The organism is Lentzea pudingi (assembly GCF_014646255.1).
In the GTDB taxonomy this organism is placed as follows: domain Bacteria; phylum Actinomycetota; class Actinomycetes; order Mycobacteriales; family Pseudonocardiaceae; genus Lentzea; species Lentzea pudingi.
On record NZ_BMNC01000006.1, the window covers coordinates 1 to 227,935 of the forward strand.

Below are 227,935 nucleotides of genomic sequence, written 5' to 3' on the forward strand. Positions count from 1 at the left end.
CGACGGGCACCCGCCCATCAGCCGCGTTCAGTCACCAACCTCATGACCAAGTACACCTAGCCCAAGCAGGAGTGATCGCCGGCCTAGGCGGCCTCCTGGGCACAGCAGCAGGCACAGCAGCAGCCCTAGCGCTACTAACAGCTCTGAACACCGGCTACGCCACCACCTGGCCACAACCAGAACTGAACCCGCTGACCATCCCCTGGCCAAACACAGCAATCCCCCTACTGGCAATCCCAGCAGTAGCAATGCTGGGCGCAGCCCTCTTCACCCGTTCCCGCCTACCAATCGAACGCCGCGAATAGGCTCCCACCATGACGACCTTCGCGATAGCGCACGGAGGCGGCGACGTGGGCTGGTCCTGGCACCTGGTAGCACAAGCTCTAGAAGCCAAGGGCCACACCACAATCGCCCCGGACCTCCCCATAGAAGACGAGCAGAAGGACCTGACCGACTGGGCGACAGCCCTAGTAGACGCCCTACCGTCCACCAAGGACGTAGTAGTGGTAGGCCACTCCTTCGGCGGCCTCGTAGCCCCACTGGCAGCAGCACAAATCAACGCCAAGGCCCTCGTCTACGTAACGGCAATGCTCCCCACCCCAGGCGAACCCCCGAACGACTGGTGGGCGAACACCGGCTACGAGGACCCAGGCCTGGAAGACGCGTTCTTCCACGACGTCCCACCACACCTGGCAGCGGAAGCCCAAAAACGAGAACGAGGCATGGCCGAAAACGCCATGGCGAAGCCATGGCCCCTCACCGCAATGCCAGACGTGCCAACACACTTCATCCTGTGCACAGAGGACCGCTTCTTCACCCCGACCTTCATGCGCAAGGTGATAGCAACCCGCCTGAGCAACACAAAACCAGTAGAGCTGCAAGCAGGCCACTACGCCCCACTGAGCAAACCACAGGAACTAGCAGACCAACTAGCCACCTACGCCTGACAACGCGATGCCGCAGGCGAGCCGTACGTCTTTCGTCTTTAGCAAGCGCACTGGGCGGTGGGGTCCCATCACGAGTCGCGCCATAGCACTTGCTGCATGCCTGGAGGGGTGTCAACTCGACACGCTTTTCGTCGAGTTGACACCCCTCCAGGCATGTGGCCCGCTCTTGGCTCGGCTCGTGATGGGACCCCACCGCCGACGCCACCACACAAATCAACCGGCAGCCGCTCAAAGCAACAGGCGTGCCATCTACCCGCAGACAGCGCGGGCCCCCTGATCAGATTGCCGGGGGTCTGGGGGCAGCGCCCCCAGGGGAAGCACGCACCAGCAACAGGCCGCCCGCAACAGCAACGACCCAACCAACCAGCGCCCAAAACAAAGGGCCCCCGACCAACCAGCCAGGGGCCCAGCAAACCTCAACCACCCTACTTCGACTCATCCTCCGAGCCACCGGGCAACTCAACATCCTCAACAGCCTTCCCACCCTTGGCAGGAGCAGGCATCAAAGCATCCAACGCACCCCCGGCAATCCGCCGGAACGCCCGCCGAGGCCGAGCCCTCTCCAACACCGCAACCTCCAACTTCGCGGCGGGAAGAATCTCAGCAGCCCCGTTCCCAGTGGACGGCGACCCAGCCGACAACGCCTTCACCGCAACAGGAACAGCCTCAGCCAACGAAAGCCCGTCAGCAAAGGCCTCCTTCAAAGCGGTGTTGGCAGCATCGACAGTGCCGCCCATCACGATGTACTGGGGCTCGTCCACGATGGACCCGTCATACGTCAACCGGTACAACGTGTCAGCCCCAGCGACATCCCCGACCTCAGCCACCGCGATCTCCACCTCGAAGGGCTTGATCTGCTCGGTGAAGTAGGTGCCCAGCGTAGTCGCGTAAACGTTCGCCAACGACCGAGAAGTGACGTCCCGAGGATCGTTCTGATACCCGCGGACGTCAGCAAACCGGATCCCGGCCTGCCTCAAGTTCTCGAACTCGCTGTACCGCCCCACGGCGGCGAACCCGATGCGGTCGTAGATCTCCGAGACCTTGTGCAGCGTGCTGGACGGGTTCTCCGCGACGAACAGAATCCCGTCGGCGTACTTCAGCACGATGACGCTGCGACCCCTGGCGATGCCCTTGCGGGCGTACTCCGAGCGGTCGCGCATCACCTGCTCTGCCGATGCGTACAGCGGCATCGTCATGGGTGGTGCTCCTGACGTCGAACGTGTGGGGGACTCAGCCTGCGGGCCGGGCTCGGCGGCCTTCGACGACCGCGTCGGCGATCGTGGAGACCTGCGATTCCGGGACCTCGACGGCGCCGTCGACGCCGTTGATCGTGACCACGATCGGGTAGAGGCGGCGGACCGGGTCCGGGCCGCCTGTCGCCGAGTCGTCGTCGGCCGCGTCGTACAGGGCCTCCACCACGGAGCGGATGGCGGCGTCGACGTCGGCGTCGGGGTCGTAGAGCTTCTTGAGGGCCGACTTCGCGAACAGCGAGCCCGAGCCGACGGCCTGGTAGCCCTGCGACTCCTCGTAGCGGCCACCGGTGACGTCGTAGGACACGATGCGGCCGGCGCGGTCCGAGTCGGTGGCCGAGGTGTCGTACCCGGCGAACAGGGGCACCACGGCGAGGCCGGCCATGGCCGCGTCCAGGTTGCCCCTGATCATCGCCGAGAGGCGGTTCGCCTTGCCGTCGAGAGACAGCGGCACGCCCTCGATCTTCTCGTAGTGGCGCAGCTCCACCGTGTACAGGCGCACGATCTCGATCGCGATGCCCGCGGTGCCCGCGATGCCGACGGCCGAGTGGTCGTCGGTGACGAAGACCTTCTTCATGTCGCGCTGCGCGATGACGTTGCCCATCGTCGCGCGCCGGTCGCCGGCGATCACGACACCACCCTTGTAGGTGGCCGCGACGATCGTCGTCCCGTGCGGGGCCTGGACGGTCCCCTCCGGGAGCTTCCGGCCACTAGGCAGCATGTCGGGTGCCTGTGCCCGCAGGAAGTCCGTGAACGACGACGAGCCCGGCGTGAGGTACGCCGAGGGCAACGCCGCGGCCGGGTAACGCCCGGTCGAGCTGTGGTCCATGTGTTGGTTGTTCTCCCGTCCCCGGAGTGGTCGGCAGGCCCCCGAAGGCCTACTGACCACCCTTCTGCACGTATGCGCGGACGAAGTCCTCCGCGTTCTCCTCGAGCACGTCGTCGATCTCGTCGAGGATCGCGTCCACGTCCTCGCCGAGCTTCTCGCGGCGTTCCTGACCTGCGCCGGCGGCGTCGTCCGCGCCGTCGTCGCCGTCGCCACCACCCTGGCGCTGCTTCTGTTCCTGGGACATCTCGGCCTCCCACTGACTCGCCTGACAAGAACACTACCCAGCGGCACCGACAAAAACCCTGAGCCACTCGGGTAGACGATCACCCGCGAGTCAGCGCGTCCACCAGTTGCTCGGCGGTGTCGGAGGCCTCCAGAAGGGCTCCGACGTGCGCTTTCGTCCCGCGAAGCGGTTCGAGCGTCGGAATTCGCACGAGGGATTCTCGACCGAGATCAAAGATCACGGAGTCCCACGAGGCGGCCGCGACCGAGGTCGGGTAGCGCTCCAGGCACCGGCCGCGGAAGTACGCGCGCGTGTCCTCGGGCGGCGTGGTGATGGCCGCGCGGACCTCTTCCTCGCTCACGAGGCGCTTCATCGAGCCGCGCGCGACGAGGCGGTTGTAGAGGCCCTTGTCGAGGCGGACGTCGGAGTACTGCAGGTCGACCAGGTTGAGCCGGGCCGCGCCCCACTCCAGGCCGTCGCGCTGCCGGTAGCCCTCGAGCAGCCGCAGCTTCGCGACCCAGTCGAGCCGGTCCGCGCACTCCGCCGGGTCGCGGGCGAGCGCCTCGAGCACCTCGCCCCAGATCCGCAGGACCTCGCGGTCGCCGACGCCCTCCTTCTCGACGAACGCGAGCGCGCGCTCGTGGTAGGCGAACTGCACGTCGAGGCCGGTGAACTTGCGCCCGCCGGTCATCTCGACCTTGGTCTTGAGCGTCGGGTCGTGGCTGATCTGGTGCACCGCGCGCACCGGGTCGACCATGCGCAGGTCGTCGAACCGCTGCCCGGCCTCGATCATGTCGAGGACCAGGGACGCGGTGCCGACCTTGAGGAACGTGGAGTACTCGGCCAGGTTCGCGTCGCCGATGATGACGTGCAGGCGGCGGTACTTGTCCGCGTCCGCGTGCGGCTCGTCGCGCGTGTTGATGATGCCGCGCTTGAGCGTCGTCTCGAGGCCGACCTCGACCTCGATGTAGTCGGAGCGCTGCGAGAGCTGGAAGCCTGCCTCCTCGCCGGACTGCCCGATGCCCACGCGGCCGGAGCCGGTGATGACCTGGCGCGACGCGAAGAACGGCGTGAGGCCCGCGATGACGGCCGTGAACGGCGTCGACCGCTGCATCAGGTAGTTCTCGTGCGTGCCGTACGACGCGCCCTTGCCGTCGACGTTGTTCTTGTACAGCTGCAGGCGGGGCTGGCCGGGCACGGAGGCGGCCTTGATCGCGGCCTCCTCCATGATCCGCTCCCCGGCCTTGTCCCAGATCACCGCGTCACGCGCGTTGGTGACCTCGGGTGCCGAGTACTCGGGGTGCGCGTGGTCGACGTAGAGCCGCGCGCCGTTGGTGAGGATGACGTTCGCCGCGCCCAGGTCCTCGACGTCGGAGTCGGTGGGGTGACCACCGGGCGAGCCCAGGTCGAACCCGCGCGCGTCGCGCAGTGGCGACTCCACCTCGTAGTCCCAGCGCGCCCGCCTGGCGCGCGGTATGTCCGCCGCCGCCGCGTACGCAAGAACCACCTGTGTCGAAGTGAGCACCGGGTTCGCGGTCGCGTCGCCCGGCACTGAGATGCCGTACTCGACCTCGGTTCCCATGATCCGCCGCATGCGCAACACCTTATGACCTGACCCCGCACAACAACGTGAGGGGAGCTTCACGGTGAAACTCCCCTCACCCTATTCACCCGGATGCCAGTCCGGCTGCAGGACGAATCCTCGAGGCGCCCCGTGAAGGCCCGAAAGCGGCGGCGACGGCGAGCAGGATCACGATGACCGCGCCCGTGACCAGCGGCAACACCACCTTGAGCCCGGGCAGCGCCAGTGGGACGCCGAGCGAGAGGAACGCGACCTCGGCGTAGGCGAACCCGAGCACACCACCGCCGACCACCCCGACGAGGGCCAGCATGACCGCTTCAGCGATGACCCCGCCCTGCAGCCCGCCTCGAGTGACGCCCAGGGCGCGCCTGAGTGCGAGCTCTTTCCGGCGTTCCTGGACGGAGATGGTCAGCGCGGTGCCGATACCGGTGACGGCGACCGCCACGGACAGTCCGAGCAGCACCATCATCAGCACGGTGCCCAGGTGCATGTACCGGGCCGCCTTCGCCCGTTCGTCCGCGTCGGTCTGGACGATCACGGTCGGGTTGTTCGGCAGCGCGGCCTGCAACTCGGACCGGAACTGGGCGGGGTCGACACCGGGCCGCAACGCGACCAGCACCTTCTCCGCCGGTCCCGTCGTGGGGCCGGCGACGATCGGCGTGTACCCCGTGATGCTGCCGGGAACGATGCCGACCACCTGGTACTGCTTGCCGTCGGCCTCGACGAACGGCCGGCCCTCCCAGTGCGGCGGCACGATGGCGGTCCCGGCCACGAGCTGGTCGGCGCCCGCCACGTTCTGCGCCCTGAGCCACGTCCTGAACTGCTCGGGGTCCACGCTCGCGGCGCTGTCCCCCGTCTTGTGGAGCACCACCGAGGCCGCCACGCCGGGCTGCGCCGGGATCGCCGGCAGCGGCCGGTCACCCGCGTCCACCACGGTCGCGTCCGGGCGCTCCTCGTTCGCGTACTGGAACGTCAGCTCCTCCGCCCCTCCCAGCACGACCAGGAAGAACGTCACCATCGAGCTCGCCAGCAGCAACGGCAGCGCCACCGAGGCCGACCTCTGCGGCATCCTGCGCACCTCGGCGCCGGCGAGCTTCCACTGCGTCCAACCCGTACCACCGATCCTGCCGAACAACCGCGCGATCAGCGGGACCGTGACCGGGCCGAGGATCCAGAACAGGCCGGTCACCGCGGCGATCGCGGAGAACGTGACCGCGAGCGGAGCGACGGACGTGCCCTTGGCCGCGATCGCGGCCATCGCGAGCAGTCCTGCGCCGGCAGTGAACAGCACGCCGAACACGAGCCGAAGGCGTCGAACGGACCGCGGGGGAACCTCGTTCTCCGCATCACGCAGAGCAGCCAACGGCGAGACGCGCGCGGCGTTGATCGCGGGACGAACGGCCGCCATCACGCTCAGCACGGCGGCAACGGCGACCCCGAGGATCACGTACCCGAGCGACGGCAGCAGTTCCGGGCTGAGCTCGACCGCGCCGAACAGCACGGAGATGCCGGTGACGTCGAACGTCCTGGCGAGCAGCCACGCCATCGGTCCGCCGAGCAACGCACCGGCGACACCCGCCAGCGCACCCGTCACGAGAGCCTCGAACAGGCTCCGGCGCACCAACGGCCCGCGCTGGGCGCCGATGCACCGCAGCAGCGCCGTCTGCCGCTGCCGCTGCGCGTAGACCGCGCGGAACGTGGCCGCCGCGACGAACACGGCCGTCGCGAGGGCGAGCACGCTGAACGGCAGCAGGATGAACGTCAGTTCGTTGCCGATGCTGTCGGCGTCCGGCGCCGGGTCCCACACCACGTAGGAGGCACCCGCCGCGGCCTTGACGGCGTCCCGCTCACCGCCGATCACCCAGATCTCCTTGGTGAACGGCTCCGCGTCCAGCTTCTTCGCGAGGTCCGGGCCGGCGACCAGGACCGGCCGGGCGTCGAGCCCGCCCTTCTTCATGATCCCGCTGACGGTCACCTCGACCGGCTTGCCGTTCGCGGCGGCGAGCTTGATCCGGTCGCCGGGCTTCAGCCCGCGCTCGTACGCGGTGATCTTGTCGACGGCGACCTCGCGGTCCGCCGCCGGCGCCTTCCCCTCGGCGAGCGGCCAGCGCACCAGGTCCGGCTGCTGGACGTGCACCTCGGCGCGGTGCTCCCCCGCACGGCCGCCCGCGTCCAGCAGGTCCGCCTGCGCCACCTGCACGGGCACGGCCCTGCCGACGGCGGAGAGCTTGGCCAGCACCGCGTCGTCCAGCTTGGCGCGATCCGTCTCGGGTGTGCCGTACTCGACCGGTTTGGTGTCCACCACGTGACCCACCGACGACGGTGTGAGGGGCGCGCCCTCGTCGACCGACCGGGTGAGCGCGTCGCTCAGCACCAGGGCGGCCAGCAGGCAGGCCACGCCGACGACGAGCGCGACGCCGGGCAGCAGCGCGCGGCCCGGCCGGGCGCGGAACTCGGCGACGCCGAGCCGCAGGGAAGTGGACACGAATCCTCCTCGGTGACGTCTGACGTTCCCGAAGGTAGGAAGGAAGGCGATCAGCGGGCGTCGGACTGGGGTAGCAAGCTCGCGTACGACCACAGGAGGACACGGGGATGATCAACCTCTACGACGAGGCCGCGAACGTCATCGGCGAGGTGACGCGCGAACGCATGCGCGCCGAGAACCTCTGGCACGGCTGTGTCCTGACCGTCGTGCACTCCACCGACGGCGAACGGGTCTACGTGCACCGCCGCACCGACACCAAGGACATCTTCCCCGGCCTGTACGACTTCTCGGCGGGTGGCGTGATCGACGCGGGCGAGACCCCTGACCAGGCCGCTCGACGGGAACTGCGCGAGGAGCTCGGTGTCGAGACCCCGCTGACTCCGCTGTTCCAGACCATCTACGTCGACGAGCAGACGCGCTACCACGCGTGGATCTACGAGACGCGCAGCGACGGCCCGTTCACCCACCAGCCCGAGGAGGTCGCCTGGGGCGGGTGGATGGACGCGGCCGAGCTGCGCGCGAGGATCGAGGACCCGGACTGGCCGCTCGTGCCGGACGGAAGGGCGATCGGCGGGGAGTGGCTCTCTAGGAGCGCTTGAAACCGTGGCTGCGCTCCACTTTCGCGACGTGCAGCGTGTAGGTGTCGTACCAGTGCTCCCGGCCGCGCTGCTGCGCCGCCCGGTGCTCCAGGTTGGTCCGCCACTGCGTGAGCGCGTCGACGTCGCGGAAGTACGCGACGGTGATGCCGAGCCCGCCGGGGTTCTGGGCGTGGTCCATCCCGAGGTAGCCGGGGACCTCCCGCACGAGTTCTTCCATGCGCGTGTTGGTCTCGCGGTAGCCGTTCTGGTCGTCGGTCCGCACGGTGGTGAAGACCACCGCGTAGTACGGGGGTTCGAAAGCCTCGACGGGCGCATCGCTCACGGCGCCACCGTAGCTAGTTCCAGGTGAGGCCGGAACGGATTTTCCAGTACTGCTCGGCGGGCTCGGCCAGGTCGGGCAGGTCGACGTCGATCCGCAGCGCGTCCACATTGGACCGCAGCTGCGCCGGGCTCGCCGCGCCGGACAGCACGACGTCCACGAACGGCTGCCGCGCGATCGCCGCCAGCGCGACCGCGTCCGGCCCGACGCCCAGCGCTTCCGCCTGTGCCGCAACCGCTTGCGGAGGATCGACGACGAGCCGTCCGTTGGCCACGCCCTCCTTGACGATCACCCGCAACCCGGCGTCGTGCGCCTGCCGCAGGGCCTCCCCCGCCGAGGTCTCCAGCAGGTTCCAGGTGGACTGGACGGACGAGAAGATGCCGAGGCCGAGCGCCTTGCGGATCGCGTCGGCCTGCCGCGGCCCGGACGTGGAGAAACCCAGCGGCACCCCGGTCCCGGCCATCGCATCCTGTAGCGCGCGGTCGGCGAACAGTGGACTGTCGGCCGTCAGCGAGTGCACCTGGTAGAGGTCCACGCGCGGCAGCAGCGCCGTGGTCTCCCGCCACTGCCGCGTGAACCGGGCGAGTGAGTGCTCCTTGACCTCGTGCACCTCGGCGTCGGCCCGCCAGTCCGCGGTGTAGGCGTACCCCCACTTGCTGGAGATCGTCACGTCGTCGTGGCCGGGCAGCCACGACGACAGGAAGTCCTCCGACAGCCCGTATGAACGGGCGGCGTCGACCCACCGGATGCCCAGCTCGTAGGCCGCGTCGAGCACGAGGTGGCACTGCGCGCGCATGGACTCGACGTCGCGCACCGCCGGCAACGCGCCCTCTCGGCCGAGGTTGATGTAAGCGGGACGGCCGAGGGACGCGAGACCTAGAGCGAGTTGTGCCATGCCGGCAACGGTAGGTCACCACTGGTCGGGCGCGCGCACGACGTCGCGCACCCAGACCCCCGCCGGCTTGAGCTTGCTCGTCCCGCCGAACGACGTGCCCGAGCACGTGCCCTGCTTGAACACCGCGCCGGACCGCTTGTCGTCGGAGAAGTTCCAGTTCGCCCAGGAGATCTTCTTCCGCTTCATCAGGTCGACGTACTTCTGCGCCATGGTGAAGTCGTTCGGGCCGTCACCGGACGCCTCCTGCGTGCCGAACTCCGTCACGAAGACGGGCACCTTGCTCGACACCTGGTCGAGGACCGCGAGGTGCGAGTCCCGGTGCTCGTTCGCGTAGAAGTGGAACGAGTACATGAAGTTCGTCGCGTTGACCTTGTTCTTCAGCACCACCGACGGGTCCTGCTCGTCGGAGTGGCCGAACGTCGACCAGCCGTTCGTGCCGGAGATGATCAGGCTGTCCGGGTCCTCCGCGCGGATGACCGGGACCATCTGCTCCGCGTAGGACTTGATCCTCGCCCACGACACCTTGTTCGGTTCGTTGGCGATGTCGTAGATGATGTTCGTCTTGTCCTTGTGCCGCTGCGCGATCTCCTTGAAGAACGTCTTCGCCTTCGCGGTGTACTCGTTCGGGTCGCCCGGGTCGAGCTGGTGCCAGTCGACCAGCACGTAGAGACCGCGCCTGGTGGCCTCCTCGATGTAGCCGTGCATGAGGTCCGTGAACTTGCGCGGGTTCGTCTCGTAGCCGCCCTCCTTCGCGGCGACGTACATCGCGACGCGGACGAAGTCGGCCTTCCAGTCGTTCTGCAGCGCGTCCCACCACTGGGACTTGTTGCAGCCGTTGAACCACTGGATGCCGTGCGTGCTCATGCCGCGCAACTGGACGGCCTTGCCACTGCTGTTGCACAGCTGGACGCCGCAGACCTTCAGCTGGCCGTTGACCGCCGCGGGCGAACCGGGCGGCAACGCGGCCGCGGCGGTGCTCACGGCGAGACCGCTCAACGGGAGCACGATCGCTGCGGCGAGTGCCAGAACAGACTTCTGCCAAACCATTCGCGCATCTCCTCTAGACCATCGCGGCGGCGACACACGCAAGTTCCCGCACGGCAACGGGATGGTCAACGAACGAGGCCCGAACTGCACCAAAGGGCAAGCGGCACAACGAAGAACGGCGGCCCCGAAGGACCGCCGTTCACGTGACCCGCCGGGGTCGGTGGTGCGGGGAGATCAGAAGTCGTCAGCCGTGCGGATGTGGTTGCGCACCCACTTGCCGGCCTCCTTCAGCACACCCTCACCGGCGAAGTTGCCACCGGAGCAGGTGCCGCTGTTGAACACCGCACCCGTGCGGTGGTCGTCGGAGAAGTTCCAGTTCGTCCAGGAGATCTTGGCTTCCTTCATGAACGAGATGAACTTGTTCGCCATGGTGAAGTCGTTCGGACCGTCACCGGAGGCCTCCTGCGAACCGAACTCGGTGACGAAGACCGGCACCTGGCTCGAGACCGTGCGCAACGCGTTGAGGTACGAGTCGCGGTGGTCCTTCGCGTAGAAGTGGAACGTGTACATCAGGTTCGAGGCGTTGACCTTGTTCTGGCTGACCTCGTTGATGTTGCGGCCGTCGGACAGGCCGAACGTCGACCAGCCGTGCGTGCCGACGAGCACGAGGCTGTCCGGGTCCTCCGCGCGGATCGTCGGGATGACGGCCTCCGCGTAGGTCTTGACCCGCGACCACGTCACGCCGTTCGGCTCGTTGGCGATGTCGTAGATGATGTTCGTCTTGTCCTTGTGCCGCTGCGCGATCTCCTTGAAGAAGGTCTTGGCGCGCGCGGTGTTGTGGTTCGGGTCGCCCGGCGAGAGCTGGTGCCAGTCGACCAGCGCGTACAGACCGCGCTTCGTGGCCTCCTCGATGTAGCCGTGCACCATGTCGGTGAACTTGCGAGGGTTCGACTCGTAGCCACCTTCCTGGATGTACATCGAGATGCGGAGGATGTCGGCCTTCCAGTCGTTCGCGAGCGCGTCCAGGGACGCGGTCTTCACGCACTGGGAGTACCACTGGATGCCGTGCGTGCTCATGCCGCGCAACTGGATCTGTTTGCCGTTCTTGTTGCACAGCTTGACGCCGCACACCTTGAGCTGACCGTTGACCGCCGCGGGCGAACCCGGCGGCAGCGCGGCGGCGGCGTAGGTGCCCCTGGGAGCGTCGGCGACCGAACTGCCCGCCATCACACCGGTCAACGGGAGCACGACCGCCGCGGCGAGCGCCACCACAGACTTCTGCCAGGACATACAGCGTCTCCTCTCGGACTGCCGGCGGCGGATTTGTTAGGGAAGTTTCCTTACCGATTAAAGGTATAGATGACCATAGGTCGGCCCCCAGAGCGAGTCAAGCGTCTCGTCGCAGAAGAGTCACAGTTCCGGCACCCAGAGTCACCAGTACGTAAAGCCCCAAAACTGCGACCGCGGCCAGCGGGCTCAGCGGAGGGTCGTTGACGACGCCCGCGACCTCCCACACCAGATACGGCACCATCACCGCGGACGCGTCCATGTTCCAGGGCTCCGGCAGCATGGGCGTGACCGCCGGCAGCCCCCACAGCAGCAGGCCCATGATCACGATCGTGACCGCCGTCGACCGGACCGCCAGGCCGAGCCCGAGCCCGAACAGGCCCGTTACCAGGATCGACAGCACCGCCGCGCCGCCCCACGGCAGCACGTCGCCGATGCTCTCCCAGGGTGCGATCGGCGCGGGCCGGTCCCCCATGATCAGCGCGCTGATGCCGAGGCTGAGCGCGAGCGTCACGCCACCGACCACCACGGCCACTGCGGCGGCGAGCACGGTCTTGGCCGCCAGCAGGCGTTTCCGGTCCGGCACGGCGGTCAGCGCGGTGAGCCTCGGGTCGGAGGTCGCGATCAACGCGCCGAGCGCGGCGACGAGGAACTGGACGACGGGCGTGATCACCACGCTGAAGTCGGCCGAGGCGAACCTGGCCTGCTCAGCGGCCGGCGAGGTGTCGTAGTCCCGCACCATCAGGAACGAGATCAGCGCGCCGAACACGATCATCAGGCCGACCGCGGCGAGCAGCCCGTACGGCGCCCGGACGGTCCGGAGCTTGCACCACTCCGCGGCGAGCGCGTTCTTCACAGTCCCCTCCCGGAGGTGAGTTCGAGGTAGGCGTCCTCCAGCGAACCGTTGCGGGTCAACGCCTCCATCGGCGTCTCCTTGACCAGCTGTCCTCTTGCGACGATCACGACGTGGTCGGCGGTCAGCGCCATCTCGCTCATCAGGTGGCTGGAGACGAACACCGTCCGGCCCTCCTTCGCGAGCCCGCGCATGAGGTCGCGGATCCACCGCACGCCCTCGGGGTCGAGGCCGTTGACCGGCTCGTCGAACATCAGCACCCTCGGGTCCCCCAGCAACGCCGCCGCGACGCCCAGGCGTTGCTTCATGCCGAGCGACAACGCCCTGATCCGCTTGTGCCGCACGCCTCCCAGCCCGACCTGCTCCAGCAGTTCCACCGCACGCTTCTCGCCGATGCCGTTGCTGGCGGCGATCCACCGCAGGTGGTCGAGCGCCCTGCGGCCGTGGTGGACGGCGCCGGGGTCGAGCAACGCGCCGACGTGGCGCAGCGGCTGGTCCAGGTCCTGGTAGCGCTCACCGCCGATCAGCGCCTCGCCGCCCGTGGGCCGGTCCAGGCCGAGGATCATCCGCATCGTCGTGGACTTGCCGGCTCCGTTCGGGCCGAGGAAGCCCGTCACCAGTCCGGGGTGGACGGTGAACGACAGGTCCTCGACCGCTGTCGTGTCGCCGTATCTCTTCGTCAGGTTCCGCACCTCGATCATGCGGAAGAGGTTCGCGCTCGCGGGCGTCGCGCGGATCGGCCCGTGCTCCGATCCCGGGAATCGGACCGTGGTCCGAGGCGGTTCGGACGAGTGCTTCGTTACCGTCGTCGTCGTGATCGCACGACTGCACCTCTACCTGGTCGACCTCACCGCCGCGGTGGTGATCGGCGTCCTCGTCGGCTACGCCATGGTGGAGCACCAGGACAAGTCGTGGTGGCTCGTCGTCCCCGGCACCCTCCTCGTCGCGCTGCCCGTCACGGTCCGCCGGATCTGGCCCGTGACCGCCTTGGTGGTCAGCACGGCCGCCACGGCGGCGGTGGTGGTCGGCCAAGTGCTGCCGACGGAGGCACTGGGCGCCCCGGTCGGTGCCGTGTGCTTCGCGCTCTACACCGTGGCCGTCGACCGCTCCCGGAGGTGGTCGCTCGCCGCCCTCGCGTTCGCCGTGGTCGCGATCGCCGGCGTCTCCGGCGGTGAACCCGAGAACGTGTTCGTCGTCCTCACCGCGATGAGCGCCGTCTGGATCATCGGCTACACGACCCGGATGCGGCGCTCCTACCTCGAACGCGAGAGGGCCCAGCAGGGCGAGCAGGCACTCTCCGACGAACGCCTGCGCATCGCCCGCGAACTGCACGACGTCGTGGCGCACAACCTTTCGCTGATCGCCGTGCAGGCGGGCAACGCCGCACACGTGCGCTCACCCGAGCACGCCTACGAGGCGTTGCAGGTCATCTCGGAAACGAGCCGTGCGGCCCTGACGGAGATGCGCGGCCTCCTGGGGGTGCTGCGCGCCGACGCCGACCTCGCCCCCTCCCCCGGCCTCGACGGCCTCGCCGACCTGGCCGACCGCGCGTCGCTGGCGGGCGTGCGTGTGGCGCTGCAGGTGCGCGGTGACACCGAAGTGCCGGAAGGCATCGGGCTCTCGGCGTACCGGATCGTGCAGGAGGCGCTGACGAACGTCGTGAAGCACGCGGCGCCCGCGTCGTGCACCGTCTCGGTAGACGTGACACCGGAAGCCGTCCGCGTCGACGTGGCGGACGACGGGCCTGGGGTGAGGGAGCTCGGAGTGGGACACGGTCTGATCGGCATGCGCGAACGCGTGGCCGTGTACGGAGGCACGTTCAGCGCGGGCCCCGGCCCCGACGGCGGTTTCCGGGTCGTCGCGGAGCTGCCGACCCGATGACCCGCGTGCTGATCGCCGACGACCAGGCGTTGCTGCGCGCCAGCTTCCGGCTGCTGGTCGACCACGAACCGGACCTCACGGTGGTGGGCGAGGCAGGCACCGGCGCCGAAGCCGTGGCCCTGGCCGCCTCCCTGGAGCCCGACGTGGTGCTGATGGACATCCGCATGCCCGAGATGGACGGCATCGAGGCCACGCGCCTGCTGGACGGCCCACGCGTGCTGGTGCTGACGACGTTCGACCTGGACGAGTACGTCTTCGGGGCACTTCGGGCAGGCGCGTCCGGGTTCCTCTTGAAGGACACGCCTCCCGCCGAACTGCTGGCCGCGATCCGCGTGGTGGCCTCCGGTGAGTCGCTGCTCTCGCCGACGGTGACGCGGCGACTGATCTCGGAGTTCGTCCGCCGTCCCGCCTCACCGGTGGTGCGCGGGCTGGAGCGGGTGACGGAGCGGGAGAAGGAGGTCCTGCTGCTCATCGCCCGCGGGCTGTCCAACGCCGAGATCATGGCCGAGCTGCACGTCAGTCCTGGCACGGTGAAGACGCACATCGGGAACCTGCTGGCGAAGCTGCACGCGCGGGACCGGGCGCAGCTGGTGATCGCGGCCTACGAGTCCGGCCTGGTGCGCTGATGCCGGGCCCGACACTGGTGGTCGAGCTGGCGGAGTCCGTGCCCGAGACCGCGCTGCGCGAGTTCGAGGCTTTCGTGCGCCGGCACTCCACGCGCTTCGAGCAGCCGCGCCCGTGGTTCTTCGACGTCAGCGCGGGCTGCGACACCCAGGCCGACCACGTGGCCACCGGCCTGCCGGGCGTTCTGGGTGTCACCGGCGGCCCGTACCCGACAGCGCTCGGCACGGCCGGATTCCTCCGCGCCTGGGCTGAGCAGTCCCGCTTCCGCCTGCTCAAGTAGCCCGCGAACAGCGAACCGCCCCGGCCGCGAAACGCGACCGGGGCGGCTCGATGAAGCAGCCTTACAGGTACGTGCCGGTGTTCGTGGCCGTGTCGATCGCGCGGCCGGCGTCCTGGTTCTTCCCGGTGACGAGCGTGCGGATGTAGACGATCCGCTCGCCCTTCTTGCCCGAGATGCGAGCCCAGTCGTCCGGGTTCGTCGTGTTCGGCAGGTCCTCGTTCTCGGCGAACTCGTCGAGGATGGCGGCCTGCAGGTGCCGGACGGAGAGTCCGGGCTGCTTGGTGTCCAGCAGCGACTTGATCGCCGCCTTCTTCGCCCTGTCGACGATGTTCTGGATCATGGCGCCGGAGTTGAAGTCCCGGAAGTACAGGACCTCCTTGTCACCGTTCGCGTAGGTGACCTCCAGGAACCGGTTGTCCTCCGACTCCTCGTACATGCGCTCCACGGTGTGCTGCACCATGCCCTCGATGCAGGCCTTCGGGTCCCCGCCGAACTCGGCGAGGTCGTCGGCGTGCAGCGGGAGGTTGGGCGTCAGGTACTTGTTGAAGATGTCCTTCGCGCCCTCGGCGTCGGGCCGCTCGATCTTGATCTTCACGTCGAGCCGGCCCGGGCGGAGGATCGCCGGGTCGATCATGTCCTCGCGGTTGGAGGCGCCGATGACGATGACGTTCTCCAGGCCCTCGACGCCGTCGATCTCGGCGAGGAGCTGGGGCACGATCGTCGTCTCGACGTCGGACGACACACCCGAACCACGGGTGCGGAAGATCGAGTCCATCTCGTCGAAGAACACGATCACGGGGGTGCCGTCGGACGCCTTCTCCCGAGCCCGCTGGAAGATCAGGCGGATGTGCCGCTCGGTCTCACCGACGAACTTGTTGAGGAGCTCGGGGCCCTTGATGTTGAGGAAGTACGACTTGGCCTGCTTGTCGGTCTCGCCGCGGATCTCCCGCACCTTCTTGGCCAGGGAGTTCGCCACCGCCTTCGCGATGAGCGTCTTGCCGCAGCCGGGAGGGCCGTAGAGCAGCACGCCCTTGGGCGGGCGCAGCTCGTACTCGCGGAACAGGTCGGCGTGCAGGAACGGCAGCTCCACGGCGTCGCGGATCTGCTCGATCTGCCGGGAGAGGCCACCGATGTCGCTGTAGTCGATGTCCGGGACCTCTTCGAGCACGAGGTCCTCAACCTCGGCCTTGGGGACCCGCTCGTAGGCGAAACCCGCCTTCGAGTCGACCAGCAGCGAGTCGCCGGGCTTCAGCGGCGCGTCGAGCAGTGGCTGGGCGAGCCAGACCACCCTCTCCTCGTCCGCGTGGCCGACGACCAGCGCGCGGGAAATGGTGTCCAGACCGTCGTCGTCGGTCAGCACCTCCCGCAGCGCGCAGACCTCACCGGAACGCTCGAACCCGCCGGCCTCGACGACCGTGAGCGCCTCGTTCAGACGGACGGACTGGCCGTAGGCGATCTTCTCCGGCTCGACCGCGGGGGACACGGCTACGCGCATCCTGCGGCCGGACGTGAAGACGTCGACGGTGCCGTCGTCGAAACGTGCCATGAAGACGCCGTACCCGCTGGGCGGTTGCGCCAGCCGGTCGACCTCTTCACGCAGCGCGAGCAGCTGGCTTCGTGCTTCGCGGAGGGTGTCTATGAGCTTCGTGTTTCGCTCGGTCAGCTGGCTGACGCGCTCTGTCGCCTCAGCCAAGCGCTGCTCGAGCAACCGCGTGTGCCGCGGGGACTCGGTCAGCTTGCGACGCAACGACGCGATCTCGTCCTCGAGGAACCTGATCTGCGCAGTCAGCTCAGCAGAAATGTTGCCCTGGTTCAGCTCGCCACCCTCATCGGGTTGGCTGCCGGGATGACCGTGCTGCATGTCGGCACCCTCCTCCCGTGTTCGTACCGATTACGGTACCGGCGATCACCGACAAAATGGGGTACTCACAACATCATCTTCGCTCGTGTGGTGCAACGGTGAACCCTCCAACAGAGGTCAACTGCTCCATCTCGGTGTCCGGCCCGGCGTCCCACCCGCTACGGTGCGTCTCAGAAACCGCGACCGGCGAGTCGCGCCGCGACACGCCAGACGACCTGCGAGAAGTCCGAGGAGAGGGCCATGGGAGCACCTGTGCGGGCACCCGGCCCCCACGCTCCGCGACCTCGCTCGGGCGACGGTGGACACGCCTGGTACGGCTCACGGCCCGGCGACGGGCGGCGATCCGCCATCGTCCCACCAGGTGGACCAGTTCTTGGTCCGTTCGGTGGTCACGCACCGCAATCCACCCCGTTCGTGTCCATCGGAGGGCCCGCGCGAGCAGGCCTCCGGTCCGACCGGACGGCGTGCGGCCAACCGGGTGGTTCCACCGACGCGTCCGGCGCACCACCCCGACAGCGCAGAGCATCGCGCTCGATTTCCGGTCGAGTTGCCACAATCGTTATCGGACACGACCTTCGCGCGACCGGAACGCGACTCCAGCGCGACTTCAGACCGTGTGCATGACCACTCGCGCGTGTCGATGGACCCCATTCGCCCGCGAGTCGCCCGGCCAGGCACCACAATGTCCAGAGAAGGACCACCTCATCCGCATCGGGGGATTTCGATGACCTACCCGCCGCAGCAGCCCGGACTCTACGGGCAGCAGCCGCAGCCCGGTGGGCCGTACGGGCAGCAGCCGCCGCAGCAGCCGGGTCACGGCCAGCAGCCCCAGCCCGGGTACGGCCAGCAGCCGCCCCCCGGCTACGGCCAGCAGCCAGGCCAGTACGGCCAGCCCCAGCAGGACCCGTTCGGCCTGCAGGGACCGCAGAGCGGCGGTTTCCAGCAGCCCGGCCAGTACGGCCAGCCCGGTCCCTACGGCCAGCCGCAGGGCCAGCCCGGTCCGTACGGCCAGCAGCCCTACGGTCAGCAGCCCTTCGGCCAGCCCGGCGGGTTCGGCGGTCCCCCGCCCAAGAAGAGCAACACCGGCTTGATCGTCGGCGTCATCGTCGGTGTGCTGGTGCTCGTCGGCGGTGGCGCGACCGCTGTCTTCCTGACCTCGGGTGACAGCTCGAACAGCTCCAGCAGCTCGTCGCCGGACTCCGGCGCCGGCGGTGGGGACGCCGCCGAGGTCAAGAACGTCGCGAAGGAGTACTTCGCGATCAACAACGACATCGAGAAGGCCTCGAAGCTCGCCTGCAAGGAGGTCGTCGACGAGGCCAAGGCGCTGCAGGAGGAGTTCAAGCAACTCCCTGCCGACCAGCAGAAGGCGGCCGAGGAGCTGTCCAAGTCGCTCAAGCCCAAGGTGACGGTCGGCGACGCGACCGTGTCCGGTGACCAGGCGACCGTGAAGGTCAAGGTCGAGCTGTCCTACGGTGGCCAGAGCAAGGTCACCGACACCGAGGTCAAGTTCAAGAAGATCTCCGGCGACTGGAAGTACTGCACGCTCGCCTCCGAGGCTGCCCAGGTCCAGCCGCCCAAGTGACCTGCAGCCGGATCCGCACACCTTCTTCGGGGGAACTTCGATGACCTACCCGCCACAGCAGCCGGGCCCGTACGGGAACCAGCCGCCCCAGCAACCCGGCTACGGCCAGCAGCCGCCGCCGGGGTACGGGCAGCAGCCCGGCCAGCCCCCTCAGCCGGGGTACGGCCAGCAGCCGCCCCCCGGCTACGGCCAGCAGCCCGGCCAGTACGGCCAGCCGCAGCAGGACCCGTTCGGCCAGCAGGGACCGCAGAGCGGCGGTTTCCAGCAGCAGGGTCCCCACGGCCAGCAGCAGCCCGGTCCGTACGGCCAGCAGCCCTACGGTCAGCAGCCCTTCGGCCAGCCCGGCGGGTTCGGCGGCCCCCCGCCCAAGAAGAGCAACACCGGCCTCATCGTCGGCGTCATCGTCGGCGTGCTGGTGCTCGTCGGCGGCGGCATCACGGCGGTCCTGCTCTCCGGCAACGACTCGGACAGCACCACCGCCGCGCCGACGGCCGCCAGCTCGGACTCGGACCCGACGGGCGGTAGCTCGAAGCCGGCCACGCCGTCGTCGAAAAGCTCGTCCAGCGGCGGTGACAGCGCGGCCAAAGACGTGGCCGAGGAGTTCACCGAGCGGATCCTGAAGGGCGTCCACGCGGGCAACAGCAACCCGAACGACGTCAAGGACATCGTGTGCTCGGCGGAGTTCCCGAAGCTCAAGACCCAGTCCGCCCAGCCGAACCCGAGCGTGAAGGCCACCGTCACGGAGGTCAAGACGTCGGGCAGCACCGGCACGTTCAAGCAGAACCTCACCGGCCTGCAGGACCCGGCCAACCCGGGCAAGGTCGCGTCCGGCGCCATCATCTACAAGCTCACCAAAGAGGGCGGCGACTGGAAGGTCTGCGGCATCGACAAGCTCGAGGGCAACTGACCCGACGCGCGAGGGCCCCGCACTCCACCGGTGGAGTGCGGGGCCCTCGGCGTTCGGGGATCAGCCCTTGCTGGGGCGGCGCTGCGGCCTCGGCGCCGTCACGCCCTCCGCGAGCCTGCGCGTGGTCAGCAGGAACGCGGTGTGCCCGATCATCCGGTGCTCCGGCCGCACGGCGAGACCGACGACGTGCCACGGGCGCACGAGCGTCTCCCACGCGTGGGGCTCGGTGAAGCACGTCATCTCCCGCAGCGCCTCGGTGACCACGGAGAGCTGCGTGGTGGTGGCGACGTAGACGACGAGGACGCCGCCCGGGATGAGGTTCTTCGCGATCGTGGGCAGGACCTCCCACGGCGAGAGCATGTCGAGGATGACCCGGTCGACCTCGCCCTCGTGGTTCTTCACGTCGTCGACGGTGATCGACCAGTTGCCGGGGCGCTCGCCGAAGAACGTCTCCACGTTGCGGATCGCGTGGACCGCGTGGTCCTCGCGCACCTCGTAGGACTGGACGCTGCCCTTCTCCCCCACCGCGCGCAGCAGCGAGCACGACAACGCGCCGGAGCCCGCGCCCGCCTCCAGGACGCGCGCGCCCGGGAAGATGTCGCCGTACATGCAGATCTGCGCGGCGTCCTTCGGGTAGATCACCTGCGCGCCACGCGGCATCGACAGCACGTAGTCCGGCAGCAGCGGGCGCAGTGCCAGGAAGTTCGTGCCGCCCACCGACGCCACGACGGAGCCCTCGGGCTGACCGATCAGCTTGTCGTGCGGGATGGCGCCGCGGTGGGTGTGGTACTCCTTGCCGGGCTCCAGAACGACGGTGTAGTGCCGTCCCTTGGGGTCGGTGAGCTGAACCCGGTCGCCCGGCTGGAACGGTCCACTTGCGCTAATCACCGCGCAATGGTGTCAAACGCCCTTCTCAATGGCCGCACGCAGGTCCTCCCTGCGCAGCACACCCGCCGGGCGGCCCTCCAGGTCGACGACGAGGAACTGCCACGCGGCGGTGCCCTGGACGCGTTCGACGATCTCCTCGCCGGGCTCGTCGGCGAGCAGCACGGTCTCGGGCAGGATCGGCTCCGCCGCCTGCTCGGCGGGGGCGAAAGGGCTGGCCGCGGCGAGCCTCTCGGCCGCCTCGGTGTCGAGCAGCCCGGCCGCCACGCCGTCCGCGCGCACCAGCACCACCCCACGGCCGGCCGAGGTGCTCAGGGCGTCCGCGACGGGGCTCTCCGCCGGCAGCTGGAGCACCGGGCGGATCAGGTCGTTGAGGGACACCCCGGCGGGCCACGTGCGGCGGCGTTCGCTCGCGAGCTCGCTCCTCGCACCGACGACGACTCCCCACGCCGTGAGCACGCACACACCGAAGCGCAGCCAACGGTCCTGGGCACCTTCCGCGACGCCGTACAGCGCCCACGCCACCAGTGCGATGGCCACGGCGATACCGCCGACCACGGCGACACGCGTGCCCGTCGCCCGTTGGCCCGTCACGGCCCACACGCCCGCCCTGACGATCCGGCCGCCGTCGAGCGGCAGGCCGGGCAGGAGGTTGAAGATCGCGACGGCGGCGTTCGCGGCGGCGAGCTGGAAGACCAGCACCCACACGACGCCGTCCTGCCGCATGACCATCGCGCCGAGGCCGAACAGGATCGCGAGCCCGACGGACACGGCCGGCCCGGCACCCGCGACGGCGCCCTCATGGCCGGGTTTGGCGGGCGTGCGCATGATCTCGGTAGACCCGCCCAGCAGGAAGAGGTGCAGCCTCCTGACCGGCAGGCCGAGCCGCAGCGCCGCTATGCAGTGGCCGAGCTCGTGCGCGAGCACCGACAACCCGAGGAAGAGGGCGAGCAGCACGGCCATCAGCAGCCCGACGCCCGGCGGCGTGCCGGGGGCCAGGTCGTCGACGAACGGCGCGTAGAACGCCACCACGATCGCCGAGCCGATCCACCACGACGGCGCGAGCAACACCGGGATGCCCGCCACCCGGAACAGCAGCAGGCCGCCCACTCGATCACTGATCCGCGCGGCCACGGAAGAACTGTAGAGGGGGTGGTGTGATCTCGCGGTCTGGTGCACCGGCGTACCTGCCGGGAGGTGGCGCTCCCGGGATTGTCAGACCCCTGTCCTAGGGTGCGAACCATGAGCACCACGTTGCGCAGGCCCGCGCTCTCGCCTTCCCGGGCAGGGGACTTCAAGCAGTGCCCGCTGCTCTACCGGTTCCGCGCGGTCGACCGGCTGCCGGAGAGGCCGACGAAGGCGCAGGTGCGCGGCACCGTGGTGCACGCGGTGCTGGAGGACCTGTTCGCGTTGCCCGCCGCCGAGCGCGTGCCGGGCCGCGCGCGGTCGATGATCGAGCCGGCCTGGGAGCGCGTGAAGGCCGAGCGCCCGGAGTTCGCGACGCTGTTCGAGGTTCCGGGCAGCGCCGAGGAGGTGGAGTGGCTCGCGTCCGCCACGAAGCTGCTCGACGGCTACTTCGGCCTGGAGGACCCGACGCGCTTCGAGCCTGAGTCGCGCGAGCTGCTGGTGGAGTCCGAACTGCCGTCCGGCGTGCTGCTGCGCGGCTACATCGACCGGGTGGACGTGGCCCCGACGGGCGAGATCCGCGTCGTGGACTACAAGACCGGCGCCGCGCCCCGCGAGGTGGGCGAGGCGAAGGCGTTGTTCCAGATGAAGTTCTACGCGCTGGTGCTGTGGAAGCTGCGCGGCGTCGTCCCCCGCCAGCTGCGCCTGATGTACCTGGCCGACCGCCAGGCCCTCGCCTACACCCCGGACGAGGGCGAACTGGCCCGCTTCGAACGCACCCTCGACGCGATCTGGCAGGCCATCATGCGCGCCGCGCCGACGGGCGACTTCCGCCCCAACCCCGGCCGCCTGTGCGACTACTGCGACCACAAGGCGTTCTGCCCCGCGTTCGACGGCACCCCGCCGCCCTACCCCGGCTGGCCGGAACCCGACGACGCCGAGACCCTCCAGGACCGCGACTGATGCCGGCCTTCTACCTGCCCCTGGGCGACGACACGTTCCGCTCCACCGAGCACACCGTCGGCCCGTGGGGCCCGGACAGCCAGCACCTGGGCCCGCCCTCCGCACTGCTGGTGCGCTCCCTGCTGGCCCTGGGCAACCCGTCGTCGGCCTTGGCACGCGTCACGTTCGAGGTGCTGGGCCCCGTACCGGTGGCCGACCTGACGGTGTCCACCTCGGTCGAACGCCCCGGCCGCTCGGTCGAGTTGCTGGCAGCGTCGCTGTCCCACGAAGGCCGCACCGTGCTGACGGCGCGGGCGTGGCGCATCGTCGGCTCGGACACGACTTCGGTGGCGGGCGGCGAGGTTCCCGCCCTGGCACCGCCGGAATCCGCTGCGCCGATGGAGATCCCCGAGCACTGGGGCGGTGGCTACCTCGCCGCCGTCGAGTGGCTTTCCCTGTCGGGCGGCATCTTCACACCGGGCGACGCACAGGTGTGGGCCCGCCCGCGCGTGGCCGTGGTGGAGGGTTCCGAGCCGTCACCGGAGGAACTGCTGTTCTCCGTGGTCGACTCGGCGAGCGGCGTCTCGTCCCGTGTGGACATTCGCAAGTGGTACGCCATCAACACCGACCTGACCGTGCACCTGCACCGCCGCCCCGTCGGGGAGTGGGTCGGGTTGGACGCGCGGACGACCATCGGGCCGGACGGCGTGGGGCTCGCGACCAGCGTGGTGCACGACGTGGAGGGGCCGGTGGGCTCGACGGCGCAGGCGCTGTTCGTGCGCGAACGCTGACACCGGGAGGCGGCCGTGCGCGGCGACGAGGCGATGGTGCGAGCGTTCCGCACCTGGGAGTCGAAGGGCAAGATCAGCCAGCCCGGCCTCGACATCCCCACCGCGTACGGACAGATCCTCTGCCGCCAGGTGAGGCGGACGATCACACCGCGCTGCGGCTTGGTGATTCGAGACGAGCGGACGCGGTCCGGCTGCTCTGAGCGGTCGGACGACCTGCGAGCCGGCATCCACCACCCGTCTTCCGTCTCGCGTCGGCTGACGAGGTGCGCGTAGCGTCAACGGGACTGTGAAGAGGTTCGCGAACCGGCAGGAAGCGGGCCGCGCCCTGGCCGCGCGCCTCGCCGACCTCCCCTGGCGCGACCCCCTGGTCCTGGGCCTCCCCAGAGGTGGCGTCCCGGTCGCCTGGGAGGTGGCGAACCACCTGAACGCCGAACTCGACGTGGTCGTCGCACGCAAGATCGGCGCCCCGGGCCACCCCGAGTACGGCGTCGGCGCCGTCACCGCGGACAGCGAGCCCATCTACGACCCGCGAGTGCTCAATGCCCTGGACCTCACCGAAGAACAACTGGGCCGCGCCTGCGACGAAGAACGCGAAGAAGCCCGCAGACGTACCACCCTCTACCGCGGCGACAAACCGCTCGCGGTGAAGGACCGCGACGTGATCCTCGTGGACGACGGCCTGGCGACCGGCGTCACCGCCAGAGCGGCACTGCACTGGATCGCCCAGCGCGAACCGAGGAGCGTCACGCTGGCCGTCCCGGTGGCGGCCAGGGAGTCGCTCAGAACGTTCCGGACGCCCGTGATCGCCGTTCTGGCCCCGAAGCACTTCCAAGCGGTCAGCCGCTGGTACGAGAGCTTCGCTCAGACCACGGACGAAGAGGTGCTCAGCGCGCTCTCGTAGTGCGACACCACCGGGAACGGCGAGTAGAAGCGGTGCAGCAGCGAGGACCACCGCTCGTACGAGGGACCCTGCCGGAAGCCGACGGTGTGCGCCTCCACCGAGTCCCAGCGCACGAGCAGCAGGTAGCGCGCCGGCGTCTCCAGGCACCGCAGCAGTTCGAGACCGCGGAAGCCCGGCGAGGCGGAGATCAGCTCCCGCGCCTCGCCGAACGCCCACTCGAACTCTTCTTCGGAGCCTGGCAGCACGTCCAGCAGGGCGTGCTCGGTGATCACAGCCGGCAGAACCTGATGTCCGAGGCCAGCACGGCCTTCGCACCGATCGCGGCCAGCTCGTCCATCACCTTGTTCGCCTCCTTGCGCGACACCATCGCCCGCACGGCCGCCCAGTCCGGGTTCGCCAGCGGCGCGACGGTCGGCGACTCCAGACCCGGGGTGAGCGCGATCGCGGCGTCGAGCAGCGTGCGCGGGCAGTCGTAGTCGAGCATCAGGTACTGCTGCGCGAATACGACGCCCTGCAGGCGGGCCGTCAGCTGCTTCTTGGCGGCCGTGACCTCCGAGCCGTTGCGGTGGATCAGGATCGCCTCGGACTCGCAGATCGGGTCGCCGAACGGCACCAGGTCGTGCTGCTTGAGCGTCCGGCCCGAGCCCACGACGTCGGCGATCAGGTCGGCCACACCGAGCTGGATCGAGATCTCCACGGCACCGTCGAGGCGGATCACCTTCGCGGTGATGCCCCTGGCCCTGAGGTCGCGGCCCACGAGCTTCGGGTACGCGGTGGCGAGGCGCTTGCCCTCGAGGTCCGAGACCTTCCAGTCCGTGCCACGAGGCCCGGCGTAGCGGAAGGTCGACCCGCCGAAGCCCAGTGCCAGCAGCTCCTCGACGGACGACCCGTTGTCGTCGGCACCCGAGTCGGCCGCGAGGTCCCGGCCGGTGATGCCGAGGTCGAGGTCGCCGGACGCCACGTAGATCGCGATGTCCTTGGGCCGCAGGAAGAAGAACTCGACCTCGTTGTTCGGGTCGAGCACGGTCAGGTCACGCGGCTCGTGCCGCTGCCGGTACCCGGCCTCGGTGAGCATGGCGGAGGCGCGTTCAGCGAGCGCGCCCTTGTTCGGGACTGCTACGCGCAGCATGTGAAAGTCTTCCGTCAGAGGTACTTGTAGACGTTCTCGAGGGTGAGGCCACGGCCCAGCATGAGCACCTGGAGGCGGTAGAGCAGCTGCGAGATCTCCTCGGAGAGCTTCTCGTCGGACTCGTACTCGGCGGCGATCCAGACCTCGCCCGCCTCCTCCAGGACCTTCTTCCCCTGCGCATGGACCCCGGCCTCGAGCGCGGCGACGGTGCCGGAACCCTCCGGCTTGGTGGCGGCTCGTTCGGTCAGTTCAGCGAACAGGGAATCGAAGGTCTTCACGGCTCCACATCCTCCCATCCCGGCGGGCGCCGTCCACAACGCGGTCAGATCTGTCCCAGGTCATGGACGTGATCTGTCCTGCACAGACACCCGGTAGCGTGAACTTCCGTGTCTGAGTTCGCCGAGGTCCTCGAAGCACTGCGCAGGGTGCGCGGGATCAACCCGTTCTTCGCCCTCGACGTGGGCCGTCCGGACGACTCCTGGCTCCCGGGAACGGCACTTCTGGAAGGCCCGGCGCTCGGAAACACGATCGACGCCATCGCGATCCGGTACAAAGCGGAAGAACCACGCGTCGCCGCCAGCCTGTTCTTCCTCAGTTACACGGCAAGGCTGCTCAGCCCGCTCACGGCCGCGAACATCCCGATCGACGTGCGGCCGGAGAACCTGTGGTGGCAGCACCACGTCACGAACGGCCTGAGCGTCCGCATCGACCAGCCACGACTGGGCCCGCCCGCCGCCGAGGCGCTCGCCCCCGTGGTGGAGGCGGTGCAAGTCGTCACCCCGGTGGCGAGTGGCCTGCTGTGGGGCAACGCGATGTCGAACGTCGCGGGCGCGCTCAAAATGGTTGTCCGCGCACGCATGCTCACCGCGGAGGAAGCGGAAGAACGCGGCGAACGGCTCATGAGCGCGCCGCCGTTCGAACAGGCGGGAGAATTCCTGACATTTCCCGGCGAGGTCACGTTCCGGCGTCGGTCGTGTTGTCTTTATTACCGCGTCGCCGCAGGTGGGAAGTGTGGCGACTGTCCACTCGTGAAGTGAGCAACGCAACAACTCTTATGGCCGGTTGTGCATAACCCGCCGCTCAACTTACGGTGCACCCGCCGCAGTGACGGGAAGCCGGTGAGAATCCGGCGCGGTCCTCGCCACTGTGACCGGGAAGCGATCCCCGCCGAGCACGTCACTGGTCCCCGCCGGGACTGGGAAGACGCGGGGGCAGCGTTGATCCGGGAGTCAGGAGACCGGCTGCGGCGCCGCAAGGAGAGTTGACTTCCACGAGGTATGGAGGAGCCCGTCATGACGAGCCCCGCAGCAAGCCTGTCCGCCGTCCGCGTGCCCAAATGGGCCTTCGCCGTTTCTTTGCTCGGCCTGATCGTCACTTACCTGGTCCTGCAGGAGAACGGCCTCGCGCTCGGCGCGGGTTCCGAGTTGCTGCACGAGTTCTTCCACGACGGCCGTCACGCCCTCGGCGTCCCCTGCCACTGATCCGATCGAGCGGATCAAGCAGATGGTGACGTACAAGTCCCTTGCCCTGCGCGGGATCGCGGCCGGCGGTATCGCCGGTGTCGCCTCCGCGCTGGTGCAGCTCCTGGTGACCGAGATCCCGATTCGTGCCGCGCTCGCGGTCGAGGAAGCTCGCGCACCCGCCGGTGAACAAGCCGGCCATTCCCACGGTGGTGAGGACGAGCTCGTCAGCCGCGGCGCCCAGATCGTCGGCGGCATGCTCGGCGTGGTGATCGTCGGCATCGCCGTGGGCCTGGTGTTCGCCACGGCCTACGCGCTGTCGAAGCGCTGGTTCGCCGGCAGCTCGCCGTTCACCCGCAGCTTCGCGTTCGGTGCCGCGGTGTTCGGTGCCGTGGCGCTGCTGCCGTGGCTCAAGTACCCGGCCAACCCGCCTGCCGTGGGCGACCCGGAGACGGTGAACTACCGGACCGCGCTCTACCTCGGTGTGGTGGTGGCCGGCCTGGTGATCGTGTGGGCCGCGAGCTGGCTCGCCGAGCGGTTGCGCGCGCAGTCGCAGCCGGTGCGGACGACGGCCGTGCTGCTCGCGGTGGCCGCGGCCACCGCGGTGGTGCTGCTGGCGTTCCCCGCGCCGCCGGACACGATCCCCGCGGACATGCCGGTGAACGTGCTGTGGCAGTTCCGCCTCAGCTCGCTCGCCCAGCTCGCCACGCTCTACGTCGGCATCGGCGTGGTGTTCGGCCTGCTGGTCGACCCGGCCACGCGCAAGGCGGAAGCACGCGTGGCCGAGGCCTCCGTCTAGAGGGCCCGCAGGACCTCGGAGTCGACGCCGACGAGGGAGTCGCGGAACACCCGCCGCTCTCCCGTCGGCACCTCGACGTCACAGGGCACCACGAGCACGGTGCACCCGGCGGCCACCGCGGCGGCGACACCGGTCGGCGAGTCCTCGATGGCGACGCACCGCGCCGCGTCCACGCCCAGCAGCCGCGCCGCCTTCAGGTACGGCTCGGGCAGCGGCTTGTTCAGCCCGTCGACCTCGTCGCCGCACACGGTCACGTCGAACAGGTTCCGCCCGATCGTGTCCAGCGCGACCTCGGTCAGCGACCGCTCGGTCGACGTCACGAGGGCCATCGGCACACCGGACGCGCGCACGGCCTTCAACGCCTCCTGCGCGCCCGGACGCCACGGCAGACCGGCGCGGAAGACCTCCTCGGTGCGGCGGGAGATCCACGCGGCGCCGTCGGCCATGTCCGCCTCGGTGGGCTCGATGCCGACGTCGGCGAACAGCAGGCGCATCGTGGTGGGCACGTTGCTGCCGACCATGCGCTCACGGGTCTCGAGCGTCAGCACCCCACCGAGCTTCTCCGCGTACTCGTAGAGCGGGATGTCCCACAGCTTCTCGGAGTCCAGCAGCGTCCCGTCCATGTCCCACAGGACAGCGTGCAGGTCAGACATTGAAGTACTTCGCCTCCGGATGGTGCGCCACGAAGGCGTCGGTGGACTGTTCCGGGTGGAGCTGGAGTTCCTCGGACAGGGTGACCCCGATGCGGGACGGGTCGAGGAGCTCGACGACGCGCCTGCGGTCTTCCATCTCGGGGCAGGCGCCGTAGCCGAACGAGTAACGGGCGCCGCGGTAGCCGAGCTCGAAGTACTCCTCGACGGCGGCGGGGTCTTCGGCGGCGACGGTGCCGCCGGTGGGCCAGACGAGTTCCTCGCGGACCCGCTTGTGCCAGTACTCGGCCAGCGCTTCGGTGAGCTGGACCCCCAGTCCGTGGACTTCCAGGTACTCACGATACGCGTTCTCGGCGAACAGTTCGTTCGCGTGGTCGGCAATCGGCTGGCCCATCGTCACCAGGTGGAACGCGATCACGTCGACCTCGCCGGCCTCCCTCGCCCGCCAGAAGTCGGCCAGGCACAGCCGCCGATCCCTTTTCTGGCGCGGAAAACTGAACCGGAAGCGCTCGGCCGCGTCCACCGAGGGCTCTTGCAAGATGACCAGATCGTCGCCGTCGGAGACGCACGGGAAGTAGCCGTAGACGACGGCGGCATGGGCAAGAACACCTTCCGTGGCAAGGCGATCCATCCAGTACCGCAGCCGCGGCCTGCCCTCGGTCTCGACCAGCTCGTCGTAGGTCGGGCCGCTACCGCGCGCGCCCTTCAGGCCCCACTGGCCCATGAACGTCGCCCGCTCGTCCAGCAACGCGCTGTAGTCCGCGACCGGGATGCCCTTCACCACGCGGCTGCCCCAGAACGGCGGCACCGGGATCGGGTTGTCCGCCGCCACGTCGGAGCGGCCGGTCACGACTTCTTCTTCCCCCGCAACGGCTTTGCGCGCCGCCGCGATCCTCAGCGACCGTTCGCGGCGGGCCCTGCGCTCCAGCACCTTCGCCTGGGCCTCGGAATCCACCAGCGGGGTCTCGCCGCGCTTGGCCGCCATGATCGCGTCCATCAACCGCAGGCCCTCGAAGGCATCGCGGGCGTAGCGGACGTCGCCGAAGTACATCTCCGTCAGGTCGTTCTCGACGTACGCGCGCGTCAGGGCCGCACCGCCCAGCAACACCGGCCACCGCGCGGCGACACCCCGGGAGTTCATCTCCTCGAGGTTCTCCTTCATGATCACGGTCGACTTGACCAGCAGGCCGGACATGCCGATCGCGTCCGCGCGGTGTTCCTCCGCGGCCTCCAGGATCGTGGTGATCGGCTGCTTGATGCCGATGTTCACGACCTCGTAGCCGTTGTTGGACAGGATGATGTCGACGAGGTTCTTGCCGATGTCGTGGACGTCGCCCTTCACGGTGGCGAGCACGATCCGGCCCTTGCCGCCGTCGTCGGACCGTTCCATGTGCGGTTCGAGGTGCGCGACGGCGGTCTTCATGACCTCCGCGGACTGCAGCACGAACGGCAGCTGCATCTGGCCGGAGCCGAAGAGCTCGCCGACGGTCTTCATGCCCGCGAGCAACGTGTCGTTGATGATCTGCAACGCCGGGCGCTCGTCCAGGGCGGCGTCGAGGTCGGCCTCCAGGCCGTTGCGCTCGCCGTCGACGATGCGGCGCTGCAGGCGTTCGAACAACGGCAGCGCGGCCAGCTCCTGAGCACGCGTCGCGGAGTTCGACTTCGTCGTGACGCCCTCGAACAGCTCCATGAGCTTCTGCAACGGGTCGTAGCCCTCGCGGCGGCGGTCGTAGACCAGGTCCAGCGCCACCGCGCGTTGTTCGTCGGGGATGCGCGCCATCGGCACGATCTTGGACGCGTGCACGATCGCGGTGTCGAGGCCCGCCTGCACGCATTCGTGCAGGAACACGGAGTTCAGCACCTGACGCGCGGCGGGGTTGAGTCCGAAGGAGACGTTCGACAGGCCCAGAGTCGTTTGCACGGAAGGAAAACGGCGCTTGAGCTCACGGATCGCCTCGATCGTCTCGATCGCGTCGCGGCGCACCTCCTCCTGGCCGGTGGAGATCGGGAACGTCAGGCAGTCGACGATGATGTCGTTGACCCGCATGCCCCAGTGGGAAGTCAGGTCCTCGATCAGCCGGCTGGCGACGCGGACCTTCCACTCGGCCGTGCGGGCCTGGCCCTCCTCGTCGATGCACAGCGCCACCACGGCCGCGCCGTGCTCGGAGACGAGCCGCATGATCTTCTGGAACCGGGAGTCCGGGCCGTCACCGTCCTCGTAGTTGACGGAGTTGACCGCGCACCGGCCGCCGAGGCACTCCAGACCGGCCTGCAGCACCCCCAGTTCGGTGGAGTCGAGCATGATCGGCAACGTCGACGCGGTGGCCAGGCGGGTGGCGAGCGCGCGCATGTCCGCCTCACCGTCGCGACCCACGTAGTCGATGCACAGGTCGATCAGGTGGGCGCCCTCGCGCGTCTGGTCGCGCGCGATCTCGACGCAGTCCTCCCACTTCTCCGCCAGCATCGCCTCGCGGAACGCCTTGGAGCCGTTGGCGTTCGTGCGCTCGCCGATCATCAGCACCGAGGCGTCCTGCTTGAACGGGACGGCCTGGTACAGAGAGAACACTCCGGGTTCCGGCCTCGGCCGCCGCGACGACGGGCCCAGGTCGCGCACCGCCTCGGCCACCTGGCGCAGGTGCTCGGACGTCGTGCCGCAGCAGCCACCGACGAGCCGCGCACCGAACTCACGAACGAACCCGGCCAGCGCCTGGGCCAACTCCTCCGGCGACAACGGATACACCGCGCCGTGCGGCCCCAGTTCCGGCAGACCGGCGTTCGGCATCACCGACAACGGGATGCGCGCGTGCTTCGAGAGCGTCCGCAGGTGCTCGCTCATCTCGGCAGGGCCGGTGGCGCAGTTCAGGCCGATCAGGTCGATGCCCAGCGGCTCCAGCGCGGTGAGGGCGGCGCCGATCTCCGAGCCCAGCAGCATCGTGCCGGTCGTCTCGACGGTCACCTGGGCGATGATCGGGACGAACCGGCCCTCCGCGGCCATCGCCCGCTTGGCGCCGATGACGGACGCCTTGGTCTGCAGCAGGTCCTGCGAGGTCTCGACGACGACCGCGTCCACGCCGCCGACGAGCAGGCCCTTGCACTGCTCCTGGTAGGCGTCGCGCAACGTCGCATAGGGAGCGTGGCCGAGCGTCGGCAGCTTGGTTCCCGGGCCGACCGACCCGAGCACGAACCGGGGCTGCCTGGAGGTGCTGAACTCGTCCGCGACCTCGCGTGCGAGCGCCGCGCCGCGTTCGGACAGGTGGAAGATCTGGTCCGGAATGTCGTACTCGGCCAGGTTCGCGAGGTTCGCGCCGAACGTGTTCGTCTCCACGGCGTCACAACCGGCTTCGAGATAACCGCGGTGCACGGCCTTCACGACGTCCGGACGGGTGACGTTGAGGATCTCGTTGCAGCCCTCCAGACCGGTGAAGTCGTTGAGGGAGAGGTCAGCGGCCTGGAGCATGGTGCCCATGGCCCCGTCAGCGACCACGACCCGGCTCACCAGCGCTTCCAGCAACGGCGACGCTCCGCGATCACGCATGGGCCAAGCCTACGATGAGTTGACCGGCCGAACCCGTAGTCTGGCGCGGTGAACGATCCGTCCCAGGAATCCCCGACCCCCTCGAACCCGCGCATCCCGCTCACGGCTCCGATCATGGTCTGTGCGTTCGAAGGCTGGAACGACGCCGGCGACGCCGCCAGCACCGCGATCGAGCACCTGCAACTCACCTGGGACGCCACCCCGCTCGCCGAGATCGACCCGGACGACTACTACGACTTCCAGGTGACGCGCCCGAGCGTGCGCATGGTCGACGGGGTCACCCGCAGGGTCGACTGGCCGACGACGCGGCTGTCGGTGTGCCGGCCTCCCGGTTCTGACGTGGACGTGATCCTCGTGCACGGCATCGAGCCGAACATGCGGTGGCGCAAGTTCGCCTCCGAACTGCTGGGCCACATCGACGCCCTCGGGGTGACGACGGTGGTGACGCTGGGCGCGTTGCTCATGGACACGCCCCACACCCGTCCGGTACCGGTGACCGGCACGGCCTACGACGCGGACGCCGCCGAGAAGTTCGGTCTGGAGCACTCGAAGTACGAGGGCCCGACGGGCATCGTCGGCGTGTTCCAGGACGCGTGCGTGCAGGCGGGCATCCCGGCGATCTCGTTCTGGGCCGCCGTGCCGCACTACGTCTCGCAGCCGCCCTCCCCCAAGGCCACGCTGGCCCTGCTGCACCGGGTCGAGGAGGTCCTCGACATCGAGGTCCCGCTCGGCGCGCTGCCGGAACAGGCCGAGGAGTGGGAGCGCACGGTCACCGAGATGGCCGACGAGGACGAGGACGTGCGCAACTACGTGCGTGCCCTCGAGGAGCGCGGCGACGCGGCCATGCAGATCACCGAGGCGTCGGGTGACGACATCGCCGCGGAGTTCGAGCGCTACCTGCGCCGCCGCGGCCGTGGTCCGGGCTGGCCGTCCGCCGGTCCGCGCTAGCGCCACTTCCACGCAGGTCAGGAGCCGTCTCGGTGATGTGGACCGGGACGGCTTCCGGGTGATTCCCGCCCACGGCGACCTCTCGGCCGCAGAAAGTTAGCGACAACAACCACTTTTCGGCGTTCTCCGCCGCTCGCCGCTCTAGGGTGATCGGCGGAGGTGCCCGTTGGGACGGTTGGCACGCGCCGGGTTGTACGCGGGCGCTGTGATCGGGCCGTTCGGCGGCGCCGTGACCACCTCGATCCTGCCCGAGATCGGCGACAGCTTCGGCCGGTCCGCGGGGTCCGCCGCCTCGACGCTGACGTACTACCTCGTGCCGTTCGCGGTGCTGATGCTGGCCTCCGGCACGCTCGCGCAGCGCTGGGGTCCACAACGGACTGTCCGGATCGCCTACGTCGCCTACGCGCTGACGTCCGTGCTGGCCGCCTGCTCCTGGACGTTTGAGCTGCTGCTGGCCTCCCGCGCGTTGCAGGGCGCGGCGAACTCGTTCACGACACCGGTGCTGCTGGCCGTGATCGCCGCGTCGACGCCGAAGGAGAAGCTCGGCCGGGCGCTGGGGTTGTTCGGGTCCATGCAGGCCGCCGGGCAGACGTCCGCGCCGCTCGTCGGCGGGCTCACCGCCGAGATCGACTGGCGCCTCGCGTTCGTTGTGATCGCCGTGGTGGCCGCCGGGCTCGCGATCCTCGGCGTGCCGGAGACGGACGGCGAGCCGGAACGCGACGCGAGTCTGCGCAGCGCGTTCGTGCCGAGCACGCTGCGGCCCGCGCTGATCGCGTTCGTCTGCTGGGGGTGCCTGGGCGGGTTGTCGTTCCTCGTGGCGTTCCGGCTCGACGACGTGTTCGGTCTTGGCGCCGGGCAACGCGGGCTGCTGCTCACCGGCTTCGGCATCGTCGGGTTCCTGACGGCGCGGCAGATCGGCAAGGCCATCGACCGCTTCGGTGCCGCCACCACCGTGGTCGTCGGCGCCACGCTGGGCGCGGGACTCGTGGCGGCGGTGGGCACGACGCCGATCGCGGCGGTCGCGGTCGTCGCGTGGGCGCTGACCGGGGCCGCCGCGCAGGGCGTGCTGGTGAGCCTCAACGCGCTGGTGCTGCAGAGCGGCAGCGCCAACAGGGGCGGCAGCGTCAGTGTCGTGCAGTCACTGCGCTTCATGGGCGCCGCCGCGGCCCCGCTGGCGTTCGTGCCGCTCTACCAGTCGCATCCGCTGCCGGCCTTCCTCGTCCCGGCGGCGTTGCTGGTCACCGTGCCCGCGATCGTCACGTGGTCAGGTCGCGCCGGCGGAACCCGGCGAACCCCGCCACCAGGAGCACCACCGCGACCCCGGTGAGCCAGGCGAGCGGCCCGAAGGTGATGTCCGGGTACTTCGGCACGTGCGTGAACGGCGAGATGTCGATCATCCACTGGTCGAGCTGCAGCGCCGGACCGAGCAGCGTGAGCACCAGCGCCACCGACACCACCGCCCAGCTCACGCCCGTGAGCTGCGGGAACAGCCCGAACAGGACCAGCGCGACGCCCGCGATCACCCACGCGGCGGGGAGCTGGACCAGGGCCGCGCCGAGCATCTTCGGCAGGACCGTGCCCACGTCGTCGATCTGCAGGCCGTGGACCAGGCCGAGCCCGAGTCCGGCCGCTGCCAGCACGACCGCGCCGCCGACCAGGGCGAACACCGCGTGCGACGCGACCCAGCCCCAGCGCGAGACCGGCGTGGCGAGGATCGGCTCCGCGCGGAACGACGTCTCCTCCGAACGCAGCCGCAGGATCGCCTGCACCAGGTAGATCGACGTGATGAGGCCCAGCAGCTGGGTGATGGTGGCGAAGAACGCGTCGACCATCGCGTCGGCCCCGCCGATCTTGCTGACGATCTGCCCGAGCGTCGGGTTGTCCTGCACCATCTGCCCCACGGCCTGCGCGACGCTGCCGTAGATCACGCCCACCGCGAGCAACGCGACGGACCAGCCGATCAGCGAGCCCTTCTGCAACCGCCACGCGAGCCCGAACGGACTGCTGATCGTGCCCTGCGGCGGCCCGAGCCGGGCGGCGAGCAGACCGAGGCCCACGTCGCGGCGGCTCACGATGGCCGACGAGACGCCCACCAGCAGCACGAACGCGGCCAGCGGGAGCAGCAGCACCCAGAACCTGTCGTCCGCGAACGACCGCACGTGCTCGGTCCAGCCGATCGGTGAGAACCAGGTCAGCCACTGCGGCCCCGACTCCCCCGCCGCGTCGCCCGCCGCGCGCAGCAGGTAGACGACGCCGAGGAACCCGCCCGCGAGCGCGTTGGACACGCGTGAGTTCTCCGAGAGCTGCGCGGTGAGCGCGCTGACGCCGGTGAACACGAGCCCGACCGATGCCGTGGACAGGCCGAACGCGAACGAACCTCCCGCATCGAGGCCCTTGCCGATCAACGCCAGCGCCTGGAGGAGGCCGATCAGCAGGCTCGTGCCGCCCGCGACGATCACCGCGGCGGCGAGCGGCGCGTACCGTCCGACGACCGTGGCTGCGATCAGCTCCGTGCGGCCCGCCTCTTCTTCTGCGCGCGTGTGCCGGGTGACGACGAGCATGGCCATGATCGCGATGAACAAGCCGGAGAAGACTCCCCAGCGCCACACCACCAGACCGCCGAGCGACGACCAGTCGTGCAGCGGGCCGAGCATCGCGAGGAAGGCGGAGTTGGCGTTCGCGGTGACACCGAGCAGTGCGCGCGACTCGGCCGTCGCGTACAGCTCCTCGAGCGCGGTCGTGGTCGAGTACGTGACGCTGACCAGGAACAGGACCCAGACGGGCAGCAGGATCCGGTCGCGGCGCAACGCCAGCCGCACGAGGTTCCCGGTGCCGATCATTTCGCGTCCTCGTAGTGGCGCAGGAACAGCTCCTCCAGCGTCGGCGGCTGGGAGGTCAGCGTGCGCACACCCGTCGACACGAGCTGCTTGAGGACCGGGTCGAGCTTGTCCGAGTCGACCTCGAACCTGACCCGGTTGCCCTCGGCGACCAGGTCGTGCACACCGGCGAGGTCCGCGAGGCCGTTGGGCGGGCCCGCGAGCTCGGCGGAGATGGACGTGCGGGTGAGGTGCCGCAGGTCCGCGAGCGTGCCGGTCTCGACGATGTGGCCGCTGCGGATGATGCTCACCCGATCGCACAACGCCTCGACCTCGGCGAGGATGTGGCTGGAGAGCAGCACGGTGCGGCCGCGCTCGCGTTCGTCGTTGATGCAGTCCTGGAAGACGGCCTCCATCAACGGGTCGAGGCCCGAGGTCGGCTCGTCGAGGATCAGCAGCTCGACGTCGCTCGACAGGGCGGCGACCAGCGCGACCTTCTGCCGGTTGCCCTTGGAGTAGGTGCGGCCCTTCTTGCGCGGGTCCAGTTCGAAGCGCTCCAGGAGCTCCGCGCGACGGGCCTTGTCCAGGCCGCCGCGGAGCCGTCCGAGCAGGTCGATGACCTCGCCACCGGTCAGGTTGGGCCAGAGGTTGACGTCGCCGGGGACGTAGGCGAGGCGGCGGTGGAGGACGGCGGTGTCCTTCCACGGGTCGCCGCCGAGCAGCCGCGCGGTGCCGGAGTCGGCACGCAGCAGGCCGAGGAGGATCCGGATCGTCGTCGACTTGCCGGAGCCGTTCGGGCCCAGGAAGCCGTGCACCTCACCGGTCTGGACGTCCAGGTTGAGATCGTCCAGTGCACGCGTCGGGCCGAAGGTCTTCACCAGGCCCGACACGGATATCGCGGATGTCATGGCCGGTAAGCTACACTTCTTTCACAACTTCGTGAAGCATGTAAATTTTGCCCGATCGGCTGACGAAAGGGATGATGCCGCCGTGACGAGTGCTACGGAGCGTGACACGCAGGCGGTGAGCCAGTTCGTCGAACGGTTCGGCGGAATCCTGGCCGACACCGGCGTACCGCGCATGCCGGCTCGCATCCTCGCGGCCCTGCTGACGACGGACTCCGGACGGCTCACCGCGGCCGAGATCGCCGACCTCCTGCAGATCTCCCCGGCGGCCGTGTCGGGGGCGGTGCGCTACCTGACCACCGTGCAGATCGTCAGCCGTGAACGCGAGCCCGGATCACGCCGCGACGTCTACCGGATGCGCGACAACGTCTGGTACGAGGCGACGTTCCGCAAGGACCAGATGCTGGTGATGATCGACGAGGTGCTCGGCGAGGGCGTCGCGGCGCTCGGGGCCGGTTCCGAGGCCGGGTCGCGGCTGGACGAGACGCGCGAGTTCTTCCGGTTCGCGCACAGCGAGCTCGGCACGATGCTGGACCGCTGGCGCGTGCACCGCGAGAAGTGGCTGGAAGAACGCCAGGACCGGTAGGCGCGTCACCCGGCCCGCGCCGGGTCCTCCCACTTCCGGAGCACGCCGTCCGGGCGGGGCACGACCGCGTACCACCCGGCATCGGCGAGGAACAGGTCGAACCCCGCGCCGGTCACCTCGGTGCGCAGCACGTCACCGCCCACCAGGCTGAACGTCGCACCGTCCGACCGGCCCATCATCTCCACGAACACCTCGGCCGCGCGGCCGGCCGGGACGCTCACCCCCTCGCGCAGCCACGTCTGGTCCTTGGGCAGGGGCCCGCTCTGCGCCAGCCCGGAGATCCGCAACGAGCCGCCACCGCAGGCCTGGATGCAGATGTCCAGCACGTCCCGCAGTTTCCCGGCGTACCCCGGCCACGCCGCAGCGTCCCCGATCCGGCTCTGGACGTCCTCGTCCAGCGGCCTGATCAGGATGTCGATGTCCATCGTCCCGTCGTCGAGCACGGTCCGAGCATGCCAACGGGGGCGGCACCACTGAGGTGCCGCCCCCGACGATCAACTGCGTCAGCCCGTGGTGAGAGTCAGGCCGTAAGCGTCGAGGATCTCGTTGACCGGCTGGTAGTAGGTCGTGCCGCCGCTGGTGCAGTTGCCGGAGCCACCCGAGGTGACGCCCTGCGCCTGCGTGCCGCTGACCCACGAGCCACCCGAGTCACCGGGCTCCGCACACACGTTCGTGCGCGTGAGGCCACTGACCGAGCCCTCCTGGTAGTTCACGGTCTGGTTCTTCGCCTGGACCTCGCCGCAGTGCCAGCCCGTGGTCGAGCCGGAACGGCAGATCGAGGCGCCGACCGCGGACTCGGTGTGACCGGACACGACGACGTCGGCACCGCCGTAGTGGTTCACCTTGGCCGTGGACGTCCAGGACGAGTTGGTCCTGACGAACGCGTAGTCGTTGCCGGGGAAGGACGACTGCGCGAACTCGCCCATCGCCGTCCTGTCCACACCGGTCACCGCGTCACCGGGCGAACCGCAGTGCCCGGCGGTGACGAAGCCGCCCCCGACCGAGAAGCCGACGGAGCAGCGTCCGGCGTTGTTGATGTAGTAGGCGTCGCCACCGCGGGTGTCCTTGAACAGCCGCGGCGCCTCGTCGGTCTCGACGACCTTCGCGAGGGTGCCCGCCTTCTCCACCAGCGACCGCGCCGCCTGGGTCTGGCCGCGCTTCACGGTGATGGTGACCGCGTTCGCCTTCGTGTCGACGTACCAGCCGGTGACCTCGGACGGGGCCTGCGACGCGTCGAGCTTCGCCTTGGCCGCGTTGAGGTCACTCGCCCTGTGCGCGACCGTGCGGGGCTCCGCGCCGAGCTTGCGGAGCCGGTCCGTCTTGGCCGCGTCGGTCACGCCCACGACGAGCTTGCCGGTCGACGCGTCGAACCACGCGCCACCGAAGCTCTCGCCGGCGAAGCCTTCCACGACCCGCTGCAGGACCGCGGCCGCGCTCTCCTGGCGCAGCCTCTCCGCCGCCTGCCGGGCGTCGAGTCCGAGATCGCGCTGCATCGCGGCGAGCAGGTCGGCGGACGGTCCCCCGGCGGCGACGGCGGCAGGGGAGACCGTCGTCGCGAGAGCACCAGCCAACACGGCCACAGCTGCGACAGCCATGCGCTTCATAGGCAATTCTCCTTGTTCCTTCGGTTCTGCAGGGCCGGTGTAACGCCGGACCGGGCAACCGCGATGAGGAGATCAGCTGTGCTGCAACACAGCACGTACGACACCGGATGAATGGCGTCCCCAGGCGGCGAACTGCCCGATCAGTTCGTTCCTCCGTCTGGGGGACGCTACTTCGGCGTGCCTACCGGACAGTAGGGCCGTTCGAGGGGTGGACCTCGCGGCGTTCGGGTTGATATAGGGAAACCAAATGCGTTCTCCCGGCCTATTTCCGTGACGCAGAGCGACCATTCGTCTTGACACGAAATGTCAAATCTGTCAACAGTTCGCACTCGACGGCGTATCCCTCTGACCTGCGGTTTCGCGCTAGCGTGCTGGCACCCTGTTCCCTGCACGAGGGAGAACCCTGCCATGCGAAGAGTCTTGAGTGCGGGACTCACAGCCGCTGCCGCCATGTGTCTGGCAGCCGCTGTGGTTCCGGCCGCATCTGCTCAAGAAAACGTGGGGACGATTCTCGGCGCCGACCGCGCCGATGTCGTGAAGGACAGCTACATCGTCTCGCTGAAGGCCGACACGGCGTCGAGGGCCGCCGCACCGGGCTTGGCGAGCAAGTACGGCGGCCAGGTCGGTCAGGTCTGGCAGCACGCGCTCAACGGCTTCTCGGTGAAGATGACGGCCCAGCAGGCCGCCAGGCTCGCCGCGGACCCGAAGGTCGCGTACGTCCAGCAGGACGCCGAGGTGCACGCGCTCGACGTCCAGCAGAACCCCCCGTCCTGGGGCCAGGACCGCGTCGACCAGCGCGACCTGCCGCTGAGCAACAGCTACCAGTACGACACCACGGCGTCCAACGTGACGGCGTACGTCATCGACACCGGTGTGCGCACGACGCACTCCACGTTCGGTGGCCGTGCGACGTGGGGCACCAACACCTCCGGTGACGGCAACAACAGCGACTGCAACGGTCACGGCACGCACGTCGCCGGCACCATCGCGGGCTCGCAGTACGGCCTCGCGAAGGCCGCCAAGGTCGTCGCCGTCAAGGTGCTGACCTGTGGCGGTTCCGGCACCACCGCCGGTGTCGTCGGCGGCATCGACTGGGTGACGGCGAACGCGGTCAAGCCCGCTGTCGCCAACATGTCGCTCGGCGGCGGCGCGGACGCCACCTTGGACGCGGCCGTGCGCCGTTCCATCGCGTCCGGCGTGACCTACGCGATCGCCTCCGGCAACTCGAACACCGACGCCTGCAGCACCTCGCCTGCACGCGTCACCGAGGCCATCACGGTCAACTCCTCGACGAACACCGACGCGCGTTCGTCGTTCTCGAACTACGGTTCCTGCACGGACATCTACGCTCCGGGCTCCAACATCGTGTCGGCGTGGCACACCAACGACACGGCGACGAACAACATCTCCGGCACGTCGATGGCCGCCCCGCACGTCGCGGGCGCGGCAGCCCTGTGGCTCGCCACGCACCCCACCGACTCCCCCGCCGCCGTGTGGAACGGCATCAACGCCGCCTCCACGCCCAACAAGATCACCAACGTCGGCGCCAACACGCCGAACAAGCTGCTGTACACGCTCTTCGGTGGCGGCCAGCCGGGCGACCCGTCCGTGACGAACCCCGGCACGCAGAACTCCACCGTCGGCACCCCGGCGTCGCTGCAGCTGTCGGCCTCGGGCGGCACCGCGCCGTACACGTGGTCCGTCTCCGGTCTCCCGGCCGGTCTGTCGGCGAACGCCTCCGGCGCGATCTCCGGCACCCCGACCACGGCGGGCACCTACACGGTGACCGCGACGGTGACCGACTCGGCGGGCAAGACCGGCACGGCCACGTTCTCGTGGGTGGTCAGCGCGGTCGGCGGCAGCTGTGACGCCAAGACCAACTCGACCCCGGTCCGCATCCCCGACAACACCACTGTGACCAGCACGATCGTCGTCTCCGGCTGCGCGGGCAACGCGTCGGCCACGGCGTCGATCAAGGTCTCGATCACGCACACCTACAAGGGCGACCTCGTGGTCGACCTGGTCGCTCCCGACGGCACGGTCGTCAACCTGCACAACCGGTCCGGCGGCTCGGCCGACAACATCAACGAGACCTACACCAAGAACCTCTCTGGTGAGGCCGCCAACGGCACGTGGACGCTGCGGGTCCGTGACGCCGCGTCCCTCGACACCGGCACGTTGAACAACTGGACGCTCGACGTCTGAGCGTCTTCCCGATGAACGAGACCGCCCCCGGCGCTTCCGCCCCGGGGGCGGTTTCCATTCACGCCTCGAACCACTCCGCGAGTGGCTTTCACACCTGCGGCCTCGCCGGCGGCGGCTTTGAACCGAGAGCCGCCACCAGCGGGCAGATTTAGAGCTCCACGCCCAGAAGCGCGTCCACCGCCGTACGGATCTGCGACGGCCCGTGCCTGTCCGACCCGCCGTGCGCCAACGCCTCGTCGGCCCACGCGTCGATGGCGGCCAACGCCTTCGGCGTGTCGAGGTCGTTGCCCAGGTGGTCGCGCAGCCTCGTCACGGTGTCCACAGCGGACGGTCCCGTGTCGAGCGAGGCGGCCCGGCGCCACTTGTCGAGGCGGACCAGCGCCTCGTCGAGCAGCGCCTGCGTCCACGGGCGGTCGGCGCGGTAGTGGCCCGCGAGCAGCGCCAGGCGGACGGCGTTCGGGTCGACCTTCTCGGCGCGCAGCTTCGAGACGAAGACCAGGTTGCCGCGCGACTTCGACATCTTCTCGCCGTCGAGGCCGATCATGCCCGCGTGCACGTAGTGGCGTGCGAACGGGTGCTGGCCGGTCTGGGCCTCGGCGTGCGCCGCGGAGTACTCGTGGTGCGGGAAGATCAGGTCGGAGCCGCCGCCCTGGACGTCGAAGCCCATGCCGAGGCGGTTGTGGGCGATGGCACTGCACTCGATGTGCCAGCCGGGGCGGCCGTCGCCCAGTTCGGACGGCCACGACGGCTCACCGGGACGCTTCATGCGCCACAGCAGCGCGTCCAACGGGTGGCGCTTGCCCGCTCGGTCCGGGTCGCCGCCGCGTTCGGCGAACAGCCGGAGCATCTCCTCGGAGGAGTAGTTCGACTCGTAGCCGAAACGGCCCGTGGCGTCGTGCGAGTAGTAGATGTCGGGGTATTCGGAGTCGTCCGCACGGTAGGCGTGGCCGTCGGCGACGAGCTTCGCGACGACCTCGACGATCTCCGGGATCGCCTCGACGATGCCGACGAAGTCCTGCGGCGGCAGGACCCGCAGGGCCGCCATGTCCTCGCGGAACAGGGCCGTCTCGCGCATGGCGAGCACCACCCAGTCGTCCTTGTCGCGAAGAGCCCGCTCCAGCAGCGGGTCGTCGACGTCGGTGACGTTCTGGACGTAGTGCACGTTGTGGCCGTTGTCGAGCCACACGCGGTGCACGAGGTCGAACGCGAGGTAGGTCGCGGCGTGGCCGAGGTGAGTCGCGTCGTACGGCGTGATCCCGCAGACGTACAACCTGGCGGTGTCTCCTGGAGCCGTGGGGCGCACCTCGCCCGTAGCCGTGTCGAACAGCCGCAGCGGGCGGGGGTCCCCCGGAACCCGCGGCACAGGAATCGATGACCAGGTCTGCATGTATCCGACACTAACGCGTGCCGGCAGGTGGAGCGTGATTTCCGGCTGTCGGGACGGCCACGTTCGGACAGAAAGGCAGGACATCCGTTGACGGCGTCACGCCGGCGCCCCTAGCTTCCGAAGGCATGCTTCGTGTCGTCGTAGCCACGGTGGTAGCGCTCTCACTCTCCCCGGCAACCGCACACGCCGAACCCCTGGACGTCTTGGCGTACCTGGAGAACCCCAGACTCACCGGCGAGCACCAGGAACCCCCGCACCCGGACCTGAAACCCGAACGCCGCCTGAGCCTCGACGGCGAGTGGCGCCTCAGGATGTTCGACAAGCCGCAGGACGTCCGCGACACCCCGGACGGATGGCGCACGGTCGAGGTGCCCCACACGTGGCAGACCGACTTCCTCGACCACCCGATGTTCCGCAACATCCCCACCGAGATGTACCCGGACGACCCGCCCAGGATCCCGCACGATGTCAACCCCACCGGCGTCTACGAGAAGACGTTCGACCTGCCCGCGGACTGGGACCGCACGCTGGTCCGCTTCGAGGGCGTGACCAGCGGATACTTCGTCTGGGTCAACGGCGCGTACGTCGGCTACGACCAGGGTGGCTACACGCCGGCGGAGTTCGACATCACCTCGAAGCTCAAGCCCGGCCGCAACACCCTGAAGGTCCAGGTCCACCGCTGGGGCTCCGGCTCGCACCTGGAGGACTACGACCAGTGGCGGTTCTCCGGCATCTTCCGCGAGGTCTGGCTCTACTCGACGCCGAGGACCTACCTCGCCGACGTGACGATCAAGACCGATCTGGACGCCCAGTACCGCGACGCCACGATCACCGCCGACGTAAAGATCGGCGGCCCTGCCGCGGGCCACACCGTCCGGACCAGGCTCTTCGACCCGCGAGGCCGTGAGGTCGCCGTCCAGGACGGCAGGGTCGCGAACCCGCTCAAGTGGACGGACGAGACGCCGAACGTCCACGAGCTCAGGATCGAGCTGATCAGGGACGGTCGCGTCGTCCAGACCGGCAGGCAGCCCGTCGGGTTCCGCGAGATCGAGATCGCCGACCGGCAACTGAAGATCAACGGCAAGCGCGTCGTCTTCCGCGGCACGAACCGGGCGGAGACGAGCGTCCGCGGCGGCCGCCACGTCACCCGCGCCGACCAGCAACAAGACGTCGAGCTGATGAAGCGGTTCAACATCAACGCCGTCCGCACCTCGCACTACCCGAGCGACCCGTACTTCTACGAGCTCGCGGACCGCAACGGCCTGATGATCGCCGACGAGGTCGACATCGAGACCCACCACCACGACGGCTGCCCGGCCAACTGCCTCGCCGAACGCCCTGAGTGGCAGGACGCGTTCCAGGACAGGTTCGTCGCGATGATGCAGCGCGACAAGAACCACCCGAGCGTCGTCATGTGGGACACGGGCAACGAGGCAGGCCTGGGCAAGGCGCACTACACGATGGCCGAGTACGCGCGGAAGAACGACACACGCCCGCTCTACCACCAGCCGAACGTGCCGGACGGCGACGCGCCGTTCGCGGACGTGGCCGGTCCGCGCTACCCGTCGCCCGCGAGCCTCGAAGCCAAGGCGAAGACCACCACCAAGCCGATCATCATGGGCGAGTACGCGCACGCCATGGGCAACAGCCTCGGCAACTTCAAGGAGTTCTGGGACGTCGTGCGCGCCTATCCGCAGGTGCAGGGCGGCTTCATCTGGGACTGGGCCGAGCAGAACATCGCCCTACCGCTCCACACCACACCTGACGACGCCAACGGCATCCTCTCGTACCTGTCCGGCAAACCGTCCCAGGTGGACGGACCGCACGGCAAAGCGTTGCGGCTCAGCGGGCTCGACGACTTCGTGGAGGTCTACCGCGACCGCAAGCTCGACGAGGTCACCGATGGCCTCACCCTGGACGCCTGGGTCAAGCCCGACACCTGGACCGGCGACTTCACCGTCATCTCCAAGGGCGACCACCAGTACGCGCTGAAGATGTCCAACGCGACGACGCTGGAGTTCTTCGTCCACAGCGGTACCTGGCGCACGGTCCGTGCGACGGTCCCGGCGGACTTCCAGGGCAACTGGCACCGCGTCACCGGCACGTTCGACGGCACGAGGCTGCGGTTGCTGATCGACGGCCGCGAGGTCGCGACGACGGACCACACCGGCACGGTCGACTGGTCGCACTGGCCGGTCAACATCGGCCGCAACGCCGAGACAATGCAGGAGAACGTGGGCACCCGCATGGCCCACGGCGCGATCGACCAGGTCCGGATCTACCACCGCGCGCTGACCGAGGCCGAACTCGCCGCCGATCCCGAGAAGACCGCCGTGCTGGCCCTCGACTTCGAGAAGCTGGAGGACAAGGGACGCAAGCAGTCCTACGGCGCCGGCACCGGTGGTGTCGACGGCGTGGTGTGGGCGGATCGCAGGCCGCAGCCGGAGACCACCGAACTGATGGCGGTCCACTCCCCCATCCGGTTCTCGTTCGCGGACAACAGGCTCACGACCGTCAGCGAACGCCAGTTCACCGGCACCGACGACCTCGAACTGCGCTGGCAGGTCCAGGACAACGGCCGCACCATCGCCCAGCACCGCGGCAGGCTGCGGCCGGGCACGACCACGTTGCCGGACTTCAGCGCCGAGACCGACCGTCACCTGACCGTCCGCGCGGTCGACCGGCAGGGCAACGACGTCGGCGTCGCCCAGTTCCCGCTGGGCGGCACGCAGATCGCCGGCCTGCACACGCCGTCCGCCCTGGGCAAGCTCACGACCACCGAGACCGGCGACGAGATCGTGGTGTCCGGCAAGGATTTCCGTTACGTCGTCAGCAAGACGTCCGGCACGCTCACCTCGATGCGCGTGCGGGGCGCCGAACTGCTCAAGACCGGCCCGGAGCTCGACGCGTGGCGCGCACCGCTGTCCAACGAGTTCATGAGCGAGGACGGTTCCTGGTACCGCAACGGCCTCGACCGCCTCAAGACCACGCCGTCGAGCGTCACGGTCACCCAGAACGCCGCTGACACGGTCATCACCGCGAAGTCCGCGGCCCAGGGGGTGCGGGACGCGTCGTTCGGCCAGACCTTCACCTACCGCGTCACCGGTGACGGTGAGATCAACGTGGGCCACCGGGTCGCCGCGCGGGACCGCATGCGCGACCTGAGCTACCTGCCCGGCATCGGTTTCACCCTCGAGGTTCCGGCGGACTACCAGAAGTTCACCTGGTACGGCCGCGGTCCGGGCGAGAACTACGACGACCGCAAGTCCGGCAACCCCATCGGTGTCTACCAGTCCACTGTGGATCGGGAGTTCAACGACTACTACAAGCCGTAGGACTACGGCAACCACGCGGACACGCGCTGGGCGACACTGTCCAACGGCCGTGCGGGCCTGCTCGTCGCGGGCGATCTCGACGTGCGGGTCTCGCAGTACGACGACCTAGACCGCGCCGCGTACCCGTTCGCTCTGAAGAAGAACGACGGCTGGACGACCCTGCACGCGGCGCATCGTGTGACAGGCGTCAGCGAGACGTTCCACGAGCCGTTGCCGCAGTACCAGGTGGAGGCGGGCAACGAGTATGCGTACTCCGTGCTGCTGCGCCCGCTCACGGCCGTGGAGGCGTCCACGGGCAAGCTCGGCAACCGGGTGGACTGCGCGCCCACCGCCGAACTGCGTGCCACCGACACCGTCCTCGAACCGGGCGAGCAGGTCGAGGCCGAACTGGTGGTGACGAAGCCCTGCCCCGGCACGACCACGGCCAGGCTGACCGCGCCCGAGCACTGGTCCGCCACGCCGGGCACGGTCGACCTCTCCGGCGGCAGCGCGAAGGTGACGATCAAGCGCGAGGGCGGGGACACCGGCACCCGCCCGGTCTTCGCGGAGATCAGCACGGGCAAGGCGACGTCCAGCCTGACCCGGGACTTCACCGCCACCCCGCGTCCTCCGCAGGGTGAAGCCCCGGTCTCCGCGCTGGAGTTCCTCGACGAACGCAACGGCTGGGGCCCGGTCGAACGCGACCGCAGCAACGGCGAGGCCCAGGCGGGCGACGGCAACCCGATGAGCATCCGGGGCGCCCGGTTCGATCATGGGGTCGGCGTGCACGCCGACTCGGAGTTCCAGGTCTACACCGGCGGCAGGTGCGGCACGCTGACCGCCACCATCGGTGTCGACGACGAGACGAACGGTGGCGGCAGCGTCCGGTTCGAGATCCTGAAAGACAGCCGATCGGTCTACCAAAGCCCAGTGCTGACGGGACAGAGCGCAGCCGTCCCCATCTCCGTGGACACGTCTGGAGCAACGGTGCTGACGTTCCGGGTGACGGACGGAGGTGACGGCAACGCCCACGACCACGCCGACTGGGCTAGCCCGGTCCTGAGCTGCTGAGAATTGTCAGACCCCAGGCGTACCGTTGGAGATCAAGGGCATTCGCCGCTGAAAGGCGGGGTCTCATGGTCTTCTTCGAAATCCTCGGCGGGCTGGTCGCGCTCGGAGGCCTCGGTCTCGCGATGAGCGCCAAAGTGATCAAGCAGTACGAACAGGGCCTGGTGTTCCGGTTCGGCAAGCTGCGGCAGGGCGTGCGCGGGCCAGGGCTGACGATGCTGGTTCCCGGGGTCGACCAACTCCGGAAGGTGAACCTGCAGATCGTCACCCTGCCCGTGCCCGCGCAGGACGGCATCACGCGCGACAACGTCACCGTGCGCGTCGACGCCGTCGTGTACTTCAAGGTGCAGGACCCGGCGAAGGCCGTCATCAACGTCGAGGACTACCGGTTCGCGATGTTGCAGGTGGCGCAGACGTCGCTGCGGTCGATCATCGGCAAGAGCGAGCTGGACGACCTGCTGTCCAACCGCGAGCGCCTCAACCAGGGCCTGGAGCTGATGATCGACACCCCCGCGCTGGAGTGGGGCATCGACATAGACCGCGTGGAGATCAAGGACGTGGCGTTGCCGGAGAGCATGAAGCGCTCGATGTCGCGCCAGGCCGAGGCCGAACGCGAACGCCGCGCCCGAATCATCACCGCGGACGGCGAGCTGCAGGCGTCCAAGAAGCTTTCCGAGGCCGCCGGGACCATGGAGTCCACGCCCGGCGCGCTCCAGTTGCGGCTGCTGCAGACCATCGTGGAGGTGGCGGCGGAGAAGAACTCGACGCTGGTGCTGCCGTTCCCGGTGGAGCTGCTGAGGTTCCTGGAGAAGAACACGAACCTGGAGCTGCCGAAGGAGTCGCCGGACTCGACGGAGCCGAACGACCGGTCATGACGCCCTGAGTGGCGGCCACGCGACACACGCCGGCTCCAACGCGCCACCGGTCGCGGCGCGCTGCCCCGGCGGCCTGGACACCGCACCGCACCCCTGCGCGTGCGCCCCGGCCCACATCCCGGCTACGCCATGTGAGTTAAGCGCCGTAACGCCCCTTCACCACAGGCGACGTCTGGACAGGGGGTAGTGACGCATGCAGGAGAGGGTCAGAGGCAGGTTCGTCGGCATCGGCGTCGGCTCCTACGAGCTGGTGCAGCCGCTGCAGCACGCCGTGAGCGACGTGCGGGAGCTGCGCGCGCTGCTCAAGGGCTACGACGGCGAACCCCTGGCCGACCCGGCCGAGGCCGACATCCGGGCGCACATGAAGGCCCTGCGCCAGAAACCGCAGGACGGCGGCGCGCTGGTGGCGTTGTGGAGCGGGCACGCGATCCCCGTCGCGGGCAACCTCAGGCTCCTGGCCAGGGACAACGACGGCGCGGTCGACGGCATCATGCTGCACGAGTTCGCGCTGTGGTGTGCGGCGTCGGGTGCGCACCAGGTGCTCATCATCGTCGACGCCTGCTACTCGGGCGCCCAGCTCGACGAGGCCGTCCGCACGGTCGCCGCCACCCAGGAGGAGCTGCTGGCGGGCCAAGTGCACTGGGCGGGTGTGCTGGTGTCGTGTTCGAGCGTCGAAACAGCCCGTGACGGCCTGTTCGGCGGGAAGCTGCGCAAGCTGCTGCGTGCGGGTCCCACGGCCGATGAGGATGCACGGCGGTGGAGTGACCGCATCGCGTTGGTCGACGGCGGTGCGGTCGGTACGGCGTTGCTGAACGCGTGGGACAGCGACGTCCAACGGCCGCGCTTCATGCAGTACGGGTCCGCTCAGCCGATGCTGCCGAACCCCCTCTACGCCGCGAACACGGTCGTGAAGCACCTTTTGCTCGCGGCTCGCGGTGGCGACTCCACGGACAACAGGTCGTGGTTCACCGGCCGCACCGCCCAGGTCGACAAGGTCGTGAGCTGGGTGAGGTCCGGGGTCGCCGGCCTGCGGGTGGTCACCGGGTCGCCGGGCACCGGCAAGTCCGCGGTCGTCGGCCGAGTCGTCAGCCTGTCCAACCCGGCCGAGCGCGACCTGCTGCTGACCGCCGGGCCGCCGTTCCGCCACGCGGACCCCGGTCCCTGCTCGGTCGACGCGGCCGTGCACGCCCGCGCGATGGACGCGGCCCGCGTGGCCGACCTGCTGAGCCGCCAGCTCGTCAGCGCGGGCCTGATCCCCGAACCCGACGGTCCACGGCGGGGTGCGGCCGAGCTGGTCGGTGTGGTCAGCGCGCTGGCGGAGCCTCCGGTGCTGGTCGTCGACGGTCTGGACGAGGCGCGCGGTGAGTCGTTCTCGATCGCCACGTCGCTGCTGACCAAGCTCGCGAGCCACGCGGTCGTGATCGTCTCGACCCGCCAGGCGCACCGGGTCGCGGGTGGCGCTCCCCTGCTGACCGAGCTGTCGCCGGTCGAGGTGCTGAACCTCGACGACACCGGCAGCGAGACCGACGTCCGCGAGTACGTGATGGCGCGCCTGGGCCCCACGGCGAAGCAGTCCACCGTGGACGAGCTGGCGAAGCTGCCGTTCCTGACCGCGTGGATGGTCACGGACCAGGTGCTGGCCGACGGCGGTGCGGACCTCAAGCTGTCGCTGGACGCGGCGTTCGACCGTGAGCTGGAGAAGGTGCCTTCTGCCCGTGCGCTGCTGACGGCGTTGACGTGGAGCTACGGCGCGGGGTTCCCCGAGGCCGAGTGGATGGCCGTGGCGCAGGCGTTGACCGGCGAGGAGTTCACCCGTGACGACATCACGGCCGTGCTCACCGAACTGGGCCGTCACGTCGTGCAGGACGGTGAGGAGGGCACGGCGGTCTTCAAGCTGACGCACCAGACGTTCGCGGACCACCTGCGGCCGCCGTTCGCACCGAGCCGGGACGAGGTGTTCGCGCCGGACGCCGAGAAGGTGGCGTGCGCGCTGATCGAGCTGTACCGGCAGCGGATGGAGGCCGGTGTGCCGCCGGACGTGCCGGGCTACCTGTGGAAGTACGCGTGGCGGCACTGCGGGCACGCGGGTACGCGGGCGCTGGACGGGTTGCGCGCACTCGCGGTGATGAACCGGATGTTGTTGCCGGACATCGCACTCGCGGCCACGACGGCAGCCAGCGAACTGATGCACTGGGGTCGAGGCGACGAGGCCATCGCACCGCTCGAAGAGGCCGCGGAGCACTTCCGCGCTCTCGTGCCGGCACTGCGGATGTACCTGGCGGACCTGGCTTTCGTGCTGAACAAGCTCGGCCGGCGGTTCCGCGAGGCCGGACGTCTCCAGCAGGCCGTGGCACCCGCCGAAGAGGCCGCTGTGCGGTACCGCGAGCTGGTGGCGTCGACTCCGACGACGGCGGAAAGCCTTACGCACAAACGGCTTGCACAACGCATCGCGAAGACGACGACGCACGGCGGTGACAACCCGACGTACGCGGCGCACCTCAGTGGGGCGTTGGTGGATCTGAGCGAGGTCTACGCGATGTTGGGACGTAGGCAGGACGCGCTGTCCACGGCGCGTGACGCCGTTGCGGCCGTGGACACCGATGCACCGCTTGCGCGCGCGATCATCTGTCTCGCCGCACGGTGCAGCGACTCTGGTCTGCGCTATGAGGCCATGCAACGGTCGAAGCTCGCGGTCGAGCTCTACTACTCGCTGGCGCAGACGAACCCGGTGTTCCTCGCGGACCTGGTCAGCGCGCTGGTGGAGCTGAGCCGCGACTACCTGGCGCTGGGCCGGCTCTCCGACGCCGACAGCATGACCCGGCAGGCCGCGGAGATCAGCGGCACGCTCGGCCGGCACGCCGCGTTCCGGCCCCAGCTCGCCGACGCGGCGCTGAGCCTGAGCGTCGCGTACAGCATGGTCACGCGCACGGACGCGGCGTTGAACACCGCCCGGCAGGCCGCTGACCTCGCCGACGGGCTGCCGGTGCACGGTCAGGCGCTGCACAACCTGATGCGCCGCCAGCGCGACGCCGACAAGCCCCGCGAGGCGCTCGCCACCGGCCTGCGGACCGTCGAGGTGTGCCTGCTGCCGGAGAACACGGACCGCCTGTCGACGCTGGCGGCGGCCTTGTTCACGCTCGACACGGTCTGCGCGGGGCTCGAGCAGCCCGAGATCGTCGACGAGACCTGGGAACGGGTGACGGCGCGGTTCAACGGCCCCCACCTCGCGACGCTGCTGATGCTGCGGGCGGCGGCCACGAGGGCCGGCGACCCGGCGGCGGCGAAGTGGCTGTGCCAGGCGCTCACGCACGTCGGCCAGTCGCGTCAGGCGATCCACGACGTGCACGACATCGCGCGCCGCCACCACGACTCGGGTCCGTGGCCGTGGGACACCACGCCGGATTGGCTCTCGGTCGACCGTGCGTTGTTGCGGACCGCACGCTCATGGGTGTTCGCACGCTCCTATGCCGAGGAACGCACGATCCTGCTCGCACACCCCGAGTTGTTGTCCACGGACGCGGATGTCGCTGTCACGGAGGCGTTGTACGGCACAAGCCTGATCGAGGCGCAGGTCATCCAGGCGCGCCGGGCGACCGCGCAGCAGCAAGGCGTCGTGCTCGCCTATCGGCCGTGGCTGCTCGCGAGTCTCGCGGACGAGTTCGTGGACGCGACGCCCGCACGTCGTCGTGAACTGCTCGCCACGCGCCGGGAGGAGTTGCTGGACAAGGAAGTGCTGAAGAACGTCCGCGACAACCGGCCCGTGCACGCGTTGCTGCTGCTGGCCGACGAGGACGCCGACGTGCTCGACCTCGTGCTGGACGCCGTCGACGACCCTGCGCGCGTGACCGAGATCCTGCGCGGACTTGCCGCCGGTGCGTCACCTCAAGCGCTGACGCAGGCCGTCACGGCGTTGGAGCCGCACGCGTTGGCGGCGCTGTACAAGGTGGTCGCGCGCGCTCGGGCCGGCGACCAGCGTCTGGCGTTGCCCGCGGCCGGTCAACGGCTGGCGTGGATCCACGAGCTGACCTATTTGGTGCCCGCGAACCTCGCGCTGCTCTCCCTCATCCGCAAGCTCGCCGAGGAGTCCTAGATGAGCGACCTGGTCGTCGTCCTGCCCGGCATTCTCGGCAGCACGTTGCGCAACTCCGACGGCATGGTGTGGGAGGTGTCCGGCAAGGCCGCGTTGCGCGCGGTGCTGACGCTCGGCCGCAGCCTGCACAGGTTGAAGCTCCCGGCCGGCATCGGCGACGAGCACCCCGGCGACGGAGTCGAGCCCGTCGGGCTGATGGCGGACCTGCACGTCCTCCCGGGCATCTGGACGCCGCTGAAGGGCTACGACCGGGTGACGCGCAGGATGAACTCGCTCGGCTACACCGTCGAGAAGGGCAACCTGCTGCTTTTCGCCTATGACTGGCGGCTGTCGAACCGCTACAACGGCGCGTTGCTGGCGCGGCGGGTGGACGAGATGCTCGACCGCATCGGACCGGACGCCAAAGTCAGCTTCGTGTGCCATTCGATGGGCGGGCTGGTCGCTCGGTGGTGCATCGAGCAGTGCGGGATGGCCGAGCGGACAGCGAAGCTGATCACGATGGGCACGCCGTACCGCGGCGCCGCCGCGGCGTTGGACCAGCTGGTCAACGGCGTGCGCAAGGGGCTCGGGCCGTTGGCGGTCGACCTGACGGAGTTCGCGCGGTCGATGCCGTCGCTGCACCAGCTGCTGCCCGAGTACGCGTGCATCGAGTCTCCCGGCGGTCTGCTCAAGACCACTGAGGTGTCGTTGCCCGAGCTCGACACGAAGATGGTCTCGGACGCGATGGCGTTCCACGGCGCGTTGACCGACTCGTTCGCCGACAAGACGTACGCGATCCTCGGCGGTAAGCAGCCCACGGCCACCACAGCACGTGTCGCGGACGGCAAGGTCACCTGTTATCGGACATATGAGGGCGACGACCTGTATGGCGATGCGACCGTGCCGATGCTCGGGGCCGCGCGCCGTGGCCTGGCGTTGGACTCGAACACGCTGCACCGCGTGACGGAGCAGCACACGTCGTTGCAGGACAACGCCGCCGTGCTGGACGCCGTGGAGTCGTTCCTGACCGCGAAACCCATCGTCCCGCGCAACGTCGTCACGACCGAGCCCCAGGTGACCGTGCCGGACCTGGCGCTGACCGGGGAGACGCTGGAGGTCACCGTCGAGCTGAAGGACACCCCGGCGCGGGCGTTGAAGGTGGCGGTGGTCGACGAGAACGGCAAACAGGTCGAATCGCGCAGTCCGGCGATCTCCGAGAGGATGTCGATCAGATTCGGTGAATTGGCCCCCGGCGCCTACTACGTGCAGGTCAGCGGCATCTCCGTAGGCGCTCCGGTGGCTCCGGTGACCAGTGCGGTGCTCGTCGTGGATTGCCCCTCGGTCTGACCGGGAGGACGATTCACCTCTGGCACGGAGGAGGCGCGATGACCACGATCAAGCCAACGCCCGTAGTCCCCCATCCGGGGGCGGCGCGCGCACGGCCGAAGGGCTCGTTCTTCCTGCAGCTGTTCAAGACGACGGATCCCAAGCAGATCGGGATCATGTACCTGACCACGTCGTTCGTGTTCTTCCTGATCGGCGGCGTGATGGCGCTGCTGATGCGCGGCGAGCTGGCGCGGCCGGGCCTGCAGTTCCTGTCGAACGAGCAGTACAACCAGCTGTTCACCATGCACGGCACGATCATGCTGCTGCTGTACGCGACGCCGATCCTCTTCGGTTTCGCGAACTACATCCTGCCGCTGCAGATCGGCTCGCCGGACGTCGCGTTCCCGCGCCTGAACGCCTTCTCGTACTGGCTGTACCTGTTCGGCGCCATCATCACCGTCTCGGGGTTCGTGACGCCGGGCGGCGCGGCGGACTTCGGCTGGTTCGCCTACACCCCGCTGTCGTCGGCCGTGCACTCGCCGGGCGTCGGCGCGGACCTGTGGATCATGGGCCTGGCGATCTCCGGTCTGGGCACGATCCTCGGCGCGGTCAACATGATCACCACCGTCGTGTGCCTGCGGGCGCCGGGCATGACGATGTTCCGGATGCCGGTGTTCACCTGGAACATCCTCGTGACGGCCGTGCTGATCCTCCTGGCGTTCCCGATCCTCACGGCCGCTTTGATGGGCCTGGCGGCGGACCGGCACCTCGGGGCGCACGTGTTCGACCCGGCCAACGGCGGCGTGATCCTGTGGCAACACCTGTTCTGGTTCTTCGGCCATCCCGAGGTGTACATCGTCGCGTTGCCGTTCTTCGGGATCGTGACGGAGATCTTCCCAGTGTTCAGCCGCAAACCGTTGTTCGGTTACAAGGGTTTGGTGTTCGCCACTCTCGCGATCGCCATGCTGTCCGTGGCCGTGTGGGCGCACCACATGTACGCGACGGGTGCGGTGCTGCTGCCGTTCTTCGCGCTGATGACGTTCCTCATCGCGGTGCCGACGGGCATCAAGTTCTTCAACTGGATCGGCACGATGTGGAAGGGGCAGCTGACGTTCGAGACGCCGATGCTGTTCTCGATCGGCTTCCTCGTGACGTTCCTCTTCGGTGGCCTCACCGGCATCTTGCTGGCCTCGCCCGCGGTCGACTTCCACGTGTCCGACACGTACTTCGTGGTGGCGCACTTCCACTACGTGCTGTTCGGCACGATCGTGTTCGCCACCTACGCGGGCATCTACTTCTGGTTCCCGAAGATGACCGGGCGGATGCTCGACGAACCGTTGGGCAAGCTGCACTTCTGGACGACGTTCTTCGGATTCCACGGCACGTTCCTCGTGCAGCACTGGCTGGGGAACGAGGGCATGCCACGCCGTTACGCCGACTACCTTCCCTCGGACGGCTTCACGTTCCTCAACACGTTGTCGACCATCGGCGCGTTCCTGCTCGGCGCGTCCGTGCTCCCGTTCGTGTGGAACGTGTTCCGCTCCTACCGCTACGGCGACCCGGCTCCGGACGACGACCCGTGGGGCTACGGCAACTCGCTGGAGTGGGCCACGACCTCACCCCCGCCGCGGCACAACTTCAAGGAACTGCCGCGGATCCGTTCGGAGCGTCCGGCGTTCGAGCTGCACTACCCGCACATGGTGGAGCGGATGCGCGACGAGGCACACTTCTCGCTGACCCATCCCGGCAAGCACCGGGCGGGCAAGGACGAGGCCACCGAAAAGGCGCTCGCGTCGACCGAACGGGACGGCGTGGACTAGCTCTCATGCCGGAGTCCGGCCCGCCTGCCGCAGACCGGACTCCGCTCTTCGCTCTTCGCTCTTCGCTAGCGGCGGCCGGGGCTCATCCCTGCGTCGACCACGGCCTTGCTCAACGGCGCGGCCAGCTCGACGAACCGCTGCTTCTCCTGGTCGGACAGGACGTCGTAGGCCGGCGCGGCCATGTGGTCCGTGTCGTCCTCGATGCCCTGCCGCAGCTCGCGCCCCTTCTCCGTGAGCAGCTGGTCCTCGCCCACAAGCCCACGCGCCTGCAGGTCCTGGACCGTCGCCGCCCACTGCTCCTCGGACCACGCACGCGTCTTGCGCAGCACATCAGCCGGATAGTCACCCGTCGCGACGTGCAGCACCAACGCCTCGATACCAGTCACGTTGTGCCGCAAGAGAGCAGCAAGGTGCCCGTCACCCCGGAACTCACGCAACAACGTCTGCGCGTGGAACAGCTGCAGCCGAGGCTCGTCCGGCCACGGCAACGCAGCGTGCGCGGCGAACAACGGACGTCCGTGCAACATGTCCTTGGACCGCTCGGCCGCACGCCGCGCCAGTTCGTTGATCTCCTTGAGGTCGTCCGGCAACACCTTCGCGAGCGCCTCGTCCGCCGCCTCCCAGCGCAGCTCCAGCATGCGCTCGGGCGACACCTTCTCCCACGCCTGCGGGATGCGCGCCCGCACGATCGCGGGGTTGAAGTTGTAGAACGTCGCGATCACGACCTCGGCCCCGACCGCCCCCAGCGCCGCGGCCCGCGACGCGAAGTAGCCGCCGGCCCGGTCGAGCCCGGCACTCGCGTACCGCTGCTCCGCCTCGGGAGAGAAGTAGATCATTCCGTGCACGGCCTCGAGCGAGCGAAACAGAGTCCTGATCATGCCTACAACCTAGAACGTCCAGGCTCGTAAGTCAGCCGCCGGTCCCGCTTCCGCAGTCCGGCCACTCGGTGCCGTCGCGCTCCGTCGTGTGCCACTCCCGCCCCTCGCCTCGCGCCGTCCGCCTCCCGCCTCCCGCCTCCCGCCTCCCGCCTCCCGCCTCCCGCCTCCCGCCTCCCGCCTCCCGCCTCCCGCCTCCCGCCAAAAATTGTCAGACCCCTCTGCCAAGCTTCGAGTTGTGGACCCGAACACCTTCTGGAAGCTCATCTCCGACGCCCGAGCGAGCGTCGTCGACCCGTCCGACGGGTACTCCGTGACGGCCGCGGCCACCACGCTGCTCGCCGAGCGTCCGCCTGCCGAGATCGTGGCGGCCCAACAGGTCCTGTGGGAGCTGCTGACGGCCTCGTACCAGAACCCGTTGTGGGCGGCCGCTTATCTGATCAACGGCGGCTGCTCGGACGACGGCTTCGACTACTTCCGCGGTTGGCTCGTGACCCAGGGCGAGGAGACCTACACGGCCACCCTCGCCGACCCCGACTCACTGGCGGCCTTACCCGCGGTCGTCGCGGCCGCGGAGTCCGGCATGGAGTTCGAGTGCGAGGACGCGCTGTCGATCGCGTGGAACGCCCACATCAAGGCGACGGGCATGCAGTTACCTCAGGACGCCTTCCGGATCAGCTACCCCGCGCTCGACCCGGACTGGGACTTCGACTTCGACGACAGCGCCGAACTGGCCACCCGCCTGCCCCGGCTGGCCGCGCTCTACGACGCCTGACGCACCCGCACCCGGACGGCATCCGAAGTCCTGCTTCAACGGCGAAGTGCCGCTACAGCGCCACTTCCCGCGCCTGACCGCCCTCCACCCGCCCCGATCCGGCCACGAGCACACCGAACGCCACGTGATCCAGCCACTGCGGAACCCTGGGCAGAGACCGGATCCGAGCGTTGTGACGCCCGACGACCTCCAGGTCGAGGGCGGCGATCAGCAACCCGGCCACCGCCCCACCGACTACACCCCGCACCGGCAGCCGTGTGAGTACGAACGTCCAAAACCCTGACACGGCAAGGTGCACGACAACGCCGGCACGAGCACCACCGCCGACCAACGACCCGGCAGCCCGTGTGGCGCGCAGCAGATCGTCACGCTTCATCAGCGCGTGCACGGTCGACGGCACGCCGCTCAACACCACCGCGAGGAGGTACCTACGCATCAACGACTCGCGCATCCACGACACCCGCATCAACGGCGCCCGCATCACCGACGTCGACGCCGCGACTTCAGGTAGTCGCTCACCACCGCAGCCCCGAGCCCTTCCTCGTCCGCCGACACCACGCGCCCACCGCCTCGCCGGGCCACGATGTCGACGAACGCGGCCAGGCGGGGGTCGTCGCCCAGCTTGAACACCGAGATCGTCGCCCCGAGCCTGGCGAGCGCGTCGACCTCGTTCAGGGTCTTGGCGAGCGTCCTGGGCAGCGGCGGGTAGTTGAACTCCGCGTCGCCCTCGGGTTCGAGGTGCGCGGTGGGTTCGCCGTCGGTCACGACCAGGACGACGGGCTGGGCGTCGGGATGACGCCGGACGTGACGGCCCGCCAGCAGCAACGCGTGGTGCAGGTTCGTGCCCTGTTCCCACACGCCTTCCAGCGCCGTCAGCTGACCGATGTCCACGGCCTCGGCATAACGCCCGAAGGTCACCAGTTGCAGCGCATCCGTCCGGAATCGGGTGCGCACGAGGTGATGCAGGGCGAGTGCCGTGCGTTTCATCGGCACCCAACGGCCGTCCTGCACCATCGACCAGGAGGTGTCTACACACAACGCGACAGCCGCACGGGTGCGGTGTTCGGTCTCGGACACTTCGAGATCGACGACGTCCAGGGACATCGAGCCGGAGCGCAGCACGGAGTTGCGCAGGGTTCGTGGCACGTCCCAGGGTTCGGTGTCGCCGAACTGCCACGGGCGGGTCGAGCCGATCAGCTCGCCCGCGGCGCCGGCCGAGGTCGTCTCGCGGGCACCCTGCGACGACCGCAGCTGGTCGACGACGCCACGCAGGGCCGTTTCGCCGAGGCGCCGCAACGCTTTCGGCGTCAGCTTCAGGGAGCCGTCCGGGGCGCGTTCGACGATGTTCTGCGAACGCAGGGCCTTCTCCAGCTCCGCGAGGCGGCGGGCGTCGACCGAGGCCGACTCGCCCAGCTGGCGTTCCAGCGCCTCCAGGTCGATGTCCTCCAGGCGGGCGCCCGGATACGACTGGGAGAGCTGCTCGGCCAGGGCGTCGAGCTCGGCGAGGTCCGCCATGGCCTGGGCGCCCTCGCCCAGGCCGAGCGGGTCCTGGCCGCGGAAGCGGGCGGACGACGTCCAGTCCTCGCCCGGCCGCAGACGTTGCAACAGGGAGTCCAGAGTGGACAGAGAGGAGCCGATACCACCGAAAGCCTGCTGTGACAGCGCGGACAGTTCGGCGCGCTGGGCGTCCGTCATCGAGTTCATCATGCGTTGCGCGGCGGCCGAGCGTGCGGCCAGTGCGTCGATGAGCTCGTCGACGTTGCGGGGCTTCTCCGGGAAGAACTCGCCGTGCTTGCGCATGAAGTCGTCGAACAGGCGCGGCGTGTCCGGGGAGCCGGAGGCGTGCGCCTCCAGCAGCGAGTTGAGGTCGCGAAGCATGCGCTGGATGCGCTCGACGTCGCGAGAGTCCACGTTGGACAGCGCGTCCTTCATGCCCTGGAAGCGCTGGTCCAGCAGTTCGCGGCCGAGCAGGTTGCGGATCTGCTCGAACGCCTCCCGCGCCTCCTGCGACCGCCAGTCGTAGTTCGACAGCTCCTGCACCGCGGCGGCGGTGCCCGGTGGCAGGGCGTCGAGCTGGGCCTCGCGGAAGCGCGCGTCGTCGGACGGGTCCGGGAACAACGCCCGGCGCTCGGCGTCCAGAGCCCGGTCCAGCAGCTGGCGGACCTCCTGCAACGTGCCGTCGAGGCGGTGCCGGCGCTGGATCGACGCACGGCGCTGCCACAGGCGTGAGGTCAGGTCGTCGAGGCCGCGGGTGCCGTCGACGCCGCGGCGCAGCAGTTCGCGCAGGGCGGACGACGGCGAGGCGCCCTCCATGATCTCGCGGCCGAGCTCGTCCACGGCCGCGCGGAGGTCCACCGGGGGCGCCAGCGGATCGGCGCCGCCGCCCCAGCGTCCGTAGCGGTATCTCATCCGTACACCGATCGGTCGTCGTCGGAGGAGTTGTCCTTCGACAGGTGGCGGGTCAGGTAGAGCGACTCCAGGGCCAGTTCCACGGCCGAGGCGATGCGGCCGACCGGGTCCTTCGGGCCCGCGCCCAGGCGTGCCGCGACCTCGTGCAGGATCGGGAGCTCCGGCAGCGCGGCCAGCAGGTCACCGGCGTGCACGCGGTCGCCGGTCGCGACCGGGTGGCCGTCCGAGACGACCTCGGCGAGCGCGCGGAGGTTCAGGCCGGCCAGGCGGGCGCGGGCGGTGTCGGCGATCGAGCGGCGCAGCAGGTGGACCAGGACCTCGTCCTCGCGGCCGTCCTCCCCCGCCTCGAACTCGAGCTTGCCGCGCAGCACGTCCGGCACCGACTCGAGGTCGATCGGGCGGGCGATGGCCGGGGTCTCGCCGATCAGCGCGGACCGGCGCAGTGCCGACGCCGCGACGGTCTCCGCCGCCGCGACGGCGAACCGGGCCGAGACGCCGGAGCGCTGGTCGATCGACGACGACTCCCGCAGGTGCCGGACGAACCGGGCGATGATCTCCAGCAGGTGGTCGCCGACCTCGGCGACGAGGTCGGCCTCCTGGCGGACCAGGTCGACCTCGGCGTCGATCTCCAGCGGGTAGTGCGTGCGCACCTCGGCACCGAAGCGGTCCTTGAGCGGCGTGATGATGCGGCCGCGGTTCGTGTAGTCCTCGGGGTTCGCGGTGGCCACGAGCAGCACGTCCAGCGGCAGCCGCAGCGTGTAGCCGCGGACCTGGATGTCGCGCTCCTCCATGACGTTGAGCAGCGACACCTGGATGCGTTCGGCCAGGTCAGGAAGCTCGTTGATGGCGATGATGCCGCGGTGGGCGCGCGGGAGCATGCCGTAGTGGATGGTCTCCGGGTCGCCGAGCGAACGGCCTTGCGCGACCTTCACCGGGTCGACGTCGCCGACCAGGTCACCGACAGACGTGTCGGGCGTCGCGAGCTTCTCGGCGTAGCGCTCGGAGCGGTGCCGCCACACCACCGGCAGGTCGTCGCCGAGCTCGGCTGCCCGGCGCTTCGACTCGGGGGTGATCGGGTCGAGCGGGTGTTCACCCAGCTCGGAGCCCTCGATGACGGGCGTCCACTCGTCGAGCAGCGAGATCAGACTGCGCAGCAGGCGCGTCTTGCCCTGCCCGCGCTCGCCGAGCAGGACGACGTCGTGGCCTGCGAGCAGCGCGCGTTCGAGCTGGGGAAGCACCGTGCGGTCGAAACCGACAATGCCGGGCCACGGGTTGCGTCCTTCGCGCAGGGCGGCGAGCAGGTTCTCCCTGATCTCGGTCTTGACGCCGCGCGGCAGGTGCCCGGCGGCGCGCAGTTCGCCCGCCGTGCGGGCCAGGTTCTGGGTCACGTGAACGACGCTACGCATCCGAACCTGACCCGTCGACGTGGAGCGGCTCCAGCTCCTAGAGCTGGGCGGCGTTCACCGCGTTCAGCAGGATCCGCGACATCTTCGGGTCATGGGCGAGAGCACCGTTGAAACAAAGGGAACTCGCGCTGAACACCCATCCACCGTTCGGTTTGGACATCACGCACATCTGCGCGCCGTGCGGTTGTTCTCCATGAGCGAACTGGACGACGCCGGGCGCTTCCGGGCCCGCGCCGGTCCTGGTGTCGACCTCCCAGCCGCTGGCCGCGAAGTTGTACCCGGTCTCGCCGAACCTGTCGCCGACCTGGAGCCCGGTGCCCTCCAGGAACGGGTGGTCGGCGTCGACGACGTACGGGTACATCTCCATGTAGGAGTAGCTGTCGTACGCGACGCCGAGCACCTGCGACTCCGGCCGCCCCTGGTCGCGCCACAGCCAACGGTGACCCTGCGCGTTGCGGTGCAGCACGAACCCACCCGAGGCGTCGTAGTCGACGCGCTCGTACATGCCGTTGCCACCCGTGTAGAGGACACGGCCGCCGTTCGCGAGGTACGTCTCCAGCGCCGTGCGCATCTCCGGCGTCCAGTACTCGGGGTGTGTGGCGAGCACGACCGCCTTGTACTGCGCGAGCCACGACGGGTCGTGCAGGTCGAGGTCCTGGTAGCAGTCGTAGGCGACGTTGTTGTCCGCGAACCACTTCATCAGCAGCAGATCACCGTAGAACCGGACGTCGATGAACCCGGGGGCCTCGATGTAGGCGTTCGCGAACGGGCGGCGGATGGAGAACTGACGGCGTCCATAGGCCGGCTCCCAGGAGTACTGGAAGTGTCCGCCCCAGTGGTTGTAGGCGTTGTGCGTCAGGTACGGCAGGAGCAGCGCCACCTTCTCTCGCGGCTGTTTCGGCTTCACCACGAACGGGATGTACTGCCTCATGCCGTACGGGCCCTCGAGCTTCACGACGTGGAAACCGGACTGCCAGTCGTCGGGCACGGTGAACGAGAACGACGTCGGCCAGGCAGGCCCGTTCGCCCGGTAGCCGGACCGGAGCAGGTGCCTTTCCCCTCGGTAGGCCTGCGGCGCCCTCACCTGCGTCGCACCGCCGTGCTCGATCGGCCCGTCCAGCCGCAGCACGCTCGCCATGTAGGCGTCGAACGTCGTCGAGACCGCCACGTCGAGCCTCTGACCGGGCGCGACGGACCAGCTGGTGTACCCCTGCAGGTTCGCGGTCCTGGCCACGCTGAAGCCCGTGCCGACCAGCGCGCCCGAGCCGTTGGGCCAGAACACGCCGGACGTGTCGATCGTGAGGTGGTTCGCGAGCTTGTACCAGCGGAGTTCGTGATCGGTTTTGGTGTGGTCCTGGTTGACCCACACGACGTAGACGACGCCGTTCTCGGCGAAGCGTTCGACGCCCGAGCCGAAGTCGAAGCCGGTGCCGATGTGGATGCCGTCGCCGTTGTTCACCCACGCGCCCGGACCGTTGGAGCCGTCGCCCGCGAGGTAGCGGAACCAGTGCAGCACAGCGCCGTGCCGCACGCCGTAGATGATGCCGTTCATGTCGGCGAAGAACATGTCGTAGTCGCGCTTCTCGCTCGCGATCTTCTGGCCGACGCCGTTGTTCGCCCACGCGCCGGGGCCGTTCGACCCGTCACCGGCGAGGTAGCGGTACCAGTACATGTCGCCGTGGGCGTCCACCGCGTAGAAGACACCGTCCCAGCCGCCGAAGACGTACGAGTACTGGCCGAAGCCGCGGTGGATGATGTTGTTGGTGCCAGGCGCCCAGTAGCCGTCACCGTTGGCGGGGTTCGTGAGCACCCACTTGTGCCACCACATCGTGCCGTCACCGCACAGGCCGAAGAGCTGGCCGTGCTGGTCCGCGAGCACGTTCGTGTGAATCTGCCAGCCGCTGCCGATCTCCCTGCCGTCGCCGCTGGCCCAGTTGTACGTGCCGTTGTCGCGGCCCAGGTGCTTGAACCACTTGATGCGGCCGTCGGCGTAGAGCGTGTAGATGATCCCGTTGCCGCCGGGCACGATCTGCAGCAGCCGCTGTTCCGGATCCTCCGCGGCGGCGTGCGCGACCGGCTGCTGCCCCGCTGCCAGCGCGACTCCGGCGATCGCGGCCGCCGTGCCCTTCAGGACGGTCCGGCGCGCGACGGATCCCTTTTCGTCATCCCCCAGATGCATGGGGCCATCGTGCAGCACAATGCGAGGCGTTATGAGCAACTGCGTTGATTTCCGATGGGCCCCGTCACCCGCCGACTGGCGGGCCAGCCTGCGCGCGATGGTGCCGATGTTCAAGTGGGCGCCGTGGTTCGCGCTCGTGCTCGGGGTGTTCTCGCTCGTGCTGCTCCTCGGCTTCGAGGACACGCTCGTCGTCGCGCTCTTCGGCCTGGTGTGCGCGCTGGTCATCGGCCTGATGGAGCCGGTCGCGGTGTGGTGGCGCTTCTCGTCCGACGAGATGATCAGCCGGACCGTGATGGGCAGCGCCGACGCCCGGTCGTTCCGGCTGGCCGTGGGCAACGCGGTGCGCGAGGAGATCGTCTGGGAGGAGCTGCCGGGCTGGACCGAGACGCGGCAGGGCTTCGTCCTGGAGACGCTGGACGAGGGCGCGGCCTCGTTTTCCGTGCCGCACAGGGCCTTCGCGTCCGATGAGGACGTGACGTCGTTCCGGTCGCTGCTCGAGCAGCACATCGGTCCAGCGAAGCAGCCGTCTCGGATCGGGCACACCGGGTGGGGCTCACGGGGCTCGGCAACGTAATCTCTGCGGGTGTCCTGTGCGAGTGCCACGCTGGTCGTGTGGACGTCGGGCTGGCTGCACGGTCTAGCCGCCGCCGACGACGTCCTCGACGCCCTGCACATGTGGGCCGAGCAGCACGAGGTGGTGGCCGACGACGATGGCACCGCCACGGCGCTCGACCTCCCCGGTCCCGACGAGGCCCCCGTGGGCCCCGCCCTGCTGCTGGCCGCCCTGCGGCGCGCCGGCGCGACCTCAGCCCGGCTGGTGCTACCAGTACCGGGCGACGTACGGGGCCTGGGAGGCAAGGGCACGCTCGCGACGTGCGCGCTGCGCTCAGGCGAGGCGCTCGTCGTCCCGTCCGTGCACATCGGGCTGGTGCCGAAGGTCGTGGCCGACGGCGTGATGCGCTGGACGGTGTTCGACCTGCCGTCGTCCAACGGCCTCGAGCACATCCCGATCGGCGAGGCGGAACACGGCCTCGGCGCGGCCCTGCGCGAGGCGACGGCGGCCCTGGCCACCCTCGACGTGGCCAAACACCGCCCGAACGTCCGCAAGGAGATCGCCGACCTCGCGGCCGAGAACTCCACCCTCCCCTGGCCGGACGCCATGCCGCCCCGCTCGCTGCGCGTGCTGCAACGGGCAGCGGAGGTGGCCGCGATCGTGTCCGTGGCCAGCTCCGACTCCCCCGGCGGCGCTCTCTCGGCCTCGGCGATGGCCGCCCGCACCGAGGCACTGCGCCCGGTCTCCCTGGCCGTGCGCCGGGCACGCTGCGCCGCGGTGGACGAGGCCGTGCGCGTTCTCGCGGACAGCGGCGCCGGCAGGCACTGACGCGTCACGCCGGTGGGCCTGGCCCACCGGCGTGCTTCGGTCAGGCGCGAACAGGCCTCTTCGCCGGCTCGCAGCACAACGGCGCACAAGGCGCCCCGTTCACCGTGCACCCCGCCGCCACGAACGACGACAACTTCCGCACCGGAGCCCCGGAAGTGTGCTCGGCGACCAACTCGGTGACGAGCTCGGCGAAGCGCGGATCGGAGTTGGGCGTGGCGGCACGGGCGAACTCCATGCCGAGCACCAGCGCGCGGTCCCGGGCCTCGGTGTCGAGATCCCACACCACCTCGAGGTGGTCGGACACGAACCCGATCGGGCACACCACAACGCCGGTGACACCCTTGGCGTGCAAGGCATCGACGTGGTCGACGATGTCCGGTTCGAGCCACGGGATCTGCGGCGGCCCGGAACGCGACTGCCACACCACGTCGTACTCGGTCACCCCGAGCTCGGCTGCGACCAGGCGCGAGGCCTCGACGACCTGGCGCGAGTAGCGGTAGCCACCCTCGGAAGGCGGTCCGGCGGACTTGTCGGCGGACACCGGCACCGAGTGCGCGGTGAACACGAGCCGATAGGCACCGTTCAACGAAGCCGCCGCGGCACGCACACCGTCGGCGAAAGCGGAGATGAACAGCGGGTGGTCGAAGAACTGGCGCAGCTTCACCAACTCAGGACCGTCTGGCACGGCCCGCAGGGCGCGCACGATGTCCTCGTCGTACTGCCGGCACGCGGAGTAGCCGCCGTACGCGCTCGTCGGGAACACCAAGGCCCTCGAAACGCCGTCGGCCTTCATCTGCGCGACGACGTCCTCGGCCATCGGGTGCCAGTTGCGGTTGCCGAAGTAGATCGGCAGCTCGAAGCCACGGGCGCGCACGGCCTCGATGGCTTCCAGGTTCAGGCGGTTGATCGGCGACACGCCGCCGAAGTGCTGGTAGTGGGCTTCGACCTCGTCCAGCCGCTCCGGCGGCACGCCACGCCCGCGCACCACGTTCTCCAGGAAGGGTCGGACGTCCTCAGGACCTTCTGGGCCGCCGAAGGACAGCCAGAGCAGCGCGTCGAAACTCACCGCTCCATCCAATCAGACGTCCGATCTCCTCACATGACGAACGGATGTGACGTCAGAGACCCAGGAAGTGCACGCCGCCGTCGACGAACACCATCGAGCCCGTGGTGGCCGGGAACCAGTCGGACAGCAGGCCGCAGACGGACTTCGCGACCGGCGTGGGGTCGTCGACGTCCCACGAGAGCGGAGCCTTCTCGCCCCACATCTTCTCCAGCTCGCCGAAGCCGGGGATGGACTTCGCGGCCATGGTGCGGACCGGGCCGGCGGAGATCAGGTTCACGCGGATGCCGTCCGGGCCGAGGTCGCGCGCCATGTAGCGGTTGATCGACTCGAACGCCGCCTTCGCCGCGCCCATCCAGTTGTAGGCGGGCCACGCCTGGCGGGCGTCGAAGTCGAGGCCGACGACCGACGAGCCGTGCGTCAGCAACGGGCGGGTGGCCTGCACAAGCGCCTTGTACGAGTACGCGGAGACGTGCATCGCCACGGAGACGTCCTCCCACGGCGCGTCCATGAACGGGGCGCCGAGGCAGCTCTGCGGGGCGAAGCCGATGGCGTGCACGACGCCGTCGAGGCCGTCGACGTGCTCACGCACGCGGTCGGCGAGGGTGTCGAGGTGTTCCTGGTTCTGCACGTCGAGCTCGACGACGGGCGCGGGCTTCGGCAGGCGCTGGGCGATGCGCGTCACGAGGCTCATCCGGCCGAACCCGGTCAGCACGACCTCGGCACCCTGTTCCTGGGCGACGCGTGCGACGTGGAAGGCGATCGACGCGTCGGTGATGACACCGGTGATCAGCAGTCGCTTGCCCTCGAGCAGTCCGGTCACTTGGTCCAACCCTTTCGCAGTACGAAGAACAGTGGTGGGGGAAAGCTCAGTGGCCCATGCCGAGGCCGCCGTCGACCGGCAGCACGGCACCGTTGACGTAGCCGGACTCGTTGGCCGCGAGGAACGTGACGGCGCGCGCGATCTCGTCGGCCGCGCCGTACCGGCCGGCCGGGATCTGCTTCAGGGCGGCTTCGCGCACGGCCTCGGGCAGCTCGTTCGTCATGTCCGTGGTGATGAAGCCGGGCGAGACGACGTTCGCGGTGATGTTGCGCGAGCCGAGCTCCAGCGCGATCGACCGCGCCATGCCGACCATGCCCGCCTTGGACGCCGCGTAGTTCACCTGGCCGGCGCCACCGGTCAGGCCGACGACCGACGAGATGAAGACGATGCGGCCGAACTTCTTGCGCAGCATGCCGCGGGAGGCGCGCTGGGCGAAGCGGAACGCGCCGGTGAGGTTCGCGTCGACGACCGACGTGAACTGCTCCTCGCTCATGCGCAGCAGCAGCGTGTCCTGCGTGATGCCCGCGTTGCACACGAGCACCTCGACGGGACCGTGCGCCGCCTCGACCTCGGTGAACGCGGCGTCGATCTCTTCCGAGTTCGTCACGTCGCACTTCACGCCGAGCAGACCTTCGGGAGCGCCGGACCCGCGGTGCGTCACCGCGACCTTGTCGCCCTGCGCCGCGAACGCCTGCGCGATCGCGAGGCCGATGCCGCGGTTGCCTCCGGTGACCAGAACGGACCGACTCACTAGCTCTCCTGAGAATCGCTGCTGGTTGACCGGGTGAGGCTATCGGCTACCGGCAGGTAGTCCGGCATCGGCGGAGCCATGTCACATCCATCCGGGCATGATCGGGTGATGCGGGCCTTTCTCGATCAGCTCCGACGCGACGTGGACGGTGACGTCCTGGACGACCCGGCGAGCCGGGCCCTGTACTCGGCGGACGCGTCGAACTACCGGCACGTGCCGCAGGTGGTCGTCCGTCCACGCACGACGGACGCCGTGGTGGCGGCGGTCGGGATCGCGGCCGAGCACCGGGTGCCGATCACCAGCCGCGGCGCGGGAACGTCCATCGCGGGCAACGCGTGCGGCACCGGGCTCGTGATCGACTTCAGCCGGTACCTGAACGCGTTCGAGATTTCCGGCGACCGGGCGTTCGCCCAACCCGGCGCGGTGCTCGACAGGATCAACGCGAGCGCCGGCGAATACCTGTTCGGCCCTGATCCGTCCACGCACTCGCGCTGCACGATCGGCGGGATGATCGGCAACAACGCGTGCGGCGCGCACTCGGTGAAGTGGGGCAAGACCAGTGAGAACGTCACGAACCTGAGCGTCCTCACCGCCGATGGCCGCACGTTCGACACCACGAACCCGCCCGAGCTCGCGCTCCCCGGCCACGACCCGGCGTGGTTCCCGCAGCTCAGCCGCCGGGTGAGCGGGTACGCGCTGGACGCCCCGACGCTGACGCAGCAACTCGTCGGCACTGAGGGCACGTGCGTGGTCCTGCTGGGCGCCGAGCTGAAGCTGGTGCGCAGGCCGGAACGCCGCATCCTGGTCGTGCTCGGCTTCGCGGACACCTACGACGCCGCCGACAGCGTCACCGGCATCGAGGACGCGCTCGCGATCGAGGGCCTGAACGAGGCCCTGGTGCACAGCGTCCGGACCCGCCCCGACCTGCCGGAAGGCCGCAGCTGGTTGTTCGTCGAGGTGGAGGACCACCCCGAACGCATCGCGAAGATCAGCAAGAACTCGATGATCATCCACGACGCGGCGCACCAGCGGGCGCTGTGGCGGATCCGCGAGGACGGCGCTGGCCTCGCCACCCGCATGGCCGACGGCAGCGAGGCCTGGTCCGGCTGGGAGGACGCGGCCGTCCCGCCGGAGCACCTCGGCACCTACCTGCGCGAGTTCGACCAGCTGCTGACCAGGTACGGCCGGCGCGGCATCACCTACGGCCACTACGGGGAGGGCTGCCTGCACGTCCGCATCGACTTCGACCTGGCCCACGGTTACCGCGAGTTCCTGCAGGACGCCGCGGACCTGGTCGTCGGCCACGGCGGCAGCCTGTCGGGCGAGCACGGCGACGGCCAGGCGCGGTCCGAGCTGCTCAGCCGGATGTACCCGCCCGCGGCGATCAGGGCGTTCGGTGAGTTCAAGCGCGCCTTCGATCCGGGGAACCTGCTCAACCCGGGCCGGATCGTGGAGCCGCTGAAGCTCGACGACGACCTGCGGATCCTCGTCGCGCCACCGAAGATCCCGACCAGGGCGGAGTTCGCGAGCGACACGCGCAGGTGCGTCGGTGTCGGCAAGTGCCTGAACACCAAGGGCGGCGTGATGTGCCCGAGCTACCGCGTCACCAAAGAGGAGAAGCACTCCACGCGAGGCCGTGCGCACCTGCTGTTCGAGATGCTCAACGGTGATGTCATCAAGGGCGGCTGGAAGTCGCCGGAGGTGGCGGAGGCCCTCGACCTCTGCCTGGGGTGCAAGGGGTGCAAACGCGACTGCCCGGTCGACGTCGACATGGCGAGCTACAAGGCCGAGTTCCTGCACGAGCACTACAAAGGCCGGATCAGGCCGCGCGCGCACTACGCCATGGGCTGGCTGCCGACGTGGCTGAAGTACGGTCTGGTCAACAGGTTCACCGCGAAACTCGGCCGGTTCGCGGGCATCACGCCGGAACGCGAGCTGCCGCGCCAGACCACTCCCCTGGTCCGCCAGCTCCACCCGCTCGGCACGGGCGATCCGGTGCTGCTGTTCCCCGACACGTTCACGAACTTCTTCGAACCGGGCATCGGCCTCGACGCGGCGAACGTGCTGGCACACCTGGGCAACCGGGTGGAGGTGCCGTCCGCGAACGTCTGCTGTGGACTGACGTGGCACTCGACCGGCCAGCTCGCCAAGGCCCGACGGGTGGTCGAACGCACCGCGCGGGCGTTGCTGCCGTGGACGAGCCAGGGCGTGCCGGTGATCGGCCTGGAGCCGAGCTGCACCGCGTTCCTCCGCGTGGAGGCCCCGAAACTGTCGGACGAACCGGCGGTGCAAGCGCTTGCCAAGGCCACCCGGACGTTCGCCGAGCACGTCGCCCCGAAGCTGCCCGCGCTCGACGGCGCGCGCGAGGCCGTCGTGCAGACCCACTGCCACCAGTACGCCGAACTGGGTTTCGCCCCGGACCGCGAGGCGATGGCCAAGGCGGGACTGCGGCCGAAGGTCGTCGAGGGGTGCTGCGGCCTCGCCGGCAACTTCGGCTTCGAACGAGGCCACTACGACGTCTCGATCGCGTGCGCCGAGCAGGACCTCCTGCCAGCGTTGCGGGACAACGAGGACGCGCTGGTGATCGCGGACGGCTTCAGCTGCCGCACGCAGATCCGCCACACCACCGAACGCGAACCGGTGCACCTGGCCAGCGCGCTCGCGGCCCTAATCGCGGTCGAGGACTGAGTCCTTCGACGTCTCGCGCATGAACCCGTAGACCAGCAACGAGATCAGCACGCACCCGGCCACGTAGTAGAAGAACACCGACTCCATGCCGGCCTGCTTGAACCACAGCGCCACGTACTCGGCCGTGCCGCCGAAGATCGCCACGGTCAGCGCGTACGGCAGGCCCACGCCCAGCGCGCGGATGTTCGTCGGGAACAGCTCTGCTTTCACGATCGCGTTGATCGACGTGTAACCGGTGACGATCACCAGGCCGCCCAGCATCAGCAGGAACGCCGGGAACGCCTCGGAGGTCTTCGCGAGCGTCGACAGCAGCGGCACGGTCGCGAGCGTGCCGAGCACACCGAACCCGAGCAGCAGCGGACGGCGCCCGATCCGGTCCGACAGCGCGCCCGCAAGCGGTTGCAGCACCACGAACATCAGCAGCGCGGCGAAGTTGATCCAGCTGACCGTCGCGGCGTCGATCTTGCTGGTCGTGAACGTGTAGAACGCGACCGTGCCGCCCAGCGTCAGGCCGACGACGAGCAGGCATTCCTTGGGGTGCTGGAGCAACGCCCGGAAGGTGCCCTTCTCCGGGTTCTCCTTCTGCTTCTCGAAGTTGGCCGACTCGTCCATGCCGCGCCGCAACCACATCACGACGACCGCCCCGGTCGCGCCGATGACAAACGCGATCCGCCAGCCCCACTCCATCATCTCGGTCCTGGACAGGAACTGCTGCAACACGATCTGCACACCGAGCGCCACCAGCTGACCGGCCGTCAGCGTCACGTACTGGAAGCTCGAGTAGAAACCGCGGCGCGCCGGAGAGGCCACTTCGGACAAATAGGTCGCCGAGGTCGCGTACTCCCCGCCGACCGACAGGCCCTGCAACAACCGGGCGAGCACCAGCAGCACCGGCGCCGCCACACCGATGGACGCGTACGACGGGGTCAGCGCGATGATCAACGACCCGAACGCCATCAGCGTGACGGACAACGTGAGCGCGGCACGGCGTCCGCGGCGGTCGGCGTAACGGCCGAGCAGCCAGCCACCGAGCGGGCGCATGAGGAAGCCGACCGCGAACACGGCGGCGGTGTTGAGCAGCTGCGCGGTCTGGTCGCCCTTGGGGAAGAACGCGGCCGCGAAGTAGATGCTGAACGCCGTGTACGCGTACCAGTCGTACCACTCGATCAAGTTCCCGACCGACCCGCGCAGCACGTTCGCCACCACTCGGCGCTCGCTGCCCTTCTCCTGAACGACTGTCATGCCGGACACCATCGCGACGCCGCCTCACCCCTCACAACCTGGGTGAACGCTTCTTTACAGTCACTTAAGCGCGTCGGTACGCGCGGGCAACAGTCGTTATGACCGATACTGCTCCCATGCGGGTGCTGTTGGTCGAAGACGACGACGGTGTCGCGAACGCCCTGGTGGAGGCACTGCGGGCGAACGGGCACCGGCCATCCCGCGTGCGCAGGGGCGCCGACGCGCTGATCGCCCACCGGGACGCCGACGTGGTGCTGCTCGACCTCGGGCTGCCCGACCAGGACGGCCTGGAGGTGCTGCGCAAGCTCCGCAAGATCGACCCGGTGCCGGTGCTCGTGCTGACCGCGCGCGGCGACGAGCGCACGGTGGTGCGCGGACTCCGGCTCGGCGCCGACGACTACCTCGTCAAGCCGGTGCGGCTGGCCGAACTCCTCGCCCGGATCGACGCGGTGGCGCGGCGCAGTGCGGCGCGGTCGCAGGAACCGGACGAGCTCGTGCGGGTGTCCGACGTGGAGATCGACCTGCAGAGCCGTCAGGTCGTGGTCGGCGGGCGCGAGATCTCGTTGACCACCAAGGAGTTCGACGTCCTGGCGGTGCTGGCGCGCCGGCCCGGCACGGCGGTGAGCCGGCAGCAGCTGATGGACGAGGTGTGGGGCAACGCGTTCGTGGCGGTGTCGCGGACGCTCGACGTGCACCTCACGCAGTTGCGCGCCAAGCTCGACCGGCCGGGGCTGCTGCACACGATCCGCGGTTTCGGCTACCGGCTCGGTGAGTAGATGCGGCAACGGCTTCTGTTGGTGCTGCTGCTGTTCTCGCTCTCGGCCGTGACGGCGTTCGCCTTCCCGTTGCTGATGAGCACGGCCTCGGAACGCACCCAGCAGTTCGTGATCAGCCGCACCGCCGACCTGGACCGCTTCGCCACGCTGCCCGTCGACGTCGTGGTGTCCGAGGCCGAGCGCTACGCCGAGGTCTACGGCGAGGAGATCGTGGTCGTCGACGCGTCCGGCACGCCGGTCGTCGAGTCGGGCATGACGGCGGAGGACGTGTCGGCGCAGATCGACGCCGCGTTGCGCAACCAGCCCGCGAGGCCCGTGCCGACCGTGATGCCGTGGAGCGGTGGTGACGTCCTGTTCTCGCGGCCCGTCGGCATCGGTACGAAGGTCGCGGGCGCCGTAGTGCTGCGGGCATCGACGCGGGTAGCTGCCCTGGACGTCGCCCGGCGGTGGGCGCTGGTGCTGGCGGGGGCGTTGCTGGCGGCGTGCGCGTGCGTGCTGCTGGCTCTGGTCGTGTCCCGCTGGCTGCTCAGGCCGCTCAAGGAACTCGACCGCGGTGTCCGGGCGGTCGCGGAGGGACAACGGCGCACACACGTCGCCGACACCGCCGGCCCGGCCGAGCTCAGGGCGTTGTCGGAGTCGTTCAACCGCATGTCCGACGCCGTCGCCGAGGCCGCCGACCAGCAACGACGCCTGATCGCCGACGCCTCGCACCAGCTGCGCAACCCCATGGCGGCGCTCCGGCTCCGGGTCGACATGCTGCCGTCGAACGGCTCGCTGCTCACCGAGGTCGAACGCCTGGAGTCGTTGCTGGACGGCCTGCTGGCGCTGGCCTCCGCCGAGAGCACCGCCACCGAACGTGCCGCGGGCGGCGTCGAACCCGAGCTCGCCGACCTGCAGGTCGTGGCGCACGACCGGGTCGACGCGTGGCGCGCGGCAGCACAGGCCGAGGGCGTCACGATCACCATCGACGACCGCGCACCCGGCCTCGTGCGGTGCGCGGTGTCGGACCTCGCGCAGGTGCTGGACGTGCTGCTGGACAACGCCATCAAGTACGGCGCCACCGAGGTCACCGTGATCTGCGACCGCGCCACGCTGACCGTGCGGGACAACGGCCCGGGCCTGTCCAAAAAGGACATCAAGCACGCCACCGAACGGTTCTGGCGCGGCGACGACTCCCGGCGCGGCACGGGCCTGGGCCTCGCGATCGCGGAACGCATCGTCACCGCGCACGACGGAAAGCTCGGCCTGCACACGGACAACGGCCTCGTCGCGACGGTCGAACTGCCGAAGGAGCCGCTGCTGTGAAGCGCCGGACGTTCCTCCTCGGAGCACTCGCCCTCACCGCCTGCGGGACGGGCGAACCCGACGGCACGATCAGGATCGCCGGCGGTGAACCCGGCGGCTTCTACAACGACTTCGCCGCCCTGATCTCCCGCCTCGCCCCCAGCCCGCTGACCATCACCCCGATCCAGACCGGCGGCAGCGCCGACAACCTCCAGCACCTCCGCGAGGGCAACGCCGACATAGGCCTGTCCCTGAGCGACAGCGCCCACATGGAACCCGGCCTCGTCGCGCTCGGCCGCGTCTACGAGAACTACCTGCAGCTCGTGGTCCTGAAGGACTCGCCGTACACCACAGCGGCCGACCTCGTCGGCAAACCCGTGTCGCTCGGCGCGGACGGCTCCGGCGCCGCCCTGCAAGGCTCCAGGCTCGCGCTGGGCGTGCAGGAGGAGCACTACCCGCTGCGCAACGCCATCGACGCCCTGAAGTCCGGCGAGATCGCCGCCCTGCTGTGGTCCGGCGGCGTCCCCACTCCAGAGCTCGACAAGGCCAGCGGCATCAGGCTGCTCGCGCTCGACGGTTTCCTGCCGAGACTGCGCCAGGACTACGGCAAGGTCTACGAACGCGTGGACGTGCGCACGGGCGTCTACGGCTCCCCCGCCGACGTCCCCACGATCGGCACGCCGAACCTGCTGGTGTGCCGCCCTGACCTGAGCGCCGCGTTCGCCGGCGCCGTCGTGCGGCTGCTCGTGGGCAGGGCCGCCGAGCTGGTGCCGGAGCAGGCGCTCGGCACCCAGTACCTCGACGTGCGCAGTCTCATCGACACGGGCAAAGTGCCTTTGCATCCAGGGGCGGCAGCGGAGTACCGGAGGTTGCACGGATGATCAGCACCATGGCGTCGGTCTCGCTGGACGGGTTCTTCGAGGGCCCCGATCACGACATCGACTGGCACCACATGAGCGACGAGCTGCACTCCCACATCAACGCGGAGCTAGCGAAGTTCGACACGTTCGTCAACGGCCGCCGCAACCACGAGCTGATGCTCGAAGCATGGCCGCGCGCCGAGGACCACCCCGACTGGCCGCAGGCGATGCGGGACTTCGCCCCGATCTGGCGGAACACGCGCAAGATCGTCTACTCGCGCACGAAGCAGTTCACCGACTGGAACACCGAGACCCGCACCGAGGTCGATCCGGACGAGATCCGCGCGCTGGCGGGCGACGCCATGGTCGGCGGGAACGAGCTGCTGCAGACGTTCCTCGAGCACGACCTGGTCGACGAGATCCGGCTCTACCTCAACCCTGTCGCGATCGGACGGGGCACGCCGTTCTTCCGCAAGCCGAACGCCCTGGCGCTCAAGGGCACCAGGGCGTTCGGCAACGGAGTCGTGCTGCTCACCTACGGAAGGCGTTGACCCAGCAGCAAAGCGGCGGCGGCCGCGAACATCGCCGTCATCGTGCCGAGCAACAGCCAAGGCTTCGACGCGTCCGCCTGCTTCTTCTCGTAGCCGATCTGCTCGCCGAGCGTGTCGTAGACCCGGCGCAGCTCCTCGGCGGAGGCGGCCTTGAAGAACTCGCCGCCGGAGATCTTGGCGATCTCCTTCATCGCGTCGTCGTCGACCGGCACGGACTGCTGCCGGCCCTCGATGTCGACCACGCCGTCCTCGGTGCCGAACGAGATCGTGGAGATCGGGATCCCGGCTTTCTTCGACTCCTCGGCGACGTCGAACGCCTTGCGGGTGCCGACCGTCTCCTTGCCGTCCGTCATCAGCACGATGCGGGCGGGCGGCGGCCCTTCCGCGCCACCGACGACCTTGCCGAACGAGTCGATCGAGGCGATCGCGGCCGCCAACGCGTCACCGGTCGCGGTCGACTGGGCGAGCTTGAGCCCGTCGATCGACTGCGTGACGGCGGCGCGGTCCGTCGTCGGCGCGACCAGCACGGTCGCGGAGCCGGCGAACGAGATCAGGCCGAGGTTGATGCCCGGCGTGAGGCCCTCGGCGAACGACTTGGCGGCCACCTGCGCGGCCTCCAGCCTCGACGGCTTCACGTCGGTGGCCTTCATCGACAGCGACACGTCGACCACGAGCATCACGGTCGCCCGGTTGCGCGGGACCCGTTGCTCGGACGTCGGGCCGGCGAGCGCGACCGTCAGCAACGCGAGCGCGGCCAGCAGGAACGCCGCCGGGACGTGCCGCGACCAGCGTTCCCGCTTGGGCGCGACCTTCTCCAGCAGTTCCAGGTTCGTGAACCGCAGCACCCGCTTGCGGCGGATCCGTTGCGCCACCACGTATCCGGCGGTGAGCAGCGCCACGGCGAGCAGCAGCAGGAACCACCACGGGGCGACGAAGTTCGAGAAGCTCATGCGACACCCCCAGACCAGCGGCGCTTGCGCGCCACCACGAAACGAACCGTGTCCGCGATCCAGTCCGAGTCGGTCCGCAGCACCAGGTGCCCGGCGCCCGCGCGGCGCAGCCCGGCGGCCACCTCGCCCCGGTGTTCCGCGGCCGCGGCGTTGAACTCCTTGCGCAGCAACGCGGACGCGGTCACCTCGCGCTGCCGCCCGGTCTCCGGGTCGGACAGCACGACGGTGCCGACGTCGGGCAGGTCGACGTCACGCGGGTCGACGATCTCGATGGCCACGATGTCGTGGCGCGCGGACAGGGCGCGCAGCGGCCGTTGCCACTCCATGCCGCCGAGGAAGTCGGAGATCACCACGATCAGGCCACGGCGGCGCGGCGGCCTGCGCAGTTGTTCGAGCAGCTCGGCCAGGTCGCCTCGGGTGCCCTCGGGCGCCCGGTCGATCTCGGCGATCTTGCGGATCATGCCGCGCGCGTGCGCCAGGCCTCCGCGCGCCGGGATGCGGACGCTCTCCGCTCCCGTCGAGACCGCGGCGCCGATCCGGTTGCCGCCGCCGCGCGTCAGGTGCGCGACCGCGGCCGTCGCGGCGATGGCCAGGTCGCGCTTCTCGCAGGCGGCGGTGCCGAAGTCGAGCGACGGCGACAGGTCGATCGCCATCCACGTCTCCAGCTCGCGGTCGGCGACCGTCTCGCGGATGTGCGGGATCGTCGTGCGGGCCGTGACCGCCCAGTCCATCCGGCGCACGTCGTCGCCGGGCTGGTAGGTGCGCGCCTCGCCCGGTTCGGTGCCCGGCCCCGGCACGAGGCCGAGGTGGTTGCCCTGCAGCAGTCCGTCGAGACGGCGCCGGACGTCGAGCTCCAGCATGCGCAGCGCCGCTTCCATCCGGACACCGCGCAGGACGGGCGGCGCCCAGGACGGGCGCTCTTCCTCCTTGTCCCTGCTCACGGCCTACCAGCCGGAACCGGCTGCTGCGGACGGGCCGACACCTGCGGCAGCGGCACGATCTGGAGCACTCGGGTGATGATGTGGTCGATCGGCACGCCGTCGGCGAGAGCGTCGTACGAGAGCACCAGGCGGTGGCGCAGCACGTCCGGGACGACGTCCACGACGTCCTGCGGCAGCACGTAGTCACGACCACGGACCAAAGCGAGCCCACGCGCGGCGGCGATGATGCCGAGCGACGCACGCGGCGAGGCACCGTAGGCGACCCAGCCGGCGACGTCGGTGAGGCCGTGCTCGCCGGGCGCGCGGGTCGCGATCACCAGGCGCACCACGTAGTCGACGAGCGCGTGGTGGACGAAGACGCGCGACGCGACGCCCTGCAGGCGCACCAGTTCCTCCGGCGAGAGGACCTGGCTCGGCGTGGGCGCCTCGACGCCCATGCGGTAGACGATCTCGCGCTCTTCCTCGGCGGTCGGGTACTCGACCTGGATCTTGAACAGGAACCGGTCGCGCTGCGCTTCCGGCAGCGGGTACACGCCCTCGTTCTCGATCGGGTTCTGGGTCGCCAGCACGAGGAACGGGTTCGGCATCGGGAACGTGCGGCCACCGATGGACACGTGCCGCTCGGCCATGACCTCGAGCATCGCGGACTGCACCTTGGCGGGCGCGCGGTTGATCTCGTCGGCGAGCACGAAGTTCGCGACGACGGGACCGAGCTCGACGTCGAACGTCTCGGTGGACTGGCGGTAGATGCGGGTGCCGAGGATGTCGGCGGGCACCAGGTCGGGCGTGAACTGCACGCGGGAGAACGAGCCTCCCACGACGCGGGCGAATGTCTCGACGGCGAGCGTCTTCGCGACGCCCGGCACACCTTCGAGCAGCAGGTGGCCCTTGGCCAGCAGACCCACGAGCATCCGCTCGACGAGCCGGTCCTGGCCGACGATGACCCGCTTCACCTCGAACACGGTGCGTTCGAGCAGCTGGGCGTCACGAGCCGGGGTGACGGGCGCCGATGCGTTCGGCGTTGCCTCGGCGGCGGGCTCGGTCACGTGCGGGCCTCCATGCGGAACAGGGTTTACCGATCGTTGACAGTCTTACTCCCCGCCTGTTCAACCGCTGTGAAGGGTGTCCAGGTCGGCGGGTGTGTCGACGTCTCGCGCCTCACCGGGCAAAGCGGACACTTCGACGGGTTCGAGCTGCAGGAGGGTCCTGCGCAGCGGCAGGTCCCGCGGGTCTTCGGGGAGGGCTTCGCGCAGCTCAGCCGCGTTCCAGCAGCCGATCAGCCACTGCACGCGGTCGTCCTTGAGCACGGCGTTGCGGCCGGGTTCCCTGAGCCTCGCGATGGTGGCCCTCGTGAGACCGGGCTGATCGACGGCGAGCACGACGACCCAGTCCTCGGTGATCTTCTCCAGTCCCGCGGCCAGACCGGCGAGCGGACCTCCGCCGGGTGGGTCCTCGCGCGCCCAGACGACCCCCGGCAGGTCCTTCTCCGGCCCCACAACGACCTTCTGGCTGGCATCGTCCACAACGGACAGGACGTGGTCGAGCAGCGTCGCGTCCCGATAGGACAGCGCGGCCTTGTCGACGCCACCGAGCCGTTCACCCTTGCCGCCGGTGAGGACGATCACCGCGTACGTCACCGCCGGCCTCCGATGTGCGCCGCGACGCCTTCCAGGAACAGGTGCAGGCCGAAGTCGAACTCGGCGGCCATGTCGTCGGCGTCGAGCAGGTCGTCCACGTCGAAGACACCGGACGCGACGATCTTGGCGAGCGCGGGCATCCTGCGCGGATCGACGACCTCGCGCAGCCGCTGCCCGTACTCACGGCTGAACTGGGCCGGGTCCTTCTCGAAGCCCTGCGTCAGCGCGACGTTGAGCCATGCCTCGCCGTGCACGAACGTCATCAGGCTCATCACGACGCCGACCTTCTCGCCCGGCTCCAGCGGGGTGTCGTCGAGCGCCCCCAGCGCGCTGTCGAACCAGAGCAGGCTCTTGGGGCCGCTCGGCGGGCCGTTCAGGGGGATCTGCAGGAACCACGGTCGTTTGCGGATGCCCGCGAGCAGCGACTTCGCCCAGACCTCGAACCGGGCGCGCCACTCGCCGTCGGGCAGCGGAGGCGGGTCTTCGAACGCGGCGTCGGCCATCAACTGGAGCAGCTCGTCCTTGCTCTTCACGTGGCGGTAGAGCGCCATCGTGGCGTTGCCCATCTCCTGCGCGACGCGGGCCATGGACACGGCGGCAAGGCCCTCGGCGTCCGCGATCGCGATGGCGGCGCGCGTGATGTCGGCGGCGTCGATGGTCGGCTTGCGCCCCCTTTTCATGCCCTCTAGTCAAACAGATGCGTATGCCATACGCTAATCCAGGTTTTGCGTATGAGATACGCATAAAAGGGGGTTCCATGATCGTCGAGACAGAGGGTCTGACGAAGAGGTACGGGTCCACCACGGTGCTGAACGGCCTGGACCTGACGGTCGCGGAGGGGGCGGTGCTCGCGCTGCTCGGCCCGAACGGCGCCGGGAAGACCACCACGATCCGAGTCCTGAGCACGCTGACCAGGCCTGATGGCGGCACGGCGCGGGTGTGCGGGTTCGACGTGGTGCGCGAGGGCGCTGACGTGCGCGGCGTGATCAGCCTGACCGGGCAGTACGCGGCGGTGGACGAGGAGCAGACCGGGCGCGAGAACCTGGTCATGATCGCCCGGCTGCGCCGTTTCGCCAGGCCGGCGGCTCGCGCGCGGGCCGTCGAACTGCTGGAGCGGTTCGGCCTGACCGACGCGGCGGACCGGCGGGTGCGCACCTACTCGGGCGGCATGCGCCGGCGCCTGGACCTCGCGATGAGCCTGGTGGCCCGGCCGCGGCTGCTGTTCCTGGACGAGCCGACCACCGGCCTCGACCCGGTCAGCCGCACGACGATGTGGGACGCGATCGGCGACCTGGTGCGCGACGGCGTGACGATCTTCCTCACCACCCAGTACCTGGAGGAGGCCGACCGCCTCGCCGACCGGATCGTGGTGCTGCACAACGGCGGTGTCGTCGCGGACGGCACCGCGGACGCGTTGAAGAACTCGGTCGGCGGCACCCGGCTCGACCTCGTGTTCTCCAGTGCCGAGGACGCCCTGCGCGCACGGGACGTGGTCGGCGGGGCGGTGGACGGACCGACGCTGAGCGTGCCGTCCGACGGCAGCGCGGTCCACCTGCACCGCGTGCTGGACGACCTGCTGGCGGCACGGGCCGGCGTGCTGCGGGTGTCCGCGCACCGCCCGACCCTGGACGACGTCTTCACCTCGCTGGTGCTCGCGGACGCGACGGCGATGGCGGGGGTGACCGCATGACCGCCTCGGTGACGATGATCGGCCGCAGCATCCGGCTGAGCCGCCGCAACTTCGACCTCGTGATCATGGCGATCGTGTTGCCGGTGCTGATGATGGCGTTGTTCGTGTACGTGTTCGGCGGTGCGATCAGCACCTCTGTGCAGTCCTATGTGGACTATGTGGTGCCCGGCATCCTCGTGCTCTGCACGGGTTACGGCGCCACGTCCACCGCGATGTCCGTGACCGACGACGTGCAGAAGGGCGTAGTCGACCGGTTCCGCTCGATGCCGATCAGCGGGTTCTCCGTGCTGACCGGCCACGTCGTCGCCTCGGTCGCGCGCAACGCCCTGGCGACGTCCGCGGTCGTGCTCGTGGCCGTGCTGATGGGCTTCCGGCCGGCCGCCACGGTCGGCGAGTGGGTCCTGGCGATGGGCCTGCTGCTGCTCTACGTGCTGGCCCTGTCGTGGCTCGCGGCGGCGTTCGGCGTGATCGCGCGGACCGTCGAGTCGGCCAGCCTGCTCGGGTTCTTCATGCTGTTCATCCCGTACTTGAGCAGCGCGTTCGTACCGGTGGCGACGATGCCGCCGTGGCTGCGCGCGGTCAGCGAGCACCAGCCGATCACCCCCGTCATCGAGACCGTGCGGGCCCTGCTGAACGGTCAGCCGGTCACCTCGGGCTGGCTCGCGCTGGCCTGGTCGGGTGGCCTGCTGGTGGTGGCGTTCGGCTGGGCCACCTGGTTGTTCGGCCGGATCAGCCGTCGCTGAGGTGCGCGGCGTCGAGGCGGGTGAGCTCGTCCGCGGTGAGGACCAGCTCGCCCGCCTCGACGTTCTGCCGCAGGTGTGCCGGATCGCCCGTGCCGGGGATGACGAGCACGTGCGGTCCGCGCGCGAGCGTCCACGCCAGCCGGACCTGCGCGGGCGAGGCGTCGTGGGCCCGCGCGATCTCGGTGACGACGTCGTCCTCGGCGGACGTCCCGGCCTCCTGGTTCGCGCCGGCGAGCGCGAAGAACGGCACGAACGCGATCCCCCGCTCTCCGCAGACGCCGAGGAAGTCGTCCTGCTCGGGGTGGTGGCCGAGCCCGTAGGAGTTCTGCACGCACACGACCTCGGCGACCCGTTGCGCCTGGTCGAGGTGGTGCGGCTTCACGTTGGACAGCCCGAGGTGCCGGACCAGCCCGGCCTGCTGCAGCCGCGCCAGCTCCTCGAAGTGCGCCGTGACGTCGTCGAGCCCGCTGATCCGCAGGTTCACCACGTCGAGGTGCTCGCGCCCGAGCTGCCGCAGGTTCTCCTCGACCTGCCCCCGCAGCTGCCGCGGCGTCGCGAGCGGCAGCCACTCCCCCTGCGGCGTGCGGCCGGGCCCGATCTTGGTGACGATCACCAGGTCGTCCGGGTACGGCGCGAGCGCGCTGTTGATCAGCTCGTTGGCCGACCGCGTGGCGGAGAAGTAGAAGGCGGCCGTGTCCACGTGGTTGACGCCCAGCTCGACGGCCGTGCGCAGCACCTCGATCGCCTGTCCGCGATCCCGCGGCTCCGCACGAGGGTCGAACGCCGTCCCCCGCTGCGGCAGGCGCATCGCGCCGAAACCGATCCGGTTCACGCTGAGGTCACCCAGTCGCCACGTCATTGCGCCCACTGTGCCAGCCTTGCCGCCGTGGGACTGTTCACGCTGGACGAAGCCCGGACCGAACTGGCGAAGCTGCTGCCGGTGCTGGACGAGATCGTGCGCCTGCGCGCCGACGCCGCCGAACTGGCCGTGGGCGGGTCGGCGCTGGGCGGGCTGCCGGAGTTCAAGGCCGCGCAGGCCCGGCTGGACGAGCTGATGGAGTCGGTGCAGCGGACGGGGGCGGAGCTGAAGGGCTTCGCGCCGTTGCTCGTGGACTTCCCCAGCGAGAGGGAGGGGGTTCCGGTGCTGCTGTGCTGGCTGGAGGGCGACCGGGAGCTGGCCTGGTACCACCGCGCGGATCTCGGGTTCGCGGGCCGCCGTCCGCTCTGATCTTGGCACGGTGACCGGATCCGTCCGCTCCTCGGCCGGGTAGTGCCTGTCTCGCCGCTTCGAAATCCGCGAGGCTTGGGACATGAAGCGAGCATTGATCGTCGTCGACGTGCAGGAGTCGTTCCGCCAGCGCGCCAACTGGGCCGAGGTGTCCAACCCCGATGTCGTCGGAAAGGTGAACCAGCTGGTCGACATGAGCCGCGACGCCGGCGACCTCGTCGTGTGGGTGCTGCACTCCGAGCCCGGTTCCGGCGACGTGTTCGACCCCGCGCTGGGGCACGTGCGGCTGATCGACGGGCTGAAGCCGCTCGACGACGAGCCCGTGCTGACCAAGACCGCGCACAACGCGTTCACCACGACGAACCTGCAGCAGACGCTGACGCAGCGGGGTGTGCGGGAGTTGCTGGTCAGCGGCATCCGGACCGAGCAGTGCTGCGAGACGACCACGCGGGTGGGGTCGGACCTCGGGTTCGACATGACGTTCGTGACGGACGCGACCGCGACCATGCCGTTGCCGCACTGGCGGACCGGGAAGGTGCTCGGGGTCGAGGAGATCATCGAGCGCACCGAGTACGTGCTCGCGGGCCGGTTCGCGCGGATCTCGGATGTCGCTACGCTGACCGGATCGTGACCAGAGTCGTCTTCCTGCTCGTTCCTGGAGTGCACCTGCTCGACCTCGCGGGGCCGGCGCAGGTGTTCTCCAGCGCTGCCGACCTCGTGGGCGGCTACGCGTTGTCCTACGTGGGCGACACGGAGACCGTGCTGAGTCATCAGGGCGTGCCGCTCGGTGCGTCGCGTGAGTTGCCCTCGCTGGAGGCCGGTGACCTCGTGTTCGTGCCGGGGTGGCGGTCGCCGAAGATCGTGGGGACCGGGCATTTGAGCGAACGCGCGTTGGCCTGGTTGCGCACGCATCATGACGACGGCGGCACGGTGGCGAGTGTGTGTGCGGGCGCGGATGCGTTGGGGCGCGCCGGTTTGCTCGACGGACGGCGTTGCACCACGCACCACGAACTGCAGGAGGAGCTCGCACGGCGCTACCCGGCCGCACATGTCGTGCGTGACGTGTTGTTCGTGGAGGACAACAGGGTTGTGACTTCTGCGGGCATCGCGAGCGGTATCGACCTCGCGTTGCATCTGGTCGCCGTACGTCACGGGCCCGTTGTCGCCGCCGCTATCGCACGCACGATGGTCATCTACGCGCGCAGGAACGGCGACGACCAGCAAGCCAGCGTGTTGATGCGGCATCGGTCGCACATCAACGAGACCGTGCACCGCATCCAGGACGTGATCGAGTCACGGCTCGCGGACCGTCTCTCGCTCGCGGAACTGGCCGTCCACGCCGGCTGCAGCGAACGGACCGTGACGCGGTTGTTCGGCCGTGCGACGGGCATGACGCCGTTGAGGTACCAGCAGGCGTTGCGCGTCGAACGGGCAGAACACCTCATCGGCCAGGGCGCCACGGTGGAGACGGCGGCGCGCGACGTCGGGTTCGAGGACGCCCGGATGCTGCGCCGGCTGCGTTCGCGCTGAGCCGCACGCGTGCGCCCGTCCACTGTCGACGGAACACCCTTGCACCCCACCGGAAGCGGCCTAAGCTGTGCCGCGTGACGACTCTGGCGAACCGCCCCAACACCGCGTTGCTCGTGATCGACGTGCAGAACGGCGTGGTGAACCACGCCCACAACCGCGACGAGGTCGTCGCCAACGTGGCCACCCTGGTCGACAAGGCGCGCGCGGCCGGCGTCGACGTCGTGTGGGTGCAGCACAGCAACGCGGAGTTCATGCCCAAGGAGTCCGACGGCTGGCAGTTCGTGCCCGAGCTGAAGGTCGCCGACGGCGAGGCCGTGGTGCACAAGACCTACGCCGACTCGTTCGAGGCGACCGACCTCGAGGAAGTGCTGGCGGGCAAGGCGATCGGCAGCCTCGTGGTGTCCGGCGCGCAGACCGACGAGTGCATCCGCTCGACCCTGCACGGCGCCCTCGTGCGCGGCTACGACGCCCTCCTGGTCAGCGACGCGCACACGACCGAGGACCAGTCGGAGTGGGGCGCGCCCACCCCGGACAAGGTCATCGCGCACACGAACCTCTACTGGGAGAACCACACCGCGCCGGGCCGCAGCGCGGGTGTCGTGAAGACGGAGGACGCGTTCAAGCCCGCGTGACGAGGTGCCTGCCGGGCGTGTAGTCGACCTTCCAGTCCTCGTGCACGCCGCGCAGCCCGCACGCCAGGCACGACGACCTGGGTGCGGCGGCGAACTCCTCGCCGCCGCACCCGGACTCGACGACGTGCGGGACCTCGTACCCGTACTCCTGGATCGCCTCTTCGAGCGTCAGCCCGCCACCCTGTTGATCTCGTCACTGCGCAGCACCCGCGACGCCGGCGCTCCCTTGGCCAGCGCCACCATCGCGCGCCCCAGGAGGTCGGTGGTCGTGACGTACTTCGGCGCCACCTTCCGCAGCACCGGGAACAGCCACGACGACCACGCGTAGACGTACCGGTAGATCCGGGTGCGCGACGTGATCCCGTGGCGTGGCTGGATGAAACCGGGCCGCACCACGAACACCGGCCGGTCCAGCGCCAGCAGTTCGTTCTCCGTGCGCCCCTTCACCCGCGCCCACATCGTCTTGCTGTCCGCGCCCGCACCCTCACCGGACACGTACACATAGGTGCCACCAACGACCCGTGCGGCCTCGACGGCGTAGTCGTGCGTCACGGGCGTGTACTCGGCCTCGGTCAGGCCCGCGGACGTGACGCCCATGCAGTAGAAGCACGCGTCGGCGCCGGCCAGTTCCGAAGCGATCGGCGACAGGTCACCGAAGTCGGCGTGCACGACGTGCCGCAGCTTGGGATCGCTCGCGGTCGACGGCGAACGTCCCACCGTCACGACGGAGTCCACCGCGGGGTCGAGCAGACATTCGCGCAACGCGCCCTGTCCGACCATTCCGGACGCGCCGAAAATCACCACCTTCACGTGACCAACCTAGTCGCTGCCACAGAGCGACATCACCTACGACGAGGTCACAGCATGCGAGTGACATACGGCATGATGCCGCCGTACCGCACGGGCGAGATCCGCACCACGGCCCCGGAATGCGGTGCCTCCACCATCATCCCGCCGCCCAGGTACAACGCCACGTGCGTGCCGCCGCCCGGTCCCCAGAAGATCATGTCGCCGGGGGCCATCTGCGCCAACGGCACCTTGCGGCCGGAGTTGTACTGGTAGCCGCTGTAGTGCGGCAGGTACACGCCGACGGCGGCGAAGGAGTACATCATCAGGCCGGAGCAGTCGAAGCCGATCTTGCGCCAGTCGCCGTGCGCGTCGGCGACGCCGCCGTCGCGCACGCCGTACGTCGGGCCGTAGTGGTTGCCACCACCCCACGCGTAGATGACACCGCGCTGCGCCAACGCCCGGTTGATCACCGTCTGCACGCGGTTGCCGGACGGTGCGGGTGCCGACGCGACCGGGCGGGGCGCTTGGGGCCTCGGCGCGGCCTGCGCGACCTGGGCCGCGGCAGCCGCGGCGCGACGGGCGTTCTCCTCGTCCTCGCGCCGCTTCGCCTCGGTCCACTGGTCGTACTGCTGGCGTTGCGCTTCGAGTCCGTTGGCCGCGCCGCGTGCGGAGGCGAGCTCACGTTCGACGGCGTCCTTGTTGGACTGCAGCTCGGCGGTGGCCGCGGCCTGCGAGGAGTGCGCCTCGACGGCGACCTGCTGGGCCTGCTCGGCGACCTTCTTCGCCTCGTCGGCCGCCGCCTGCTTGGTCTCGGCGTTCTTGAGCGCGGCGCGGGCGGCGGAGTCGAGGTTGGCCGCGGTGCCCTGGTCGCGGGTGACCTGGTCGAGGCGGTTCAGGCTGGACGCCGACACCGCCTCCAGCATCTGGGCGCGGGCCAGCAGGTCCTCGGGCGACTTGGCGCCGATGTACGCCGAGAACGACCCGACCGTGGTGCCCTGCGCGTAGGAGGCCGCCGCGAACTCGTCGAGCTCCAGGCGGCTCTTCTCCACGGCGGCGGAGGCCGCGTCGGCCTCGACCCTCGCGTTGGTGGCGTCACGGCGGGCTGCCTCGGCCTCGGAGATCGCCGTCTCCAGGTCGACGCGGGCCTTGTTCGCGAGCTCGCGCTTGTACGAGACGTCGTCGAGCAGTTCCTGCAGGCGTGACTCGGCCTGCGTGAGCCGCCCGGTCAGCTCGCCCACACGCGCTGCCTTCGCGTCCGCTTCCGCCCGCGACGCCGAGATCTCCGCGTCGCTGGGGTTCGGCGGCGGAGGCGGCACGGCGGCGGCCGTCCCCGTGAGGACGGCCGTCATCAACACCGCGACGACGGCGGAGAGTCTTGTCAACACTGGACATCACCTCCGACCGAATTAGACCAATCAGACGCATTCGGCGCATCTGGAACTCACGCACCGTCAACCACTCGTGTCACAGTGGAACACGGGCGGTGGTCCTTTTGGGACGATCGGAGTCCGGCGTGTCGCCGGTATGGACTAGCCGACTCCGCTAGTTCACGCCGCGGTCCCTGCCCGCCCAATAGGGCTCGCGGAGCTTGAACTTCTGGATCTTGCCGGTCGCCGTGCGCGGGATCGAGTCGCGGAACTCGATCGACGTCGGCGCCTTGTACCCGGCGAGCCGCTCCTTGCAGTGTTTGATCAACTCGGCCTCGGTGGCGTCACCGGAGAGCACCACGAGTGCCTTGATCGTTTCGCCCCACTTCTCGTGGGGTACACCGATGACGGCGACCTCGGCGACGGCCGGGTGCGAGAACAGGCAGTCCTCGACCTCGATGGACGAGACGTTCTCGCCGCCGGTGATGATCACGTCCTTCTTGCGGTCGGAGATGGTCAGGTAGCCGTCCTCGTCGAAGAAGCCGCCGTCCCCGGTGTGGAACCAGCCGTCCTCGATGGCGTCCGCGGTGGACTCCGGGTTGTCCCAGTAGCCCTCCATCACGACGTTCGAGCGGGCCAGCACCTCGCCGTTCTCGGAGATCCGCAGCTGCGCGCCCAACGCCGGTGCACCCGCCCGCGACTGCTTCTTCGCCTTCTCCTCGCCCTGCGGCCCTGGCTGAGCCCGGTTGAACGTGAGCAGCGGCGCCGTCTCGGTCAGGCCGTAGATCTGCAGGAACTCCCACCCGAGCTCTTCGGTGACGCGCTGGATCGTGCGTGAGGGCGGCGGCGCACCGGCGCACACGATCCGTACGGAGTCACGGCCGGGGATCTCGCCGTCCCACGTCTGCGCGGCGTCGAGCACGGCGTTCCACACGGCCGGTGCGCCGCACATGAGCGTGACGCCGTGGTCGCGCACACGCCGCAGGATCTCGGCACCGTCTACCTTGCGCAGCACCACCTGTGGCACACCGAGGCCCGCGAGCCCGAACGGCATTCCCCAGCCGTTGCAGTGGAACATCGGCAGCACGTGCATGTACACGTCGCCCTCCCACGCACGTGTGTGCATGGCGAACGTGACCGCGTTGAGCCAGATGTTGCGATGCGTCAGCTGCACGCCCTTGGGCCGCGCGGTCGTTCCGGACGTGTAGTTGATCGTCGCCGTCGCGTCCTCCGAGGGCGCGCTCCACGGCCGTGGCTCGACATCGAACCGGAGCAACGACTCCGACTCCTCGCCGAGCGTGAATCGGTGGCGTGCCACGACGTCGTCCAGTTCCAGCTCGGGGTCGACGAACAACGCCGAGGCACCGCTGTGCTCGACGATGTACTTCACCTCGTCGGGGCGCAGGCGGAAGTTCACCGGCACGCAGATCCGCCCGCTGCCGGGCAGCGCGTGCAGCAGTTCCAGCATCCGCGCGGAGTTGTGGCTGACGACGGCGACCCGTTCGCCCTCGCCGACGCCGAGTGCGTCGAACCCGGCCTGCCACGCGCGCACGCGGGTCGCCATCTCCGCGTACGTCGTCGTCGCGACCGGATCCGCGGGCTGGTCCGGTTCGTCGATGGTCGCCGTCGTCGCCGCGAACGCGAACGACGCCCGGTCCAGGAAGTCCGTGGTGATCAGCGGTACGCGCATGGGCCCGACCCTACGACCAGGTGCTCGGATCTCCCCAGGACGAGAATCGGCCTCCCCCGGATGGAGGAACGGAGCTGAGGTCCGGAAGCACATCGCCGACGGGTTCGTGCAGCACAACGGCCGCCACGGAGTCGTACGGCGTCGGTTCGGCGTTGCAGATGATGACCTGAGCACCGGCTTTGGCCGCCAGCGGCACGAGGCCCGCGGCGGGCTGCACGGCCAGCGATGTTCCCGCCACCAGCAGCACGTCGCAGTCCAGGGCGGCGAGCCGGGCGCGGCGCAGCACCTCGCCGTCGAGCTCCTGCCCGAACGAGATCGTGGCGGACTTGAGAATCCCTCCGCACCGCGGGCAGTCCGGCTCCTCCTCGCCCTCGGCCACGCGCTTCAACGCGTCGCGCATCGGGCCCGTGGCACCGCATCCCAGGCACACGGTCGCGTGCAGCGTGCCGTGCAGCTCCAGCACGCGGTGGGGGTCGGAGCCGGCTTTCTGGTGCAGGCCGTCGATGTTCTGGGTGACCACGGTGCGCAACCGGCCGGACCGTTCCAGTTCCACCAGCGCCTTGTGCGCGGCGTTCGGCCTGGCCGTCCACACGGGACTGCCGAGCTTCGCGCGCCAGGACTGCCTGCGCAGTGCGGGGTCGGTGAGGTAGGCCTGCAGCGACGACCCGCGCCCGGCGTCCGCGTCACGGGTCCACAGCCCGTCGGGGCCGCGGAAGTCCGGGATGCCCGAGTCCGTGGAGACCCCGGCCCCCGTCAGCACCGTGATCCGGTGAGCCGACGCGACCAGCTCTCGTGCCGCTGTGCACGCCTGGGAGGCCATCGGTTCACACTATCCGGGTGCGCAGCGCTGTGGGAGCCGCGATCGCGGCAGTGGGCTTGGTCACCACCATCGCCGGGACTTTCCTGCCCTGGCTCAAATCGGGATCGACCACGAGAGACAGTTACGAAGTGCTCTCGCTCCGTGATCTCGCCGGGTTGGACGGGGTGGCGGGCACCGTCGTGACGTCGATCTGGGTCGGTCTGACACCTCTCGCGATGGTCACGATCGCGCTGTACGTGGTCCGATTTCCACGATTTGCCGCGTGCGTTGGCATCCTCTTTGGCACGATCGGGGGAACCGTGGCCCTAGTCGCCACAGTCCAAGGGGGTAGCAAGGGCTCGTTGGTCGGAATCTCCACCTCCGGACCAGTCACGACCCTTGCCGGTGCCGTACTGACGATCGTGGGGGCGATCACGGTGCTCACCTCGACCAGGCGCAGCGCAGTGAGAACCTCAGGAGGGAACCCGTGAGCTACCCAGGTGGCGGCGGCGGCCAGTGGCAGCCGCAGAACAACCCGTACGGGCAACAGCCCCAGCAGGGCGGCTACCCGCAGCAGCCCCAGCAGCCGGGTGGCTACCCGCAGCAGCCGGGCGGTCACCCCCAGCAGGGCGGATATCCGCAGACCGGGCCGCAGGGGTTCCCCCAGCAGGGGTTCCCGCAGACGGGTCCGCAGGGCTTCCCGCAGCAGGGCTTCGACCAGCAGCCCTACGGCTACGCGCCGATGGGCGGCGAACCGCCGAAGAAGAAGCGCACCGGCCTGGTCGTCACGGCCGTCGTCGCCGTGCTGCTGCTGATCGGCGGCGGTGTCACGTTCTTCGCGCTGAAGAAGGCCGACCCCGGTTCGAACGCGGGCCAGGACAACCCGGCCGTCGCGGCGAAGAACCTGGTCGAGCAGCTCGGCAGCGGTGACGTCGTCGGCATCATGGCCTCGCTCGCGCCCGCCGAGGCCGCGTTGTCGAAGGACTACATGGAGTCGATGACGAAGGAGATGAAGCGTCTCGAGATCCTGAAGCCCGACGCCGACCCGAACAAGCTGACCGGCGTCGAGTTCAAGAGCGAGAACATCAAGTTCGACGAGGCCGCCGCCGAGAAGATCAACGACCACCTCACCATCAACAAGCTGGTCGAGGGCAAGATCACGATCACCTCGGACGCCTCGAAGGTCCCGCTCACCGACAAGCTCGTGGACGCGCTCGGTGACGACCTGAACCTGACGTCGTCGAAGTCCGAGACCCTCGACATCACCGCCGAGGTGAAGAAGCGCGGCACGCCGATCGGCATCGCGTCGATCAAGGTCGGCGACAAGTGGTACCCGAGCGCCTTCTACACGATCGCCAACGCGGTCCTGGAGGAGGAGAAGCTGAAGTGGCCGTCGCAGGGCATCGCGGCGCAGGGCGCGAGCTCGGCCGAGGACGCCGCGAAGCAGATGGTGAACGCGGCGCTGGACGCCGACCTGACGAAGGTCATCGCGCTGCTGCCGCCCGACGAGGCCGGTGTGCTGCAGGACCTCGGCCCGTTGCTGCTGAAGGAAGCCGGCACGCAGAAGCCGACCGGCGCCAAGCTGAACGCGCTGGAGACCGACGTCAAGGACGTCACCGGCGGCAAGCAGGTCACGGTCAAGAAGCTGTCGGTCACCGCCGAGGGCGAGACGGTGACGATCACCCGTGAGGGTGACTGTTACGCGGCCGAGGTGCCCGGCCAGGGCAACCAGAAGCTGTGCGCGGACGAGATCACGCAGCTCCTGCAGCAGCAGGGCGGCAAGAAGATCCCCGCCGAGGCCGTCGAGATCATCGGCCGGGTCGCCGGGTCGGTCATGAAGACCGGTGTCGGCGTCGTCTCCACCGAGGTCGACGGCAAGTGGTACGTCAGCCCGGTCCGCTCCTACTACGAGCTGGCCCTGACGCTGTTCCGCGGCTTCGAGCCGAAGGACGTCGACGCGCTGATCGAGCTGCTCAAGAAGTAAGTTCCCGCAGGTCGTCCAAGGCCCTGTCACCCGCAACAGCGCGGTGACAGGGCCTTGGCAGTCCGTGGGCCGAGTGTCGGCCCCATGGACACACAGGTTCTGATCATCGGCGCCGGCCCGACCGGACTCACCCTCGCCCTCGACCTCGCCCGCCGCGGCGTACCGTTCCGCATCGTCGACGCCTCGCCCGCGCCGTTCGCCGGCTCGCGCGGCAAGGGCCTGCAGCCCCGCAGCATGGAGGTCTTCCACGACCTGGGCGTGATCGAGCAGGTGCTGGCGGCCGGCCGGCTCGACCTGACGATGCGCGCCTACAACGGCCGCGAGGTGGTGCGCGAGTGGGACGTGCACGAGGGCCGCCACCCCACCGCCGAGCGCCCGTACGCGCGCACGATGCTCATCGCGCAGTTCCGGGTCGAACAGATCCTGCGCGCGGCGCTCCCCCAGCCCGTCGAGCACGGGATGCCGCTGACCTCGTTCACACAGGACGACTCGGGCGTCACGGCGGTGGTCGGCCCGGAGACGGTGCGCGCCCGGTACCTCGTCGGTTGTGATGGTGGGAAATCGTTCGTGCGCAAGGAACTCGGTGTCTCGTTCGTCGGCGAGACCCACGAGGACATGCGGATGCTGGTCGGTGACCTGCGGATCTCCGGCCTCGACCGCGAACACTGGCACCAGTGGGGTGGCCGCGCAGACCGCTGGCTCGCCCTGTGCCCGTTGCCCGGCACGGACCTCTTCCAGTTCCAGGCGACCGGCGACGGCGAACCGTCGCTGGAGCTGTACCGGGAGATCATCCGCGAGCGCACCGGCAGAGACGACGTCGTCGTGCACGACGCGACGTGGATGTCGTTGTACCGCATGAACGTCCGCATGGTGGACAGGTTCCGCGCCGGGCGGGTGTTCCTCGCGGGCGACGCGGCGCACGTGCACTCCCCCGCCGGCGCGCAGGGCATGAACACCGGCATCCAGGACGCCTACAACCTCGGCTGGAAGCTCGCGATGGAGACGTTGCTCGACACCTACGAGTCCGAGCGCAAGCCCGTCGCGGAGTGGTTGCTGGGCATGACGACCGCGCTCATGACGTCCGGCAACGCGTTCGAGAAGCGCGACGACGAGACGTTGCAGCTCTCCCTGTCGTACCGCACCGAGGACGGGCCGGGTCTGCGGGCAGGCGACCGCATGCCCGACGGCGTCACCGAGCAGGGCCGGATCTTCGACCTGTTGCGCGGCCCCGACTTCGTGACGCTCGACTTCCCCGACAGCTTCCCCGACGGCCCGGTGCTGGTGCGCCCGGACGGCTACGTCGCCGCGATCGGCAGGTCAGCGATCGACGCCTACTTCGGCGCGAACCCGGTCACGCAACTGCACCACCGCCGGGTCGCTGCTAGGACCGCCGCGTAGCCGTTCCGCCTCGGCCAGGGCCTCCCCCGCACGGCGGGGGTCGCCCTGGGCCGCCAGCCAGTCCGCGAAGTGCTCGAGCACCAGCGCGCGGGCCGGCCCGTCCGCGGTCCGCTCGACGGCCGCCAGCGCCTTGACGTGCTCCTCGCCCGCCTCGTCCACCCGGCCGAGCCGCGTCAGCGCCAGCCCGAGTCCGGCGTGGACGGTCGCCCGGAACTGGCTCGACGGAAAGCCCGCGGCCGTGTCGAGCGCGGCCCGGTACAACTCGACGGCCTGCTCGAAGTCACCGCTGAAGTACGCCACCTCACCGTGCGCCTGCGCGATCCGTCCCTGGTCGACGTCAGTGGGCGACGCGGCCATCCGCGCCAGCTCGTCACGCGCCCCGGCGAGGTCACCGATCCGGATCTTGATACGCGCCGTCTGCACCAGCACCGACATCGGCACGAGCATCGCCTCCGGCTCACCGAGCTGCTCCGCGACCTCCCGGGCCTCCGACACCGCCCGGAACCCCTCGGCGAACGCCCCGCGGTTGACGAGCACCATGACCAGGCACGACAGCCCGAACACCACGGCCCACCGGTCACCGACCGCCCGGAACCGCTCCAACGCCCGCCGGTACTCGGCCTCGGCCCTCGGCGCCGCCCCTTCGCTGAACTCCCCGGCCACCACACCGCGGATCAGCGCCGAGAACGCCCGCATCCACTCGTCCGACGACCCCTCCAACTGCTCGGCGAGTCGTTCGAGCCGCCCACCCAGCTCGGCCTCGCCCCACACCCGCCCACTGGTCAGCATCAACGCGCAGAGAGCCGTGGGAACGTCCTCGTCCCACAACCGCTCCGCCGCGACCATGGCGTCCAGCGTGCCGAGCGACAGCAGCACCTCCGACAGCGGATAGTCCGGCGTCAGCGGCGCCCACCGCCGGATCTCCTCGAACCGCTTGGTCATCACTAGCCAATGCCACGTGCGGGCACCCATCATCCGCCGGGCGACGACCGCGTCGTTCCCGACCGCCCACGCCTGCGCCGCGTCGAGGTTGGCCCGCTCCACGTCGAAGACCTCGAGCGCCTCCAACTGCCGCGGCCCGCGCAACAACGGCTCGTACCGCTCGGCCAGCTCCACGTAGTAGGCGGCGTGCGCGGCGGGGTCGGCCTGGTTCTGGTCCGCGGCGTACTCGCGCACCGTCTCCAGCAGGCGGTAGCGCTCGCCGGTGCGGACGACCAGCGACTTCTCGACGAGGGCGGCCAGCAGGTCCTCGGTGTCCCAGAGGTCCTGATCTTGTCGGGGGTGCTGAGTACGTTGAGATGTAGGGGTTCCCAGCTCGGGGGTACCCCTGCGCGAGCCTGCCTCGCCCGGATTCGGTGAGTGGGGTGCACGCTCGGGTGCGGTGTCGCCGGGTGGTGCGACAGGCCCGGACGCGATGTGGCCATGCGGCACGACAGACCTCGGTCCGGCGGCGCCAGGAGATACCTCGGACGCCTCGGACCAGGGCGCGGCGCCGCCGGGAGACGCGTCGGAGGAGGGTGCAGCGTCGCCAGACGGCACGGCAGGCGCGGGCGCGGCATCGCCAGACGGCACGACAGACGTGGGCGCAGCGTCGCCAGACGGCACGACAGACGTGGGCGCAGCGTCGCCAGACGGCACGACAGACGTGGGCGCGGCATCGGCAAACGGCACGACAGGCGCGGGCGCCGTGTCGCCAAACGACACAACAGGCGTGGGCGCAGCGTCGCCAGCCAGCACAACAGACGCGGGCGCAGCGTCGCCAAACGGCACAACAGACGCGGGCGCGGCATCGCCAAACGACACGACATGCCGGGACGAAGTGTCGCCGGGAGACGTCCCATGCCTGGACGCGGCGTCTCCGGGAAACTCCACATGCCGCGACGAGGCGTCTGTTTCCGAATCCCAGGCGTGCGCGGCAGGGTCCGAAGAATCCCCCGCTCCGCCTTCCCGACCGCTCGAAACCCACCCCCCGCGTGGAGACGCAAGCGTTCCCGAACCGGGAATCCCACTGCGCGAGCCCGCCCCGCACACGAAGTGCACCGCCGCCGCGGTCGCCCCGCCCGCGAACACCGCCAGCCGCGCCAGCAGCACCCGCTCGGCGTCGTCCAGCAGCTCCCAGCTCCAGTCGATCACCGCCCGCAACGTCCGGTGCCGCGCCGGCCCGGTCCGCGCACCGCGGTCGAGCAGCCGCAGCCGGCTGTCCACTCGCGACTCCAGCTGGGCCGCCGACAGCGACCGCGCCCGTGCCGCCGCGAGTTCCAGCGCGAGCGGGATGCCGTCCAGCGCGGCACAGACCCGCCGGGCCACATCGGGGTCGAACACCGACCCCACCCGCGTCGAGAACAACCGGACGGCGTGGTCGAGTTCCAGCGGTGCCACCGGGTACACGACCTCGCCCGGGATCCCCAACGGCTCGCGCGACGTCGCCAGCACGCGTGCGTCCGGCGCCTCGGCCAGCAGCCGCTCGCACAGAGCGGCGGCCGCGTCCACGACGTGCTCGCAGTTGTCGAGCACCACCAGCGACGACCCGAGGCGCGAGAACAGCGGCGCCGCCAGCGGGTTCGGGCCCAGGGCAGCGTCCAGCGCCGCAAGTGGTTCGGCCGTCGAGTCCAGCTCGACGAACCACGCTTGCGGTGCCGAGGCGGCATGCGTCAGCGCGAGACGGGTCTTGCCCACGCCGCCGAACCCGGTCAGCGTCACCAACCGGTTGTCGCGCAACAACAACGCCAACGCGGCCAGGTCCGCGTCACGCCCGACGAACGACCCGACCGGCGCCGGCAGGTTCCCGCGCGTGACGCGTTCACGCAGCACCGTCAGGTGGGCGGCCGCCAGCGCCTCACCGGGGTCCACGCCCAGTTCGTCGGCCAGGGCCGTGCGAACGCGCGCGAACACCGCCAGCGCGTCCGACCGCCGTCCGGCGGCGTTCAACGCCAGCATCAGCCGGGCCTGCACGTCCTCGCGCAACGGGTGCGCGGCCGCCAGCGCCTCCAGCCCCGCGAGGTCGGCGCGCAGCGACGCCAGCCGCACGGCCTCGTCCACCGCGAACGGTGCCTCCTCGAACGCCGCACCACGCCACAGCGACGCGTCACGCGTGCGAGAGAAGGCCTCGACATCGGTCGACGCCTCCAGCCGGTACCCCGACGCGTGCGACGAGATCGCGGCGGCACCGAGCACCCGCCGCAGCCGCGACACGAGCGACTGCAACGCCGCGACGCCGTCCACCGGCGGCTCGTCCGGCCACAGGTCCGCGATCAGCCGGTCGGGCGCGACGACGGATCCAGGTTCCATCGCCAGCCTGATCAGCAACCACCGCAACCGCTTGCCGCGCACCTCGACCGGTGCGCCGTCCGCGGCCACGACCCGCAGCGGCCCGAGCACGTCGACCCGCATCAGGCCCGCCGCACCCCGGCCACCACCGCGGCCGCCACGAGCGCGACACCGACCGCCGCCGTCCCCAGCAAGGACAGCGACACCCGGTTGTGCCCCAGCGCGTCCAGCACCCACCCGAGCGGGGTGGCCCGTCCGAGCGGATAAGTCAGCACCACCACCGAGAACACCGCCAGCACGGTGCGCCCGATGGAGTCGAAAACCGGGCGGGCGAACAGCAGGCCCACACCGACGCCGAGCAACGCACACCCAGTATGCGCCGCGAGTCCGACAAAAAAATCGCCGAGCGTGTACGGGTGCGGGTTCGTCACCACCGGCCACACCGCGGCCAGCAACGCCATCGCCAACGCGAACAGCACCGAGACCAGCGCGGCCGCCGTCAGCACCCGCGACCAGCCACCGGCGGCCACCACGGTGATCTCGCGCCGCACCACGTCCTCGGACGTCGCCACCACGACGGCCATCCACGCCGCGATCGGGTACAGCAACGCCGACGAGCCCGAGTACGCCTCCAGCGGCTGCCCGGCGTCGGACGCGAACAACATCCCCATCACACCGAGGAACACCAGCAGAGGCGCTAGATACCGTTGCCCGCGAAGGACATCGGCCGCGAGGTACCGAACGAGGGAGATCACCGCACACCCCGCACCGAACACCCGAGCCGCAACGCCTCCGCCAGCACCTGATCACTGCGATCCGGTTCCACGACCACCCGCACCGACGACCCGCGAGCCTGCACGGACCGCACGCCCTCCAACGCCTCCAGCACGTCGAGCGCCGCGACCCGGCTGAGATCGATCGTCACGTGCCCACCGGCAAGGTCCACGCGCGTCGCCGAAGCGAGGTGTCCCTCGTGGTCGGACACCAGCGCCGTGCGTCCCTCCAGCATCGACACCAGTTCTTCGGCCGCGGTGGGATCGAGACCCGTCCAAGGTTCGTCGAGCACCAGCACGTCGGAGGCCAGGAAAGCCTGCGCCAAAGCCACTTTCTGCGCATTGCCCTTGGACAGCTCCGACATCGGTGCCGTCATCGAGCCCACGAATCCCAGGCGTTCCAGCACATCACCCGCCACGGCGCCCCGGATCCGTCCCATGTGCGCCAAATACGATGAAGCGGACATCTTGACGTCCGAAGGAAAGCGCTCGGGCACGTAACCGACCGAGGCGGGCCGCGAGACACGTCCGGTCGTCGGCTTCAGCACCCCGGCGGCGATCTTGAGCAACGTCGACTTGCCGGTGCCGTTCGCGCCCGTCAGCACGGTCAGGCCGGACACCTCCAGCGTGAGGTCGCGCAGCACCCAGGGCCCGCGTCCGTACCGCTTCGAAACCTGATCGAGTAGCACCACGCCAAGATAACCACCCATGACACCGCTTCCGCTCGCTTTGGCGTGCATCTGGCTCGGCATGGTGCTGGCGATCTCGATCGAGGCGCCGCTGAAGTTCCGCGCGCCCGGCATCACGCTGCCGCTGGGACTCGGCATCGGCCGGCTCGTGTTCCGCGCCCTGAACTCGGCGGAGATCGTGCTCGCGGCGGCCACCGCGATCACCTTCGCGGTCGCCCCGCGCCCGGTGGCGGCGACCGTGTTGCTGATCGCGCTCGCCGTGACGCTGGCCGTGCAGGTGACGGTACTGCGGCCCCGGCTCGAAGCCAGGGCCGCGGTCATCATCGCGGGCGAGACGCCGCCGAAGTCCCGCACGCACCTCGTCTACATCGCGCTGGAGGGCGTGAAGGTGCTGATGCTCGTCACGTTCGCGATCATCCTGCTGTGATCAGCTCGGCGAGCTGAGCGGGCCGTGCCAGGGAACGGCGAGTGCGAGCCCGGCAGCTCCAGCGCACCACGTGCCCGGAGCCGGTCCGCGAACAGCGACGGGAAGGCGACGTCCTCCGCGCACACGATCGACGTCGTGGGCACGCTCTGCCAGGCCGCCGCGGTCACCGGTTCCTCGAACGACCAGGCGCTCTGCGGCCGCAACCGCTCGACCGCCCACGCCGCGTGCTCGTCCGGCACGTCGGCGAACAGCAGGTCGCGCGCGGGTTCCGGCACGTCCAGCAGCTTCGTCCCCGGCTCGTACCAGGCCCCGCCCAGCGGCGACACCACGGACTCGCCGGGCTCCAGCAGGTGTGCGGCCAGGTAGATGAGCCGGTCGGCGGCCTCGGCGCCCTCGCCGACCGGGACACCTCCGTACGAGTGGGCCAGCACGGTCACCGGCCCGTCCAGGGCGTCGATCGCCTCCCGCACGGCCTCGGCGTCCTCGCGCACACCGGCGGACGGGGATCCCGAGGCGCTCGGCAGGCCGACCACCGAGGGCGTCCAGCCGCGCGCCGCCAGTTCGGGAACGAGCAGGTCCCAGCACCACGACCCGTGCCAGGCGCCGTGCACGAGCAACAGGTTCCCGCGGTCCATCACGATCTCCTTCATCCGTTTGGCCCTACGCTAGCCACGCAAGATCAGCAGCCACTGTCGTCAGAGTCCGCCGTTGTGCCGGGAGAGTCCGTGCTTGAGCAGGTGCTGTCCGCGCTGAGCGTGAACTGGGCCGTCGCGACGCCCCTGCACGCGGGCGGGCGGTGGGCGATGCACTTCGTCGGACGGCTGGACCTGCGCGTGGAGGTCGTCGTCCAGGGCCGTGTGCACGTCACGGCAGCAGGGCAGAGCTTCTGGGCGGAGCAGGGCGACTGTTACGTCATCGCCGGGCGACGTCCCTATCGCACGGCGCAGACCCGGACACGCCCTCGGTATTCGCCGCTCCCTACTACGAGGACGCGCACGACAAGGCGGAGATCGGCGAAGGCCACGACACGACGTTGCTCGGCGCCGGCTTCACCTGCGAACCGGAGGACGCCCGGCTCCTCGGCGTCCTGCCGCCCGTGATCCACGTCCGCGCCGGAGCGGCCGCGGCGACCATCGAGCTCATCAGGAGTGAGATCGGCGGCGGCAGGCTGATCCTCGACCGCCTCTGCCAGGTCCTCCTGCTCCAGGTCCTGCGCGACCACACGTCGGACGACCCGGCGCTCGGACCGGCCCTCAGGGCGATGCACGACGACCTGCGACGTCCGTGGACGGTCCCGGAGCTGGCGAGCGTGGTGGCGATGTCGCGGTCGACGTTCTTCCTGCGGTTCCGGGAGACGACGGGCATGACACCGCTCGACTACCTGTACCGCCTGCGCATGCGGCACGCGGCCCGGCTGCTGCGGGACACCGCGGACACGGTCGGTTCGATCGCCACGGCCTCCGGCTACCGCACCGAAAGCGCGTTCGGCGCCGTGTTCAAGAGGTCCACGGGACGCACACCCGGCGAGTACCGGAACGGGCAGTGACTTAGGGCAACCTGGCTTGAACCGGCTTACAGGACAAGCGTACTGTTTGGGGTCGAGGGGCAGGGGTCAACCGCTTGAGGAAGACTCTCCCCCATCCCGAACTGACCACCGCGCTGTCACCAGTTATGGAGTTGCACGTGACTGCACCAGCTAGCAAGGACAGCTTCGGCGCCCGCGGCACGCTCAACGTCGGCGACGCCTCGTACGAGGTGTTCCGGCTGAGCGCCGTGGAGGGCGCCGAGCGTCTTCCGTTCAGCCTGAAGATCCTGCTGGAGAACCTGCTGCGGACCGAGGACGGCGCGAACATCACCGCCGACCACGTGCGCGCTCTCGCCAACTGGGACCCGGCCGCCGAGCCCAGCACCGAGATCCAGTTCACGCCGGCCCGCGTCGTGATGCAGGACTTCACCGGTGTCCCCTGCGTCGTCGACCTCGCCACCATGCGCGAGGCCGTCACCCAGCTCGGCGGCGACGCCGAGAAGGTGAACCCGCTCGCGCCCGCCGAGCTCGTGATCGACCACTCGGTCATCGCCGACATCTTCGGCCGCCCGGACGCGTTCGAGCTGAACGTCGACCTGGAGTACGAGCGCAACCGCGAGCGCTACCAGTTCCTGCGCTGGGGCCAGACCGCGTTCGACGAGTTCAAGGTCGTCCCGCCGGGCACCGGCATCGTGCACCAGGTCAACATCGAGCACCTCGCGCGCGTCGTCATGGTCCGCAACGGCCAGGCGTACCCGGACACCCTCGTCGGCACCGACTCGCACACCACGATGGTCAACGGCATCGGCGTGCTGGGCTGGGGCGTCGGTGGCATCGAGGCCGAGGCCGCGATGCTCGGCCAGCCGGTCTCCATGCTGATCCCGCGCGTCGTGGGCTTCAAGCTCTCCGGTGAGCTGCCCCCCGGCGCCACCGCGACCGACCTCGTGCTCACGATCACCGAGATGCTGCGCAAGCAGGGCGTCGTCGGCAAGTTCGTCGAGTTCTACGGCGAGGGCGTCAGCGCCGTGCCGCTGGCGAACCGCGCCACGATCGGCAACATGTCGCCGGAGTTCGGCTCCACGGTCGGCATCTTCCCGATCGACGGCGAGACCATCGACTACCTGCGCCTGACCGGCCGGACCGAAGAGCAGATCGCGCTCGTCGAGGCCTACGCCAAGGAGCAGGGCCTCTGGCACGACGCGTCCCGCGAGCCGGTGTTCTCCGAGACGCTGGAGCTCGACCTGGCGACGGTCGTCCCGTCCATCGCCGGCCCGAAGCGCCCGCAGGACCGCATCGAGCTGACCTCCGCCAAGGAGGCGTTCCGCCAGGCCCTGGGCGCCTACGTCGCGCACACCGACTCCCCCGAGCTCTCCGGCGTGGACGAGGCCGTCGACGACACGTTCCCGGCCAGCGACCCGATCGCCGTGCACGAGGGCGAGAACGGCTCCGGCACCCCGAAGGTGTTCCACACCGCCGCCGAGGGCGCCACCGGCCGCGTGTCGAACCCCGTCAAGGTCTCCCTCGACGGCAACGAGTTCGAACTGGACCACGGCGCCGTCGCGATCGCCGCGATCACGTCGTGCACCAACACCTCGAACCCGTCCGTGATGCTCGGCGCGGCCCTTCTCGCGAAGAAGGCCGTCGAGCGCGGCCTCGAGCGCAAGCCGTGGGTCAAGACGACCCTGGCGCCGGGCTCGAAGGTCGTCATGGACTACTACGAGCGCGCCGGCCTCATGCCGTACCTGGAGAAGCTCGGCTTCCACCTGGTCGGCTACGGCTGCACCACCTGCATCGGCAACTCGGGCCCGCTGCAGGACGAGATCTCGGCGGGCGTGCAGGAAGGCGACCTCGCGGTCGTCTCGGTGCTGTCCGGCAACCGCAACTTCGAGGGCCGGATCAACCCGGACATCAAGATGAACTACCTCGCGTCGCCGCCGCTCGTCGTGGCGTACGCGCTGGCCGGTTCGATGGACAAGGACATCACCACCGAGCCGCTCGGCACCGACACCGACGGCAAGCCGGTGTACCTCTCCGAGATCTGGCCGTCGCCGGCCGAGATCGCCGAGGTCATCTCGACCTCGATCTCCGCGGAGGGCTTCACCAAGGGCTACAAGAACGTGTTCTCCGGTGACGAGCGCTGGCAGTCGCTGCCCACGCCGACCGGCAACACGTTCGAGTGGGACAGCGAGTCCACCTACGTGCGCAAGCCCCCGTACTTCGAGGGCATGGAGATGGAGCCGAAGCCGGTCACCGACATCGCGGGCGCTCGCGTCCTCGCGCTGCTGGGCGACTCGGTCACGACGGACCACATCTCCCCCGCCGGTTCGATCAAGGCCGACTCGCCCGCGGGCAAGTACCTGACCGAGCACGGCGTGGAGCGCAAGGACTTCAACTCCTACGGCTCGCGCCGCGGCAACCACGAGGTGATGATCCGCGGCACGTTCGCGAACATCCGCCTGCGCAACCTGCTGCTCGACGACGTCCAGGGCGGCTTCACCCGCGACTTCCTAGCCGAGGGCGCCCCGCAGACCACCATCTACGACGCCTCGGTGTCGTACGCGGAGGCCGGCGTCCCGCTCGTCGTGCTGGCGGGCAAGGAGTACGGCTCCGGCTCGTCGCGCGACTGGGCGGCCAAGGGCACCTCGCTGCTCGGCGTCCGCGCCGTGATCGCCGAGTCCTACGAGCGCATCCACCGCTCGAACTTGATCGGCATGGGCGTGCTGCCGCTGCAGTTCCCGCAGGGCGACAACGCGTCCTCGCTGGGCCTCGACGGCACCGAGACGTTCGACTTCACCGGCGTCACGGAGCTCAACAACGGCACCACGCCGTCCACGGTGCACGTCGCCGCCACCAAGGCGGACGGCTCGAAGGTCGAGTTCGACGCGGTCGTCCGCATCGACACGCCCGGTGAGGCCGACTACTACCGCAACGGCGGCATCATGCAGTACGTGCTGCGCAAGATGGTCCGCAGCTAGTCAGTGAACGCGAAAGGGCCGTTCACCACTCGGTGGGCGGCCCTTTCGCCGTCAACCGGCCCGCTTCCACTGCGGGTCCCAGCGGTGGTGGAACGATCGCTGCCACAGGTGTCCGCTCCTGTCCACCGCCAGACACCACAGCCGCGAGTAGCTGGTCGTGGCTCCGGCCAGGTCCTGGAAGTCCTCCGGTGTCTCCATCACGGCCCAGTCGGACCAGGGCTCTCCGCCGTTGTGCCACCGGTGGACCAGGTCTCCCGCCTTTCCCGCGGCGAAGACCTCCTGCCTGTCCTCGGCGCGCCGGTAGGCGGCGATCGCCTTCACCGGGGAACCGGGTCGTCCCCAGTTCTCCCAGGGACTCCAGTCCTCCCAGAACCAGCGGTGCCACACCTCGCCGTCACGACCGATCGCGAAGTGTTCGATCAGTTCGTCCTTCGGCGAGCAGACCGCGACGTCGATCATCCCGCCCACGCCGGCGTCGTTCCACTCGGACCACGTCGACGAGTCCCACTTCCAGGCGTGCATCAGCCGGCCGTCGTCCAGCACGACGTACAACTCGCGATGACCAGGCACGAGGCTGACCGCAGAGAGCCTGACGACACTTGCGCGCGGGGAAGGCGGCGACGGCACAGGACGCCACGCGGACCAGACCCCGTGATCCCGTCTACGAACACGAAGAACACCGTCGCGGTCCACGACGTAATGCTCGACGACGTCCAGTGACGGCTGCACGACCGCCACGTCCCACGCTTGGCCGCGCATGGGCAACTTGGTCCACGGCTCCCAGGTGCCGTCGTCGTGCACCTCGGTGGCGAGCACCGCACCGGAGGTCGTCGCGACCAGGACTTCCATCGTTCCGCGCCCGGTGTCGGAAGCGTCCACGGCACGCATCACCACGCGACGGCCCGGACGACGCTGCAGGTAGGCCGCGGCCAGCACGGCCGCGAGAACAGCGAGCGTGATCCACACCCACCACCGGCTCGTCCAGCCGCCGTCCACCGGAGCGGTCAGCAGGTTGACACCCGCCCCCACCACCGCGGTCAGCAGGCCGACTCCGATCGCGACACCCAACCCGCTGCCCGCTGGCTCACGCACGTCCACGTTCCATGGCATCGCGATCTACGCGTCCGGTGTTGCACCAGAACCGACGGCCCGGTGGGCGGCCCTTTCGCCGTCGATGCACTCGTAACGGTCAGCGGGCGCCTCGCGATGCCAAGTCACCCTGATCACCGCGGGAGACCCTCATGAGCTTGACCGTGCTCGGCGACCTGAACTGGTTGGCCGTCGTCGTCGCCACGATCGCGTACTTCGCGCTGGGCATGGTGTGGTACGCGGAGTACGCCTTCGGCAGGGCCTGGCAACGCGCGTCCGGGCAGGACCTCAGCCCGCCGGAGAACACCAGCGCGGCCGTCTACGCCATCCCGCTGCTCACGTGCTTCGTCATCACCCTCGCCACCGCGATGATCGGTAACGCGTCGGGCACCGACAACATCATGGAAGGCATCCTGCTGGGGCTCGTCGTCGGCGTCGGCATCGCGCTGCCCGTCAGGATGGTGACGGGTTCCTACGACATGACGAAGCCCGGTCCGATCACCTTCGCGGCCATCGGAGCGGGCTATCACGTCGTCGGACTCACGCTCGCGGGCGCGATCCTCGGTTTGTGGACTTAGATCCGTGCTGCCTTGTGCAGCTCACGCAACGCGCGCACGGACGACACGGCATATTCCCGATCCACGGCCTGCACGGCCATCACCGAGATGTACTCGTCCTCCGGCAGCTCCAGGCGGGCCCACGCGGCACCGTCCGGGAAGCTGATCGACAGCACGTCGTTCCAGTCGAAGTGGTGCGACGTCACGACGTTGCGCACGTCGACACCCGTGGCGTCGGCGGTGACGCGCGGACGCGTCAGCAGCAGCACACCGCCCGCCAGCAGGAAGCCCAGGAAGATCATGGCGACCTGGTCGGACGTCCGGAAGATCACGCCGGTCGGCGTGTTGCCCAGCAGCAGCCCCACCACCGTGAACACCACGACGAGGCCGACCGCGCACGCCCAGGCGACGCGCCGGATCTTCTTGGGACGCAGGACGATCGCTTCCGCCGTCATCATTCGAAACCCCGCTCGGTCCAGGGCTGGCGCAGGCCGCGCAGCACCAGTGCCGTGTCGATGGCGGCGACGGTCGCCTCGTACCCCTTGTCCTCCACCGACTCCGGCAGCCCGGCGCGGGCCAGGGCCTGCTCCTCGGTGTCGGTCGTCAGCACGCCGTTGCCCACCGGCGTGGACTCGTCGAGCGCGACGCGCGTGAGCCCGTCCGTCACCGAGTCGCACACGTACTCGAAGTGCGGGGTGCCGCCGCGGATGACCACGCCGAGCGCGACCACCGCGTCGTGGTGACGGGCGAGTTCCTGCACGACAACGGGAAGCTCGATCGCTCCCGCCACGCGCACGACGGTCGTGTCGACGCAGCCGGCGTCCTCAGCGGCCTGCACGGCGCGCGAGACGAGCTGGTCGGTGATCTTGGTGTGCCACCGCGTCACCGCGATGGCGACGCTGAGGCCCTTGCCGTCGAGCTTCGTCTGCTCCGGACGGCCTTCGCCGCTCATTCCTTGTCCTCCGTAGCGGAAACAACGGCCTCGTACTGCTCGAGCTGAGACAGTTCGTGGCCCATGCGGTCGCGCTTGGTGCGCAGGTATCGCAGGTTCTCCGGGTTCGGGGAGATCGGGAGCGGCACCCGGTCCAGCACACGAAGACCGTATCCGGCCTCCAGTCCGACGCGCTTGGCCGGGTTGTTCGTGAGCAGCCGCATGGACTTGATGCCGAGCTCCACGAGGATCTGCGCACCCGTGCCGTAGTCGCGCGCGTCGGCGGGCAGGCCCTGCACGAGGTTCGCGTCCACGGTGTCCGCACCCTGGTCCTGCAGCTGGTAGGCCTGCAGCTTGTGCATCAGGCCGATGCCACGGCCCTCGTGACCGCGCATGTACAGCACGACACCACGGCCCTGTGCCGCAACGGCTTCCAGCGCCGCGTCGAGCTGCGGGCCGCAGTCGCAGCGCAACGACCCGAGCACGTCTCCGGTGAGGCACTCGGAGTGCACGCGCACCAGCACGTCCTCGCCGTCGCCGATCTCGCCGTAGACCATCGCGACGTGCTCGATGCCGTCGAGCAGGCTGTCGTAGCCGAACGCGGTGAACACGCCGTGCGCGGTCGGGATGCGGGCCTCGGCGGCGCGCACGACCTGGGTCTCGACCCGGCGACGGTACGCGATGAGGTCGGCGATCGTGATCAGCGCGAGGTCGTGGTCGGCCGCGAAGACCTCCAGCTCGTCGCGGCGGGCCATGCCCTCCTCGTCCTTCTGCGACACGATCTCGCAGAGCACGCCGGCGGGCGACAGGCCCGCGAGACGCGCGAGGTCGACGGAGGCCTCCGTGTGGCCGGGGCGGCGCAGCACGCCGCCGTCGCGGGCGCGCAGCGGGACGACGTGGCCGGGCCGGTTGAAGTCGTTGGCCTTCGCGGTCGGGTCGGCGAGCAACCGGATCGTGCGGGCCCGGTCGGCCGCCGAGATGCCGGTGCTGATGCCCTCACGCGCGTCCACCGTGACCGTGTACGCGGTACCGCGCTGGTCCTGGTTCGTGTGGTACATCGGCGGCAGGTCGAGGCGGTCGCAGTCGGAGTCCGTCAGCGCCACGCAGACGTACCCGGACGTGTAGCGGACCATGAACGCGAGCAGTTCCGGCGTCGCCTTCTCGGCGGCGAAGATCAGGTCGCCCTCGTTCTCCCTGTCCTCGTCGTCGACGACGACCACGGGCCGTCCGGCGGCGATGTCCTTGACCGCGCGCTCGATGTCGGCGAAGTCGGTGCTCACTGGGCCTCCTCGCCCGCGATGGCCCGCAGGTGCGGGATCGCCAGTCGTTCAACGTACTTCGCGAGCACGTCGACCTCCAGGTTCACCAGGTCGCCGGGCAGACGCCGCCCGAGCGTGGTGAGGTCAAGGGTCGTCGGGATGAGGCTCACGGTGAACTGGTCCTCGGCGACGGTCACGACCGTCAGCGAGACCCCGTCGACCGTGATGGAGCCCTTCTCCACGACATATCGGGAAAGGCTGGGCGGGAGTCCGATGTGGACCATCTCCCAGTGCTCCGCCTTCTCCCGCGCGAGAATCGAGCCGGTGCCGTCGACGTGGCCCTGCACGATGTGGCCGCCGAGGCGCTGGCCGACCGCGGCCGCGCGCTCCAGGTTGACCCGGTCGCCCGCGGCGACCTTCGCGAGGCTGCTGCGGTTGAGGGTCTCGCGCATCACGTCGGCGGTGAACGCGCCGTCCTCCACCTCCACGACGGTGAGACAGACGCCGTTCACCGCGATGGAGTCGCCGTGCTTCGCGTCGCTGGTGACGATCGGCCCGGCGACGCGGATCCGTGCCGCGTCCGGCAGGTCCTCCGTCGCTACGACGTGGCCGAGTTCCTCGACGATCCCGGTGAACACCGCTCCTCCTAAGTTCGCGGAACCGCGCTGATCCGCAGGTCCGGTCCGCTCATGGTGACGTCTTCCACGGTCAGCCTCACAGCGTCCGTGATGGTTGACACGCCCGCGTCCAGCACCGCCGCGGGACCGTTCCCGAGCAGCGCCGGCGCGATGTAGGCGAGCACGCGGTCGACCCTGCCGGCGCGCCAGAACGCACCGGCGAGCGTCGGGCCGCCCTCCAGCAACACGTCGACCACACCTCGTTCGGCGAGCGCCTCCAGGACGTCGTCCGGTTCGTGCGTGCGCAGGTGCAGCGCGGTGTGCTGGAGCTTGGCCCCGTCCGGCAGGTCGCTGGTGCCCACGACCACGGGCAACGGCTGGCGGGGCAGCGGCATTCCTCCGGCGTCCCTGGCCGTCAGCGCGGGGTCGTCGAGCCTCACCGTGTTCATGCCGACGACGATCGCGTCGAGCTTGGTGCGCAGGTCGTGAACCTCCTTGCGGGAGGTCTCCGAACTGATCCACTGGCTGGTGCCGTCGCTGGCCGCGATCCGGCCGTCGAGCGAGGCCGCGTACTTCCACGTGACGTGCGGACGGCCCGTGCGCGCGTAGTGCAGCCACGCCCTGAGGGGGCCTCGGCTGACTTCCTGCGCCAGCAGGCCGCTCTCGACCGTGATGCCGGCTTCTTCGAGGACCTTCGCACCGCCCGCGGCCCTCGGATTCGGGTCGCTCAGGGCGTGGAAAACGCGCTTGATGCCTGCTTCTCGCAGCGCCTCGGTGCACGGCGGCGTACGGCCGTGGTGCGAACACGGTTCGAGGGTGACCACGGCCGTGCCGCCCCGTGCCTTCGCACCGGCGGCTTTGAGCGCCATGACCTCGGCGTGCGGACCACCTACGGGCTGCGTGCCACCGAACCCGACGGCGTCGCCGCTCTCGTCGAGGATGACGCACCCGACCGGCGGGTTGGGGCTGGTGGTCCCCCGCACCCGCTCGCTCTCCGCGATGGCGAGCACCATCGCGTCCTCGGGGGTCACGTGGTCCTGGTTCCCCGTGCGCCGGCCGCCTGCGCGCGCAACGCCTCGACGGCCTTGCCCGGATCGGCGGCGTCGTACACGGCGGACCCCGCGACGAAGCAGTCCACCCCGGCCTGCGCGGCCTGTTCGATCGTGTCGGCGTTGATGCCACCGTCGATCTCCACGAGCAGCTTGAGGTGCCCGGTGTCGACGAGGTGGCGGGCCTGGCGGACCTTGTGCAGCACGTCGGCCATGAAGCTCTGCCCGCCGAAGCCCGGCTCGACCGACATGACCAGCAGCGTGTCGTAGTGCTTGAGGACCTCGACGTACGGCTCCAGCGGGGTGCCGGGCTTGATGCTCAGCCCGGCCTTGGACCCGGCGGCCCTGAGGTTCTTGGCCAGCGCGATCGGGTCGTTCGCCGCCTCGACGTGCACGGTCACGTTGTACGCGCCCGCCTCCGCGTAGCCGATGGCCCAGCGGTCCGGGTCCTCGATCATCAGGTGGCAGTCGATCGGGATGTCGGTGACCTTCAGCAGCGACTTCACCACGGGCAGGCCGAGCGTCAGGTTCGGCACGAAGTGGTTGTCCATGACGTCGACGTGGATCCAGTCCGACGTGGGCACCGCGGCGAGCTCGTCGGCGAGGCGCGCGAAGTCGGCGGACAGGATGCTGGGGGCGATCATCGGCGTGTGGACCACAAGGGTGAAGTCTAGGTGTCCAGCAGGTCGAGCAGCGTGCCGGGAGCCACGTCTGAGACCACGACGACACCCGCATTGGTGAGCGTCGTGACGTGCGTCTCCCACATCGGGTGACGGCGCTTGTCCGCGTTGGCCTGGGGCATGACGACGACCCGGCAGTCCTCGACGCCGATGGCCTCGTTCAACGCCGTCAGCGCCTGGTTGTCGCCGATGCCCAGGGCCAGCTTGGCCACGGAGTTCGCGCTGGCGGGAGCGAAGACGAACGCGTCCGGCGTCGGGTAGGGCTTGGGCTCGCTCGGCATCCTCGGCTCCCAGCGGATCGGGAGGTCGGTGAGCTGCCGCAGCTCGTCCAGCTCGCCGGCCTCCTCGAACCACGGGACGACGGCCGGCGTGAACGTGATGGCCAGCCGCCACCCCCGTCGCGCGGCGGGCTCGGCCAGTTCCGTGCGGAACCACGACTCGACCCCGCCGCAACCGGACGCGACCAATCCGAGCAATCCACGCGTAGTCACCGCTGCGATGTTAGGCGGTCATTTCTGTCGTACGCCGCCGATAACGTCCCCACGGCGGGTGATCACCCGCACACTGAGGGGAGCAAGATGCGCAAGTGGAACCGGTGGCTCAGTGCCACCGCGATGACGGCCGCCCTGGTGGCGGCCACAGCACTTCCCGCGATCGCCGAACCGCCGCAGCGCACCGTGCCACTGGCGCTGAAGGCGTTCTCGGACATCGTGGTCGACCCGACGCTGGGCCATGTGTTCGTGAGCAGCAAGGCCGACAACGCCGTCGCCGTCACGGACCTGTCGGGCAACGCGGTCACCAGGCTGCCGAACCTGCCCGGCGCCACGGGTCTGGCGCTGAGCCCGGACGGCGAGACGGTCTTCGTCGCCCTGTCCCAGCACGGCGCGATCGCCGCGCTGGACACGCTGACGCTGACCGAGCGGGCCCGGTACCCGGTCGGTGAGGTGTGCCCGTCCGACCTCGCGATCACCAACGACCGTCTGTACTTCAGCTACGGCTGTGACACGTGGGGCGGCGGCATCGGCCGTGTCTCGTTCAACGGCACGGATGCCCGCACGGGCCTCGTGACCGGGCACTACAGCCCGCAGCAGCTCGCGACCTCACCGGCCAGGCCCGGTCTGCTGGCGGCGGGCCAGCCGACCCTGTCGCCCTCGGCCCTCGTGGTCCTGCGCGAGCAGGGCGACGGGCTCGCCGTCCAGGCGTCCCGCGACGCGGGCAGCAACCTGGCCGACGTCGAGTTCTCGAAGGACGGCAGCCAGGTCCACGTGGCGGGTGGGGCGCCGTACCAGATCCAGTCGTACACGAGCGACACCCTCGCGGTGCGCGGCAGCTACAACACCGGTCCCTACCCGGTGGCGGTGGCGACGAGCGCTGACACGGGTGCCCTCGCGGCCGGCGTCAACAGCGACACGTCCGTGCGCCTCTACCCGGCGGGTTCGCTCGACGAGTCCCGTTCGTACGAGGCGCCGTACCTCTACCAGGCGAGCCTGGCGTGGGGTCCGGGCGGTCGCTGGGTCTACGCGGTGGGCAACCGGTTCGGCCAGCCGGCTCAGCTGCACGTGCTGAAGGCCTGACGTGAGTGGCCGGGCGAGCCGCGGCTCGCCCGGCCCTCGGTTCCCGGCGTCACTCGAACCGGTGAACCCCGAAGCCGTTGTGCCCCACTGCGGGCGTTCTGGGCCCGGCAGTGTCAGACCCCGTCGCTAGCGTCCTTCACGAGCGCTCAACAGGGCGTCGCAGCATCGCGCAGAACATCGCGTCGGTGCCGTGCAGATGGGGCCAGAGCTGAACGTGCGGGCCTTCCCCGAGGTCCGGAACTCCCGGGAAGAACTCCCGCGTGTCCAGCACCTCGACCCCGGTGCGCTTCGCGACGTCCGTCACCACCCCTACCGTCTCCGAGAGATGAGGTGAGCACACGACATAAGCCACCACGCCGCCAGGGCGCACCAGCCGCAACGCCTCGGTCAGCAGCTCGCGCTGCAGCTTCGTGAGCGTGCCGACGTCGGCGGGCTGGCGCCTCCACCGCGCCTCCGGGCGCCTGCGCAGGGCACCGAGCCCGGTGCAGGGCGCATCGACCAGCACGCGGTCGAACGCCCCTTCCAGGAAGCCGGTCTCGCGGCCGTCGGCCACCTCCACGGTGACCGGCAGGCCGGTCGTGATCTTGCGCACGAGCTCGGCGCGGTGAGGTGCCTTCTCGACGGCGATCAGTTCGCCGCCCTCGAGGCCGACCAGTGCGGCCAGCAGGGCGGCCTTGCCGCCGGGGCCGGCGCAGAGGTCCAGCCAGCGGTCGTCCGTGCCCTCGTTGTCGCCGCCTGCCAGCGGCGCCCGCGTCAGGGCCATCGCGCAGAGCTGGCTGCCCTCGTCCTGCACGTGGGCGAGGCGTTCCCGGACGGGCTCGAGATCGCCCGGGTCGCCCGCACCGGTCTCCAGGTGCACGCCGTAGGGCGAGTAGGGCGCCACGTCCCCGCCGACGATCGCGGCGAGTTCGTCGGCGCTCACCTCGCCGGGGCGTGCCACCAGGTGCACGGCCGGACGCGCGTCGTCGGCCTCCAGGGCCTGCCTCAGCGGTTCCTCGCGGCTGCCGAGGGCCTCCGCGAACGCTTGCGCGATCCAGCGCGGGTGGGCGTGGGTGAAGGCCAGGTTGCCGATCGGGTCGGCGTCGGGGTCGGGTGCGAGCTCATCGACCCACGCCGCCTCGTCCTGCTCGGACACGCGGCGCAGCACGGCGTTGACGAAGCCGGCGACGCCGGACCCGAGCTCGGCCCGCACGAGGTCGACGGTCGAGGCGACCGCGGCGTGCGACGGAATCCGGGTGCGCAGCAGCTGGTACGCGCCCAGCCGCAACGCGTCGAGCGCCGAGCCGTCCACTTCGGACAGCGGGCGCTCCGAGCACGCCTCGATGACGGCGTCGAGCAGGCCCTGGGCCCGCGCCGCGCCGTAGGTGAGCTCGGTGGCCAGGGCCGCGTCGCGGCCGGTGATGCGCCGGTCGCGGAGCATCTGCGGCAGCACCAGGTTCGCGTACGCGTCCCGCTGCCGCACGGCGCGCAGGGTCTCCAGCGCGGCGAGGCGTGCCGGGTCCTCCACGGGTGGCCGGGAGGGTCCGGTGCGCCGGCGCGGCGGGTGCGGCCTGCTCGGCCGGGAAGGCTTGGAGGCGCCTCGCGAGTGGTTGGTCATGCGGTGTACTCCACTGTCTCTGGCTCCCCTGCGGCGGCACGGGTCACGCTCGCCACGTTCATGTCCTGCCGCTCACCGGCGACGCCTGCCGAGCTCGGGCGGGAGCGCCTCATGCGATGCGCTCCCCTGCTTCGATCCGCACGCCGCGCGCCCAGTCGGTCGCGCCCATGCGCTTCTTGCCCTGTGCCTGGACCTCGCCGAGGGCCACGGCGGTGGTCGCGGTGCCCACGAGCACGCGCTTGCGCTCGACGAGCACCTCGCCCGCCGGCAGCGTCACGTCGGCCACCGGCGTCACGGGGCCGAGCTTGAGCCGCTCTCCCCGGAACTCGGCCCACGCGCCGGGCTCCGGCGTCACGGCGCGCGCCAGGCGGTCGACGGCCGCGGCGGGCGTCGTGAAGTCGAGGCGCGCGTCCTCGACGGTGATCTTCGCGGCGTAGGTGACGCCGTCGGCGGGCTGGTCGTCGGCGACCAGGGTGCCGGCCTCGATGCCGTCCACAGTGGACAGCAGCAGGTCGGCCCCCGAGACGGACAGCCGGGTCAGCAGGTCGCCGGAGGTGTCGCGGTCACGCACCTTCTCGGTGACGACGCCGAACACCGGGCCCGCGTCGAGCTCCTTGACGATGCGGAACGTCGAGGCGCCGGTGATGTCGTCGCCGTTGCGCACGGAGGCCTGCACCGGCGCGGCGCCGCGCCACGCGGGCAGCACGGAGAAGTGGAGGTTGACCCAGCCGAACCTCGGCACGTCGAGCGTGCGCTGCGGCAGCAGGTTGCCGTAGGCGACGACCGGGCAGAGGTCGGGTTCCAGCGCGCGCAGGCGGTCCAGGAACTCGGGATCGCCGGCCTTGGCCGGGGTTAGGACCTCGATGCCGTGCTCGTCGGCGAGCGCGCCCACCGGGGAGCGCTCGAGCCGGCGGCCGCGGCCGGAGGGGGCGTCGGGGCGGGTGACCACGGCGACGACGTCGTGGCGGGAGGAGTCGATGAAGGCGCGCAGCGAGGGCAGTGCGACCTCGGGCGTACCGGCGAACACGAGTCGCATGGTCAGCTGGACCTGCCGAAGAGTGGGTGCGGGCTCTGCTTCAAGGTGGGGACCGTACCGTCGAACCACTCGGACTGCCGGATCTCCCGCATGGCCTGCTTGCGGGTGTCGGCGTCGAGGCGGTCGAGGAACATCACGCCGTCGAGGTGGTCCGACTCGTGCTGGATGCAGCGGGCCAGCGTCTCGGTGCCCTCGACCTCGACGGGCTCACCGTGCATGTTCCAGCCCTTGGCCACGACGTGCAGGTGGCGCTTGCAGTCCCACGCCATGCCGGGGATGGACAGGCAGCCCTCGGAGCCGTCCTGCATCTCGCCGCCGACCACGTCCCACGTGGGGTTGACGAGATGACCCGCGAAGCCGTCGCAGTGGTACGTGAACACACGCAGTCCAACACCGAGCTGAGGCGCGGCGAGCCCTGCTCCGCCCGCGTTCTGCATCGTGTCCCACAGGTCCTTGACCAGGGTGCGCAGTTCCTTGTCGAAGTCGGTGACCTCGGTCGCCGCTGTGCGCAGCACGGGGTCGCCGAACAGGCGGATGGGTTGGACGGTCACGCAGTGCTCCTCGTGTGGACTGGAGGTCAGTCTACGAGGAGCGCAGTCAGTGCTCGGACGCGCTGCCGAGGAAGATCACGCCCACCAGCGCCACGGCGAAGTGGCCGGTGAACCGCAGGGCCGTCAGCACGGGCCGCAGCAGCGCGTGGATGTCGAGGTGGGCTGCCGGGGCGCCGGTGACAGTGGTCGTCGTCATGCCATGAACTGTGCCGTTCGCGCAGGTCAGCCCACATCGGCTCGCGGTATCGAATCCGCATCAGCCCGAGGTAGGAAGATCAGGTGCAACACTCGGCCGTTAGGCGGACACCTCCAGGTCATGAGGCTGATGCGACCGAGCTGGGGGGCGGCCGCTGTGCCCGGCGAGGCAGGAACCAGGAGTGGGCCACGTCGGACTCACCCGCTCCCGGAGGGACGGCCTGGTGCCGATCATCGGCAGCGGCGATCCGGACTCCACGCTGATCGTTGACCAGCACCAGAGCGACTCCACGATCACCCTGGCCGTCCGCACCGATCGCTCCGGCAGGACAGCCGAGGTGCGCGCCGAACAGCCGATCACCGCGGGTGGTCGACAGCCTGTTCCTCGTCACGGTGCCCTGCAGCGCCACCGGCACCCGCTCCCCAGCGAACAGCACGTGGTGTCCACGACGCCGGAAACCGAGTCGTCTACGAAGGCGACATCGGCTAGTCATTGACCTATGACCTGGACAGCCCCAGAGGTGAACCCGATCGAAGAACCGCTGCTCGGCGCCGAGCGCCCGATGCTCGAAGCGTGGCTGGACCGCCATCGCGCGACGTTCCTGGCGAACTGCGCGGGCCTGTCCGGCGACCAGCTCGCGACGGTGTCCACGCCGCCGTCGAACATGACCCTGCTCGGCCTCATCCGCCACCTTTCCGACGTCGAACGGATGTGGTTCCGCGTCCGCCTGGCGGGCCAGGACGTCAAAACCCGCTACAGCGCCCCCGGCGAGTGGAACGACGGCTTCGAGAACCTCGACCCCGCACGCGCCGAGACGGAGTACGCGGAGCTGCTCGCCGAGATGGCCGAGTCCCGCGCGGCTGCGGCGGGCCGGGACCTCGACGACACCTTCGTGCACGAGCGACAGGGCGAGATCTCCGTGCGGTGGCTCTACATCCATCTGATCGAGGAGTACGCACAGCACAACGGCCACGCCGACCTCATCCGCGAACGCATCGACGGCCGCACCAACGCATAGCGGTCCTTCCCCGCCGTGCAGGCGCGCCGGAGTTGTCGGGGCCGCGTGCCGGCACCGGGGTGCGTCGAGCCGGAAGCCCGACCTGGGGAGGAATCACGACTCGGCGCCGTGTGACATCGAGCTGACCACCAACGGGGGTCTCACGGGCACGCTCACCGTGCGCGTGGGACCCCTCCGCGCGGCACGATTCCGGACATGTCGCCGACGACGGCGCCGCTGACGGCCAGGCGCCGGGGCGTGCGGCTGAAGTCTTACTGCGGCCCGAGCTCACCGCCTGCGGCGTGCAAGGGGCATTCGACAAGGCGTACGCGAACACCGCGCGCCTGTCCGCGGCGGAACGGGCCGGAGTCCGGGTGTGCACGGGTGACGACGCGCTGCCGGGCCACTGGCGAGTTCGCGACCGTCTTCGCATGACCGGCCGGGGGGGGTGCGGCGTTCCGCACTCCGCCCGGTCCGTTCGCGCTAGCCCACCTTCACGACGCGGGCCGCTCCACCGCCGCGCCGGGTCGGCTCGGCGACGGCGCGCCAGCGGCCGTCCTTGGCGCGTTCGACGGCCGTGGCGGCGCCGATCTCGGCGTTCTGGCTGAACCTGTGCCCGATCGCCTGCAGGCCCGCGGTGGTCGAGGCCGCGATGAACGCCGCCTCGGCCGGGGTGGTGGCCGCGTTGCGCTGGGAGGCGCGCGGGGCGGCCACGGCGTCGACGAGGGACATCTTGCGGTCCAGGCGGGCGGTCAGGATCTGGGTGACCGTGGTGATGATCGTGGCGCCGCCCGGTGAGCCGACGGCGAGCAGGACCTTGCCGTGGTCGAGGACGATCGTCGGGGCCATGGACGAGCGCGGGCGCTTGCCGGGGCCGGGGAGGTTCGGGTGCGGGACGCCGGGGGTCGGGGCGACGAACTCGAAGTCGGTGAGCTCGTTGTTGAGCAGGAAGCCACGGTTCGGGACCACGATGCCGCTGCCGCCCTCCGCCTCGATGGTCAGCGTGTAGGCGACGACGTTGCCCCAGCGGTCGGCGGTCGTGAGGTGCGTGGTGCGTTCGGCGTCCTCGCGCAGTGCCGAGATGCCGGCGGTGGCTTCACAGGCCTGGGGGTTGCGCGGGTCGGCGGCGGGCTGCGGGGCGGGCAGCACGGCGTCGGGCTTGATCAGGCACGCGCGGCTGTCGGCGAACCTCTGCGAGAGCAGGCCCTCGGTCGGCACGCGGGAGAACTTCGGGTCGCCGACCCAGCGCAGGCGGTCGGCGAAGGAGAGCTTGGTCGACTCGATGAAGCGGTGCAGGTACTCGACGTCGGAGACCTTCGACAGGTCGGTCGACTCGAGGATGTTGAGCGCCTCGCCGACGGTCGTGCCACCGGACGAAGGTGCCGCCATGCCGTAGACGTCGAGACCGCGGTAGCGCGTGTGCGTCGGGTCGCGGCGTTCGACCTGGTACCGGGCCAGGTCGGAGACCTGCATGTCACCGGCGCGGACGTTGCGGGTCGAGCCGGGCACCACCGGCGGCTTGCGCACGGCGTTCACGAGGTCACGGCCGACCGCGCCTCCGTACAGCGACGCGAGCTCGGTGCGGGCGAGCTCGCGGTAGGTGTCGGCGAGCTGCGGGTTGCGGAACGTGCTGCCGACCGCGGGCGGCTGGCCGCCGGGCAGGTAGAGGTCGCGGGTCGAGGTGAAGTCGGCGAAGCGGGCGGAGTTGTTCGCGATCTGCGAGTTGAACGTCTGGTCGACGACGAAACCACGCCGTGCCAACGCTTCCGCGGGCGCCATCGCCTCGCGCAGGTTCAGCGTGCCCCACTTGCGCAGCGCCTGCTGCCACGTCTTGGGCGTGCCGGGAACGCCGACGGACTTGCCGCTGGTCATCGCCTCGGCGAACGGCAGGGGCTTGCCGTCCTCCACGAAGAGCTGGTCGGTCGCGGACCGCGGCGCGGTCTCGCGTCCATCCAAAGTGGACACACGACCGGAACGAGCGTCGTAGTGGACGAAGAACCCACCGCCGCCGATGCCCGCGCTGAACGGGTCGGTCACGCCGAGCGCGGCGGCGGTGGCGACGGCGGCGTCGACGGCGTTGCCACCGCGGCGGAGCACGTCGATGCCGATCTGGGACGCGTCGGGGTCGACGCTGGACACAGCGCCTCCCCAGCCCACCTGCTCGGGCACGCGTGGCGCTGGTTCCGCCGCGCCTGCCGGAGCAGGCGCGACCATCACGACGGAGAGTGTGAGCACGGCAACCGTTCGCAACATGCGGAAACTTCTACTCCGTTGCGACCGGATGGCAACACTCCTTGAGGAAGGCCTAAGGTGCGGGCGTGTCGATCGATCTTGACCAGTTGCGAACCAGTTTCACGAACACCGCCCTCGACGAGGCCGACCGCGAGGAGGCGCTGCACCTCCTGCTGCGCGAACGCCGCGACGGCGACGCCGATCTGCTGCGCCACCTGCTCGCCCAGGAGACCGCCGCGCACCAGGAGGGCTGGGGCGTCAGCGAGGCTCTGGGGCTCGCCGCGCTGCTGCTCGCCGAGTGCGGCCGCGAGGACGACGTCTGGGCCCTGTGGGAGGCCAAGAACGCCTCCTTCGACACCATGGCGGGCCTCGACGGCTTCCTGCTGTTCCCGGCGGGCATCGCGGGCACGACGGCGCACGTGATCGCGGGCGAGGACCACCCGGAACGCGGCGACCTCATGACCTACTTGAGCGAGTACCTCGAGTACGAGAAGCTCACCGACGAGGACATCCGCGAGCACATGGCGGGCCTGCGCTCCCACTACGAGGGCTGAACGCGCGTCAGCGTCACCCCAGGCGTTCCCGCCGAGGTGACAGCCCTTCTCGCGCACGGACCCCTACAGGACCTCCAGCGGGTCGAGCTTGATGCGCACCAGGTCCTGTTCCTTGCGAGCCGTCCGCACGGCCTGCGCCTCGGCGAGCACGGCCGCGAGCTGACGGCCCTCCGAGCGGGCGACCCGCACCAGGGCCCGTTCCCTGGTCTCGTCGTCGCCCAGCGGCACCGGGCCGAGGATCTCGCCCGTGGGCGGCAGGCGGAGTTCGTCGAGCACGGCGTTCACCGCGTCCGGGGTGCCGTCGACGGTCGCCATCCGGACCGCCGGCGGGAAGCCGAGCTCGGTGCGCGCGGCGAGTTCGGTGGAGGCGTGCCACACCGGGTCCCAGCGGACCAGGGCCTGCACCGGGGTGAGGGACGAGTCCGCGATCACGACCACGCGCCCGTTGCCCGGCCGCACCAGGCCCGCCGCCGTCATCCACCGCCGCAGCGCCTCCTCGGAGGCACGGAGGTCGGCCCTGCCCAGCAACGCCCACCCGTCGAGCAGCAGCACCGCGCCGTAACCGCCCTCGGCCACGGGTTCAGCGCCCGGCGTGGCGACCACCAGCGACGGTTTTCCCGGCACCTTGGTCAGCACCTCGTCCGCGCCGCTGGTCCGCACCGGGTGCCCGGGGAACGCCCGCCCGAGCTCCTCCGCGGTGCGCCTGGCGCCGATGACCTGCCCGCGCAACTTGCGCGACCCGCACGTGGGACAGCGGAACCCGGCCTCCGTCGCCGCGCACCACCGGCAGTACGCGGGCTTCGGCGCCCCGTCCTGGGTGCCTCCCGGCAACGCCAGCGGCCCGGCACACCGGCGGCACCGCGCGGGCCCCCGGCACTGGCCGCAGGCGAGCGACGGCACGTACCCGCGGCGCGGCACCTGGATCAGCACCGGCGAGTCGGCGAGGGCGAACCGGGCCGCGTCGAACGCGATGGACGGCAACCGGGCGGTGCGCGCGGCCGAGTCCTTGACGTCCTGCCAGTCGTTGTCGCCCACCGACACCACGCGCGGCGCGACGGACCTCAGCGTCTCGCGCGACGCCACGATCTCGTGCGCCCAGCCCGTCTCGACCAGCAGCTGCGCCTCGGCCGTGCGCGCGAACCCACCGATGAGCAGCGCGGCCCCCGTCATGTGCGCGCGCTGCACCAGCACGTCACGCACGTTCGGATACGGCGACCGCTGCTCGACGTGCAGGTCGTCCCCGTCGTCCCAGACCACGAGCAGACCGGGATCCTTGACCGGCGCGAACGCCGTCGCCCGCGTGCCCACGACAACCCGCGCGACACCACGACGCACGGCCAGCCACCGCTTGTAGCGCTCCGACGGCCCCAGATCGGCCGACAGCGTCACCACGCCCTCGATCAACCTGGCGCACGCCTCGGCGACACGGGCCAGGTCGCGGCGGTCCGGCACCACGATGGCCACCCCGCGCCCGGACGACGCGACCGCCGCGGCCGCCTCCGCCAGCCGCGCAGGCCAGTCCTCGGACGGCAACGCCTGCCAGACGGCGTGCGCGGGACGGCCCTCGCGCAGGGCCTCCAGGTAGCTGGGGCCGCGGGGATAACGCGACCAGGCGTCGGCGGGAACGGGTGGCAGCTGCGACCGCGCGGGCACTTCGGCAGGAGCCGTCTCGGGCGGCAACCTCTCGACGGCGCTACCCGGCTGTTCCCCGGGAGTCTCCACGGTCGGCTGTTCCGCGGAGGGCTGCTCTGCGCTCTCGGCCGACTGCTCCCCAGAGGTCCCGGCGGCCACCTCAGCCGGCTGTCCTCCGGAGAGCTCTCCGGCTGCCTCAGCCGGCCGCGTCCCCACCCACGCGGGAAGCTGCGGCAACGGCGGCGCCTCCCCCGACGACGCGGCCTCCGCGCGGGCGTGCCGGGGCGGGATGGCCAGCCGCAGCACGTCGATCATGCCGCCCGCGTACCTGTCCGCGATCGCCCGCGCCAGCACCGCGATCTCCGGCGCGAGCACCGGCTCGGGTGACACGACCTTCTCGATGAAGGCGAGCTTCTTGCCGTACTCCGTCGTCTCGACGCGCTCCAGCAGGTACCCGTCGACCAGCTGACCCGCGAACCTCACCCGGACGCGGCAGCCGGGCACCGCGGCTTCGTCCAGTTCGGACGGAACCGAGTAGTCGAAGGGCCTGTCCAGGTGGGCCAGCGGCACGTCCACCACGATCCGGGCGACCGGCAGCGACTCCGCGGGGACCCGCTCCCCTTTTCTCGCTCCGGTCTTCGCGCTCATGCCTCCTGGTGTATCAGACACCCCCGACAGTCACGCGTTGCGCCTCACCAATCCGGTGAAGCCCGCCACGAACAGGGTGGCGAACGCCCACGCCAGGACCTGCAGCAGCCACGTCGACGCCAGCACCGTGCGGCCCGCGGCGGAGCCCGCGTCCACGGTGCAGCGGGCGGCGTCCACCTTGACCAGCGGTGTCGCCACGTTCAGGGCGTAGCCGACCTGCTCGACCGTCGAGCACCGCACCGCGCCGGAGACGAGCACCACACCGATCGACACCGCGAGCACCCCGGCCAGCCACACCAGGGCGAGGCCGGGGCGGTAGCCGTGCCCGACCGTCACGCCGCGCACGACGTGCCAGGCGCGGCCCCACCGTGAGAGCTGGCCCCGGCGGCGCAGATCACGTTGCTGGGCAACGCGGATCCGCCGCACGTCCTGTTCGTGGCCCGCCGCCTGGTGCGCCGCGGCGAGCTGGGCCCACGGCTGGGCCGAGTAGCGGAGCGTGCGCGTCGAGAGCAACTCCATCCATTCGTCCACAGTGGCGTCGCGCGGCAGCCCCTCGTAGACGAGCCCTTCGAGCTGGACGTCGCCGTCGATCCCGGCGAACGGCATCAGCAGGTCCTTGCCGACGCGCACGTGCCGCAGGTCGAGCGCGACGCCGGAGCTGAAGCGGCCCTCCCGCGCGACGACCTGGCCGTCCACCCTCGTCCCGCGCATCCGCACCGCCGCGTGCCTGCCGCCGCCGGAGACGTCGCACCCGGCGTTCAGGAAGATCCCGTCGCCGATCTGCATGTCCACCAGGGTCAGGCCCGCCTCGAAACGCCCGCCGCCGCACATCAGCACACCGGACACCCGCGACCCGCTGAGCGTCACGGAGCCCGCCGCGTGGAACCCCTCGTCCAGGTAGACGCTGCCGCCGATGCGCATGTGCAGCGCGTCGACCGACTCCTTCGCGCTCAGCCGGGCGCCGCTGAGCCGGAGGTGGTGGTCCACGGCCAGGCCGCGGGCCTCGACGCCCGGCGCGTCGAGGCCCGCCAGGTCGAGCAGGGTGAACTGCGCCCTGCTGAGCAGCACCGGCTGCTCCGTCGTGCAGTCCCGCAGCACCAACGGCTTCTTCGCCACGACGTCGGACAGGTCGAGCTGCCCGGTGATCTTCGCCCCGGTGATCCTCAGCCCACCGGGGTCCAAGGATTCGTGATCGATCATCCGCCGCCGGATCTCGTCCCCCGTGATCTCCACGGGCGCAACGTTAACCGGAGATCGACTCCTGGCCGTTCTCGATGTGACCGCACAGACGGCGACGGAACTTCGGTTCTTCCTCCACCGTCACCGTCAGGTCGTACCAGCCGGAGTTCATGATGGTGAGCCACGGGATCACGTGCCGATGCCCCGGCCTCACGACGTAGCGACGCCGCCCCAGCACGAACGTCAGCCGCGTCGATCCGCTGTTCTCGAACGTCAAGGTCAGCACACGGCTGTATCCGCGCACCGACGACGAGACGCGCGCACGGTCCGTGGAAGTCCCAGCGAACTCGCGACGGAAGCCGTTGGGACCCAACAAAACGAGGTCGTGCTCACCCACAAGCTCCAGCGAAGCCGAGGACGCGACGTCGAAATGCTGCGGCAGCGCGAACTGCCCCGAGTACGGGTAGAGGGCGAAGTGCACGGACGCCGCCCCGGAGTTCGACATCTCCAGCGACGACCCGCGCAACGACGCGTCAGGCTGGTACGGAAGGGCGCGCGCACGCCGCCGTCCGGCCTCCTGCTCCGGCATCTTCTGCTCGGACGGAGGCGCGGGACGCCAGCGCGGCGTCGCCGGCGGCACCGCGGCGGGCTCACCGACCTCGGGCCACGTCCGGCGCCGGTCGAAGTCGAACGCCGAGGTCAGGTCACCGGCGACGGTCCGGCGCCACGCGGAGATCTCCTCCGACCGCACCCCGGTCCACTTCTCCAGGAACCGTGTCATCGACGTGTGGTCGAACACCTGCGAGTTCACGTAACCGCCTACGGACCACGGCGAGACGACGGTCATCGGTACGCGCGCACCCAGTCCCAACGGCCGGTCGCCCACGTACTCGTCGGTGACGGACAACGGCGGGCGCGGCGGCGGCACGTGGTCGTAGAAGCCGTCGTTCTCGTCATAGGTGATGAACAGGACCGTCGACTCCCACACCTCCTGGTTGGACGCCAGCGCGTCCAGCACCTGGTAGGTGATCGAGGCGGAGGCCGCGGGCGACGACGCACCGGGGTGCTCGGAGTCCACAGAGGACGGGACCAGGTACGACACGGCGGGCAAGCGCCCGGCGGTGACGTCCGCGCGGAACGTCTCCCCCAGCCCGCCCGGCTTCACCCGGTGCAGTCCGCGCGAGTACAACGACTTCTCCGCCGCGGAGAGCTTCGAGAGGTCCAGCGAGCCGATCAGCGCCGGGTCACCCGTCCCGTACAGCTTGTCGAGCGACTTGAACCCGGCGGGCAGCACCTTGCGCGCGATCTCCTTGAAGCGCACGTAGAACTCCAGGTTGTTGTCCTGGAAGTTGTCCCACTCCTGGTACACCCGCCACGACTTCCCAGCGGCCTCGAGGCGTTCCGGGTACGTCTTCCACGTGTAACCGGCATGGGTGTCCTCGCTGTAGGCGGCGTTGCCGGTCGCACGGCCGCCGGAGGGCTCGAACCCCGTGTACCCGGACACCCAGTAGTTGCGGTTCGGCGACGTCGAGGACGGCACCGAGCAGTGGTAGGCGTCGCACAGCGTGAAGGTGTCCGCGAGCTCGTAGTGGAACGGGATGTCCTGGCGCGTGTAGAACGCCATCGTCGCCGCGGTCTTCGCCGGCACCCAGTTGTCGTTCCACCCGCCGCGCAACGCCGAGTGCCCGCCGTTCCAGCTGTGGTCCAGGTCGCCGATGTACTGGACGTCCCGCCCGGAGGCCGCCTCACGCACCGGGAACGGCAGCACGCCCGACTGGTTGAACACACCCCTCAGCGCGTTGCGGTCGGAGAACCCGCGCACGCCACGAAGGGTTCCGTAGTAGTGGTCGAACGAACGGTTCTCCTGCATCAACAGCACGACGTGCTTGATCGCACGCAAACCTCCCGCACGGGGTTCACGAGCCAATGCGGCGTACACCGACGGTGGCAGCAGCGTGCCAGCACCAGCAGCAGCGACGGCAGCCATGAACCCACGACGAGAGAGCGACATGAACCGAGTTTGTAGTCTCAGTACATGTCGCGTAACCAACCCTCGTATGAACAAAGGCCCCGGATGACCAGGGCCTTGTTCACAGATCACATCAGGCGGCGGCGATAGCGGCGGCGACGCTCTGCCGTGCGTCGAGCAGGCCCTTGCCGCACTGAGCGGCCGCGGGGAGCACCTTGGCCTTCAGGTGCAGCAGCACCTGTGCGGGCGTCAGCAACGCCTTGCCCTGCTGCACACGGGCGTGCTGCATCAACGCGACGACACCGGCCACGTGCGGCGTCGCCATGCTCGTGCCCTGGTAGTGCCGGTAGATCGACCCGGCCGGCACCGTCGGACCGTTGTTCAGCGTCGACAGCACGCCGTTCGCCGCCAGCGGCGAGGTCTCGCCACCAGGCGCGCAGATCTCGATCGTGGCACCGAAGTTCGCGTACGAGGCCCTGTTCGCCTGCCGATCCGTCGCACCCGTGGTGATCACACCGGCGCAGTTCGCGGGAGTGGCTCCAGCGGCGTTGGCCGAACTGTTGCCCGCGGCCACCACCACGGTCGCGCGGTGCACGTTGCGAGCGGTGTTGATCGCGTTCTGCAGCGTCGCGGGGCACGCCGCCGAGGGGCCGCCGAGCGAGAGGTTCAGCGTCTTGGCAGGGTTCGGGTTCGCCGGAACACCCGGAACGGCACCACCGGCCGCCCAGACGATGCCTGCGGCGATGTCTGCCAGCGTGCCACCGCACGTGCCGAGGACGCGCACGGGCACGACCCTGGCCGACGGTGCGACGCCCGTGACACCGGTCGCGTTGTTGCGCAGCGCCGCCACGGTGCCGGCGACGTGCAGCCCGTGCCAGCTCGAGGCCCGCGCCGCCGTACCGGGACCGCACTGGTTGGCCAGCCGCCAGTCGCCCTGGTCGGCAGGGTTGGCGTCACGGCCGCCGCCGTCCTTGGCGTACCCCGCGTTGCTGATGAAGTCGTAGCCGCCGATGTAGTTGGCGGACATGTCCGGGTGCGCGGTGCGGCCGGTGTCGATCACCGCGACCCGCTGGCCCGCACCGGACGGACCGAGGTCCCACGCGGGCGAGAGCTGGATGCCGCCGGTGGCCTCCCAGTAGTGCCACTGCTGCGGCCACAGCGGGTCGTTCGGCACGGCCGTCGCCTCGAGGACGATGTTCGGCTCGGCGTACTCGACGTCGCCGCGCGCCATCAGCACCCGGATCGACTCGGCGGCGTCCTTCGACGCCAGCACCTCGGCACCGTCGGTGGCCTCGGCGACGGCCCGCGTCCGGGACTTCTCCAGCGCGTCCCCTCGCGACGCGCCGTCGCGGAACTTGACGATGATCTCCTGCTCCTCGGGCTCCTCCTGCGCCGCCGCGGTCAGCGGCGTCACGGTCAGCGCCATCACGACGCCGAGCAGGGCTGCCATGCCTGTTCTCACGGTCTTCCTCCCCTTCACAAGCGGACTCACGGCGAGAAGGAGAAACCGGCGCGGTTGTGGCACGGATGCGATGGCCACAACAGATTCACAACAGGCCGCGCGTACCCACGTGCACAACGTCTTCGAGGGGAACGCCATGCTCACGCTCGTCGTCGCGGCCGCACTGGTCGCATCGGGAACCGCCGCCGCACCTGAACCCGCGACCGTCGCGCGGGTCGAGGCCGGCAGGCTCGTCGTCACCGGGGCGCCGTCGCGCGCCAGCCAGATCCACGTCTCCGGCACCATCGTCAGCGATGCCGGCACGATGCGGCCGGGCACCAGGTGCACGCGCCTGTCGGCCTCACGCGTCCAGTGCGCGCAGGTCCAGAAGGTCGTCCTCTACCTGGGCAACCGCGACGACACAGTGCTCTACGACAGCGCCGTGCCCACCGAGCAGCACGGTGGCGGCGGTGACGACTCGCTGCACGGCGGTTCGGGTGCGGACGTCCTGCAGGGCGGCGAGGGCGACGACGTGCTCAGCGGCGGACTGGGCCCCGACCAGCTGTTCGGCGGGGACGGCGACGACGTGCTCGACGAGCCCCAAGCCGACGCGGGCGGCAACTTCCTGCAGGGCGGCTACGGCAACGACAAGATCGACGGCGCGAAGCTGAACATGCGTGATCGTGCGGACTTCAGTGACCACACCGAGGGCATGACGATCGACCTCGCGGCGGGCACGGCGAGCCGTCCGGGCGAGTTCGACGAGGTCAAGAACGTGCAGGACGTCCACGGCACCCAGGGCGACGACGTGCTCAGCGGCAACGCATGGCCCAACAAGATGTACGGCCTCAGCGGCAACGACACATGCACGCAGGGTCCGCTCGACATGTGCGTTCAGTGAGTTCGCCCGGCCGATGTATCAGGGCCGGTCGTAGGAACTCCGCTCGTGCGTGGACCAACTAGACGTCCGCCTGCTCGGACCCCTTGAAGTCACCGGGCCAGGCGGCGTGCTGCGCCTCGCCGGCACGCGCCAGCGCTCCCTCCTGGCGCTGCTGGCGTTGCGCGCACCCTCGGTGCTCCCCGCAACGCGTCTGATCGACGCGTTGTGGGGCACCGAGCCCCCTCTCACGGCGTTGCGGACGCTGCACAGCCACATCGCGCGCGTCCGTTCGGCTCTCGCCGCGATCGACCTTCCGCACGTCCTGGTCACCACCACTGCGGGCTATGCGCTGCAGATCGATCCAACGCACGTCGACGTCACTCGGTTCGAGCGCGCTTCCTCACCTCGTGCGGCACTCACGTTGTGGCGCGGCGACCCCTTGACCGACTGCGCCGTCTCCGAGTGGGCGTCCGCAGAAATCACCCGATTGCATGAAGCACGTCTCGCGGCCGAGGAGGCGTTGGCAGAGCAAGAGATCGGCCGTGGCGCTTACGGAGTCGCCGCCGCACAACTCGAACGGCTCGTCGTCGGTCATCCGTTGCGAGAACGCTTCTGGGAGCTGCTCGCCGATGCACAACTACGTGACGGCCGACGCGCCGATGCGTTGAGCACGGTCCGTCGGGCGCGCAAGGTGCTCGTCGACGAGTTGGGTGTCGATCCCGGACGGGGCCTGCGCGCGGTGGAGGCGGAGGCGCTCGCGTGCCCGCCCCCGGACTCCGGCACGGGGCTGGTCGGACGGCAGCGTGAGACCCAGGACGTCGTGCGGCTGCTGGAGAAGTCACGGCTCGTGACGCTTACAGGACCGGCGGGCTGCGGCAAGTCCCGGCTCGCCCAGCACGTCACGCCGTCGTCCACGGTGGTCGACCTGACGTCCGCGTCGTGCGTCGAGGACGCGGTCGCGGCGGCGTTCGCGATCACCACGCGTGAGCTGAGCACGCTCGGGAACGCGTTGATGGTGCTGGACAACTGCGAGCACCTGAGGGCCGCATGTGCGGCGTTCGTCGAGGCTCACCCACAGCTGCGTGTGCTCGCCACGAGCCGTGAACCCCTTGCTGTGCCAGGCGAAACGGTCTACCCGCTGCCGCCGCTGGCCGTTCCCGACCCGGACGTGCACCGCTCGTTGGCCGAACTGGTCGCCTATGACGCCGTGCGGCTGTTCTTGGACCGTGCGGCACACACGTACACCGACGCCGACGCACCGGCGATCGCCCAGCTCTGCGCGGCGCTCGACGGCCTGCCGCTGGCGCTGGAACTGGCCGCCGCCCGCACCTCCGTCCTCACGCCCGCCCAGATCGTGCGGCGGCTACGCGACCGGTTCGGTCTGCTGGGACCGTTGCGGGCCGCGATCGCGTGGAGCCACGACCTGCTGACGTCGTCGGAACGCACGCTGTTCGCCGATCTCGCGGTGTGCGCGGGCGGGTTTCCTGCGGACCTGGTGGAGGCGCTGGGCAGTTCGCTCGACGCGCTGACCGGACTGGTGGCGAAGTCGCTCGTGCGGGTGTCCCGGGTGGCGGGCGAGACCCGTTTCTCCATGCTGGAAACCGTTCATGCGTTCGCGATGGAGCAAGACTCTTCCGCTCACGAGCGTGCCGCCGACTTCTTCTTATGTCTGGCCGAATGCGCCGAGGCCGACCCCACAGGCACGTTGCTCAACGAGTTACGTGTGGAGCACGCGAACCTGAGACGCACCATGGACTGGTTCATGTCGACCGGTGACGCGGGCAAGATCCTGCGTCTGGTGGTGGCGTTGACCCGCTACTGGCACCGCACCGGCAACTACGATGAGGGCCGGCGGTGGCTGACTGTGGCACTGGAAGGCTCAGGACCGTTGCGTGGCAAGGCTTTGGCGTCGGCGGCGTCGCTGGCCCTGCTGGAGTGCGACTACCCCGAAGCGGTGCGCTATGCTCAAGATGGATTGAAGACCGATCCATCTCTGGCCGGAAGGCTGCACCGGCTGCTCGGCTCGGTCGCGCGAGAACGCGGACATTACGAAGCTGCGCTCCACCATTACCAAGAGGCTGCGTGCGCCTCGAACCCGATGGACGCCGCCTACGCCCGGCAACTCGCGGGCGCCACGTCCTGGCTGGCCGGTGATCTCGTGGTGGCCGAGGCCGACCTTCAGGCCTCACTGAAGTCACTGCGCGAACTGGGCGACCGGCGCGGTGCCACGTCGTCGCTCGCCTACCTCGGTGCCGTCGCCTGGTACCGCGGCGATGCCGCGCGGGCGCGCGCGATACTCGACGAAGCGCTGGACACGTTCGGGGAACTCGAGTTCAAGGAGGGCATCGCCTGGGCACTGAACCTGCTCGGTGTGGTCGAACAGGGCACCGGCAACCCGCGGGTCGCGCGGCCGTTGCTGGAGCGCAGTCTCACGCTGCACCGCGAACTGGGCGACCGCTGGCGTGAGGCGAGCGTCCTGGAGGCACTCGCCCGCTCGACGGGCCGGCGGGAGCTGCTGAGCGAGGCCGCGGCGATCCGGGCCAGGATCGACGCGCCGGTGCCGACCGTCGAACAGGACATGGCGCGCTCTGGTTAGCGTTCGGGCAACGCCCCGTTGTCACTCTCTCCTCAGGCAAGAAACCGAAGAGGGGAAACGACAATGAGACTGCGCATCGCCGCCGCCGCGCTCGCCATCGGACTGTGCACCGCCGGTGTCGCCCAGGCGGACGACGTCCCGCCGGAGTTCCAGAACAGACCACCCCTGGCGGCCTGCTACAACGCCGTGCCCACGATCGTCGGGGCGGGCTTCATCACCGGCGGCCCCGGGGCGGACGTGATCCTCGGCAGCAACGGGCCGGACGTGATCGTCGGCCTGGGAGGCAACGACATCATCATCGGTCTCGGCGCCGACGACGTGATCGCCGGCGGTCCCGGCAACGACCTGATCTGCGCCGGCTGGGGCGACGACAAGGTCGACGGCGGTCTGCACCACGACACCGTCCACGGCGAGCCCGGCAACGACAAGATGCTCGGCGGTGACGGGATGGACCTGCTGTCGGGCGAACTGAACTTCGACGAGGGCGACGGCGAGGCGGGGTTCGACTTCTGCACGGCGTCCACCGAGGTCCAGATTAGCTGCTAACGGCCGCTTGACGCAACAGGATCTCCGTGGCGGGGTCGGGGCTGATCCCGATCTGCCGCAACGAGTCCAGCACGCGCGCACGCGTCCTCACCATCCTGTGTGGATTGCGTGCGCGCACTGCCGCGGCGAGCGCGAGCCGGTGCCCGCGCGGTTCGAACGGCTCCAGCTCCAAGGCGCGTTCCGCGAGTTGGTGGGCCTCGGCCGGATCTCCCGTGACGAGCCTCAGTTCGCCCAGCGTCAACAGGTTCCGCACGTGCCTGGTCCTGATGTCGGTGATCTCGGCCTCGCACAGGTCGGTCAGGTCCGGGAGCGGCTCGCCTCGCCACAGCGCCACGGCGTCGTCGGCGCCCGACTCCTGGAACGACCACAGGTCCACCGTCAGCTGGTCGCTCCGGACGAGCCGGATCGTCTCGCTGTCGCTGCGCAGGAAGTAACTGGCCTCGCCACCCGCGCGGCCCGGTTCCAGCAACCGCCTGAGGTGCGTCATCGTGACGCGCAGGTTCCGGGCGGCGCTGGCGGCGTCGAGTTCGGGCCACAGCAGATCCATCGCCCGCTCGCGGGACAGCGAGGCGCGCAACGTGAGAAGGCCGAGGAGCTGCCGGACGCGTGCCCTGCGCAGTTCGGGTGCGTCGGTCGCGACGCCGTTCCTCGTGACGCGCATCGGCCCGATGACCTCGATGCCGATGGGGTGGTCCGGTGGCGCGGGCACGGTGGCGAGGAGTCTGGCTGCGCCGGCGGCGAGGTCCGGATCCCTGGCGAGCTCGCGGAACTGGCGGTGCACGGCCGTTCCGACCCGGTCGGCGAGCCAGGTGCCCAAGTGCGTGCTGCCCGCTGCCGCCTGCCTCGCGGCGAGTTCGGCGGACCACGGCAACGGCAGGAAGCACAGCGCGTGTGCTGCGGGCAGGTCTTTCCGCAGATCGCCGTTCCTCGCGTCGAGGAGCGCGCGCCCGGCGGCTCGTGCCTTGCGGTGCGATGGCCCCAGATCGGTGTTGTCCCACCGTTCTCTGAGTTCGTCGCTGAGCACGTACCCGAGCGTGAGGAACCGGCGCAGGTGCCGTTCGGCGAGCGTGATCTCCAGCGGCCACCGGTCCAAGTGCTGCTTGTAGAGGTCGCGGGCCAGGTCTTCCTCCCCGCGCGTGACGGCCGCCGCGGCTTGCGCGGCACACGCCAGCACCGCGTCACGCGGGTTGTCCTGCTCCGCCGGCAGCTCCGGCCCGGACTCACCGAACGACGCCGCGATGACCGCGTGGATGGCGCGCGCCACGAACTCGTCGCGAGCCGTGCTGTCCGTGCCGTCTCCTTGGAACCCAACGGCTTCCCCGTCGAACCAGCGCGCCGTCGCGGCATGACGACGTGCCAAGTCGTTCGCGAGCATCCGTTCGGCGAGTTCGGCCGCTTCTCTCCCCCGCCCGCACATGGCCAGGCAATGCACGTGAAACCTGATCGTGGACACCGCAAGCGCTTGGGGCACAGCGGTCACGGGCGCCTGGACGAGATGCGTGAGCGCCGCCTCGGGGTCGCCGGCGAGTTCGGCGACCACCGCGGCGACGCTGTGCTGGAGCACCTTCAGCACCGGCGACTGCGCGTCGAGCCGTTGGGCCCGTTGGGCGACAGCGGCCAGCCGGACCAGATCACCCCGGGAGTGCGCGGTGATCACAGCCTGCCCGAGCGCCACCGCCGCACTCTCGTGGTCACCGGCATCGAGCATCAGCGCGCACGCCCGGTCGACCAGGCAGTCGATCGAGGGATCGGTGAAGTCGTTGGCGTGCACCACCGCGGCCTTCAACAACAGGAACGCCGCCTCTTGCTCGTGCCGCACAGGAACCGCTTTGAGCCACTTCTGAGCCGTGGCGCTCGGCAGGACCGACAGCGTGGTCCGCACGAGCTCGACCGCGAGCGCGGCGAGCAACGCCCAGTCCCCGGCACGACACGCGACCCGCCCAGCCGCAGCCAGATCCCCGCGCCCGGTGAGCACCTCGACGGCCCTGCCCCGCAGATGACCGGTGGACACGAGACCCGCCCACAGGTCGTGGGCCCGGTAGCGCCCGTCGTCGAGCCGGTCGACCAGCGGAACCTCCCGCGTGAGGTGTTCCAGGTCGGTGCACTCCCCCGCCACCACGCGGACCTCCTCGGCCGTCGCGGACCCGAGGACGACCAGCGCGGCCAACGAGGTGCGCGTCCGCTCGGGCAGCCGGCTCAGCACTTCCTCGGCGGCGTAACGCCACGACGCGGCCGGACCGGCCGTGAGCGACAACCGGACGAGTGCCGGCCACCCCTGCAGGTCCTCGGTCAGCTCACGCCCGAGCTTGCGGGCCAGTGCGGACGTCTCGGCACCGGTGAACGCCAGGTCCTTCGTCCCGATGACCGCCACCTCCCCCGCCGCCTGCCTCCGAGCCAGCGGAAGGGCGGGCGTCGAGCGCCCGGACAGCACGAGGTGCGCGGTGTCGGGCAGGGCACGCGCGACCTGCGCGAGCAACTCCGCGCCCGGCGACCCGTCCGGCACCTCGTGGACGTCGTCGAGCAGCAGGCACACGTCCAGCGGAGCCTTGCCCCGCAACGCCGCGAGGACCTCACGCGTTTCGCCCCCAAAGCTCGGGTGTCCGAGGGCGCTCAGAATCGCCGCCGCCAAGCGGGCAGCGTCCTCGTGGCCAGGACCGCACGTCACCCAGGCGTCGATGCCGCGCGGCGCCAGGAGGTTCGCACGGACGGCCTGCGCCAGCGCCGTGGTCTTGCCGAAGCCGGGACCGGCGGTGACCAGCGTGACCGGGCGGGACCAGCGGGTGCCGAGGCGGTCGACCAGACGCAGCCGGGGCAGCTCGACGTCGAGCGGGCGCGGTACCGCGCGCGGACCGGTCGTGTTGTCCCCCACGGTGGGCGGAGGTGCGCGGAGGGCCGGAAATACGCGCCCGGCAGGCTTGCGCAGGGGTACCCCCAAGCCGGGAACCCCTACATCTCACCGTACTCAGCGGGTCCGACAAGATCGGCGGACGCGGACGGCCCGCAGGTCAGGCGGTGCGGACCCGGCGGTGCGGACCCTGCGGACCCGGCGGTGCGGGCCCTGCGGACCCGGCGGTGCGGGCCAGGCGGCGCAGGTCAGGCGGCGCGGGCCTAGCGGCACGGGTCAGGCCGCGCGGATCTAGCGGCGCAGGTCAGGCGGTGCGGATCTGGCGGTGCGGGCCTAGCGGCACGGGTAAGGCGGCACGGGCCTGGCGGTGCGGGCCCAGCGGCACGGGTCAGGCGGCACGGGCCTAGCGGCACGGGCCTGGCGGTGCGGACCCAGCGGCACGGACCTAGCGGCGCAGGTCGGCGGCGCGGACCTAGCGGGCGCAGGCAGGCGGCGCGGGCCTGGCGGGCGCAGGTCAGGCCGCGCAGGTCAGGCCGCGCGAGCCAGGCCGCGCGAGCCAGGCGACGCGGGCCACGGCTCGGCGGTGAGCTGGGCGCTGGGTGGCGAGGGCTTTGGGCAGTGACGAAGCCGTTCAGGTCGGTTCGGCGCGATCGTCGGCCTTCCCAGCCGGGTGCGGTGGGGCCCGCCTGTCCGGCCACGTGCGGTGAGGTCCGCCCTGTGGGGCCAGCTGTGGTGAGAGGCCCGCCTCGTGCGGCCACGTGCGGTAAGGCCGCCTTGTGCGGCCAGGTGCGATCAGGCCAGGCCAGCGGGCCCCGGACAACCTTCATCGGCTGTGGCGGCTGGGCGGCGCGGCGTCCTAACCACGCCCAGTCAGATCGGCGGGCAAAGACCATCGCCGGCCAGCGTTCGAGCTGTCGGGCGGCGCATCGCGTTCAGCAGTGACGACCGTGGTCGATGCCGGACGCGGAACGGCCCGCCTCCCCTGGAGGGAGGCGGGCCGTTCGGGACTGCGGAGCGGTCAGGCGCCGGCGGCGTTGCGCAGGGCCTCGGCGCGGTCCGTCGACTCCCAGGGGAGGTCGACGTCGGTGCGGCCGAAGTGGCCGTATGCGGCGGTCGGGGCGTAGATCGGGCGGAGCAGGTCGAGGTCGCGGATGATCGCGGCGGGCCTGAGGTCGAAGACCTCGCTGATGGCCTGCTGGATCTTCTGCGGGTCTACGGTCTCGGTGCCGAAGGTCTCGACGAACAGGCCCACGGGGGCTGCCTTGCCGATGGCGTAGGCGACCTGGACCTCGACGCGGGTGGCGAGGCCTGCGGCGACGGTGTTCTTCGCCACCCAGCGCATCGCGTAGGCGGCGGAGCGGTCGACCTTCGACGGGTCCTTGCCGGAGAAGGCGCCGCCGCCGTGGCGGGCCATGCCGCCGTAGGTGTCGACGATGATCTTGCGGCCGGTGAGGCCCGCGTCGCCCATCGGGCCGCCGATGACGAAGCGGCCGGTCGGGTTGGTGAGCAGGCGGACGTCCGAGGTGTCGAGGGTGAGCTCGGCCAGTTCGGGGGCCACGACGTGCTCGCGCAGGTCGACGCCGAGGAGCTTGTCGAGGTCGATGCCGTCGGCATGCTGGGTGCTGATGACGATGGTGTCGAGACGCACGGGCTGGTCGCCCGCGTACTCGATGGTGACCTGCGTCTTGCCGTCCGGGCGCAGGTACGGGGCGGTGCCGTCCTTGCGGATCGCGGTCAGGCGGCGCGAGAGGCGGTGGGCCAGCGCGATCGGCAGCGGCATGAGCTCGGGCGTGTCGGTGCACGCGTAGCCGAACATCAGGCCCTGGTCGCCGGCGCCCTGCTTGTCGATCTCGTCGGCGGCACCTTCGACGCGGTTCTCGAAGGCGGTGTCGACGCCCTGCGCGATGTCCGCGGACTGCGCGCCGATGGCGACGTTCACGCCACAGGAGTTGCCGTCGAAGCCCTTCTGCGACGAGTCGTAGCCGATCTCGAGGATCTTCTCGCGGACGATCGTGGGGATGTCCGCGTACGCCTCGGTGGTGACCTCACCCGCGACGTGGACCTGGCCGGTGGTGATGAGCGTTTCCACGGCGACGCGGGAACGGGGGTCCTTCGCCAGCAACGCGTCCAGGATCGAGTCGCTGATCGCGTCGCAGATCTTGTCGGGGTGTCCCTCGGTCACCGACTCACTCGTGAATAGCCTGCTGCCGTGCTGGCTCACGGACACTCCTTCGTTGCTGGTTGGACTTGGGAAAATACTACTGAGACCACGTCAAGCGAGCGGTAACCGCGTCCCACACGGCGGACGCCACTTGTGTCTTGGGGCCGTGGGGTATAGGCGTCTCGGCGCCGTCCGGGGACAGCAGCCAGCCGGCGTTGTCGTCCTGCTCGAACGCCTTGCCGTCGCCGACCGCGTTCAGGACCAGGAGGTCGCACCCCTTGCGGCGCAGCTTCGCCCGCCCGTAGTCGAGCACCGACGTCGTCTCGTCGCCGGTCTCCGCGGCGAACCCGACGATCAGCTGGCCGCTCCTACGTGCGGAAACGAGCTCCACGAGGATGTCGGGGTTCTTCGTCAGCGCGATCGGGTCCGGGTCGCCGTCGGTCTTCTTGATCTTGTGTCCGGTGAGGGACGACGGCCGGAAGTCGGCCACCGCGGCGGCCATCACGACCACGTCCGCGTCGGCCGCGACCTTGTGCATGGCGTCGCGCAGCTCCACCGCCGAGCCGACCTTCACGAGGTCGACACCCGCCGGCGTGCTGAGGTCCGCCGTGTTCCCGGCGACCAAGGTCACGCGTGCGCCACGCTGGGCTGCCACCCTGGCGAGTGCGTATCCCTGCTTGCCGGACGACCGGTTGCCGATGAACCGCACCGGGTCGAGTGGTTCCCGCGTGCCGCCCGCGGAGATCGCGACGTGCACGCCCTCCAGTGTCCGCGCGAGCGCGTCGCGGCGCACCAGCAGCAGCCGGGCCAGCTCGACGATCTCGGCCGGATCGGGCAGCCGGCCCTTGCCGGTGTCCTTGCCGGTGAGACGGCCAGAGGCCGGCTCGGCGACGATGACACCGCGTGACCGCAGCAACGCCACGTTGTGCTGGGTGGCCGGGTGCTCCCACATCTCCGTGTGCATCGCCGGCACCAGCAGGACCGGGCAGCGCGCGGTCAGCAGGGTGGTCGTCAGAAGATCGTCCGCTAGGCCGTGCGCGGCCTTCGCGATGAGGTTCGCCGTCGCCGGGGCGACCACGACGAGGTCGGCGTTCTGCCCGAGCTTGACGTGCGGCACCTCGTGCACGTCGTCGAACGGGTCCGCGGACACGACCTGGCCGGACAGCGCCTCGAACGTGGCGGCTCCCACGAACTTCAACGCCCCCTCGGTGGGGACGACCCGCACGGAGTGACCGGACTCGGTCAGCCGGCGCAGGACCTCACAGGCCTTGTACGCGGCGATGCCCCCGCCGACCCCAAGAACGACCTTGGGGCGAACAGGGGCATCAGCGTCAGATGACGCCGTCACTCGCCCTCGGTGTGCTCGAGAAGGCCAGCGTGGATCTCGCGGAGCGCGATCGACAGAGGCTTCTCACGCGGGCCCGGCTCGACGAGCGGGCCGACGTACTCGAGCAGGCCCTCGCCGAGCTGCGCGTAGTAGTCGTTGATCTGGCGGGCACGCTTCGCGGCGTAGATCACCAACGCGTACTTCGAGCTCACCTGCTCAAGCAGGTCGTCGATCGGCGGGTTGGTGATGCCCTCCGGAGAACCGGTCAGGTGACCGAGCTCGGTGTGGGTGATCACTCGCATACTCCTGAAATTCGTGGTCCGACCATCAAGGATAGCAAGTCGGCTGCGGCCGACTTCACGTCGGCGTTCACGACGACCTCGTCGAACTCCTTCTCGGCCGCCAGCTCCTCGCGAGCGATGACGAGCCGGCGTTCGACGACGTCCGGGTGTTCGGTGCCCCTGCCGGTCAGCCGGTCGACCAGGTGCTCCCAGGACGGGGGCATGAGCATGACCAGCTGGGCTTGCGGCATCGCCTCGCGGACCTGCCGCGCGCCCTGCAGTTCGATCTCGAGCAGGGCGGGACGGCCGGAGGCCAGAGCTTCTTCGACGGGCCTGCGAGGGGTTCCGTAGCGGTTTCCGGCGAAGTCGGCGTGTTCGAGGAACTCGCCGTCGGCGACCATCTGCTGGAACTTCTCGTGGTCCACGAAGTGGTAGTGCACTCCGTCGACCTCGCCCGGCCTCGGCGTCCTGGTGGTCACCGAGACGGAAAAGTAGACGTCGGGCTGCTGCCTGCGCAGCTCCGCCAGGACGCTGGACTTGCCAACGCCGGACGGCCCGGACAAGACGGTGAGGCGGGAACGGGCAGCACCCGTCCCCGCCTCGGTGCCAATCACTCTCCGCTGAACTCGGAAAGCAGGGCCTTGCGCTGGCGGTCACCGAGACCGCGCAGGCGACGGCTGGGAGCGATCTCGAGGCGCTCCATGATCTGCTGCGCACGCACCTTGCCGACGCCCGGGAGGGCCTCGAGGAGCGCGGACACCTTCATCTTGCCAAGGATCTCATCGCTCTCGGCGGACTTCAGCACTTCCGTCAGGGTCGTGCCGCCACGCTTGAGGCGCTCCTTGAGCTCAGCCCGGACGCGACGAGCGGCAGCAGCCTTCTCCAGCGCTGCGGCCCGCTGCTCCTCGGTAAGCTGGGGAAGAGCCACGATTTCCTCCGTGGTGTGGATTCTTTTCGGATCGGTGCCGCGAACATACCGACCGCAATTGCCTGAGTACAACGTGACCCAGTCAGGTAAATCCTCAGCGGTCATGAGTGAAGCGGCGGGTGGTAGTAGTACCAAACCATCCGGCGGCCTGATCACCGCCACCGGCAACTCGTCGCACACCCTAGGTGTGCTATGAGGCCGGTGACCAGCGGGGCAGCCGGTGGCGTGGACCCTACCAACACATGTTTGCCCAGGTGAGCGCACCACACCCGAAAAGGCGTGGCGCGCCCTGCCTCAGAGGCTGTCCTGCACGCTCCGCACGGCCCTGACCAGCGAAGACACGTCCGGGCCATGTTTGAGAACATCTCGTGAAGAAGCTGGAAAGACGTTGCGCATGTCGGGTCCGAAGAGCCGTTTCAGATCGGCCACCGAGCCGCCCTGAGCGCCGAAACCGGGCGCCAGGATCGGTCCGTTGAACCCTCCGAGGTCCACATCCGTTTCCCCGATCGTGGCACCCACGACAAGACCCACATCGCCGCACGGGGAAATGCCTGAATTTCGAGCGGCGGCGAAATCGATGATCGTCTGTGCCGCGGTTCGCCCGTCTGGAGCAACCGCTCGCTGGACCTGCGCGCCCTCCGGGTTCGACGTCAGGGCGAGCACGAACACGCCCCGGCCCGTCTCCCGCGCCGTGTCCAGCGCGGGCTGCAGCGACCCGAAACCGAGGAACGGGGAGACCGTGACGGCGTCACCGGCGAGCGGTGAGCCGTCGCCCAGGTACGCCTGCGCGTAGGCGGCCATGGTCGAGCCGATGTCGCCGCGCTTGGCGTCCACGAGCACCAGCGTGCCCGAGTCGCGCAGCTCCGCGATCACCCGCTCCAGCACGGCGACGCCCCGCGACCCGTGGGCCTCGAAGAACGCCGCCTGCGGCTTCACCATGGACACCTTGCCGCCGAACGCCTCCACGGCCGTCAGCGCGAACCGTTCGAGGCCCTCGGCGGTCCTGGACAGGCCCCAGGCGTCGAGCAGGCTCGGGTGCGGGTCGATGCCGACGCACAGAGGCCCGTGCGCCCCAACGGCTTTCTCGAGCTTCTCGCCGAACGTCACGCGTCACCCCGCAGTGCCGCCTGGAGCGCCTGGAGCGGCTGGACCCCGATGTCACCCCGGATGAGCGCCTCGATGCCGTGCACGGCCGCGGCAGCGCCCTGGATCGTGGTCACACAGGGGATGTCCTTGGCCACGGCGGCGGTGCGGATCTCGTAACCGTCCACACGGGGACCGCTGTTGCCGTACGGGGTGTTGAAGATCATGTCGATCTCGCCGTTGAGGATCATGTCGACGACGTTGCCCTCGCCCTCGAAGTGCTTGCGCACCTCGGTGCACGCGATCCCGTTGCGCTTGAGCACCTCCGCCGTGCCCGAGGTCGCCAGGATCTGGAACCCGAGGTCGGCGAGCCGCTTGACCGGGAAGATCATCGCGCGCTTGTCGCGGTTCGCGAACGACACGAACACCTTGCCGGAGGTCGGAAGCGAGCCGTACGAGGCCGTCTGCGACTTCGCGAACGCCTTGCCGAACGACGAGTCGATGCCCATGACCTCGCCGGTGGACTTCATCTCCGGGCCCAGCAACGAGTCGACGCCGTGGCCCTCGGGGGTGCGGAAGCGGTGGAACTGCATGACCGCCTCCTTCACCGCGACCGGCGCGTGCTCGGGCAGCCGGGCACCGTCACCGGTGGCCGGCAGGATGCCCTCCACGCGCAGCTCCGCGATCGTGGCGCCGAGCATGACGCGGGACGCGGCCTTCGCCATCGACACCGCCGTCGCCTTGGACACGAACGGCACCGTGCGCGACGCACGCGGGTTCGCCTCCAGGACGTACAGCACGTCGTCCTTCAACGCGTACTGGACGTTCAGGAGCCCCTTCACGCCGATGCCCTTCGCGATGGCCTCGGTGGAGCGGCGGACGTTCTCGATGTCCGACGCGCCCAGGGTGATCGGCGGCAGCGCGCACGACGAGTCGCCGGAGTGCACACCGGCTTCCTCGATGTGTTCCATCACGCCGCCGATGAACACCTCCTCGCCGTCGCACAGCGCGTCGACGTCGATCTCGATGGCGTCGTCGAGGAACCGGTCGACCAGCACCGGGTGCTCGGGCGTCACCTCGGTCGCGCGGGCGATGTAGCCCGACAGCGAATCCTCGTCGTACACGATCTCCATGCCGCGCCCGCCGAGCACGTAGGAGGGGCGCACGAGGACCGGGTAGCCGATCTCGTCCGCGATCTCCTTCGCCTCGCCGAACGACGTGGCCGTGCCGAACTTCGGCGCGGGCAGCCCGGCCTCGGTCAGCACCTTGCCGAACTGGCCGCGGTCCTCGGCGAGGTGGATCGCCTCGGGCGTGGTGCCCACGACGGGCACGCCGGCGTCGGCCAGGCGCTTCGCGAGACCCAGCGGCGTCTGGCCGCCCAGCTGCACGATCACGCCCGCCACGGTGCCGGAGCGCTGCTCGGAGTGCACGACCTCCAGCACGTCCTCGAACGTCAGCGGCTCGAAGTACAGGCGGTCCGAGGTGTCGTAGTCCGTCGACACCGTCTCCGGGTTGCAGTTGACCATCACGGTCTCGTACCCGGCCGCCCGCAACGCCATCGCCGCGTGCACGCACGAGTAGTCGAACTCGATGCCCTGGCCGATGCGGTTCGGACCGGAGCCCAGGATCAGCACCTTCGGCTTCTCCCGCTGCTCCGCCACCTCGGTCTCGGCGTTCGGGTCCAGCTCGTACGCGGAGTAGTGGTACGGCGTCTCGGACTTGAACTCCGCCGCGCACGTGTCGACCGTCTTGTAGACCGGACGCACGCCCAGGCGGTGCCGCAACCTGCGCACGCCGTCCTCACCGGCCAGCTCGGACCGCAGCACCGCGATCTGCCGGTCGGAGAGCCCAGCGCGCTTCGCCTTGCGCAGCAACGACTCGTCGAGCACGGGAGCGTCCAGGAGCTCCTGCCGCAACGTGCCGAGCCACGCGATCTGCTCGATGAACCACGGGTCGATCTTCGACGCGTTGTACACGTCCTCAATGGACGCACCGAGCCGAAGAGCACGCTCGACCGTGTAGAGGCGGCCGTCGTGGCCACGCTCCAACTGCTTCAGGGTCGACTCGAGAGTAGCGCCCTCGGGGTCGGGCTGCGTCCAGAAACCGACCGATTTCGTTTCCAGCGAACGCAGCGCCTTGCCCAGCGCCTCCACGAAGTTCCGGCCGATCGACATGGCCTCGCCGACCGACTTCATCGTGGTCGTCAGCGTCGGGTCCGCACCGGGGAACTTCTCGAACGCGAACCGCGGCGCCTTCACGACGACGTAGTCGAGCGAGGGCTCGAACGACGCCGGGGTCTCCCCCGTGATGTCGTTGGTGATCTCGTCGAGCGTGTAGCCGATGGCGAGCTTCGCGGCGATCTTGGCGATCGGGAAGCCCGTCGCCTTGGACGCCAGCGCCGACGACCGCGACACGCGCGGGTTCATCTCGATGACGACCATGCGGCCGTTCTCCGGGTGGATCGCGAACTGGATGTTGCAGCCACCGGTGTCGACGCCGACCTCGCGGATGACCTGGATGCCGACGTCGCGCATGTGCTGGTACTCGCGGTCGGTCAGCGTCATCGCCGGCGCGACCGTCACCGAGTCACCGGTGTGCACGCCCATCGGGTCGATGTTCTCGATCGAGCAGATGACGACCACGTTGTCGTTGCGGTCGCGCATGAGCTCGAGCTCGTACTCCTTCCACCCGAGCACGCTCTCCTCGATGAGCACCTCGGTGACCGGGGACTCATCGAGGCCGATCGCGGCGAGGCGCTCCAGTTCGTCGGGCGTGTACGCCATGCCGGAACCCAGGCCGCCCATGGTGAACGACGGCCGGATGACGACCGGCAGGCCGAGGTCGGCGACGGTCTTGCGGACCTCGTCCATCGTCTTGCAGACGGCCGAACGCGGGACCTCGGAACCGATGCCGCGCACCAGGTCCTTGAAGATCTGCCGGTCCTCGCCGCGCTGGATGGCGTCGATGTCCGCGCCGATCAGCTCGACGTTGTACTTCTCCAGCACACCGCGCTCGTGCAGCGCGATGGCCGTGTTGAGCGCCGTCTGGCCGCCCAGCGTCGCCAGGATCGCGTCGGGGCGCTCCTGCGCGATGACCTTCTCCACAAACTCGGCCGTGATCGGCTCGATGTAGGTGGCGTCGGCGAACTCGGGGTCGGTCATGATCGTCGCCGGGTTGGAGTTCACCAGGCTGACCCGGATGCCCTCCTCGCGCAGCACCCGGCACGCCTGGGTGCCGGAGTAGTCGAACTCGCAGGCCTGACCGATGACGATCGGGCCGGAGCCGATGACCAGGATGTGCTTGAGATCAGTCCTCTTCGGCATCAGCGGGCCTCATTCATCATGGTCACGAAGTCGTCGAACAGGGGCGCGGCGTCGTGCGGGCCCGCCGCGGCCTCGGGGTGGTACTGCACGGAGAACGCCGGCGCGTCGAGCAGCCGGACGCCCTCGACGGTGCCGTCGTTCGGGCAGTAGTGCGACAGCACGGCGCGGCCGAACTCCGAGGAGAACTCCTCGCCCGGCGTGCCCTCCAGCGCGAACCCGTGGTTCTGCGAGGTGATGGCGACCTTGCCGGTGGTCACGTCGATGACCGGGATGTTGATGCCGCGGTGGCCGTAGCGCATCTTGTAGGTCCCGCGGCCGACCGCGCGGCCCAGGATCTGGTTGCCGAAGCAGATGCCGAACAGCGGCAGCTTGCGGCCCAGCGCCTCACGGGTCAGCGCGATGGCGTGGTCCTGCGTGGCCGGGTCGCCGGGGCCGTTCGAGAGGAACAGGCCGTCCGGGCTCGTCGCGAGGATCTCGTCGAACGAGCTGGTCAGCGGCAGCACGTGCACCTCGATGCCGCGCGCCGCCATCATCCGCGGGGTGTTCGACTTGATGCCCAGGTCGAGCGCCGCGACGGTGAACTTCTTCTCACCGATCGCCTCGACCACGTAGGGCTTCGGCGTGGTGACGTCGACCGCGAGGTTCGCGCCGACCATCTGCGCCGACGCCTTGACCTGCTCGACCATCGACGCGTCGTCGGTGAGGTCGGCACCGGAGAACACCCCGGCGCGCATCGCGCCCTGCTCGCGGATGTGGCGGGTCAGCGTGCGGGTGTCGAGGCCCGCGATGCCGACGACGCCCTGGTTCGCCAGTTCCTCGTCGAGACCACGCTTCGAGCGCCAGTTCGACGGCGTGCGCGCGGGGTCGCGGACCACGTAGCCGGCGACCCAGATCTTCGAGGACTCGTCGTCCTCGTCGTTCCAGCCGGTGTTGCCGATCTGCGGCGCGGTCTGCACCACGATCTGGCGGTGGTAGGACGGGTCGGTCAGGGTTTCCTGGTACCCGGTCATGGCCGTGGAGAACACGACCTCGCCGAGCGAGACGCCGGTCGCTCCGTACGCCTCACCGCGGAAGACACGTCCGTCTTCCAGCACCAATGCCGCGTTCGTCACGCCTTGCCTCCCACGAGAGCTGCTACCCATTCCTCATAAACGTCCTTGTCGTCACCGCGGAAACCGGTGTCGAACAAGTGGCCTTCGTTCTCCCACTGGACCACCAGCACGCCTTCCTCGCTGAACATGACCTTCCCGGCGAGGCCGCGGTCCGTGCGGGCGTCCCGGATGGACTCGGCGGGGATGAACAGCGGCGACGCGCCGGTCCGTTCGATCGCGATGCCCTCCGGCACGAGGCTCAGCGTCGCCTCGGCGCGGTGGCCGATGTCGCCGACCTGGATGCGGTCCTGCCAGTTGCCCGCGTTCGTCGTTCCGATGTAGACGCCCGTGGTCGCGAGCCTCGCCGCGCCGAGCTTCTCCGGTGTCGACGGGAACGCGGGCAGATCGGCCTGCTTGCGCTGGCGTCGCCTCCAGCCGTGCCACATGCCGTAGACGCACAGGGCGAAGAAGACGAAAACCGCCAGGGACAGGAGGATGCGCGTCATTCCGCAATCCTCCCCGCCACCGCGGTCACCCGGCCACGCAAGATGGTGGCCGTCACCGCGGCGGGCAGCTCCATGCCCTCGAACGGGGTGTTGCCCGCGATGCTCGCGAGTTGCGCGCCGTTCACCGTCCACGACGCGTCCGGGTCGACCAGCACGAGGTTCGCGGGCTCGCCGACCGCGATCGGACGGCCCTGGTCGGTCAGGCCGGCGATCTCGGCGGGCTTCTCGCTCATCACGCGGGCGACGCCGCGCCAGTCCAGCAGACCCGTCTTCACCATCGTCTCGACGACGATGCCGAGGGCGGTCTGCAGGCCGAGCATGCCCGGACGGGCCGCCGACCACTCGCAGTCCTTGTCCTGCACGGCGTGCGGGGCGTGGTCCGTGGCGACGCAGTCGATCGTGCCGTCGGCCAGCGCCTGGCGCAGCGCGTCGACGTCGGCCTGGGTGCGCAGCGGCGGGTTGACCTTGTTGACCGGGTCGTAGGTGGCGAGCCGGTCGTCGGTCAGGACCAGGTGGTGCGGGGTGACCTCGGCGCTGACCTCGGTGCCGCGCGCCTTGGCCCACTTCAGGACGTCCGCCGTGCCGGTGGTGCTGACGTGGCAGACGTGCAGCCTCGCGCCGACCTGCTTCGCGAGGATGCAGTCACGGGCGACGATCGACTCCTCGGCCGCCGCGGGCCAGCCCTGCAGGCCGAGCCGGGACGCGTTCTCGCCCTCGTGCGCCTGGGCACCGACCGTGAGCCGCGGTTCCTCGGCGTGCTGGGCGATCACGGCGTTGAGCGACTTGGAGTACTCGAGCGCGCGCCGCATGATCAACGGGTCGTGCACGCAGTGGCCGTCGTCGGAGAAGACCCTGACGCGTGCCTTGGAGTTCGCCATCGTGCCGAGCTCGGCGAGCTTCTCGCCCTTCAGGCCGACCGTGACGGCGCCGACCGGGTGGACGTCGACGAGGCCGACCTCCTGGCCGCGGCGGGCGACGTGCTCGACGATGACGGCGTTGTCGGCGACGGGATCGGTGTTGGCCATGGCGAAAACGGCCGTGTAACCGCCGAGAGCGGCGGCCTTGGAACCCGTTTCGATGGTCTCGGTGTCCTCGCGGCCGGGTTCCCGCAGGTGGGTGTGCAGGTCGACGAAGCCGGGCAGCAGAACCGCGCCGTTGCCTTCGACGACCTCCGCGTTCTCGTCCGTGCCCTCGGCGATGACGCCGTCACGGATCAAGATGTCTTGCGGTTCCCCCTCGCCATAGGGCCGAACTCCCTTGAGCAGCAAGGGCTTCACGCGTTTTCCTCCTCGTGGGCGAGCAAGTGGTACAGCACGGCCATGCGCACGTGGACACCGTTGCGGACCTGCTCGGTGATGGCGGCCTGCGGGCTGTCGGCGACGACGGAGGCGATCTCCATGCCGCGCAGCATCGGGCCGGGGTGCAGCACGACGGCGTGCTCGGGGAGCAGCTTCAGACGCCGCTCGTTGAGGCCGTACGCGATCGAGTACTCGCGCGAGCTCGGGAAGAACCCGCCGGTCATCCGCTCGGCCTGCACGCGCAGCAACATCACCGCGTCCTGCGAGGCGAGCTGCGAGTCGATCTCGTGCGAGACCGTGACCGGCCAGTTCTCGACGCCGGTGGGCAGCAGGGTCGGCGGGGCGACCAGCGTGACCTCGGCACCGAGCGTGGTGAGCAGGTGCACGTTCGACCGGGCGACGCGGCTGTGCAGCACGTCGCCGACGATCGCGACGCGGCGGCCGTCGAGGCTGCCCAGGCGGTCGCGCAGCGTGGCGGCGTCGAGCAACGCCTGCGTGGGGTGCTCGTGCATGCCGTCGCCGGCGTTCACCACGGACGTGTTCGTGTGCTTGAGCCAGCCCGCGAGCCGGTGGGCCGCACCGGACGCCGGGTGGCGCACGATCACGCAGTCGGCACCCGCGGCCTGCAGGGTCAGGGCGGTGTCGCGAAGACTTTCGCCCTTGCTGACGCTGGAACCGGAGCTGCTGACGTTGATCACGTCCGCGGACATCCACTTGCCGGCGATCTCGAAGCTGACGCGGGTGCGGGTGCTGTTCTCGTAGAACATCGTGATCACCGTGCGGCCGCGCAGCGTCGGCAGCTTGCGGACCTCGCGGCCGAGCAGCGCCTGCTTCAGCCGGTCCGCGGTGTCGAGGATCGCGATCGCCTGGTCGCGGTCGAGGCCGTCGGTGGAGAGCAGGTGCTTCACTTCAGCACCACTCCGTCGCGGCCGTCGAACTCCTCGAGCATCACGACGACGTCCTCGGTCTTGGACGTCGGCAGGTTCTTGCCCACGTAGTCCGCGCGGATCGGCAGCTCGCGGTGGCCCCGGTCGACCAGCACGGCGAGCTGGACGGCGCGGGGCCGGCCGTGGTCGCGCAGGGCGTCGAGGGCGGAGCGGATCGTGCGACCGGAGAACAACACGTCGTCGACGAGCACGACCAGCTTGTCGTCGATGCCGCCCTCGGGCAGCTTCGTCGCCTCCAGGGGCCTGGTGGGGCCTCGGCGCAGGTCGTCGCGGTAGAGGGTGATGTCGAGCGTGCCCTCGTGCACCGTCCGGCCGGAAAATTCGGCGATCTTAGCGGCTAGACGTCGGGCGAGGGGGGCTCCCCGGCTGGGAATACCCATCAAGACGACGTCGGGTGCGCTGGGTGCATCGAGAGCGGTCTTCTCGATGATCTGATGGGCCATTCGGGCGACAGTGCGCGCGACGTCACCGGCCGAGAGAATCTCGCGATCCCCGGCCGGATCCGTCGCGCCACGTTGACGTGACGCCACGGCTGGACCTCCTTCCCCGCCTCACTGGACGGGTCCTTAAAGGACGTCGGACACCTAGTTACAACTAGGCTGACCTGCACCGTATCACCTACGGACGGTCAACCATCCGAGTGGTAGGCCAGGCGTGGCGCGCGTCTCTCCCCGAGATCAGCTTGACCTGTCGACCACGGCGAGTAATCATTACTCTGCGTATCGATCTAAGCCTCCCCGCAGCACGCGCGTACTGCTGACGGGGCGAATGAACGGAGAACCGCCACATGGGCGACTACGCCAAGGCGCTGGGGGCCAAGCTCCGCGCTATCCGCCAGCAGCAGGGTCTGTCCCTGCACGGCGTCGAGCAGAAGTCCGGCGGTCGCTGGAAGGCCGTGGTCGTCGGCTCCTACGAGCGCGGTGACCGCGCGGTGACCGTGCAGAAGCTGGCCGAGCTGGCCGACTTCTACGGCGTTCCCGTCGCCGAGCTCCTGCCCGAGGGCCGCGTGCCCTCCGGTGCCGAGCCGGCCACCAAGATCGTGATCAACCTCGAACGGCTGCAGCAGCTGCCGGTCGAGAAGGTCGGCCCGCTGGCCCGCTACGCCGCCACCATCCAGTCGCAGCGCGGTGACTACAACGGCAAGGTCCTCTCCATCCGCACCGAGGACCTGCGTTCGCTCGCGATCATCTACGACATGACGCCGGGCGAGCTCACCGAGCAGCTCATCGACTGGGGCGTGCTGCCTCCCGAGGCCCGTCCCGCCAAGGAAGACTGAGCTCCGCTTCCGCCTTGGAGCAGTGGCTCCGCCGACGTCCTGCCAGTCGCCCTGAGGACGCCGGGGGAGCCATTGCTGCTTTCTGCTGACGCTCCGTGTCAGCGCGGTGCCACGAGCCGGCGGACGTGCTCCCGGTCCGTGATCGCGTGGATGGCGGCGATCCGGCTCTCGCGCACCGTGAACGCCACCAGCAGGACCGGCTGACCGTCCACCCTCGACACCAGACCGGCCTCACCGCCAACGACAGCGGGTTCCACGCACGGCGCCGCCTGCAGCACCGACGCCTTGGGGGCGACCAGGCCGGCACCGCGCAGCCAGATCTCCTCGGAGCGCAGCGTCACGCCGGCGTCCAGCACGTCCTCCCCCGCGAGGAACGCGTCGACGACCACGCGCTGCCCGGCCAGGTCCACATCGGACACCGGTCTGTCCGCCACCCGCCTGCGCGCCCGTGACTCGACCTGCGACGCGCCCAGCGGCGTGCGCCCGATCAGCGGCGCCACCTGCTCGAACGACTCCTCGAACATGTCGTGCAGCACGTACGCGACGCGTTCGTCGGGGGTCAGCGCGTCGAGTGCGGTCAGCACGCCGAGACCGGGTTCGTCGTTCGGCTCACCGCTCACGACCGGATCGGGCATCTGGAAGCCGTTGCGCGCCCGCACGCGGAGCATCGTGAGGCTCACCCGCGCGACCACCGTGCTCAGCCAGCCCGGCTCCCCGCTCTTCTCGGTCTTGCGGCTCGCCTCCCGCACCGCGTCCGCGGCGTCGGCGAACCGCCCGAGCATCCGGTAGGCCAGCCTGGTGCCCTGGTCCCACTCCCCGGTCATCATCGGGTCCCCCTCACGTCGAGCGCCCACCTCCACTAGACACCTGGCGGGCGTTCGACGTGACCAGTGACGCCAGTGGTATTGCTCACGGCACGAGAGCGGCGAGTTGCTCTTTGTCCTGGATCACGTGGATCGCGGCGATCTGCCCGTCGCGCACGGTGAAGGCCATGATCGAGAACGGCGCGCCGTCCACCCACGTGATGAAACCGGTCTCTCCGCCGATGACCACGAACTCGACGGACGTGCGTGCGGCGAACCGGCGGAACAGGCTCGCCCGGCCGGCGACGTTCCGGCCGCCGATGACCTCCAGGGCGCCCGCGCGCAGCACGGCGTCCGGGTGCAGCACCGCGACCAGGCCTTCCAGGTCACCTTCCCGCGACGCCTTGATGAACGCCCGCACCACCTCGCGCTGCTTCGGCAGGTCGACGTTCGGCTGCGGCCGGTCCTGCACGCGCTTGCGTGCGCGCGACGCCAGCTGACGGGCCGTGGCCGGGGTCTTCTCGATCAACGGCGCGATGTCGTCGAACGGCACGGCGAACATGTCGTGCAGCACGAACGCCAGCCGTTCGTCCGGCTTCAGCGAGTCCAGCACGATCAGCATCGCGAGCCCGACCTGGTCCTTCGCGACGGCCTGCTGCTCGGGCTCCTCCCCCGTCTCGATCACGGGATCGGGCATCTCGAACGCGTGCTCCCGCCTGTCCCGCAACATGTTCAGGCACACCCGCCCGACGACGGTGGTGAGCCACGCGGCCGGGTTGTCGACCTCCGCGGTGTCCGCGCGTTCGACGCGCAGCCAGGCGTCCTGCAGCGCGTCGTCGGCCTCGGCGAACGACCCGAGCATGCGGTGGGCGATGGCGCGCAACCGCGTGCGCTCCTGCTCGAACTGCGCGATCAAAGCTTCCCCCTGTGGCCTGGCACACAGCCTGTCACGTTCCTGAGCGCTGCCGGGTCGAGCGGGCAACGGACTCAATCGGGAGGGTAATCATGAAGATCGTCGTCACGGGCGGAACCGGCACTCTGGGCAAGCACGTCGTCCCCCTGCTGCGCGCGGCCGGAGCGGACGTGACGGTGCTGAGCCGCCACGGCGACATCGCCTGCGACCTGCTCGGCGAGGTCCCGGCGATCGAGGCCGACGTCGTGGTGCACCTCGCGGGCGGGCAGAAGGGGGACGACGTCGCGACCCGCAACCTGCTGGCGGCCTGCCGCGGCGTCCGGCACCTCGTGCACATCTCGGTGATCGGCGCCGACACCGTGCCGTTGGCATGGTTGCGCACGAAGCTCGCCTGCGAGGATGCGGTCGAGGCGTCGGGCATCCCGTTCACGATCCTGCGGGCCGCCCAGTTCCACGACCTGACGCTGAGCATGGTGCGCGGCCTCGCGAAGCTCCCGGTCGTGCCGGTGCCGGGGATGCGGTTGCAGCCCGTTGACGCCCGTGACGTGGCCCTCCGCCTCGCCGAACTGGCTCTGGGACAGCCCGCCGGTCGCGTGGCGGACCTCGCCGGGCCCGCGGTGTACGAGATGAGGCAGCTCGTGCGGGACTACCTGACGACCTCGGGCAAGCACCGGCTGACGGTGCCGGTGCGGCTGCCGGGCAAGGCGGGGAAGGCCTACCGGGGTGGGCAGAACCTGGCCCTGGACGGCGACCGCGGCACTCACACGTGGGAGGAGTTCCTGGCGAGCCGGTAGCATCCTGGCAACGTGACAGGACTTCTCGCTGATCAGAACCCGTTGCCGTCCGGTGTGGACTCCCGGCTGCGCGAGCACCTCACGTTCCTCATCGAGGTCGACCGGCTCAAGACCGTGCTGCGCGCGTCCCCTCTCGCGGCGGCGGACAGGCGTGAGAACGACGCGGAGCACTCGTGGCACCTCGCGCTGATGGTCATGACGCTCGCGGAGTACGCCGACGAACCGATCGACGTCGGCCACACGATGAAGCTCGTGGTGGTGCACGACCTCGTCGAGATCTACGCCGGTGACACGCCGATCTACGACACCGCGCTGGGCGAGAGCCAGCAGGAACGCGAGGAGGCGGCCGCCGACCGGTTGTTCGGCATCCTGCCGCCGGACGCGGGCCGGACGTTGCGGGCGCTGTGGGACGAGTTCGAGGCGCGGCAGACGCCCGAGGCGCGGTTCGCGAAAGCCATGGACCGGCTGCAGCCGTTGCTGCTCAACTGGATGGCGAAGGGCGGGACGTGGAGGACGCCGGGCGTGAGGGCTCAGGACGTCCGCGCTCGCAAGGCCGTGATCGGCGAGGGGTCGACGAAGCTCTGGGAAGCGGCGCTGGAGCTGATCGACGAGGGCGAGCGACGGGGCTGGGCGCGCGGCTGAACGCGCAACGGCCGCCCACCCCCAGGGGGCAGGCGGCCGCCAGGCGGATCAGGAACTAGAGGACGGCGCGCAGCTGGTCCGCGATGACCGCGATCCGGCCGAGCACACCGTTCACGAACCGCGGCGAGTCGTCCGTGGACAGGCCCTTGGCGAGTTCCACGGCCTCGTCGATCGCCACCGCGTCCGGCACGTCGGCCGCCCACAGCAGCTCGTACAGGCCGAGGCGCAGGATCGCGCGGTCGACCGCCGGCATGCGCTGCAGGGTCCAGCCCTCGGCGTGTTCCGAGATGAGGTCGTCGATGCGCGAGCGGTGCGCGGTGACGCCCTCGACCAGGGAGACGGTGTAGTCGTTGATCGGCGGGACGTCCGGGGACCCGACGCGCGAGGCCAGCAACGTCACGGCGTCGCTGCCGAGCAGATCGGCTTCGTAGAGGAAGTCGACCGCGCGCTTGCGGGCCTTGCTCCGAGCACCCATCAGGACTTGTCGCTGATGCGGCCGAGGTAGCGGCCGTCGCGGGTGTCGACCTTGATCTTCTCGCCGGTCGTGACGAACAGCGGGACCTGGATCTCGGCGCCGGTCTCGAGGCGGGCGGGCTTGGTGCCACCCGTGGAGCGGTCGCCCTGCAGGCCGGGGTCGGTGTGCTCGATGACCAGCTCGACCGAGGTCGGGAGCTCGACGAACAGCGGGACGCCCTCGTGCGTCGCGACCATCGCCTCCTGGTTCTCCAGGAGGTAGTTCGCGGCGTCACTGACCGTCTCGGCCGGAACCGGGATCTGGTCGTAGGTGTCACCGTCCATGAAGATGAAGTCGGTGCCTTCCTTGTACAGGTAGGTCATGCCGCGCTTGTCCACGGTGGCGGTCTCGACCTTGGTGCCCGCGTTGAAGGTCTTGTCGACGACCTTCCCGGTCAGCACGTGCTTGAGGGTCGTGCGCACGAAGGCGCCACCCTTGCCGGGCTTGACGTGCTGGAACGCGGTGACGGTCCAGAGCTGGCCGTCGAGGTTCAGCACCAGGCCGTTCTTCAGGTCGTTCGTGGTGGCCACGGTGGGATTTCTCCTGTGTAGGACGGGGGTGTCAGACGACCACGAGTTCTTTCGTGGTCAGGGTGAGGAGCTCCGGCCCGCTTTCGCGCACCACGAGGGTGTCCTCGATGCGGACCCCGCCCCGCCCCGACAAGTAGACGCCGGGCTCGACGGTGACCGCCATACCGGCCGAAAGTGTACCGGCACCCGCCTTCGACAACGCCGGTGCCTCGTGGATCTCCAGCCCGACCCCGTGGCCCAGGCCGTGCAGGAACTCGTTCCCGTGCCCGGCCTTCTCGATCACCTCGCGCGACGCGTGGTCGACGTCGCTCACCCGCGCGCCGGGCGTGAGGGCGCCCCGTCCCGCCGCCTGCGACCGCGCGACCAGGTCGTACAGGTCGCGCTGCCAGTCCGCGGGCCTGCCGAGCACGAGCGTGCGGGTCATGTCGGAGTGGTAGCCGTCGACGAGCGCGCCGAAGTCGAGCTTGATGAGGTCGCCGGTGCGCAACGTCGCGTCCGTCGGCGAGTGGTGGGGCACGGCCGAGTTCGCGCCGAACGCCACGATCGAGGAGAACGACGGCCCCTCGGCGCCGTGGTCGAGCATGCGGCTCTCCAGCTCGCGCGCGACCTCGCGTTCGGTCCGGCCCGCGCGCAGGCCGCCGTGCCCGATCAACGCGGCGAGCGCGCGGTCGGCCGCCGCGCACGCCATCCGCAGCGCCTCGATCTCGACCTCGTCCTTGACCAGCCGCAGCTTCTCGACCAGGCCACCGGCCTTGTGCAGCTCGGCCTTGCCGGCGGCCGCGGTCAGCTCGTCCAGGCCGTCGACCGTGACGTGGTGGCTCTCGAACCCGAGCCTGCCCTTCGCCCTGGCCGCGAGCGCGGTGTCGCACGGCCGGTCGATCAGCCGCTCCAGGTCCGGCACCTGCTTCGCCGACTGGGTGAGGTAACGGCCGTCCGTGCAGAACACGTCGTCGCCGTCCGCGCCGATGATCACGGCGGCGTTCGATCCGGTGAACCCGGTGAGGTACCGGACGTTCAGCAGGTTCGTCACGAGCAGCGCGTCCAGGTTCGTGGCCTGGAGCTCCTGGCGCAATGCGGTTCGGCGTGCGGCGTACGACGACATGTCTCGCAGCGTACGGCCAGTCCTAAGCTGTCCGCATGAGTCCTTGGTTCGTCCGTGCGTTGTGGATGGGGCTCCTGCACGGAGCCGTGCAGACCGGCGTGGCGGCGGTGAGCGTGCGCAGCCCCGAGGCCTCGTCGATCCGCCCGATCGCTCTGGGACTGCTGATCGTCGCCGCGGTGCTCTGGGGCGCGGTCGACACGCTGCGCGAGCTGGAGGGGCGCGGCATGCAGTGGTTCATCGCGTCGCTGATCGCCGGTCCGTTCGCCGGAGCCCTGGGCGTCATCGGGTCGGCGTTGCTGGTCGACCAGACCGGGCAGGAGGCGCTGTGGGTCGCGCTGACGGGCGGGGCGGCGTTCACGGCGTTGCTCGTGCTCGCCCCCGCTGGCCTGGGGATGCTGCTGGGCGGGTTCCTGGCGAAGAAGGACCCGGCTAGTCCGACGAGCTGACGGTGAGCAGGTAGCGCGCCGTCGTGCGGAAGTCGCCCGACTCCCCCGCACCACCAGTTCGTGCTCACCCGGCGTGAGCGGCGGGATCCACGCCCACAGCCCGCACCCCTGCCCCGCCACGCGTCCCTCGCGCTGTCCCATGACGTTGTTCTCGGCGGCCTGGTAGGTGACCGCGACCGGCGTGATCCGGCGCAGTTCCAGCAGTTGCCCGTCGAGCGTCACCGAGCCCTTGGCACCGTCCATGAACGTCGCACAGTTCGCGTCCGTGGAGACCAGGTTGAGCGCGGGACCGGCGAGCGGGCGCCCGGCGGGCACCTGGCACCGGCGGTCGACGGTGCCACCGAACGTGCCGGCGAAGAACCACACGTCCTTCGGCTGGTCCTGGCCGCACCACTGGCCGGTGTCGTCGACCACGGGGTTGCGGTTCGCCGGGCTCGACGCGGCCCACGTCCACCACTTCGCCTGCAGCTCCTGGTCCGACAGCTGCCCGCCCGACTCCGCCGTCGTCCCGCTGCTGACGGGGGCGGGCTCCCGCGCGGCCGCGCATCCGGCCAGGAGCAGGGCGACCGCGGCGATGAACAGTCTGGGCACGATCGGCATCCTCACACGTTCAGACGCCTACCAGCTCGATTTCGAACCCGTCCGCGTTCTCCAGGAACGCCGCGTAGTGGTCCGGTCCTCCCGCGTGAGGATGCCTGTCCGCGAACATGAGCTTCCAGCCGTTGGCCTCGGATTCCCGGGTCAGGCGGTCGACGTTCTCGCGGGTGTCGGCGTGCAGGGCGAGGTGGTTCAGGCCCGCCCGCATCCGGTCGTGCGGGCCGGTCATGGCGCTGGACTGCTCGACCACGACGTAGGTGTCGCCGAGCTTCCAGCTGACGCCGGCGGTCCAGCGCTGGTGCTCGGTCCAGCCGAGCTCGGCGAAGAGCCAGCCGAAGGTGGCCTCGGCGCGGGCGAGGTCCGGTACCCACAGTTCGACGTGGTGCAGCACGTCCCCAGTTTCTACGATCGGCTCCGTGAAGATCGTCTCGAACTCCTCGCGCCCGGATCTGCAGGGACCGGCCCAAGCCCCGCTGAGGGACGGCTGGCCGGGGTTCGTGCTGCGCGGCCGGATCCCCGCGACCCACCGCGACGCCGTGGCGGAGTACTTCCCGCGCTACGACGTGCGGCTGCTCGATGACGACGACTCGGTGCTCGCGCGGGCGACGGCGGTGGCCCTGAGCTGGGACGGCTCGTCCGACGGCCTGCCGGACGGCGGGTACGACGGCGCCCTGGTCGCGGCGGTCACCGAGCACGAGAGCGGCATCGCGCCCGACGCGTTGTGCGTCGTCGCGGCGACCGTGCGGACCGACCGCACCGGTGGCGGGCTGGCGGGCGAGGTGCTCACCCGGCTGCGCGAACGGGCCGCTGACGATGGGCTCGCGCGAGTCATCGTGCCGGTGCGACCCACTTTGAAGGCCAGCTACCCGTTGACGGCCATGGCGGACTTCCAGCACTGGACGCGCGAGGACGGCCTGCACCTCGACCCGTGGGTCCGCACGCACCAGCGGCTCGGTGCCACGGTCGTCCAGCCCGCGCCGCGGTCGATGGTCGTGACCGGGACGGTCGCGGAGTGGGAGCGGTGGACGGGCATGGCGTTCCCGCAGACCGGGCGGTACGTGGTCGCGGGCGGGCTGGACCTGCTGGCGATCGACCGGGAGCGCGACCAGGGGGTCTACGAGGAGACGAACCTCTGGATGCGCCACCCGGACGGCGCTGCTCCGTGACCCGCCCGAAGGTTCGGCCGGCACGGAGGCGGTGGGACCGACCAGGCCACGGGGGCTGGCAAGTCACGGGGCTGGCAAGGACCCCGGGCAACTCCGGCCCAGAAGTACGGGTGCGCGGGTGCGCGGGTGCGCAGCCTGCTGTTCGCGATGACCCCCAGGCAACCAGCGGCCGCGACCCGACACGAACACGCTGGAGGCGCTCTTCATCAGCGCGACCGCACTCGCCGCCGTGGCCCCTGCCGAGCCGGCGCTACTTCCTGAGCGACAGCCAGCGCAGGGCGAGCAGGTAGCCCTCGACGCCGAGGCCCGCGATCACGCCGGTCGCGACCGCCGAGATGACGCTGTGGTGCCGGAACTCCTCGCGCTGGTGGATGTTCGAGATGTGCACCTCGACCAGCGGCGCCGTGAGCTGGGAGCACGCGTCGCGCAGTGCGATCGAGTAGTGCGTCCAGGCAGCGCCGTTGAGGATCACGGGGGTGGAGGCGTCGGCGGCCTCGTGCAGCCACCCCACCATCTCGCCCTCGTGGTTGGTCTGGCGGACCTCGACGTCGAAGCCGAGGTCCTTGCCCTCCGCCACGCACAGCTCGACGAGGTCTGCGTGCGTGGTGCTGCCGTAGATGAGCGGCTCGCGGGTGCCCAGGCGGTTGAGGTTCGGGCCGTTGAGAACCAGGACCTTCACAGCAGCACCGTCCCGCCCGAGGAAGGCTTGGGCTCCGCGGCGACGGCTCCGTACGCGGCGGCGATCAGGGCCGGGTCCGGACCTTCGAGGCGGCCTGGCTTGGCGAGGCCGTCGAGGACGACGAAGCGGAGCACGCCCGCCTTGTTCTTCTTGTCGACCTTCATGCCCTCCATGAGCTGCGGGAGGCCGTCCGCGTCGTAGGTCGTCGGCAGGCCGAGCGACTCGAGGACGCGCTTGTGGCGGTCGGCCGTCTCGTCGTCGAGGCGGCCTGCCAGGCGGGCCAGTTCGGCGGCGAAGACCAGGCCCACGCTGATCGCGGCGCCGTGGCGCCAGCGGTAGCGCTCGCGGCGTTCGATGGCGTGGCCGAGGGTGTGGCCGTAGTTCAGGATCTCGCGCAGGTTCGACTCGCGCAGGTCGGTCGTGACGACGTCGGCCTTGATCTGGATCTTGCGGCGGACCAGGTCGGCGAGCACCTCGCCCGTGGGGTCCAGAGCGGCCTGGGGGTCGGCCTCGATCAGGTCGAGGATGACCGGGTCGGCGATGAAGCCGCCCTTCACGATCTCGGCCATGCCCGCGATGAGTTCGTTGCGCGGCAACGTCTCCAGGGTGGCGAGGTCGACGAAGATGGCGTCGGGCTCGTAGAACGTGCCGACGAGGTTCTTGCCCGCGTCGGTGTTGATGCCGGTCTTGCCGCCGACCGCCGCGTCGACCATGCCGAGCAGCGTCGTCGGGATGTTGACCAGCCGCACGCCGCGCATCCAGGTGGACGCGACGAAGCCCGCGAGGTCCGTGACCGCGCCGCCGCCGAGGCCGACGACGACGTCGGAGCGCGACAGGCCGATCTTGCCCAGCACGTCCCAGCAGAAGCCCGCGACGGCCAGGTCCTTGCCGTCCTCGGCGTCGGGGACCTCGACTCGGTGCGCGTCGGCGCCCACGGCCTTGAGCTCGTCGACCAGCACCTTGGCGGTCTCGGCCAGGGTCGGCTGGTGCACGATCGCGATCTTGGCGGTGCCGCCGAGGAACTCGACGATGTCGCCGAGCAGGCCGCGGCCGATCACCACGTCGTAGGGCTTCTCCGCGGCGACCCTGATGCGCACGGGCTCGGTCATGCTTGCTCTCCCTTGATCACCGCGTCGGTCACCCGGTCCGGATCGAGTGAGTCCGTGAGGACCTCGATCGTCGCGACCTCGCGGTACAGTGGCAGGCGCGCGTCCAGCAGCGCCTTGAAGGTGGCGCGCGGGTTGATGCCGGTCAGCAGCGGGCGGTTGGCCGCCAGCCCCGTGCGGCGCACGCCTTCGGCCATGCCCACGTTCAGGAACACGACGGTGTGCTCGCGCAGCCGGTCGCGGGTCGCGGCGGACAGCACCGCTCCCCCGCCCAGCGCCAGCACGCCCTCGTGCTCGACCAGCGCCTTGGCGACCGCTTCCTCTTCCATGGCGCGGAAAGCGGGCTCGCCGTCGTCGGTGAAGATGTCCGAGATGGGCTTGCCCGCCAGCTCGACGATGTCCGCGTCGACGTCGCGGAACGGCAGCCCCAGGCGCGCCGCCAGCAGCTCGCTGACGGTGGTCTTGCCCGCGCCGGGCGGGCCGACCACGACGTAGCGCGGGCTCACATGCCCTCCCAGCGGGCTTCCAGGGCCTTGAGGTACGCGTGGGCGTTGCGGCGCGTCTCGTCGAGCGAGTCGCCGCCGAACTTCTCCAGCGCGGCCTCGGCCAGCACCAGCGCCACGACGGACTCCAGCACCACGCCGGCGCGCGGCACGGCGCAGACGTCCGAACGCTGGTGGATCGCGACGGCGGGCTCACCGGTGCGGACGTCCACGGTGGACAGTGCGCGCGGGACGGTCGAGATGGGCTTCATGGCCACGCGGGCGCGCAGGGTCTCGCCGTTGGTGATGCCGCCCTCGAGGCCGCCGGCGCGGTTCGAGCGGCGCGTCACGCCGACCGGGCCGCTGCCGCGGTCGATCTCGTCGTGCGCCTGCGAACCCCAGCGCTTGGCGGAGGTGAAGCCGTCGCCGATCTCCACGCCCTTCATCGCCTGCACGCCCATCAACGCGGCCGCGAGGCGCGCGTCGAGACGGCGGTCCCAGTGCACGTGCGAGCCCAGGCCCGGCGGGAGCCCGTAGACGAGCACCTCGATGACGCCGCCGACCGTGTCACCGGCCTCCTTGACGGCCTCGACCTCGGCGACCATCGCGCCGGTGCCGCGGGAGTCGAAGCAGCGCACCGGCGACTCGTCGATCGCGGCCAGGTCGTCCGGGGTGGGCAGCGCGGCGTCCTCGGGTGTCTCGGCCTTGCCGATGGACACCACGTGGCTGAGCACCCGCACGCCGAGCAGCTGCTGCAGGAACTGCCGGGCGACGGTGCCGAGCGCGGTGCGGGCGGCGGTCTCGCGGGCGGAGGCGCGCTCCAGCACCGGGCGGGCCTCGTCGAAGCCGAACTTCTGCATGCCCGGCAGGTCGGCGTGACCGGGGCGCGGGCGGGTGAGGGCCTCGTTGCGACCGGTGGGCTTGAGCAGGCTCGGGTCGACCGGGTCCGGCGACATGACCGTCTGCCACTTGGGCCACTCGGAGTTGCCGATCGTGACCGCGATCGGACCGCCCTGGGTCTTGCCGTGGCGCACGCCGCCGAGGATCTCGACCTCGTCCTGCTCGAAGCCCATGCGGGGCGAGCGGCCGAAGCCGAGCCTGCGGCGCCCGAGCTGGGCGACCAGGTCCTCCGTGGTCACCTCCACTCCGGCGGGCATGCCCTCCAGGACGGCGACGAGAGCGGGGCCGTGTGACTCTCCAGCGGTGATCCAGCGCAGCACGTTCACAATCCTTTCACAGCGTCGTCAACGCCCAGGTGGCGGCCAGCAAGCCCGGTCCGTGCGGCACCGCACGCCTGCGCCGGAGGGCGGCGACGGCGAGGCTGACCACGCTCGACAGGATCGCCGCAGGTAACAGCGCCGGCAGCGGGAGCGCCGCGCCGAGTCCGAAGGCGAGCTTCACGTCCCCGCCGCCCATCAGCGCGGGCCGCCACCGCCGGACGAGGAGATGCGCGCCACCGAAAACGAGCGCCGACAGCACCGCCGCTCCCAGCCCGTGGAACTGCAGGAGCAGCAACGCGGCCCCCAACGGGAGGGTCAGCGCGTCCGGCAACCGGTGGTGCCGCAGGTCGATCATCGCGAGCACGATGCCGAACCAGGCCAGCAGGAACGACGAGGGCGGTGCGTCCAGGACGGCGGCGACCGTCCACAGCGAACCCAGCACAGACGCGAGCAGGACCGTGGTCATGGCACCACGGTCCTGCTCGGTACGACCAAGTACAAATCCCGGCCTGTCGTGAACGGACCGTTCACGCGGGACTGAAGAGAACGCTCGGACCAGCGGTTCAGCGCGACCAGTCGAACAGCGCGTCGTTCGCCACCACGTCCACGCCCACCGCAAGGTCGCCCAGCACCTCGGCGGACGCGTCCAGCGCGATCACCGGGCAGATCGGCGCGAACCCGGCCGCCTCGACCTCGGCCGGGTCCCACGTCACGATCTTCTGACCGGCCTGGACCTGCTCGCCCTTGACGACGTGGAGCTCGAAGCCCTCGCCCTTGCGCTTCACGGTGTCGATGCCGAGGTGGACCAGGACGGCCGCCCCGTCACCGTTGGCGACCACGAACGCGTGCGGGTGCAACGTCACGACCGTGCCGTCGAGCGGCGAAACCACATCGGACTTCGATCGAACGGGCTCGACGGCCACACCGGGGCCGACCATCGCCTCGGCGAAGACCTGGTCCGGAACCTCGGAGAGCGCGACCACCCGGCCTGCCACGGGGCTGCCGACGCGGAGGCTCACAGCAGGTCCTCGATGTCCGACGCGATGGTGTCCGCCTCGGGTCCGACGACGACCTGGACGACGTTGCCGGAACGCATGACTCCGTGCGCTCCCAACGCCTTCAGGGCCTTCTCGTCCACGACGGAACCGTCTTCGAGCTCGCACCGCAGGCGGGTGATGCAGGGCTCGATCTCGATGATGTTGTCCCGGCCGCCCAGCGCCTCGAGGATCTTCTGAGCCTTCTCGTCAGCCACGTTCGTACCTCTCGTTCCCGTAACAGCGGTTGACACCCGCTCGGTGCGCGGAGCATTCTCCCGCACCAACTGGTCTAGACCGGAAAGTACCACTAGCGAGGAGGTGAGCGAGTGAACGAGATCGTGGACGGGCCCAAGCCGAAGCACGCGCAGCTGCGCGAGATCCTGCGGCGGCTGGCCGAACAGGACCTCGCTCCCGGCTCACCGATCCCGTCCGAGCGCGATCTCGCGGAGCGGTACGGGGTCTCTCGCATCACCGTGCGGGCCGCGGTCGGCCAGCTGGTCGCCGACGGCCTGCTCACGCGGGCCAAGGGACGTGGGACGTTCACCGCGAAGCGGCGCTACGACCTGCAGCTCTTCCTGGCGTCGTTCACCTCGGACATGAAGGCGCGCGGGGTCGAACCCAGCACCGAGGTGATCAGCTGCGGCCAGGCGGCTCCCGGCTCGAAGGCCTCGCTGGGCCTGGAGGCCGACGAGTACGCGTACCGCGTCGTGCGGCTGCGCAAGGCCGACGGGGCCCCGCTGGCGCTCGAAGCCGGCTGGTACAGCCCGCACGTGCTTCCCGAACTAGACCGATGTGACCTGACCGGGTCGATCTACGAGATCATCGCGACCCGGTACGGCGTCCAGCTCGACCACGCGCGGCAGACCGTGTGGGCCGAGACCGCCGACGCGGAGACCGCGAAGGCGCTCGACGTCCGCAAGGGCAGCCCGCTCCTCGTGTTCAGGAGGGTCGCCAGCTCCGACGGGCGGCCCTGCGAAGACGTGACCTCCTGGTACCGGGGCGATCTCTACCAGGTGACCATGCAACTGGACCGGACCGTCCCGGGTTCCGGCCTCCACTCCGCCAAGGGAGGTACCAAATGAGCGCCAGCGCCCCAGAGGCGACAGGCGGTCGCGGGTTCAAGGGCCTGGCCGGTATGCAGCGATTCGGCCGCAGCCTCATGCTGCCGATCGCCTCACTGCCCGCCGCAGCACTTCTCCTGCGTCTCGGCCAGCCCGACCTGCTCGGCAAGGAGGGTCTGGGCTGGAACCAGGTCGCCGCCGTCATCGGTGGTGCGGGCGACGCCCTGTTCACCAACCTCCCGCTGCTGTTCGCGGTGGGTGTGGCGATCGGGTTCGCCCGCCGTGGTGACGGTTCGACCGCTCTCGCCGCCGTGGTCGGCTTCGTGGTCACGCAGGCCGTCTTCAAGGCCATGTCGCCGATGGTCCTGCCGGTGGCGGAAGACGCCGCCAAGCAGCAGCAGATCAACTACTCGGTCCTGACCGGCATCGTGATCGGTCTGATCACGGCCGTGCTGTGGCAGAAGTACCACCGCGTGAAGCTGCCCCCGTACCTCGCGTTCTTCGGTGGCCGCCGCTTCGTGCCGATCATCGTCGCCGGTGTCATGATTCCGGTCTCGGTCGTCATGGGCCTCATCTACCCGTGGTTCAACAAGGGCCTGCTCGCGGTCGGCGAGGCCGTCTCGGGCAGCACGATCCTCGGCGCCGGCGTCTACGGCGTGATCAACCGCCTGCTCATCCCGCTGGGTCTGCACCACATCCCGAACACGTTCATGTGGCAGGTCTTCGGCGAGTACGAGGCCGACGGCGTCACCAAGACCGGTGACATCCCGAGGTTCTTCGCGGGCGACCCGACCGCCGGCACGTTCATGAGCGGCTTCTTCCCGATCTTCATGTTCGCGCTCCCCGCGGCCGCGCTGGCGATCATCCACACCGCCAGGCCGTCGCAGAAGAAGATCATCGCCGGCATCATGGGCTCGGCCGCGCTCACCTCGTTCATCACGGGTGTCACCGAGCCGCTCGAGTTCGCGTTCATGTTCGTCGCGTGGCCGCTGTACGTCATCCACGCGTTCCTCACCGGCACCTCGCTGGCGATCACCAACGCGCTGGGTGTGCACGACGGCTTCGGCTTCTCCGCCGGTGTGATCGACTACCTGCTGAACTTCAACATCGCGACGAAGCCGTTGCTGATCATCCCGATCGGTCTCGTCTACGCGGCGATCTACTACTTCCTGTTCCGCTTCGTCATCACCAAGTGGAACCTGAAGACGCCGGGCCGCGAGGACGACGAGTCGCCGGAGGCCGACGAGAGCGTCGTGGAAGGCAGTGGCGACACCGTGGTGCGCGAGAAGCGCGACACTGCAGTGCGCGAGAAGCGCACCACGACCGAACAGCAGTAGCAAGAACGAGCTCTACCGGGAGGAACCATCATGGCCGAGCGACGGGTCACCGTGGCCAGCAAGGTCGGACTGCACGCCCGGCCTGCCGCACTGCTGGCGAAGGCCGCCGCCGACCAGCCGGTGACGGTCAGCATCGCCAAGGACGGCGGCGAAGCCGTTGACGCGGCGAGTGTTCTGGGTCTGATGACCCTGGGCGCCATGCACGGTGACGAGGTGGTGCTCAGCGCCGAGGGGGACGGAGCGGACGCCGCTCTCGACGCCATCGCGGAACTGATCGCCACCGATCACGACGAGTGATTCCGGTCGTGAGTGGTCCTGGTCGCCCCGACGACCGAGACCACTCACGGCCCACCCGAAGTGCAGCACGACACCCGCGGTCACGACGCCGGCCGAGATCGACGGCGTGGCCTGCGGGTAGCTCACCATCAGCCAGACGCCTCCCACGGCCAGTGCGGGCGGCACGATCAACCCCGTGGTCCACCTGCGCAGCAGCAGGAACGCGAGCGTCGAGACCAGCAGCGCCGCACCGAGCGTGTCGCTGAACCGGTGCCAGCCGAGCGACACCGTCTCCGCCGCGACCGCCCCCGCGCCGATCGCCCCCGGCACCGCCACGAACAGCGCGAACCGCTTCGGGACCGCCATCGTCACCGCGATCACCGACGCCACCGCGGCCGTCGTGTGTCCACTCGGGAAGCTGTTGTGCACCAGCACCGCGTCGTCGTCCAGCGGCGGCCGCACCAGCACGTACAGCTTCAGGGCCTGCGCGCCCAGCACCGAACCGCCGAGCAGCGCCAACGGCGCGAGCGACTTCTTGCGTGCGAACAGAGCCACGAGGACAGCGGCGACAAGGATCGCCATGTCCACGTTGGACGCCCACGAGCGTTGGAGTGAGAGCTCGGGCAACGCGGCGTTCTCCGCCTTCTGCCCGAACGACGTCCACACCAGCGCGAAGTACGTGAAGAGGAATCCCAGCAAGCTTCCGGCCATGAGTTCGACGGTCCGCGAGCCGCTCTATGGGAACGTGCACGCCGTGTCATGGTTCCGCAACAGATCCGGCGCGGGTGCGGTTCGCCGCCGATAATGGATCTCGTGGCGATGGTGTTGCTGGTCGAGGACGACCCTTCGGTGCGTGAAGGACTCGGGCTGGCGTTGCGCCGCCAGGGACACGACGTCCGCGCAGCCGGAACGGGTGAGGAAGGCGTCGAGAAGCTGCGCGAGTCCCGCCCCGACATCGTGGTCCTCGACATCATGCTGCCCGGTATCGACGGCTTCGAGACGTGCCGGCGGATGCGCACGCACGCCGAGGTGCCGATCATCATGCTCACCGCGCGCGGCGACGACTTCGACGTGGTCGCGGGCCTGGAGGCGGGCGCGGACGACTACGTGGTCAAGCCCGTCGAACCGCGCGTGCTCGAGGCCCGGATCCGCGCGGTGCTGCGGCGGACGGTCTCCGAGCCGTCGTCGATCGAACGGCACGGCTCGCTGGTGATCGATCGGGCAGGGTTGCAGGTGCTGAAGGACGACGTGAAGGTCGCGCTGACCCCGACCGAGCTGAAGCTGCTGCTCGAACTGTCCCGCACCCCCGGCCGCGTGCTGACCCGCCAGCAGATCCTCGAGGCCGTCTGGGAGCACGACTACCTCGGCGACTCACGGCTCGTCGACGCGTGCGTGCAGCGGTTGCGCGCCAAGATCGAGGACGTGCCCTCCGACCCCGGCTACGTCCACACGGTGCGCGGCTTCGGTTACCGCTTCGGCCCCCGATGAGGTCGTTGCTCCGCGGTCTGCGCCCGAGGCTGATGGCGGCGTTCCTGCTGCTGACGGTCCTGGGCGCGGTGGGAGCGGCGGGCGCCTCCTACGCGACCGCCCGGACGTTGCTGCTGGAGGACGCGCAGGACAACTTCATGAACCCGCTCGTGAAGGACGTCCGCGACTACGCGCCACGCCTGACCGTGCCGCCCGCGCAGGAGGACCTGGACGGCTTCGGCACGTACCTGCGCGGCTCGGCGGTCGTGATCTACCAGAACCTGCGCTCCGCTCAGGGCCCCGACCCGTCGTTCATCCCCGCCGAGATGCGCGAGATGCTCAGGACGAGCGGGACGATCCTCTGGCAGCGCCGCACGGACCTGACCGAGCCGTACGTCGTCGTGGGCATCCCGCTGGTCCGCGAGGACGGCACGCCCACCGGCGTCGAGGTGTGGGCGCTGCAGTACCTGAGGGGCCCGCAGGCGGCCATCGACAGCTTCTCGACCGCCGCCTGGGTGGGCGTCAGCCTCGTGCTCCCCCTGGCCCTCGGTCTGGCGCTCTTCACGGCCCGCGGCGTCCTGCGCCCGGTCCGCCGCCTCGGCACCGCCGCCCGCGCCCTGGGCTCCGGCCGCCTGGACACCCGCGTGGACGACCGCGGCTCCGACGAACTGGCCGACCTGGCCCGCACGTTCAACCGCGCGGCCGAACAACTGGAGGCCTCCCAGGCCGCCTCCCGCCGGTTCGTCGCCGACGTGTCACACGAACTCCGCACCCCGCTCACGGCGATGAACGCGGTGACCGCCGTCCTGGACGAGGACGCCGACACCCTGCCCCCGGACACGGCCGTAGCGGCCCGCCTGGTCTCCGCCGAGACCCGCAAGCTGACCCGCCTGGTCAACGACCTGATGGAGATCTCCCGCTTCGACGAGGGCCGCAACCTCCTCGAACTGGACGACTGGGACATCGGCACAGCAGTCCGCGACACCCTCGCCGCCCGCGGCTGGACCACGTCCGTAGAGGCCTTCCTGCCGGAAGGCGTCGTCGCGCGCGTAGACCGCCGCCGCCTGGACGTCATCGTCGCCAACCTCGTGGGCAACGCCCTGAAGCACGGAGGCGTCCCAGTCCATGTGACCGTGCGACCGGGCGTCATCGAGGTGGCCGACCACGGCCCAGGCATCCCCCCGGACGCCCTCCCCCACATCTTCGACCGCTTCTACAAGGCAGACACGGCCCGCTCCCGTTCCGAGGGCAGCGGACTGGGATTGGCGATCGCATGGGAGAACGCACGCCTGCACGGCGGCACCATCGAAGCGGCCAACGCCCCTTCGGGCGGCGCGGTCTTCACCTTGCGCTTGCCCTGGCAACCCTCACCGCCTACGGCATCCGCCCGACCCCGGTCCTCACCGGAGCCGAAGCCCCCACGGTCTCCTCACACACGCTGACCATCTTCCTCGTGACGGCAGCACACGACGGCCTGGTCCGCCGCACCCGCACCTACACGGGCAACGTCGACATCACGACCGCGATGAACTTGCTCCTGGCAGGTCCGAACGACGAGGAGAAGAAGCTCGGCCTCACCACCGAACTGCCCGCGACCTCGTCGAAGGCGGTGCCGGTACTGGACGTGATCGTGATGCCGGAGGACGTCGCACCACCGACGTCGAAGTGGGCGATCTTCCAGGTGCACTGCACGGCGATGGCCAGCCGCGCGAAGGTGGCAGGCGTGGCGCCGGTGGCCGACGAGTACTGCCCCTAGCGCAAGCCTTGGTGTCGGTCGGGCCAGGGATCGCCAACAGGCAACGGCGAAGCCGAGCCACCCTTCCGCCAACGGCAATGGCGAAGCCGAGGCGTGTGAACCTCTTCGCACTTGGTCAGCGGTGGTGACGTGCCCAGCTCGGCGATTGGGGCTTGACCTTGAGGAGCTGGATGCGACCGTTGCAGGGATCGGCCGGGCACTTCGAGCCCGGCCTTTTAAGGCCGATATGTGCATCCAGCTAGAGGCTCAAGGTCAAGCCCCAATCGCTATCGTCGCGCAGCGGCGATGACCGGCACCGGCCCGTCTTGACCTGCGCAACCACCCGAGCAAGGTGACTTCACGCATGGCAGGTGACCACCCCGCTGGAACCGGCACCCAACCAACGCAAACCGACCCGAAAGGGAGCGGGACGCACCGGCGGCCGTGGTGCCGGACCGGTCGGCCCACGCGCCCAAGCGGAGCCTCCGGCAGGCACACCCGTGCGTCCCACCCACCGGCCCCCTCCCAAGGTGAGCGGACCGGCATGCGATGACTCCGGCCGAGTGGCACATCGTCCGCAGCCAAACGAGTCAGCCGCAGAAAACCACACAACGACCACCGACCAACACCGAACAACCCAAGATCAAGCCGAAAGTTACGAACGCGCGGTCAGCTCCGCAGCCAACGCCTCACGCATGACATCCTCCGGCGCAGCCATCCCGGTGAACTGCGAGACCTGCCCAAAAGCCTGGTGCAGCAACATGTCCAACCCGGTAACCAACCGAGCACCAGAAGCCTCCACGGCCGACGCCACCGGCGTCGGCCAGGGGTGGTAGATCACGTCCAGCACGTACGGCGCACAAGCCAACGACTCAGCCAGCGCAACGGTGGCCGAAGCGGGAACCGTCGACACCACCACATCCGCCGCACCGGCCAGCAGAGCCAAGTCCACAACGGACAGCTCCAGCACCTCGACCGAAACCCCGACCCGCCCGGCGGTCTCCAGAGCCTCGACAGCACGCGAAGGATCCCGCACCACAAGGGAAACCGACGAGATCCCGAGCGAAGCGAGGCCGGCCAGCGCCGCCGTAGCCGTCCCGCCCGCACCCAGCACCACGCCGTGCGAACCGCCGGAGAAACCCTTCTCCCGCAACGCTCCCACGACGCCGTCCACGTCGGTGCAGTCGGCGTGCCACTCGGAACCCTTGCGCACCAGCGTGTTGGCAGCACCGACAGCGAAAGCGCGCGGAGTGACGACCGAGGCGAACGCCAGCGCGGCCCGTTTGGTCGGCATCGTGCACGACAGGCCCACCCACTCCGGGCCCAGTGAGGACACCAGAGCGGGCACCTCGGCCTCGGAGCACTCCAGGCGTGTGTACTCCCAGTCCAGACCGAGGGCCGCGTACGCGGCGTTGTGCAGGACTGGCGACAGGGAGTGTTCGATCGGCGAACCGATCACCGCGGCCTTGCGCACCACTAGTAGACGCCGTCCCTCTGAGCCTTCTGGTCCTTCGCCTGGTGCTCCTCGTACGTCTTGGAGAAGCAGGACGTGCCATCGGTCTGGCATTTCACGAAGTACTCGATGTCGCCGCCCGAGGGCTTGATCGCGGCGGCGATGGCCTGCTGCGACGGCGAGCCGATCGGCGTCGGCGTCAGGCCTTGGTTCTTGTAGGTGTTGTACGGCTGGTTGGCATTGCGGTCCGCGTCGGACGTGCGGATGTGCGGCTGGTTGTTGCGGTAGTTGATGGTCGAGTCGAACTGCAGCGGCATGGGTTTCGCGATGCGGTTGTAGATGACCTGCGAGACCTGCGCGAAGTCCTTCTCGATGGCTTCCTTCTCGATCAGCGAGGCGATGACGAGCACCTCGTAGGGGCGGAAGCCCGTGTTCAGGGTGCCGCCGGGGATGCCGGCGCCCTGCAGCTTCTGGGCCGAGGCCACGATGACGCTGCGGATCAGCTCGACCGCGCTCACGCCCGGCTTGACCTGGTAGACGCCGCGCATGATCAGGCCTTCGAGGCGGAACTGGGGTTCGGCGGCCTTGACGTCCGCGATCGCCCAGTCCGGCACGCCCAGGGCCACCGGGTCGGTCTGCTCGGCCGCGGCCTTGATCTCCTCGACGGACAGGCACTTCTTCGCGCCGTCCTTCTCCGTGCAGCTCGCGGCGGCGAGCTGGGAGTAGACGCCCGCGACGGTCTTGCCGTTGGCCTGGATGTCGGTGAGCTTCAGGCCACCGACGATCTGGACGGCGGGGACGCGCGTCTTCGGGTCGATCATCTTGGCCACGGCGGTCTGGCCCGACATCTTCGTCTTCATCAGGTAGAAGCCCGGCTGGATCGACGTCACGCGGGCGTCGGTCTTGCTGGCCTGGATGAAGGCGGTCGAGGACGCGACGACGTCGTTCTCCTGCAGGGTCGACGCGATCTTGCTGACCACGTCGCCGTCCTGGACCTCGACGATCGTGTCCGTCTCGCCGGCGCCCGGGTAGTCCTCGAACGACCCGATGCCGCGCAGCTCCTGGTAGCCGTAGTACGCGCCACCCAGGCCCACGGCGAGGACCAGCGCGACGACCAGCCACAGGACCGTCTTCTTGCGCTTCTTCGCCTTCGCCCTGGCGTTGTCCCGCTCGCGATCGCGCTTTCTGACAGGGCGTCGCTCATCTGCTTCGGGGTCTGTGAACAACCCGAGATCGTCGCCGCTCACGCCTCGTCCTTTCGGGCGGACACCGACCGTGCCCGTGCGTCCAGCCAAGATTGCAGGATCTCGACAGCAGCGGCCTGATCGACCACGGCACGCTGTTTCTTGCCCTTCACACCGCGCTGCGCCAGCACGCGGCTCACCACGACCGTCGTCAGTCGTTCGTCGGTCAGCCGCACCGGCACCGGGGCGATGCGCCCGGCCAAGGCCGCAGCGTACGCGGTCGCTGCCTCAGCAGCGGGTCCGTGCCTGCCTGCCAGCGTCTTCGGCAGGCCGACCACGACCTCGACGACGTCATGCTCGGCGACGAGGCGTACGAGCTCCGTGAGGTCGGAGCCCTTTTTCTCGTCGCGCTGCAGGGTGACCAGCGGAGTCGCCAGGAACGGCGCCGGATCGCTGAGAGAGACTCCCACGCGAACCGAACCGACGTCGACGCCGAGCCTCCGTCCGAGGCCCGGATCGTCGACACCAGGAACATCAGCCCTGCTCAAGCACCTTGTCCAGTTCGTTCGTCAGGGCCGTGATGGCCTCCGGAACGCCGGCCGGGTTCGTGCCACCGCCCTGGGCCAGGTCCGGCTTGCCGCCACCGCGGGCGGCGATGGCCGGGCCGAACACCGGGACGAGCTTGCCGGCGGCGAGACCCAGGTCGCGGGCGGCGGCCGTGGTGGCCACCACGAAGCTGACCTTGTCGCCGTCGGCCGAGAACAGGGCCACCACGCCGGGCTTGCTGCCCAGGCGGTTGCGGACCTCGCCGCCGAGGGTGCGCAGGTCGTTGCCCGACACGCCCTCGAGGCCCAGGGCCACCAGCGACAGGCCGCGGATGTCGAGGGCCTTGTCGGCCAGGGCGCCGGCGTTGCCGAGCAGCTCGGCGGCGCGGACCTTCTCCAGCTCCTTCTCGGCGGACTTCAGGCGCTCGACCAGCGACTCGATCCGCTCGGGCAGGCCCTCGGAGCCGACCTTGAGCATGTCGGAGAGGTTCTGCACGATGGCGCGTTCCCTGGCGAGGAACCGCATGGCCTCGATGCCGACGTAGGCCTCCAGGCGGCGCACGCCGGAGCCGACCGACGACTCACCCAGCAGGGTGATCGGGCCGATCTGCGACGAGTGCTCGACGTGGGTGCCACCGCACAGCTCGCGGGACCACTCGCCACCGATCTCGATGACGCGCACGGTCTCGTCGTAGGTCTCGCCGAACAGGGCGACGGCACCCAGCTCCTGGGCACCGGCCATGTCGGTGTAGACGATGCTGACCGGCAGGTCGCGGCGCACGGCGAGGTTCGAGACCTCCTCGATCTCGCTCTTGGCCTCGGCGGACAGGCCACCGGTCCAGGCGAAGTCGAGACGCAGGTAGCCGGGCTTGTTGTACGAACCGCTCTGCAGGGCCGACGGGCCGAGCACGTGCCGCAGGGCGGCGTGCACGACGTGCGTGCCCGAGTGGCCCTGGCGGGCGCCGACGCGCCACTCCGGGTCGACGCGGGCCTCGACGTGCTCGCCCTCGCTGACCTCACCGGAGCGCACGCGCACCTGGTGCACCCACAGCTTGCGGGCGACCTTCTGCACGTCGAGCACCTCGAGCTCGGCGTTGGCCGTGACGATGGAGCCGGCGTCGGACTCCTGGCCACCGGACTCGGCGTAGAGCGGCGTGCGGTCGAGGACGACCTCGACGATGTCGCCCTCGCGAGCAGACTTCACCCGAGCGCCGTTCAGCACGATGCCGCGCAGCGTGGCCTCGGAGGCGAGCTCGGTGTAGCCGGTGAACTCGGTCGGGCCCTGCTCCAGCAGCTCGCGGTACACCGACTGGTCGCCGTGGCCGGTCTTCTTGCCGGCGGCGTCGGCCTTGGCGCGGGCGCGCTGCTCGGCCATCAGCTTGCGGAAGCCGTCCTCGTCGACCGTGAGGCCGGCCTCGGAGGCCATCTCCAGCGTGAGGTCGATCGGGAAGCCGTACGTGTCGTGCAGCTGGAAGGCCTTGTCACCGGGCAGCGTGGCGCGGCCGTCGGACTTCACCTCGGCGGCGGCACCCTCGAAGATCCGCGAACCGGCGTCGAGCGTGCGCAGGAACGTGTCCTCCTCGGCCTTGAGCACCTGCTGGATGCGGGCGAACCCGCTGACCAGCTCGGGGTAGGCCTCGCCCATCGAGTCGCGGACGACCTCGGCGAACTGCTGCAGCACCGGCTCGTTCACGCCCAGCAGGCGCGACGAACGCACGATGCGGCGCAGCAGGCGGCGCAGCACGTAGCCGCGGGCCTCGTTGCCGGGCGTGACGCCGTCGCCCACGAGCAGCACACCGCTGCGGGCGTGGTCGGCGATGACGCGGAAGCGGACGTCGTCGACCTCGTTGGCGCCGTACTTGCGGCCGGACAGGTCCTCGGCCTTGGTGATGACGGCGCGGACCAGGTCGGTCTCGTAGACGTTGTCGACGCCCTGCAGCAGGTAGGCGACGCGCTCGACGCCCATGCCGGTGTCGATGTTCTTCGACGGCAGCTCACCGATGACCGGGTAGTCCTTCTTGGCACCACCCTCGCCGCGGATGTTCTGCATGAAGACGAGGTTCCAGATCTCCAGGTACCTGTCCTCGTCGACTACCGGGCCGCCCTCCTTGCCGTACTCGGGGCCGCGGTCGTAGTAGATCTCCGAGCAGGGGCCGCACGGGCCGGGGACGCCCATGGACCAGAAGTTGTCCTCGACGCCGCGGCGCTGGATGCGCTCCAGCGGCATGCCGGCGACCTTCTGCCACAGCTCGATGGCCTCGTCGTCGGTCTCGTAGACGGTGACCCAGATGCGCTCGGGGTCGAAGCCGTAGCCACCGGCGTCCTGGGAGTTGGTGATCAGCTCCCAGGCCAGGCGGATGGCGTCTTCCTTGAAGTAGTCGCCGAGCGAGAAGTTGCCGGCCATCTGGAAGAACGTGAGGTGGCGCGTGGTCTTGCCGACCTCGTCGATGTCCGGCGTGCGCACGCACTTCTGGATGCTCGTCATCCGCGGGGCGGGCGGCGGGGCCTCGCCGAGGAAGTACGGCTTGAACGGCACCATGCCGGCGTTGACGAACAGCAGGTTCGGGTCGTCGAGCAGCAGCGAGGCGCTGGGGATGTACTTGTGCCCGGCCTTTTCGAAGTGCTCGCGGAAACGCTTGATGATCTCGTGGGTCTGCACGGGAAGTTCCTAAGTGTGTTGCTGGGGAGAGTCAGGACATGGTCGCGAGGCGAACGGTCAGTGCTTCCCGTTCGCCCTGGGCGCTCGGCGCCCCGGCGTGAATCCCGTCTGACGTTCCACGGTGTCCTGCAACTCCTGTTCCCGTTCGGCCATTCCCGCGCGCACCTCGGCCCCGAAGGAACCGAGCGCGCCGGCGAGTTCGCGCAGGCCTTCACCCACGTTGGCGCCGACACCGGCGGGAGTCGCCTGCTTTGCGACCTCGGAGGCCTTCTTCGCGACGAAGAGACCGGCCGCGGCACCCAGGCCGAACCAGAAGAGCCGGCTCACTTCGCACCTCGCCGGGGACGGCGCTTGGAGTGCTTGTTGGGCTGCTCGGCGGCCTTGCGGCGGGCCTTCACGGCCTTGCTCACGCCGTAGGACAGCGCGGCGGCCTTGACCAGCGGACCGCCGAGAGTGGCGGTGAACAGGCTGGTGAGCGCCGAGACGTTGCCCGTCACAGCGCGCGCGTTGGCCGTGATGCCGTCGACGCGCTCGAGCTGCGTGTTCACGTGCGTGAGCGTCGTGTTGGCCTCGACGAACAACGGGTCCGTGTTCTCGTGTGCCTTGCGCATCGCGATCGTGGCCTCGTCGAAGAACCGTGCTGCCTTGATCCCGACGAACACCAGCACGATCACGAGCAGAACGAAAGCACCGGCGGCGAGCCACCCTGGCGACACGGATCCTCCTGGTGAACAGGCGTTCAGGCTTGGTTGCGGAGCAGATTACCGGGTGGGTCCGACACTCGGCTGGGCGGCACCATTCGTTGATCTTCAACGACCTGTGGCGCCGTCGATCTGCTCGCGCAGGACGTCGGCGTGACCCGCGTGCCGGGCGGTTTCCGCGGTCATGTGCGCGAGCACCCACCTCAGCGTTTTCGGCGCGTCGTCGACCGGAACCGCCGTCGGCGTCTCGGGGTGACGCCCGCCGATGGCCTTGTCGCTGTCCGCGATCGCGGACCGGTAGTCCCCGATCACGTCGTCCGCGGACCGGTCCCGCGACACGGTCATGCTCAGGGCGTCGTCCCCGGGGTCCTCACCGCCGGCGACGACGTGGGTGAACCAGAAGCGCTCCGCCCCGGCCAGGTGCTGGACCAGCCCCAGGATCGAGGTGCCGCTCGCGACCAGCGGCCTGCGGAGCTGTTCGTCCGTGAGCCCCTCCGCCTTCTTGAGGACGCAGTGCCGCTGGAACGCGAGGAACGCGTGCACGGTGTCGAGTTCGCCGGTGTCGACACGAGGCACTGGTTCGCGCTGGGTCTCCTGCATGACGAGAACGTACGGGACAGCTCATTGACGCGTGGCCGTCACAGCCTGTGAAATACCCGTCACACAGGGCTTGACATCGGCGGCCCTGCGCAGCTGAAGTAAGGCAATCCTAAGTTGATCCGCGCAGGAGGCCTCGTGAAGCCGGTGTCGCACCTGGACTCCTACCGTCTCCAGATCACCGCGGGCCCGCCGCCGGTCCCGGAGCTGTCGATGCCGTGGGACGCCCGCGTCGTGCGTTCGGACGGCTACGACCTGCACCTCGTGCACCGCTGGAACCAGGCGCCGCACGTGGCGGCGTTCTGGCGGCAGGCGTGGACGTTGCCGCACTGGGAGGAGGAGCTCCGGGCGCAGCTGAACGGCGACGACGTCCGGCCGTTCCTGGTCAGCTGGCACGGCCGCCCGGTGATCTACGCCGAGGTCTACCGCGCGGCCAGGCGGGCCATCGCCCGCTGCTACCAGGCTCGGCCCCACGACCTCGGGCTGAACCTCGCGGTCGGCGAGCTCGCGATGACCGACCGCGGGCTCGTGCGGTCGCTGCTCCCCCGGCTCACCGACGCGCTGTTCGAGGCCGACCCGCACTGCACGCGGATCGTGCTGGAACCGGACGTGCGCAACACCCGCGCCATCAGCTCGTTCGAGGCCGGTGGCTTCGTGGCGGCGGACGAGATCATGCTGCCGGGCAAGGTGGCCTTGCTGATGGTGTGCAAGCGCTAGGCCTTGACCCCGACGCGACGTCAGGGTTTTTCCTCGCCGCATGCCACTGATCGCGGTCACCTACCTCACGTCGCACCTCTTGAGCCTGCTCGGCAACGGCATGGCGGCGGTGGCGCTGCCGCTGATCGTGCTGCAGACGACCGGCAGCCCGCTGGGCACCGCGGCGCTGGCGGCCGCGACGGCGGTCCCGGCCGTGCTGGTCGGCCTGCTCAGCGGGGTGGTGATCGACCGGATCAACCGGCGGACGGCCTCGGTGGTCTCCGACGTGGTCTCCGCCGCCTCGGTCGCCGCGCTGCCGCTGGTCGACCTGGTGTGGGGCCTGGACCTGGTGTGGTTCATCGCGCTCGGCGTCCTCGGCTCGTTCGGGGACGTGCCGGGGACGACGGCCCGCGAGGTGCTGGCCCCCGCGGTGGCCAGGCACACCGGTCTCGACCTGACGCGGGTGGTCGGTCTGCGCCAGACCGCCACCTCCGCCGCCCTGGTGATCGGCCCGGCGGCGGCCGGCGTGCTGCTCGCCACCCTGGAGGCGACGTCCGTGCTGTGGATCACCGCCGCGACCTCGGCGATCGCGGCGGTGCTGACCCGGACGCTGCCGCGCCGGCTCGGTGAGGCCGAGGCCGGTGCCGCACCCCGCCTGCCGGTTCTGCGAGAGCTCGGGGAGGGTGTGGCGGTGGTATGGCGCAGCCGGTTCCTGCTCGGCGCGTCGGGGCTGCTCATCGGCCTGGCCGTGGCGCTCGGCGGGTTGCAGGGGCTGGTGCTGCCGCTGCACTTCGCCCTGATCGCCCGTCCTGGTCTGCTCGGCCTCGTCCTGACGGCTCTGGCCGTCGGGATGCTCGGTGGAGCGGCGCTCTACAGCGGCGTCGGCGGGCGGGTGCCGCCGCGGGTGTGGCTGCCGGCCGGGCTGCTCGTGACGACGGCGGGGTTCCTGCTGATGGCGTCGCTGCTCACCCCTGCCGTGGTGTTCGCGGGCGCCGCGCTGCTCGGGCTCGGCAACGCCGTGGTCGGCGCGGTCGTCGGGGTGCTGCAGGTGCAGCGGACCTCCGACGCCGTGCGCGGGCGGGTGTTCAGCGTGAACACGGCCCTGCTGATGATCGCGGCACCGGCGGGGATCGGTCTCGCCGCGGTGGTGGCGGCGCACGGGACCCCGGTGCTGGCAGGGTTCAGCGTCGTCGGGGTGTGGGTCCTCGTGCTGCTGGCCGTGGTGGCCTCACGGGCGTTGCGCGACCTGGAGCCGAAGGAGCTGTCCGGTGCTCAGCAGTGAGCTCGCCGAACTGGCCGGTGTCACCGTCCGCACGTTGCGGCACTACCACCGGATCGGGCTGCTGCCCGAGCCACCGCGCTCGGCCGGCGGCTACCGGCGTTACGACGTCGGCCACCTCGTCCGGCTCCTGCGCATCACGAGGCTGACCGCGCTCGGCCTGCCGCTGTCCGCACTGCCCGCCGTGCTGGACGACCCGGCCGCCGCCGAGGAGCTGCTCGACGAGCTCGACCGCCAGGCCGCCGCCGACGTCGAACGGCTCACCGCCCGCCGGGCCGCCATCGCCGCGCTGCGCCGCAGCGGCGCCCCGCCCGACCTGGGCCCGGAGCTGTCGCGATGGCGTTCCACCGCCGCAGGACGGATGCCGGAGGACATGGCCAGATACGAACACGAGCAGCTGGTCCTCGCCGGGCACCTGCTCGGCGAGGAGGGCGCGGCGGGGCTGGCCGCCCTGTTCGGCGAGCCGGCGGCGTTCGCGTCGCTGACGACGCGCTTCTACGCCCTCGGGCCCGGCACCCCGGACGACGAGGTCACGTCACTGGTCGACGAGCTGGCCGCACACCTGGAACCGCTGCTGGCGCGGGCCGCCGAGCTACCCGTGCTCGACCCGCGGGCGTCGGCGCTGATGGACGAACTGAGCGAGCAGACCCTCCGGCCCGTGCAGCACGACGTCCTGCGCCGGGTCCAGCAACGGCTGAGCATCTAGAAAGCGGTGATGTCCTGCGGTGCGCGTTCCTTGCGGCTGAGCGCGCGCACCACGTCGATCGCGCGGTGCTTGTTGAGCGCCATGCGGGTCAGCAGGTCGATGACGGTCTCGTTGACGCGACGGGGGAACTCGGGGGTCTCCACGCCAACGCTCACCGCGAGGTCGTCGGAGTGCACGACGAACTCCATCAGCCGGCTGACCAGGTACTCGTCCACCCGCACCGACCACGGGCCCCAATGCGGCATGCGCAGACCGCGGTCCTCCAGGCCGGGCAACGACTTCTCGAGTTCTCCGAGCGTCTGCTCGAACCTGGCGCACAGGTCCGCGTGCCCGTCGGCCGCCAGCTTCTCGCCGCCCGCACGGATGCGAGTGTGGAACTCGGAGTCGACGTCCAGATCGGTCCACTCCGCCCGCGCGTAGTGCTCCATCAGCGACACGACCGGCTCGTCACCGGCGGGGGTCTCGATCATCGACGGCAGCGGCAGCGCCTGGTACGCGAGGTGGCCGGCGAGGCCGCTGACCCCGAACTCCGGCAGGGCGCTCGGCCTGTGCCAGTTCGCCGCGACCTGTTCGTTGCGCAGGAGGTCCAGGGCGATGCGGGCGGTGGCCAGGAAGTCTTCTCTGATCGTCACCTCACCGAACCTACGCGCCGTGCCCAAGCGGTTCACTCGCCCCTGATCACCCGGCGCAGGCGCGGCAACCGTTCTGCCACAGCGCGTTCGTTGCCACGGCCGGTCGGCTCGTAGTAGTCGCGGCCCACCAGGTCGTCCGGCGCGTACTGCTGCGTCAGCACGCCCTCGGGCACGTCGTGCGGGTAGCGGTAGCCCTGCGCGTTGCCCAGCTTCGCGGCGCCCGCGTAGTGACCGTCGCGCAGATGTGCGGGCACGGAACCGATGGCGCCCTTGCGCACGTCCTCGATCGCGCCGTAGATCGCGGTCGTCACGGCGTTCGACTTCGGTGCGGTGGCCAGGTGGATCGTGGCCTGCGCGAGGTTCAGCGTGCACTCGGGCAGCCCGATGAGCTGCACGGCCTGTGCGGCCGCCACGCACGTCTGCAGCGCCGTCGGGTCGGCCATGCCGACGTCCTCGCTGGCGTGGATCACCAGCCGCCGCGCAATGAAGCGCGGGTCCTCGCCCGCCTCGATCATCCGCGCGAGGTAGTGCAGGGCCGCGTCGACGTCCGAGCCGCGGATCGACTTGATGAACGCCGACGTCACGTCGTAGTGCTGGTCACCGTCGCGGTCGTAGCGCACCGCCGCCTTGTCCACCGTGGACTCCAGCAGCGCCAGCGTGATCACGCCCTCGTTCGACGCCACCGCCGAGTCCGCGGCGGCCTCCAGCGCCGTCAGCGACCGGCGCGCGTCACCCCCCGCCAGGCGGATCAGGTGGTCCTCCGCCTCGGGCTCCAGCACCACGGACCCGCCCAGGCCGCGCTCGTCGGACACCGCGCGCTGGATGACCGACCGCACGCCGTCGTCGCTCAACGACTTGAGCTGCAACACGAGAGAACGCGACAACAACGGCGACACGACCGAGAAGAACGGGTTCTCCGTGGTGGCCGCGACGAGCAGCACGATCCTGTCCTCGACCGCGCCGAGCAGGGCGTCCTGCTGCGTTTTGGAGAACCGGTGCACCTCGTCGATGAACAGCACCGTCGACTCGCCGGAGCGCACCAGGCGGCGCCGGGCCTCGTCGATGACGGCCCGCACCTCCTTGACGCCCGCCGACAACGCGGACAGGGCGACGAACCGGCGCCCGGTCGCCTTCGAGACCAGCGTCGCGAGGGTCGTCTTGCCGGTGCCGGGAGGGCCGTAGAGCATCACGGACGCCGGCGTCGCGCCCTCCACCAGGCGGCGCAGCGGGGCACCGGGCCCGAGCAGGTGGTCCTGGCCGACGACCTCGGCGAGCGTGGCCGGGCGCATCCGCACGGCCAGCGGGGCGTTGGCCGCGATGCGCTCGGCCTTCTCCTCGTCGGTCGCGCCGAAGAGGCCCTCGTCGAACAGACCTTCGCTCATGCGTTCGAGCCTAGGTCATGTGCGAGGATCGCGTTCCGTGCCCATCCCTCGTGCCGTGCTGCTCGCCGGACCCTCCGGCTCAGGCAAGTCGACACTCGCCGCCCACCTCGGCTGGCCGGTCCTGCGCCTCGACGACTTCTACCGCGACGGCGACGACCCGTTGCTACCGCGCGACGAGCACGGCCGGGCCGACTGGGACGACGTCCGCTCATGGAACGCCGACAAGGCGCTGCGGGCCGTGATCGAGCTGTCGGACACCGGCAGGGTCCAGGCGCCGGTCTACTCCATCAGCGAGGACCGCGCGGTCGGCACCCAGACGATCGAGCTCGGCGGCGCGCCCGCGTTCATCGCGGAGGGCCTGTTCGCGGACCTGCTCGTCCAGGGCGCCAGGGAGGCCGGGGTGCTGCGGGACGCGATCGTGCTCGCGCCCAGTCCGCCCGTCACGTTCGTGCGCCGGTTCGCCCGTGACGTCGCCGAGGCCCGCAAGCCGGTGCCGACGCTGGTCAGGCGCGGGTTGCGGCTCATGCGGGAGCAGCCGCAGGTAGTCAGGCGGTGCGTCAGCGCGGGCATGCGGCGCACGACACCGTCCCAGGCTCGGACCGAGCTCGTTTCGTGATCAGGTTGCCCGGTGGCGGTGGGCCTGTTCTGGCAGGATGCCGCTCACACCACGACCGGGGGTAGCCGAGATGTCCGAAACGCCCGGCTGGTCCTCACCGGACCAGCCACAGAACCAGCCGCAGCAGCCGCAGTACGGGCAGCAGCCGCCCCAGTACGGCCAGCAGCCGGGGTACAACGCCCCGCCGCCGCCCGGAGCGGGCCCCACGATCAAGCCCGGCGTGATCCCGCTGCGCCCGCTGGCCGTCGGCGAGATCGTCGACGGCGCCATCACGACGATGCGCCGCTACCCGAAGCTGATCATCGGCGCTGCCGCCGTCGTCGCCGCGATCACGCAGATCGTCGGCCTGCTGGTGCAGCTGCCGTTCCTCGACGACCTCACCGCGGTCGTGGCGCTCGACCCGAACACGGTCACGCAGGAACAGGCGATGGACCAGCTCACCACCGCCATCACCGGCTTCTTCACCGGCACGCTGCTCAGCGTCCTGCTGCTGCTGATCGGCACGGTGTTCCTGTCGGGCTTCATCACCGTCATCGTCGGCCACGCCGTGCTGGGCAAGCCGGTCACGTTCGCGCAGGCGTGGGACGAGTTCAAGCCCCGGCTGCTGCCGCTGCTCGGCGCGACGCTGCTCTCCGGTCTCGTGATCACCATCGGCCTGGTCCTCTGCATCGTGCCCGGCATCTGGCTGTGGGTGCTGTTCGCCCTCGTCACGCCCGCGCTGGTGCTGGAGCGCTGCGGCGTCACGGCCGCGTTCGGCCGCTCGAAGAAGCTCGTGAACGGCGCGTGGTGGCGGACGTTCGGCATCCTGCTGCTCACCGTCGTCATCGGCTGGGTGATCAGCTGGATCATCAGCCTGCCGTTCGGCCTGCTGGGCGCGGCGACGACCGGTTTCTCCGCCGACCCGTCGGCGGCGCTCAGCGCCGGCTCGCTGATCCTGTCGACGATCGGCGCGATCATCGCCTCGACGATCACGCTGCCGTTCAGCTCCGCGGTGACCGTGCTGCTCTACGTCGACCGCCGGATGCGTTCCGAGGGCATGGACATCGAACTCCAGCGGGCCGCAGGGCATGGCGGTATCTGACGTACCGGTAGATCTCGGTCGCGACGAGGCGAGGGAGGCGGCCGTCCGGGAGCTCAGCGACCCGGCGTACGTCTCCGACGACCCGAACCCGCTCGAACGTGCGATCGACTGGGTGCTGGAACGCCTCGGCGAGCTCTTCGCCGGGGCGGGCGGCATGAGCGGCCTCACCGCGGTCGTGATCGTCATGGCCGTGGTGGTGCTGATCGTCATCGTCATCCGGCTCCGTGTCGGGCGCACGGGCCGTGCGCTGCGGTCGAGCGGCACGGTGTTCGGCTCGGCCGTCATGACGGCGGCGGAGCACCGGGCCGCCGCCGAGAAGGCCGCCGCCGCGGGCGACTTCGCCGAGGCCGTGCGTGAACGTTTCCGCGCGGTGGTGCGCGAACTGGAGCAACGGGGCGTGCTCGACGCACGGGCCGGCCGCACCGTGGACGAGGTCGCTTTCGAGGCGGGCCAGGCACTTCCGGTGCTCGCCGGCGACCTGCGCGGCGCGGCGGTGCAGTTCGACGACGTCTGGTACGGCGGCAGGCCCGCGACGGCGGAGGGGTACCAGGCGCTGGTCTCCGTGGACGGCAAGGTGCGGGGATGACGGCGGTGTCCCCCGACTCCGGGAGGATCTGGACGGCCGCGCGCGGCCCCGTGCTGATCGGCGTGGTCATCCTCTTCGCGGCGATCGTGATCACGCTGCTGCGCGGCGGCGGCGAGGGCGGCGCGCTCGACCCCCGCTCGTTCCGGCCGGAGGGCAGCCACGCGGTCGCGGACTTGCTGGAGCAGAACGGTGTGCGCGTCGAGCTCACCGACAACGCGTCCTCTATGGACGGTGCGACGCTGTTCGTGACGCAGCCGGACCTGATCGACCCGGACCGGCTCGCGGACCTGAGCAGCCGGGCCGCGGCGACCGTGTTGCTCGCGCCCGCGACGGGGGTGAGCCGACTGGAGCCCGAGACCCGTGATCCGGGCTGCTCGCTGGCGGCCAAGGCCGGCCGGGCGACCACGGGCGGGTTCGTCTACGAGGGCGAAGAGCGGTGCTACGACTCGACGCTGGTCCGCACGGGCACGGTGACGATGATCGGCTACGGCGGGATCTTCACCAATCGCGACATCGACGAGGAGGGCAACGCGGCGCTCGCGTTGTCGTTGCTGGGCCAGCACGAACGGCTCGTCTGGTACGTGCCGTCGGCGGCGGACCGGTCGCAGCAGAAGTCGCTGACCGACCTGATCCCGGACGGCTGGAAGTTCGGCGCGTTCCAGCTCGGCATCGCGGCCGTGCTGATCGCGCTGTGGCGGGCCCGCAGGCTCGGCCGGGTGGTGCCCGAACCGCTCCCGGTGGTGGTGCGCGCCGCCGAGACCGTGGAGGGCAGGGCGCGGCTGTACCGCCGGTCGCACGCCGCCCCGCACGCCGCTTCGGTTCTGCGCCAGGCGACCCGTGATCGGCTGGCGCCGCTGCTGGGGGTGCCGCAGGGCGACGACCCGTCCGAGGAGATCGCCCGCAGGACCTCGCGTCCCGTCGCTTCGGTGCGGGCGCTGCTTGACGACAGGGAGCCGGTGGACGACCGGGGGTTGGTCGCGCTGGCCCACGAGCTGGACGTTCTGGAGAACGAGGTGCGCAAGGCATGACGGCAGTGGTCACCACCGAGGAAGCCCGTACGGCGCTGGTGGCGTTGCGCGCGGAGATCGGCAAGGCCGTGGTGGGCAACGACGCCGCCGTGACGTCGCTGATCCTCGCGTTGCTGTGCAAGGGACACGTGCTGCTGGAAGGTGTTCCGGGCGTCGCGAAGACGTTGCTCGTGCGTGCTCTTGCGCGCGCGTTGGACCTGTCGACGACGCGCGTGCAGTTCACGCCGGACCTGATGCCCGGCGACCTGACGGGTTCGCTGGTCTACGACTCGCACAACGCGGCGTTCTCGTTCCGCGAGGGCCCGGTGTTCACGAACCTGCTGCTCGCCGACGAGATCAACCGGACGCCGCCGAAGACGCAGTCCGCGTTGCTGGAGGCAATGGAGGAACGGCAGGTCTCCGCCGACGGCAAAACGCGGCCGCTGCCGTCGCCGTTCATCGTCGTGGCGACGCAGAACCCGGTGGAGTACGAGGGCACCTACCCGTTGCCCGAGGCGCAGCTCGACCGGTTCCTGCTGAAGGTGACGATGCCGATCCCCGCGCGGGAGCACGAGATCGACGTGCTGACGCGGCACGCGTCCGGCTTCGACCCGCGTGATCTGTCGTCGTTGTCGCCGGTGGCCAGTGCGGCGCACCTGGAGGCGGGAACGGCGGCCGTGCGTTCGCTGGTCGTCGCTCCCGAGGTCATCGCGTACGTCGTGGACGTGTGCCGTGCGACCCGTCAGTCTCCGGCCGTGCGTCTGGGCGTTTCTCCCCGTGGCGCGACGGCCCTGCTGGCTGCCGCACGGGCGTGGGCGTGGCTCTCGGGCCGTGACTACGTGACGCCGGACGACGTGAAGGCGCTCGCACGGCCCGCGTTGCGGCACCGGCTGGAGCTGCGGCCGGAGGCCGAACTCGAGGGCGTGACGGCGGACGGCGTGCTGGACGGCGTGCTCGGCGCTGTTCAGGTGCCGCGCTGACGTGGCGCTCACGGGCCGCGCGGGGCTGCTCGCGCTCATCGGGGTTCTCGTCGTCGGGCTCCTCTTGCCTTCGTGGCAAGGGATTCTCGTCTTGCTCGGTGTGTTGGTGGCGTGTGTGGCCGTCGATCTCGTGCTGGCGGCTGGCGTCCGGCGGTTGACGTTCTCGCGCGCGGGGGCGACGTCTGTGCGCACGGGCGAGCCGTGTGTGGTGCAGCTGACCGTGCACAACCCCGGCCGTCGGCTGCGTGGCGTTCTGCGTGACGCATGGGCGCCTTCTGCCGGTGTGGTCGTCGACAGAGTCGCGGTCGACGTGCCCGCTGGTGGGTCTCGTGTGCTGTCGTTCGAGCTACGGCCCGTGCGTCGTGGCGATCGCGTCGCGGACCGTGTGACCGTGCGTTCCCACGGCCCGTTGGGCATCGCGGCGCGGCAAGGCTCACACGTCGTGCCGTGGACGGTGCGCGCGCTGCCGCCGTTCCACAGCCGTCGTCACCTTCCGCCACTACTGGAGCGCCTGCGTGAACTTGACGGCCGCCGGGCTTCATTGATCCGTGGCGCGGGCACGGAGTTCGACTCGCTACGCGCGTACGTGATCGGTGACGACGTGCGCTCGATCGACTGGCGTGCGTCGGCACGGTCGACGGACGTGGTGGTGCGCACGTGGCGCCCGGAACGCGACCGTCAGGTGACGATCGTGCTCGACACCGCCCGCACCTCGGCGGGCCGCGTCGACGGCGCGCTGGGCGGCCTGCCACGCCTGGACACGTCGATGGACGCCGCGTTGTTGTTGTCCGCCTTGGCATCGCAGGCCCGCGACCAGGTCGACTTCCTGGCGTTCAGCCACAAGGTGCGCGCCTCGGTACCGCGCGCCACGCTGCCGGTCCTGGTGCAGGCCATGGCACCGCTGGAGGCGGAACTGGTCGAGTTCGACGCCCGCGGTGCCGTCGCCGAGGTGCTCCGCCGCGCCGGTCGCCGCTCGCTCGTCGTGCTGCTGACGTCGCTGGAGCCGTCGATCGAGCACGGCCTGATCCCGTTGCTGCCGACGGTGGCGACACGGCACCACCTGCTGATCGCGTCGGTGTCCGACCCGGCCGTGCACGCGATGGCGGCCGGACGTGGCGACCTGGAGGCCGTGTACGCCGCTGCTGCCGCGGAACGCACTCTGGCCGAACGCCGCCGCCTCACCGCGTTGCTCGCACGACACGGTGTCGACGTGGTGGACGCACTGCCCGATGACCTGCCACGCGCTCTCGCGGACCGTTATCTCTCGTTGAAGGCCGCGGGGAAGCTTTAGGTCGTGTCCTGTAGGTCTGTTCGATGAGAGTCACGGTCGAGAGACTCGGAGGTGGTGCCGCCGGGGCGCCCTCATACCGGAGGTATTCGGGCGTTCCGGCGGTGCCGCCTCCGTGGCCCTCGGCCGCGACTACCGCGGACTGACCTGCAGGACACGACCTAGACGGCGACGGGCGCGACGTCCTCACGTTCGCTCGCGTCCATGTCGCCCGTCTCGCCCTGCCGCGCGGCCCGGCGCCCGATCACGAAGACGTAGAGCAGGAACAACACCTCGGCCACCACACCGATGCCGACGCGGGCCCACGTCGGCAGCCCGGACGGCGTCACGAAGCCTTCCAGCACACCGGAGACCAGCAGCACCAGGACGAGCCCGAGCGCCACCGCGACGACCGACCGTCCTTCTGTCGCAAGGGCTTGGGCACGGGTGCGCTTGCCCGGATCGATCACCTGCCAGCCCAGCCGCATGCCGATCCCAGCCGCCACGAACACCGCCGTGAGCTCCAACAGCCCGTGCGGCGCCAACAGCCCGAGGAACAGCTCTCCGCGCCCCGCGCCGAACATCAGCCCGATGCCGACACCGACGTTCAGGGCATTGGTGAAGAGCAGGTAGATCGGCGGGATCGCGAACAGCACGCCCAGCAGCAGGCAGGCGGCGGCGATCCAGGCGTTGTTCGTCCACACCTTCGCCGCGAACGAGCCGGCCGGGTCGCTGGAGTAGTAGGACTCGTAACCGCCGCCGACTCGCGTCATCTCGCGCAGTTCGTCGGGTGCGGCGATCGAGGCCTGCACGTCGGGGTTGGCCGCGATCCACGCCGCGATGATGCCCGTGACCAGGTAGAACGCGAGCCCGGCCGGCACCCACCACCGCCAGCCCCGGTAGATCGCGGCGGGCAGCCGGTGGGTGAAGAAGCGCGTGAACGTCCGCCAGGCCGGCGTGTGCGTGCCCGTCAGCACCGACCGCGCCCGTGCGACCAGCGCCGACAGCCGTTCGACGGTGGCGGGGTCCGGCATCTGGCTGCGCACGACCGACAGGTGCGTCGTCACCTGCTGGTAGAGCGCGATCAGCTCGTCGGCCTCGGCCCCGTCAAGCCGGCCGGAGCGCTTGACCAGCTGCTCGAGCCGCTGCCACGACGCGCGGTGGCGATCGATGAAGACGTCCAGATCCACGATGAGTCACACTATCCGCGTGGGGGACCTAGTCACCGGTGAAGCGGTAGTTCTTGACCTGCGCGTCGCACAGCTGGCCAGCAGGGCGGTCGCGTTCGCGATCGACGTGGCCGTGCAGTTCGGCCTGCTCGTGCTGATGTTCGTCCTGGCGCCGATCGATCTCGACGACGCGCTGCAGTCCGCGCTGGCACTCTCGTTGCTGATAGTCGTGATGATCGGCTTCCCGACGGCGATCGAGACCGCGACGCGGGGCCGTTCGCTGGGCAAGCTCGCCATGGGCCTGCGGGTGGTGCGCGACGACGGCGGCGCGATCCGCTTCCGCCACGCCCTGGTGCGCTCGCTGGCCGGCTTCGTCGTGGACTTCTGGCTCCTCGGCCTGGGCGGCGCCATCGCCCTGTTCGTCTCGCTGTTCTCGGAGAAGGGCAAGCGGGTCGGCGACTACCTCGCGGGCACCGTCGTGATCCACACGCGCGTGCCCCGCCAGGAGGTGGAGCTCGCCGTGATGCCGCCGCAGCTCGCGGACTGGGCCGCCGGGCTCGACCTGTCGCAGCTGCCGGACGAGCTGGCGCTGGCGGTCCGGCAGTACCTGAGCCGGTACCACGAGCTGTCCGAGCAGGCCCGGTGGGATCTGGGGACCCGGCTGTCGGACGACGTCGGTGCGGCGATCCGGTCGCCTCGGGTGGAGTACACGCATCCGCACCCGTACCTGTCGGCGGTGCTGGCGGAACGGCGGCGGCGCGCGGCGAGCTAGGCGTTCGCCAGCCGCAGGCGTTCAGCACCTTGCGCGCGCACGGCGTCACCTGACGGCGTCGGGTCGCCGTGGAGCACTTCCCACCGTGCGTTGTGCAAGGCGGTCCACATGCTCGCGGCCCACGCGACCTCCACCTCCTCCGTGGAGAACGCACGGCCGCGGACGCGTTGATAGGTCTCGATGAACGCCGCCGAACTCTCCACCGGCACCAACCCCGGCGGTGGCACGTTGGCGAACGCCCCGGAAGCGGCACCGACCAGTGCCGCTTCCGGCTGCCACGCCAGGCTGTCCCAGTCGTGCACCGCCAGCACCGAACCGTCCTGCCAGCGCAGGTTCTGCGCCTCGAAGTCCGCATGCCCCAGCACGCACGGCAACGAGGTCGCCAGCAGCCGCGCACGAACCCGAGCAGCGGCGTCCGACACGTGCGACGGCACCACGCTCTGGTCCCGCGCGTCGAGGAAGTCGATCGCCGGCCACAGCCCGGGACCGGTGTGGTCCCACCGGGCCCAGCGCGGCGACGGCACCGGCGGCGGCACGGAGACGTCGGCCAGCAGAGCCATCAGCCGGGCGAACACTTCCGCATAGCGCCGGGCCACCGAAGGCGAGGTGCCGCGCAGCATCTCCCCGCCGGGCAACGGGTCCTCGGCGTGCACGGCCAATCCGTCCGACACCAGGACCGGTGTCAGCGGGCGGGGGCACGGGAACCCTCGCTCAGCCAACGACTGCTGTGCCGCAAGGCAAGAGGCCGCACGGCCGTCGTCCGGGCGGACCTTCACGTACGCCCCGCGGCCATCCGCCAGCAGCACGCCGAAGACCGACGAGATCGACACCCGTTCGTACCGCACCTCGGCGACCGGGCTCCCCAGCGCCGACGTGCACCAAGCGAACAGGTCGAAGGTCATACGCCGAGGAGTTCCTGCAGCAGCAACGGGTTCATGTAGTCGTCGTAGCGGACGACCTCGCCGTCACGCAAGTGGATGATGGCCACGGCGGTGAACGTGTAGTAGTCCTGCTTCACCTTCGACCAGCCTCGGTGGGTGGTCTCGGCCACGGCGACGTCCGGGTCGTTGGTGCGCCAGCACCGGGTTTCGACGCTCTGCACCTCGATCTTCTCCCGCACGCCGGCGCCCCGGACCTTGCCGAAGTACGCGCGGATCTCCTCGCGGCCCCTGATCTCCGGCGGCTGGTGGTGCGTCGGGAACCGGTAGGCCATGACGCCGTCCTCGGCGAAGAGGTCGGCGAACTGGCCGTGCGTCTCCTCCCCCGCCACCATCCTGCGGACGTGTTCGACGATCTGCTCGAGCGTGCGCGTCATGTCGTCTCCCCAAAAGTAGAATCGGAACGGTGACCCCGTTTAGGACGATACGGAACGCACGCCCCGGTTGGCAACGATGAGGGCCGACGCGGCGCGGAACCGCGAGAAGGTGCTGGACGCGGCACGGGAGCTGTTCGCCACTCAGGGCTTCGAGGTGCCGCTGGACGAGATCGCGACCAGGGCCGGCGTGGGGCCGGGCACGGTCTACCGGCACTTCCCGACGAAGCAGGCGTTGTTCCAGGCCGTCACGGAGACGCGGGTGGCCGCCATGATCGCGTCGGCCGAGGAGCCCGCGGACAGCCCCGAGCAGGCGTTGTTCGCATTCCTCACCAAGATGGCGGACGAGGCTGCGGTGAAGCGGGACATGTCCGACGCCATCACCGTGTCACCCGAGTTGCGGAAGGGCCTGCACGCGGCGCTCGGCGGTCTGCTCCAGAAGGCGCAGGAGGCGGGTGGCGTGCGCCAGGACGTCACGGCCACGGACCTCGTGGTGCTCATGAAGGGGATGCTGCAGAGCATGCACGAAGGTGCGAATCCCGCTGTGCTGCTGGAGATCGTGCTGGGCGGCCTTCAGTCACACGTCAGCTCGCCGGACCACGCGCGGTAGTCCTTGCGTTCGTTCCACGGCGCGATCACAGCGGCGGCCGGCTGCGGAGTGTCCTGCTGGGACGGTTGCCTTCAGTCGAGGCGGAAGCCGTAGGGCAGTTCGAGGCGGTGGCGGGCGAGCAGTTCCGAGTCGGCGAGGATCTCGCGGGTCGGGCCGTCCGCCACGACCACGCCGTCGTCGATCAGCACGCTGCGGGGGCAGATCTGCAGCGCGAACGGCAGGTCGTGCGTGACCATGAGCATCGTGGGGGCCAACGAGAGCAGCAGCTCGGCCAGTTCGCGGCGGGCCACCGGTTCGAGGTTCGCCGACGGCTCGTCGAGCACGAGGATCTCCGGCGCGCAGGCCAGCACGGACGCCAGGGCGACGCGACGCCGTTGACCGCCCGACAGGTGCAGCGGTGAGCGGTCCGCGACCGACTCCATGCCGACGGCGCCCAACGCCCGCGCGACTCGTTCGTCCACATCGGACATGCCGAAGTTGCGCGGTCCGAACGCGACGTCCTCGGCCACCGTCGGGCAGAACAGCTGGTCGTCGGGGTCCTGGAAGACGAGGCCGACGCGGCGCCGGATCTCGCGCAGGTTCTGCTTGCGGACCTCGAGCCCGGCGATGGAGATCGACCCCGAGCCGCCGGACAGGACTCCGTTGAGGTGCAACGCGAAGGTGGTCTTGCCGGCGCCGTTCGGGCCGAGCACCGCGACCCGTTCGCCCTGCTCGACGCGCAGGTCGACGCCGAACAGCGCCTGGTGGCCGTCCGGGTAGGCGAACGCGAGCTTCGAGACCTCCAGGGCAGGGGCGGCGGGGGTCTCCGGGACGATCATCGCGGAGCCTCCCGGACTGCCCGTCCAGCCACGCGACACCATCGCGAGGTGCACCCTCTCTCCGCGTTCGTAGGACCGGATGAACAACGTGCCGACCGCGCGTGCGGTCGCGCCCGCCTGCCACAGGAACCGCGGGTCGTCGCCGCGGGAGATGCGGGCGACGCGCATGCGTTTCGCCTCGCCCACCACGACCTCGCCGTAGCGCAGCATCAGCGTGGCGATCATGATCAACGGCGCGGGCACGCGCAACGTCTGCAGTCCCCGCAGCAGGTCCCCCGGCGCGGTCGTGGCGGCCAGCGTGAGGCTGACGAGGACGCCCAGCGTGCCCTTGGCGAGGATGTTCCAGCCCGCCAGGGACCCTTCCACGGACACGGACAGGCCCAGGAAGCCGGTGCGCGGATCCGTGCCGAAGATCGGCAGCAGGAACGCGAGCACGACGAACGGCACCTCGATCACGACGCGCTTCACGAACCACAGCACGGGAACCCGCGCGACGAACCACACCGCGACGATCAGCAGCAGGTAGACGCCGAACAACGGGAACCACGTGCGCGGGGTCGCCACGACGCCCAGCACCGCCCCGAACGCCACGAGGATCTTCACGTGGGGCGCGAGGCGGTGCACCGGCGAAGAGCCGGCGTGGTGCAGGACGTCGTGAGCGCCGCCCACTACGCGTCGGACTTCTTGCGCAACAACCAGAACAGGCCGAACGAGAGGCCCAGCACCACGACCACGCCGAGCACGCCCGCGAGACCCGTGAACTTGTCGTCACCGCCGAGCGCGTAGTCGGCGAACGTGCTGCCGGAGAACGGGTGCTCCTGAGCGTGCTCGGCGATGCCGGTGTCCTCGACGGTCTTGTCGAGGCCGTCCGGGTCGCCGGAGGCGAAGTACGACAGCACTCCTGCGATCAGCAGTGACACGAACGCGAACCCGATGAAGAACTTCTTCACGACCGTACCTCCAACGGCTTCTGGTTGCCCTTGAGCAGGTAGACGAGGTCGGGCCGGATCGACGCGACGGACGTGACGGTGACGGCCGTAATCACGCCCTCGCCGATGCCGATCAACGCGTGCAGGCCCCACATCAGCAACGCGACCTTGCCGATCTCCACGCCGCCCGCGCCACCGATCGCGTACTCGACGACGAACCCGGTGGCGGCCAGCATCGTGTTGACGAACGCGGAGACGAACGCGACGGCCGCGAGCCCGCCCTTGCCCTTCGCGGCGAACTTGCGCAGCGCCACCGCGACGAGGAACCCGGTCGCGGTGCCGATCAGCGCCATGTTCGTGACGTTGGCGCCCAACGCGGTGAGGCCGCCGTCCGCGAACAGCAGCGCCTGCACCACGAGCACGATCGTCACGCACAGCGCGCCGACGTACGGGCCGACCAGGATCGCCGCGAGCGCGCCACCGAGCAGGTGACCGGAGGCGCCGGGCAGGATCGGGAAGTTGATCATCTGAACGGCGAAGATGAACGTGGCCACCAGGCCCGCCATCGGCGCCGTGCGGTCGTCGAGGTCCGCACGGGCCTTGAGCAACGCGAACCCGACGCCCACCGCCGCTACGACGAGGAAGACGACCGAGACCGGCGCGTTCAGGAGACCGTCGCTCATGTGCATGGCAACAGGTGACATGTGCCGAGACGCTAATTGCCACTCCCCCGCTGTGGCCAGCGCTGTGCAACAACATTTGGCTCACACATCTGTGTCAACGCTCAAGCCACGCGCTAGTCATCGGATGACTTCTGCGGTTAGATCCGTTCCGCCGCCGCCACGGCACGGAGGGACGAACAGTGACAGAGCTGTCGCGTAGAACCTTTTTGTACGGGACGGGCGCGGCCGTGGGGGCGTCCGCACTGGGGACGGGCACCTCGGTCGCAGCGCCGACGATCCCCGAAACATCGGGTCGCAACGTGCACCGGGACGTCGTCCGGGACGCTCGGATGGAATGGAAGCGGCTGCCGGCGAATTGGGGCGATAGTCCCTTTCTGGCCAACGGTTTCCTCGGCGTCCAGGTCTACGCGGGACGCACGGCGAACGAGCTGAAGCTCATGCTCAGCCACTCCGAGGTGCAGGACCAGCGCGAGCACTGGGAGGCCGCGGTCGGCCTGTCCCGGCTGCCGATCGGGTACCTGACCCTGCAGTTCGCCGGCGCGATCACCGCGGTCGACTGGACGCTCGACCTGTGGAACGCCGAACTGACGGGCTCCGTGACGACCACGCAGGGGTCAGCGACGTTCACGATGCTCGTGCACAACTCGCGCAGCACCTTCCTGGCTTCTACAAAAGGTGACGTGACCTGGGGTTTCCAGCCGCTGGAGTCGTCCACGACGCGGCAGATCCGCAGGCCGGCGGACTACACGGCCAACCCCGCGCCCACTCTGGGCACGGCCAACGGTGTCTCCTACGCCGCACAGCCGCTGCTCGCGGGCGGTGGCTACACAACGGCCTGGAAGACCCACAACGGCCGGTTCGCGGCCCACGTGGCGTACACACACCCTGCGGACACGCACACGTCCGACGCGATCCGGGAGGTGCGTCAGGCGCTCGCGATCCCGTTCGAGGTGCTGACACTGCAGCATCGTCGCTGGTGGAACGCGTACTTCGCCAAGTCGCTGGTCTCGGTGCCGGACAAGCTCGTGCAGCGCTTCTACTGGTTGCAGCTCTACAAGATGGCTGCCGCCACGAGGGCCGACGCACCGGTGATCTCCGAGTGGGGCCCGTGGTTCCCCGAGCAGGGCAACAGCTGGACGGCCGTGTGGTGGAACCTCAACGTCCAGATCTCGTACCCGCTGGTCAACGGCTCGAACCACCACGAGCTCGACGCGGTGACGACGACGCTGAAGCGGTTCGAGCACAACCTCGAGCTCAACGTGAACCCCGCCTACCGCGACGGGAACTCGTACGCGATCTGCCATCCCGGCGACCGCACGCTGCGTTCGGGACCGCGCTACTGCGGGGTTCCGGGCGTCGCGCCGAATGACCATACGGGCAATCTTCTGTGGGCCTGCCACAACGTCTGGCTGGGCTACCGGCACACGATGGACAAGAAGATCCTCAAGGACGTCCTCTTCCCGATCCTGACGAAGGCGGTCAACTACTACGCGCGGTTCCTCGTGGAGGGCGCGGACGGGAAGCTCCATCTGCCGGAGACGCGCTCACCGGAGTACGCGAACGCCACGGACACGACGTACGACCTCTCGTTGATCCGCTGGGGTGTGCGCACGCTGCTGTCCATCGAGGAGAACGCACGCTGGCGTGACATCGCGAACCGGCTCGTGCCGTACCACCTCGGTCCGGACGGCGCGTTGATCGGGAAGGACGTGGCGCTCAACGACTCGCACCGCCACTTCTCGCACATGCTGTGGTTCTACCCGTTGCGTGAACTGACGTACGACATGCCGGAGCACCGCGCGCTGATCGACAGGACGTTCGACCACTGGGTCTCGCGGCAGCAGGCGTGGGCCGGGTACAGCTACGGCGCCGCGTCCGCGATGGCGTCGGCGATGGGCCGCCCGGAGGAGGCGCTCCAGTTCCTGCGCTACTTCCTCGACCGCAAGCAGGTCGGCACGAACGCCGTGCTGACCGAGAACACCTTCTACCGCGAGGGCGGCAACCTCGCGATCGAGTCGCCGCTGATGTCCGGCCAGGCCGTGCTGGAGATGATGGTCCAGTCGCACAACAACGTCGTGCGCGTCTTCCCGTCGGTTTCGTCCACTTGGGCCGATGCGTCCATCTCGTCGTTGCGCACGCAAGGCGCGTTCCTCGTGGACGCTTCACGGTCTGGAGGGCGCACCGACTGGGTCAAGATCCATTCCGAGGCGGGCTCGCCTTTGGTGCTGGAGCACGGGATCGCCGGCGACATCGACGTCCGCGACCCGTGGGGCCGGCGCCTGGAGTACAAGACTCGCGGATCGGCCATCGAGATCCCGCTTCGCCGAGGTCAGAGCGCCGTGGTCTCCCGTCGCGGCACGCGTCCCGACACCTCGGCGCGTGATGTGGAAGCCAACGGCTCGTCTTCGCGCTGGGGTCTGCCGTAACGTCCAAATTCGAACATTCGGATGTGTGCGTGAACGAGTGGGGTGTGCGCGGTGGATCTTCAACACTGGCTCAACGAGGCGCTGGCCAACCACGAGAAGTGGACAGCCGACTACGGCACCTTCACACCCCACTCGTCGCTGCAGGTCGACCCGGCGGTCTTCGGCTCGGCGCTCGCCGAGCTGCAGGACCGCCTGCGCGACAACTACCCGTTCTTCCACCCGCGCTACGCGGGCCAGATGCTCAAGCCGCCGCACCCGGCGGCCGTCGTGGGCTACCTGTCCGCGATGCTGATCAACCCGAACAACCACGCCCTCGACGGCGGCCCCGCGACCGCCGCGATGGAACGTGAGGTCGTCTCCGGCCTCGCGACGATGTTCGGCTACGGCGAGCAGCACCTCGGCCACCTGACGTCCAGCGGCACGATCGCGAACCTCGAAGCACTCTTCGTAGCCCGTTCGCTGCATCCGGGCCGTGGCATCGCGTACTCCTCCGAGGCGCACTACACGCACTCACGGATGTGCGGCGTCCTCGGCATCGAGGGCCACCCGGTGCCGGTGGACGGGCTCGGCCGCATGGATCTGGATGCCTTGGAAGAGCTTTTGAAGACCGGCAAGGTCGGCACGGTCGTGGTAACCCCGGGAACTACCGCTCTGGGTGCCATCGAACCGGTGCATCTCGTGCTGGACGTCGCACGCCGCTACGACGTGCGGGTGCACGTGGACGGCGCGTACGGCGGCTTCTTCGCCCTGCTCGCCGGTACTGACCTTGCCCCCGAGCCGTGGGAGGCCATCGGCTCGTGCGACTCCGTGGTGGTGGACCCGCACAAGCACGGCCTACAGCCCTACGGGTGTGGCGCGGTCCTGTTCCGCGACCCGTCCGTGGGCCGCTTCTACCTGCACGACTCCCCGTACACCTACTTCACGTCCGACGAACTGCACCTGGGCGAGATCAGCCTGGAGTGCTCACGAGCGGGCGCCGCGGCGGCGGGCCTCTGGCTGACGCTGCGGCTGCTGCCGCTGACCCGCGACGGCTTGGGCGAGGTGCTGGCGGCTGGACGGCGGGCGGCCGTTCGGTGGGCGTCGATCATCCGCGAGTCGGAGGCGCTGGAGCTCTACCAGGAGCCCGAGCTCGACATCGTGACGTACTTCCCGCGCACCGACCCGCTCACGCTGACGGCCGTGGACGCCGCCTCGCACCGTGTGATGGACACCGGCATGAACGCGCCCGTCGACCCGATCTTCCTGAGCGTGGCACGGGCCTCGAAGAGCGCGTTCGCCGCTCGCCACCCCCAGGTGACGGCCGATGCGGACGGGGCGCGGGTGCTGCGCAGCGTGCTGATGAAGCCGGAGTCGGAGGACTACCTGGACACGCTGCACGCGCGGGTGCTGAGCCTGCTCTGACGCCTGGTCAGGGGGCTGCCCTCTGACCGGCCAGACGGAGAACGAACGCCGAATTGGGCGACTCACACGCGGGTGAGTCGCCCAGTGGACGTCGGATCAGCCGTGCTTGGCGCGCCGCCCGGACCGCCGAGGCGGCAGCGGCGTGTCCCCACGCAGATCCAACCGGCGCTGCTCCCCGTTGGCCTCGAGGTGCGTCACCATGCGGCGCAGCATCTCGGCCAGCGACTGGGCCTCGGAGGACTCCAGCGGGTCTGAGACGAAGACCTCTTCCTCGTTGAACTTGGGGAAGAGGTCCGCCATCAGTTCTTCACCCTCGGGGGTGAGCCGCAGAACCGCGAGGCGCCCGTCGGTCGGGTGGCCCATGCGCTCCAGCAGGCCCCTTGACTGCAGCGTCTTGGCGACGCCCGTCAGGGTCCCCTTGGAGATCCCGGCCTCCTCGGCGACGTAGCGCGTCTCCATCTCGCCCCAGATCCACACGACCCAGAGCACGACGAAGCCGGTCCAGGTCAGATCGCTGGTGCGCAGCACCGAGTTCTCGAGGTGCTGGCGGATCGCGGTGGCGGCGCGGTGGATGTTCGACACCGCTGCCATCTGCTCGCGACGCAGCGGCACCGCACCGAGCTTCGCCTGGACGGCTTTCTCGGTCTCGGCAATCGTGTGGTGACCAGACAACTCAAAGTCTCCCGTGCTCGAGCTCAGGTGTTCCCGGCACAATACTTGCGGTTCCGAACTATGTCTGTGATGTGGTGCGAGTCGATCCGCAACCTCTTTGATCACGATCCCACATCGTGCATGATCTCGTGACGGTCGTCACCCGTCCAGTTACGGACTGTTGCCTCGTGGTGGACGATGAGTGTGGAGCACCGACGGGGGCCGATCACGGCCCCTGCTCCACGGACGGGTCGATAGCGTTTGCCCCTCGACGTTATCCCCTTCCGCGCCAGCAACACACTGTGCCGGAAAGGTAGTTCGACGTGGTCGGTGAACAGGTGACACGGGAACTCGCGGCAAGACTCGGCGAGAGCGGGATCGACGTGGTGCGCGTCGTCTTCCCCGACCTGCTCGGCACCGACCGGGGCCGTGACGTCCTGGTAGAGCACCTACCTGCGGTTACCCAGCGCGGGCTGTCGTTCTGCCGGGCCGTCTACAGCACCACCCCCGGCGGCAAGACCACCGAGAACGGGGGTGTGCTCGACGCCGGGCTGCCCGACGTGATCGTGGTCCCGGACCTCGACACCCTGCTCCCGATCCCGTGGGAGCCGGGTGTGGCGTGGTGCATCGGCGACGCGGTCAGTCCGGCCGACGAAAGACCGGTGGACGAATCGCCCCGGCAGGTGCTGCGCAGGGCGCTGGAAATATTCGAGACCACCGGGCTCACCCCCGTCGTGGGACCCGAGCTGGAATATTTTCTGTGCGAACCGGACGAAGATCGCCCGAACGGGTGGCGTCCTTACTGCGACGAGCCGGGCAACGTCTACGCGACCGGCCGCCGGGGCGATTCAGACGGTCATCTGTTGAGAACTCTTCGCACGCTCAGTTCGGCGGGTCTCCAAACGACCGGCGGCAACCACGAGTACGCGGGTGGGCAGTTCGAAATCAACCTCGTCCATTCGCCCGCCATGGACGCGGCCGATCGCGCGTTCCGCTTCAAGACGAGCGTGAAGGAACTCGCCCGGCGCGAGGGCCGGATGGCGACGTTCATGGCGAAGCCGTTCAACGACGGCGGCGGCAGCGGCTTCCACCTGCACCTGTCGTGCCACGAGAAGGACGGCCGCAACGCGTTCCAGGCGCCGGGCACCACGAGCGGCCTGTCGGACGAGGCGCGCTGGGCCATCGGCGGCATCCTCAAGCACGCCCCGGCGCTGGCCGCGCTGCTCAACCCCACGGTCAACTCCTACAAGCGGTTCGGGCCGGACTCGCTCGCGCCGTGGCTGATCGACTGGGGCCTCGACAACCGCAGCGCGATGCTCCGGGTGCCGGCCGAACGCGGGGACACCACCCGGCTCGAACTGCGGCTCGGCGACGCGAGCGCGAACCCGTACCTCGGCATCGCCGGCCTCATCGCCGCGACCTACCTGGGCATCCGCGACCAGATCGAGCCGCCGCGGCCCTCCGCCGGGTACGGCTACGACCCGTCGAAGGCCCCGACGCTGCCCGGCACGCTGCCGGACGCCCTCGCCCACCTGGAGGAGGACACGTCGATGGTCGACGTGCTGGGCAAGGACTTCGTGCGGTCCTATGTGGACTTCAAGTGGGAGGAGGTGGCCCGGTTCCAGCGGTTCGTGACCGACTGGGAGTTCACCGAATACGCGTACCACCTATAGTTCACCCGCGATGACTGCACTCACGGACCGGCTCACCTCGATCGCCGACGAAGACGAACTGTTCGACGCTTTCTCCCACTGGGCGACCGAGCGCGGCCTGGCGCTGTACCCGGCGCAGGAGGAAGCGGTCATCGAGCTCGTCTCGGGCGCCAACGTCATCCTCAGCACGCCCACGGGGTCGGGCAAGAGCCTGGTGGCCATCGGCGCCCACCTGGTCGCGATGGCGGCCAACCAGCGCAGCTTCTACACCGCGCCGATCAAGGCGCTGGTCTCGGAGAAGTTCTTCGCGCTGTGCGAGGTGTTCGGGCCGGAGAACGTCGGCATGATGACCGGCGACGCCAGCGTCAACGACCAGGCGCCCATCATCTGCTGCACCGCCGAGATCCTCGCGAACATCGCCCTGCGCGACGGCACCGCGGCCGACGTCGGCCAGGTCGTCATGGACGAGTTCCACTTCTACAGCGAGCCCGACCGCGGCTGGGCCTGGCAGGTGCCGATCGTCGAGCTGCCGCAGGCACAGTTCCTGCTGATGTCGGCGACGCTGGGCGACGTCTCGTTCTTCGAGAAGGACCTGACCCGGCGCACCGGCAGGCCGACGGCGGTGGTCCGCTCGGCGCAGCGCCCGGTGCCGCTCAACTTCCAGTACGTCTCCACGCCGTTGCACGAGACGATCGAAGACCTCCTGCACGGCCGTGAGGCGCCGATCTACGTCGTGCACTTCACGCAGGCCGCCGCCCTGGAGCGCGCGCAGTCGCTGATGAGCGTCAACGTCGCGACGAAGCCGGAGAAGGAGGCCATCGCCGCGAAGATGGGCAACTTCCGGTTCTCGTCCGGGTTCGGCAAGACGCTCTCCCGGCTGGTCCGGCACGGCATCGGCGTGCACCACGCCGGCATGCTGCCCAAGTACCGCCGCCTGGTCGAACAGCTCGCGCAGGCGGGCCTGATGAAGGTCATCTGCGGCACGGACACCCTCGGCGTCGGCATCAACGTGCCGATCCGCACGGTCGTGTTCACGGCTCTCGCGAAGTACGACGGCACCCGCACGCGCATCCTCAAGGCCCGTGAGTTCCACCAGATCGCCGGACGGGCGGGCCGCGCGGGCTACGACACCGTCGGCACGGTCGTCGTGCAGGCGCCCGAGCACGAGGTCGAGAACATCAAGGCGCTGGCGAAGGCCGGCGACGACCCGAAGAAGCGCCGCAAGGTCGTGCGCAAGAAGGCCCCCGACGGGTTCGTGTCGTGGAGCGAGTCGACGTTCGAACGGCTCGTCGGCGCCGAGCCCGAGCCGCTGACGTCGTCGTTCCAGGTCTCGCACGCGATGCTGCTGAACGTGATCGGCCGCCCCGCCGGTGGCGCGTTCGGGGCGATGCGGCACCTGCTGGAGGACAACCACGAGGACCGCCCGAAGCAGCTCAGGCACATCCGCCGCGCACTCGCGATGTACAAGGCGCTGGTCGCGGCCGGTGTCGTGGAACGCGACGGCGACGACTTCCGGCTCACCGTGGACCTGCAGTTCAACTTCGCGCTGAACCAGCCGCTGTCGCCGTTCGCGCTGGCCGCGATCGAGCTGCTCGACCGCGAGGCACCGGGCTACGAGCTGGACGTGCTGTCGGTGATCGAGTCCATTCTGGACGACCCGCGGCAGATCCTGGGCGCGCAGGAGCACAAGGCGCGCGGCGAGGCGATCGGCGCGATGAAGGCCGACGGCATCGAGTACGACCAGCGGATGGAACTGCTGGAGGAGGTCACGTACCCGAAGCCCCTCAACGAGCTGCTCGAGGCCGCGTTCTTCACCTACCGCCGCGGCCACCCGTGGGTCGGCGACTACCACCTGTCCCCCAAGGCCGTCGTGCGCGACATGTACGAGCGCGCGATGACGTTCACGGAGTACGTGGCGTTCTACGGCCTCGCCCGCTCCGAGGGCCTCGTGCTGCGGTATCTGGCCGACGCCTACAAGACGCTGTCGCAGACGGTGCCGGACGAGGCGAAGACCGAGGAGCTCAACGACCTGATCGCGTGGCTGGGCGAGCTCGTCCGCCAGGTCGACTCGTCGCTGATCGACGAGTGGGAGAAGCTCACCAACCCGGACGCGCCCGTCGAGGAGGTCCGCGTCGACCTCCCGCCCGCCGTCACCCGCAACGTCCGCGCGTTCCGCGTGCTGGTCCGCAACGCGCTGTTCCGCCGCGTGGAGCTCGCGGCCAAGCGCGACTGGTACTCCCTGGGCGAGCTCGACCACGAGTCGGGCTGGACGGCCAAGGAGTGGATGGACGCGCTGGAGCCGTACTTCGAGGAGCACTCCGACCTGGGCGCGGGCCCGAACGCGCGCGGCCCGGCGTTCCTGATCATCAACGTCGAGCGCGAGCGCTGGGTGTGCCGGCAGATCTTCGAGGACCCGGCCGGGGACAAGGACTGGGGTTTCAACGCCGAGGTCGACCTGGCGGCGTCGGACGAGCTGGGCGAGGCGGTCGTGACGATCACGGACGTCGGCCGCCTCTGACGGTCAGCGGGCGTCGAGGAGCTTCATCAGCCGCCGGGCCTCGTCCGGGCTGACCGGCAGGTACTCCTCGTCCCGCTTGCCCCGGTCGTAGTCCTCCAACGCCCAGCGCGTGGAGCGCCACCCGCCGTCGCCGTGGTAATCGTCTCCAATGCCCGTCCGCCCGGCCTCCGTCCGGTGCAGCCAGAGCACGTTCGTGAGATCGAGCGCGGCGGCCTGGCTGGTGAAGAAGGCGAAGTACCAGTGCCCGTCGTGCGGCCACTCGCTCCCCTGCCTCTCATGGCGGATCCGGGTGGACATCATGAACAACCTGCTCACCTCGAAAGCGGGCGGGATCTCCTCGACCCGCACCCCCGGCTGCTCCGCGGTCCGCGTCAGCAGGGTCGACGGACCCCACGCCAGGTCGCGGGTGAACGCCTCCTCCCGCTCTCCGTCGACCCGGACCACCGCGAGCGGCAGCGGCAGCTCGCCCGGTGCGTCCAGCAGGAGGAAACTCCGGCGGCCGGACCGTGCCGCGATGACCGCCCCGGCTTCCTCCGCGGACACGGCGCGATGGCGGTAGAACACGTGCCAGCCCTGTTCCACCTCGGCGAGCAGCTCCGAGGGGACCCAGCCGGACGCACCGGCGTGGACCTCCTCTCCCGCCGAGGTCCGCCTGATCACGCAGAAGACGTCCCGCGGGTAGTAGCTCCGGCCTTCCACCGTGAAGTACTCGGTTTCGTCCGGCCCCCGGTTCCGCTCCCGGTACACCTCCAGCTCGATCTGCTCCAGGGCCGTCTCGGCGCGATGGACCTCCTCGATCCGCAGGTCTTCCCGGCCGAGCAGGTCGGACGGCTCCCAGCGCAGGTCGCGGGTGTAGGCCTCCTCCGCCGACGGGATCTTCCTGACCACGGCGTGCACCCGGCCGTTCGTCTCGCGCACGACGAACCACGACGGCCGCGTGGCGATCCACTGGAGGCGCTCGAGCTCCTCCTCGCTGATGGGCAGCCGGACTTCCCCGCCGGGGTCCGCTGCCTGCCAGACGTTCTCCCGCCCGAGCCACTCCTCGACGCCGTCCCGCCGGCGCATCACCGCGGTCACGTTGACGAACTCGTCGATCAGGTAGGTCGTCGAGGACACCGCCACGCACGGCAACCCGGCCCGTGCCTCGCGCATGGCCTCGTACACGTGGTCGTAGAACGTGTGACTCTCGACCTGCGTCACGGTCCACCCCGGCTCGGGTGCGGCGAGCACAGCGCAGTCGGCCCACTCCCCCGTGCCGGCGAGCTTCTGTTCCCGGTGACCGTCCACCCGCACCAGAGCGCGCGGAACCGGACCACCGTCCTGAATCACGAAATAGTTCACCGCATCCCCCAGATCGGCCGTGCACAACTCTTACCACGCGAAACCGCGTGCTTTTCGGACTACCGCCGAAACTGCGCGCCAAGTGAGACAAGCGCCTGGTGAGACGGAATGCGCAATCGATTGACCGCGTGGCGCCGTTGGGGGCAACATCATTGCACTGGGCCACAGTGGTCGGGATATGGTGTCGCCCAGTGGCATAAATGGCTGGCGCGGCCTGTCTGGAGGACTGAAGTGGACCCGGCACTGGACGCCTTGCGCGACCGGCTGGCGGAGATCGTCGAGTCGCCGCCGGACAACACCGAGGAGCTCGTGGACACGCTGAGCGGTCTCGCGAAGCTCTCGAACCAGTGGTCCGAGGCGATCCAGGCGTTGCGCGCTCCCACCCGCAGACTGATCGGCCCGGCCGCCGCCGCCTCCGTGAGCGTGGCCGCCCGACGTGCCGAGGAGTCGTTCATCGAGCTGGAGATCACGCTGGGTGACGCGCTGGCGGCTCAGCCGCGCGCGATCCGGCAATCCTGACACCCGATCGGAGGGTTCCCGCTCGTCCTGATCCTGGCGGATGATGCGGCCGATCGGCGTTTCCGGGGCCGGAGGGGGTGCTCGTTCTTTTCGTGCGCACGCTGTGCAACCGGACCCCCGCAGCGGATCACCCTCCGTGAGGGGGCATGATCGCGTATCCGACGCCCTCGGCTCACCAGGCGCGCGATGACCGAACGTGGTCCAATCGCGCCACGTGAGGATCGGCCGTACACAGTTTGGACTCGATCTCGAATGACCTCAGGTCTGCCCTGCCCCATCTGCGAGGGGCCGGATCGACGCGGCAGCCTCGAGCGCTCGCTGCGGGTGCTCGCGGTCGACGACGAGGCACCGGCGCTGGAAGACCTCACCTACCTGTTGCGCTCCGATCCGCGCATCGCCCACGTGGAAGCGGTCACCGACGCGACCAAGGCGCTGCGGGTGCTGCATCGCGCGATGGACGCCGGTCAGCCGTTGGACGCGGTCTTCCTCGACATCCGCATGCCCGGGCTCGACGGTCTCGACCTCGCCCGCGTGCTCTCGCGCTTCGCGCAGCCGCCGCCCGTCGTGTTCGTGACGGCGCACCAGCAGCCCGCCGTGGAGGCGTTCGAGCTCAAGGCGCTCGACTACCTGCTCAAGCCGGTGCGTCAGGAACGGCTCGCGGAGTCCGTGCACCGCATCGTGCACGAGGTGTGGGACTCCAAGACCGCGGCCGAACCCACCACCCCGCCGCCCGCGCAGCCCGCCGGCTCCACGCCGCCGGAGATGGGTGACGAGGTCATCCCCGTCGAGCTCGGGGGCGTCACCCGGTTCATCCGCCTCGCCGACATCCGGTACGTGGAGGCGCACGGCGACTACGCCCGCCTGCACACCGCGACCGGCAGCGGCCTGGTGCGCGCGGCGTTGAACGGCCTCGAGGAACGCTGGCGCAGCGCCGGGTTCGTCCGCATCCACCGCAGCCACCTGGTGTCTCTCGGCCACATCGACGAGCTGCGGCTGGAGGACGGCCACCTGAGCGTCACGATCGGCGGCGCGGTGCTGCCGGTCAGCCGCCGCCACGCCCGCCACCTGCGGCAACTGCTCGTCCGCCGCGCCAGGCCCGCGCCGGTGGCCGGTCCCGCCGGTGTCCTGCAACCGAGGAACGGGCTCGGGTCGTGACGACGCCGCCACCCAGGAGACCGGACCCGAAGCCGACTCAGCGCGTGGTGGTGACGAGCCCGCGCACGCGGGCACCCCGTGCGCGCCGCCCCTACCCCGGCACGCGCGAGATCAACGAGCAGAGCGAGCTCGGTGCCGTCTACATGCGCACGCTGATCCGCGCGCAACGGCGGCTGGGCCTGTCGGTGTGCCTGGTGGCGACCGGGGCGCTGGCGCTGTTGCCGTTGCTGTTCGCGATCGAGCCGGAGCTCGGCAGGTTCCGGATCCTCGGGCTGGGGCTGCCGTGGTTCCTGCTGTGCGTGGCGACGTGCCCGATGCTGCTGCTGGCCGGCTGGTTCTACGTGCGCCAGGCCGAGCGCAGTGAGCGCGAGTTCGCGGAGCTGGTCGAACGTCCATGACGAGTGGGTACGCCATCGTGGCGGTGGTGGTCGTCGCCCTGGGCACGATCCTGGTCGGCGCCTACGGACTGCGCGTCTCCCGCACGACGTCCGACTTCTACGTCGCCTCCCGCACGGTCTCGCCGTGGTGGAACGCCTCCGCGATCGGCGGTGAGTACCTCTCGGCGGCGTCGTTCGTCGGCATCGCCGGGCTGATCTTCGCCTACGGGCCGGACATGCTGTGGTTCCCGGTCGGCTACACCGCCGGGTACCTGGTGCTGCTGACGATGGTCGCGGCGCCGCTGAGGCGGTCCGGCGCCTACACGCTGCCGGACTTCGCCGAGGCCCGCTTCCGGTCCCGCACCGTGCGGGCGGTCGCGTCGGTCCTGGCGCTCGCGATCGGCTGGCTGTACCTGTTGCCGCAGCTGGAAGGCGCGGGCCTGACGCTGAACACGGTCACGGGCGCGCCGGACTGGGTGGGCGCGCTGATCGTCACGGCGGTCGTGACGGCGAACGTGATGTCCGGCGGGATGCGGTCGATCACGTTCGTGCAGGCCTTCCAGTACTGGCTCAAGCTCACCGCGATCACCGTGCCGATCGTGTTCCTGATCGTCGTGTGGCAGGTGCACGGCGCCGACTCGCTGACCGAGCCCGAGTACCCGGTGTTCCGGCAGGACACCGAGGTCGTCTTCCAGCGCTCGACGACGATCCACGCCGAGGAGTTCATCTCCATCAGGGGTACCGGCGAGATCGACGGCGCACGGGTCGAGAACACCGTGGTGGTGCTGCCCGAGGGATACCACCGCATCGGGCAGGGCTCGGAGTTCACGTTCCCGAAGGACGCGCCGGTCCCGCACCTGTCCACGATGGCGCACAACACCAACGAGATGTGGTCGCTGCCGATGTCGAGCGGCCAGGACTTCCCGTTGTACGGGGCCTATTCGCTCATCATCGCGACGTTCCTGGGCACCATGGGCCTGCCGCACGTGATCGTGCGCTTCTACACCAACCCGAACGGCACGGCGGCGCGCCGCACGACGTTGATCGTGCTGGGCCTGCTGTCGGTCTTCTACCTGATGCCACCGATGTACGGCGCCCTCGGCCGCCTCTACACCCCCGAGCTGCTGATGACCGGCCAGACCGACGCGGTGGTGCTCGTGCTGCCGACGCGGATGATCGACGGCATCGGCGGCGAGCTGCTCGGCGCGTTGGTGGCGGGAGGCGCGTTCGCGGCGTTCCTGTCCACGTCGTCGGGCCTGGTGGTGTCGCTCGCAGGAGTGCTCTCCCAGGACGTGCTGCGGCTGGGCGGCGTGCGCGGCTTCCGGATCTCCACGGTGCTCGCGGGCCTGGTGCCGCTCGCGATGACGTTCGTGTCGACCGGCATGCCCGTCGCGGACATGGTCGGCCTCGCGTTCGCCGTCGCCGCGTCCTCGTTGTGCCCGTTGCTGATGCTGGGCATCTGGTCGAGTCGCATCACGACGGCCGGTGCGATCGCGGGCATGCTCGCGGGCGGCGTGCCGGCGTTGACGGCGGGCCTCGTCACGATGTTCACCGACACCGGCGACGCCTGGTACGAGATCCTGCTCTCGCGTCCCGCCGCGTGGACGGTCCCGCTCGGCTTCTCGGTGATGTACGTGGTCTCGCTGCTCACCCAACGGCACGTGCCGCCGGGCGTGCAGCGCACGATGGTCAGGCTCCACGCGCCCGAGAACCTCGGGCTGGACGGCTCCGGTCCCTCCTCGGGCGAAGAGCGCAGTTAGAAGGTGACGTGAAATGCAGGACTTCCTCACCGCCGCCGCGATCCTGATCGTCGGCGGGGCGGCCGTCCTCGTCCTGTGGCGGGGCACGCGCAACAAGCACTCGCTCTCGACCGAGGCCCAGCGCGTCACCTACGAGACCCTCCACACGGCGTGGTCCGCCGCACCTCCGCTGCGCGCGGGCCTCGTCCCGGACGCGGCCAAGAAGTCGGCGAGGCATTTGCGGACGTTGCTCGACACACCCGCCCTCGCGCTGACCGACGAGACCGAGATCATCGCGTGGGAAGGCGTGTCCGAGCACCACGCCCACGAGGCCATGGCGCAGGCCGAGGACGTCTTCCTGACCGGCCGCACCCAGGCGTTCGACATCGGCTGCACCGAACCGAACTGCCCGATCAACTGCGCCGTCGTCGCCCCGCTGACCGTCGAGGGCCGGGTGGTCGGCACGCTGGCGGCCTACTCCCGCGAGGCCTCGGCCGGACTCGTGCGGGCGACGAACCAGGTGGCGCGCTGGGCGGCGGGTCAGCTGGAACTGGCCGAGCTGGACCGGTCGCGGACGCGGCTGGTGGAGGCCGAGGTACGGGCACTGCGCGCCCAGATCTCGCCGCACTTCATCTACAACTCGCTGTCCGCCATCGCCTCCTACGTCCGCACGAACCCGGAGCGCGCCCGGACCCTGCTGCTGGACTTCGCGGACTTCACCCGGTACTCGTTCCGCCGCCACGGCGACTTCACGACGCTGGCCGAGGAGCTGCGGTCGATCGACCAGTACCTGGCGCTGGAGCGGGCCCGGTTCGGCGAGCGGCTGAAGGTGACGTTGCAGGTGGCGCCCGAGGTGCTGCCGGTGACCGTGCCGTTCCTGTGCCTGCAGCCGTTGGTGGAGAACGCCGTCCGGCACGGCATGGAGGGCAAGGTCGAGCCCGGCCACATCCAGATCTACGCGAACGACGGCGGCGCCGAGGCCCACATCACGATCGAGGACGACGGCATCGGCATGGACCCCGAGAAGCTGCGCCGCACGCTCGCCGGGCAGGTGGACGAGTCCGCGGGCATCGGGCTCGGGAACATCGACGAGCGGTTGCGGCGGGTCTACGGGGACGAGTACGGCCTGGTCGTGGAGACGGCGTGCGGGCTGGGCACGAAGATCACCGTGCGGGTGCCGAAGTACCACGCGGGCATCAACGGCATGTGAGCGCACGGAAACGCCGGAGCCACCCTTGTGCAGGGTGACTCCGGCGAAGTGGGGAGGGACTCAGCCGGCGGCCTTCGTGGCCCGGCGGTCGGCGGCGTCCAGCACGGCGCGGATCCAGTCGAGCTCCTCGGTCCCGCAGGCGCCCTCGGCGGCGGCGCGGCGGAGCCGGACCCACAGGCCCATGTCGGTCCACTCCTGGAACCGGCGGTGCACGGTCGGCACGGTCACCCCGAACGACGCGGGCAGGTGCCTCCAGGCACACCCGGAGGACAGCACGAACACGATCGCGGTGAACACCGACCGGTTGCAGACCCGGCCGCGGCCGCCACCCTGGCGCCGGACCTTGGCCGGCGGGATCAGCGGCTCGATCACGGCCCACAGGTTCGCGGACACCAGTCGCGCGGACAGCTGCTCGATCACGTCACCGCGGCTCGACTCGACCGCGGTCTCGGGCCACGCGGAGGCGCGCATCCACGAGTCGCGGGACGTCACGTCGGCGGGCCGCGGGTCCTGGCGGGCGGACTCGGCGCGCTGACGGGAGCGGAGCAGGGTGGCCAGGGCCGTGTCCTCGGCCGTGGTGCGGCGCTGCGGGACCGCGTAGGTCTGCTGCTGCGCGTGGCGGGCGATCTCGGCGCCCACCGTGCGGCGGAACGACGGGGTGCCCGCGAGGCGGGGGTCGACCGGCTGGCCGTAGCGGACCGGGGCCTGGCCCACGGCTGCCTGGCGCGGCGGGACCACCGGCTGGCGCGGGGGGACGGGACGCCCAGGCACCTGACGGGGCGGGACCTGCCGCGCGAGCCGCGGGTCCGGGGTGCGAGCGAACTGTGAGTCGGTCATCGTGTGGTCCTCCGCCAGGACTTTTTCCGTCAGGTGACAGCGCTCACAGTAAGAAGGCGGCCGGAAAACAGGTAAGTAGGTAGGCCATGAAAGGCGACGAGCGGCGTCACGACGGCGACGCACGGCTCGCCCTGTTGAGACGAGTGGCGCACTGTCTGCGACGAACGGATAACCGGTCGTGGTACCGCTCCCACGATCGAGTGGGGCACCGGTCACTCCACCGGGCGCCGATCATCCTTCGTTGACGCCCCGGTTACCGTCGAGGCGTGAAGCTCTTGGCCACCAGCGACCTGCACGTCTCCTACCAGGACAACCGCGATGTCGTGGCGGCGATCGCCCCGGCGGACCCGGCCGACTGGCTGATCATCGCCGGGGACGTGGCGGAGAAGTTCGACTCCATCGAATGGACGCTCAGGACGCTCCGCCCGAAGTTCGCGAAGCTCATCTGGTCGCCGGGCAACCACGAGCTCTGGACCACCAAGGACGACCCGAACCAGTCCCGCGGCGAGATGCGCTACAAGCAGCTCGTGGAGCTGTGCCGCAGCCTCGACGTGATCACGCCGGAGGACCCGTACGTCACTTTCGACGGTCCCCAGGGCCCGGTCACCGTCTGTCCGCTCTTCCTGGGCTACGATTACTCCTTTCGGCCGCAGGGTGCCACGGACGTGAAGTCGGCCCTCGCCATCGCGCACGAGGCGGGCGTGGTGTGCACGGACGAGTACTTCCTGCACCCCGACCCGTACCCGTCCCGTGAGGCGTGGTGCCAGGCGCGGGTGCGGGAGACCGAGGAGCGGCTGGCGGCGGTCGACGGGCCGACCGTGCTGATCAACCACTACCCACTCGTCCGCGACCCCACGTTCGTGCTGCGCTACCCCGAGTTCGCGCTCTGGTGCGGCACCACGCTGACCGCCGACTGGCACAAGCGGTTCAACGTGGTCGAGATGGTCTACGGCCACCTGCACATCCCCCGCACGACGCACCACGACGGCGTGCGCTTCGACGAGGTCTCGCTCGGCTACCCGCGCGAGTGGAAACCACGCGGCACCACCCAGGTGAAGCTGCACGACGTGCTGCGGGAGTCGTAAGTGCTGGAACAGCTGTTCCCCCCGCCCATCGCGGTGGCCGAGCGGTACCACGACGACGAACCGGTCGAGCTCTTCCCCGAGGAGGAGGCGCGGCTCGGCAACGCCGTGCCCAAGCGCCGCTCCGAGTTCAGCACGGTCCGCGCGTGCGCCCGCGAGGCCATGCGCGCCCTCGACGTCGAACCCGCCGCGATCCTGCCGGGCCCGAAGCGCGAGCCCCTGTGGCCGGAGGGCGTGGTCGGCAGCCTCACGCACTGCGCGGGGTACCGGGCCGCGGCGCTCGCGAGGAGCACGGACTTCGCGACGATCGGCATCGACGCCGAACCGCACAAGCCCGCGCCGGACGGCGTGCTGGGCGCGATCGCGATCCCGTCCGAGATCGGCAGGATGGCGGGGCTGCGGGCAGCCGACCCGAAGATCTGCTGGGACCGGCTGCTGTTCAGCGCCAAGGAGACCACCTACAAGGCCTGGTTCCCGGTCACGAAGCGCTGGCTCGGCTTCGAGGACGCGGACATCACCCTCGACGCCGACGGCACGTTCCACAGCCGCGTCCTGCTGGCCGACACCCCGATCGCGGGGTTCGACGGCCGCTGGCTCGTGCAGGGCGACATCCTGGTCACGGCCATCGCGGTGCCTGCGGGAGAGCTGTCCGTTTAGATCCGGAACAAGACACACGACTGTCGGCTTGATCAATCATGGGGCAGAGTGGTGGGCTGAACCCTCGACCGCCGGGAGGCCACCATGGGCGAGGACGTCGCGAAGCACGAGTTCACGCGCGAGGACCGCACGCGGTACCGCACCAAGGTGCGCCGGTGCCTCGACGTGTTCGCGCGGATGCTGCGTGAAGCGAGGTTCGACTTCGAGAGGCCGATGACCGGCCTCGAGATCGAGATCAACCTGATCGACGAGCACGGCGACCCCGCCATGAAGAACCACGAAGCGCTGAACGTCATCGACGATCCCGACTTCGTGACCGAGCTCGGCCAGTGGAACATCGAGATCAACGTGGCTCCGCGCCGGCTCGCGGGCGGCGGCATCACGGCGTTCGAGGAGACGGTCCGGCGCAGCCTCAACGACGCCGAGCAGAAGGCCCGCGAGGTCGGCGCGCACATGGTCATCAACGGCATCCTGCCGACCCTGCGCTCCAGTGACATCTCGCCGGACCTGCTCTCGGGCAACCCGCGCTACGCGTTGCTCAACGAGCAGGTGCTGGCCGCGCGCGGTGAGGACCTGCAGATCTCCATCGACGGCGTCGAACGCCTGCACCTCACGGCGAGCTCGATCGTCCCCGAGGCCGCGTGCACGAGCACCCAGCTGCACCTCCAGGTCAGTCCCGAGCAGTTCCCCGCCTACTGGAACGCGGCCCAGGCCATCGCGGGCGTGCAGGTCGCGGTCGGCGCGAACTCGCCGTTCTTCCTCGGCAAGGAGCTGTGGCGCGAGACCCGCATCGCGTTGTTCCAGCAGGCCACCGACACCCGCGGCGACGAGCTGAAGGCCCAGGGCGTGCGGCCGCGCGTGTGGTTCGGCGAGCGGTGGATCAACTCGATCTTCGACCTGTTCGAGGAGAACGTCCGCTACTTCCCCGCGCTGCTGCCGATCACCGACGACGAGGACCCGCTGGCCGTGCTCGACAAGGGCGACACGCCCTCGTTGAGCGAGCTGAAACTGCACAACGGCACCATCTACCGCTGGAACAGGCCGGTCTACGACGTCGTGCGCGACCGCCCGCACCTGCGCGTGGAGAACCGGGTGCTGCCCGCCGGCCCGACCGTCGTGGACACGCTGGCCAACGCGGCGCTGTACTTCGGCCTGGTGCGCGCGCTGGCCGAGGACGAACGTCCACTGTGGTCGCAGATGAGCTTCCAGGCGGCGGAGGAGAACTTCAACGCCGCCTCGCGCAACGGCATGGACGCGCAGATGTACTGGCCCGGCGTCGGCACGGTGCCGGTGGTCGAGCTGGTGCTGCGCCGGTTGCTGCCGCTGGCGCACGAGGGCCTGATCCGGTGGGGCGTCGAATCGTCCGAGCGGGATCGTTTACTGGGCGTCATCGAGCAGCGGTGCCTGAGCGGGGTGAACGGGGCGACCTGGCAGGCGCGGGAGTTCCACCGGCACTACGACCACACGCACATGGACCGGGCGGACGCGTTGCGCACGATGCTGCGGACCTACGTGGACCTGATGCACGCCAACGAACCCGTCCACACCTGGCCCCTGACGTAGCAGAGCGGGGGTGTGACCGCACGCGGCCACACCCCCGCTCAGTTCAACTCAAGACGTCGGAAAGTTGTCCGGCGTCCGGATGCGCTCGCGCACCCACACACCGGCCGGCTTCAGCACACCGGTGCCCGCGAACGTAGTGCCCGAGCAGGTGCCGGTCTTGAACACCGCACCCGTCAGGCCGTCGTCGGAGAAGTTCCAGTTGGCCCACGAGATCTTCTTGCGCGCCATCAGGTCGATGTACTTCTGCGACATGGTGAAGTCGTTCGACCCACCACCGGACGCGGCCTGCGTGCCGAACTCGGTCACGAACACCGGGACCTGGCTCGACACCTGGTCCAGGACGCTCAGGTACTCGTCCCGGTGGGCCTGGGCGTAGAAGTGGAACGAGTACATGAAGTTGGTCGCGTTGACCCTGTTGTTCAGCACTTCGGACGGCGAGTCGCCGTCGGAGTGGCCGAACGTCGACCAGCCGTTCGTGCCCGAGACGATGAGGCTGTCCGGGTCGATGGTGCGGATGACCGGGATCATCTGCTCGGCGTAGGACTTCACCCTCGACCACGACGTGCCGTTCGGCTCGTTCGCGATGTCGTAGATGATGTTGGTCTTGTCCTTGTGCCGGTTGGCGATCTCCGTGAAGAACGTCTTGGCGCGGGACAGGTTGTAGTTCGGGTCACCGGGCGAGAGCTGGTGCCAGTCGACGAGGACGTAGATGCCGCGGCGCGTGGCTTCCTCGATGTAGCCGTGCATCATGTCGGTGAACTTGCGGGGGTCGGTCTCGTACCCGTCCTCCTGGATGTACATGGCGACGCGGATGAAGTCCGCGTTCCAGTCGTTCACCAGCGCGTCCCACCACTGGGACTTGGAGCACTGGTGGTACCACTGGATGCCGTGCGTGCTCATGCCGCGCAACTGGATCGGCTTGCCGTACTGGTTGCAGAGCTGCACACCGCACACCCGTAGCAGGCCGTTGATGTCGTGCGGCCTGGTGCCGCCGGGCGTGCCCGGCTGGGTGCGCACCGAGAGGGAGTTCGACGCGCCGGACAGGTTGCCCGCCGCGTCCCGCGCCTGCACGGTGAAGGTGTACGCGGTGTCCGGCGTCAGGCCGGTGACGGTGTGCGTGGTGCCGGTTGCCGTCTGCCCGTTGGACAGCACGTACCCGGTCACGCCCACGTTGTCGGTGGACGCGTTCCACGCCAGTGACACCGAGGTCGCCGTGGTGCCGGTCGAGCGCAGGTTGCCGGGAACCGACGGGGCCGTGGTGTCCGGCGTGCCCGACCCGGCGTCGACGTCGATCCGGTCCAGGTTCGGGCCGCCGTTGACCGTCGTCGCGACAGTTTTGATCTTGTTCGAGCCCGCGTTGAGGGTGACGGTCGTGGACTTGGTCGTCCACGTCGTCCACGCGCCCGTGCTCGGGAACGAGAGCTGGCTCGCCGCCACCGAGCCGTTCACCGAGATGTCCATCGGGCGGTTCGCCGTCTGGCCGTTGGCGAACCGGAACGTGAGCGTCGCCGGACCGGCGGTGCCCGCGTTCACGGTGAACTCGACGGAGCTGCCGACCTCGTTGTCGTAGTTGACGAAACCGGAGCCGGTGAAGCCGGCGTGGTTCGACTCGACGAGGCCGTTGGAGATGGTCGCGCTCTCCGCCTGGTACTGGACCACGGCGGCGTTGGCCACGGCCGGGACGACAGCGACTGCGAGTGCTGCTGGGACGACCAACATCAGGGGTCTGACCACAGGGAGCCTCCTGGGCAAGAGGGACTGCAGGGCGCGGCGGCGATTTAGTTAAGAAGGTTTCCTATCAGTGGTGGCTTGCATCACAGCACTGGACCACTGCCCGTGTCAACAAATTCGGGCGACCGGAACACGACGATCAGGCATCCTCGAGCCCTCATGCGATCCACAACCACCGTGACACCAGCACAGCTCCCGGAGGTGCTGCTGCACGTCGCCGTCGTCCGACCGGTCTTCCTCTGGGGAGCACCGGGTATCGGCAAGTCCTCACTCGTCCGGAAGTTCGCCGCCGAGCTGGGCCTCGAGTGCGTCACGCTGCTGGGCACGCAGCTCGCGCCGGAGGACCTCATCGGAGTTCCGGAACTGGTCGGTGGCCGATCGCGGTTCGCCCCGCCGGAGTCGATCGCGCGGCACGACCCCTACTGCCTGTTCCTCGACGAGCTCAACGCGAGCTCCCCCGAGGTGCAGAAGGCGTTCTACTCGCTGATCCTCGACCGCAGGATCGGCTCCTACGAACTGCCCCGGGGCTCCATCGTGATCGGGGCCGGCAACCGGGCGGCCGACAACGCCCTGGCGCGCCCGATGGCGTCCGCGCTCGTCAACCGCATGATCCACGTGCACCTCACGGCGTCCGCGCGTGACTGGCTGGCGTGGGCGCGGGAGAGCGACATCCACCCGTGGGTGCTGGACTACCTGACGCAGCGCCCGGACCACCTGTGGAGCGCGGCCCCGAAGGTCGAGGAGACGTTCTCCACGCCGCGTGGCTGGCACATGCTCTCCGACGCGCTGCGCTCGTTCGGCGACGACATCTCCGAGGACCTGCTGGGAGTGCTGGCCTTCGGAACGGTCACCGCACACCACGCCTCGATGTTCAAGGCGTACGTGAAGACGGTGCGCAACGCGTTCGGGTTGGAGGCCGTGCTGCGCGGGGACGCCCGCTGGCCGTCGGCTCCCCGGGACCGGGACCTGCTGTACTTCCTGGGCGAGGCGTTCCGCGCGCGGCTGGTGAAGGAGCTGCCGCACGACAAGGCGCACGCGTCCGCGGCGGGCAAGCAGCTCGCGCACCGCGGCAAGGCGCTGCTGCTGGAACTGGCCGAGCTGTCGCTGGAGATCGCGCAGATGGTGATCGCGGCCGACGACGACGGCAACCCCGTGCTGCCCGCGTGGTTCCTCGTCGAGGTCACCCGCGACCTGCCCCGGCTGGTCGCGGCCCGCGCATGAGCCGCCGTTCGCGCAAGGCCCACGTCGACCCCGCCGCGCTGGCGTTCGCCGCGGCGGACAAGCGGATCGACTCTCATCCGCTGTTCGACGCGCTCGGCACGTGGGTGCGCCGGCAGTCCGAACACCCGTGGGCGGACATCTCGCTGGACGGCTCGTTGTTCGCCCATCCGACGAGGAAGGCGACCGAGGACGAGTGGGCGTGGGTGTTCGCGCATTGCTTGCTGCACCTCGGATTCGGCACGCACTCGTGCGCGGACGTGCTCGACTTCCAGCCCGCGCTGAAGTTCGGAACGCGCCCGTCCTCGTGGGAGCCGGACAGGTGCGTGCGCGGTGGCGGGTCCGCGGATCCGGAGAAGTGGGCGCAGCGGTTCGCCGCCGGGCTGTCCAACGCCGCCGTCGCCGCGATCGACGTGGCCGGGGGCGCGCGGTCGTCGCTGACCGACGAGCGGCCGGTCAGGACGCAGTGGCAGCTCGCGCTCGGCTGGTTCGTGTCGTCCTATCCACTGCTGGGCGCGCTGGCGTCGACGATGACGGTCGTGGCGGACGCCGAACTGGCGCGCGGCTGGAACATCTCGATCGCGGCGGTGTCCACGGCCTCGGCCGAGATCTACGTGAACCCGTTGGCGGGCCTGTCGGCGCAGGAGTGGCGGTTCGTGCTCGCGCACGAGATGCTGCACGCCGCGCTGCGCCACTGCGACCGGGTCGGCGGGCGCGACCCGTACCTGTGGAACGTCGCCGCGGACTTCGTGGTGAACGGCTGGCTCGTCGAGATGGGCGTCGGCACGGCACCGGAGGGCGTGCTGCACGATCCCGAGCTGCGCGGCCTGTCAGCGGAGTCGGTGTACGACCGGATCGCGGTGGACCTGCGGCGGTACCGCAAGCTGCTCACGTTGCGGGGCCACCACGAGGGCGACCTGCTCGGTGAACCGTTGCGCGGGCCCGCGGACGTCACCGACCTGGACGAGTTCTACCGGCGTGCGTTGCTGACCGGGCTGGGCCATCACACGTCCGCGCGCGGGCTCCTGCCCGCCGGGCTGGTCGAGGAGATCCGGGCGCTGGAGCACCCTCCGTTGTCGTGGGACGCCCAGCTGGCGCGGTGGTTCGAGGAGTTCGTTCCGGCGGTGGAGAAGCGGCGCACCTACGCGCGTGCGTCCCGGCGGCAAGCGTCCACTCCGGACATTCCGCGGCCCGGCTGGGTGCGGCCGGAGACGCTGGAATCGCGGCCGACGTTCGGCGTAGTGCTCGACACGTCCGGTTCGATGGACCCCAAGCTGCTGGGCAAGGCTCTCGGCGCGATCGCCTCCTACGCCGCGGCACGTGACGTACCCGCCGCACGCGTGGTTTTCTGTGACGCGATGGCATACGACGCCGGATATGTGCCCGTGGAGGACATCGCGGGACGGGTGACGGTGCGCGGGCGCGGGGGCACGGTGCTGCAGCCCGGCATCGACCTGCTCGACCGCGCCGGCGACTTCCCCGCGAGCGGCCCGGTCCTGGTCATCACCGACGGCTGGTGCGACGTGCTGCGGATCCGCCGCGAGCACGCGTTCCTGATACCGGCGGGCGCGCGCCTGCCGTTCCGCGCCCGTGGGCCCGTGTTCCGGATGTCCTGATGGAGATCGCCTGCGACGAGTCCGGGTCCGAGGGCGAGAAGCTCGTCGGCGGGGTCACGGCGGTCTTCGCGCACGCCGGCGTCTCGTTGTCCGAGGCAGAGGCCTCGGGATGTGTCGAGACGCTGCGCGAAATGATCAAGTCGCCGGCCCTGGAGTACAAGGCGAACCACCTGCTGCGGACGAAGAACCGCTGGGTGCTGCTGTGGTTCCTCGGGCCGGACGGGCCGCTGGCCGGTCGCGCCCGCGTGCAGCTCGTGGACAAGCGGCGGTTCCTGGCCTCGCGGGTGCGGGCGGAGTTCGGTTCGGTGACCGGGCCTCTGGAGCTGTACAACGACCTGCTGCGCGCTAGGGGACCTCGCGGGAACCTCGACCCGTTGTTCCCGGCTATCCTTCGGGCCGTGGCCCAGTGGGGAGGGCCGGTGTCGATCGTGCACGACCAGCAGCTGTCCCTGACCGATGGCCGGATACAGCAGCTCAAGAACTTGGCGCCGTGGCTCGAAAGCCTCACCCTGGTCGACTCGCAGTACGACGCCCGCGTGCAGGTGGCCGACTTCCTGGCCGGCATCGCGCGGCGCGTCGCGGAGGAAGAGCTGTACGGAAAGCCTGACCGAGAGGTGATCGAGTTGCTGATGCCGTTCGTCGTGGGACCGAGGATGTGGCATGCCTGACGCGATTTTCGCCGATCCGCGACTGGCAAGGGTCTACGACGCCTTCGACGGCGCGCGCGACGACCTGGACCTGTACGTGGGGATCGCCGCCGAGCTCAGGGCGAAGAGCGCGCTGGACGTCGGCTGCGGCACCGGGTGCCTCGGGACGTTGCTGGCGGACGCCGGGCTCACCGTCGTGGGCGTGGATCCCGCGCTGGCGTCGCTCGAACTCGCGCGCGCCAAGGACTCCCGGGTCACGTGGATCCACGGCGACGCGACGACGCTGCCCTCGCTCCAGGTCGACCTCGCGACGATGACCGGGAACGTGGCCCAGGTGTTCCTCGGCGACGACTGGGAGGCCACGCTGCGGGGTGTGCGGGCCGCGTTGCGCCCCGGCGGCCACTTCGTGTTCGAGACCCGGCGGCCGGAGCAGCGCGCCTGGGAGGAGTGGGCGCGGGCGGAACCGAGGGTGCGCGGCGGGGTCCGGCAGCAGCTCGAACTGCTCGACGTGAGCCTGCCGTTCGTCTCTTTCCGGCACAGCTACCGGTTCACCGACGGGTCGGTGATCGCCTCGGACTCGACCCTGCGGTTCCGCTCGCGGCCCGAGGTCGAGCAGAGCCTGGTCCGTTCCGGTTTCGAGGTCGTCGACGTGCGGGACGCGCCGGACCGGCCGGGGCGCGAGTACGTGTTCGTGGCCCGCAAGGTCAGCGTTGGACCGGCTTCCACACGACGACCCTGAGCGCGGCGGGACGGGGAACGCGTTCGCGCCACCTGTCCACCAACTGGCAGCGAACGGTGTCAGCTGACGAACGCCGGCTGCTTCCACGCCCGCACCAGCCACGGCAGGATCCGGGGCAGCCGGTCGGCCACGATGTCGTGCAGCACCAGCACCAACCGGCCGGAGTGCGCGGGCCCGGCGTCGAGCCACACCACGTGCATCAGGACGCCGGCCCGCAGGTCGAGCCCCGCCTCCGCCTCCGCGAGGGCGGCGGGGGTGGCGGCGGCGGGATCGGCGACCTCGTGGTGCGCGAAGCCGGAACGACACAGCTCGGGATGCAGTTCCACCAGGGACTCCATGGCGGCGGCCAGGCGTCCGACGCCCAGCCCTGCCCGAACCTGCACCGTAATGGCTCTCACATTAGGAGAGCCTAACCTAGGTTCCACCCGGGATCGCGCCCACTGAGTCCCAGGACACGGTCGAGCAGGGGCGCGTTCGAGTCGACCTCGACCGCCGCCCCGAACAAGGAACCGTCGCGGTCGTCGGGGCCGATCGACGACACGAAGCCGTGGACGACCTGGAGCAGGCCTTCCTCGACCTCGAACGGCTGCCCGGTCGCCTTCGCGAGGTCCCAGCCGTGCAGCACGATCTCGTCGAGCGCCACGGCTGCCGCGACCTCACCGGGCAGGTCGACACCGCCCGCGCGGGTCATGCCCTCCCACGCCTCCGGCTCGCGCCAGGCCGTCGCGAGCTCGGCCAGCCGCTGCGGCACGGACTCGCGGAAGTCGATCGGCAGTCGGGCCGCGTCGCCGGAACCGGTGCCCTCCAACGGGGTCTTGCGCGCCGCCATCGTGAACGCGACCGACAGGCCGTTCACGTGGTCCAGCAGGTCGCCGACCGAGTAGCCGGGGCACGGGGTCGGCGCCTTGAGGTCGCCGTCCGTCACGTTGCGCACCAAGCCAGCGAGCTGCTCAGCCGCAGGAGTCAGGTCGAACATCAGTAGCCGTCGCCTCCCCAGAACTGTTCTTCCAACGTGTCCGCGGTACCGGCGAGCAGCTGGAGCGGGTCGGTGAACTCGTGGATGTCGAGGTCCTTGAGCGGCAAGGAGTGCCGCACCACGACGTGCTCCCCCATGATCGCGAGACCGCACGCGACGGTGGAGTTGCCCACCTCCTCCAGGACGGTGCGGAGGTCCACCTGCGACGCCAGCCCGCACGGGGAGGCGATCTGCACCCACTCGTGCATCTTGTCGAGCACTTCCCGGACGATGATCACGACCTGGGTGCGGTCGTCCTCGTCCTCCTCCACGTCCCCGAAGGTGAAGAGGATCCTCAGCTCCTCGCCCTGGTCCTCGATGACGTCGTACTCGGCGCGGACGTAATCCGCGAGGTCTCCCCAACTCGCCATGGCGCAACCCTACTGGCCGCGACGGCCCACAGCCCGACCACGAGCACGGCGCCGACCTCGGCGATGAGCAAGATCCTCTCGATGTACCCCAACGGGAACACGCGCCACCACCGAACGTCCGAGACCATGCCCAGCACAATGGCGTAGAGCAGCGGCATGAATGCGACAACGCTCAACAAACCGGACGCCATCGTCCATCTGGCGTGTCGCCCCCACAGGTGGTCCCTGAGCCACGGCCGGGCGAGTGCGATGATCGCGATCGGCAGGCTCACGAACGCGACCATGCTGCCGAACCGGTGAATGCTGCCGCTCAGCTCGTTGGTGCCCAACGCCCAGTTCGTCTTCGGGAACGCCACCACGAGGAACAGGCCGGCGGACCACAGGGCGAGCGCGATCGAACCGGCCGACCGCCACCGCGCCAGCCCCTTGTGGATCAGCACGCCGAGGATCGCGAGCGATCCGACGGCCAGCAGCAGCACGGCGACGTCGAACACCGGGCGGTAGTCGCCCAGCGCGTACTCGCTGATCGTGCGACGCAGCGGCCCGACCGTCAGGTCCAGCGCGCCGACCATGGCGATCGTCGCGACGACGGCGAGGGAACCGCCGGCGGCGGCTAGTCGAGGTATCAGCACATACCGGACAACGCCGGGGCCGGTGCGCCGGGTTCCTGGGTTCAGCAACCCGACAGGTTCCACCCAGGCACTCGACAGGTTCAGCTCAGGATCGCGCCGCACGTGATGTTGACCTGCGCTCCGGTGATCGTGCGACCCCAGTCCGAGGCCGCGAACACCGCCGCCCTGCCGACGTCCTCCAGCGTCGCCGCCCTGCCGAGCGCCGTCTGGCCGACGATGTCGGGTTCGACCTGGTCGCGGAAGCTCTCGGGGATGGACTCCGGGATGCCGCCGGTCTGCAGCGTCACCGTCCGGACGCCGTGCGGGCCCAGTTCGGCCGCGAGCTGACGGCGCATCGCCTCGACTGCGTCGAACGCCGCGACCAGGCCTCCGAGCTGCCAGCGCCGGTGCACCCGACCGTCGCTCGTGCCACCGAAGAACAGGATGACTCCCCCGCCCTGCCTGATCATGTGCCGGGCGGCGGCGCGGGCCGTGAGGAACTTCGAGCGGACATTGGTGACGACGGGGCTCAAGTAGTCGTCGACGCTCATCTCGTGCAGCGGCGTGCCCTGGACGTCGTTGTCGGAGATGACGTTGACCGAGATGTCGATCCGGTCGAGCGTCGCCGCGTGCTCGTCCACGCTCCGTTCGTCGAGCGCGTCGACCACGGCGTATGCGACCCCGAGTTCCTCGGCCTTGGCCTTCAGCGACGCCTCGGTGCGGGCGGCCAGGTGGACCTCGGCTCCCGCCCGCGCGAACGCACTCGCGATCGCGCCGCCGATCGTGCCCGCGCCGTAGATGACTGCGATCTTCCCGTCGAGGTTCATCGGTTCGCCGGTCATGCCTGGGAGGCTAACCCCTAACGCAACGCCACGCGCGCTTCGGCGGCCACGGCCTCGGCGACCGCGGTCAGTGCCGGCGAGTCGAGCTTCCACTGCTGCCAGTACAGCGGCACGGAGATGGTGCGGCCCGGCGCGAGGTCGACCAGGCCCGCCTGGAGTTGTTGCGGCGGCACCATTCCCCAGCCGAGGCCGGTCACGATCGCCCGCACGTACACCTCGGACGACGGGACGTGGTGGCGGTGTTCCGAGGCGCCGCGGCCACGGGTCAGCGTGCGCACGAACCGGTCCTGCAGGTCGTCGTTGCGGTCGAACACGATCACCGGCGCTGCCGGCAACCACGACTTCAACGGGCCACGTTCGTTCTGGTCCACAAAGGACTTCGAGGCCATTGCCGCGTAACGGATCTCGCCGAGTTTGGTCACCGAGCAGCCCGCGACCGGTTCACGCGAGGACGTCACCGCCGCCATCACCTGACCCTGCCTCAGCAACGCCGTCGTGTGGTCCTGGTCCTCGCGGTGCAGGTCGAACGAGATCCTGAGCTCCGGCGAGACCCGGTGCAGGGCGGGCAGGAACCAGGTGGCGAGCGAGTCGGCGTTCACCGCGATCGGCACCCGCACCACGGCGTCCTCGCCGAGTGCCGCGTCGAGGTCCTGGTCCAGGACGAGCAGTTGCCGACCGTAGCGGACGATCACCTCGCCCGACGGGGTCAGCCGCACCGGTCGTGCCCGCACCAGCAGCACACGCCCGGTGCGTTGCTCCAGCGCCTTGATGCGTTGTGAGACAGCGGAAGGCGTGACGTGCAGCGCGGCGGCGGCAGCGTCGAACGTGCCTGCGTCGACGACCGCGAGCAGCGTCCGAACCAGGTCCAGATCCATCACGACAGCTAATGATACGTAAGAATCTTTAGCTGGTCTCATCAAGAGCGCATCAATACCTTGGACCGCGTGAGAGACCTGCTGCTCGGCTTCGGCACCATGATGACCCTGATCGTCGCAATCGGCGCGCAGAACGCTTTCGTGCTGCGCCAAGGACTTCGGCGGCACGCGGTCGCGAAGGTCGTCGCCGTGTGCGCCCTCTCGGACGCGATCCTCGTCGCGGTGGGCGTCGCCGGGTTCGGGGCGATCGTGCGGGCGTTCCCCGCGGCCATCACCGTCGCGGCCGTCGTCGGCGGAATTTTCCTGCTGGGATACGGGTTTCTCGCGGCGCGGCGGGCGTTCAGGCCGTCGGCGCTGAACGCCGCGGCGGAGACCAGCAGCCGGCCCGTGCTGACCGCGCTGGCGCTGACATGGCTCAACCCGCACGTCTACCTCGACACACTGCTGCTGCTCGGGTCGATCGCGGCCGGCCGGTGGTTGTTCGGAGTCGGTGCGGTGACCGCGAGCATCACGTGGTTCGTCGCGCTCGGGTTCGGCGCGCGCCTGCTCAGCCCGCTGTTCGCGAAGCCTCGCGCGTGGCGGGCGCTCGACGGCCTGATCGCCGCCGTGATGATCACTCTCGGGGTGACCCTGATCGCCGGGTGGTGATCATCACCAGCACCGCCGCCACCGCCAGGACACCGCACGTCACGGGTGCCGCCGCGCCGACGAAAAGGGACGCCGAAGCGAGTCCCGCGCCGACCAGAGCACCGAAGACGACCCGAGGCCGAAGATCACCCACGTGTCCGACCCTAGCCCACGACACGCGCATGTTGGGTGGTGATCCAGACCCCACCACCACATGTAGTATCTGCCGCGCTGGTGGTTCACCGACTCGGCTCAACCGGGTAGGTGAGGAAAGAGGGAACCCGGTGAGAACCCGGGACTGCCCCGCAGCGGTGAGTGGGAACGAAAGCCGTCAACGAAGCACTGGGTCCCGCGACCTGGGAAGCGACGGCCGGTAGGCGCGAGGAGGACGCCCACGAGTCCGAAGACCTGCCACTGGTGTGCGCGCAAGCCTGCGCGCACGACACGGTGCCCCGAGGGAGGGCGGCTGTGTGCACCAGTGGTGTCGTCCGCTGGCGCGCGCACGCATTTCCTCGGGCAGATCTCGGAGGAGAGAGCGTGCCCGACCGCCCAACCCCATTGGACCGCCTTTCCGGGGTCGTCAACGAAGCGTGCGCCGACCTGCCCAACGCGTCGGCCGAGGCGGTCCTGGCCGAGACCAAGCGCACCCTCTACGCCGGCATCACCGACGCCGAACTGGCGCTGGCGCCGATCATGGCCGCCCGCACCATGGTCGAGCACGACCCGGACTACTCCTACGTCAGCGCCCGCCTGCTGCTGGACAAGCTGCGCGCCGAGGCCTGCGGAGAACCGCTGTCGCACGCCGAGATGACCGAGCGCTACCCCGCGTACTTCGCCCAGTTCGTCCGCGACGGCATCGAGTTCGGCCAGCTCGACCCCCGCCTCGCCGACTTCGACCTGGCCCGCCTGGGCGAAGCTCTGGACGCCTCGCGCGACCTGAACTTCCAGTTCCTGGGCATGCAGACCCTGTACGACCGCTACTTCCTGCACCACGACGACCGCCGCTACGAGCTGCCGCAGGCGTTCTTCATGCGCGTCTCCATGGGCTTGGCGTTGGAAGAGGACGACCGCAACGCCCGCGCCATTGAGTTCTACGAGCTGCTCTCGTCGTTCGACTTCATGTGCTCGACGCCGACCCTGTTCAACTCGGGCACCACGCGCCCGCAGCTGTCGTCGTGCTTCCTCACCACCGTCGACGACGACCTGGCCGCGATCTTCCACGGCATCAGCAACAACGCGCTGCTGTCCAAGTTCGCGGGCGGGCTGGGCAACGACTGGACCCCGGTGCGGGGCATCGGGGCGCACATCAAGGGGACCAACGGGAAGTCCCAGGGTGTGGTGCCGTTCCTGAAGATCGCGAACGACACGGCCGTAGCCGTGAATCAGGGAGGAAAACGCAAGGGCGCCGTCTGCGCGTACCTCGAAACCTGGCACATCGACGTCGAGGAGTTCCTCGACCTCCGCAAGAACACCGGCGACGAACGCCGCCGTACCCATGACATGAACACGGCGAACTGGGTGCCGGACGAGTTCCTCCGCCGCGTGCGCGCGAACGGCCAGTGGACGCTCTTCTCCCCCGACGAGGTGCCGGACCTGCACGACGCGTTCGGCACGGCGTTCGCCGAGAAGTACCGCGCCTACGAGCAGAAGGCCGACAACGGCGAGATCAAGGTCTTCCGCCGCCTCCCGGCAGTCGACCTGTGGCGGCGCATGCTCACGATGCTGTTCGAGACCGGCCACCCGTGGATCACGTTCAAGGACCCGTGCAACCTGCGGTCGCCGCAGCAGCACAACGGTGTCGTGCACTCGTCCAACCTGTGCACCGAGATCACCCTGAACACCACGATCGACGAGGTCGCGGTCTGCAACCTCGGCAGCGTCAACCTCGCGCAGCACGTCACGGACCAGGGCATCGACCACGCGAGGCTCGAGAAGACCGTGCGCACCGCGGTGCGCATGCTCGACAACGTGATCGACGTGAACTACTACACGATCCCGGAAGCCAGGAACTCCAACCTGAAGCACCGGCCCGTCGGTCTGGGCCTGATGGGCTTCCAGGACGCGCTGTTCACGCTCGGCACGCCGATGGCGAGCAAGGAGGCCGTCGAGTTCGCCGACCGCAGCATGGAGGAGATCAGCTACTACGCCATCGAGGCGTCGGCTGACCTGGCAGCGGAGCGCGGCGCGTACCGGTCGTTCGAGGGGTCGTTGTGGAGCAGGGGGATCCTGCCGATCGACTCGGTCGAGCTCCTCGCCGAAACACGCGCCGAGGATGAGCTGGAGCAGGACCGCGGGTCCACGATGGACTGGCCGAGGATCCGCGAGAAGGCTCGCAAGGGCATGCGGAACTCGAACGTCATGGCGATCGCGCCCACCGCGACGATCGCGAACATCACCGGCGTGAACCAGTCGATCGAACCGCTGTACCGCAACCTGTACGTGAAGTCGAACATGTCCGGTGACTTCACCGTGATCAACCCGGATCTGGTGCGGGCTTTGAAGCAGCGCAAGCTGTGGGACGAGCAGATGATCTCGGACCTGAAGCTGCACGACGGCAGCCTGGGTGCGATCGACCGGGTGCCGCCGTACCTGAAGGCGTTGTACGCCACGGCGTTCGAGGTCGACAGCTCGTGGCTGATCGAGGCGGGCAGCCGCCGGCAGAAGTGGATCGACCAGGCGCAGTCGCTGAACCTGTACCTCTCGGCGCCGAGCGGCCGCAAGCTCGACGAGCTCTACCAGCTGGCGTGGTTGCGCGGGCTGAAGACCACGTACTACCTGCGCACGCAGAGTGCGACGCACGTGGAGAAGTCCACGCTGCAAGGGACGGACGGCAAGCTCAACGCCGTCTCGCCCGTGGCTGTGGACCCGAACTGCTCCATCACCGACCCCGACTGCGAGGCGTGCCAGTGATGAACGACATCGAGGCAGGCGCGGCGCGGGTGAGCGTCGACGACAAGGCGATGATCAACTGCCGTGCCGACGTCAACCAGCTGCTGCCGTTGAAGTACCACTGGGCGTGGGAGAAGTACCTGGCGGGCTGCAACAACGCGTGGATGCCCACCGAGGTGTCCATGCAGGCGGACATCAGCCTGTGGAAGTCGAAGGACGGGCTGACCGACGACGAGCGCCTGATGATCAAGCGCAACCTCGGGTTCTTCGCGACGAGCGAGTCGTTGGTGGCCAACAACATCGTGCTCGCGGTGTACCGGCACCTGACGAACCCGGAGTGCCGTCAGTACCTGTTGCGCCAGGCCTTCGAGGAGGCCGTGCACACCCACACGTTCCAGTACATCTGCGAGTCGCTCGGTCTCGACGACGGCGAGCTGTTCAACATGTACCGGGAGATCCCGTCCATCACGGACAAGGCCGCGTGGGCGTTGCAGTTCACGCAGCACCTGGAGGACCCGGAGTTCCGGACCGGCACGCCGGAGATGGACCAGGCGTTCCTCAAGGACCTCGTGGCGTTCTACGTGGTCTTCGAGGGCATGTGGTTCTACACGGGGTTCGCGCAGATCCTGTCGCTGGGCCGGCGCAACAAGATGGTCGGCATCGCCGAGCAGTACCAGTACATCCTGCGCGACGAGTCGATCCACCTGAACTTCGGCATCGACGCGATCAACCAGATCAAGATCGAGAACCCGCACCTGTGGAACGACGTGTTCCAGAAGGAGGTGCGGACCATGCTCGCGGAGGGCTGCGAGCTGGAGATCGCGTACGGCCGCGACACCATGCCGAACGGCGTCCTGGGGCTGAACGCCGAGCTGTGCGAGCAGTACATGCGGTTCATCACGAACCGCCGGTGCGCACAGCTCGGCCTGGAGCCGGTGTGGGAGACGACGGAGAACCCGTTCCCGTGGATGTCGGAGATGATGGATCTGAAGAAGGAGAAGAACTTCTTCGAGACCCGTGTCATCGAGTACCAGAACGGCGGATCACTGGAGTGGTGACAGCACCACCGCGGTAGGGAGCCCGGCCCGGTCCGCGACAGGCCACGCCAGCGGATCGGGCCCGAGCCGCACGAGCTCGGCGACCTGCAGCTTCGACCACGGGGAGATCTCCCGCGTCCCGTCCAGCACGGAAGCCGCGAACTCGGCCCACGGAACCCGCTCGGTCGAGTCGACCTCGTCCGGGTTCGGCGCCGGCTCGTCGTCGGTGAGAACGCGGAACACCGGACACATCTCGTTCTCGACGACGCCGTCCATGACCGCGCGGTAGCGGAAGGCGGGCAGTACCAGCTCGGCGGAGGCGACCTTCATGCCGAGCTCGTCCCGCAGGCGCCGCAGCACTGCCTGCTCCATGTCCTCCGCCGGGAGGGGGTGGCCGCAGCAGGTGTTCGTCCACAGTCCGGGGAAGGTCTTCTTGTGCAGAGCCCGGCGGGTGAGGATCGTGTTGCCGGCCGAGTCGAAGACGTAGCTCGAGAACGCCAGGTGCAGCGGGGTGTCCGCGTGGTGCACCACTGCTTTGTCCTCGACGCCGATGGCCGAACCGTCCTCGGCCAGGAGGACCACCTGTTCCACAGTCACGGGCACCACGTAATCACACGCGGGCGGGGAACGGGAACCGCGCGGTCGGGTGAGAGCTCGAGCGTGCGGATAGCCGCGCCCTAGGTGGCGCAGGTCACTCTGGGGACATGACATCCCCGTTAGCTCAGGCTCACACCATGTTCCTGGTGCTGGTCAGCCCGACGGGCCAGTACTCGATCTGGCCCGCGGTGCTGCAGGTGCCCGCCGGGTGGCAGGTCGTCCACGGAGTCGCGTCCAGGCAGTCCTGTGCGGACTACGTGGACGCGCTCCGCGTCGACGTCCCGATGGCCGCTTAGCGAACTCCTGCCACCGGCCGAACTTCTACAGCAGGGTGATGTACCCGTGTGACGAGGCGCCACCGTGCTCGTTGTTGCCCGCGTACGAGGCCGTGAAGCCCTGCAGCAGTGTGGCGAGGCCGACCAGCAGTGACGCCTGCGCGTCGCAGGTGGCCTTGCCGGACGAGGTGGTCGTCGCGGTGCAGAGCGGGTTGCCCTTCACCGTGCGGAAGACGACCTGCTGGCCCGCGATCGGCGCCCCGGTGTGCTTGTCGGTCAGCGTCGCGTCGAGCGAGCGGACCGTGAAACCGAGGAGCCGCAACTGCAGCTGGGCGGACCCGGCCGCGAGCTTCGACGAGGCGGGCGGCACGAAGTTGACCGCGATGCCCACCGGGCGCTGGCCGACGGCGATGGTGCCGGTGACCGTGCCGGACGCCGTGTCGATGACCGACACCGTGTTGCTGTTGAAGTTCGTCACGTAGGCCGACGCGCCGTCCGGCGTGAGGGCCACGCTGATCGGGCGGTCGCCGACGACGATCTTGCGCAGTTCGGTCATCGTCGTGAGGTCCACGACGGACACCGAGTCGAACTCGCTGTTCGTCACGTACGCGCGGGTGCCGTTGGGCGTCAACGCGATGCCGTGCGGCGTGAAGCCGACGGCCGCGGTGCCGACGACGGTGCGCGAGGCGACGTCGATGGCGGAGACGCTGTCCGAACCCTTGTTGACCACGTACATCCGCGTGCCGTCGGCCGAGGCCGCGATGGCGGTGGCCGCGTTGCCCACGCCGATCGTGGAGACGACGGTGTTGGACGTCGTGTCGATGACCGAGACCTTGCCCGGACCGGGGGTGTCGTGCGTGACGTAGACGGCGGAACCGTCCTTCGTCACGACGACGCCGTCGGCGTTCGAGCCGACCGTGACGGTCGCGGTGACCGCGAGCGTGGCCGTGTCGACCACGGACACCGTGCCGTCGAGGTAGTTGGTGACGTAGGCGAAGCCGCCACCGGGTGCCACCGCGACGCCCGCCGGGTGCAGCCCGACGGGAATGGACTTGTCGACCGTGTTGGTCGGCGTGTCGATGACCGTCAGCGTGTTCTGCACGGAGTTCGTCACGTAGCCGCGAGTTCCGTCGAACGCGACCGCCGCCATGTACGGCGAGTTGCCGCCGCTGTCGGCGATCGTCGTGGACACCGCGTTCGTGGCCGTGTCGATCACCGACACCCCGCCGCCGTTGTTGGCGACGTAACCGAGCACCCGGCCGGCGGGAGCCGCCTGGGCCGGGGTCACCACCAGTGCCGAGGTGACGGCGACCGCCATCACCAATGGACGCAACCGCATTTTCGAAGCCTCCTGCGAGTCATCCCGACCCTTCAGGACATCGCGGCTGGGCGAGAGGACGTTAGCCTCTTCTCGAACCAGTGATCGGCGTATTCGGCTGCGTTGTACGGAGCAATCTCCACGAACCCGCGCTTGGCGTAGAGACTCCTGGCTTCCACCAGGTCCGCGCGGGTGTCGAGCCGCAACGCCGTGAGGCCGCGTGCCGTCGCCTCGGCCTCCATCGCGGTGATCAACGCCGACGCGACGCCCCGCCCGCGGAACGGCTCGCGCACGAACATCCGCGTCAGTTCACCGACACCGTTGTCGAGGAAGCGCATCCCCAGACAGCCGACATCGCTGCCATCGCGGGACGCGACGAGGAACACCGGTACGTCGTGATCTTGCTCGTCGCGTTCGTACGCGTCGATCTCGGCCTCGCCGGCCGGGCGGCCCCAGTAGCGGCTGATCATCTCCGCGTTGTACTCGCGGTTGAGCGGCGAACGCGCGGCGTCGGCGGCCGTCACGGTCCAGTTGGTCATGGGACCATCATCGAAAGCCCATCAACTGTGATTCAGGTCACTGCAACACCGGTGCCACGGGAAGCCAACTGGGGACGTGATGTTCGCGGAGCTGTTCGACGAGCACGCCCATCCGTTGCACCGCTACCTGGCGCGACGGGTGGGCGTCGACGTCGCTGACGACCTGGTCAGCGAGACCTTCCTCGCCGCCATGCGCGGTGAGGCCGGCTACGACCCGGAGAGGGGCAGCGTCGTCGGCTGGCTCTACGGCATAGCCACGAACCTGCTGCGCGGCCACGCCAAGCGCGAGACCCGCCTGTTGCGCACCGCCGAACGGTACGGCGTCGACGTCGGCGTCGCCGAGTCGCTGGAGCACACGGTGGTCACCCGCATCGACTCCCGCGCGCACCTGCGCCGGATCGCCCGCGAGCTGGCCAGGATGACCCAGGCCGACCGCGACCTGGTGCTGCTCGTGTCGCTGGCCGGCCTGTCCGTGCAGGAAGCGGCGGAAGCCCTCGACCTCAACCCCGGCACCGCCCGGTCGCGTCTGCACCGCCTGCGCGCGAAGCTGAAGGAAGTGGAACATGCGTGACGTGCTGGACGACGACCTCGCCGAGCTGTACTCGGTGCGGCCGGCCGACGACGTGCGGATGGCCCGGTTGCGCGAGCGGTTGTTCGCCGAGAAGCCGCCACGCCGTTCGCGACGCTGGATCGGCATCGCCGCGGCGGCCGCGGCGGTGGTCATGATCACCGGGCTCGTGGTGACGCTGCGGCCCGTCTCCCGGGACGCGCCCACGACCATGCCGGTCGCCCCCGCCACTTCGCTGGCGGAGGCGGCGGCGCTGCTGGAGCGGACGGGGCGGCCGGCCGCGAAGTACCGGCACTTCAAGTACCAGGTGTGGCAGCTGGTCACGCACGCCGAGCCGCCGTTCGACGCGACCTCGGTCAAGTTCGAGTACGACGTGTGGCTGCCTGCCGCGCCGGACGAGATGGTGGTGATCTACCGCAGGTTCACCGGCGAGCACCGGGCGGTCACCGGTCCGCAGCGGCCGATCGAGGAGATCGGGGGCCAGGTCAGCGGCGCGGTCCTGTGGAACTCGTTCTGCGCGGCCACCCCGTGCAAGGAGGACAGCCTCTCGAAGCCGTTGCCCGTCAACGGCTTCGAGAAACTGGAGGCCGTGGCGCCCGCCATGCTGTCCCCGTTCACCACCACCGAGGAGAAGGCCGCGCTCTACCGCAGGCTCGCCGAGGACCCCGCGATCCGCTGGGACAACGGGAAGGTGTTCGCCGAGGGCAGCCGGTGGGTGTTCCAGGTCGATCCCGCCACCGGTGAGGTGGCCGGCATGAACGTGGACGCGCCGGTCGACTTCAGGCTGCCCGGCGGCACGCCGGCGTTGAGCGTCACGGTCACCTACGAGTGGGCCGATCAGCGCCCGTCGTAGGAACGCGGCAGGTACCAGGCCAGGGCGGCGCGCAGCTCGGCGACGTCGCGCTCGCGCCGCCTCCTGGTGCGTTCGTGGGCGACCGGGAACACCCGCACACCGCCGTGGTGCGCGCCGAAGAAGCGGCGCGGCGCCGGGTCTTTCAGCCACACGACGACCCACGGCCGTTTCTTGTGCGGCACGACGCGCACCCGTGCGAGCTCGTACCACCAGTACTGGTGGAATTTGCCGTTGCGCGTCGTGGCGATGCCCTCGCGGCTGATCTCGATGACGACCTTGCGGCGTGCGGCGGCGCTGAAGTACCGCACCGCGCGCACGAGCAGCACGCAGAACGCGGCGAGCGCGAGCAGCTGCGTGGCGCCGTTGGCCTGTGCGGCCGGGTCGGCGATCGCGGCGGCGAGCAGGGCCACGGCGAGGTTCAGGCCGCCCCACGCCATCGGCACGAACCGCGACGTCGAGAACGTCGCGGCGGCGGGTGTCATCGGGGCGGGCAGCTTGGTGGTCGGCGCCTTCGGCGTCACGACCTGGGAGAGCAGGCGCGTCACCTCGGCCGGCTCCGGGCGCTTGGCCGGGTCGCGGTGCATGCACTTCTGCACCAGCGGCCGCAGCGCCTTGGGCACGCCGTCGATGTCCGGCTCGCCGTGCGCGGCCTTGTAGAGCAAGGTGGCCGTCGGGCCCTCGCCGAACGGGCCCTGGCCCGTCGCCGCGTAGACCAGCACGGCGCCGAGCGCGAAGACGTCGCTCGGGGACGCGACATCCTGGCCGGTGATCTGCTCGGGCGAGAGGAAGCCGGGCGTGCCGAAGACCATGCCGGTCTCCGTCAGCGCCGTGTGCTCCATCGCGCGCGAGATGCCGAAGTCGATGACGCGGGGTCCGTCGGCTCCCAGGAGCACGTTCGACGGCTTGAGGTCGCGGTGCACGAGGCCTGCGCGGTGGATCGCGGTGAGCGCCTCGGCCAGACCCTCGGCGAGTCGTCTCAGATGGTGCTCCGGCAACGGGCCGTGCCGTTCGATCGCCTCTTGCAGCGTCGGGCCGGGCACGTACTCGGTGGCCATCCACGGGCGGGGCGCGCGCGTGTCGGCGTCCACCACCGCGGCGGTGCCGGCGCTGCCGACCGCGCGGGCCATCTGCACCTCGCGGCGGAACCGCTCCCGGAAGCGCGGGTCGTCGGCCAGCTCGGCACGGGCGACCTTGACCGCGACCTGGCGGCCGTCACTGCCTTGTCCCAGGTAGACCGTTCCCATGGCACCACGACCAAGCCTGCCCAAGAGCAGGTAGTCCCCGATGCGTTGTGGTTGGTCCACCTTCACCGGATCGAGGGTAGCGGGAACTCGGGCCGAAACCTCACATCTGAGTAGATCTACGTATCGTTGTCACCCATGGGCCGGACCCGCTTGTACCGCAATGGCGAACTCGTGGACAGGGACTTCCCGGTCACGGAGGTCGCCGAGCGTCTCGAAGATCACTCCGCCGTCGTGTGGTTCGACCTCTGCGCGCCGTCCGAGGCCGAGATAGGTCTGTTGCGCGACGAACTGGGGTTGCACGAGCTCGCGATCGAGGACGCGTTCTCCGAGCGGCAGCGCCCGAAGGTCGACCGCTATCCCACTCATCTGTTCCTCTCGGTGTACGCGGTGCAATACGAAAAGCACGAGATGAAGGCGTGCGAGGTCGATGTCTTCGTGACGAAGAACGTGCTCGTGACGGTGCGCGAGAGTGAGGACTACTCGCTCGAAGGCGTGGAGCGGCGGTGGGACAGCGCGCCGACGCTCGCCTCGTCGGGCATCGGGTTCCTGCTGCACGGGCTGCTCGACGACGTCGTGGACGGCCACTACGCGGCGGCCCAGGCGCTCGACGACGACATCGAGGCCCTCGAGGACCGGATCTACGAGGAGAAGCCGCACGTCGGGCGCAAAGCGTTGCAACTGCGGCGGGCGCTGGTGCAGCTCAGGCGTGTCGCGTCGCCGATGCGTGAGGTGCTCGGGTCGCTGCTGCACCGTGAGCACGACCTCGTGGACGACGTGATGATGCCGTACTACCTGGACGTGAAGGACCACACGCTGTTCACGGCCGAGCTGACCGAGTCGATGCGGGAGCTGATCACGAACCTGCGCGAGGCCGAGGTCGCCGTGCAGGGCAACCGGCTCAACTCGATCATGAAGAAGGTCACCAGCTGGGCCGCGATCATCGCGGTGCCGACGGCGATCTCGGGCTACTACGGCATGAACGTCCCGTACCCCGGCTTCGAGCAGAAGTGGGGGGTCTGGGTCTCCACGCTGGGTATCTTCGGCCTTTCGTACTTCCTGTACCTGATGTTCAAGCGCCGCGATTGGTTGTGACAAGGCTGTGAAGATCCACCTGACCCGCCGCGACGAGCTCGCGATCATCACGATCGACGCGCCGCCGCTCAACCTCTACTCCCTCGACCTCGACGCGGAGTTCCACGAGGCCCTGGACGAGCTCGGGGACGCGCGGGCACTGCTGGTCAACGCCTCGGGCAAGGTCGTGTCGGGCGGCGTGGACGTGTCGCTGTTCGCCGCGCAGGAGTACCGCGCCGAGGCGCAGCAGCTGTTCGACCGCATGCTGGTGCTGCCCCAGCGGTTGGCCGCGTTGCCGATCCCGACCGTGTTCGCCGCGCACGCGTTGTGCCTGACCTGGGCTTTCGAGCTGGCGGTGGCGTGCGACCTGATCCTGGCCTCCTCGTCGGCGCGGTTCGGGCTGGTCGAGAAGGTCGTGGGCCTGACGCCGACGATGGGCGGCACGCAGCGGCTGGCGGCGCGGGCGGGCGTGGGTCGCGCGAAGGAGTTCGTGATGACCGGCGACCTTTACGACGCGGCCACGCTGGAACGGTGGAATGTCGTCAACCGGGTGTTCCCCGACGAGGGGTTCGCATTGGCGGCCGAGCAGTTCGCTTTGTCTCTCGCGGCCGGTCCGACGCAAGCACACTTCGCGACCAAACAGGTGCTCGCGCATTTCGAGAACGGCGGCGTCCCGGAGGCCGACGCTCACGTCACGACGATCGCGTCGGCGTTGTTCGAGACCGAGGACCTGCCACGCGCTGTGCACAGCTTCCTCACGGACGGTCCCGGCCGTGCGTCTTTCACGGGTCGCTGATCTCACACATCAAAGAATCATATGACTCGGTGATAAAACCGTGATCTACCTGCTCACACGGATGGAGCATTCCCCGCCGGGCGGAAGATGATGTTGCGGCGCAAGGAGATCCGCTTGACTCCTCCGGTCGTCCGAGGCATCGTGCTGACCGTTCAACGGCCCCGTACGAACTCCGTCGCACGAGTTTTGTACACATTCCGCAACGGCCGACGACACAATCAGCGAGTTCACGGTCCCCCGTCGTGAACGCGCGTGGAGGTAGAACCAGCCGTGAGACTGAGATTGGCCGTACTGCTGACCGGTGGTGTCATCGCGTTGGCCGCCTGCTCCCCGACGAAAGCGGCCCAACCGACTCCCATCGCCGACAGCACCAGCGCCACCTCGACCAGCACCCCCAGCAGTTCCTCAGCCGCCCCGAGCAGCTCCGCGGCCCCCGGCAGCACCACCACGAAGTCCGCCACGAACGGCCCCGTGAAGCCGCCCGTCGCCCCCGCCCCCGCGGGCTCCCCGGGCTGGAAGCTCACCCAGGGCAACACCGGCCTCGCCGCACACGGCCTGAACTGCGACTCCCTGCCGCTCTACACCGGCCCCGCCGCCCCCGCCGCCGGCACCGTGATCTCCGGCAAGCGCATCGAGCAGACCCTGACGTTGTTCGCTGGCAACATCACGATCGAGAAGTCCTGCGTCCGCCCCACCCGCGCCGGCGAAACGCAACCGCTGATCACGACGAACGGTCCGTGCGGCAGCAACTCCTGCCAGGTCACCGGCGCCCCCGTGACCATCCGCGACTCGAACATCGACGGCTCGGCCCTGTCCGCCAAGACGATCGCGGGCTCCTGCGCGTTCCTCGGCGTCGGCACCCTGCAGCGCAACTACATCAGCGGCATGGGCTCCGGCATCTGCTTCTACAACACCGGCAGCACCCTGAGCGGCCTCGCCGAGGGCAACTACGTCCGCGGCCTGCGCTCCGACGGCGACAGCCACAACGACGGCGCCACCGTCCGAGACTTCCCGCTGGACCGCAACGCGGGCCGCACCCTGACGTTCCGCAACAACCGCATCGACTGCTCCACCGGCAACGACACCGGCGCCCTGTTCATCCAGACCTACGGCGGCGACATCGACAACGTCACCGTCGAGGGCAACCTCCTGGAGGGCGGCGGCTACCAGCTCGGGCTGGAGTCGGGCTTCGACAACGTCTACGGGCGCAACATGAAGTCCATCAACAACCGCTTCACCGGCACCGGGTGGGGCGCGGCTTATGTCAGCCAGAAGGGCGCTAGCTACAAGTGGGCGGTGTGGCAGGACAACTTCCTGCACGACGCGAACGCGCCTGATGGCAAGGGGAAGCCGGCGGGCACGCCTTAGTCGCCTGGTCCTGCCCTCCGCACGTCCGACCGCCTTCGCTGCCGAGCCCTCGCCGGCGGCGGGGGCGGTTCGGTGTTGAGGGGTGTTGAGGCTCGTGGACGCGGCGTGCGGGGCGGAAACGGCGTGCGGGGTGGCGTGTGCGCGTAGTGGCGGCATTTGGCCTGAGACGACACCGTGCGCACGAAGCAGCGACGTAAGTACCAAGCAGCGGCGTGCGCGCGAAGCGGGCGCCCACACCCCAGCACCTTCGCCGCGCGGCCCTCACCCCCAGCCACCCCGGCTCAGCCGTGGTCGCGAAACGTCAACCACCGCGAGCTGAGCGAGTCCCAGATCTCCTGGTACCGCTCGAACATCTCCCGCACCTTCTCCGGATCCACCTCCTCCGCCGGAGTCGACGCCACGTAGTACGCGAGGTCGTCCTCGAGCCGGTGGAACTTGTAGCTCGCCTCCTCCATCAACACCCACAACGAGCGCCACGCGAAGAACGGCTCCAAAGCGGACACCACGGTCACCACCGCCACCAGTGAGAACGCCGTTCCCGTCCAGGGGTCGAGGTTCTGCAGGCCGAGAATGATCGTCGACACCGCCGAAAGCACCAAAGTGGTCAGTCGGACAGTTACGGACTTCCACCTGAACCGCTGCTTGCGCGAGCGGGCGTAGGCGTGCCCTCGGGAGATCTGTCCACGTAGGTGCTGCGCGAGTTCCAACGGCTTCAGGCCGGACGGCAAGTCGGTCACCGGCAAGACAATAGTTTCGAGGTACCTTCGCCGCGTGCAGTTCGATGGACCGAGAACCTTGCTGGCCGTCCACGCTCACCCTGACGACGAGTCTCGGTCGACCGGAGGAATCCTGGCCCACTACGCCCGTCAGGGCGTCCGGATCGTG

At 69.8% G+C, this 227,935-nt stretch carries 217 protein-coding genes, 5 pseudogenes and 2 riboswitches (1 of these 224 cut by a window edge); of the genes and pseudogenes, 99 read left to right on the forward strand and 123 right to left on the reverse strand.

From position 1 onward, the window contains the following. The first annotated feature begins 314 nt into the window (after window positions 1-314). Window positions 315-947 (forward strand): alpha/beta fold hydrolase, encoded by a 633-nt coding sequence (locus IEY88_RS21910; protein WP_189156688.1) that lies wholly within the window; start codon window positions 315-317, stop codon window positions 945-947. Window positions 948-1,372: 425 nt separating this feature from the next. Here IEY88_RS21910 and prcA read toward each other — a convergent pair whose 3' ends face one another. From prcA to IEY88_RS21935, 5 genes are all read right to left on the reverse strand, one after another. Further along, the gene (gene prcA / locus IEY88_RS21915) at window positions 1,373-2,143 is read right to left on the reverse strand and encodes a proteasome subunit alpha (RefSeq protein WP_189156689.1); all 771 of its coding nucleotides are present in this window, start codon (window positions 2,141-2,143) and stop codon (window positions 1,373-1,375) included. Window positions 2,144-2,177: 34 nt separating this feature from the next. Next, window positions 2,178-3,026, reverse strand: coding sequence for a proteasome subunit beta (gene prcB / locus IEY88_RS21920; protein WP_189156690.1), 849 nt, complete (start codon window positions 3,024-3,026; stop codon window positions 2,178-2,180). 49 nt (window positions 3,027-3,075) lie between these two features. Next, window positions 3,076-3,270: a ubiquitin-like protein Pup gene (locus IEY88_RS21925; RefSeq protein WP_030471529.1), complete on the reverse strand. Its 195-nt coding sequence runs from the start codon at window positions 3,268-3,270 to the stop codon at window positions 3,076-3,078. A 79-nt stretch (window positions 3,271-3,349) separates the two neighbouring features. Next, window positions 3,350-4,843, reverse strand: coding sequence for a depupylase/deamidase Dop (gene dop, locus IEY88_RS21930; RefSeq protein ID WP_189156691.1), 1,494 nt, complete (start codon window positions 4,841-4,843; stop codon window positions 3,350-3,352). Between the two features lie 73 nt (window positions 4,844-4,916). Further along, a complete protein-coding gene (locus IEY88_RS21935; RefSeq protein ID WP_189156692.1) occupies window positions 4,917-7,316 on the reverse strand; it encodes an FtsX-like permease family protein in 2,400 nt (799 codons plus the stop codon). Between the two features lie 107 nt (window positions 7,317-7,423). Here IEY88_RS21935 and IEY88_RS21940 point away from each other — a divergent pair, with 107 nt between their 5' ends. Further along, window positions 7,424-7,915 (forward strand): NUDIX hydrolase, encoded by a 492-nt coding sequence (locus IEY88_RS21940; RefSeq protein ID WP_189156693.1) that lies wholly within the window; start codon window positions 7,424-7,426, stop codon window positions 7,913-7,915. Here the strand turns inward: IEY88_RS21940 and IEY88_RS21945 are convergent. The 6 genes and pseudogenes from IEY88_RS21945 to IEY88_RS21970 all read right to left on the reverse strand — a co-directional run. Beyond that, on the reverse strand, window positions 7,902-8,237 hold the full coding sequence (locus IEY88_RS21945) for an antibiotic biosynthesis monooxygenase family protein (RefSeq protein ID WP_229693633.1): 336 nt from the start codon (window positions 8,235-8,237) through the stop codon (window positions 7,902-7,904). The two genes, IEY88_RS21940 and IEY88_RS21945, sit on opposite strands and share 14 nt — an antisense overlap. A 13-nt stretch (window positions 8,238-8,250) precedes the next feature. Next, window positions 8,251-9,129, reverse strand: coding sequence for an aldo/keto reductase (locus tag IEY88_RS21950; protein WP_189156695.1), 879 nt, complete (start codon window positions 9,127-9,129; stop codon window positions 8,251-8,253). 15 nt (window positions 9,130-9,144) lie between these two features. After that, window positions 9,145-10,176: a glycoside hydrolase family 5 protein gene (locus tag IEY88_RS21955; RefSeq protein ID WP_189156696.1), complete on the reverse strand. Its 1,032-nt coding sequence runs from the start codon at window positions 10,174-10,176 to the stop codon at window positions 9,145-9,147. A gap of 174 nt (window positions 10,177-10,350) precedes the next feature. Then, entirely contained in the window at window positions 10,351-11,406 is a 1,056-nt protein-coding gene (locus IEY88_RS21960) for a glycoside hydrolase family 5 protein (RefSeq protein WP_189156697.1), read from the reverse strand. Window positions 11,407-11,503: 97 nt separating this feature from the next. Continuing rightward, entirely contained in the window at window positions 11,504-12,259 is a 756-nt protein-coding gene (locus IEY88_RS21965) for an ABC transporter permease (RefSeq protein ID WP_189156698.1), read from the reverse strand. A gap of 50 nt (window positions 12,260-12,309) precedes the next feature. Next, a pseudogene (locus IEY88_RS21970) lies at window positions 12,310-12,957 on the reverse strand (ABC transporter ATP-binding protein); the annotation flags it as partial. 112 nt (window positions 12,958-13,069) lie between these two features. Here IEY88_RS21970 and IEY88_RS21975 point away from each other — a divergent pair. Genes IEY88_RS21975 through IEY88_RS21985 form a run of 3 tightly spaced genes read left to right on the forward strand, consistent with a single transcriptional unit; the run spans window position 13,070 to window position 15,041 of the window. Then, entirely contained in the window at window positions 13,070-14,137 is a 1,068-nt protein-coding gene (locus IEY88_RS21975) for a sensor histidine kinase (protein ID WP_229693634.1), read from the forward strand. After that, entirely contained in the window at window positions 14,134-14,763 is a 630-nt protein-coding gene (locus IEY88_RS21980; protein WP_189156700.1) for a response regulator, read from the forward strand. Before IEY88_RS21975 ends, IEY88_RS21980 begins: the two co-directional genes overlap by 4 nt. Continuing rightward, window positions 14,763-15,041: a DUF6368 family protein gene (locus IEY88_RS21985; RefSeq protein ID WP_189156701.1), complete on the forward strand. Its 279-nt coding sequence runs from the start codon at window positions 14,763-14,765 to the stop codon at window positions 15,039-15,041. Before IEY88_RS21980 ends, IEY88_RS21985 begins: the two co-directional genes overlap by 1 nt. 61 nt (window positions 15,042-15,102) lie before the next feature. Here IEY88_RS21985 and arc read toward each other — a convergent pair whose 3' ends face one another. Then, window positions 15,103-16,902 carry a proteasome ATPase gene (gene arc / locus IEY88_RS21990; protein WP_189156702.1) on the reverse strand — a complete coding sequence of 600 codons (1,800 nt, stop codon included), beginning with the start codon at window positions 16,900-16,902 and terminating at the stop codon, window positions 15,103-15,105. Window positions 16,903-17,626: 724 nt separating this feature from the next. Here arc and IEY88_RS21995 point away from each other — a divergent pair. Together IEY88_RS21995 and IEY88_RS22000 are read left to right on the forward strand one after the other, a co-directional pair. Beyond that, window positions 17,627-18,484, forward strand: coding sequence for an Rv0361 family membrane protein (locus tag IEY88_RS21995; protein WP_189156703.1), 858 nt, complete (start codon window positions 17,627-17,629; stop codon window positions 18,482-18,484). A 40-nt stretch (window positions 18,485-18,524) separates the two neighbouring features. Continuing rightward, the gene (locus IEY88_RS22000) at window positions 18,525-19,391 is read left to right on the forward strand and encodes a hypothetical protein (protein ID WP_189156704.1); all 867 of its coding nucleotides are present in this window, start codon (window positions 18,525-18,527) and stop codon (window positions 19,389-19,391) included. Between the two features lie 60 nt (window positions 19,392-19,451). On the opposite strand, the gene IEY88_RS22005 is transcribed toward IEY88_RS22000, so the two are convergent. Beyond that, a complete protein-coding gene (locus IEY88_RS22005; protein WP_308426006.1) occupies window positions 19,452-20,279 on the reverse strand; it encodes a tRNA (adenine-N1)-methyltransferase in 828 nt (275 codons plus the stop codon). Between the two features lie 12 nt (window positions 20,280-20,291). Beyond that, entirely contained in the window at window positions 20,292-21,410 is a 1,119-nt protein-coding gene (locus tag IEY88_RS22010; RefSeq protein WP_229693635.1) for a site-2 protease family protein, read from the reverse strand. A 108-nt stretch (window positions 21,411-21,518) separates the two neighbouring features. Between IEY88_RS22010 and IEY88_RS22015 the strand changes: the two genes are divergently transcribed. The 4 genes from IEY88_RS22015 to IEY88_RS22030 are packed head-to-tail and all read left to right on the forward strand — an operon-like array spanning window position 21,519 to window position 24,035. Beyond that, window positions 21,519-22,364, forward strand: a complete 846-nt coding sequence (locus IEY88_RS22015; RefSeq protein ID WP_189156705.1) for a RecB family exonuclease — start codon at window positions 21,519-21,521, stop codon at window positions 22,362-22,364. Then, window positions 22,364-23,134, forward strand: a complete 771-nt coding sequence (locus IEY88_RS22020; RefSeq protein ID WP_373294158.1) for a thioesterase family protein — start codon at window positions 22,364-22,366, stop codon at window positions 23,132-23,134. The genes IEY88_RS22015 and IEY88_RS22020 overlap by 1 nt, the downstream gene beginning before the upstream one ends. Window positions 23,135-23,149: 15 nt before the next feature. After that, entirely contained in the window at window positions 23,150-23,407 is a 258-nt protein-coding gene (locus tag IEY88_RS22025) for a hypothetical protein (RefSeq protein ID WP_189156706.1), read from the forward strand. Window positions 23,408-23,420: 13 nt separating this feature from the next. Beyond that, the gene (locus IEY88_RS22030; protein WP_189156707.1) at window positions 23,421-24,035 is read left to right on the forward strand and encodes a phosphoribosyltransferase; all 615 of its coding nucleotides are present in this window, start codon (window positions 23,421-23,423) and stop codon (window positions 24,033-24,035) included. Here the strand turns inward: IEY88_RS22030 and IEY88_RS22035 are convergent. Genes IEY88_RS22035 through IEY88_RS22045 form a run of 3 tightly spaced genes read right to left on the reverse strand, consistent with a single transcriptional unit; the run spans window position 23,996 to window position 25,442 of the window. Further along, a complete protein-coding gene (locus IEY88_RS22035; RefSeq protein WP_189156708.1) occupies window positions 23,996-24,307 on the reverse strand; it encodes an antibiotic biosynthesis monooxygenase family protein in 312 nt (103 codons plus the stop codon). The two genes, IEY88_RS22030 and IEY88_RS22035, sit on opposite strands and share 40 nt — an antisense overlap. Beyond that, window positions 24,304-25,164, reverse strand: a complete 861-nt coding sequence (gene hisG / locus IEY88_RS22040; RefSeq protein WP_189156709.1) for an ATP phosphoribosyltransferase — start codon at window positions 25,162-25,164, stop codon at window positions 24,304-24,306. The genes IEY88_RS22035 and hisG overlap by 4 nt, the downstream gene beginning before the upstream one ends. 14 nt (window positions 25,165-25,178) lie before the next feature. Continuing rightward, a complete protein-coding gene (locus IEY88_RS22045) occupies window positions 25,179-25,442 on the reverse strand; it encodes a phosphoribosyl-ATP diphosphatase (RefSeq protein ID WP_189156710.1) in 264 nt (87 codons plus the stop codon). Between the two features lie 108 nt (window positions 25,443-25,550). On the opposite strand from IEY88_RS22045, the gene IEY88_RS22050 reads away from it, so the two are divergent. The 3 genes from IEY88_RS22050 to IEY88_RS22060 all read left to right on the forward strand — a co-directional run bounded on the left by IEY88_RS22050 (window position 25,551) and on the right by IEY88_RS22060 (window position 27,423). Continuing rightward, window positions 25,551-26,201 carry a (2Fe-2S)-binding protein gene (locus IEY88_RS22050; RefSeq protein WP_189156711.1) on the forward strand — a complete coding sequence of 217 codons (651 nt, stop codon included), beginning with the start codon at window positions 25,551-25,553 and terminating at the stop codon, window positions 26,199-26,201. 48 nt (window positions 26,202-26,249) lie between these two features. Continuing rightward, window positions 26,250-26,424: riboswitch (cobalamin riboswitch) on the forward strand. Between the two features lie 32 nt (window positions 26,425-26,456). Then, entirely contained in the window at window positions 26,457-26,645 is a 189-nt protein-coding gene (locus IEY88_RS22055; RefSeq protein WP_177229632.1) for a CbtB domain-containing protein, read from the forward strand. 22 nt (window positions 26,646-26,667) lie between these two features. Next, the gene (locus IEY88_RS22060; protein WP_189156712.1) at window positions 26,668-27,423 is read left to right on the forward strand and encodes a CbtA family protein; all 756 of its coding nucleotides are present in this window, start codon (window positions 26,668-26,670) and stop codon (window positions 27,421-27,423) included. On the opposite strand, the gene IEY88_RS22065 is transcribed toward IEY88_RS22060, so the two are convergent. Together IEY88_RS22065 and metH are read right to left on the reverse strand one after the other, a co-directional pair. Beyond that, on the reverse strand, window positions 27,420-28,076 hold the full coding sequence (locus tag IEY88_RS22065; protein WP_229693636.1) for an HAD family hydrolase: 657 nt from the start codon (window positions 28,074-28,076) through the stop codon (window positions 27,420-27,422). The two genes, IEY88_RS22060 and IEY88_RS22065, sit on opposite strands and share 4 nt — an antisense overlap. Continuing rightward, window positions 28,069-31,608, reverse strand: a complete 3,540-nt coding sequence (metH, locus tag IEY88_RS22070) for a methionine synthase (RefSeq protein WP_189156713.1) — start codon at window positions 31,606-31,608, stop codon at window positions 28,069-28,071. The genes IEY88_RS22065 and metH overlap by 8 nt, the downstream gene beginning before the upstream one ends. Before the next feature lie 48 nt (window positions 31,609-31,656). Here metH and IEY88_RS22075 point away from each other — a divergent pair, with 48 nt between their 5' ends. Then, complete coding sequence (locus IEY88_RS22075) at window positions 31,657-32,556, forward strand: PAC2 family protein (protein ID WP_189156714.1); 900 nt, start codon at window positions 31,657-31,659, stop codon at window positions 32,554-32,556. Between the two features lie 166 nt (window positions 32,557-32,722). Then, a complete protein-coding gene (locus tag IEY88_RS22080) occupies window positions 32,723-33,883 on the forward strand; it encodes an MFS transporter (RefSeq protein WP_189156715.1) in 1,161 nt (386 codons plus the stop codon). Here IEY88_RS22080 and IEY88_RS22085 read toward each other — a convergent pair. Beyond that, entirely contained in the window at window positions 33,813-35,396 is a 1,584-nt protein-coding gene (locus tag IEY88_RS22085) for an ABC transporter permease (protein ID WP_189156716.1), read from the reverse strand. The two genes, IEY88_RS22080 and IEY88_RS22085, sit on opposite strands and share 71 nt — an antisense overlap. Further along, window positions 35,393-36,280, reverse strand: a complete 888-nt coding sequence (locus tag IEY88_RS22090) for an ABC transporter ATP-binding protein (RefSeq protein WP_189156717.1) — start codon at window positions 36,278-36,280, stop codon at window positions 35,393-35,395. Before IEY88_RS22090 ends, IEY88_RS22085 begins: the two co-directional genes overlap by 4 nt. A gap of 82 nt (window positions 36,281-36,362) precedes the next feature. Between IEY88_RS22090 and IEY88_RS22095 the strand changes: the two genes are divergently transcribed. Next, window positions 36,363-36,863: a GbsR/MarR family transcriptional regulator gene (locus IEY88_RS22095; RefSeq protein ID WP_229693637.1), complete on the forward strand. Its 501-nt coding sequence runs from the start codon at window positions 36,363-36,365 to the stop codon at window positions 36,861-36,863. Between the two features lie 5 nt (window positions 36,864-36,868). Here IEY88_RS22095 and IEY88_RS22100 read toward each other — a convergent pair whose 3' ends face one another. Next, on the reverse strand, window positions 36,869-37,306 hold the full coding sequence (locus IEY88_RS22100; RefSeq protein ID WP_189156719.1) for a hypothetical protein: 438 nt from the start codon (window positions 37,304-37,306) through the stop codon (window positions 36,869-36,871). 60 nt (window positions 37,307-37,366) lie between these two features. Then, window positions 37,367-38,467 (reverse strand): S1 family peptidase, encoded by a 1,101-nt coding sequence (locus IEY88_RS22105; RefSeq protein ID WP_189156720.1) that lies wholly within the window; start codon window positions 38,465-38,467, stop codon window positions 37,367-37,369. Window positions 38,468-38,965: 498 nt separating this feature from the next. Between IEY88_RS22105 and IEY88_RS22110 the strand changes: the two genes are divergently transcribed. Beyond that, on the forward strand, window positions 38,966-40,672 hold the full coding sequence (locus IEY88_RS22110; protein ID WP_308426007.1) for a S8 family peptidase: 1,707 nt from the start codon (window positions 38,966-38,968) through the stop codon (window positions 40,670-40,672). Between the two features lie 148 nt (window positions 40,673-40,820). Here the strand turns inward: IEY88_RS22110 and mshC are convergent, their stop codons facing one another. Further along, window positions 40,821-42,059 (reverse strand): cysteine--1-D-myo-inosityl 2-amino-2-deoxy-alpha-D-glucopyranoside ligase, encoded by a 1,239-nt coding sequence (gene mshC, locus IEY88_RS22115; protein WP_189156722.1) that lies wholly within the window; start codon window positions 42,057-42,059, stop codon window positions 40,821-40,823. A gap of 125 nt (window positions 42,060-42,184) precedes the next feature. Here mshC and IEY88_RS22120 point away from each other — a divergent pair. The 5 genes and pseudogenes from IEY88_RS22120 (at window position 42,185) to ctaD (ending at window position 54,531) form a co-directional block, all read left to right on the forward strand. Then, a pseudogene (locus IEY88_RS22120) lies at window positions 42,185-46,444 on the forward strand (glycoside hydrolase family 2 TIM barrel-domain containing protein). 65 nt (window positions 46,445-46,509) lie between these two features. Continuing rightward, window positions 46,510-47,316 (forward strand): slipin family protein, encoded by an 807-nt coding sequence (locus tag IEY88_RS22125; protein WP_189156723.1) that lies wholly within the window; start codon window positions 46,510-46,512, stop codon window positions 47,314-47,316. A 193-nt stretch (window positions 47,317-47,509) separates the two neighbouring features. Further along, window positions 47,510-51,406 carry an AAA family ATPase gene (locus IEY88_RS22130; protein WP_189156724.1) on the forward strand — a complete coding sequence of 1,299 codons (3,897 nt, stop codon included), beginning with the start codon at window positions 47,510-47,512 and terminating at the stop codon, window positions 51,404-51,406. Next, entirely contained in the window at window positions 51,407-52,732 is a 1,326-nt protein-coding gene (locus IEY88_RS22135) for an esterase/lipase family protein (protein ID WP_189156725.1), read from the forward strand. A 38-nt stretch (window positions 52,733-52,770) separates the two neighbouring features. Next, window positions 52,771-54,531, forward strand: a complete 1,761-nt coding sequence (gene ctaD / locus IEY88_RS22140; protein ID WP_189156726.1) for an aa3-type cytochrome oxidase subunit I — start codon at window positions 52,771-52,773, stop codon at window positions 54,529-54,531. 65 nt (window positions 54,532-54,596) lie between these two features. Here the strand turns inward: ctaD and IEY88_RS22145 are convergent, their stop codons facing one another. Beyond that, entirely contained in the window at window positions 54,597-55,409 is an 813-nt protein-coding gene (locus IEY88_RS22145) for an SCO6745 family protein (protein ID WP_189156727.1), read from the reverse strand. Window positions 55,410-55,644: 235 nt separating this feature from the next. Between IEY88_RS22145 and IEY88_RS22150 the strand changes: the two genes are divergently transcribed. Further along, window positions 55,645-56,181, forward strand: coding sequence for a DUF4240 domain-containing protein (locus tag IEY88_RS22150; protein WP_189156728.1), 537 nt, complete (start codon window positions 55,645-55,647; stop codon window positions 56,179-56,181). Between the two features lie 52 nt (window positions 56,182-56,233). Here IEY88_RS22150 and IEY88_RS22155 read toward each other — a convergent pair whose 3' ends face one another. From IEY88_RS22155 to IEY88_RS22170, 4 genes are read right to left on the reverse strand one after another with little or no spacing between them, the layout of a single operon-like run. Further along, window positions 56,234-56,632 (reverse strand): hypothetical protein, encoded by a 399-nt coding sequence (locus IEY88_RS22155; protein ID WP_189156729.1) that lies wholly within the window; start codon window positions 56,630-56,632, stop codon window positions 56,234-56,236. Between the two features lie 29 nt (window positions 56,633-56,661). After that, window positions 56,662-58,590 carry a vWA domain-containing protein gene (locus IEY88_RS22160; RefSeq protein ID WP_189156730.1) on the reverse strand — a complete coding sequence of 643 codons (1,929 nt, stop codon included), beginning with the start codon at window positions 58,588-58,590 and terminating at the stop codon, window positions 56,662-56,664. After that, window positions 58,587-59,996, reverse strand: coding sequence for a sigma 54-interacting transcriptional regulator (locus tag IEY88_RS22165; protein WP_189156731.1), 1,410 nt, complete (start codon window positions 59,994-59,996; stop codon window positions 58,587-58,589). Before IEY88_RS22165 ends, IEY88_RS22160 begins: the two co-directional genes overlap by 4 nt. 37 nt (window positions 59,997-60,033) lie before the next feature. Then, window positions 60,034-62,175: a N,N-dimethylformamidase beta subunit family domain-containing protein gene (locus tag IEY88_RS22170; RefSeq protein ID WP_189156732.1), complete on the reverse strand. Its 2,142-nt coding sequence runs from the start codon at window positions 62,173-62,175 to the stop codon at window positions 60,034-60,036. A gap of 97 nt (window positions 62,176-62,272) precedes the next feature. Here IEY88_RS22170 and IEY88_RS22175 point away from each other — a divergent pair, with 97 nt between their 5' ends. Both IEY88_RS22175 and IEY88_RS22180 read left to right on the forward strand, forming a co-directional pair. Next, on the forward strand, window positions 62,273-62,749 hold the full coding sequence (locus IEY88_RS22175; RefSeq protein WP_189156733.1) for a YcxB family protein: 477 nt from the start codon (window positions 62,273-62,275) through the stop codon (window positions 62,747-62,749). 9 nt (window positions 62,750-62,758) lie between these two features. Next, a complete protein-coding gene (locus IEY88_RS22180; protein ID WP_189156734.1) occupies window positions 62,759-63,556 on the forward strand; it encodes an Rv1486c family protein in 798 nt (265 codons plus the stop codon). 40 nt (window positions 63,557-63,596) lie between these two features. On the opposite strand, the gene IEY88_RS22185 is transcribed toward IEY88_RS22180, so the two are convergent. From IEY88_RS22185 to fabG, 3 genes are read right to left on the reverse strand one after another with little or no spacing between them, the layout of a single operon-like run. Continuing rightward, a complete protein-coding gene (locus IEY88_RS22185) occupies window positions 63,597-64,622 on the reverse strand; it encodes a ferrochelatase (RefSeq protein WP_189156735.1) in 1,026 nt (341 codons plus the stop codon). A 52-nt stretch (window positions 64,623-64,674) separates the two neighbouring features. Beyond that, the gene (fabI, locus tag IEY88_RS22190) at window positions 64,675-65,442 is read right to left on the reverse strand and encodes an enoyl-ACP reductase FabI (protein ID WP_189156736.1); all 768 of its coding nucleotides are present in this window, start codon (window positions 65,440-65,442) and stop codon (window positions 64,675-64,677) included. A 46-nt stretch (window positions 65,443-65,488) separates the two neighbouring features. After that, a complete protein-coding gene (gene fabG / locus IEY88_RS22195) occupies window positions 65,489-66,193 on the reverse strand; it encodes a beta-ketoacyl-ACP reductase (RefSeq protein WP_189156737.1) in 705 nt (234 codons plus the stop codon). 108 nt (window positions 66,194-66,301) lie between these two features. Between fabG and IEY88_RS22200 the strand changes: the two genes are divergently transcribed. Then, the gene (locus IEY88_RS22200) at window positions 66,302-68,881 is read left to right on the forward strand and encodes an FAD-binding and (Fe-S)-binding domain-containing protein (protein WP_189156738.1); all 2,580 of its coding nucleotides are present in this window, start codon (window positions 66,302-66,304) and stop codon (window positions 68,879-68,881) included. Here the strand turns inward: IEY88_RS22200 and IEY88_RS22205 are convergent. Then, entirely contained in the window at window positions 68,861-70,123 is a 1,263-nt protein-coding gene (locus IEY88_RS22205; RefSeq protein ID WP_229693639.1) for an MFS transporter, read from the reverse strand. The two genes, IEY88_RS22200 and IEY88_RS22205, sit on opposite strands and share 21 nt — an antisense overlap. A gap of 116 nt (window positions 70,124-70,239) precedes the next feature. Between IEY88_RS22205 and IEY88_RS22210 the strand changes: the two genes are divergently transcribed. From IEY88_RS22210 to IEY88_RS22225, 4 genes are read left to right on the forward strand one after another with little or no spacing between them, the layout of a single operon-like run. After that, window positions 70,240-70,899: a response regulator transcription factor gene (locus tag IEY88_RS22210; protein ID WP_189156740.1), complete on the forward strand. Its 660-nt coding sequence runs from the start codon at window positions 70,240-70,242 to the stop codon at window positions 70,897-70,899. Then, the gene (locus IEY88_RS22215) at window positions 70,900-72,204 is read left to right on the forward strand and encodes a sensor histidine kinase (RefSeq protein ID WP_189156741.1); all 1,305 of its coding nucleotides are present in this window, start codon (window positions 70,900-70,902) and stop codon (window positions 72,202-72,204) included. It abuts the gene before it with no gap. Then, the gene (locus IEY88_RS22220) at window positions 72,201-73,064 is read left to right on the forward strand and encodes a TAXI family TRAP transporter solute-binding subunit (protein WP_189156742.1); all 864 of its coding nucleotides are present in this window, start codon (window positions 72,201-72,203) and stop codon (window positions 73,062-73,064) included. The genes IEY88_RS22215 and IEY88_RS22220 overlap by 4 nt, the downstream gene beginning before the upstream one ends. Beyond that, the gene (locus IEY88_RS22225) at window positions 73,061-73,594 is read left to right on the forward strand and encodes a dihydrofolate reductase family protein (protein ID WP_189156743.1); all 534 of its coding nucleotides are present in this window, start codon (window positions 73,061-73,063) and stop codon (window positions 73,592-73,594) included. The genes IEY88_RS22220 and IEY88_RS22225 overlap by 4 nt, the downstream gene beginning before the upstream one ends. Here IEY88_RS22225 and IEY88_RS22230 read toward each other — a convergent pair. The 5 genes from IEY88_RS22230 to IEY88_RS22250 are packed head-to-tail and all read right to left on the reverse strand — an operon-like array spanning window position 73,579 to window position 77,802. Next, on the reverse strand, window positions 73,579-74,544 hold the full coding sequence (locus IEY88_RS22230; RefSeq protein ID WP_189156744.1) for a VWA domain-containing protein: 966 nt from the start codon (window positions 74,542-74,544) through the stop codon (window positions 73,579-73,581). The two genes, IEY88_RS22225 and IEY88_RS22230, sit on opposite strands and share 16 nt — an antisense overlap. Continuing rightward, window positions 74,541-75,422 (reverse strand): DUF58 domain-containing protein, encoded by an 882-nt coding sequence (locus IEY88_RS22235; protein WP_189157191.1) that lies wholly within the window; start codon window positions 75,420-75,422, stop codon window positions 74,541-74,543. Before IEY88_RS22235 ends, IEY88_RS22230 begins: the two co-directional genes overlap by 4 nt. A gap of 59 nt (window positions 75,423-75,481) precedes the next feature. Next, on the reverse strand, window positions 75,482-76,531 hold the full coding sequence (locus tag IEY88_RS22240) for an AAA family ATPase (RefSeq protein WP_030481847.1): 1,050 nt from the start codon (window positions 76,529-76,531) through the stop codon (window positions 75,482-75,484). Between the two features lie 60 nt (window positions 76,532-76,591). Next, a complete protein-coding gene (gene mobA / locus IEY88_RS22245; RefSeq protein WP_189156745.1) occupies window positions 76,592-77,122 on the reverse strand; it encodes a molybdenum cofactor guanylyltransferase in 531 nt (176 codons plus the stop codon). Beyond that, window positions 77,119-77,802, reverse strand: a complete 684-nt coding sequence (locus IEY88_RS22250) for a TetR/AcrR family transcriptional regulator (protein WP_189156746.1) — start codon at window positions 77,800-77,802, stop codon at window positions 77,119-77,121. Before IEY88_RS22250 ends, mobA begins: the two co-directional genes overlap by 4 nt. Window positions 77,803-77,879: 77 nt before the next feature. On the opposite strand from IEY88_RS22250, the gene IEY88_RS22255 reads away from it, so the two are divergent. Together IEY88_RS22255 and IEY88_RS22260 are read left to right on the forward strand one after the other, a co-directional pair. Further along, window positions 77,880-78,812, forward strand: coding sequence for an ATP-binding cassette domain-containing protein (locus IEY88_RS22255; RefSeq protein ID WP_189156747.1), 933 nt, complete (start codon window positions 77,880-77,882; stop codon window positions 78,810-78,812). After that, entirely contained in the window at window positions 78,809-79,555 is a 747-nt protein-coding gene (locus IEY88_RS22260; protein WP_189156748.1) for an ABC transporter permease, read from the forward strand. The genes IEY88_RS22255 and IEY88_RS22260 overlap by 4 nt, the downstream gene beginning before the upstream one ends. On the opposite strand, the gene IEY88_RS22265 is transcribed toward IEY88_RS22260, so the two are convergent. Continuing rightward, on the reverse strand, window positions 79,542-80,414 hold the full coding sequence (locus tag IEY88_RS22265; protein ID WP_189156749.1) for an oxidoreductase: 873 nt from the start codon (window positions 80,412-80,414) through the stop codon (window positions 79,542-79,544). The two genes, IEY88_RS22260 and IEY88_RS22265, sit on opposite strands and share 14 nt — an antisense overlap. A gap of 27 nt (window positions 80,415-80,441) precedes the next feature. Here IEY88_RS22265 and IEY88_RS22270 point away from each other — a divergent pair, with 27 nt between their 5' ends. The 4 genes from IEY88_RS22270 to IEY88_RS22285 all read left to right on the forward strand — a co-directional run bounded on the left by IEY88_RS22270 (window position 80,442) and on the right by IEY88_RS22285 (window position 82,945). Then, window positions 80,442-80,783, forward strand: a complete 342-nt coding sequence (locus IEY88_RS22270) for a DUF2203 domain-containing protein (RefSeq protein ID WP_189156750.1) — start codon at window positions 80,442-80,444, stop codon at window positions 80,781-80,783. 82 nt (window positions 80,784-80,865) lie between these two features. Next, window positions 80,866-81,414: a cysteine hydrolase family protein gene (locus IEY88_RS22275; protein WP_189156751.1), complete on the forward strand. Its 549-nt coding sequence runs from the start codon at window positions 80,866-80,868 to the stop codon at window positions 81,412-81,414. Continuing rightward, the gene (locus IEY88_RS22280) at window positions 81,411-82,313 is read left to right on the forward strand and encodes a GlxA family transcriptional regulator (protein ID WP_189156752.1); all 903 of its coding nucleotides are present in this window, start codon (window positions 81,411-81,413) and stop codon (window positions 82,311-82,313) included. Before IEY88_RS22275 ends, IEY88_RS22280 begins: the two co-directional genes overlap by 4 nt. Before the next feature lie 74 nt (window positions 82,314-82,387). Further along, on the forward strand, window positions 82,388-82,945 hold the full coding sequence (locus tag IEY88_RS22285; protein WP_189156753.1) for an isochorismatase family protein: 558 nt from the start codon (window positions 82,388-82,390) through the stop codon (window positions 82,943-82,945). Between the two features lie 168 nt (window positions 82,946-83,113). Here the strand turns inward: IEY88_RS22285 and IEY88_RS22290 are convergent, their stop codons facing one another. The 4 genes from IEY88_RS22290 to IEY88_RS22305 all read right to left on the reverse strand — a co-directional run bounded on the left by IEY88_RS22290 (window position 83,114) and on the right by IEY88_RS22305 (window position 87,611). Then, entirely contained in the window at window positions 83,114-83,755 is a 642-nt protein-coding gene (locus tag IEY88_RS22290) for a Rossmann-fold NAD(P)-binding domain-containing protein (RefSeq protein WP_189156754.1), read from the reverse strand. 47 nt (window positions 83,756-83,802) lie between these two features. Beyond that, window positions 83,803-85,119: an NlpC/P60 family protein gene (locus tag IEY88_RS22295; protein WP_229693640.1), complete on the reverse strand. Its 1,317-nt coding sequence runs from the start codon at window positions 85,117-85,119 to the stop codon at window positions 83,803-83,805. 157 nt (window positions 85,120-85,276) lie between these two features. Next, on the reverse strand, window positions 85,277-86,791 hold the full coding sequence (locus IEY88_RS22300) for a class I adenylate-forming enzyme family protein (RefSeq protein WP_189156755.1): 1,515 nt from the start codon (window positions 86,789-86,791) through the stop codon (window positions 85,277-85,279). 10 nt (window positions 86,792-86,801) lie between these two features. Further along, complete coding sequence (locus IEY88_RS22305) at window positions 86,802-87,611, reverse strand: SIR2 family NAD-dependent protein deacylase (protein WP_189156756.1); 810 nt, start codon at window positions 87,609-87,611, stop codon at window positions 86,802-86,804. Between the two features lie 17 nt (window positions 87,612-87,628). On the opposite strand from IEY88_RS22305, the gene IEY88_RS22310 reads away from it, so the two are divergent. The 3 genes from IEY88_RS22310 to IEY88_RS22320 all read left to right on the forward strand — a co-directional run bounded on the left by IEY88_RS22310 (window position 87,629) and on the right by IEY88_RS22320 (window position 90,972). Beyond that, window positions 87,629-88,081, forward strand: coding sequence for a hypothetical protein (locus IEY88_RS22310; protein ID WP_189156757.1), 453 nt, complete (start codon window positions 87,629-87,631; stop codon window positions 88,079-88,081). Next, window positions 88,078-89,574 carry a proline-rich domain-containing protein gene (locus IEY88_RS22315; RefSeq protein ID WP_189156758.1) on the forward strand — a complete coding sequence of 499 codons (1,497 nt, stop codon included), beginning with the start codon at window positions 88,078-88,080 and terminating at the stop codon, window positions 89,572-89,574. The genes IEY88_RS22310 and IEY88_RS22315 overlap by 4 nt, the downstream gene beginning before the upstream one ends. Before the next feature lie 84 nt (window positions 89,575-89,658). Further along, entirely contained in the window at window positions 89,659-90,972 is a 1,314-nt protein-coding gene (locus IEY88_RS22320) for an FAD-dependent monooxygenase (protein ID WP_189156759.1), read from the forward strand. Here IEY88_RS22320 and IEY88_RS22325 read toward each other — a convergent pair. From IEY88_RS22325 to IEY88_RS22335, 3 genes are read right to left on the reverse strand one after another with little or no spacing between them, the layout of a single operon-like run. After that, window positions 90,892-94,362, reverse strand: coding sequence for a BTAD domain-containing putative transcriptional regulator (locus IEY88_RS22325; protein ID WP_189156760.1), 3,471 nt, complete (start codon window positions 94,360-94,362; stop codon window positions 90,892-90,894). The two genes, IEY88_RS22320 and IEY88_RS22325, sit on opposite strands and share 81 nt — an antisense overlap. Continuing rightward, entirely contained in the window at window positions 94,362-94,994 is a 633-nt protein-coding gene (locus IEY88_RS22330; RefSeq protein WP_189156761.1) for a hypothetical protein, read from the reverse strand. Before IEY88_RS22330 ends, IEY88_RS22325 begins: the two co-directional genes overlap by 1 nt. Continuing rightward, entirely contained in the window at window positions 94,991-95,701 is a 711-nt protein-coding gene (locus IEY88_RS22335) for an ATP-binding cassette domain-containing protein (RefSeq protein WP_189156762.1), read from the reverse strand. The genes IEY88_RS22330 and IEY88_RS22335 overlap by 4 nt, the downstream gene beginning before the upstream one ends. Window positions 95,702-95,720: 19 nt before the next feature. Here IEY88_RS22335 and IEY88_RS22340 point away from each other — a divergent pair, with 19 nt between their 5' ends. After that, complete coding sequence (locus IEY88_RS22340; protein WP_189156763.1) at window positions 95,721-96,128, forward strand: hypothetical protein; 408 nt, start codon at window positions 95,721-95,723, stop codon at window positions 96,126-96,128. Here IEY88_RS22340 and IEY88_RS22345 read toward each other — a convergent pair. Next, window positions 96,065-96,778: an alpha/beta fold hydrolase gene (locus tag IEY88_RS22345; RefSeq protein WP_189156764.1), complete on the reverse strand. Its 714-nt coding sequence runs from the start codon at window positions 96,776-96,778 to the stop codon at window positions 96,065-96,067. The genes IEY88_RS22340 and IEY88_RS22345 overlap by 64 nt on opposite strands. 146 nt (window positions 96,779-96,924) lie before the next feature. Between IEY88_RS22345 and IEY88_RS45535 the strand changes: the two genes are divergently transcribed. Further along, window positions 96,925-97,674, forward strand: coding sequence for a helix-turn-helix domain-containing protein (locus tag IEY88_RS45535; RefSeq protein ID WP_373294159.1), 750 nt, complete (start codon window positions 96,925-96,927; stop codon window positions 97,672-97,674). Between the two features lie 125 nt (window positions 97,675-97,799). Further along, window positions 97,800-100,628 (forward strand): aconitate hydratase, encoded by a 2,829-nt coding sequence (locus IEY88_RS22360; RefSeq protein ID WP_189157193.1) that lies wholly within the window; start codon window positions 97,800-97,802, stop codon window positions 100,626-100,628. 51 nt (window positions 100,629-100,679) lie between these two features. Here the strand turns inward: IEY88_RS22360 and IEY88_RS22365 are convergent, their stop codons facing one another. After that, a complete protein-coding gene (locus IEY88_RS22365) occupies window positions 100,680-101,720 on the reverse strand; it encodes a DUF8189 domain-containing protein (RefSeq protein WP_189156767.1) in 1,041 nt (346 codons plus the stop codon). A gap of 149 nt (window positions 101,721-101,869) precedes the next feature. Here IEY88_RS22365 and IEY88_RS22370 point away from each other — a divergent pair, with 149 nt between their 5' ends. Continuing rightward, entirely contained in the window at window positions 101,870-102,295 is a 426-nt protein-coding gene (locus IEY88_RS22370; RefSeq protein WP_189156768.1) for a DUF1761 domain-containing protein, read from the forward strand. Here IEY88_RS22370 and IEY88_RS22375 read toward each other — a convergent pair. From IEY88_RS22375 to IEY88_RS22405, 7 genes are read right to left on the reverse strand one after another with little or no spacing between them, the layout of a single operon-like run. Further along, window positions 102,292-102,729 (reverse strand): PH domain-containing protein, encoded by a 438-nt coding sequence (locus IEY88_RS22375; RefSeq protein WP_189156769.1) that lies wholly within the window; start codon window positions 102,727-102,729, stop codon window positions 102,292-102,294. The genes IEY88_RS22370 and IEY88_RS22375 overlap by 4 nt on opposite strands. Next, the gene (ribH, locus tag IEY88_RS22380) at window positions 102,729-103,226 is read right to left on the reverse strand and encodes a 6,7-dimethyl-8-ribityllumazine synthase (protein WP_189156770.1); all 498 of its coding nucleotides are present in this window, start codon (window positions 103,224-103,226) and stop codon (window positions 102,729-102,731) included. Before ribH ends, IEY88_RS22375 begins: the two co-directional genes overlap by 1 nt. After that, window positions 103,223-104,485, reverse strand: a complete 1,263-nt coding sequence (locus IEY88_RS22385) for a bifunctional 3,4-dihydroxy-2-butanone-4-phosphate synthase/GTP cyclohydrolase II (protein WP_189156771.1) — start codon at window positions 104,483-104,485, stop codon at window positions 103,223-103,225. The genes ribH and IEY88_RS22385 overlap by 4 nt, the downstream gene beginning before the upstream one ends. After that, complete coding sequence (locus IEY88_RS22390; protein ID WP_189156772.1) at window positions 104,482-105,102, reverse strand: riboflavin synthase; 621 nt, start codon at window positions 105,100-105,102, stop codon at window positions 104,482-104,484. Before IEY88_RS22390 ends, IEY88_RS22385 begins: the two co-directional genes overlap by 4 nt. 8 nt (window positions 105,103-105,110) lie before the next feature. Continuing rightward, window positions 105,111-106,094, reverse strand: coding sequence for a bifunctional diaminohydroxyphosphoribosylaminopyrimidine deaminase/5-amino-6-(5-phosphoribosylamino)uracil reductase RibD (gene ribD, locus IEY88_RS22395; protein WP_189157194.1), 984 nt, complete (start codon window positions 106,092-106,094; stop codon window positions 105,111-105,113). 14 nt (window positions 106,095-106,108) lie between these two features. Continuing rightward, window positions 106,109-106,774: a ribulose-phosphate 3-epimerase gene (gene rpe, locus IEY88_RS22400; protein WP_189156773.1), complete on the reverse strand. Its 666-nt coding sequence runs from the start codon at window positions 106,772-106,774 to the stop codon at window positions 106,109-106,111. A 26-nt stretch (window positions 106,775-106,800) separates the two neighbouring features. Continuing rightward, window positions 106,801-107,301, reverse strand: coding sequence for a flavoprotein (locus IEY88_RS22405; RefSeq protein WP_229693641.1), 501 nt, complete (start codon window positions 107,299-107,301; stop codon window positions 106,801-106,803). Between the two features lie 87 nt (window positions 107,302-107,388). Here IEY88_RS22405 and IEY88_RS22410 point away from each other — a divergent pair, with 87 nt between their 5' ends. Further along, entirely contained in the window at window positions 107,389-108,384 is a 996-nt protein-coding gene (locus tag IEY88_RS22410) for a YncE family protein (protein ID WP_189156774.1), read from the forward strand. Between the two features lie 136 nt (window positions 108,385-108,520). Here the strand turns inward: IEY88_RS22410 and IEY88_RS22415 are convergent, their stop codons facing one another. From IEY88_RS22415 to IEY88_RS22430, 4 genes are all read right to left on the reverse strand, one after another. Further along, window positions 108,521-109,981 (reverse strand): RsmB/NOP family class I SAM-dependent RNA methyltransferase, encoded by a 1,461-nt coding sequence (locus IEY88_RS22415; RefSeq protein WP_189156775.1) that lies wholly within the window; start codon window positions 109,979-109,981, stop codon window positions 108,521-108,523. Window positions 109,982-110,090: 109 nt separating this feature from the next. Beyond that, window positions 110,091-111,017: a methionyl-tRNA formyltransferase gene (gene fmt, locus IEY88_RS22420; RefSeq protein WP_189156776.1), complete on the reverse strand. Its 927-nt coding sequence runs from the start codon at window positions 111,015-111,017 to the stop codon at window positions 110,091-110,093. A gap of 2 nt (window positions 111,018-111,019) precedes the next feature. Further along, complete coding sequence (gene def / locus IEY88_RS22425; protein ID WP_189156777.1) at window positions 111,020-111,568, reverse strand: peptide deformylase; 549 nt, start codon at window positions 111,566-111,568, stop codon at window positions 111,020-111,022. 46 nt (window positions 111,569-111,614) lie between these two features. Further along, window positions 111,615-111,764: a hypothetical protein gene (locus IEY88_RS22430; RefSeq protein ID WP_189156778.1), complete on the reverse strand. Its 150-nt coding sequence runs from the start codon at window positions 111,762-111,764 to the stop codon at window positions 111,615-111,617. Window positions 111,765-111,945: 181 nt separating this feature from the next. Between IEY88_RS22430 and IEY88_RS22435 the strand changes: the two genes are divergently transcribed. Both IEY88_RS22435 and IEY88_RS22440 read left to right on the forward strand, forming a co-directional pair. Beyond that, entirely contained in the window at window positions 111,946-112,260 is a 315-nt protein-coding gene (locus IEY88_RS22435; protein ID WP_189156779.1) for a hypothetical protein, read from the forward strand. Between the two features lie 3 nt (window positions 112,261-112,263). After that, window positions 112,264-112,782, forward strand: a complete 519-nt coding sequence (locus tag IEY88_RS22440; protein WP_189156780.1) for a DinB family protein — start codon at window positions 112,264-112,266, stop codon at window positions 112,780-112,782. A gap of 462 nt (window positions 112,783-113,244) precedes the next feature. On the opposite strand, the gene ggt is transcribed toward IEY88_RS22440, so the two are convergent. Beyond that, window positions 113,245-115,014 carry a gamma-glutamyltransferase gene (gene ggt / locus IEY88_RS22445; protein ID WP_189156781.1) on the reverse strand — a complete coding sequence of 590 codons (1,770 nt, stop codon included), beginning with the start codon at window positions 115,012-115,014 and terminating at the stop codon, window positions 113,245-113,247. Window positions 115,015-115,079: 65 nt separating this feature from the next. Between ggt and IEY88_RS22450 the strand changes: the two genes are divergently transcribed. Then, entirely contained in the window at window positions 115,080-115,547 is a 468-nt protein-coding gene (locus tag IEY88_RS22450; protein ID WP_189156782.1) for a hypothetical protein, read from the forward strand. Window positions 115,548-115,610: 63 nt separating this feature from the next. Here the strand turns inward: IEY88_RS22450 and IEY88_RS22455 are convergent, their stop codons facing one another. From IEY88_RS22455 to IEY88_RS22470, 4 genes are all read right to left on the reverse strand, one after another. After that, on the reverse strand, window positions 115,611-117,827 hold the full coding sequence (locus tag IEY88_RS22455; RefSeq protein ID WP_189156783.1) for a primosomal protein N': 2,217 nt from the start codon (window positions 117,825-117,827) through the stop codon (window positions 115,611-115,613). Window positions 117,828-117,857: 30 nt separating this feature from the next. Next, window positions 117,858-119,060, reverse strand: a complete 1,203-nt coding sequence (locus IEY88_RS22460) for a hypothetical protein (RefSeq protein ID WP_189156784.1) — start codon at window positions 119,058-119,060, stop codon at window positions 117,858-117,860. Between the two features lie 10 nt (window positions 119,061-119,070). After that, complete coding sequence (locus IEY88_RS22465; RefSeq protein ID WP_189156785.1) at window positions 119,071-121,017, reverse strand: phosphocholine-specific phospholipase C; 1,947 nt, start codon at window positions 121,015-121,017, stop codon at window positions 119,071-119,073. A 91-nt stretch (window positions 121,018-121,108) separates the two neighbouring features. Next, window positions 121,109-122,437 carry a S8 family peptidase gene (locus tag IEY88_RS22470; RefSeq protein WP_189156786.1) on the reverse strand — a complete coding sequence of 443 codons (1,329 nt, stop codon included), beginning with the start codon at window positions 122,435-122,437 and terminating at the stop codon, window positions 121,109-121,111. Between the two features lie 136 nt (window positions 122,438-122,573). Between IEY88_RS22470 and IEY88_RS22475 the strand changes: the two genes are divergently transcribed. The 3 genes from IEY88_RS22475 to IEY88_RS22485 all read left to right on the forward strand — a co-directional run bounded on the left by IEY88_RS22475 (window position 122,574) and on the right by IEY88_RS22485 (window position 126,438). After that, the gene (locus tag IEY88_RS22475) at window positions 122,574-123,317 is read left to right on the forward strand and encodes a calcium-binding protein (RefSeq protein ID WP_189156787.1); all 744 of its coding nucleotides are present in this window, start codon (window positions 122,574-122,576) and stop codon (window positions 123,315-123,317) included. A 49-nt stretch (window positions 123,318-123,366) separates the two neighbouring features. Next, window positions 123,367-125,892 carry an AfsR/SARP family transcriptional regulator gene (locus IEY88_RS22480; RefSeq protein ID WP_189156788.1) on the forward strand — a complete coding sequence of 842 codons (2,526 nt, stop codon included), beginning with the start codon at window positions 123,367-123,369 and terminating at the stop codon, window positions 125,890-125,892. Between the two features lie 63 nt (window positions 125,893-125,955). Further along, the gene (locus IEY88_RS22485; RefSeq protein ID WP_189156789.1) at window positions 125,956-126,438 is read left to right on the forward strand and encodes a calcium-binding protein; all 483 of its coding nucleotides are present in this window, start codon (window positions 125,956-125,958) and stop codon (window positions 126,436-126,438) included. On the opposite strand, the gene IEY88_RS22490 is transcribed toward IEY88_RS22485, so the two are convergent. From IEY88_RS22490 to pyrR, 13 genes are all read right to left on the reverse strand, one after another. Continuing rightward, on the reverse strand, window positions 126,428-129,373 hold the full coding sequence (locus IEY88_RS22490) for an AfsR/SARP family transcriptional regulator (protein ID WP_189156790.1): 2,946 nt from the start codon (window positions 129,371-129,373) through the stop codon (window positions 126,428-126,430). The two genes, IEY88_RS22485 and IEY88_RS22490, sit on opposite strands and share 11 nt — an antisense overlap. Window positions 129,374-130,301: 928 nt before the next feature. Further along, on the reverse strand, window positions 130,302-131,504 hold the full coding sequence (gene metK, locus IEY88_RS22495; RefSeq protein ID WP_189156791.1) for a methionine adenosyltransferase: 1,203 nt from the start codon (window positions 131,502-131,504) through the stop codon (window positions 130,302-130,304). 37 nt (window positions 131,505-131,541) lie between these two features. After that, on the reverse strand, window positions 131,542-132,792 hold the full coding sequence (gene coaBC / locus IEY88_RS22500; protein WP_189156792.1) for a bifunctional phosphopantothenoylcysteine decarboxylase/phosphopantothenate--cysteine ligase CoaBC: 1,251 nt from the start codon (window positions 132,790-132,792) through the stop codon (window positions 131,542-131,544). Continuing rightward, the gene (rpoZ, locus tag IEY88_RS22505) at window positions 132,789-133,067 is read right to left on the reverse strand and encodes a DNA-directed RNA polymerase subunit omega (protein WP_045313812.1); all 279 of its coding nucleotides are present in this window, start codon (window positions 133,065-133,067) and stop codon (window positions 132,789-132,791) included. Before rpoZ ends, coaBC begins: the two co-directional genes overlap by 4 nt. Further along, window positions 133,064-133,666: a guanylate kinase gene (gene gmk / locus IEY88_RS22510; protein ID WP_373294160.1), complete on the reverse strand. Its 603-nt coding sequence runs from the start codon at window positions 133,664-133,666 to the stop codon at window positions 133,064-133,066. The genes rpoZ and gmk overlap by 4 nt, the downstream gene beginning before the upstream one ends. Continuing rightward, window positions 133,663-133,980: an integration host factor, actinobacterial type gene (gene mihF / locus IEY88_RS22515; protein WP_189157197.1), complete on the reverse strand. Its 318-nt coding sequence runs from the start codon at window positions 133,978-133,980 to the stop codon at window positions 133,663-133,665. The genes gmk and mihF overlap by 4 nt, the downstream gene beginning before the upstream one ends. A 294-nt stretch (window positions 133,981-134,274) precedes the next feature. Beyond that, complete coding sequence (gene pyrF, locus IEY88_RS22520) at window positions 134,275-135,087, reverse strand: orotidine-5'-phosphate decarboxylase (protein ID WP_189156794.1); 813 nt, start codon at window positions 135,085-135,087, stop codon at window positions 134,275-134,277. Further along, window positions 135,084-138,386 carry a carbamoyl-phosphate synthase large subunit gene (carB, locus tag IEY88_RS22525; protein WP_189156795.1) on the reverse strand — a complete coding sequence of 1,101 codons (3,303 nt, stop codon included), beginning with the start codon at window positions 138,384-138,386 and terminating at the stop codon, window positions 135,084-135,086. The genes pyrF and carB overlap by 4 nt, the downstream gene beginning before the upstream one ends. Beyond that, window positions 138,386-139,498: a glutamine-hydrolyzing carbamoyl-phosphate synthase small subunit gene (gene carA, locus IEY88_RS22530; RefSeq protein ID WP_373294161.1), complete on the reverse strand. Its 1,113-nt coding sequence runs from the start codon at window positions 139,496-139,498 to the stop codon at window positions 138,386-138,388. Before carA ends, carB begins: the two co-directional genes overlap by 1 nt. Next, on the reverse strand, window positions 139,495-139,983 hold the full coding sequence (locus IEY88_RS22535) for a PH-like domain-containing protein (RefSeq protein ID WP_189156797.1): 489 nt from the start codon (window positions 139,981-139,983) through the stop codon (window positions 139,495-139,497). Before IEY88_RS22535 ends, carA begins: the two co-directional genes overlap by 4 nt. Continuing rightward, window positions 139,980-141,260: a dihydroorotase gene (locus IEY88_RS22540; RefSeq protein WP_189156798.1), complete on the reverse strand. Its 1,281-nt coding sequence runs from the start codon at window positions 141,258-141,260 to the stop codon at window positions 139,980-139,982. The genes IEY88_RS22535 and IEY88_RS22540 overlap by 4 nt, the downstream gene beginning before the upstream one ends. Then, window positions 141,257-142,189 (reverse strand): aspartate carbamoyltransferase catalytic subunit, encoded by a 933-nt coding sequence (locus IEY88_RS22545; protein WP_189156799.1) that lies wholly within the window; start codon window positions 142,187-142,189, stop codon window positions 141,257-141,259. Before IEY88_RS22545 ends, IEY88_RS22540 begins: the two co-directional genes overlap by 4 nt. After that, window positions 142,186-142,758: a bifunctional pyr operon transcriptional regulator/uracil phosphoribosyltransferase PyrR gene (gene pyrR, locus IEY88_RS22550; RefSeq protein ID WP_089912344.1), complete on the reverse strand. Its 573-nt coding sequence runs from the start codon at window positions 142,756-142,758 to the stop codon at window positions 142,186-142,188. The genes IEY88_RS22545 and pyrR overlap by 4 nt, the downstream gene beginning before the upstream one ends. A gap of 257 nt (window positions 142,759-143,015) precedes the next feature. Between pyrR and bldD the strand changes: the two genes are divergently transcribed. Continuing rightward, window positions 143,016-143,504, forward strand: a complete 489-nt coding sequence (bldD, locus tag IEY88_RS22555) for a transcriptional regulator BldD (protein WP_030471611.1) — start codon at window positions 143,016-143,018, stop codon at window positions 143,502-143,504. A 98-nt stretch (window positions 143,505-143,602) separates the two neighbouring features. Here the strand turns inward: bldD and IEY88_RS22560 are convergent, their stop codons facing one another. Both IEY88_RS22560 and IEY88_RS22565 read right to left on the reverse strand, forming a co-directional pair. Next, on the reverse strand, window positions 143,603-144,331 hold the full coding sequence (locus IEY88_RS22560) for a sigma-70 family RNA polymerase sigma factor family protein (RefSeq protein WP_189156800.1): 729 nt from the start codon (window positions 144,329-144,331) through the stop codon (window positions 143,603-143,605). Window positions 144,332-144,413: 82 nt separating this feature from the next. Continuing rightward, the gene (locus IEY88_RS22565; RefSeq protein WP_189156801.1) at window positions 144,414-145,223 is read right to left on the reverse strand and encodes a sigma-70 family RNA polymerase sigma factor; all 810 of its coding nucleotides are present in this window, start codon (window positions 145,221-145,223) and stop codon (window positions 144,414-144,416) included. 89 nt (window positions 145,224-145,312) lie between these two features. Here IEY88_RS22565 and IEY88_RS22570 point away from each other — a divergent pair, with 89 nt between their 5' ends. Together IEY88_RS22570 and IEY88_RS22575 are read left to right on the forward strand one after the other, a co-directional pair. Next, on the forward strand, window positions 145,313-146,014 hold the full coding sequence (locus IEY88_RS22570) for an SDR family oxidoreductase (protein WP_189156802.1): 702 nt from the start codon (window positions 145,313-145,315) through the stop codon (window positions 146,012-146,014). Between the two features lie 12 nt (window positions 146,015-146,026). Continuing rightward, on the forward strand, window positions 146,027-146,656 hold the full coding sequence (locus IEY88_RS22575; RefSeq protein WP_189156803.1) for an HD domain-containing protein: 630 nt from the start codon (window positions 146,027-146,029) through the stop codon (window positions 146,654-146,656). Window positions 146,657-146,711: 55 nt separating this feature from the next. Here IEY88_RS22575 and nusB read toward each other — a convergent pair whose 3' ends face one another. The 3 genes from nusB to IEY88_RS22590 are packed head-to-tail and all read right to left on the reverse strand — an operon-like array spanning window position 146,712 to window position 148,802. Next, complete coding sequence (gene nusB, locus IEY88_RS22580; RefSeq protein WP_189156804.1) at window positions 146,712-147,131, reverse strand: transcription antitermination factor NusB; 420 nt, start codon at window positions 147,129-147,131, stop codon at window positions 146,712-146,714. Continuing rightward, window positions 147,131-147,700 (reverse strand): elongation factor P, encoded by a 570-nt coding sequence (gene efp / locus IEY88_RS22585; RefSeq protein ID WP_189156805.1) that lies wholly within the window; start codon window positions 147,698-147,700, stop codon window positions 147,131-147,133. Before efp ends, nusB begins: the two co-directional genes overlap by 1 nt. Window positions 147,701-147,731: 31 nt before the next feature. After that, the gene (locus tag IEY88_RS22590) at window positions 147,732-148,802 is read right to left on the reverse strand and encodes a M24 family metallopeptidase (protein ID WP_189156806.1); all 1,071 of its coding nucleotides are present in this window, start codon (window positions 148,800-148,802) and stop codon (window positions 147,732-147,734) included. A gap of 35 nt (window positions 148,803-148,837) precedes the next feature. On the opposite strand from IEY88_RS22590, the gene IEY88_RS22595 reads away from it, so the two are divergent. Then, entirely contained in the window at window positions 148,838-149,248 is a 411-nt protein-coding gene (locus IEY88_RS22595) for a B-4DMT family transporter (protein WP_189156807.1), read from the forward strand. Window positions 149,249-149,858: 610 nt separating this feature from the next. On the opposite strand, the gene IEY88_RS22600 is transcribed toward IEY88_RS22595, so the two are convergent. Beyond that, a complete protein-coding gene (locus IEY88_RS22600; protein WP_189156808.1) occupies window positions 149,859-150,236 on the reverse strand; it encodes a VOC family protein in 378 nt (125 codons plus the stop codon). 25 nt (window positions 150,237-150,261) lie between these two features. On the opposite strand from IEY88_RS22600, the gene IEY88_RS22605 reads away from it, so the two are divergent. Then, complete coding sequence (locus IEY88_RS22605) at window positions 150,262-151,011, forward strand: hypothetical protein (protein WP_189156809.1); 750 nt, start codon at window positions 150,262-150,264, stop codon at window positions 151,009-151,011. A gap of 250 nt (window positions 151,012-151,261) precedes the next feature. On the opposite strand, the gene aroQ is transcribed toward IEY88_RS22605, so the two are convergent. From aroQ to IEY88_RS22640, 7 genes are all read right to left on the reverse strand, one after another. Beyond that, the gene (gene aroQ, locus IEY88_RS22610; RefSeq protein WP_189156810.1) at window positions 151,262-151,690 is read right to left on the reverse strand and encodes a type II 3-dehydroquinate dehydratase; all 429 of its coding nucleotides are present in this window, start codon (window positions 151,688-151,690) and stop codon (window positions 151,262-151,264) included. After that, window positions 151,687-152,799: a 3-dehydroquinate synthase gene (aroB, locus tag IEY88_RS22615; RefSeq protein WP_189156811.1), complete on the reverse strand. Its 1,113-nt coding sequence runs from the start codon at window positions 152,797-152,799 to the stop codon at window positions 151,687-151,689. The genes aroQ and aroB overlap by 4 nt, the downstream gene beginning before the upstream one ends. Beyond that, a complete protein-coding gene (locus IEY88_RS22620) occupies window positions 152,796-153,302 on the reverse strand; it encodes a shikimate kinase (protein ID WP_189156812.1) in 507 nt (168 codons plus the stop codon). The genes aroB and IEY88_RS22620 overlap by 4 nt, the downstream gene beginning before the upstream one ends. Then, a complete protein-coding gene (aroC, locus tag IEY88_RS22625) occupies window positions 153,299-154,498 on the reverse strand; it encodes a chorismate synthase (protein ID WP_189156813.1) in 1,200 nt (399 codons plus the stop codon). Before aroC ends, IEY88_RS22620 begins: the two co-directional genes overlap by 4 nt. A gap of 13 nt (window positions 154,499-154,511) precedes the next feature. Then, on the reverse strand, window positions 154,512-154,964 hold the full coding sequence (locus tag IEY88_RS22630; RefSeq protein ID WP_189156814.1) for a prepilin peptidase: 453 nt from the start codon (window positions 154,962-154,964) through the stop codon (window positions 154,512-154,514). Window positions 154,965-155,061: 97 nt separating this feature from the next. Continuing rightward, a complete protein-coding gene (locus IEY88_RS22635) occupies window positions 155,062-155,517 on the reverse strand; it encodes a PTS sugar transporter subunit IIA (protein ID WP_189156815.1) in 456 nt (151 codons plus the stop codon). Continuing rightward, window positions 155,514-155,750 carry a PTS sugar transporter subunit IIB gene (locus IEY88_RS22640; protein WP_090005969.1) on the reverse strand — a complete coding sequence of 79 codons (237 nt, stop codon included), beginning with the start codon at window positions 155,748-155,750 and terminating at the stop codon, window positions 155,514-155,516. Before IEY88_RS22640 ends, IEY88_RS22635 begins: the two co-directional genes overlap by 4 nt. Before the next feature lie 111 nt (window positions 155,751-155,861). Here IEY88_RS22640 and IEY88_RS22645 point away from each other — a divergent pair, with 111 nt between their 5' ends. The 3 genes from IEY88_RS22645 to IEY88_RS22655 are packed head-to-tail and all read left to right on the forward strand — an operon-like array spanning window position 155,862 to window position 158,230. Continuing rightward, entirely contained in the window at window positions 155,862-156,617 is a 756-nt protein-coding gene (locus IEY88_RS22645) for a GntR family transcriptional regulator (protein ID WP_189156816.1), read from the forward strand. Further along, window positions 156,614-157,933 (forward strand): PTS transporter subunit EIIC, encoded by a 1,320-nt coding sequence (locus tag IEY88_RS22650; protein ID WP_189156817.1) that lies wholly within the window; start codon window positions 156,614-156,616, stop codon window positions 157,931-157,933. Before IEY88_RS22645 ends, IEY88_RS22650 begins: the two co-directional genes overlap by 4 nt. Window positions 157,934-157,963: 30 nt before the next feature. After that, on the forward strand, window positions 157,964-158,230 hold the full coding sequence (locus IEY88_RS22655) for an HPr family phosphocarrier protein (RefSeq protein WP_170176508.1): 267 nt from the start codon (window positions 157,964-157,966) through the stop codon (window positions 158,228-158,230). 192 nt (window positions 158,231-158,422) lie between these two features. Here IEY88_RS22655 and IEY88_RS44365 read toward each other — a convergent pair. After that, window positions 158,423-158,920, reverse strand: a pseudogene (locus IEY88_RS44365) (phosphatase PAP2 family protein); the annotation flags it as partial. A gap of 102 nt (window positions 158,921-159,022) precedes the next feature. Between IEY88_RS44365 and IEY88_RS22660 the strand changes: the two are divergent. The 3 genes from IEY88_RS22660 to IEY88_RS22670 are packed head-to-tail and all read left to right on the forward strand — an operon-like array spanning window position 159,023 to window position 161,432. Continuing rightward, window positions 159,023-159,697, forward strand: a complete 675-nt coding sequence (locus tag IEY88_RS22660) for a response regulator (protein ID WP_189156818.1) — start codon at window positions 159,023-159,025, stop codon at window positions 159,695-159,697. Next, window positions 159,694-161,118, forward strand: a complete 1,425-nt coding sequence (locus IEY88_RS22665; protein WP_189156819.1) for an ATP-binding protein — start codon at window positions 159,694-159,696, stop codon at window positions 161,116-161,118. Before IEY88_RS22660 ends, IEY88_RS22665 begins: the two co-directional genes overlap by 4 nt. An 11-nt stretch (window positions 161,119-161,129) precedes the next feature. After that, window positions 161,130-161,432 carry a hypothetical protein gene (locus IEY88_RS22670; protein ID WP_189156820.1) on the forward strand — a complete coding sequence of 101 codons (303 nt, stop codon included), beginning with the start codon at window positions 161,130-161,132 and terminating at the stop codon, window positions 161,430-161,432. Between the two features lie 634 nt (window positions 161,433-162,066). Here IEY88_RS22670 and IEY88_RS22675 read toward each other — a convergent pair. From IEY88_RS22675 to IEY88_RS22705, 7 genes are all read right to left on the reverse strand, one after another. Next, window positions 162,067-162,888, reverse strand: a complete 822-nt coding sequence (locus IEY88_RS22675; protein WP_268241257.1) for a shikimate dehydrogenase — start codon at window positions 162,886-162,888, stop codon at window positions 162,067-162,069. Next, window positions 162,888-164,111 (reverse strand): endolytic transglycosylase MltG, encoded by a 1,224-nt coding sequence (gene mltG, locus IEY88_RS22680; RefSeq protein ID WP_229693643.1) that lies wholly within the window; start codon window positions 164,109-164,111, stop codon window positions 162,888-162,890. Before mltG ends, IEY88_RS22675 begins: the two co-directional genes overlap by 1 nt. Next, entirely contained in the window at window positions 164,108-164,596 is a 489-nt protein-coding gene (ruvX, locus tag IEY88_RS22685) for a Holliday junction resolvase RuvX (RefSeq protein WP_189156822.1), read from the reverse strand. The genes mltG and ruvX overlap by 4 nt, the downstream gene beginning before the upstream one ends. Then, window positions 164,583-167,252, reverse strand: coding sequence for an alanine--tRNA ligase (gene alaS, locus IEY88_RS22690; protein ID WP_189156823.1), 2,670 nt, complete (start codon window positions 167,250-167,252; stop codon window positions 164,583-164,585). The genes ruvX and alaS overlap by 14 nt, the downstream gene beginning before the upstream one ends. 57 nt (window positions 167,253-167,309) lie before the next feature. After that, window positions 167,310-167,579 (reverse strand): hypothetical protein, encoded by a 270-nt coding sequence (locus IEY88_RS22695; protein WP_189156824.1) that lies wholly within the window; start codon window positions 167,577-167,579, stop codon window positions 167,310-167,312. Then, window positions 167,576-167,968, reverse strand: a complete 393-nt coding sequence (locus IEY88_RS22700) for a DUF948 domain-containing protein (protein WP_189156825.1) — start codon at window positions 167,966-167,968, stop codon at window positions 167,576-167,578. The genes IEY88_RS22695 and IEY88_RS22700 overlap by 4 nt, the downstream gene beginning before the upstream one ends. Window positions 167,969-168,061: 93 nt before the next feature. Next, window positions 168,062-168,553 carry a DinB family protein gene (locus IEY88_RS22705; RefSeq protein WP_189156826.1) on the reverse strand — a complete coding sequence of 164 codons (492 nt, stop codon included), beginning with the start codon at window positions 168,551-168,553 and terminating at the stop codon, window positions 168,062-168,064. Window positions 168,554-168,688: 135 nt separating this feature from the next. Here IEY88_RS22705 and IEY88_RS22710 point away from each other — a divergent pair, with 135 nt between their 5' ends. Genes IEY88_RS22710 through IEY88_RS22720 form a run of 3 tightly spaced genes read left to right on the forward strand, consistent with a single transcriptional unit; the run spans window position 168,689 to window position 171,231 of the window. Then, window positions 168,689-169,267, forward strand: coding sequence for a GNAT family N-acetyltransferase (locus IEY88_RS22710; protein WP_189156827.1), 579 nt, complete (start codon window positions 168,689-168,691; stop codon window positions 169,265-169,267). 40 nt (window positions 169,268-169,307) lie between these two features. Then, window positions 169,308-170,528: an MFS transporter gene (locus IEY88_RS22715; protein WP_189156828.1), complete on the forward strand. Its 1,221-nt coding sequence runs from the start codon at window positions 169,308-169,310 to the stop codon at window positions 170,526-170,528. Then, window positions 170,515-171,231, forward strand: a complete 717-nt coding sequence (locus tag IEY88_RS22720; RefSeq protein WP_189156829.1) for a MerR family transcriptional regulator — start codon at window positions 170,515-170,517, stop codon at window positions 171,229-171,231. The genes IEY88_RS22715 and IEY88_RS22720 overlap by 14 nt, the downstream gene beginning before the upstream one ends. On the opposite strand, the gene IEY88_RS22725 is transcribed toward IEY88_RS22720, so the two are convergent. After that, the gene (locus tag IEY88_RS22725) at window positions 171,228-171,863 is read right to left on the reverse strand and encodes a maleylpyruvate isomerase N-terminal domain-containing protein (RefSeq protein ID WP_189156830.1); all 636 of its coding nucleotides are present in this window, start codon (window positions 171,861-171,863) and stop codon (window positions 171,228-171,230) included. The two genes, IEY88_RS22720 and IEY88_RS22725, sit on opposite strands and share 4 nt — an antisense overlap. A gap of 32 nt (window positions 171,864-171,895) precedes the next feature. Next, window positions 171,896-173,245 carry a replication-associated recombination protein A gene (locus tag IEY88_RS22730; RefSeq protein WP_189156831.1) on the reverse strand — a complete coding sequence of 450 codons (1,350 nt, stop codon included), beginning with the start codon at window positions 173,243-173,245 and terminating at the stop codon, window positions 171,896-171,898. 37 nt (window positions 173,246-173,282) lie between these two features. Between IEY88_RS22730 and IEY88_RS22735 the strand changes: the two genes are divergently transcribed. The 6 genes from IEY88_RS22735 (at window position 173,283) to IEY88_RS22760 (ending at window position 178,806) form a co-directional block, all read left to right on the forward strand. After that, window positions 173,283-173,861: a uridine kinase family protein gene (locus tag IEY88_RS22735; protein WP_229693644.1), complete on the forward strand. Its 579-nt coding sequence runs from the start codon at window positions 173,283-173,285 to the stop codon at window positions 173,859-173,861. 70 nt (window positions 173,862-173,931) lie between these two features. Then, on the forward strand, window positions 173,932-174,942 hold the full coding sequence (locus tag IEY88_RS22740; protein ID WP_189156833.1) for a DUF7847 domain-containing protein: 1,011 nt from the start codon (window positions 173,932-173,934) through the stop codon (window positions 174,940-174,942). Beyond that, entirely contained in the window at window positions 174,929-175,528 is a 600-nt protein-coding gene (locus tag IEY88_RS22745) for a DUF4129 domain-containing protein (RefSeq protein WP_189156834.1), read from the forward strand. The genes IEY88_RS22740 and IEY88_RS22745 overlap by 14 nt, the downstream gene beginning before the upstream one ends. Then, on the forward strand, window positions 175,525-176,556 hold the full coding sequence (locus tag IEY88_RS22750; RefSeq protein WP_189156835.1) for a DUF4350 domain-containing protein: 1,032 nt from the start codon (window positions 175,525-175,527) through the stop codon (window positions 176,554-176,556). Before IEY88_RS22745 ends, IEY88_RS22750 begins: the two co-directional genes overlap by 4 nt. Continuing rightward, complete coding sequence (locus IEY88_RS22755; RefSeq protein WP_189156836.1) at window positions 176,553-177,515, forward strand: AAA family ATPase; 963 nt, start codon at window positions 176,553-176,555, stop codon at window positions 177,513-177,515. The genes IEY88_RS22750 and IEY88_RS22755 overlap by 4 nt, the downstream gene beginning before the upstream one ends. A gap of 1 nt (window position 177,516) precedes the next feature. After that, complete coding sequence (locus tag IEY88_RS22760; RefSeq protein ID WP_189156837.1) at window positions 177,517-178,806, forward strand: DUF58 domain-containing protein; 1,290 nt, start codon at window positions 177,517-177,519, stop codon at window positions 178,804-178,806. Between the two features lie 158 nt (window positions 178,807-178,964). On the opposite strand, the gene IEY88_RS22765 is transcribed toward IEY88_RS22760, so the two are convergent. Next, complete coding sequence (locus IEY88_RS22765; protein ID WP_189156838.1) at window positions 178,965-179,972, reverse strand: stage II sporulation protein M; 1,008 nt, start codon at window positions 179,970-179,972, stop codon at window positions 178,965-178,967. A gap of 19 nt (window positions 179,973-179,991) precedes the next feature. Here IEY88_RS22765 and IEY88_RS22770 point away from each other — a divergent pair, with 19 nt between their 5' ends. Next, window positions 179,992-180,723: an RDD family protein gene (locus IEY88_RS22770; protein ID WP_229693645.1), complete on the forward strand. Its 732-nt coding sequence runs from the start codon at window positions 179,992-179,994 to the stop codon at window positions 180,721-180,723. Here the strand turns inward: IEY88_RS22770 and IEY88_RS22775 are convergent. Continuing rightward, a complete protein-coding gene (locus IEY88_RS22775; RefSeq protein WP_189156840.1) occupies window positions 180,720-181,625 on the reverse strand; it encodes a phosphotransferase in 906 nt (301 codons plus the stop codon). The two genes, IEY88_RS22770 and IEY88_RS22775, sit on opposite strands and share 4 nt — an antisense overlap. Further along, complete coding sequence (locus tag IEY88_RS22780; RefSeq protein ID WP_189156841.1) at window positions 181,622-182,038, reverse strand: nuclear transport factor 2 family protein; 417 nt, start codon at window positions 182,036-182,038, stop codon at window positions 181,622-181,624. The genes IEY88_RS22775 and IEY88_RS22780 overlap by 4 nt, the downstream gene beginning before the upstream one ends. 76 nt (window positions 182,039-182,114) lie before the next feature. Between IEY88_RS22780 and IEY88_RS22785 the strand changes: the two genes are divergently transcribed. Beyond that, window positions 182,115-182,645, forward strand: coding sequence for a TetR/AcrR family transcriptional regulator (locus IEY88_RS22785; RefSeq protein WP_189156842.1), 531 nt, complete (start codon window positions 182,115-182,117; stop codon window positions 182,643-182,645). A 71-nt stretch (window positions 182,646-182,716) separates the two neighbouring features. On the opposite strand, the gene IEY88_RS44370 is transcribed toward IEY88_RS22785, so the two are convergent. The 4 genes and pseudogenes from IEY88_RS44370 to IEY88_RS22800 form a co-directional block, all read right to left on the reverse strand. After that, complete coding sequence (locus IEY88_RS44370; protein ID WP_229693720.1) at window positions 182,717-183,463, reverse strand: energy-coupling factor ABC transporter ATP-binding protein; 747 nt, start codon at window positions 183,461-183,463, stop codon at window positions 182,717-182,719. Between the two features lie 30 nt (window positions 183,464-183,493). Next, window positions 183,494-184,132: pseudogene (gene cbiQ / locus IEY88_RS44375) on the reverse strand (cobalt ECF transporter T component CbiQ); the annotation flags it as partial. Further along, a complete protein-coding gene (locus IEY88_RS22795) occupies window positions 184,132-184,413 on the reverse strand; it encodes a PDGLE domain-containing protein (RefSeq protein WP_189156844.1) in 282 nt (93 codons plus the stop codon). The gene IEY88_RS22795 and the pseudogene cbiQ, both read right to left, overlap by 1 nt. After that, window positions 184,410-185,096, reverse strand: coding sequence for an energy-coupling factor ABC transporter permease (locus IEY88_RS22800; RefSeq protein WP_189156845.1), 687 nt, complete (start codon window positions 185,094-185,096; stop codon window positions 184,410-184,412). Before IEY88_RS22800 ends, IEY88_RS22795 begins: the two co-directional genes overlap by 4 nt. Window positions 185,097-185,254: 158 nt before the next feature. On the opposite strand from IEY88_RS22800, the gene IEY88_RS22805 reads away from it, so the two are divergent. Further along, window positions 185,255-187,501, forward strand: coding sequence for a glycosyl hydrolase family 95 catalytic domain-containing protein (locus IEY88_RS22805; protein ID WP_189156846.1), 2,247 nt, complete (start codon window positions 185,255-185,257; stop codon window positions 187,499-187,501). A 51-nt stretch (window positions 187,502-187,552) separates the two neighbouring features. Beyond that, window positions 187,553-188,902 (forward strand): pyridoxal phosphate-dependent decarboxylase family protein, encoded by a 1,350-nt coding sequence (locus IEY88_RS22810; RefSeq protein WP_189156847.1) that lies wholly within the window; start codon window positions 187,553-187,555, stop codon window positions 188,900-188,902. A gap of 96 nt (window positions 188,903-188,998) precedes the next feature. Here the strand turns inward: IEY88_RS22810 and IEY88_RS22815 are convergent, their stop codons facing one another. After that, on the reverse strand, window positions 188,999-189,574 hold the full coding sequence (locus tag IEY88_RS22815) for a MarR family winged helix-turn-helix transcriptional regulator (RefSeq protein ID WP_030481763.1): 576 nt from the start codon (window positions 189,572-189,574) through the stop codon (window positions 188,999-189,001). A gap of 317 nt (window positions 189,575-189,891) precedes the next feature. On the opposite strand from IEY88_RS22815, the gene IEY88_RS22820 reads away from it, so the two are divergent. Together IEY88_RS22820 and IEY88_RS22825 are read left to right on the forward strand one after the other, a co-directional pair. Further along, window positions 189,892-191,226 (forward strand): glutamine synthetase family protein, encoded by a 1,335-nt coding sequence (locus IEY88_RS22820; RefSeq protein ID WP_229693646.1) that lies wholly within the window; start codon window positions 189,892-189,894, stop codon window positions 191,224-191,226. Between the two features lie 10 nt (window positions 191,227-191,236). Next, entirely contained in the window at window positions 191,237-193,723 is a 2,487-nt protein-coding gene (locus IEY88_RS22825; RefSeq protein ID WP_189156849.1) for a DEAD/DEAH box helicase, read from the forward strand. A 3-nt stretch (window positions 193,724-193,726) separates the two neighbouring features. Here the strand turns inward: IEY88_RS22825 and IEY88_RS22830 are convergent, their stop codons facing one another. Next, window positions 193,727-195,064 (reverse strand): hypothetical protein, encoded by a 1,338-nt coding sequence (locus tag IEY88_RS22830; RefSeq protein WP_189156850.1) that lies wholly within the window; start codon window positions 195,062-195,064, stop codon window positions 193,727-193,729. 231 nt (window positions 195,065-195,295) lie between these two features. Between IEY88_RS22830 and IEY88_RS22835 the strand changes: the two genes are divergently transcribed. From IEY88_RS22835 to IEY88_RS22855, 5 genes are all read left to right on the forward strand, one after another. Next, entirely contained in the window at window positions 195,296-195,583 is a 288-nt protein-coding gene (locus IEY88_RS22835) for a hypothetical protein (RefSeq protein ID WP_189156851.1), read from the forward strand. Between the two features lie 252 nt (window positions 195,584-195,835). Next, complete coding sequence (locus IEY88_RS22840; RefSeq protein WP_189156852.1) at window positions 195,836-196,738, forward strand: LytR/AlgR family response regulator transcription factor; 903 nt, start codon at window positions 195,836-195,838, stop codon at window positions 196,736-196,738. Then, complete coding sequence (locus IEY88_RS22845; protein WP_189156853.1) at window positions 196,735-197,136, forward strand: hypothetical protein; 402 nt, start codon at window positions 196,735-196,737, stop codon at window positions 197,134-197,136. Before IEY88_RS22840 ends, IEY88_RS22845 begins: the two co-directional genes overlap by 4 nt. Next, entirely contained in the window at window positions 197,133-198,875 is a 1,743-nt protein-coding gene (locus IEY88_RS22850) for a sodium/solute symporter (RefSeq protein ID WP_189156854.1), read from the forward strand. The genes IEY88_RS22845 and IEY88_RS22850 overlap by 4 nt, the downstream gene beginning before the upstream one ends. Before the next feature lie 13 nt (window positions 198,876-198,888). Next, window positions 198,889-200,064 (forward strand): sensor histidine kinase, encoded by a 1,176-nt coding sequence (locus IEY88_RS22855; protein WP_189156855.1) that lies wholly within the window; start codon window positions 198,889-198,891, stop codon window positions 200,062-200,064. A 72-nt stretch (window positions 200,065-200,136) separates the two neighbouring features. Here the strand turns inward: IEY88_RS22855 and IEY88_RS44380 are convergent. Continuing rightward, window positions 200,137-200,484 (reverse strand): annotated as a pseudogene (locus tag IEY88_RS44380) (transposase); the annotation flags it as partial. 683 nt (window positions 200,485-201,167) lie between these two features. On the opposite strand from IEY88_RS44380, the gene IEY88_RS22865 reads away from it, so the two are divergent. The 3 genes from IEY88_RS22865 to IEY88_RS22875 all read left to right on the forward strand — a co-directional run bounded on the left by IEY88_RS22865 (window position 201,168) and on the right by IEY88_RS22875 (window position 204,203). Further along, window positions 201,168-201,986 (forward strand): metallophosphoesterase family protein, encoded by an 819-nt coding sequence (locus IEY88_RS22865; protein ID WP_189156857.1) that lies wholly within the window; start codon window positions 201,168-201,170, stop codon window positions 201,984-201,986. Beyond that, a complete protein-coding gene (locus IEY88_RS22870; RefSeq protein ID WP_189156858.1) occupies window positions 201,987-202,640 on the forward strand; it encodes a 4'-phosphopantetheinyl transferase family protein in 654 nt (217 codons plus the stop codon). 84 nt (window positions 202,641-202,724) lie between these two features. Beyond that, the gene (locus tag IEY88_RS22875; protein WP_189156859.1) at window positions 202,725-204,203 is read left to right on the forward strand and encodes a glutamate-cysteine ligase family protein; all 1,479 of its coding nucleotides are present in this window, start codon (window positions 202,725-202,727) and stop codon (window positions 204,201-204,203) included. 48 nt (window positions 204,204-204,251) lie between these two features. Here IEY88_RS22875 and IEY88_RS22880 read toward each other — a convergent pair whose 3' ends face one another. Further along, a complete protein-coding gene (locus IEY88_RS22880) occupies window positions 204,252-205,937 on the reverse strand; it encodes a cellulase family glycosylhydrolase (RefSeq protein WP_229693647.1) in 1,686 nt (561 codons plus the stop codon). A gap of 156 nt (window positions 205,938-206,093) precedes the next feature. On the opposite strand from IEY88_RS22880, the gene IEY88_RS22885 reads away from it, so the two are divergent. Genes IEY88_RS22885 through IEY88_RS22900 form a run of 4 tightly spaced genes read left to right on the forward strand, consistent with a single transcriptional unit; the run spans window position 206,094 to window position 210,154 of the window. Further along, complete coding sequence (locus IEY88_RS22885; protein ID WP_189156860.1) at window positions 206,094-207,155, forward strand: ATP-binding protein; 1,062 nt, start codon at window positions 206,094-206,096, stop codon at window positions 207,153-207,155. Continuing rightward, on the forward strand, window positions 207,152-208,768 hold the full coding sequence (locus IEY88_RS22890) for a vWA domain-containing protein (protein ID WP_189156861.1): 1,617 nt from the start codon (window positions 207,152-207,154) through the stop codon (window positions 208,766-208,768). The genes IEY88_RS22885 and IEY88_RS22890 overlap by 4 nt, the downstream gene beginning before the upstream one ends. Next, on the forward strand, window positions 208,768-209,436 hold the full coding sequence (locus tag IEY88_RS22895; RefSeq protein WP_189156862.1) for a DUF3800 domain-containing protein: 669 nt from the start codon (window positions 208,768-208,770) through the stop codon (window positions 209,434-209,436). Before IEY88_RS22890 ends, IEY88_RS22895 begins: the two co-directional genes overlap by 1 nt. Continuing rightward, the gene (locus IEY88_RS22900; RefSeq protein WP_189156863.1) at window positions 209,429-210,154 is read left to right on the forward strand and encodes a class I SAM-dependent DNA methyltransferase; all 726 of its coding nucleotides are present in this window, start codon (window positions 209,429-209,431) and stop codon (window positions 210,152-210,154) included. The genes IEY88_RS22895 and IEY88_RS22900 overlap by 8 nt, the downstream gene beginning before the upstream one ends. A gap of 59 nt (window positions 210,155-210,213) precedes the next feature. Here the strand turns inward: IEY88_RS22900 and IEY88_RS22905 are convergent, their stop codons facing one another. From IEY88_RS22905 to IEY88_RS22930, 6 genes are read right to left on the reverse strand one after another with little or no spacing between them, the layout of a single operon-like run. Further along, window positions 210,214-210,552 carry a condensation domain-containing protein gene (locus tag IEY88_RS22905; protein WP_189156864.1) on the reverse strand — a complete coding sequence of 113 codons (339 nt, stop codon included), beginning with the start codon at window positions 210,550-210,552 and terminating at the stop codon, window positions 210,214-210,216. An 11-nt stretch (window positions 210,553-210,563) separates the two neighbouring features. Next, window positions 210,564-211,130: a TIGR03086 family metal-binding protein gene (locus IEY88_RS22910; RefSeq protein WP_189156865.1), complete on the reverse strand. Its 567-nt coding sequence runs from the start codon at window positions 211,128-211,130 to the stop codon at window positions 210,564-210,566. After that, the gene (locus tag IEY88_RS22915; protein ID WP_189156866.1) at window positions 211,130-211,540 is read right to left on the reverse strand and encodes a type III secretion system chaperone family protein; all 411 of its coding nucleotides are present in this window, start codon (window positions 211,538-211,540) and stop codon (window positions 211,130-211,132) included. Before IEY88_RS22915 ends, IEY88_RS22910 begins: the two co-directional genes overlap by 1 nt. Beyond that, the gene (locus IEY88_RS22920; protein ID WP_229693648.1) at window positions 211,465-212,220 is read right to left on the reverse strand and encodes a DUF998 domain-containing protein; all 756 of its coding nucleotides are present in this window, start codon (window positions 212,218-212,220) and stop codon (window positions 211,465-211,467) included. Before IEY88_RS22920 ends, IEY88_RS22915 begins: the two co-directional genes overlap by 76 nt. 32 nt (window positions 212,221-212,252) lie before the next feature. Further along, window positions 212,253-212,993, reverse strand: a complete 741-nt coding sequence (locus IEY88_RS22925; protein ID WP_444543337.1) for an SDR family NAD(P)-dependent oxidoreductase — start codon at window positions 212,991-212,993, stop codon at window positions 212,253-212,255. Window positions 212,994-213,010: 17 nt separating this feature from the next. After that, entirely contained in the window at window positions 213,011-213,868 is an 858-nt protein-coding gene (locus tag IEY88_RS22930; protein ID WP_189157202.1) for a LysR family transcriptional regulator ArgP, read from the reverse strand. Window positions 213,869-213,967: 99 nt separating this feature from the next. On the opposite strand from IEY88_RS22930, the gene IEY88_RS22935 reads away from it, so the two are divergent. The 3 genes from IEY88_RS22935 to IEY88_RS22945 all read left to right on the forward strand — a co-directional run bounded on the left by IEY88_RS22935 (window position 213,968) and on the right by IEY88_RS22945 (window position 218,442). Continuing rightward, window positions 213,968-214,516 carry a LysE/ArgO family amino acid transporter gene (locus tag IEY88_RS22935; protein WP_189157203.1) on the forward strand — a complete coding sequence of 183 codons (549 nt, stop codon included), beginning with the start codon at window positions 213,968-213,970 and terminating at the stop codon, window positions 214,514-214,516. A 197-nt stretch (window positions 214,517-214,713) separates the two neighbouring features. Then, window positions 214,714-214,925: riboswitch (cobalamin riboswitch) on the forward strand. Between the two features lie 107 nt (window positions 214,926-215,032). Beyond that, window positions 215,033-217,405: a ribonucleoside-diphosphate reductase subunit alpha gene (locus IEY88_RS22940; protein WP_229693649.1), complete on the forward strand. Its 2,373-nt coding sequence runs from the start codon at window positions 215,033-215,035 to the stop codon at window positions 217,403-217,405. Beyond that, window positions 217,405-218,442, forward strand: coding sequence for a ribonucleotide-diphosphate reductase subunit beta (locus IEY88_RS22945; RefSeq protein WP_189156867.1), 1,038 nt, complete (start codon window positions 217,405-217,407; stop codon window positions 218,440-218,442). The genes IEY88_RS22940 and IEY88_RS22945 overlap by 1 nt, the downstream gene beginning before the upstream one ends. Here the strand turns inward: IEY88_RS22945 and idi are convergent. Beyond that, on the reverse strand, window positions 218,428-219,012 hold the full coding sequence (gene idi, locus IEY88_RS22950) for an isopentenyl-diphosphate Delta-isomerase (protein WP_189157205.1): 585 nt from the start codon (window positions 219,010-219,012) through the stop codon (window positions 218,428-218,430). The two genes, IEY88_RS22945 and idi, sit on opposite strands and share 15 nt — an antisense overlap. Before the next feature lie 113 nt (window positions 219,013-219,125). Here idi and IEY88_RS22955 point away from each other — a divergent pair, with 113 nt between their 5' ends. After that, entirely contained in the window at window positions 219,126-219,314 is a 189-nt protein-coding gene (locus IEY88_RS22955) for an MbtH family protein (RefSeq protein WP_189156868.1), read from the forward strand. A gap of 25 nt (window positions 219,315-219,339) precedes the next feature. On the opposite strand, the gene IEY88_RS22960 is transcribed toward IEY88_RS22955, so the two are convergent. Beyond that, entirely contained in the window at window positions 219,340-220,632 is a 1,293-nt protein-coding gene (locus IEY88_RS22960) for a YVTN family beta-propeller repeat protein (RefSeq protein WP_189156869.1), read from the reverse strand. A 32-nt stretch (window positions 220,633-220,664) separates the two neighbouring features. Beyond that, complete coding sequence (locus tag IEY88_RS22965) at window positions 220,665-221,150, reverse strand: GNAT family N-acetyltransferase (protein WP_189156870.1); 486 nt, start codon at window positions 221,148-221,150, stop codon at window positions 220,665-220,667. A gap of 79 nt (window positions 221,151-221,229) precedes the next feature. On the opposite strand from IEY88_RS22965, the gene IEY88_RS22970 reads away from it, so the two are divergent. Together IEY88_RS22970 and IEY88_RS22975 are read left to right on the forward strand one after the other, a co-directional pair. Next, on the forward strand, window positions 221,230-221,721 hold the full coding sequence (locus tag IEY88_RS22970; RefSeq protein ID WP_229693721.1) for an RNA polymerase sigma factor: 492 nt from the start codon (window positions 221,230-221,232) through the stop codon (window positions 221,719-221,721). After that, entirely contained in the window at window positions 221,714-222,571 is an 858-nt protein-coding gene (locus tag IEY88_RS22975) for a hypothetical protein (RefSeq protein ID WP_189156872.1), read from the forward strand. The genes IEY88_RS22970 and IEY88_RS22975 overlap by 8 nt, the downstream gene beginning before the upstream one ends. Here IEY88_RS22975 and IEY88_RS22980 read toward each other — a convergent pair. Next, a complete protein-coding gene (locus IEY88_RS22980; protein ID WP_229693650.1) occupies window positions 222,556-223,881 on the reverse strand; it encodes a serine/threonine-protein kinase in 1,326 nt (441 codons plus the stop codon). The two genes, IEY88_RS22975 and IEY88_RS22980, sit on opposite strands and share 16 nt — an antisense overlap. A 69-nt stretch (window positions 223,882-223,950) precedes the next feature. Between IEY88_RS22980 and IEY88_RS22985 the strand changes: the two genes are divergently transcribed. Both IEY88_RS22985 and IEY88_RS22990 read left to right on the forward strand, forming a co-directional pair. Beyond that, on the forward strand, window positions 223,951-224,907 hold the full coding sequence (locus IEY88_RS22985; RefSeq protein ID WP_189156873.1) for a magnesium transporter CorA family protein: 957 nt from the start codon (window positions 223,951-223,953) through the stop codon (window positions 224,905-224,907). Window positions 224,908-224,914: 7 nt separating this feature from the next. Continuing rightward, window positions 224,915-225,682 carry an enoyl-CoA hydratase/isomerase family protein gene (locus IEY88_RS22990; protein WP_229693651.1) on the forward strand — a complete coding sequence of 256 codons (768 nt, stop codon included), beginning with the start codon at window positions 224,915-224,917 and terminating at the stop codon, window positions 225,680-225,682. Between the two features lie 227 nt (window positions 225,683-225,909). Here the strand turns inward: IEY88_RS22990 and IEY88_RS22995 are convergent, their stop codons facing one another. Then, on the reverse strand, window positions 225,910-226,143 hold the full coding sequence (locus tag IEY88_RS22995) for a hypothetical protein (RefSeq protein ID WP_189156874.1): 234 nt from the start codon (window positions 226,141-226,143) through the stop codon (window positions 225,910-225,912). Between the two features lie 10 nt (window positions 226,144-226,153). On the opposite strand from IEY88_RS22995, the gene IEY88_RS23000 reads away from it, so the two are divergent. Next, window positions 226,154-227,050 carry a right-handed parallel beta-helix repeat-containing protein gene (locus IEY88_RS23000; RefSeq protein ID WP_189156875.1) on the forward strand — a complete coding sequence of 299 codons (897 nt, stop codon included), beginning with the start codon at window positions 226,154-226,156 and terminating at the stop codon, window positions 227,048-227,050. Window positions 227,051-227,331: 281 nt separating this feature from the next. Here the strand turns inward: IEY88_RS23000 and IEY88_RS23005 are convergent, their stop codons facing one another. Beyond that, window positions 227,332-227,787, reverse strand: a complete 456-nt coding sequence (locus tag IEY88_RS23005; RefSeq protein ID WP_229693652.1) for an SLATT domain-containing protein — start codon at window positions 227,785-227,787, stop codon at window positions 227,332-227,334. A 34-nt stretch (window positions 227,788-227,821) separates the two neighbouring features. Here IEY88_RS23005 and IEY88_RS23010 point away from each other — a divergent pair, with 34 nt between their 5' ends. Further along, window positions 227,822-227,935, forward strand: the start of a protein-coding gene (locus tag IEY88_RS23010; RefSeq protein ID WP_189156876.1) for a PIG-L deacetylase family protein. Its footprint extends 615 nt past the window's final position; 114 of the gene's 729 nt are visible here — the first part of the coding sequence; the start codon lies at window positions 227,822-227,824; the stop codon falls past the right edge of the window.

Excerpts from the sequence above, each read along its gene's own strand:
- IEY88_RS22945 (WP_189156867.1), top strand. The coding sequence starts at position 217,405 with ATGAACGACATCGAGGCAGGCGCGGCGCGGGTGAGCGTCGACGACAAG.
- IEY88_RS22885 (WP_189156860.1), top strand. The coding sequence starts at position 206,094 with ATGCGATCCACAACCACCGTGACACCAGCACAGCTCCCGGAGGTGCTG.
- IEY88_RS22465 (WP_189156785.1), bottom strand. The coding sequence starts at position 121,017 with ATGTCGCTCTCTCGTCGTGGGTTCATGGCTGCCGTCGCTGCTGCTGGT.
- IEY88_RS22015 (WP_189156705.1), top strand. The coding sequence starts at position 21,519 with ATGAGCACCACGTTGCGCAGGCCCGCGCTCTCGCCTTCCCGGGCAGGG.
- IEY88_RS22925 (WP_444543337.1), bottom strand. The coding sequence starts at position 212,993 with ATGACCGGCGAACCGATGAACCTCGACGGGAAGATCGCAGTCATCTAC.
- IEY88_RS22125 (WP_189156723.1), top strand. The coding sequence starts at position 46,510 with ATGGTCTTCTTCGAAATCCTCGGCGGGCTGGTCGCGCTCGGAGGCCTC.
- IEY88_RS22225 (WP_189156743.1), top strand. The coding sequence starts at position 73,061 with ATGATCAGCACCATGGCGTCGGTCTCGCTGGACGGGTTCTTCGAGGGC.
- IEY88_RS22960 (WP_189156869.1), bottom strand. The coding sequence starts at position 220,632 with ATGCGGTTGCGTCCATTGGTGATGGCGGTCGCCGTCACCTCGGCACTG.
- IEY88_RS22060 (WP_189156712.1), top strand. The coding sequence starts at position 26,668 with ATGGTGACGTACAAGTCCCTTGCCCTGCGCGGGATCGCGGCCGGCGGT.
- IEY88_RS22800 (WP_189156845.1), bottom strand. The coding sequence starts at position 185,096 with ATGTCACCTGTTGCCATGCACATGAGCGACGGTCTCCTGAACGCGCCG.
- IEY88_RS22900 (WP_189156863.1), top strand. The coding sequence starts at position 209,429 with ATGCCTGACGCGATTTTCGCCGATCCGCGACTGGCAAGGGTCTACGAC.
- IEY88_RS22975 (WP_189156872.1), top strand. The coding sequence starts at position 221,714 with ATGCGTGACGTGCTGGACGACGACCTCGCCGAGCTGTACTCGGTGCGG.
- IEY88_RS22320 (WP_189156759.1), top strand. The coding sequence starts at position 89,659 with ATGGACACACAGGTTCTGATCATCGGCGCCGGCCCGACCGGACTCACC.
- IEY88_RS21940 (WP_189156693.1), top strand. The coding sequence starts at position 7,424 with ATGATCAACCTCTACGACGAGGCCGCGAACGTCATCGGCGAGGTGACG.
- IEY88_RS22705 (WP_189156826.1), bottom strand. The coding sequence starts at position 168,553 with ATGCAGGAGACCCAGCGCGAACCAGTGCCTCGTGTCGACACCGGCGAA.
- ribD (WP_189157194.1), bottom strand. The coding sequence starts at position 106,094 with ATGGTGCTCGCCATCGCGGAGAGCGAGCGGGTGCGGGGGACCACCAGC.
- IEY88_RS22360 (WP_189157193.1), top strand. The coding sequence starts at position 97,800 with ATGGAGTTGCACGTGACTGCACCAGCTAGCAAGGACAGCTTCGGCGCC.
- IEY88_RS22485 (WP_189156789.1), top strand. The coding sequence starts at position 125,956 with ATGAGACTGCGCATCGCCGCCGCCGCGCTCGCCATCGGACTGTGCACC.
- IEY88_RS22255 (WP_189156747.1), top strand. The coding sequence starts at position 77,880 with ATGATCGTCGAGACAGAGGGTCTGACGAAGAGGTACGGGTCCACCACG.
- IEY88_RS22740 (WP_189156833.1), top strand. The coding sequence starts at position 173,932 with ATGTCCGAAACGCCCGGCTGGTCCTCACCGGACCAGCCACAGAACCAG.
- IEY88_RS22665 (WP_189156819.1), top strand. The coding sequence starts at position 159,694 with ATGAGGTCGTTGCTCCGCGGTCTGCGCCCGAGGCTGATGGCGGCGTTC.
- IEY88_RS22910 (WP_189156865.1), bottom strand. The coding sequence starts at position 211,130 with ATGTTCGACCTGACTCCTGCGGCTGAGCAGCTCGCTGGCTTGGTGCGC.
- IEY88_RS22325 (WP_189156760.1), bottom strand. The coding sequence starts at position 94,362 with ATGCGGGTCGACGTGCTCGGGCCGCTGCGGGTCGTGGCCGCGGACGGC.
- IEY88_RS22260 (WP_189156748.1), top strand. The coding sequence starts at position 78,809 with ATGACCGCCTCGGTGACGATGATCGGCCGCAGCATCCGGCTGAGCCGC.
- IEY88_RS22430 (WP_189156778.1), bottom strand. The coding sequence starts at position 111,764 with ATGACGACGACCACTGTCACCGGCGCCCCGGCAGCCCACCTCGACATC.
- IEY88_RS22375 (WP_189156769.1), bottom strand. The coding sequence starts at position 102,729 with ATGACGGCGGAAGCGATCGTCCTGCGTCCCAAGAAGATCCGGCGCGTC.
- IEY88_RS22085 (WP_189156716.1), bottom strand. The coding sequence starts at position 35,396 with ATGATCGGCACCGGGAACCTCGTGCGGCTGGCGTTGCGCCGCGACCGG.
- IEY88_RS22410 (WP_189156774.1), top strand. The coding sequence starts at position 107,389 with ATGCGCAAGTGGAACCGGTGGCTCAGTGCCACCGCGATGACGGCCGCC.
- IEY88_RS22650 (WP_189156817.1), top strand. The coding sequence starts at position 156,614 with ATGAGCGCCAGCGCCCCAGAGGCGACAGGCGGTCGCGGGTTCAAGGGC.
- carB (WP_189156795.1), bottom strand. The coding sequence starts at position 138,386 with ATGCCGAAGAGGACTGATCTCAAGCACATCCTGGTCATCGGCTCCGGC.
- IEY88_RS22755 (WP_189156836.1), top strand. The coding sequence starts at position 176,553 with ATGACGGCAGTGGTCACCACCGAGGAAGCCCGTACGGCGCTGGTGGCG.
- IEY88_RS22210 (WP_189156740.1), top strand. The coding sequence starts at position 70,240 with ATGCGGGTGCTGTTGGTCGAAGACGACGACGGTGTCGCGAACGCCCTG.
- IEY88_RS22165 (WP_189156731.1), bottom strand. The coding sequence starts at position 59,996 with ATGCGTAGCGTCGTTCACGTGACCCAGAACCTGGCCCGCACGGCGGGC.
- IEY88_RS22455 (WP_189156783.1), bottom strand. The coding sequence starts at position 117,827 with ATGAGCGCGAAGACCGGAGCGAGAAAAGGGGAGCGGGTCCCCGCGGAG.
- IEY88_RS22055 (WP_177229632.1), top strand. The coding sequence starts at position 26,457 with ATGACGAGCCCCGCAGCAAGCCTGTCCGCCGTCCGCGTGCCCAAATGG.
- IEY88_RS22160 (WP_189156730.1), bottom strand. The coding sequence starts at position 58,590 with ATGAGATACCGCTACGGACGCTGGGGCGGCGGCGCCGATCCGCTGGCG.
- hisG (WP_189156709.1), bottom strand. The coding sequence starts at position 25,164 with ATGCTGCGCGTAGCAGTCCCGAACAAGGGCGCGCTCGCTGAACGCGCC.
- IEY88_RS22855 (WP_189156855.1), top strand. The coding sequence starts at position 198,889 with ATGCAGGACTTCCTCACCGCCGCCGCGATCCTGATCGTCGGCGGGGCG.
- IEY88_RS22840 (WP_189156852.1), top strand. The coding sequence starts at position 195,836 with ATGACCTCAGGTCTGCCCTGCCCCATCTGCGAGGGGCCGGATCGACGC.
- IEY88_RS22750 (WP_189156835.1), top strand. The coding sequence starts at position 175,525 with ATGACGGCGGTGTCCCCCGACTCCGGGAGGATCTGGACGGCCGCGCGC.
- IEY88_RS22305 (WP_189156756.1), bottom strand. The coding sequence starts at position 87,611 with ATGGCCTCCCAGGCGTGCACAGCGGCACGAGAGCTGGTCGCGTCGGCT.
- IEY88_RS22145 (WP_189156727.1), bottom strand. The coding sequence starts at position 55,409 with ATGATCAGGACTCTGTTTCGCTCGCTCGAGGCCGTGCACGGAATGATC.
- IEY88_RS22105 (WP_189156720.1), bottom strand. The coding sequence starts at position 38,467 with ATGAAGCGCATGGCTGTCGCAGCTGTGGCCGTGTTGGCTGGTGCTCTC.
- IEY88_RS22415 (WP_189156775.1), bottom strand. The coding sequence starts at position 109,981 with ATGACCAACCACTCGCGAGGCGCCTCCAAGCCTTCCCGGCCGAGCAGG.
- prcA (WP_189156689.1), bottom strand. The coding sequence starts at position 2,143 with ATGACGATGCCGCTGTACGCATCGGCAGAGCAGGTGATGCGCGACCGC.
- IEY88_RS22230 (WP_189156744.1), bottom strand. The coding sequence starts at position 74,544 with ATGAGCTTCTCGAACTTCGTCGCCCCGTGGTGGTTCCTGCTGCTGCTC.
- aroB (WP_189156811.1), bottom strand. The coding sequence starts at position 152,799 with ATGACCGAGCCCGTGCGCATCAGGGTCGCCGCGGAGAAGCCCTACGAC.
- IEY88_RS22630 (WP_189156814.1), bottom strand. The coding sequence starts at position 154,964 with ATGACCACGGTCCTGCTCGCGTCTGTGCTGGGTTCGCTGTGGACGGTC.
- dop (WP_189156691.1), bottom strand. The coding sequence starts at position 4,843 with ATGCGGCGGATCATGGGAACCGAGGTCGAGTACGGCATCTCAGTGCCG.
- IEY88_RS22890 (WP_189156861.1), top strand. The coding sequence starts at position 207,152 with ATGAGCCGCCGTTCGCGCAAGGCCCACGTCGACCCCGCCGCGCTGGCG.
- IEY88_RS22935 (WP_189157203.1), top strand. The coding sequence starts at position 213,968 with ATGATGACCCTGATCGTCGCAATCGGCGCGCAGAACGCTTTCGTGCTG.
- IEY88_RS22570 (WP_189156802.1), top strand. The coding sequence starts at position 145,313 with ATGAAGATCGTCGTCACGGGCGGAACCGGCACTCTGGGCAAGCACGTC.
- ribH (WP_189156770.1), bottom strand. The coding sequence starts at position 103,226 with ATGAGCGGCGAAGGCCGTCCGGAGCAGACGAAGCTCGACGGCAAGGGC.
- IEY88_RS22340 (WP_189156763.1), top strand. The coding sequence starts at position 95,721 with ATGACACCGCTTCCGCTCGCTTTGGCGTGCATCTGGCTCGGCATGGTG.
- IEY88_RS22020 (WP_373294158.1), top strand. The coding sequence starts at position 22,364 with ATGCCGGCCTTCTACCTGCCCCTGGGCGACGACACGTTCCGCTCCACC.
- IEY88_RS22090 (WP_189156717.1), bottom strand. The coding sequence starts at position 36,280 with ATGACATCCGCGATATCCGTGTCGGGCCTGGTGAAGACCTTCGGCCCG.
- IEY88_RS22535 (WP_189156797.1), bottom strand. The coding sequence starts at position 139,983 with ATGACGCGCATCCTCCTGTCCCTGGCGGTTTTCGTCTTCTTCGCCCTG.
- IEY88_RS22655 (WP_170176508.1), top strand. The coding sequence starts at position 157,964 with ATGGCCGAGCGACGGGTCACCGTGGCCAGCAAGGTCGGACTGCACGCC.
- IEY88_RS22275 (WP_189156751.1), top strand. The coding sequence starts at position 80,866 with ATGAAGCGAGCATTGATCGTCGTCGACGTGCAGGAGTCGTTCCGCCAG.
- IEY88_RS22730 (WP_189156831.1), bottom strand. The coding sequence starts at position 173,245 with ATGAGCGAAGGTCTGTTCGACGAGGGCCTCTTCGGCGCGACCGACGAG.
- IEY88_RS22250 (WP_189156746.1), bottom strand. The coding sequence starts at position 77,802 with ATGAAAAGGGGGCGCAAGCCGACCATCGACGCCGCCGACATCACGCGC.
- mshC (WP_189156722.1), bottom strand. The coding sequence starts at position 42,059 with ATGCAGACCTGGTCATCGATTCCTGTGCCGCGGGTTCCGGGGGACCCC.
- ctaD (WP_189156726.1), top strand. The coding sequence starts at position 52,771 with ATGACCACGATCAAGCCAACGCCCGTAGTCCCCCATCCGGGGGCGGCG.
- IEY88_RS22155 (WP_189156729.1), bottom strand. The coding sequence starts at position 56,632 with ATGCGCGAGTCGTTGATGCGTAGGTACCTCCTCGCGGTGGTGTTGAGC.
- IEY88_RS22915 (WP_189156866.1), bottom strand. The coding sequence starts at position 211,540 with ATGGCGAGTTGGGGAGACCTCGCGGATTACGTCCGCGCCGAGTACGAC.
- nusB (WP_189156804.1), bottom strand. The coding sequence starts at position 147,131 with ATGGGTGCTCGGAGCAAGGCCCGCAAGCGCGCGGTCGACTTCCTCTAC.
- IEY88_RS22745 (WP_189156834.1), top strand. The coding sequence starts at position 174,929 with ATGGCGGTATCTGACGTACCGGTAGATCTCGGTCGCGACGAGGCGAGG.
- metH (WP_189156713.1), bottom strand. The coding sequence starts at position 31,608 with ATGCGTGATCGCGGAGCGTCGCCGTTGCTGGAAGCGCTGGTGAGCCGG.
- IEY88_RS21955 (WP_189156696.1), bottom strand. The coding sequence starts at position 10,176 with ATGGTTTGGCAGAAGTCTGTTCTGGCACTCGCCGCAGCGATCGTGCTC.
- IEY88_RS21910 (WP_189156688.1), top strand. The coding sequence starts at position 315 with ATGACGACCTTCGCGATAGCGCACGGAGGCGGCGACGTGGGCTGGTCC.
- IEY88_RS22595 (WP_189156807.1), top strand. The coding sequence starts at position 148,838 with ATGAGTCCTTGGTTCGTCCGTGCGTTGTGGATGGGGCTCCTGCACGGA.
- IEY88_RS22785 (WP_189156842.1), top strand. The coding sequence starts at position 182,115 with ATGAGGGCCGACGCGGCGCGGAACCGCGAGAAGGTGCTGGACGCGGCA.
- IEY88_RS22475 (WP_189156787.1), top strand. The coding sequence starts at position 122,574 with ATGCTCACGCTCGTCGTCGCGGCCGCACTGGTCGCATCGGGAACCGCC.
- IEY88_RS22780 (WP_189156841.1), bottom strand. The coding sequence starts at position 182,038 with ATGACGCGCACGCTCGAGCAGATCGTCGAACACGTCCGCAGGATGGTG.
- IEY88_RS22590 (WP_189156806.1), bottom strand. The coding sequence starts at position 148,802 with ATGTCGTCGTACGCCGCACGCCGAACCGCATTGCGCCAGGAGCTCCAG.
- IEY88_RS22000 (WP_189156704.1), top strand. The coding sequence starts at position 18,525 with ATGACCTACCCGCCACAGCAGCCGGGCCCGTACGGGAACCAGCCGCCC.
- IEY88_RS22440 (WP_189156780.1), top strand. The coding sequence starts at position 112,264 with ATGACCTGGACAGCCCCAGAGGTGAACCCGATCGAAGAACCGCTGCTC.
- IEY88_RS22715 (WP_189156828.1), top strand. The coding sequence starts at position 169,308 with ATGCCACTGATCGCGGTCACCTACCTCACGTCGCACCTCTTGAGCCTG.
- arc (WP_189156702.1), bottom strand. The coding sequence starts at position 16,902 with ATGCAGCACGGTCATCCCGGCAGCCAACCCGATGAGGGTGGCGAGCTG.
- ggt (WP_189156781.1), bottom strand. The coding sequence starts at position 115,014 with ATGTTGCGAACGGTTGCCGTGCTCACACTCTCCGTCGTGATGGTCGCG.
- IEY88_RS22560 (WP_189156800.1), bottom strand. The coding sequence starts at position 144,331 with ATGATGACCGGGGAGTGGGACCAGGGCACCAGGCTGGCCTACCGGATG.
- IEY88_RS22875 (WP_189156859.1), top strand. The coding sequence starts at position 202,725 with ATGGGCGAGGACGTCGCGAAGCACGAGTTCACGCGCGAGGACCGCACG.
- IEY88_RS22825 (WP_189156849.1), top strand. The coding sequence starts at position 191,237 with ATGACTGCACTCACGGACCGGCTCACCTCGATCGCCGACGAAGACGAA.
- IEY88_RS22265 (WP_189156749.1), bottom strand. The coding sequence starts at position 80,414 with ATGACGTGGCGACTGGGTGACCTCAGCGTGAACCGGATCGGTTTCGGC.
- IEY88_RS22370 (WP_189156768.1), top strand. The coding sequence starts at position 101,870 with ATGAGCTTGACCGTGCTCGGCGACCTGAACTGGTTGGCCGTCGTCGTC.
- IEY88_RS22965 (WP_189156870.1), bottom strand. The coding sequence starts at position 221,150 with ATGACCAACTGGACCGTGACGGCCGCCGACGCCGCGCGTTCGCCGCTC.
- IEY88_RS22985 (WP_189156873.1), top strand. The coding sequence starts at position 223,951 with ATGGGCCGGACCCGCTTGTACCGCAATGGCGAACTCGTGGACAGGGAC.
- IEY88_RS22895 (WP_189156862.1), top strand. The coding sequence starts at position 208,768 with ATGGAGATCGCCTGCGACGAGTCCGGGTCCGAGGGCGAGAAGCTCGTC.
- IEY88_RS22170 (WP_189156732.1), bottom strand. The coding sequence starts at position 62,175 with ATGCATCTGGGGGATGACGAAAAGGGATCCGTCGCGCGCCGGACCGTC.
- IEY88_RS21950 (WP_189156695.1), bottom strand. The coding sequence starts at position 9,129 with ATGGCACAACTCGCTCTAGGTCTCGCGTCCCTCGGCCGTCCCGCTTAC.
- rpe (WP_189156773.1), bottom strand. The coding sequence starts at position 106,774 with ATGATCGCCCCCAGCATCCTGTCCGCCGACTTCGCGCGCCTCGCCGAC.
- IEY88_RS21995 (WP_189156703.1), top strand. The coding sequence starts at position 17,627 with ATGACCTACCCGCCGCAGCAGCCCGGACTCTACGGGCAGCAGCCGCAG.
- IEY88_RS22300 (WP_189156755.1), bottom strand. The coding sequence starts at position 86,791 with ATGCGCGTACCGCTGATCACCACGGACTTCCTGGACCGGGCGTCGTTC.
- IEY88_RS21985 (WP_189156701.1), top strand. The coding sequence starts at position 14,763 with ATGCCGGGCCCGACACTGGTGGTCGAGCTGGCGGAGTCCGTGCCCGAG.
- IEY88_RS22345 (WP_189156764.1), bottom strand. The coding sequence starts at position 96,778 with ATGAAGGAGATCGTGATGGACCGCGGGAACCTGTTGCTCGTGCACGGC.
- IEY88_RS22200 (WP_189156738.1), top strand. The coding sequence starts at position 66,302 with ATGCGGGCCTTTCTCGATCAGCTCCGACGCGACGTGGACGGTGACGTC.
- prcB (WP_189156690.1), bottom strand. The coding sequence starts at position 3,026 with ATGGACCACAGCTCGACCGGGCGTTACCCGGCCGCGGCGTTGCCCTCG.
- IEY88_RS22065 (WP_229693636.1), bottom strand. The coding sequence starts at position 28,076 with ATGTCTGACCTGCACGCTGTCCTGTGGGACATGGACGGGACGCTGCTG.
- IEY88_RS22850 (WP_189156854.1), top strand. The coding sequence starts at position 197,133 with ATGACGAGTGGGTACGCCATCGTGGCGGTGGTGGTCGTCGCCCTGGGC.
- IEY88_RS21980 (WP_189156700.1), top strand. The coding sequence starts at position 14,134 with ATGACCCGCGTGCTGATCGCCGACGACCAGGCGTTGCTGCGCGCCAGC.
- IEY88_RS22205 (WP_229693639.1), bottom strand. The coding sequence starts at position 70,123 with ATGACAGTCGTTCAGGAGAAGGGCAGCGAGCGCCGAGTGGTGGCGAAC.
- bldD (WP_030471611.1), top strand. The coding sequence starts at position 143,016 with ATGGGCGACTACGCCAAGGCGCTGGGGGCCAAGCTCCGCGCTATCCGC.
- IEY88_RS21960 (WP_189156697.1), bottom strand. The coding sequence starts at position 11,406 with ATGTCCTGGCAGAAGTCTGTGGTGGCGCTCGCCGCGGCGGTCGTGCTC.
- fmt (WP_189156776.1), bottom strand. The coding sequence starts at position 111,017 with ATGCGACTCGTGTTCGCCGGTACGCCCGAGGTCGCACTGCCCTCGCTG.
- IEY88_RS22775 (WP_189156840.1), bottom strand. The coding sequence starts at position 181,625 with ATGACCTTCGACCTGTTCGCTTGGTGCACGTCGGCGCTGGGGAGCCCG.
- IEY88_RS22955 (WP_189156868.1), top strand. The coding sequence starts at position 219,126 with ATGACATCCCCGTTAGCTCAGGCTCACACCATGTTCCTGGTGCTGGTC.
- IEY88_RS22970 (WP_229693721.1), top strand. The coding sequence starts at position 221,230 with ATGTTCGCGGAGCTGTTCGACGAGCACGCCCATCCGTTGCACCGCTAC.
- IEY88_RS22135 (WP_189156725.1), top strand. The coding sequence starts at position 51,407 with ATGAGCGACCTGGTCGTCGTCCTGCCCGGCATTCTCGGCAGCACGTTG.
- IEY88_RS21925 (WP_030471529.1), bottom strand. The coding sequence starts at position 3,270 with ATGTCCCAGGAACAGAAGCAGCGCCAGGGTGGTGGCGACGGCGACGAC.
- IEY88_RS22215 (WP_189156741.1), top strand. The coding sequence starts at position 70,900 with ATGCGGCAACGGCTTCTGTTGGTGCTGCTGCTGTTCTCGCTCTCGGCC.
- IEY88_RS44370 (WP_229693720.1), bottom strand. The coding sequence starts at position 183,463 with ATGATCGTCCCGGAGACCCCCGCCGCCCCTGCCCTGGAGGTCTCGAAG.
- IEY88_RS22235 (WP_189157191.1), bottom strand. The coding sequence starts at position 75,422 with ATGGAAGCGGCGCTGCGCATGCTGGAGCTCGACGTCCGGCGCCGTCTC.
- IEY88_RS22130 (WP_189156724.1), top strand. The coding sequence starts at position 47,510 with ATGCAGGAGAGGGTCAGAGGCAGGTTCGTCGGCATCGGCGTCGGCTCC.
- IEY88_RS22930 (WP_189157202.1), bottom strand. The coding sequence starts at position 213,868 with ATGGATCTGGACCTGGTTCGGACGCTGCTCGCGGTCGTCGACGCAGGC.
- IEY88_RS22175 (WP_189156733.1), top strand. The coding sequence starts at position 62,273 with ATGGTGCCGATGTTCAAGTGGGCGCCGTGGTTCGCGCTCGTGCTCGGG.